A 230,686-nucleotide genomic window follows, 5' to 3' on the forward strand; every position below is an offset into this window, starting at 1 on the left:
TAAGATCGCCGGACCAAACACAGGATCATGGGTAACGGCGACGCGGATCTCCTGCGTGCCGGCGGTTAGGGCCATCTTCTGCACGATAAGTCCCTGTATGTCGGCGTCCTGGTTGAGCGAGTGTACCCGGCCGACCATGGCATCGGCGGCCTGCAACACCTCCTGGTGGGAGGTGAGGTTGAGCGTGACGCCGTGTACATCGGATTTATGGTGAATATCCGGCGATTGCACCTTGAGGGCGACGGGATAGCCTATCTGCTCGGCGATCTCGGCGGCGCGCTCTGGGCTGGCGGCAAAGTGTGTCTCTATGGTGTTTAACCCATAGGCTTTAAGTATGGCGCTGGCTTCGTGAGTCTCGATAACCTGCTTGTTTGCAGCAATCGCCTGTTGCAGCAGCGAGCGGGCCAACTGTGCATCGGTTGGGATATTATCCGGTATAGATTGCGGCACTTCCTGCAGTAACTTTTGGTTACGCCTGTATTCGACCATGTGCATAAAGGCACCGACTGCTCCCTCTGGGGTGCGATAGGTGGGCACGCCGGCGCGGTTAAAGAGTTTTCTTGCCTGATAGGCCGAGTCTTCACCGCTCCAGTTAGTGAGCACGTTGACCTTGTGACGCCGCGGATGTTTGGATACTACCTCAACGATGCCGTTGGCTATCTCTATTCCATCTCCGAGGGCTGAGGGTGAGTGCAGCACCAAGATGGCATCGGCAACATCGGCATTCATCAAGATGTCCAGGCTCTGGGTATAGCGTTTCGCATCGGCATCTCCGCCAATATCTACTGGGTTTTGTCCCGACCAGGTATCGGGTAACAAGGCATTGAGCTTATCGAAGGTATCATCGTCCAGGGTGGCTGCCTTACCGCCGCCCAAGATGAGCTGATCTAACCCCAACACGGCAGGGCCGCCGCCATTACTGAGAATGGCGAGCCTCTCACCCTGCAACGGCGCGGAGTGGGCCAAGGTTTCAACGGCGGCAAACAGCTCCACGAGATCGTTGACCCTCAGCATACCCGCACGTCTAAACGCGGCCTCGTAGACGGCGTCGTTTCCCACCTCGCCGCCGGTGTGGAGCTTGGCGGCCGTGGTGCCCTCAAGGCTGCGACCCGATTTGATCACTAATATGGGCTTATTGCGCGCGGCGGCGCGGGCGGCCGAGAGGAAATGACGTTTCTCGTTAACCGAGTCTATGTAGAGCATGATGGCCGTGGTGCGCGAGTCTCGACCGAGAAAGTCCAGTAGCTCGTCGAAATCGATGTCGGTGGCATCTCCCAGGGAGATAAAGGAGGAGAAGCCAATCCCCTTATTGTTGGCCCAATCGAGCACAGTGGTGCAGATGGCGGCAGATTGTGACACGAAGGCTATTTTACCGGGCAGGGCGCTGGTGTGTGCCAGGCTGGCATTGAGTCCCAAATTAGGCAACATCATCCCCAGGCTGTTAGGGCCGAGGATGCGCATGCCATAGCGTTTGGCATGGGCGCGTGTCAGGGTTAACAGGTTTTGGCCCTCCTCATCGAGTTGGTTGGCCATGCCCGAGGCATTGATGATCGCCACCTTACAACCAAATTGAGCGAGTCTCTCGACGATGGCGGGTACGCGGCTGGCCGCAGTGCAGATGATGGCCAGATCAGGCTTAAGGGGCAGGGCTTCGATATTGGGATAGGCCAAGACGCCCATCACGGCTTCATATTTAGGCGTCACCGGCATGATAGGCCCAGAAAATCCGCCAGACAGTAGGTTACGCATCACCACATTACCGGCACGCTTGGCGCCATTGGAGGCACCTATGATGGCCACCGACTTAGGTTTAAATAGGGTGTGTAATGTACGCTGGCTCATTCCCGGCTCCTGTTGTCACTCGCCAAGGGACAGTGTAACTCAGTTGTACTTTTTTTCTCTAGGATTTTAGTAGGATAAGCCCCATCCAAACGTTAGCACTAGGCCACTACACAGCTTGCAACACTTTGACATCAAGGGTTAACAACCTTGTCGACACTTTTAGGCTTTACTTGAGATGGGCTGATTTGGCGAGGCTGGTTTTTTTCGTCAATTTAGGCGTCGCCTCGCCTAATCAGTAACATCCTGACGTCACAGTGCCGTTTTTCTTAACGGCTCAAGGAGTTCAACATGAAAACAGGGGCGTTTTTTTCTATCGGTGTGGCCGTTACGGCGGTTGGCTTAGCCTTGAGTTCGCCGCAGGTTTTAAGCGAAACCTCGGCGGTCGCCAATCATACCAATCCTCACTATCAATTTGTGGCACAAGACAATAGTGTCGAGACCAAGATCTGTATTGCGGCGGGTAGCGACAACAGTTCGGCGCTAAAACGCAAATTGGTTAACTATGACCATAACATGCGCTTTGGTGTGAACAGTATTTCCTGTAATGGACTGAGTCTGGCGCAGTTCTCTCATAAATATCAGGCGCAGCAAAGTTATCTCTTCCTCGAGCGTCACTCCTCTATCGCCAATAGGGTGAAGACCAAGGTGAGTATTATCGATCTTGCCGACAATCAAACTTTTACTGGGGGTGAACCGATTGTGGTAATGGTTAGTGCAAAGTAGGCTAGGTTGCGAGTGACTAAAACGGGGCAGAGCTGGTCAAAGACAGGGCAGAGTAGGCGACAGGCATAAAAAAACCAGCTTGCGCTGGCTGTTCTCTATTTTACAAGATGGTACAACCGAGTGGATTCGAACCACCGACCCCCACCATGTCAAGGTGGTGCTCTAACCAACTGAGCTACGGTTGTACTGCTATCTCTTGTAAAATTGGTACAACCGAGTGGATTCGAACCACCGACCCCCACCATGTCAAGGTGGTGCTCTAACCAACTGAGCTACGGTTGTACTGTTTTACCGTTCACGACCAGTCGGCCAGCGAACGAGCGCTATATTACGAGGGATGTAAGGTGAGTTGCAAGCAAAAAATCGTAATTTTTCAATCAAGCGGTGATTTGCTGTGCAACTTGATCTATTTAACGCCAAAGCGGCGGTAAATTCGGCAAAGCTTAAGACCAACGCATTAGCCAAGATGATGATTATAGAGTTAAACATCACCTTGGCGGTTTTTATAACGGCTATAAATCTGAGTGATTAACGGACTGCTCGACCAAGGCGAGTCGCTTTGGGTGCTTTTGAATATGCTTCAGCCTTAAGGCAAAAAGCAGCGCCGCACTGGTGAGGCCGGCAATCAAGCCAATCCAGAAACCGTGCGCCCCCATAGCTGGCACCAAGAGGTCGGTCTCTGCCAAGAGGTAACCCATTAGCATGCCGATGGCCCAATAGGAGACCAGGGTAATGTAGAAGGCGCTACGGGTATCGTGGTAACCCCGCAGGGCGCCTGCCGTGACAACTTGTACCGAATCAGACAACTGATACAGGGCGGCCAGGAACATCAGGCTACTCGCTAAGGCAACTACCTCTGGGTTTTGGTTATAGAGCAGCGCGATCTGAGTGCGAAACACCACAGTGAAAACCGCTGTGCAGGCTGCCAGACTAAAGGCGATAATCAGACCGACTTTAGTCACCAGTTTAGCGATTTCAACCTTATCTTGTCCCAGATAGTAGCCAACCCGAATCGAGACCGCGATACCGATAGAGAGGGGCAGCATAAACACGATTGATGAGAAGTTGAGCGCTATCTGATGGCCAGCGACGACGTCAGCGCCCAAAGGTGCGAGCAAGAGCGCGATGATGGCAAACAGGCTTACCTCGAAAAACAGTGCCATGGCGATGGGCATGCCGTGCTTGGTCATCTTCTTCATAGTTGCCAAATGTGGCAGGTGGAAGGCACTTAAGGGCGCTAGGGCTGCGAAGCGTTTATGGAGTTGCATATAGATGATCATGGTGATGAACATGGCCCAGAACACCAACGCCGTTGCAAGTCCACAGCCGGCCCCCCCCATCGCTGGCGCGCCTAAATGGCCATAGATGAAGATATAGTTGGCCGGAATGTTCACCGCCAGGCCAACGAAACCTATCACCATGGTAGGCAGCGTGTAGGAGATCCCTTCGCTGCAGCCACGCAACACCTGATACAGGACGAAGGCGGGCACGCCCCAGGCAAAGCCATGGAGATAACGGATGCTCAGTTCTGCAAGATCGGCAGATAAACCCATTAATTTAAAGATCTGTGGCGCAAAAAGCAGAAAGGCGATGACAACAGCGGCGCCGATTATGGCAATATAGGCAGCCTGATAGGCCATTGGCCGTATGGCGTTTTGATTATCGGCGCCATGGTGGCTGGCAAATACCGGGGTAAAGGCTACGAGCAAGCCCTGTACAAATAAGAGTGCCGGCAGCCAAAGACTGCCACCGATGGCCACCGCGGCCATATCCAAAGCGCTGACCCGTCCGGCCATGACGGTATCGATAAAACCCATCATGGTTTGGGTGACCTGAGCGATGAGCACAGGCAACGCGAGATGGACGAGCTTTTTGGCTTGAAAGCCGAATTGATTCATGAAAACGCCTTAATGCAGAGAGTAAAAAATGTTTACAGGTATTGTTCAAGCCACATGTGAAGTGGTGGCTATTCATAAAAAAGATGGTCTTAATACAATCGAAATTGCGATGCCGTCACACCTGAAGGAAAACTTGCAGCGAGGTGCAAGTGTCGCCAATAACGGCGTCTGTCTGACCGTTACCGAGATGGCAGATGATAGGGTGTTTTTCGATGTAATGGAAGAGACATTGAGGCTTACTAATCTGGCCGGTCTGTCTGTGGGTAGCCAAGTTAATATCGAGCGTTCTTTGACCTATGGCAGTGAGATAGGTGGCCATGTGTTATCGGGTCATGTACACACTCAGGCCACTGTGGTCGAGGTGAGTCATACGCCTGCCCATTTTGATATCCGCCTCGAAGTCGACCCTAAATGGATGAACTACATTCTCTACAAAGGTTTCGTTGGCGTGAATGGTTGTAGCCTGACCGTAGGAGAGGTCAGCGAAACTGGCTTTATGCTGCATCTGATCCCAGAAACTTTGGAGATCACCAACTTAGACGAGGTTTCTGTCGGCACCATGCTTAATATCGAGATAGACAGCCAGACTCAGGCTATCGTGGATACGGTTGAGCGGGTATTGGCCAAGCGTTTGGGTTAAACGTTTTGGTTAACGGATAAGGCTTGGCGTTGAGGCTCAGATTAAGGTGCGGCCAAGTGCGGGTGACCTTGTATCTGGCTAAATTTAGCAACGCAGACAATAAGCCAAGGCTTTTTGTGGCAAGTCCCTAGCAACCTATAAGATTAAGCGGGCGATAAGATACAGTTACCTATAAGTTTAAACAGCCTTGGCCTAATAGTACTGCTCATCGTCCGAGTCCACATAGACTTCTATTTTCTGTCGGGAATCGTCTATGTGGGTTCGAAAATGGATTGGGTTGCAGCATACGCGACAATCGTCGTAGTAGTCCTGATCGCCACAGCTGATATCTAAGTTGATATGTTGATGGTGCCCACAGTGGGGACAACAGATCACTTTATCAAAAATTTTCATCCGTCGGCTCCTGTATATCCGGTTGCGCTACGACCGCCATCGATAGCGATCACCTGGCCATTAAGGTAGGGGCTCTCCAGGATAAAACACACGGTATCGGCGATATCCTCGGGGCTGCCGGCTCTCGCCAGAGGGATGGCCTGAGTGACGCTGGAGATAGCCGCTTGATCGCTCTGGGATGGCCAGAGTATCGCGCCTGGCGATATACCGTTGACCCTTACCTTAGGCGCTAACTCCTGAGCCAGGGACCGCGTCGCCATGTTTAATCCTGCCTTAGATATTGAGTATAGCCCATGGTGTTTTAAGGGGCGGTCGCCGTGAATATCCACCAGGTTGATGACGCAACCGTCATTACTGGCGAGATTGCCACTAAGCTTGGTGGCTAACAGATAGGGCGCTAACAGATTAAGGTTTAACAGCTGCTGGCTCGACTGCCAGTCTTCAGTATTGCTGTCTGGTACAAACAGAGAGGCGTTATTGATAAGAGCGCCAAGCGGGAGTTGATGGTCATTAATGTGTTGGACAAGGCTAAGAGGCCCTTGTTCGGTGGCAAGATCCGCCTGCACAGCAATGCAGGAGTTGGCGCGGCTGAGATTAAGCTTGCCTGCGAGCACCCTTGCTTCACTTTCAGAGCCATTATAGTGCAGCAGTATATTGAAGCCTTTACCGTGCAAGGCTAATACGATCGCTTCACCAATACGTTTGGCGCCGCCGGTTACCAGTGCCCATTTGTTCTTTGTCATCTAAGTTGCTCATTATCTTTTGAGCACAATCTTGGATGACTTTCCTCTGTATAGCAATAGGTTGCAATAGCGTAGCAAGTGCTCGGGCAATAGCAGGCCTATAGTGCAGTTGAAGCCCGAGACAACTGACGTGATCGGCTTCAATCGTTATCAGTTTTGGCTGGCGAGCAGCTCCTGATCTCCTCCTTGCTGCGGCAGTTCGGCATGTAGCGCCTTGAGCTGCTGGTCGAGCTCAATAGCTATCTCACTTTCCAGTTGGCTCACATCCAGGCCAATAGTCGATGTTTGCAGTTCGATACCTTTGGCTTCGAAAGCCTGCACTTGAGTTTGCTGCGTAGCAGTTTCCAGCATAGACGCGCCGCGAGTGCCGTCATTAGGATACAAAGGCTGATAGAAGAGTGCGGTCAATAATATTAGCTTCATCATGGTCGGGCTCCTTAGCGAATTAGCCATAACGATATGGCGGCTAGAGTAGGGGCGGTCCATGACTTTTCGATGACATCCAGATTGACAATTGGTGACAGATTTAACTGGCAACGACTAGCGAGTCAGTTAGTTGGTGATTTTAGGCTACAGCGGCGGCCTTAAACCTTGCGATTTACCTGATGCAGCCCTAGAATGACAGGCCTGCGCTGAAGTAGATCAAAACTCCGGTAATGTTTTGCGCTTCAGTTGCTTAAATTTTTCTCAATATGACCAAGTGGCCCTACGTAGGGGTCACCACTGGATAAGGATAATACATGCCTGTAATTACACTTCCCGATGGCAGCAAGCGCGAGTTTGCTAACGCCGTATCTACCCTAGATGTCGCCGCGGACATAGGTCCTGGTCTTGCAAAAGCCTGTATCGCAGGCCGCGTCAATGGCGAGCTAAAAGATGCTTGCGATCTGATTGAGACAGATGCCGAACTGGCAATCATCACCGCAAAAGACGATGAAGGGTTAGAGATCTTACGTCACTCTTGTGCTCACCTTCTGGGGCACGCCATTAAGCAGATGTGGCCTGAGACCAAGATGGCCATTGGCCCGGTGATCGATAATGGTTTCTACTATGACGTTGATCTCGACCACAAGCTGACCGAGGAAGATGTAGCCGAGCTAGAAAAGCGCATGCTGGCATTGGCTAAGACAAACTATGACGTGGTGAAGCGCGTCGTGAGCTGGCAAGAAGCCCGCGATACCTTCGAGTCACGCGGTGAAAGCTACAAGATGGCTATCTTGGATGAGAACATCAGCAAAGACGATCAGCCAGCGCTTTATCATCACGAAGAATATACCGACATGTGTCGTGGTCCCCATGTGCCTAACATGAAATTCTGCCATCATTTTAAATTGATGAGTGTGGCCGGCGCCTACTGGCGCGGTAACTCAGACAACAAGATGCTGCAGCGTATCTATGGTACGGCTTGGGCAGATAAGAAGGCCCTTAAGGCGCACCTGACTCGCCTTGAAGAGGCGGCTAAGCGCGACCACCGTAAGATAGGTAAGCAACTTGACCTCTACCATATGCAGGAAGAAGCGCCAGGTATGGTGTTCTGGCACAACGATGGTTGGAGCCTGTTCCTCGAGCTTGAGAAATTCATTCGTCAGAAACTGGGTCAGTACACCTATCAAGAGGTTAAAGGCCCCTTGATGATGGATCGCGTATTGTGGGAGCGCAGTGGTCACTGGGATAAGTACTCCGAGGCAATGTTCACTACTCACTCAGAAAACCGTGAGTATGCCGTTAAGCCGATGAACTGCCCGGGTCATGTGCAGATCTTTAACCAAGGCCTCAAGTCGTATCGCGACCTGCCACTGCGTATGGCGGAGTTCGGTTGCTGTCACCGTAACGAGCCATCTGGTTCTCTCCATGGTTTGATGCGCGTTCGTGGTTTCACTCAGGACGATGCGCATATCTTCTGTACCGAAGAACAGGTGCAGCAAGAGGTTAGCGGCTGTATCAAGATGGTGTACGACACCTACGCGACCTTTGGCTTCCACGATATCGTGGTGAAACTCTCTACCCGTCCAGAGAAGCGTATCGGTGACGATGCCATGTGGGACAGGGCTGAGCAGGCGTTGATGGACGCACTAAAAGCCAACAATATCGAGTATGAGATCCTTCCGGGTGAAGGCGCCTTCTATGGTCCTAAGATCGAATTCACACTTCATGACTGCTTAGACAGGGCGTGGCAGTGCGGCACAGTGCAGCTTGATTATGCACTGCCAGGACGTCTTGGTGCGACCTATGTTGCCGAAGACAACAGCCGTCAGACACCTGTGATGATCCACCGCGCTATCTTGGGGTCACTGGAGCGCTTCCTGGGTATCCTGATTGAGGAATACGCAGGCAAGTTCCCAACCTGGTTGGCGCCAGTTCAGGCGGTCGTGATGAATATTACGGATAAACAGTCTGAATATGTTGACGAAGTGGTCAAATTATTTAAAGATCAGGGAATTCGTGCCTCGAAAGACTTGAGGAATGAAAAGATTGGCTTTAAAATACGCGAACACACCCTAAGGCGTGTTCCCTATCTATTGGTCGTGGGCGATCAAGAGATGGAAAATAGGGAAGTCGCGGTGCGAACCAGAGATGGTGTTGACCTAGGTAAGATCAAAATCGATCAATTTGCCGCCATGGTCAAAGAACAGATTTCGCTCCGTAGTCTAAATTTGTTGGAGGAATAGGTCATAAAGATCAAGAAAACAGACGTGCGTAAAGCAGCGGCGAATAGAATTAACGAGCTCATTGTTGGCGTTTCAGAAGTACGCCTTAATGGTTTAGACGGTGAAACTATCGGCATTGTAAGTCTGCGCGAAGCGCAAGAACTTGCAGATGAAGCTGGCGTAGATCTCGTAGAGATCAGCCCAAACGCAGAGCCGCCTGTATGTCGCATAATGGACTACGGAAAGTATCTTTTTGATAAGGCTAAGGCCCAAAAAGAGCAAAAGAAGAAGCAGAAACAGATACAGGTGAAGGAAATAAAATTCCGTCCCGGTACTGACGAAAACGACTATCAGGTAAAACTACGCAACCTGAAGCGTTTTCTAGAAGACGGCGACAAGGCGAAAGTAACGCTGCGTTTCCGTGGTCGCGAGATGGCTCACCAGAGTCTTGGTATGAATCTTTTGAATCGTATTAAAGATGACCTGGCTGAGATAGCAATCGTGGAGGCTTTTCCAAAAATGGAAGGTCGCCAGGCTGTGATGGTACTCGCGCCGAAAAAGAAATAGTAAGGCAAATTTAAAAGTAGCAGAGACCTCTCTGAGGGACTCTGCTCGCCTTGCGTTTTATTAATTTCCCAATGCGGAGTTTTAGCAATGCCTAAAATGAAAACAGACAAGGGTGTACAAAAGCGTTTTAAGAAAACCGCTAACGGTTTTAAGCGCAAGCAAGCCCATTTACGTCATATTTTGACCAAGAAGAGCACTAAGCGTAAACGTCACTTACGTGCTAAATGTTTAGTTGCGAAGTCTGATGTGCCAGCAATTGCACGTCAACTACCATACGCTTAATTAGAGGAGTAAAGAACAATGCCTAGAGTTAAGCGTGGTGTAACCGCTCGTGCTCGTCACAAGAAAGTACTAAAACTAGCTAAAGGTTATTACGGAGCTCGCTCACGTACTTACCGTGTTGCTAAGCAAGCAGTAACCAAAGCTGGCCAATATGCTTACCGTGACCGTCGTCAGAAGAAACGTCAATTCCGTCAACTGTGGATTGCACGTATCAATGCGGCTTCTCGTCAAAATGGTCTGTCTTACAGCCGTTTCATCAACGGTCTGAAAAAGGCGTCTATCGAAATCGATCGTAAGATTTTGGCAGACATCGCTGTATTCGACAAAGTGGTTTTCGCCACTCTAGTTGAAAAGGCAAAAGAAGCTCTAGCTAAGTAATTAGTGAGCTTTGCTTTGAAAGGGACCCCAGGGTCCCTTTTTTTGTGCCCGATCATCGCAAATTTATTTATACCAATCGTAATAAACAATTGATCATTCTAGCTTATTAAAACGCTCGATAACTGTATTAGCAATTTTTAATTGTAGAATAACTACTTATCTAAAAATCCTGCTTCGTTCACAAGCGTTTTTCCTGCGCTATTTCTGATCACATATTTACTGTGATTGGTATTACTCGATCATCAACACAAAAAAAGCAGGCGCTAGGCCTGCTTTTTTATGAAGGATAATGCGCTTTATTGTGCGTCTAAGAAACGCTCTGCGTCTAGGGCCGCCATACAGCCGGTACCGGCAGAGGTGATCGCCTGACGGTAATGTTGATCCATCACGTCGCCTGCGGCGAACACACCAGGAATACTGGTTTGCGTGGCGTTGCCGCCAAGACCGCTTTGCACCTGGATGTAGCCGTTGTTCATCTCCAGCTGGCCTTCAAACATCTGAGTGTTTGGCTTGTGGCCGATGGCGACGAATACGCCCATCACATCAAATTCGGTAATGCTTTCATCTTTGGTGCTCTTGATCTTCACACCGGTCACACCCATGTTGTCACCAACGACTTCATCTAAGGTACTGTCAAGGTGCAGTACTATGTTGCCATTAGCAACCTTGTCCATCAGACGCTTCGTCAGGATCTTCTCAGAGCGGAAGCTGTCGCGGCGATGGATCAGGTGAACTTCTGATGCGATGTTGCTCAGATAAAGTGCTTCTTCAACGGCTGTGTTACCACCACCGATCACGGCAACTTTCTGGTTGCGGTAGAAGAATCCATCACAGGTAGCACAAGCCGATACGCCTTTACCCTTAAAGGCTTCTTCTGACTCAAGGCCCAGGTACATGGCCGATGCACCGGTAGAGATGATCAGTGCATCACAAGTGTACTCACCACTGTCACCTTTAAGTTGGAAAGGGCGCTCTTGCAGGTTCACTTCGTTGATGTGGTCGAAGATGATCTCTGTTTCGAATTTCTCGGCATGCTTCTGCATACGCTCCATCAAAGCCGGACCTGTTAGGTCGTCGGCGTCGCCTGGCCAGTTTTCGACTTCAGTTGTGGTCGTCAGCTGACCACCTTGCTGCATACCCGTGATCAAAACAGGCTTTAGGTTTGCTCTGGCAGCATAAACAGCGGCGGTGTACCCAGCAGGGCCCGAACCCAAAATTAATAAGTTACAGTGTCTAGCTTGGCTCATCTTTTTCTCCGTGCCTTTAGCGAATTGCAGCGATTGTAGGGAATTTCCCCTAAGGGGTAAAGGCAATCTTTTAGATTGTCCTAATCGAAAAAGGGAGCCATTGGCTCCCTTTGTTTACACCCTTTGGTTGATTAAGCGAGTAGTACGCTTGGATCAACAAACTCGAAGTTGAGGGCTTCGGCAACTTCTTTACAGGTTACCTTGCCGTGCATTACGTTCAAGCCGTTTAGCAGGTGCTTGTCTTGACGCAGTGCTTCACGGTAGCCCATGTCGGCTAACTTGATGATGTAAGGCAGTGTCGCGTTGTTGAGTGCGAAGGTAGAGGTACGTGCAACCGCGCCAGGCATGTTAGCCACGCAGTAGTGTACTACTTCATCGACGATATAAGTTGGGTCTTGGTGAGTGGTCGCATGAGAAGTCTCAACACAACCACCTTGGTCGATAGCGACGTCAACGATGGCGCTGCCCGGCTTCATACGCTTGATGTGATCTTTGGTCACTAGCTTAGGTGCAGCAGCACCTGGAACCAGTACGCCACCGATCACTAGGTCGGCTTCCAGCACGTGCTTCTCGATAGCGTCGGCTGTCGAGTAGATAGCCTTGACGCGGTTATCGAACTGAACGTTCAGACGACGTAGTGCATCGATGCTGCGATCTAGGATAACCACATCGGCGCCCAGACCTACGGCCATCTGCGCTGCGTTGGTACCTACCATGCCGCCGCCGATGATGACCACTTTGGCCGGCTCAACACCTGGAACGCCACCAAGTAGCATGCCACGGCCACCCTTAGATTTTTCTAGTGCCATCGCACCGGCTTGGATCGACATGCGACCGGCGACTTCTGACATAGGGGCAAGTAGTGGCAGACCGCCACGGGCATCGGTAACGGTTTCATAGGCGATACACACGGCACCGCTCTTAATAAGATCTTCAGTTTGTGGCAGATCGGGGGCAAGATGAAGATAAGTGAACAGCAACTGATCTTCACGCAACATGGCACGCTCGACCGCTTGAGGTTCTTTAACCTTAACGATCATGTCTGCTTTAGCAAACACTTCAGCTGCAGTGTCTAAGATTGATGCGCCTACATCGACATAGTCCTGGTCGCTAAAACCGATCCCAACACCTGCATTCTTCTCTACAAATACTTCATGACCTTTTAGGGTCAATTCGCGGACACTTGACGGCACCATACCAACACGATATTCGTGGTTTTTGATTTCTTTAGGTACACCAATTATCATCTTCGAGCCTCAAATTGAATAAAAACCCATTTATTCTGGGTTGAATTGTTATTTTATAGGTCCTGAACGTGATTGTTTCAGGGAAATCTAGTATAGTATCACTTCGGCAGTTAATGCTGCTGAACTTTTGACATACGTAGCAGTAAATGTTGTTTTAGTGATAAAGCAAGGTTATAAATATGGTTAATAATAAAAAGAGTCCTATAAAAGACTTAGATCGGATCGATCGTAACATCCTTAACGAGTTGCAAATCGACGGCCGCATTTCCAATGTTGAGTTGTCAAAGCGTGTAGGGCTGAGCCCCACTCCCTGTTTAGAGAGAGTTAAAAGACTCGAAAAGCAAGGTTACATCAATGGATATACTGCGCTAGTAAATCCCCATTACCTTGGGGCTTCATTACTTGTGTTCGTAGAAATCACGCTAAATCGCGATACTGCAGAAGTATTTGATAAGTTTAATCGTGCCGTACAGCTGCTCGATGATATTCAAGAATGTCATCTGGTGTCTGGCGACTTCGACTATTTATTGAAGACCCGTGTTTCTGACATGTCTGCCTATCGTCGCTTGTTAGGTGAAACTCTACTTAAGTTGCCCGCTGTTTCTGATACTCGTACCTACGTTGTGATGGAAGAAGTCAAGCAGACCAATAGAGTTGCAATCAATGTAACGCTTGAGTCTTAAAAACGATTTATGTCGTAAAAAAGGAGCCGTCAAGGCTCCTTTTTTTTCATCTCGAATAGTTTTTCACCAATGATAGGCTTTTACCTCGCTATTGTGCTGTATAGGCAGGTAAAACGCTGCATGGCGCGAATTATTTTGATATCTTAGGCTCACCTTTTTTGTTTTTGCTTTGTGGGTTGTCTTTTGTCTAAGGGAAATAGTGTCAAAACACTCAGCGGTCTGCAGCGTCTGCTCGAAGGCGGACTCATCTTCTGCTGCATGGTCGCCACCTATATTCTGCTAGCACTGAGTAGCTTCCATTCGTCTGATCCGGGATGGAGTCAGTCTAATTTTGAAGGCGAGATTAAAAACGTTACCGGTGCTGTGGGCGCCTGGCTCGCCGATGTGCTTTTCTATTTCTTTGGTTACACGGCTTACCTTATTCCTATCATAGTGGCGGTGACCGGCTGGTTGCTATTTAAACGTATTCACCGCCTGTTGGAGATAGATTATTTTTCAGTGGGTTTAAGGCTGATCGGCTTCCTACTGATCACTTTCAGCCTGGCATCTTTGGCCAGTATGAATGCCAATGATATTTACGAGTTCTCTGCGGGCGGCGTCTCGGGGGATGTGATCGCCGATGCCATGCTTCCCTATTTTAATCAGCTAGGTACCACACTGCTGCTACTCTGCTTCGTCGGAGCAGGCTTTACGCTCCTGACCGGGATCAGTTGGTTAACCGTGGTCGAAATGGTGGGCTTTGCTACCATCTGGTGTGTGAAGCAGCTTAAACATGTTCCCGAGAAGTTCTCGAGTGCGCCCGAAACCGAAGACACCAAAGGCTTCATGTCGGTAGTCGACAGATTCAAGGAGTCTCGCCGCCAGAAGGCACTGGCCAGAGCAGAAGAGGACGCCTACGAAGACGAGGATGACGACTATGATGAGGATGAGGCTCTGGACAGCTCAACCTCTCGCGGGCGTATTAAAGAACCTGGTTTTAAGGAGCCTAGTTATTCCGAACCTAGTTTTAGCCTGCCAACACCAAGTTCCGCTGCGTTCGAGGCAGAAAAACAAGCGGCTGAAGCACAAGAGCCTAATTTGAGTTTCAGCGCCCAAGGTGACGATGAGGTGTCGATCGATTTTGATACCAAGCAGTCAACGGGGGCAGTTCTGCCTAAGAAGCAGAAAGTCGAGCAGGCTAAGATAGTCGATGGCATCGTCGTGCTACCCGGTGGGGAAGAGGCGCAGCCTAAGAAACCTGTGGCGCCATTGCCGGATATTTCACTGCTCGATGTGCCCAATCGCAAGACTAACCCTATCAGCCAGGAGGAACTTGACCAGGTTGCGCGGCTGGTTGAGGTCAAACTGGCCGATTTTAATATTGTAGCCAAGGTGGTCGGCGTTTTCCCGGGTCCTGTGGTTACCCGCTTCGAGCTAGAACTCGCACCTGGTGTGAAGGCCTCTAAGATCACTAACTTGTCTAAAGATTTGGCGCGCTCGCTGCTTGCCGAAAGTGTACGTGTGGTCGAGGTTATCCCGGGTAAGGCCTATGTAGGCCTAGAGATCCCTAACAAGTTCCGCGAAACCGTGTTCATGCGCGACGTGCTCGGTAGCGAAGCCTTCGAGCATAGCCAGTCTCATCTGAGCATGGTGCTGGGTCAGGATATCTCAGGCGAGCCTGTGGTCGTCGACCTTGGCAAGATGCCGCACCTTTTGGTGGCTGGTACCACAGGTTCGGGTAAGTCTGTTGGGGTCAACGTGATGATCACCAGCCTGCTCTATAAGTCAGGGCCGGACGATGTACGTTTCATCATGATCGACCCTAAGATGCTGGAGCTTTCCGTGTACGAAGGGATCCCGCATCTGCTCTGTGAGGTGGTGACCGACATGAAAGAGGCGGCCAACTCGCTGCGCTGGTGCGTCGGTGAGATGGAGCGTCGTTATAAGCTGATGTCGGCTCTCGGGGTGCGTAACCTCAAGGGCTATAACGCCAAGATTAAAGATGCCAAGGAACGCGGTGAGGTGATCACCGATCCCCTGTGGCGTTCGCAAGACAGCATGGAAGAGCAGGCGCCTGAGCTGAATAAGCTGCCGTCAATCGTGGTGGTTGTCGACGAATTTGCCGACATGATGATGATCGTGGGTAAGAAGGTGGAAGAGTTGATCGCCCGTATCGCGCAGAAGGCGCGTGCGGCCGGTATTCACCTTATCTTGGCGACCCAGCGTCCGTCGGTAGATGTGATCACAGGTTTAATCAAGGCAAACATCCCAACTCGTATGGCGTTTCAGGTGTCTTCTCGTATCGACTCTCGGACCATTCTCGATCAACAGGGCGCCGAGACCCTGCTCGGTATGGGTGACATGCTCTATCTGCCGCCGGGAACCAGTGTGCCTATCCGTGTTCATGGTGCCTTTATCGATGACCATGAAGTGCATGCTGTGGTGGCCGACTGGCACAGTCGCGGCAAGCCACAATATATCGATGAGATCCTGCAAGGCTCTGCCGAGGGCGAGCAGGTGTTGTTGCCTGGTGAGGCCGCCGAGAGCGACGAAGAGATGGACTCACTCTACGATGAGGCGGTAGCTTTCGTTACCGAGACCCGTCGCGGCTCTATCTCCAGCGTGCAGCGTAAGTTTAAGATTGGTTACAACCGGGCCGCTCGCATCATCGAACAGATGGAGATGCAAGGTGTCGTCAGTTCACAGGGACACAATGGTAACCGTGAGGTGCTTGCGCCGCCACCGCCGAAAGATTATTAAGCTCTCGTTAATCATTCTCGTGACACACTTGCGGGAGTAACCCTAGTTAATAGCGAGCGCTTTGAAATGAAAGGATTTGTAATGTTAAAACCCTTATCTCAATTAGTCTGTGCCTTGCCGCTGATGATGGCGGCATCCTGTTACGCCGACGATGCCACGGCATTAAAGGACGCGCTGGCGCAGCTGGACAACCTCAAGGCAAATTTTAGCCAGCAGGTGACAGACGTAAACAACAAGATGATTCAGCAAGGTTCTGGTACCTTTGCCTTGGCGGTGCCAAATCAGTTTTACTGGCATCTGACTCAGCCAGATGAATCGCTTATCGTTGCCGATGGCCGGGACGTGTGGATCTATAATCCATTCGCCGAAGAGGTCTCTGTTTTAGATTTTAATCAGGCCATCGATGCCTCTCCGATCGCGCTGCTTGTTCATCGCGACGAGGCGACCTGGCAGGATTATCGAGTAGAGCGCCAGGACGATTGCTACCAGATAGCGCCTAAGGCGGTCGATGCCAGCGTGACAGGGGTAGAAGTCTGCTTTAAGGAGAAGCAACTCGAGGTGATGAAGCTGACCGATCAGCAGGGTAACCTCAGCGTCTTTAACCTGTCAGCCCAGGCGCCATTGGCCGAGGCCGATGCCAAGCTGTTTCAATTTACCGTCCCCGAAGGCGTAGATATTGACGATCAACGTCTTAAGTCATTGGATTAAGGCTATTTGTGTCTAGCTTAAGTTTCGATTTCGCGCCCGATTTTCGTCCGCTCGCCGCCAGAATGCGACCGGAAACCCTGGCACAATATATAGGCCAAGATCACCTGTTGGGTGAGGGTAAGCCGCTGCGTCAGGCGCTAGAGGCGGGTAGAGCCCACTCCATGATGTTCTGGGGGCCGCCGGGCACAGGTAAGACTACGCTAGCCGAGTTGGTCGCTCATTATGCCAATGCCCATGTGGAGCGTATCTCTGCGGTCACCTCTGGGGTGAAAGAGATCCGCGCCGCCATCGAACATGCCAAAAGCGTGGCCCAGTCTCGCGGCCAGCGAACCTTACTGTTCGTCGATGAGGTGCATAGATTCAACAAGAGTCAGCAAGATGCCTTCTTGCCCTTTATCGAAGATGGCACTGTCATTTTCATCGGCGCCACCACCGAAAATCCGTCGTTTGAGATCAATAACGCGCTGCTTTCTCGCGCCAGAGTCTATCTGATTAAGCGGTTGCAAGACGCCGAGATCATCAAGATAGTGCGTCAGGCGCTAGAAGATGAAGCCCGTGGCTTGGGTAAGCGACAGCTAAGTATGCCAGATGAGGTCGCCGAGAAGCTGGCTAACCTGTGTGACGGCGATGCTCGCAAGGCATTAAACCTTATCGAACTGATGAGCGACATGCTGGCGGATGGCGGCGAGTTTACTGCCCAGATGCTCATCGAGGTGGCGGGACAGCAGCTGGCCGGATTCGATAAGAATGGCGATCAGTATTACGACCTTATCTCCGCCGTGCATAAGTCAATTCGGGGCTCGGCGCCAGATGCGGCGCTGTACTGGTATTGCCGTATGCTCGAAGGGGGCTGTGACCCGCTTTATGTTGCTCGTCGCTTGCTGGCCATCGCCTCAGAAGACATAGGTAACGCGGATCCTGTTGCCATGTCGGTGGCGGTCAACGCCTGGGAGTGCTTTCATCGGGTCGGTCCGGCCGAAGGGGAGCGAGCGATCGCACAGGCCGTGGTCTATCTTGCCTGCGCGCCCAAGAGTAACGCCGTTTACACCGCCTTCAAGGCGGCGCGCCAGTTGGCAAGGGAAACCGGTAGTCAGCCAGTGCCGAACCATCTGCGTAATGCGCCGACTCAGTTGATGGCCGACATCGGCCTTGGCGAGGGGTATCGTTACGCTCACGATGAGCCCAATCATTATGCGAGCGGCGAGTGCTATTTCCCCGAGGCGCTGGCAGGTACACAGTTTTACCATCCCAGTGAGCATGGTTTCGAGAAGCGTATCAAGACCAAGCTCGCTACCTTGGCGGAAATGGACAGGGCAAGTGAGGTGAAACGCTATGAATAATCTCATTTTTGTGGCCTTGGGTGGCTCTATTGGTGCCGTATTTCGATATCTTATTTCAATATTCATGATTCAGGTGTTTGGCTCTTCTTTTCCTTTTGGTACACTCATGGTCAATGTGATCGGCTCCTTCCTGATGGGCGTGATCTATGCCCTAGGTGAGGCGAGTCAGGTCAGTCCTGAAATCAAAGCATTAGTAGGTGTTGGGTTGTTAGGAGCACTTACGACGTTTTCAACTTTTTCGAACGAAACCCTGTTATTGATGCAGCAGGGCGCTTGGTTGAAAGCATTTACAAATATCGCTCTGAACCTATGTCTATGTTTATTCATGGTTTACTTAGGACAGCAGTTGGTTTTTTCTCGCATTTAACTATTAAGAAACTAAAACATGTTAGATCCCAAATTTTTACGTACTGAATTAGAAGCGACCGCCGAGCGTCTCGCCACCCGAGGTTTTATCCTGGATGTGGATCGTCTCAGCAAATTAGAGGAAAAGCGTAAGTCACTACAGGTGGCTACAGAAGAGCTGCAAGCGTCCCGTAATGCGATCTCCAAATCTATCGGCCAGGCCAAGGCTAAGGGCGAAGATGTTGCCCCTATCATGGCGAAAGTGGGCGATCTCGGAGCCGAGTTAGACAGCAAGAAGGCCGAACTCAGCCAGCTACTCGAAGAGCTTAACGCCATCGCCATGAGCGTACCTAACCTGCCGGACGAGTCGGCACCTATTGGCGCTGATGAAAACGACAACGTCGAGATCCGCCGTTGGGGCGAGCCAAAGCAGTTTGATTTTGAAGTGAAAGATCACGTGGATCTGGGCGAGCAACATGCCGGCCTGGATTTTAAGAGTGCGGTTAAGATCACCGGCTCACGTTTCATCGTGATGAAGGGCCAAATTGCCCGTATGCACCGTGCCTTAACTCAGTTTATGCTGGATCTGCACACCACAGAGCATGGTTACACCGAAACATACGTGCCGCTTCTGGTTAACGAAGACAGCCTACTGGGTACGGGTCAGCTGCCTAAGTTTGGTGAAGATCTTTTCCACACCAAGCCAGCCACCGAAGAAGGTCAGGGCCTTAGCCTGATCCCGACCGCCGAGGTGCCGCTGACAAACCTGGCTCGCGATACCATTATCGACGAAGATGAGCTGCCGATTAAGATGACGGCCCACACGGCGTGTTTCCGCAGTGAGGCTGGCTCATACGGCCGCGATACACGCGGTCTTATCCGTCAGCACCAGTTCGACAAGGTTGAGTTGGTGCAGTTGGTGAAGCCAGAAGAGTCTATGGCGGCGCTCGAGAGCCTGACACAACACGCGGAAACTGTGCTGCAACGCTTAGGCCTGCCATATCGCACCGTGGTACTTTGTACCGGCGACATGGGCTTTGGTGCGGCGAAGACCTTCGATATTGAGGTCTGGTTACCAGCGCAGAACACCTACCGCGAGATCTCATCTTGCAGCAACATGCAGGATTTCCAGGCGCGTCGCATGCAAGCACGCTACAAGGCTAAGTCAGCCAAGAAGCCAGCGCTGTTGCACACCTTGAATGGTTCTGGCCTGGCGGTTGGACGTACCTTAGTGGCGGTACTGGAGAACTATCAAAATGCCGATGGCTCTATTACAGTGCCCGAAGCACTACGTCCTTACATGGGCGGCCTGACCCAGATAGGCTAACGCGATAGAGAGATAGTGTGAAACATGGATAACGGTGGGCGCTATTTTCAGTGGCTGACCTATGTCGTCATTATCTGTATCTTCGCCGCAGTAATGTTAGCAACATTTGGGAAAGCGATTATGTTAGTGATGAAAAATCTCTAACCATAAAAAAACCTTCGCTAATGCGAAGGTTTTTTTATCTTTAAGGCTAGTCTACGAGACAGGTTTTAAGTCTTTCGCTTAGATGCATTTTGCGGGCTTTGGCAGGCCAGCAATCTTGGTCGCCTGTTTGGCCGGACCGAGCGGGAAGAGGGTGTAGAGGTATTTAGAGTTACCCTTTTCGGCGCCGAGTTTCTGGCCGATGGCCTTGACCAGCACGCGAATGGCAGGGCTAGTCTTAAACTCCATATAAAATTCGCGCACGAAGTGCACCACTTCCCAATGGGCGGGGGTGAGGGTGATATCTTCTTCGGCGGCGATAATCACGGCGAGTTCTTCATTCCAGTCACCGACGTTTTTCAGGTAGCCCTGGGGATCGGTCGGGATCTGACTATCCCCATGCATTATAAAATTTACCAAGTGATCACCTTAGCGTGAGTTAACGAGTATTGGACAAATTCGGCCTGACTTAGCTGCTGATACTGACCTAACCGTGCCTGCAGGCCTCTGGCTTCGACATCTTGCTCGAGTAGGCAGACCTTAGTGTCATGCAGTGCTTGTTGCCATTTACGCAGCAACAGGGCGTTAACGCCATCGCCAATCAACAAGAGCGTGTCTTGTGGCTGAATATAGCGAAGGCAGGTGGCAAGGGCGTTATCTTGTACCGCCGAGTATTGAACGACATGCAGTATCATCAGTAGACAAAGACCTCATCGGCTTGGGTTAACAGCTCACCTATCTCTGCTGGCGTTCTGACATCGAGTGGAATTGCCAATGACGACTCATCGAGTTGATAGTCCTCCAGGCTCTGCTGGCAGGCATAGACGGATTCGATATCATATAGCGGCAAGGCTTTAAAGGCCGCGAGGAAGTCTTTGGCGCCTATGGTTTCCGGTGCCTGCTGTGGGATCAGATTGAGCACGCCCTCATCGGCGAAGATAAGGCTGACCTCCTGCTCGAAACTGGCACCGAGCAGCGCAAAATCCAGTCCTTCCCGACCCTTGGCGCTGCCATGGGGAGCGTGTCTGAAGATAATGGTGATCTTTTTCATCATTTTTCCAAAAAGCGAATGCTTAACATCTGGCGTTTAAAAACAGATCACGCGATCGGCTTGCTCTATGCCGGTCACGAGTTCGCCCAGCCCACCCATCTGAAAGGGAGGCTCGAGATTCCAGTGTTGTAACTGATTTTCCGCCGATTCGGCAGCAGATAACACACCACGGCGCAGTGCGGCCGAGACGCAGTTCACCAAGGGGACCTTGTGCGTCTGTCCCAACTCCCGCCAGGCTTGGTAGAGGGCAAATTCATCTGACGCCGGCGACTGAAGATGATTGGTCGACAATACACCGTCTTGATAGAAGAAGACCTTGAGCACTTCATGGCCGGCGTCGATGGCAGCTTGGGTAAACTGTAGTGCCTGATAGCTGCTACCCTGGCCGTATCCCGCCTGATTGACTTGAATGATGAGCTTACTCATTAACCTTTACTTATTGTCGTGACGCATTGGCGCCGATTCTGGGCGCTATTCTAGCGTTTTTTTGTCGCGATCCCAAACGTCTAGCGAATACGACTGAGGTTTGGGCGAATATCATCATGTACTTTGGGCATAAAAAAGCCCGCCGATAGGGCGGGCCTTTTTAATGTCTAAACAGTTTAATCGTCGCTGCCGGCACCTAACAGATGCAGAATCGAGATAAACAGGTTCAAGAAATCCAGATACAGGGCGACAGTCGCGCGTATGTAGTTGGTTTCACCGCCATTTACGATGCGGCTGGTATCAAACAGGATAAAGCCTGTCATCAACAGGGCGATACCTGCGTTGAGGGCCATGAATACCACGCCGCTACCGATGAAGATGTTGGCGATACCGGCAACGATGGCAATGACCAAACCGGCGAGCAGGAAGCCACGCATGAAAGAGAAGTCTTTCTTGGTGGTGATGGCATAGCCGCTCAGGGTAACGAACACTACGGCAGTCAAGCCTAAGGCCTGCATGATGAGCTGAGGGCCGTTGGCCATGCCGGCATAATGGTTAAGCATGTAGCCAAGCGAGGCACCTTCCATACCCGTAAAGGCAAACACCCAAAACAGACCCGCGGCCGACTCGGCCTTTCTCAGGGTGACAAATAACAGGATGAAACCACCTATCGAGAGACCGATAGACATGAGAGGACTGATTTGCAACACCATTGCCAGCCCCGCACACAGCGCGGAGAAGCCCAGCGTCATCGAGAGCAGCAGATAGGTATTTTTAAGCAGCTTATTCACTTCTTGTGTCGAAGCATGGCTTGCATATAGTGTTTCTTGCGTCATCTTTATCTCCAGTGACTATCACTAACTTGATGGTTTATTTGAGTCAAATCGATTGCAAGAGTTCCATTTCATGAACCGGATTTAACTTGTTTTACAGGCTTATTATCATAACCGAGCCAAGGGGAGGGTGAAAGCCCATCTGCTTGATTGTCGGTTAATTAAACCAGTCACGCTGTAGTTTTTCACTATCACCCAGATAATCGAGCACCCAGGCCATGGCAGGTGACATGTTGGCGTCATTCCAGGCTAGGCAACAGGGGCTAGTCGCCTTGGGGCGTTCTAGCTCTTTCTCTATCAGTGCACCTGCCTGCACGAAGGGAGTGGCGAAATGCTTTGGCATGTAGCCTATGCCCAGTCCTTCACGGAAACAGTTGATGGCACGGATCCAGTCGGGCACTACCAGACGGCGCTGGTTATCCAGCAGCCAGGTCATGCGTTTGGGGATCTCGCGCGATGTGTCTTCCAGACAAATTGAGGGATAGGTGCGCAGCTCATCGTCGAGCAAGGGGCGATCTATGGCCGCTAAGGGATGATGCTTACTCACCAGGAAGGTCCATTCGATATCCCCCATATCTTTAAAGCGATAGTCGCCACCTACAGGTATAGCTGTGGTTGCTCCGATGGCGATATCACTGCGACCGGTGGCAATGGCTTCCCATACGCCGTTAAAGACCTCGATACGTATGATGAGTTCGACATTATCGAAATGGCGATAGAAATCGGCGATCAGGTTACTTATCTTATCGGCGCGCACTATGTTATCCAGCGCGATGGAGAGCGTGGGTTGCCAGCCGTTGGCGACTCGCTTGGTATCTTCCTTCAGTGATGCCAAGTGGGTCAGCATGGAGCGCACCTGTTTAACGAAGTGTTCGCCAGCCGGGGTGAGGCTCACGCTTCTGTGATGGCGCTCAAACAGAATAACCCCCAATTCTTCTTCGACCTGTTTAACGGCATAACTCACGGCAGAAGGCACCTTGTGTAACTTGTTGGCCGCGGCGGTAAAACTACCGACCCGCGCCACCATATCAATTAATTGCATCGACTGTTCTGAAAGCATCTCGAAAAGCTCCTAAATTTGCCGTGAGAATATTTGAAGGCTGTAAGCAAAAATAAACGTTTCACAAGCAATTGGCAAGTCACTAGACTCACCGACTCCTTTGTTTAGTTATAGTGAATCTTCTATTTTTATGAATAAAATCGCTAATTTTTCTTTTCTTATCTATCTGGCACTATTGAGCATGTTGGGCTTTATTGCGACTGACATGTATTTACCTGCTTTCAAAGCAATTGAAACAAGTTTGGATGCAAGCGCTACCCAGGTCGCCAGCTCACTGACTTTCTTTCTCGCCGGTCTGGCGTTGGGCCAGCTATTGTACGGGCCCTTAGTGCAGGCGATAGGCAAACGATTGAGTCTGATATCAGGGCTTGTTTTGTTCGGCGCCGCCAGCCTGGCGATAGCCAATAGCGACTCGATTGCCATGTTTAATGTGGCGCGTTTCTTTCAGGCTCTGGGCGCCTGCAGCGCATCGGTTATCTGGCAGGCGATTGTGATCGATCGCTACAAGGCCAGCGAAGCGCAACAGGTGTTTAGTAACATCATGCCGCTCGTGGCACTCTCGCCAGCCTTGGCTCCTATCTTGGGGGCCTATCTATTGGAGTGGCAGCAGTGGCACAGCATCTTCTTTATCCTGGGCGGCTTAAGCTTGTTGCTTATCCTAGCAACACTTGCCTGGGTCGAAAAAGAAGTCCAACGAGTTAGAGGTGAAGCCTCAGGGAGCAATGCTCTGTCTGAACAAGATGAGAAAGTGGGCCAAGGCCAAGACGTCGCTCGGGTGAGTTACTTTACCATGCTGGCCAGCCCAAGATACCTAGGTAATGTCTTGGTATTTGGTGCCTGCTCGGCGGCTTTCTTCTCCTATCTAACCCTCTGGCCCATAGTGATGGAGCAGCATGGCTATGAGGCCAAGGCGATAGGTCTGAGCTTCATTCCGCAAACCGTGATGTTTATCGTCGGCGGCTACCTGAGTAAGCTGTTTATTCGTCGCTATGGCGCCGAGGTGACGCTCACCTGGATCCTGCTGCTGTTTGGGGCTTGTGTCGCCGGAATCGCCCTGGTTACCCTATGTTATCCTTCGAGTACCATCTGGCCGCTATTGAGTATCTTCTCTGTGATGGCGGCGGCCAACGGCGCCTGTTATCCCATAGTGGTCAATACGGCGCTGCAGGTCTTTAAGCAGGCTTCGGCCAAGGCGGCAGGGTTACAGAACTTTTTGCAGATAAGTATCGCCTTCGGCGCGTCCTCATTGGTTGCCCTATGGGCAAATGCCGGCGAGAAGGCAATAGGTGTAGGCATAGTAGTCAGTGCAATAGGTGTCTTGATAGGGTATCAGGTCAGAGGCTATGACAACTGGTGCGGCGTGTTCAGTGCCATCTCGACCCCGGATCCGGCGAAAATCGCGCTACATCAGGAGGAAGATTCGACAAAGTGAGCGTAAGTTCGCCAAATAGATCTTTTAGGGATATTTTCCCTTTACAAGTGAAATAGGGCGCTATATTATTCGCGGCGTTCGGAGAGATGGCAGAGTGGTCGAATGCACCGGTCTTGAAAACCGGCACGGGTTTATAGCCCGTCTAGGGTTCAAATCCCTATCTCTCCGCCACATAAAGAAAAAAGGCTTCCAGAAATGGAAGCCTTTTTTCGTTTTAGCTGCTACGTAAATTTTTCTAGGAACAGCTGCAGGAATTTGTCCCCTGGGTTCCTATCATTTACATCTAGCTATCTCAGCGTCACATTAACAAAGCCCGCTAATGAGCGGGCTTTGTGCTATCTAGCTTAAAGCATTTGAGTAATGGCCGGGTTCCTAACGTTTTTAAGCCCGCTATCTCTCAGCCACATTAAGAGAAAAGGCTTCCAGAAAATGGAAGCCTTTTTTCGTTTTAGCCTCGATAAGAACTCATTTGTTATCAGGTAAACACGGGTAAATTGAACCTAGGCTTCCTAATATTTACATCTGGCTATCTCTGCGCCATATTAACAAAGCCCGCTATCTAGCTTAAAGCATTCGAGTAATGGCCGGGTTCCTAACGTTTAAGCCCACTATCTATCAGTCCTCTCTGTCTCATCAAGAAAAAAGGCTTCCACCTCTGGAAGCCTTTTGAGTTTGTGCTTGTCGGTAGCTCGCTTATTGCTCTGCTACTACCTCTTGATTCACCTTAACGCCAGCGAGTCGGTTGTAGATCTTACTCAACCATGCCTTGGTGTCTTCGATGGCGACATAGAGACAAGGGATCAGCACCAGGGTCACGACTGTGGCAAACAATACGCCGAAGGCCAGTGATACCGCCATAGGGATAACCATCTGCGCCTGCATGCTGGTCTCACTCATAATCGGTACCAGGCCGATAAAGGTGGTGAGCGAGGTGAGTAGAATCGCCCTAAAACGACGACAACCCGCCTCAATCACGGCAACCTTCATGCTGACTCCAGCCAGGCGGGCTCGGTTGATGTAATCAACCATCACCAGGGAATCGTTAACCACCACACCCGCGGCGGCGATGATGCCAAAGAGGGAGAGGGCGCTAAGATCTATCCCTAACAGCATGTGGCCAAGCACAGAGCCAATGATGCCGAAGGGGATGACAGACATGATCATCATAGGCTGCACATAGGATTTCAAGGGCACGGCCAACAGGCTGTAGATCACCAGTAGCGAGATGATGAAGTTACGCATCTGAGTATTGGCGCTGTCGAGCTGCTCCTGAATGTTGCCGGCAACTTCACTCTTCACCCTTGGGTACTGACGCAGCAGTTCAGGGATAAAGTTATCGCGAATGTCCTGGGCTAACTTGAAGGGTTCTGCCTGTGAGGCATCTACCGAGGCCCAGACGTTGATGGTGCGGTTGCCATTTTCACGTCTGATGCCACTCACCCCTTGGGTGACCTGGATCTCGGCGACCTCTGAGAGCGGGATCTCTGCGCCCTGTGGCGTGAGGATCATCACCTCTGTCACATGGGCGATGGAGTTACGCTGCTCCTCGGGATAACGCAGCATCACCTTGATCTCCTCTCCGTTGCGCAAAATACGCTGGGCCTCGAGGCCATAGAAGCTGGCACTGACCTGAGAGGCCACATCGGCGAGGGTGAGTCCGACGCTGTTGGCCAGTGGCTTAAGGCTGAACTGCACCTCTTTGGCACTGGATTGACGGCTGTCGTTGACATCGCCTACGCCCTGTAGGCTATTGAGCTTGGCCTTGAGTGCCTTGGCCGCCGCGACCAGCTGTGTTTCGTCCTTGCCTTCGAGGCGGAAGCTGATGTCACCATCGTCGCGGCCGCCGCCGAAGAGGTTGTCGCGAATATTGAACGACTTAACCCCAGGGATCTGAGGCATGGCCATACGCCAACGCTCGGCAAGGGCGAAGGTATCGATAGGGCGCAGCTCGGGATCCACCAGCTTGGTCATCACCTGGGCACGGGTTCTGCCTTGCAGATCCACCTGCATATCGGCAATCATCCGCTGGCCAAACTCCTGCTCGAGCTGATCGTCGACCTTGTGCAGTGCCTGCTCGATTGCCAATGCCGCGGAGAGGGTCGAATGCTCAGATGAGTCCAGGTTCATCTCGACGCTGATCCTCGGAAAGTCATGGGGGATCTTAGGTTGCCCCACATAGCGAAGCACGCCACCTGAATAGAGGCCGGCACATACCAAGATGAGACTGACGAACAGGGTAATGATCATGTATCTGTATTTTACCGATAGGGTCAGTGAAGGTTGATACAGACGATAGATCACAAATTGAAGTCCGGCGTCCACCTTGCCCTGCAGGTAGTTCACACCGATACGCAGCAGATTGATGGGATTCTTTGAGCCGGGTTTAATCTCGGTTTTCGGTTTCATCTTGGCTAAGTGCGCCGGAAGGATGAGTTTGGACTCTACCAGAGAAAATAAAAGACACAGGATCACCACATAACCGATAGATTGACCGAAGGCCGATGAGGGGCCGTCATCCATGGTGATAGGTAAGAAGGCAGCGATGGTGGTTAACACCCCGAAGGTCGCGGGCATAGCCACTTTCTTTACGCCGCGGATCACATTGTCCAGGGTTTGCCCCTTTTCTTCACATTCGGTATGGGCGCTCTCGCCCATGACGATGGCATCGTCGACCACTATCCCCAGTACCAGGATGAAGGCAAACAGGCTGATCACGTTGATGGTGACATCTATCATGGCCGTCGGCATCAGCAGCAGTGTACCTAAGAAGCAGACAGGTAGCCCCATCATGACCCAGAAGGCCAGGCGAACCCGCAGGAAGAGGGCGAGCATGATAAATACCAGGATGGCGCCGCTCTTCATGCTGTCGAGCATGAGATCCAATCGCCCCTGAAGGTAATAAGTCATATCGACCCAGGTCTCTAGGTTGAGCCCTTGGGGCAGGGTGGCCTGCTTATCCTCGACGTATTGGTTCACCACCTTAGCCACATCCGTCATGCTCTGATCGTTTGAGGCGCCCACGAAGAAGGTGACCGAGTTCTTGCCGTTAAACTTGGAGTATTGGATCCCCTCTTCGAAACCGTCTATCACATTGGCGACATCACCAAGCATTAGCTTAGTGCCGTCCTCTAAGGTGATCAGCGGCAGGTTTTCAAACTCATAGCCCACATAGGCCTGATTTTGCACCCTCAGGCTGATGTAACCATTCTCAGCCTTGATTTGACCGGCCGACATGTTGCGCGAATAGCCACGCACAGCCTTGGCCACATCGTTAAAGGAGAGGTTGTATTCGCGAAGCTTATCTTTGCTGACCTCAATGGACATCTCATAGTCCAGCCCGCCATAAAACTCGGTGATGTTTACCAGCGGCAGTTGCATCAGCTCATCATGGATCTTCTCGCCAAACTCCTTAAGCTGCTTGGGGGGCAGATCGCCATAGAGGCTGATATAGAACACCTCTTGTCTATTTTTAATGCGCTCGACGCGGGGGCGCTCCATGCCATCGGGAAAACTCGAGATCGAATCGATTTCCGACTTGATTTCATCAAGCACCACCTGAGGGTCATAGGAATCTTCGATACGGAAGTAGCCCGATGCCGAGTTACGGTTTGAATAGGTGATCACACGTTTCAGGCCTTGTATACGTTCGAGCGCCTCTTCGACCTTAATGGTGATCCCTTCTTCAACCTCTTGCGGCGCCGCGCCAGGATAGAAGGCGCTAAACTCGACCCAGTTAGTCTCGGTCTGAGGGAAGAACTGTTTACGTATGGTGCTGGCTGTTAACAGTCCGCCGATAATGATGATGATCATCAATAGGTTTGCCGCCACACTGTTGCGGGCAAACCAGGCGATCAAGCCTTTATTTGGATCTGGCATTCGCCCTTACTCCTTGTCTTCCATTGCAAGTTGTTGGACGACCGCTTCATCTTCAGCAGCCTCCTGCTTGTCAGAGGCAAGGGCGAGTTTCATCCCTTCAATGGGATAGTCCAGCGCCGAGGTAATGAGGCGCATGCCATCCTTTAAGCCTTCACCGATCACCACTTGAGTGCCTTGTTGGCGCAGAATATCGACCGATCTGAATGCCAGGGTATTTTCCGGCGTCATGATGGCGACTTTATCGTTAACCACCAGGTGTCTGGCGATGGTCGTAACATCCTGCGCCTGAGAACCATGGATGCTCGCGGTGATATAACTGCCATATCTGAGGGGCTGTTTGTTGTCTTTGAGACCGTAGGGGTCGATAACCTCAGCTACCAGATAGGTCATGCGGCTGCGATTGTCTATCACACCCTCGCTGCGCACGATCTGACCACGCCAAGTCTTTTGTTCACCGGCAAAGTTTCCGCTGACAATGACCTGAGCGCCCAGGCCCTTGTTATCCAGGTACCGGATCTCTTTATCGGGTAGGGGCAGGCGGATCTCGGCCTTCTCTGTGCTAAGCAGCTTACCCAGTTGGGTACCGGTAGAGACGTAAGAGCCCAGGCCGATATGACGGCTCTCTATTAAGGCGTCGTAAGGCGCCTTGATCACCGTGCGCTCTAGATTGCGGGTGGCTCGTTTGAGGCCGGCCTCGGATGAGTTAAGACGGGCAACTTCTTGTGCCAACTGAGGTTTACGCAGGCTCAGTTCGGTAGGCGTGCCGTTTTCGATCCGTTTCCATTCTTCGGCGGCTACCTTGCCATAAGCCTTCTCTTGCACCAGAGTCGCTTTGGCACTGGCCACTGTAGCCTTGGCGTCGATGAGAGCCGCCTCGTAATCACTGGGATCTATCTTTGCCAAGATCTGGCCTTTCTTGACTAAGCCACCGCGAACGAAGGCATCGCTCAGGTAGACGATTTCACCTGAGACCTGTGAGACAAGCTCGGTCTCATATTTGGCGTTGACGATGCCGTAGGAGTTAACGGTAAAAGTCATGGGTTCCTTGTCGATTATGTCGACTGCCACGACGGGAGTATTGTCAGCGACGGGTTTCTCTTGTGGTGGTTTTTTCATCGACGCTAGCACGGCAAAGGTGCCGATACCGACGGCCAGCACGACGATAGGTAATACGATCTGTTTTGCAGTAGCCACAAACACTTCCTCTTGTTGGAGCTATGATGTTAATTCTATTGATAAAAACAATATCTTACTTTGGCGAAAGACTTCTTGCAGGGTAAATGTTATCGAAATGGGGGATTTGTTAAAGCGGTTAAATGTAAACAGGTATGTAATCTGCCTTGTTAAACTTTGCGTTCTTAAGCACTAGCGGATGAAGGCGTATAGCTCTGTTTCGAGCAATCCTGAGCTCAATAAAGTATGCCGGTGCAAACACCCAAGGCTAACGCCAGATACTTAGAGTCAAAAAAAGAGGCACAAAACAGGCAAGAAAGAGACAAAAAAGCAGCGATAGAAACCAATAACGAAAACCGATATTAAAAACCAGGCATTAGAAAGAGAGTGTGATGCCGCGTTATTGGCTAACTTAGATAGCACATTTGGGTACTCACCCGTTTGCGTATATCGAGCACTCTCTTAGTATGATTGTAGCGCTATTTGAGGCGATTTGCCCCGTGTTTTCGGGCCTCAGCTGAACCTTTTTAATGCCGATATATGGCCTTTCAAGTATAGAGTAATCTTTCTGAAAATGTGCTTAAAAGAGTTCCCTAGAAAGTCTTTAAATCAGCGCTTTGAGCGCCTGCTCCGTCATATTGTGGCTAAAGCCAGTTCGCTTGTGATGCTGTGGCTGCCAGCCGGCAAGAAAGCGTTCAAAGTCGGCCCAGGCAAAAGGGAGTAGGGCTTGCCATTCCTCTATCAGTTCGTCGATTTCATTGGCCGCCCATTTAGCGGATAACTGCATGCTAAGCGTTTGAAAATAGCGGTTACAAGCGGTGTCATAATGGGTAGAAAGCTGCCGCTCGTCGAGGCAACTGCCCAATAGATAAATGAAATCTTTAACGCCAACACCGCTGCCGACATATTGAAAATCTAACGCCGCCACACCATCGACTCCCATAGCGTCGCTATCGCGGTGGAAACAGAAGTTAGCCACCTTGGCATCGCCATGTACTAAGGTCTTAAACCTGGCCTGATTGAGTCTGGCATCGATAGCTGCTGCGGCCTGTTTCAGTGAAGATGCTGCCATTACCGCAAGCTCGTCGGGGCGAGTCTCAAGGTGCCAGTAGGTGCCGATTGGCCAAAGGCCCGCAAATGGGGTTTCTCCCTGTGAATTTTCGTAGACAAACAGGGCGTGAAATCTCGTCAGCCAGTCGATGGTGGCATAGAGCTGAGACTCTGTAAGCGTCATATGACGCATGTTGAATCCCAGCGCGTCGAGATCGCTCATTACCAGCAGCATCTCCTGGGTCTCACTGTCTTGATGAGCCGCTAAAAGAGTGGGGAGATTAAGTCGGTCTTGGCAACGGTTGGCGTAGTGCCGATACCAATTTAGCTCGACTTGATAGGAGCGCATCTTACGCCGATGAGAGAGCTTTGAATCCCATTGATGGGGATGGGTGCTTTGTCTTGGCGGCGCGATATGCTTGACAATGACGGTTTGAGAACTTCCTTTTCCATCTAGCTGATAACGGGCTATCTCGCCATAGCCACTCCAGAGCGTCTGCAACATGCCTAGCTTTGTGGCCTTTTGGCAGGAGAGTGTTTGGCAAAGCATTTGCTCAATATTCAAGATAGGTGGTTCCTTGGGGGTGAGTGGGTTATGAAAGCACTATTGGGATCATCCAATTTGCCTCATTGTCGCAGACAATAAAAACCGAGGAAAGGCTGCAATAGTCTTGCTGCTATTGTTTTGTTGCTATTGTTTTGTTGCTATTGAGAATGAAAATAACGACTGGGATAAATATAGTAAGCCTATGCTTATACCAATTCTAAGGCCTAAACATTGACCCCGATACGCTAGGATGCAGGCAAAAGTTTACGCCTTAGGTTATGATTCTGGGTGTTAACTGATGATATCTAATGATGGCGTAAGGAGTTGTTATGACTAACCATGTGGTGATCACTGGAGCAAATCGTGGGATAGGCTTAGGCTTTGTTAGGTATTATCTGGCTAAAGGTGATCGTGTAACAGCCTGTTGCCGACGGCCCGGCGAGGCGAGCGCGTTAATTCAGCTTGCAGAAATCCACGCCAACCTCAATATTATTCAGCTGGACGTGACAGATGATGCGTCGCTGCGCGCCTTGCCGCAACATCTCAACGATACAGCTATCGACATCTTGATCAACAACGCCGGCTATTATGGACCTAAGGGGATTGGCTTCGGTAAGTTAAGGGCTGAAGAATGGCAAAAGGTATTGGCAGTCAATACGATAGCCCCCATTATGGTCACCCAAATCTGTTACCCCATGTTGCGCAAGGCGAATAACGCTAAGGTGATCTGTATCTCCTCTAAGATGGGGAGCATGGCCGATAATCAGAGTGGTGGAAGCTATCTCTACCGTTCATCAAAGGCGGGTCTCAACGCCGCGCTTAAGAGTCTGGCTATCGATTTGCGTAGCGAAGCGATCTTCTGCGTCGCGTTTCATCCAGGTTGGGTACAGACGGACATGGGTGGGCCCAATGCCTTGATCACGGTTAATGAGGCGGTAGAACAGATGGCTGCCTGTATCGATAGATTAGATGCGAGCCAGTCCGGGCAATTTTTGAATTTTGATGGCAAGGTGATCCCCTGGTAGCCGGCTAAGCCGGGTTTCACCTCGGGGCTATTCACAGTGACACGTGTCAACATGCCAGGCGTAAAAAGTCATGGGCGCCTGTTAGCGCCCAAGCAGTAAATCAGCTCCTTGTATGTCGACACTAATGTTGGCACTAGGTGGCAGGAAAGGCGGGTGAAATACACTTTCTTACGGTAAAGCGATAATGGTATTTTGCCGTGTCGTCCGGTACCACCTCGAGAATTTCATAGTCGTTGAGTTCGACGACGTTGGCATCTTCTTGCTTTTCACAGCGCGATCGGCTGTCTGCCTCAAAATGATAGGCAAACTGGGCGATTAACTCGCGTATCTCTCCCTGATAGGCGTGACGTATTGAAGCGTATTCTCTTGCAAGGGATGTGGTGCTGTCTTGCTGCGGTCTGCTTGAATATCAGTTGTATTTTCTTCTTTACCACCGTCCTGGCGGCCTGCTGTTGCTGTGTTTGTTGCTTTATTCGGCTCTTTATTCAGTTCTGTATTAGCTGCTTTATTCTTTTCCTTGTCTAATTCAACGTCTGGTTCAACGTCTGATTCGGCGTTTGCGAGTCCGCCTTGCACTTCTGGATCAACTGCGGCGAATTGTGAGTTCATCTCCTTGTCGGCAACAGTATCATCAAGGCTAATTGTCGCTAACTTGTCCTGATCATGGTTTAGATCTCCCTTTACCGTCTGCTCTATGGCTTTTATGTCACTCAGGGCCGATTCCACTCTCTCCTCGACGTCTCCCATGAGTAGGAGCAAATGGTAGAGTAGGACGAAAGAGAGGATGAACCTGACCATCAGCGTCGTAAATCGATAGTGGCTGTTACCCGTAAGGGAAAAGAGTTTGATCCCAATGGGCTTCAATACTAGGGCGATCAGCAGGTAGAAAGGCATCAAGATCTGTGCAAACAAGAGTCCCACCGCGCTAATACCCAATATCCAGGCTGGCAGAAGCAGCAAGATGGCAAAGTTATGGGTGTAGTTAAAGTGGGTCGCCGGCACACCCACCACCTCGTTGACAATAGCGCTGGCCATCGCCAGCGCGTAGTTGGCCACTATGGCGTAAAAGAGTAGCAATACAGCCTTACCCGCGAGAGAGTGCCAGACACGCTCGAACACGGGCCAAAATTCAAGGGTGAGGGCAATGGTGGTGATGATGGCCACTAAGCCTAAATGTTCGCTCATTAGCAAAAGCGCGGCCAATAGATAGAGCCTTTGAGGCAATGTTAGCCGTTGCCACTTATTTCTAAGGCCTTGCATGAATCTTTGCGGGACTGAAGAGGCCTGTTTTAATTTGTTTTCCAGCGCAGGTTGTGAGAAATCTATATTCACCCAATGACTCCATTATGATTTGGGGTTGTTCAAGAAATATGCGCTTAGTCGCATCCATACTCTATCTAAGGGTTTTTATGTTACCTTGAGGTTAATTTAAGGTAAACAGACGAGTAAGGCGATGAAAAGCCAGGTAGAAATTAGCCCCCTAAATCAGGACGATTTTGAGACGGTTATCGCGCTAGGCAATCTGGTACACGGTGATGGCTATCTCGATGAACAGATGCTGAGTGAGATGCAAGATAAGGCCTATAAATCGGGGATCAATGCTAACTTTGTCGCCTATCGAGGGGGAGAGTTAGTGGGGTTTAGGCTCACCTATGCGCCGGGAAATTGGTCACTGGATCGCTGGTGTTCGCCCACGCTCTGGCCGGTTGCTGCCGAAGATTGCTGTTATTTCAAGTGCAATACCGTTTCCGAGGAGGCGAGAGGACTCGGCATAGGTAAAGCCCTATTGCAAAGTTCAATAGAGGCCTGCAAGGCTCAGGGGGCATTGGCCGGGGTCAGTCACCTGTGGAAACAGAGTCCGGATAACTCCGCCGTGGGCTACTTTACCAATGCGGGCGGCAAGCTTATTAAGGAACATCCTGAGCGCTGGAACAATAATCCTGATCATCCCGACTATGTTTGCGTCTTGTGTGGCAGCGAATGTCACTGCGTTGCCTGCGAGATGATCCTCATTTTCTAAGTTGAGGTGTTAACTAGTCATCACATCTTAAGCGTCATCACTTTATATCTGCCAGATACTATCGGCGAGAAACTTTAGGCGAAAAACATTAGTCGAGAAACCCTATGTCTTACGATCCCTTACTCAACGACTTTCCAGACCGCCAACCCTGGCCAGACTCCTACTGGGCCACAACAGTTACGCGGCCCGAGCCCTTGCCTGCGCTTAACGGCCGGGTACAGACCGATGTGGCCATTGTGGGGGGAGGCTTTACCGGCCTGCTGACGGCCTATTATCTTGCCAGCGAATTTAATATCGAGGCTAGGGTACTTGAGGCAAACCAGATAGGCTTCGGCGCCAGTGGACGTAACGCGGGTTTCGTGCTCAAAGGTTCAGGTCGTATGGGCTATAGCCAGATGGCCAAGAAGTGGGGCATGGAAACTACCAGAGGGATCTATGATGAATTTTCACAGGCGGTGCGCCGCGTCGAGCAGTTGATAAAACAGCATGATATCGCCTGTGATCCCCAACCCAAGGGCTATCTTAAGATTGCGCATAATGCCAAGGCATACGGCACACTAAAAGCGGCGGCCAATTTCATCGCCGAGCACCTGGGGGATGATGCCGAGTTTCTCACACCATCCGAGCTAAAAGCGGTCTATATGGACAATCATCAAGCCTATGGTGCCCTGCGTCTCAATGATGGTTTTGGCGTGAATCCCTTAAAACTTTGTTTAGGCTACAAACGTGCGGTGCAGTCTCTCGGTGTGCCCTTGAATGAAGAGAGCTGCGTGAGAGCCTGGCTGAAAGAGGGCGCGCACCACAGGTTGGTCACCGACAAGGGCGAGCTTATCGCCAGGCAGGTCGTCAGCGCCGGTAATGCTTATACGCCTAAGCATTTTAATCCGGCGGTCGATAATCGATATCTGCCCATACTGAGTAACATCATAGTGACGGCGCCCTTGAGTGAGGCGCAGCTTGAGGCAACGGGTCTTAAGACACATCAGGTGGTGATGGATACCCGCCGCCTTAAGTATTATTACCGCTTGCTGGGTGACAATAGATTACTGTTTGGTGGCCGCGGCGCGATAAGCGGTAAGGATGCCAGAGATCCTCGCTATGGCGAACGTTTAAAAAGCGCGATGGCAGATTGCTTCCCGGCATTGACCGATATCGCTATCGACCATAACTGGACGGGATGGATTGCCGCCGCCTTGGATGATATGCCTCATGTCTATAGTAAGGGCGATATGGGATACAGTCTGGGGTACTGCGGCGCCGGAGTCGCCTTCTCGGCGCAGGCGGCCTATCGTCTGGCACAGCATATTGCCGGTGAACGCCTGCCTGATCTGCCGCTCTATCGAACACCTCTGCCTAAGTTTCCCTTCGCGCACCTAAGACGATTGGGACAAAGTGCTTATTATCAATATGCTTGGCTAAGGGATAGGTACAGTTAGCGGCGAATTTTTGTTACCATAGCCTAATCACACGCAAAGCCGATGAGATGTTCTATAATTTGCTACTGTCGTTTTTTTAATCAGGCAAATACTCATCGATAAAGGTTACCCGCTATGAAACATGTTGTAGATAAGATGCTCGATAAACATCAGAAACTGGTGCATTCAGAGGGCGTAAAAATTTTATCCCATACCCAGAGAGAGATTGACGAATGGGTACAACATACGGTAACCATAGAAGGCTGTGACGCCCCCTTTAAGTTTCGCCGCACCAAGAAATACCGCAGCTTGCAGGGCCACAAGGTGAATATGACCTATTACCCAGAAACGGAAACCGTAGCAGGTTTCGATTTTGAGGTGATGAAAGTGGTGCGCATCAAACGTTTTTAGAGCGCATCAAAAGGTTAACTGAACACAGTGATGTTTAGATGGCTTGACCTTGAAGATTGCCAGATACAAAAAAGGAGCCTAACGGCTCCTTTTTTATGAATGTGCACTACTTAGATGGCTTGGCTTACTTAGCCGTCATCAGGGCAACCGCGTTGTCTAGCATACGGTTACTGAAGCCCCATTCGTTGTCGTACCACGCCATAACCTTAACCAGACGGCCGTTTACACGGGTTTGTGTAGCGTCGAAGTTAGAAGAGTATGGGTTGTGGTTGAAGTCGATAGACACCAATGGCTCTTTGTTGACCGAAAGCACTTCACTCATTGGTGCAACGCTTGCCGCCTTCTCGATGATGGCGTTGATCTCTTCTACTGTGGTGTCGCGTGCGGCAACGAAAGAGAGATCCACCAGCGATACGTTAACCGTCGGTACACGTACTGCCATACCGTCGAACTTACCAGCCAGCTCTGGAACCACTAGACCAACGGCTGCGGCAGCACCAGTCTTAGTTGGGATCATAGACATGGCAGCGGCACGTGCGCGGCGCAGGTCAGTGTGATAAACGTCTGACAGACGCTGATCGTTGGTGTAAGCGTGAATAGTCGTCATCAGACCCGACTCGATACCAATCTCGTCGTTTAGCGGCTTAGCGAAAGGCGCCAGACAGTTAGTGGTACAAGAAGCGTTAGAGATCACTGTCATGTCAGAGGTGATCACATCGTTGTTTACGCCGTAAACAACAGTTGCGTCAACATTCTTACCCGGTGCAGAGATGATCACTTTCTTGGCGCCAGCATTTAGGTGAGGCTGAACGGCTTCTTTAGAAGTGAAGATACCGGTACATTCGAAAACCACGTCGACTTCAAGCTCAGCCCAAGGCAGTTTCGCTGGGTCACGCTCAGAGAAAGTTTTGATCTTGTCTTCGTTGACGTAGATAGCCTCATCGTCGTGCTCAACTTTTGCATTGAAGCGACCATGTACAGAGTCGTACTTGGTTAGGTGAGCGTTGATTGAGGCGTCGCCCAGGTCGTTGATCGCAACGATTTGGATGGGGTACTGCTTTTCGCTCTCATATAGTGCGCGAAGTACGTTTCTACCGATACGGCCATAGCCGTTAATTGCTACGCGGATAGTCATCTCATATCCCTCAGGTAAATGTATAAAAATATCTGGTAGTAAAATTACCAAATTGACAGCTATCGTCAAGCAATATCGGGGTTAATTGGCTAGTTAGCTTAACAAATTTGCTGTTTTCTTTACAAAGATCAGATTTTTTACAAAAAACGGCCAGATTTCTGTAAAAAAAATACTAGTGGCAAACATTTTGCCAGCATTAAAAAAGCCCAATTAAGATGAGGTATTTAACTGAGCACGGATCTCACTAGAAGCGTAGTCACCGTTTTTAAGATGTTCCACTAAGGTGTCGGCTTGTTCATCTAAAAATTGCGCCAGTTGTTGGTTGCCCTTGATTAAGGCGTTCATTTTGGCATCGGAAGCCGTGTTGCGCGTCATCAATACGTTGGCTTTTGAGAAGAGGTAGGTTTTTTCCAGATCGTTTTGCTGGTGGTAGATACTGGCAAGACCCAGCAACCAGTCGGGGTTAAAGTTGTCAGGGTCGCTCTGGTCTAACAGTTGCAGGTAGAGAGCCTTTGCCTTGTTGAGATTCGACTTTTGATAATAGGAGGCGAGACTCGCCAGGATCTCGATATCCTCTATCAAACCTGCCTGTTGTGCCTTGATGACTCGGGACAGTGCCGCCTGATCATTTAAGCGTATCCAGTGATAGTAGGAGAGATAGAGATCTGGGTTGTCCTTGGTGGTGTCTCGCAACTGCTGCAGGTTCTGCGCGCTGATACCGAAGGCTCTCACTCGATCGTTGGTGCGTTCGGGGTGCATGATGTGCTGCACTCCGGCGGCGAGTTCGATGCATTTATTGTAATTTTCGAGATTGATCAGATGCTGGTAGATCTGTTTGCCAGAAGGCGAGGGGGTGTTTTTGAGGGCAAAACGCTTGCGGATCAGGTCTGCTCGCTCATATCTGCACCAGCTATCGCGATGTAAATCGTCACAAAGCTCAGGATTATTTTTACAAATCGTGGCGGTATTAGCAGCATTATCGCAGCCAAACAGGCCGAAAATCGCCAAAAGAGACAATAATGGTGTAATGATTACAAAATTTAATCTCAAAAGTGCGTCCCCTTTAGATTTTATCTAATAATATTACATGGTTAGAGAAAATATCTTACTAGATCGAAAGCCCACTTTTCATTACAATGGCGCCGACCAATAACAGGATTGACGTCCGATAATAATAGAGTATTGGTCTTTTCTTTTTGTTACTCAATCATTTCTACAATAAATGTAGTAAAAGTGAGATAAAGGATCTGTAAATGACCGCTGATAAACACCTACAAAGCTGGCAAGAACGTTTCGAAATGGCGGAGGCGATGCAGCCTCTACTTGGTAAGTTGTATCGTAACCAAGGTGTAGAAGTCGTTCTATACGGTAAGCCACTTCTTAATGCTTCCACTATCGAGATCATTAAGTCACACCGTTTAGTGCGTCGTCATGTGGGTGACAAACTCAGATTACGCGAAAGTTTTCCTTTTGTTGAGGCACTTAGCAAGTTAGAGGTGAAGCAATGTAAAGTCGATATCGGTAAGTTAGCGGTTAACTACTGGCGCGAGCATGACGATGCGAGCCAGATCGAAGCTTACATGGCCCAAGAGCTGGCCTCGGCAATCGATCATGAAGACAACCAAGAAGCACGCGACGTAGTGCTCTATGGTTTCGGTCGTATCGGACGTCTATTAGCGCGTCTACTGATTGAAAGAACTGGCGTGAGCAACAAGCTGCGTCTTCGCGCTATCGTTCTGCGCGGTGGTCGCAAGGGCGACTTAGAGAAGCGCGCCAGCCTGCTACGTCGTGACTCGGTACACGGTCCATTCAACGGCTCTGTTGAGGTAGACGAAGAGAACAACGCAATCATCGCCAACGGCACATATATTCAGGTGATCTACGCTAACTCTCCAGACGAAGTGGATTACACTCGCTACGGCATCAACAATGCGCTGGTGGTTGATAACACAGGTATCTGGAAAGACGAAGATGGCCTGGGACTGCACCTAAGATGTAACGGCGCCTCTAAGGTGCTATTGACTGCACCGGCTAAGGGCGCGATCAAGAACATCGTTTACGGCGTAAATGAAAATGACATCCTAGACGAAGACACTATCGTCTCGGCGGCAAGCTGTACCACTAACGCCATTACTCCTGTACTTAAGGCGGTCAATGACAAGTATGGCATCGTAAACGGTCACGTTGAAACGATTCACTCATACACTAACGACCAGAACCTGATCGACAACTACCACAAGGCCGATCGTCGTGGTCGTAGTGCACCGCTAAACATGGTTATCACCGAGACGGGTGCGGCTAAAGCTGTTGCCAAGGCGCTTCCAGTGCTGGCCGGCAAGCTGACGGGCAACGCCATCCGCGTACCTACGCCAAACGTTTCTATGGCTATCATCAGCCTGAACCTGAATGGCGAAACCAGCAAAGAAGACATGAACGAGTATCTACGTAATGTGGCGCTTTGTTCTGAGCTGCAAAACCAGGTGGATTTCACCGAGTCGACTGAGATTGTGTCATCGGATCTGGTTGGTTCTCGCTACGCGGGTGTTGTCGATTCGCAAGCCACTATCGCCGACGGTAACCGTGCCATTCTTTATGTTTGGTATGACAACGAGTTCGGTTACAGCTGCCAGGTGGTTGGTGTAATGCAGAAGATGCTGGGTCTTAACTACCAGTCTCTGCCTGCCGCGTAAGCTTTAACTTAGCTGAATCTAAACGCCTCGGTTAATACCGGGGCGTTTTTTTATCCATAACAAGTTGAATATGCTTAACAAAGCGACATAAAGGTGATTAATGCAGCAATCGATGCAACAATCCAATGATAAGCCATAAATAGACGTTGACACTTTTAGGTAAATCGGTAGAATTCCTTTCCGCAGTCAGGGAAAAGCTCGATAGGGCACTTGGCTGGCAAGCGTTTCAGATGCGACATTAGCTCAGTTGGTAGAGCGATACCTTGCCAAGGTATAGGTCATCGGTTCGAACCCGATATGTCGCTCCAAATTTACGGTCAAACCGTAAACCGCTTCAGATAAAGGCGCGATGGCAGAATGGCTATGCTGCGGATTGCAAATCCGTCGATCTCGGTTCGACTCCGGGTCGCGCCTCCACTTTCCGTTTTAACGTAAATCACGATAAAACACACTAGGCCCGAGTGGTGGAATCGGTAGACACAAGGGATTTAAAATCCCTCGCTGGTAACAGCGTGACGGTTCAAGTCCGTCCTCGGGTACCAATCTGAGTTAATAGAACCGGATTGAAAAGAGCCTCACTGAATAAGTGGGGCTTTATTGTATCTGGGGTAAAAAGCTAGCCTAATACCAATCGTAATAAATAATTGATCATTCTAGCTTGTTAAAACGCTCGATAACTGTATTAGTATTTTTAATCGTAGAATAACTACTTATCTAAAAATCCTGCTTTGTTCTCAAGCGTTTTTCCTGCGCTATTTCTGATCACATGTTTACTGTGATTGGTATAAAAGCTCCTTCTATGACTCCTGCTCAATCGGTCTGGCTATCATCTTCAAATTTCAGTGCACTCATTTAGTCATCCAAATTAGCTCAGTGTGAGCCCGATCTCATCTTAAAGATTATTCTAAATTTTGCTCAGTTCAATCAATAATTCTTAAAATCATGGCCCAGTTACCCAACAAAAATCAGCAAAGCCAGGGCGAGACAAGAAAAATATTGATATAGAAAAATATCCGCTATGAAGGGCGCTAAGACAGTGGTATAACTAGCCCCGAACCCCTTCTTATGACGACGTTTAGGAACATCACCATGATATTTAACCAGGTTGTACTGGCTCCCGCAGATCCCATTCTTGGTCTTACCGATGCTTTTAAGGCCGATCCTCGCGCAGATAAGGTTAATTTAGGTGTTGGCATCTATAAAGATGAGTCAGGCCAGACGCCGATTCTTAAGTCAGTTAAGTTGGCCGAGCAAAAATTGCTAGAAACTGAAACCAGCAAGAGTTACCTGGGTATCGACGGCGTCGTCGCCTACAACCAGGCGGTACAGGGCTTGTTGTTTGGTGCAGATCACGCAGTAATGAGCGAGAAGCGAGCGGTAACGGCTCAGGCGCCAGGTGGTACAGGCTCCCTGAGAATGGCCGCCGAGTTTGTGGTGCGTAATACTGATTCACGTACCGTATGGGTGAGCAATCCAACCTGGGCAAACCATAACAACATTTTTCAATCTGCCGGCTTAACCGTTAAGCAATATGGCTATTACGATGCGGCCAGTCACGATATCGACTTCGATGCCATGCTCACTAGCCTTGAAAAAGCAGAGGAAGGCGATCTACTGCTGCTTCACGGTTGCTGCCATAACCCAACGGGTATCGATCTCAACATCAGCCAGTGGGAAGTGATTGCCCAGCTTTGTGTCGACAAAGGCCTGATCCCCTTGTTTGACTTCGCCTATCAAGGCTTTGGCGCCGGGGTAGAAGAAGACGCGCAAGGACTACGTCTGGTGGCCAGTAAGGTCCCCGAACTGTTAGTGGCTAACTCGTTTTCGAAAAACTTCGGTCTCTACAACGAGCGGATCGGCGCAGTGACACTAGTAGCAGAAGATGCAGAGACGGCGAAGCGTGCATTTAGCCAGATTAAGAGCACCATACGTAGCAGCTATTCTAATCCACCGGCCCATGGCGCATTGATTGTGGCCACAATTCTTGGTGATGCCGAGCTAAGAAAGTTATGGGAAGCAGAGCTGACACAGATGCGCGAACGTATCGCCGAGATGCGAGTGCTGTTCGTCAAGACGTTGGCTCAGCAGGGGGTGTCGCAAGATTTCAGCTTTATCTCGGCGCAAAACGGTATGTTTAGCTTCTCTGGCCTTAATAAAGATCAGGTGACACGCCTGAAAGATGAGTTTGGTATCTATATCGTCGGCTCTGGCCGCATTAGTGTTGCCGGCATGACCCGCGCCAACATGGATACCATCTGCCGGGCGATCGCTAAGGTATTATAAGCTGCAAAACGCTGCTAAAGACGCCACGCTGTTAATAACGTGGCGTTTTTTTATGCCAGTGCGTCGAGCGTCTGGGGCTCAACAATGAGAGACAGGGCGTCGGCCAGCGCGGCTCTGTCGTGAAGCGCCTGATGGTGGCGGCTACGCAGGGGATAACGAGTGACTATGCCTGTGGTAAGATACCTGTCACCATGACATAGCACATGATCGACCGGTTTATTACCCATGACCTGCTTAAACCAGCTAAGGCGCTCCTCCAGGCTAAAGTTAGCCGCAGCGGAAGGCTCCTCGGTCAGATTATCGATTAGGACCACCTTCGCCTTGGAGTCATGTAGTGCCTGGCTCAATTTAGGCAACAGCAGTGGCGGCATGATGCTGGTCAGGAAACTTCCTGGGCCTAATATAATGAGATCCGCTTGTCTAACCGCATTACAGGCCTCGAGGGTGGCATCCACCATGGGTTCCAGCGAGAGGGCGATAGGATCTTCACACTTTTGATCTACCTCGACTTCTCCAAAGATACGTTTACCGCAAGATTGAATGGCGACCAGGTGGGTAGGTTGCTCCGACATAGGGATCACTTGGGTCTCTATATTAAGCAGTTTGCGAATCAGATTGACCGCATCTAACGGCCGCACGCAAAGGTCATCCAGCGCCATCAACACCAGGTTACCCAGATTGTGGTTGGCGAGTTCGCTGTTACCGCCGAATCGGTATTCAAACAATAAGGAGCCGACAGAGGGGCGACTGGCGAGCTGAGACAGGCAGTTACGCAGATCGCCCCAGGCGATACAATCTTGTTGCTGTCGTAGGCGTCCGGTTGAACCGCCATTGTCCGTGGTGGCCACTATGCCGGTGAGTTTTGGACCGAGAAACGAGAGAGAGGATAAGACTCGGCCCAGTCCGTGGCCTCCGCCGATGGCGACAACATGTTGATATTGATTGATGGCGTAATCGCGCATGTCGGGTATTTCCTTCCTGAATCCCCATTTACCTGCCGGCCATTATAACCCATTCGTCCTATAGGTATAGCGGTTTTGTTCATGGCTAAGATGACATATAATGCCGCCCATGAACTCCCAATAAGAGCGAAGCATTTGAGAACAGGTCACATCAATAAGTTGATATTATCCCTAGGGATTGTTGCGTTAGCGGTATTGGCGGTAAAGCTATTTCTGATAGAGCGCAAGACCGAGCCAGAACAGGCGCCGGGAACGATTTTAAAGAATCGCAGTCAATTTAGTGCCATTCCAGATTTCCAGGCAATTAGCGATATTGCGACCAAGAAACAGGCTTTCTTCGATTTTCTTCGTCCGGCGATCAGGCACCACAATGCCGTGATTAGTGACGAGCGTAAGTTTTTAGAGCAATCTCGTCTCCATCTAGCGAACCAACAACCCTTGTCCGAGGCAGAGGCCTATCGCATCTTGCAACTGGCAAGCAAATATCAGTATTCGATGCGCGGTGCCACCCTCGAATCCTTGGATGAGTTATTGACGCGGGTCGACACCATTCCAGAAGATTTGGTGTTGATTCAGGCGGCTAACGAAACCGGGTGGGGCAGTAGTCGTTTTGCCAGGGAAGGGATGAACTTTTTCGGTCAGTGGTGTTTTAAGAAAGGTTGTGGTCTAGTGCCACAGTCGCGCACCGAAGGGCTCAGCCACGAAGTTGCGGTGTTTAAGAGCGTCGAAGATTCGGTCGGCTCCTACATGCGCAACCTTAACTCGAACGCCGCCTACTCGCTTCTTCGGGCCATTCGCGCCGATTTAAGGGCTGAGAATCAGCCGGTAAGCGCCGAGAAGTTAGTCTACGGCCTAATGAATTACTCAGAGCGTCAGGAAGCTTACGTTGAAGAGCTGCTTGATATGCTACGTCATAACAATCAATTTTTGGTGGAAAATCATGAACAAAGCCCTGCTGTGTAGTTGCCTGCTTCTGGCAACGAGTGTTGTTCAGGCAACGCCCATTTCTCTCGACTATCAGGGCTTCTATCAAAGAATGAAGCAGATGAATAAAGGCAACTATTCGCTTATCGACATCGCCTTCTCTGTGCCTAAGGAAAATGGCTGTTTTATCGAGAGCGGCTCAATCACCACAGAGAAGCGTAACTATCCGCTGACCTTCTCCGGAGACCAACGCCTCTATATTCCATTCGATGAAACCTTGAAGTCAGACCGTGCCCTCATCAATCTACAGATGAAGAACGATGCCACGCGTTGTGGGGTGGCGATGCAGATCCGCGCCAAGTCACCTTCAAATGTATATAGCCAGGCTGCGCTAAGTGAGCTTGCCATGCAGATGGATCAACTGCTCAAGCAGATGCAGGGCTTTCCGATGAAATATTTCGCCGAGGATATTGCCGGGGTTAACTTTGAGTTTGCCGGTAAGGCGCAGGTGACCATAGATGGTAAGATGCAACAAGTCGATGGTATCTACCGCTTAGCGAACGAAAAGATAAACGCACTTTCCAAGATAAGCTTTAGTGAAACGCCTAAGGTTATCAGCCCCTGGGTCAAGAGTTCCTAGTTAGCGGGTTTAATACCGCGGACATAGACAGACTAAAGACAGTCATAGACGTAAAAAAGCCCTCAAGAGAGGGCTTTTTTATTATCTATAAAGACAATTCATACAAGCTGCTATGTAAAAACCTAAGGCGTATAGGTGCTCACCACATCGATTTTAAGCTGATCGCTACTGCGCTTGGCCGCGTCGAGGTCGATATGACCGCTGTTAGCCAGGTCCAGGAAGTCAAACGCCGGCAGATCCGACTCGGCCACATCGCCTTTCATCGGTGCGTCGGGATCTTGTTTCAAAGAGACAAAGTCGAACTGCTCTCTATCGACACCCTGTGACGGGCTCGTGTTTTGCATCGCAGTGAAGATGGTTTCGATACGGCCGGGGAACTGCTTATCCCAGCTCTTGAGCATCTCTTTTACCGCCGCGCGCTTCAGGTTTTCCTGAGAGCCACACAGGTTACAAGGGATAATTGGAAACGCCTTTAACTCGGCATATTCGGCAATGTCTTTCTCGCGGCTGTAGGCGAGAGGGCGGATAACCACGTTCGCGCCATCATCTGAGAGCAACTTAGGCGGCATCGCCTTAAGCTTACCGGCGTAGAACATGTTGAGGAACATGGTTTCTATGATGTCGTCTCTGTGATGGCCCAGGGCAATCTTAGTGGCGCCAATCTTCTGCGCAAAACCATACAGGGTACCGCGGCGCAGGCGGCTGCAGAGCGAGCAGGTTGTCTTGCCTTCGGGGATCTTATCTTTAACGATAGAGTAGGTGTCCTTCTCGAGGATATGGTAAGGCACCTTTAGGCTATCTAAATAGGCTGGCAGAATGTCTTCTGGGAAACCTGGCTGCTTCTGATCCAAATTGACGGCTACCAGATTAAAATTAACCGGCGCTCTTTGCTGCAGATTGACCAAGATATCCAGCATGGCATAACTGTCTTTGCCGCCGGAAAGACAGCACATGACGGTGTCGCCCTCTTCAATCATGTTGTAATCGGCGATGGCACTACCGACTTCGCGTCTAAGACGCTTTTGTAGCTTGTTTAGCCGAGTTATCTGTTTCTTTGAGAGGGTTTCTTCAGACATAATAAAAAACGCGCCTAGTATCGTAAAATTCTGGGCGCGTAGTATATCTTAAAAAATGTGGCTAAAGAAGATGGCCTAAGGCGATCATTCCTCTTCTAGTGGTGACTTATAACCGTCGGGTTTAATCGCCAGTAGGTCGCAGTTAATGCTGTCGATAACATGCTCTGCGGTGTTACCGATTAGCGCCGCCGAGAAGCCAGTGCGGCCGACGGTTCCAAGAATCACCAGCTCGGCGTCGAGCTGTTCGGCCAGTTCAGGGATGACATCCTCTGGTAAACCCTCTTTGATATGACAGAAGTCGCTAGAGATGCCGTAATTGCTGGCCAGGTAACACACCCGCTGCTCATGCTGCATGCGAATGGTTTCGCTGTAGGTGTGTGCGTCAAAGTCCGGCAGCTCGATGGCAAGGTTGACCGGGGTGCCAGGGTAGCCGTTAACCAGATGTACCTGAGCATCAAACTTCTTGGCTAAGTCTTGGGCGTGTTCGATGATCTTGCCGTTAAGGGTTTGGTGATCATCATCTTCCGAGGCCACGTTGATGGCACACAAGATCTTACCGGCCACCGGCCAGTCGTGTTCTTTCACCAGAAGGACAGGCACGGGCGCCTTGCGCATCAAATGCCAATCTGTGGGGGTAAAGATCACTGACTTGAGCTTATCGTGCTCGTGAGTACCCTTAACGATCAGATCATAGCCACCTTCGATGGCGTGAAGGATAATGCTCTCGAAAGGACGGTTGTGCCAGATCACTTCGCTATCGATGGCTACGCCACTGTCTTTGTAGCCAGCCAGGATATCGTCGAGCCAGGCGCGACGCTGCGCAATGACTCCCTGGCGCATGGCTTCGCGCTCATGACCCGAGAGGATAGAGGTCATCTCGTAGGAAAAATCGAAAATAGAGAGAAAAACGGTGATTGACGCTTGGTTTTTAGAGGCGAGTTCAACGGCTCTGGCGAGGGCAGATTGCTTGTCGCTTGTTGGATCCACTACAACAAGGATCTTATGATAGTCCTTCATAGATTCTTCCTTTATCTGAGGTGGTACTTAAATAATGAGCGATATAGGGCAAATTGCCTTGTTTTAGATCAAATTTGCCCAGAAAACCGGCTAATTAGCGGCCTATCTTATTGTTACCAGCTAACTTATTAAGCGAGTCAAAATCGACGATGGTAATGTACTTTCCTTTTACCTCGATCAATTCTGCTTTTTGGAAGCGTCCCAGCAGACGGCTGATGGTTTCAACGGTCAAACCAAGATAGTTACCTATGTCACCGCGTGTCATGGTGAGGCGGAACTCCTTGGGAGAGAATCCACGGCTGCCAAAACGACTGGCCAGATTACTGATGAAGGCCGCTAGACGTTCTTCGGCGTTCTTCTTACTCAGCAGCAAGATCATTTCCTGATCGCTTTGGATCTCGTTGCTCATGAGACGCATGATCTGTTGTCTGAGCTTAGGCATGGTGCCTGAGAGTTCGTCTAAGGTATCGAACGGGATCTCACAGACCATAGAGGTCTCTAGGGCTTGGGCAAAACTTTGATGGGTTTGCGAGTGAATGCCATCGAAACCTATCACATCGCCTGCCAGGTGAAAGCCGGTGATCTGCTCATCACCTTGCTCCGTGATGGTGTAGCTCTTGATGGTGCCTGAGCGTATCGCATAGAGAGATTTTAACGAGTCACCAGACTTAAAAATTTGCTCGCCTTTCTGTATCGGTTTCTTACGTTCGATGATGTCATCAAGCTGATCTAGCTCGTTGTTATTCAACGTGAAAGGAATACATAACGTACCCATACTGCAGTCATGACAATGAATGGCGCATCCGGGTACAGCCGAACGACGACTTTTAATAATATCTGTCATAATCTCTCTCGAATTTCTCAATTAGGCTTATGTTAAACTAATTTAATAGTGACAGCTAGCCTAGCTGAGCAAATGCAATATACAAAGTGTGTATGCCAAAGCTTACTAAGATTAAGCCACTGATAAGCCTTACTTTTCTAGCCTGAACCAACTGGGCGAAATAGCGGGCTGCGACACCGACGCTGACCAGTGCGGGCAGGGTGCCCAGGCCAAAAGCCGCCATGATCAAGGCGCCTTGCTGCGCCGAATTTGCCGCGACCGCCCAGGTCAAGGTGCTATAGACTAGGCCGCAGGGTAACCAACCCCATAGTAGGCCTGCCGCAAAGGCTTGTTTTAAATCTTTTATCGGTAGTAACTTATTGGCGATAGGACCGATGAGACGCCACAATAATTTCCCCACGCGCTCAATCTGCACCACACCAGACCAGAGCTGCGCAATATACAGACCAGTCACTATCATCATCACACCGGCGAATACGCGCATGCCAATTAGGTAGGCATCGATACTGAAGAGGGTACTGAGCAGGCTGGCCGAGCCGCCCACCAGAGCGCCGGCCGTGGTATAGCTTAAGATCCTCCCCAAGTTATAGCTGAGAATAAACTTGAGCTGACCCAGCAGAATATTATCGCTGGCTTTTTTAGGGAGCTGCTGGGAGAAGGCGCCGACCAGGCCACCACACATGCCGATGCAATGGCCCGCGCCCATCAGGCCGACGAGGAAGGCGCCGGTAACGCTAAAATCGATCAACTTGGCGTCGACTCGTCTTTGGTGTCTTTAGGCTTCTGCTTGATGTCATCATCAAACAGGATAGATACGCTCTGCCTGTCGAGATCGTCAAACTGTTCAGATTTCACGGCCCAGAAGAAGATGCCTACGGCAACCAGCACAAACAGCATGGCGATAGGGATCAATACATAGATAATACTCATAAACGAACCTTTAGTAGTCTGAGGCTATTGGCGACAACAATTAATGAGCTGGCCGACATACCTATGGCGGCAATGTAGGGTAACACGTGTCCAGTTACCGCTAAAGGAATGATAAGCAGGTTATAGCCAAGGGCCCAGATCAGGTTCTGCCTGATGATCTGCTCTGTCAGCTTGGCGATACGAACCGCCTGGGGAAAGCGTGAAAGCTGATCGCCAAGCAAGATGAGGTCTGCACTGTTTTTAGCAATATCGGCGCCGCTCCCCATGGCCACCGACAGGTTTGCGCCCGCAAGCACAGGCGCATCATTGACGCCGTCACCGAACATGACCACCTGTTTGCCCTGATCTCTTAGCTGATTGATAAGTTTCAATTTATCTTGCGGCTTTAATCCCTTATGTAAGGTGTCGATACCCACCTCTGCGGCGACTTGTTCGACGTGTTCGCTGGTGTCACCGCTGGCGATGCAGGTGGCAAAGCCCATCTCTTTCAGGGTGTGCAGCGTTGCCTTGGCATCTTCTCGAATCGTATCGCTCAGGGTAAAACCGGCGAGCAAGCGGGTTTTATCGGCGAGGTAGACGCTGTGATTGCCTTCAATATCGCCAAGCTGAGTGTTACCTCGAATAAAATCCACGCTGCCGAGAAAATAGCGGGTGTCATTGACGCTGGCTATCACACCTTCGCCGGCGACATACTGACTATCACTTAGCCGATAACCCGTTTGGTAATAGGGGGCGAACGCCTTAGCGATCGGATGAATCGATTGTGACTCCATGGCGGCGGCAATCGCTAGCACCTCGAGGGATTCTTCTTGAGTAAAACGCTGCGTTTCGCGCAGGGTTAAACTGCCGGAAGTCAGGGTACCCGTCTTATCAAATACCACCTGATCGACTTTTGGCAGCTTTTCAAACACGCCTGGACGGCGGGCCACCACCCCAAGCCTGGTAAAGAGTCCGGTGGCGCAGGTCACCGCCGTTGGCGTTGCTAACGCCAGCGCGCAAGGACAGGTGGCAACTAAGACGGAAAGCGTGACCCAAAAGGCATCTTCGGGCCAATAATGTTTCCACACCAGATAGGTGAGGGCGGCCACGACCAAGATGGTCCAGGTAAAATAGTTCGAGATAGTATCGACGTAGAGGGCCACTTTAGGCTTGTTGTTCGATGCCGCCTCTTGTAAGCGGATGATTTCGGCAACTAGCTGATCTTGCCCGGTCGCCGTGACCTTGACCTGAATCGGGTGGTCCACATTGATGGTACCCGCATATACCCGGCTATTAAGGTTTTTAGTCACCGGCATCTGCTCGCCCGTGAGCATGGCCTCGTTGACACTGCTCATACCCTCGATTATGTCGCCATCGGCGGCGATCACCTCACCGGGCTTGACCATGATGAGGTCTCCCACCTTGAGGCGCTTGGCCGGCACCTCGGTTTGATTACCTTCATCGTCCAGCAGGTTGGCAGTTAGCGGGATCAGTTTATGCAGGTTATTAGAGCTGATGGAGGCCTTCTGCCGTGCATTTTGCTCAAAATAACGACCTAGCAGCAGGAAGAAGGTAAACATGCTCACCGATTCAAAATAGACCTCTCCCTGGCCCGACACCGTGGCGATACAGCTGGCGATATAGGCGCCGCAGATGGCGATAGATACCGACACGTCCATGTTGAGCCTGCCCGATAACATGGCGCGCAGGGCACTAAAATAGAAAGGCTGCGCCGAATAGAAGACCACAGGCGCGGCGAATATCATGCTTACCCAACGGAAATAGTCTCTGAATTCCACATCGAGATCGGTGAAGTAATCCGAGTAGAGCGCCAGGGCAAACATCATTACCTGCATGGTGGCGAAGCCTGCCAGCCCTAATCTAAGCAGGAATTTACGGCTATTCTTCTTGCTCTGAATCTCTTCGTCATCCACCTGATAGGGGGCGGCTTGATAGCCGATACGGCTAATCTGCGCCAAGATCTCCGACAGCTTAATCTTGTCCGGATCCCAGCTGACTTGGGCGCGCTCTGTGGTGGTGTTAACTGCTATCTTATTGATCCCGTCAATATGCTGCAGCTTATGCTCGATCAACCAGGCGCAGGCCGCACAGGTGATGCCATCTATGGTAAGAGAGGTACTGGCACTCTGTTTGTCTTGATGCACGTCTTGGTGCACAAAGTCCTGTTGGACCTCTTTGAGATCGAATGCGGAAAAGGCATTGAGCGCCTCGGGCACCAGCGCCGTCTGCTTGCTGCCAGGTTCGGTACGATACTTATAATAGTTGATGAGCCCCGCCTCTATGATGGCTGCGGAGACGGCCTGGCAGCCGGGACAACACATAGGCTGAGGAACATTATCGATAAGGGTCTCGAATTGGCGGCCGGTAGTCACCGGCTCGCCGCAATGAAAGCAGTTTAACGCATCCATAAAAGATTAGTTTAACCAGTATTGTTGATTATCTTTTAGCTCGAGACGTTTCTGGATGCGCCAGCTGCGATCAAACCCTTCAAGTCTGACTTCCCAACTACCCTGAATTGGCGTGTTGAGCTTGATATGGTAAACCATGTTGCCATCGGCGGTGGCTACCTGGCCAAAGTCCTTTTCTTGTAGGGTAGGGTGATAGAATTCAACATTGAGCGCCGCGGCATAAGGCTCGCCGCCGTGCTGGGTAAGGGTGATCTCATCTTTCGCCAAATGTAACTCAAACTGTAATCCGAGCTGCTTGGCATGTTTAATCTTACGCAGGTCCATGTTAATGGCCTTGCCGTCTTTGTAATAGTCTTCAGAGACTAGGGAATCTTTGTTTTCGACTGCGAGGAACATGAGGTTCACACTGGCAAATACGGCGCACAGCGGCAAAATAATCAGAAACCAAGGCCAAAACTGTTTATACCAAGCTTGTGGTTTATTCATGGATACTACCTGTTATTTTTGTTGGCCATATCTTACCGTTAAATGGCAGTGATAGCACTTAAAAAAAAGGCCTCGATCTGTCTCGAGGCCTTGGTGTTACTTATATGTAATTACTTGTTTGACAAGCTATAAACATAGGCTGAGATGACATGAACTTTCTCTTCGCCCAAGACATCTTTCCAAGCAGGCATCACGCCAGAACGGCCGTTCTTAATGCTCTCTTGGATCACACCGCGGCTACCGCCATACAACCAAGTGTTGTCGGTGAGGTTAGGTGCACCCATGAACTTGTTGCCAGTACCGTCCATACCGTGACAGGCGAAACACCCCTTCATGAATGATGCCTGACCCTGAGCGGCCAACGCTTCATCGTGATCGCGACCAGACAGCTTCACCACGTATTCAGCTAGGCCTTTCAGCTCGCTGTCTTCGATAGGTAGACCGCCTTTTGGAGGCATCATGCCGTGACGACCGTTCATGATGGTCGTCTTGATGGTGGCAAGATCGCCGCCATATAACCAATCACCATCAGTCAGGTTAGGGAAGCCCTTGCTACCGCGCGCGTCACTACCGTGGCACTGAGCACAGTTTTGCAGGAACAGACGACCACCCACTTTGAGGGCCTCTTCGTTCTTCACTAGCTCTTCAAGCGGTGTAGCCAGGTACGCCTCGAAAATCGGGCTGTACTTAGCGTTAGCCTTGACGACTTCTTGGTCATACTGAACCCAGCGATGTTCCTTCTCAGCCAGTTCAACGGCTGCGGCAGAATCTTCCTTGATACCTTTATCGGTACCAATGCTTTGGTTCGAGCTTGACCAACCGAGGAAACCTTTGAAGTTACCTAGGCCTGGGTACGCCGCCAGGTAGACCACACCGAAGATGATGGTGATGTAGAACATATAACTCCACCACTTAGGTAGTGGGTTATTGATCTCTTCAATGCCATCAAAGCTGTGACCCATTGATTTGCCTTCTTCAACACCTGTGGTGTTTTTAGAGACAACAAACAGTAGGATGAAACATCCTGCGATTACCACAATTGTGAGTACGGTAATCCAAATACTCCAGAAGCTACTCATCATCACTTATGTTCTCCTGAGTCCTTGTTCTTCTCATCATCTGAGAAAACAAGGTTAGCGGCCTCGTCGAATTGAGCCTTACGACGACCGCTATAAGCCCATGCAAAAATACCGACAAACGTCACCATGACAACAACGGTAATGATCCCTTGTAATGTGCCGTAATCCATATTTATGCCTCCAATTTATTTCAGTGCGTGACCTAGCGACTGTAGGTATGCAATTAGTGCCTGCATCTCAGTCTTACCTTCAACGGCTTTCTTAGCGTTGTCGATATCTTCTTGAGAGTAAGGCACACCGAAACCACGGAACACTTCCATCTTCTTAGCCGTTAGCTCGCCGTCTAGGACGTTCTCGGCCAACCAAGGGAAGGCAGGCATGTTTGATTGTGGTACTACTGCGCGAGGATCAAGTAGGTGAACTTCATGCCACTTGTCGCTGTAACGACCGCCAACACGGGCCAGGTCTGGACCAGTACGCTTAGAACCCCATAGGAATGGGTGATCCCAAACTGACTCACCGGCAACAGAGTAGTGACCGTAACGCTCAGTCTCAGCACGTAGCGGACGAATCATCTGGCTGTGACAACCTACGCAACCTTCACGGATGTAGATGTCACGACCTTCTAACTCAAGCGCTGAGTATGGACGCAGTCCATTTACAGGCTCAGTAGTGTCTTTTTGGAAAAGCAGGGGAGTGATCTGTACCAGGCCACCAATACTGATAGCAATAACGGTAAAGATACCAAGCAGACCGATGTTTTTCTCGACTATCTCATGATTAAATTTCATCAAATCTACTCCTTATGCTTCAGCCAACGCTGGCAAAGATTCTTTTGGCGCCTTAACTGTCTTAACCACGTTGTATGCCATCAGTAGCATACCAGTGACGAAGAACAGGCCGCCTAAGAAGCGAACAAAGTAGAATGGGTATGACGCTTCCAAACCTTCAACGAAGCTGTAGGTTAGGGTGCCGTCAGAGTTAACTGCACGCCACATCAGACCTTGCATAACACCCGAGATCCACATTGAAACGATATAAAGTACAGTACCGATAGTCGCCAACCAGAAGTGAACGTTAATCAGTTGTGTGCTGTACATACGACCGTGTCCGTAGATTGCAGGGATCAGGTGGTATAGCGAACCGATAGATACCATAGCCACCCAGCCTAGTGCGCCTGAGTGTACGTGACCTACGGTCCAGTCGGTGTAGTGAGACAATGCGTTAACAGTCTTAATGGCCATCATAGGACCTTCGAAGGTCGACATACCATAGAAAGACAGAGAAACGATCAAGAAACGCAGAACAGGGTCGGTTCTTAGCTTATGCCAAGCACCAGACAGAGTCATAATACCGTTGATCATACCGCCCCAAGAAGGTGCGAACAGGATCAGAGACATCACCATACCCAGTGACTGTGTCCAGTCTGGTAGCGCTGTGTAGTGCAGGTGATGTGGACCCGCCCAGATGTACAGTGCAATCAAAGCCCAGAAGTGAACGATAGACAGACGGTAAGAATAAACAGGACGACCCGCTTGCTTAGGTACGAAGTAGTACATCATACCCAGGAAACCAGCAGTCAGTAGGAAGCCAACGGCGTTGTGGCCATACCACCATTGCACCATGGCATCGACGGCACCAGAGTATAATGAGTATGACTTGAACAGGCTGACAGGTACTGCCATAGAGTTCACGATATGCAGTACTGCAACCGTGATGATGAAGGCGCCGAAGAACCAGTTTGCCACATAGATGTGTGACGTGGTTCGCTTAACAATTGTGCCAAAGAACACAACGGCATAGGCTACCCATACTATGGTAATAGCGATGTCGATAGGCCATTCAAGTTCAGCGTATTCTTTACTGCTGGTCAGACCCAGCGGCAGAGTAATAACGGCTGAAAGAATAATGGCTTGCCATCCCCAGAAGGTAAATGCAGCTAACTTAGGTGCAAATAGGCGGGTTTGGCAGGTACGCTGGACGATATAATAGGATGTTGCAAATAACGCTGAAGTACCAAACGCGAAAATCACGGCGTTGGTGTGCAGAGGTCGTAGACGACTGTACGTTAGCCATGGAGTTTCGAAGTTGAGTTGTGGCCAGATTAACTGGGCCGCGATCAATACACCTACCGTCATACCAATAATGCCCCACAGTACTGTGGTAAGGGCAAATTGGCGGACAACGGTGTAATTGTAATCAGCGCCTTGAGGCTGGGAATGGTTCATCATATTGCTTCCACTGCTTATTACTTATACTTATTGTTTGAGTAAAGTGGCACTTTACCCGGTAAAATGACATCAAAGGCTTGTTTCCCTACGAAACAAACAAGATTGTGTCAATGTGTCACGCAACATTAACGCAAATTAATGCCGAGTAACGCAATGATACTTGAGCAATATCAAAAAAGATAGGAATTATGCGGCCAGGGATATTGATCCAGATCAAACTACCTGGATAGAATGTAAACACTATGATTCAAAAGGTTAATAATTGTGCTACTGAATCGACACTTCCCCGTTACTTCGCTCGTTGCAAGCCTGTTTTTGATGGTCTTGGCAACAGGCTGTGAAAAGCCCCAAAAAGCACCTGAACAAGCGCTAAAATCCGCGACTAAGGCCACTTTTGAAATCGACACCAGCCTATGCGATTTTCATCAAGGCGCTTGCGCTAAGCAGATAGGCGAAACCCTGATTTCGCTGGCGATTTCTCCAGCAGATTCTTCAAGTGAAAAACCCTTATCTGTTACCTTAACTAGTGGTGTAACACTTGATAACCTCGAGGTAAGGGTTGAGGGCAGAGATATGTTTATGGGGGTTATTCCAGTTATTTTAAGTGAAACGGCTAAAAACACCTATCAAGGAACGCTAATATACGGCTCTTGCAGCAGCAATTATATGGTGTGGCGTCTTATCGCTAGCTTCGAGATAGACGGTCAGTCTAAGACTGTTATGTACGATTTTTTGGCCGACAACTCAGGCCGCAACGACTAAAAATTGTACTGATTGCTTTGTGTAGCGAGTTAGCCCTAGATCCCTGTGTAGCCAAACTCGTTCCCATCACAGCTCAACTATGGCACTCGCTAATTGGCATCAGACAGGGCTAATCGCACCTTATTGAAATGTTCTATGTTGTCGATGAAGAGTGTGGTTAGCGCGGGGTCGAAATGGGTACCCGAACCTTTTGCAATCTCTTCAATCACCTCATCCAGCGGCCAAGCGGGTTTATAACAACGTTTGTGGGATAGGGCGTCAAATACGTCCGCGATAGCGACAATGCGCGCAAAGATATGAATCTCTTCTCCTTTCAAGCCATCAGGGTAACCACTGCCATCATACTTCTCATGATGTTGTAGGGCGATAATCGCAGCGGCGTTGAGGATAGGGCGCTCGGAATTTCCCAAGATCTGATGGCCGATGGCAGGGTGCTGGCGCATGATCTGCCACTCTTCATCGGTTAATTTACCCGGCTTTAATAGCACAGAATCCGGGGTCGCTATTTTGCCGATATCGTGCATCGGCGACGCGTGTTTAATCAGATCAGCCTGTTGATCGTCTAGGCCTGCGAGTTTTGCCAGGGTATAGCAGTATTCGGCCATACGCTTAACATGGTTGGCGGCCTCTTTTGAGCGGCTCTCGACCACATCACCCAGGCGGAAGATGAGTTCCGACTGGGTGTCTTCCAGCTCTTTGTTCAGCAGCAGGTTCTCAAAGGCAACCCCCACATTGATGGCAAAGATATCGATAAGTTTCTTATCCAGATCGCCAATCGCATGTATGTTGTCCATATATAGCAGGTTTATCCACCCACTCTTGGCGGGGAAGTAGCCGACGAACAAGTTGTCCTCATACAGACATGTCTTTTCCTCCAAGGCACGTTTGAGTAATTTCTCTATAGGTTCGGGTATGGCTTTTTCATGGTGACTGGCAAATTGGCCGGTACCAGCCAAGATGTGGAGTTTATCTGTACTCAACTCTTTGCTCATTGCATCGATGGCATTGCAGGTTAACAGCAGAGTCTCATTGTTGAGGTTGAGGAGATTGGCCACCTGAGTCAACAGGCCATCGGCAAAATGATGCAGCGTTCTCAATTCAAACAGGCCTGAGGTGGCCTTGACGACTCGTTCTAGTCCCTCTCGGTACCGAATTTGCGTCTGCTTGGCCGCTTCGATTTCCATGATGTCGCGGTAACTTCTTAGGGCAGAGTAGACGCTGGTGATCAGCTTACGAGAATCCAGTTCGGCTTTGGCCTTGTAATCGTTAATGTCGTAATTAACGATTACATCTTCTTCCGGCGCTTGCCCGGGCTGTCCGGTGCGTAGGATTAATCTTATGCTTTGATTGTTATGTTCTTCGCGGATCCATTTTACCAGCTCAAGACCGGCATGATCGCTCTCCATGACCACATCGATAAACGCCATGGCCACGTCTTTTTCTTCTTGTAACACCCGCTTAGCTTCTTCGCCGCTATAGGCATTAATAAACTCGATGCCGCGGTTATCTAGCTTGAACCTAGACAATGCTAGCTTGGTTACCGTGTGTACATCGGGCTCATCGTCGACGATGAGTATGCGCCAGGCCGGTCCTGTTTCTGCTTCGGCTGCTTTCTTTTTACCTGAGAACAGTGGACTCTTTTTTGCCATATCAATCAGCATCCGTACCCCTCTTAGGTGAATTTAATAGACCTTAATATTTAGTGTAGTAACTTGCGCTCAATTTGGCTGGAGAATTTAGACTGGCAAGAAATTAAAATTGTAGATTAAATGAGGCAGTTAGCCAGCTCCGTCAAGATAAAGGATGGCTAAGCCACAACGGGGAGAGTAACGGTTCCGGCATATTTTTATCCAAGCTAGAGTTTGAATCTTAACCAGGTGAGTAATTGTTCGCCTAAGTGCTGCATTCTATTGAATATTTTGTATGTTTTGTTGCTATAGTAGGTTGAGCGAAACTTAAGTGCCTCAATTTTATGGAGACGACTCTTGCACGCCATCCCCTTATTTGAAGCTATAGACTATATCGAAGTAGGTAATCCCACTGTCAATCAGCATGTTACGGCAATTACCATGAATTGCGTCGAAGACGCGGGCTATGTTTATGAACTGGCGTCGGATCTTCTTTTCGCGCAGCGAGAAAACGAAAACAGCTATAAGAGCTTTCGCAGTGAAATTACCTGCTTCCTACATTGGTGCTTCGATGTAGTACAGCAGTCACCCGGCCAGATCAGCAGGCGAGACATGGATAGATTTGTCGCTTACTGCCAGTCACCGCCACAAGACTTGATCGGTCAATTTAACGTCGCCCAGTTTAAACTCGACAAATCGACTCAGCAGCGAGTGCCAAACCCGCAATGGCGGCCCTTTGTCGGCAAGCGAGGCGAAAAATATCACCTCAGCGATAATGCCCTGAAGACTAAGATGGCGATTCTCTCCTCATTCTATGGATTTCTCATGGCGGAAGACTATTGTGAGCGTAATCCGGCCCAGGCCTGGATGAACCATTCTAAATTTGCCCATAAGCGTAAGTTTGCTATGAGCGAAGAGGAGGGCAGTGGTCTCGCCTTTACCGAGTTGCAATGGTCCTATGTGATCTCAACCGTTGAACGGCTAGCCAAAGTTGACCCTGAGCAATATCAACGTAGTCTGTTCTTGATCAAGTTGATTTACGGTTGCTATCTGCGGGTATCTGACGTGAGTGCGAGAGCAGGTTACAGTCCTATCATGGGTCAATTTAAGCAAGATAAACAGACAGGTATCTGGCGTTTCCATATCCTCAAGAGTAAAGGCGGTAAACAGCGACAAATTCCCTTGTCCAATGCGTTATTGACCGCGCTAAAACAGTACAGAAAGTTTTTAGGCCTGGCACCTTTACCTGGTTATCAGGAACAAACCCCGATTTTTGTTCGCCATAGGGCCGCCGGGCGAGGACGCGAGGCGGGATTGATCGATGCTAATCTGGGTATTCGCCAGGTGAGGGAGTCTGTACAGTCGCTTATCAATCAGGCCGCCGATGTCGCTGCAGAAGATGGACTTTTAGAAGATGCAGAAGTGATGCGAAAATTGACCGTTCATAGTATCCGCCATACGGGGATCACCCACGATATCAACCTTAATGGCAGGCCGCTTTCCCACGTTCAGGCCGATGCAGGGCACGAGAGTATAGACACCACATCGCAATATTTGCATACGTCTCAGGCGGAGAGGCATCAGAGTGCAGCCAATAAACCTATAGATAGGTTAGCCGGCATCGAATAACAAGTATTGAATCCTCAAAAAGCCCGTGTCAGGGAAGACACGGGGGGGAGCCTAAAGCGGTCGCATCGCTTAAGTATCTCAAACAGGAAAGACTTAATAGATAGGGCTCTAATTTGAGTTGACTCTATTAGTCTAAAGATACTGTTTTGCGGTTCGATGTCACTTAGATGACACATCCATGACACTTTGCACATTAATAATGCTATGTTTTTAATATGTTTTCTCAGGTTGATACCATTATGATGACCAGGTGAGCGAATTTTGACCACAAAGTCTAAACCGGATATTAGATTCGAATTATCACAAATAGTGACTTCCAATAAGTGCTTTCCCAATTAGCCAGACAGACTAATGCCGATAAGTATCATTATCGGCATCTCACCAAAAGAGTGATTTAAGCCTTGTTGGCTAATAGAACTGATTTTCGCAGTGCTCGTTATTCGTTTTAAGATTGCTCGTTAGACAGATTTACTCAAGCTTGCCAGACGTTGAGTGGCCTGTGGTTAGTTTTCATGAATTGAGCCTTATGACTAGTCGCTTATGATTTAATGATAAGACCCGTTGTTAATGGTCAGTATCTTAAGGACCACTTGATAAGTGGCTTGCGATTGCAGCCAAAGCATTAACAAGACTAAGCATTGACCAGAAAAAGCATCGGCCTGAGCCTCTATTTGTACCTAGTCTCTGTACAACTGGTCACGCTACTGATTGTGAAATACGAAATAAGGACTTAGAACTCAGTCAAACTCAAACTAGTCAAACTCAAACTAGTCAAACTCAAACTAGTCAAACTCAAACTAGTCAAACTCAAACTAGTCGAACTCAAACTAGTCGAACTCGAATGAAAGAGTATCACCACTATGAGTTTTGCTCGGCAAGTTGCCATACCCAACAAGGTTCTAGCAATAAACTTTGTCCTTTACTTGCTGACATTCTGTTTGCTGCTGATATTCAAGCTGGTTTAAGGAAAAGACTTAGATAGCATTACTAACTCTAGGTGCGCAGGATTTTTTAAATAGTTCCTATAACCCCTGAGCCCAGGCTAATTTCGTTCCAAATTACACGCGTCGCTACGTGCACGAAATAACTTAATCAAGGGGATTCCCCATCAGATTTTACGTAGCAACGCCTAAAAATTTCATGATTTAAGGTAAAAAGTGACTCTCACTGAAAACTGGGACATAGATTATATGCGGGCATCAATTGGCAGCATTGAGCACAGCCACATTAAACCTAACGTGAATCGAACAGCTCAGAGAAACATAAAACCCGATAACGAAATAATTAGTTATTACCTAGGAGCTCTGGCTACAGTAAGGCATAAGCTAAAGCACTCAACGAGAAACATATCTTTGCTAAATAGCATGAGGAACCCTGTGATATAGTCACCAGATAGAAAGCCACTAAATAGAAAATGCTTCAATGTTGTTGCTTAAAACAAGTAGCGTATTTTCCAGTTAACTCCGAAAGACTTAAATCAACGCACCTTGTGCAAAGGCATCCACTCATCTATGCAGGCAAATATAACTGCGCACAATGTATATTATGTTAAATACGGTTTGCGGGCGATGTAAGTCACCAGCTCACATTATCTCGCCCTGCATCTTTAGCTCTGTATAACGCGGTGTCGGCATCGTGCAGCATCTGAGTAAGGCTCTTATTGGGCTCGAATGCACTGAGTCCACAGCTAAAAGTGATCTGCAGTGAGTCATCGCCTATCTGAAAACGATTCTTTCTAATCGCATCGCAATAGGCTTGTGCAGTGTCTTTAAGGTAGATCTCAAAATCTTTGTCTGCACCAAAGGGTCTATTAACCAGTACGACAAACTCTTCACCGCCCCAGCGCATCAATATATCCTCGGGATCTTGTTGTTGCTTTAATGTCGCGGCGATATGGCGCAGTGCATCGTCGCCGGCCATGTGACCATAGTTATCATTGATCAACTTGAAATAATCAACGTCGATAAGAATGACGCCAAGTTCGCCCTGTTGTTGACTACAGGCATGATGCAAGCGCTCGCCTATGGCGATGCCTTCGCGCCGGTTATAAAACTGGGTCAGATCGTCATAGATGGCATGATGTGTGAGTTGTTCTTCTAATGCCTTTTGCTCAGTGATATCGAAAATCACACCGATCAGGCCGGCCACTTCGCCTCGATTATCATTAAAACTTGTCTTATGAAAACGGACAAAAACCGAGTCACCTTCGAGGGTTTTTATCTGTTTTTCATAGATCTGCACACCGGGGTTATCGAAAAGCGCCTGATCGGCCCTTTGGTAGACTTCGGCGAGGTCATCGTCGAAAAGCTCGTACACGCTCTTCCCGATTAACTCATCCCGGGTAAGCTTGATAAAAGACTCGAATGCCTGGTTACAGCCCAGATATACACCATCCTTATCTTTATAGAAGATAGGCACAGGTAGGGAGTCTAATGTTAGCTGCAACAGATAACTGTCGCTAGCGAGGCACTGGAGTAGATCAGGATGTAAATTGGACGCGTCATACGGCATATCAAGGGTCTCTTCTTATTTAAACTGACATTCCCTGTACCTAACAAGAGTATAGTTGTGTTAACTACGAGTGCTATATTAACAAGTTAGCCTGGCGTTGCGGGATTTAAATTAAATCGGTATTGTGCTCACAAATTGTCAAAATCATCATCATGTCGAGGTTTTGCACCAGGCTGTCACTATTTGTACAGATAATGAGCGAACGAGCCGCTTGATACGCCTAAATGCCTCTTTCAACATAAAAAATGATTGTAAATTGAAAAATGAGCTGCCTACACTGGGCTTAATATTTGTCATATGAGGGCACTCGCCTATGTCAATTTCTCCTCTTGCCAGTGACAAGCTTTATCGTTCTTCTACACTCGCCCTACTCGATCCCAGTATTAAATCGACCAAACAGCTGACGCCGCTAAATGAGATCGTTGGCCAGGAACGGGCCCAACAGGCAGTAGAGTTTGCCATGTCAATGAAAGACAAAGGCTATAACATCTACGCAATCGGCCGAAATGGTCTAGGTAAGCGCACTATGGTGATGCGTTACCTGGACAGGTATGACCCTAACGGTCATCACCAGCTGTTCGACTGGTGTTATGTGGTCAACTTTGACGATGCCCGAACCCCTAAGGTGCTCAAGTTACCTAGAGGTCAGGCCCAGGCCTTCAAGGCAGACATCGAAAATTTGATGAAACGCCTGGTCAAGGCCCTACCCTTAGCCTTTGACAACGAGCTCTACTATTCTCGGGCCGAAAAGTTGAAGGCGCAGTTGGCCGACAAGCAGGAGTCGGCACTGGGTCAGATCACCAAAGAGGCCGCCGCCAAGCAGATCAGCCTGTCTATCAACCCTCAGGGCAGCTACGAGCTGGTCGCCATGAATGGCGAGGAGCCTCACACCGAGTCGAGCTTTGCCGAGCTCAGCGCTAAGGAACAGGCCAAACTCGAGAAAAACATCGGTTCGTTAGAGTCTAAACTGCGAGAGGTGGTGCGTAAGTTCACCGCCTGGGAAGAGAGCTACTCGGATAAACAGCAGAAGCATGACGAGCAGGTAGCCCAGGAAGTGTTGGTGCATCTGCTTGAACCTTTGAAGGAAAGTTATGCTCAATATCCCGAGGTAAAGGCCCACCTTAATGAGATGCACAAAGATATCTTAGATAATCTGGATATCTTCCTCGAGCAAAATGAGGAGCAGATCGCCCTCTCCTACGCCTCATTGGCCAAGAAGATGCCGCGGCGCTACCAGGTCAACGTGCTGGTTAATCATGGCGATATCCCCATGCCGATTGTGATTGAGGAGAGCCCTAACTATCACAACATCTTCGGCTATATCGAAAACGCGACCTATAAGGGCACCATCTTTTCCGATTTCTCCCTGATCCGCCCTGGTAGCCTGCATAAGGCCAATGGCGGTGTGTTGATGATCGACGCCATCAAGGTATTGGAACAGCCCTATGTGTGGGACGGTCTGAAGCGCGCGCTTCGTTCGCGAAAACTCAGCCTGAGCTCCCTCGAGCGCGAGGTGACGCTGTCGGGCACCATCTCACTGGATCCTGAAGCTATCCCGTTAGATGTGAAGATTATTCTTTTTGGTGATTACCAGACCTACCAGTTATTGCAGCACTATGACCCTGAATTTAAAGAGCTATTTAGGGTAACTGCCGATTTTGAAGATGAGATGCCGCGCACAGATGCCTCCGAGGTGCAGTACGCTAAGTTCATCTCCAGTATCATCGTAGGCAACAAGATGCTGCACTGCGATCGCGGCGCGATAAAACGTATCATAGAGTTCAGCGCGCGCCAGGCCGATGCCCAAAACAAGTTGTCGCTACATTCGGCAGATATCGCCAACTTGCTGCGCGAATCTAACTATGTGGCCCGCACCAGTAAGTCGAACATGATACGCGCCGGCCATGTGGAGCAGGCGCTGCATAATCATGAGCTCAGGGTCTGTCGTCTGCGCGACCATGTGATGCAAAGCTTTATCAACGGTACAACCCTTATCGATACGCAAGACAGCGTGGTGGGTCAAATCAACGCTTTATCTGTGGTGGCGACTTCGGATCATCAATTTGGCGCCCCGAGTCGTATCACCGCCAGCGTTTCCCTCGGTGAAGGCGCCGTATTTGATATCGAGCGCAAGGTAGAACTGGGCGGTCAGATCCACTCCAAAGGCGTGATGATCTTGACCGCTTATCTTGCGACTATCTTCGGTCAGACGGACAAGATCCCGCTCACGACTCACCTCACCTTTGAGCAAAACTATTCGGGAGTGGACGGTGATAGTGCCTCTATGGCTGAGCTGTGCGCTATCGTATCCGCCTTTGCCAAGGTACCACTGCGTCAGGATGTTGCCATCACAGGTTCGATGAACCAGTTCGGTCAGGCGCAGCCCATAGGGGGAGTAAACGAGAAGATCGAAGGCTTTTTTGATGTCTGTAAGATAAAGGGACGCCATCAGGGTCAAGGGGTGATCATTCCTCGCATCAATGTGCAAAACCTCATGTTAAGAAGTGATATCGTCGAAGCCGTTAAAAAGGGAGAGTTTGCCATCTGGGCGATCGATCACGTCAATGAAGCGGTTGAGATCTTAACTGGCATCCCGGCCGGTGAGCGCGATTTTGAGTTCGAAGACTATCCGAAAGACAGCCTCTATGCCCTGGCCGATGTCAGATTGCAGAAACTAAGAGATCACGTTAAGCGCACTGAAAAGGCTAAGGTTTAAGGTTTAACGATTAAAGACTAAAGGATTAGAATCCAAATCATTAACCAATAAAAAAGCCGGTACAAGACCGGCTTTTTTATCTGTGCGATTACCGCAATTAGGCAAAGGCTTCTTGCAGTGGCGGAACCACCTGCTTCTTACGGCTAAGGACGCCATCGAGCCAGACACGACCGTTCTCGGTCGCCTTACCATAGGCACGCTCGGTCAGATCGGCATCATCGGATACGACCAACATCTCAGAGCCTTCTTTCATGATGTCGGTGAGCAACAGCAGCACGCTGTGACGGTTGCCTTCGGCCTTAAGTGCCGCGATATCGGCTTCAAGTTCAGCCTTAACCTGATCAAAAACAGACAGGTCGATCACTTCTAATTGGCCAATACCAACCAGGTTACCGTTCATATTGAAGTCTTTAAAGTCGCGCATCACAAGATCGCGAACCGGCGTGCCTTCTACCGCCGACTTAACCTTAAACATCTCCATGCCTAGGGCCTTGTAGTCTTCGATACCCGCGATTTCCGCCAGTGCTTCGACACACTTGATATCGGCCGTGGTGCAAGTTGGCGACTTGAAGATCACCGTATCGCTCAGGATGGCACACATCATGATACCGGCGATGTTTTTTGGGATTTCGACGTTGTAGAAGTCATACATCATCTTGATCACTGTGTTACTACAACCCACAGGGCGGATCCAACACTCAAGTGGTGTAGAAGTCGTCAGGTCGCCCAGCTTGTGGTGATCGACGATACCGACAATGGTCGCCTCGGCGATATCGTCAGGCGCCTGAGTCAGCTCAGAGTGGTCTACGATATAAACCTGCTCACCGGCGTAGTGCTCTTTATACAGCGGGGCTTCAAAACCAAAGCGTTCCAGGATAAAGGCGGTTTCTGGTGATGGCTCACCCAGGCGAGCGGCAATGGCCTCTTCGCCGATTTGGTTCTTCAGGTAAGCCAGTGCAATCGCACCACAAATTGAATCTGAATCTGGGATCTTATGACCCACAACGTACATTGGCATAGTTAACTCTCACAGTAGATTTTGCGGCATTTTATCAAAAGGAAAATCAATTTACATTACTCCCCTGCCTTTAATTGGTTAGACGCTAGTCTAATGCCAGGGTTCAAGATAATTGCGCAGCCTAAATATAGGCCAGATGGCGCCGAATAAGAAAACACTCCATCCTCGCCGAATATCTCTTAGTCATGCTCTCCTATACGGACATGCTGTATAGCACCACCTCGACCTCACCGTCAGGGGTATCTACGCTATCGTTTTTAATATACTGCATGCCAAGCTTGGTCATTATGTTGATCGAGCCCTTGTTGGCCGGATCGGCGATTGCGCTGAAATGCGTAAAGGGTTGCCATTAGACTGAGAGTGTTTTACCAAAGCCTGACAAACGGTCTTAGCCGCTTCTGTGGCGTAGCCCTTACCCCAACTGGCCTGGGTAAAGCGCCAACCCACCTCGAGATCCTCAAGTTTTGGTGTATCGGTATAGAAATCCATCGGCCGCACTAAGATCCAACCGATAAAACTCTCGCTAAGGCTTGTTTTGCTGGCGAGTGTGGTGACCTTCCAAAGCCCCCAGCCGGCATCAAGGTTGGTAAAGCCTTCGATGCGAGGAATAAAATAGTCTTCAATTTCTGCCATGGTCGAAGGCTTGCCGCCATTGATATAGCGCATCACCTCTGGGTCTTGGTTTAGATCGAATAGAAGCTGTGCATCTTCTTTGGTGACCACCTCAAAGCGTAAACGCTCACTGTTTTCAATTTGCATGGGACTCCCTGTTATTATTAGTGCGCTCAACGTCAGTCAGCTGGCTATGATAGCCACTTTAGATAAACCTCAGCAAGCGATACATTCTACAGCTAACGGGAAGAAAGATGAGTGAAGACAGAGGAGTGAATCGAGATGTGTAAAGACTGATGCTTAAAGGCCGATGTGTAAAGACGTATGTGTAACGAGAGTTACGAGAATAGTGGCGCGTCCATGCGCCAGGGAGTTTTTTATACTGTCTTTACAGACTAGAAATCGTAACGGAAACCTAGGCTGACGATAGTGTCATCAAAATCTTGGTATTGCTTCACGTCAAATTGACCAATTTCGGTGTGGATACGAGCAGATTTAGATAGACGGTACTCGGCGCCAACCGCCCACTGTGAGACTTCAGGCACGACCAGGGCCGATTCGCCCAGCGCATCGTACACACGGCCCGCGATTTTGCCCGTACCTGAATCATCGCTACCGTACTGAGCCTTCAACAACAGCTGTTCGATCTGATAGGTGGCGCTAAGAATGTAACCGACACCGTCACGGTCTTGATAATGTGGCTTAGTCGGGTTAGCAAGTTCGGTTTGCTGAATGATGGTGCCTAGCTTTAACTTATCGAATTTCACATGGCCGACTAAACGAGTGGCTTTAATGTCTTCGATGCCGTCGGAATAGGCAACGCCGAGATAGAAGTTACTCGTTTTAAAGAACTTATCCGCATAGGTCACAGCGATTTGATAGTTACCGTTATCTTTACGCAGATCCGAGTCGTTAAAGTAGTTGTCTTCCATCAGGTAACTCACACCCAATTGTAGCTTGTTCCACTTAGGGCTCTTGTATTCCAATGAGTCACCATGGCGCTTATCGCCAGGCATTAGCCGATCATGCTTTAGGCTATAGTTATCAAAGGCATCGGCAAAACCCTTACTCATTTTAAATACGGGATCGATGCGCCCAACCGCTAGTTGCCCCATGCTTGAATGTTTAAAGCCGATAAAAGTAGGACGGGCAGAAAATGGCTTACTCGCTTTATCTTGCTGTGCACCATTCACCCCAACCTCAATCTTGTAAAATAGTGACCAGTCTGTGGTCAGTGCGGTCTGCCCTTTTACCCCGATACGGCTGAAGTTGTTCTCGAGAATAGTCCCACTTTTGCCGCTATGGGTCGCGCTACCGCTGTCGGAATGTGTTACCGAATAATCGAGTCGGCCATAAAAATCGACAAGTTCTTCGGCCATGACTTGAGGGGCGACAAACAGGCTAGTCGCCAATAATGTAAGTGGGAAAGTTTTCATAATCATCATCTCTTTTAGGCTTAGTATTGTTATTTAGCTGCTGGATGCTTGTGCTCGGCGATCACACCATCTAGACGCATCTTTTTATAGAGTTGTTCGGCCTGGTTAAGGTAGATATCCCAAGAGCTAGAGCGTTTGGTGAATCCCGTCGCCGCATAGTTACCGCTATCTCCAGTCGCCGGCAGGTCATTGATGTCAAATAGCGAACCACCGGCTTGTAGGTGCGCATTTAACGCATCGATCATCACGTTAAAACCTATGCGTGCAGGCTCTGAATAGTTGATAGAGTCGTACTTCGATTGGCGATAGAATTTCTTCAGTGAGGCATCCTGAATCTGCGCCTTCTCATCTGCGAAGATCTCGTCAAAATGGGCTTTGACGATCTGCTTTGAGGCTGGGTCTACCACCAGGCGCAACATCGCCGTGATACCTGTCCAGCGGCCTTTTTCGTCAACGAGTTTTTCGGCAAGTTGGTAAAATTTCAGCGTCGTGCCTTCGCCATGAATCTTGTGATGGATCTTTGCCGTCAGTGGGATCATCGACTGTTGAATGCTGTTAGAGGCACCGGCAACGACGTCGATTCCTAAATATTTGAGTCGATTAGGTTCTTTTAACTTGTTGGCTAACTTAGGATCATGATTAGGGTTGGGGTCGAAGGTTAATTTATCTTGTTCAACCATGAGCTTTTCCATGGTCAAGGCAGACTGTACCCAGGCAGTGCCCTTCTTCTTTCCCATCGAAAAGTTATATTCAGACATACGTTTAGGGACGTCTTGATACAGGCGCGTGTAATAGTTTGGTCGGCCGCTCTCGTTAAACTCAGCCAAGATAACGTCGTTTTTATCCTGGCTGTTGGTCACTATGGTCATGCTACCCATGTGACCTTGACGGAATCTCGCCTCCTCGTAGTAATAGTCTCCTACTAGCAGACCTAGCTTAGGCTGAATAGACCATTTGAGCTTGAAATCGTCGCCTTGCTCCTCTTTCGCCCCAACGGACACATATTCGGGTTGCACACCGCTAGCGCGGGGCAGATCATTGACAGCTTTTAGAATGCCGTTAGAGGAGTAAGTGGCGCCTGATACCGCATCTATGCCTTCATGGCCATTGTTAGCAACAATCCTCGGCAGTAGACGCTCCGCATTTAGATAGAGTGACTCTGTCTCCTTGTGAGACTTGGTCTTGATATCGACTATCTTGCCCTGATCGACCTTAACCTCTAATAGGATTTGGCTTTTCTTCCCTTTGGCCTGAACCAGATGAGTGCCGTCAACGTATTTGCCTTGAGTGTGCGAAGAGGCGCATCCAAGGGCAGATAATGTTGCCAACCCAATACTCGATACTATGATTGTTTTTTTTAATTTATTGGACATTGCCATTTTTAATTACCTGTACTGCGAGAAATTACTTGCAAGCATAAGTAATCTAAATTTGGCAACAACTACGGAAAACCGCAGGTTTAAATCTTATTGGTCGTTATTTTGATCTGCTTAACAAAAATAAACATCCTGTTTATATTTCCAAGTGTGACATGATTTATATTGAACGCCAGAATTATTTAAAGAGTTAAATGTGAATGATAAAGCCAGCGCTGCTCGCCAATATTTTTATAATAGCCTGTTTGACGGCTACATCCGCTTTTGCATCGAGTCACGAGGATGTATTCAAACTTGCAAAAGACAAATACTCGTCAGAAATATTAGATAGTTACTACAGCTGTGAAGATAATGCGGTGATCACCTTAGATGACCAGACCGCAAGCCTGACGACATTAAAGTATTTTGGCACCTCTATCACCATCAGCCTTTATCAAGCACCAACTGAGCAGACTCGGGCGAGCCTATGTCGAGCGCTTTCGGTGATCCAGGAGTATCACTATCTCGCATCGGATTATTCTACCTATCCCCATGTCACCAACGTTAAAAGCGTCAATGAGGCACCAGAGCTGAGTCATGAGATCGACCCTCAATTGACTGCGTTAATCGCATCGGCCATCGATTGGCATGAACAGAGTCGAGGACGGTTTAACATCGCGCTGTCGCCGGTGATCGCCTTGTGGCGAGCGCAAAGGTTTGCGTGCGAGAAACAAAAGGATAACTGCTCAATTCCCGGTGAAATGGCACTAAAACAAGCCGCAGCGCATATCGATGTCGATAAGATCCGCCTGGACAGGCAGAGCAACAAGATCCAGCTGGCCGAAGGGATGAGCATAGATCTCGGCGGGATCGCCAAAGGCTGGATGGTAGAGAAGCTCTATGATCAGCTCATACGCGATGGCATGAGCCGGTTCGTTATCAACGCCGGCGGCAACATACGCCACTATGGCCTACACCCAAGCGGGCGCTATTTTAATATCGCTATCGAAGATCCCATCTGTAGGCAGAATCACTATCGCTCATCCAAATGCCAGTCTGAACAAGGCCGTTATCACGAGATCATCGCTGGCAGCGACTTAACAGTCGTCAGCAGTGGTAACTACTTAAAGTACTTTATGGTCGATGGAAAGAAGTTCCATCATATCATAGACCCTAAAACCCTCTACCCAGAGACCGAAGGCATATCTGTGACCGTTGTTTTAAGCGACAATCAAATATATGCCGACGTGATATCAACCATGTTGTTCTTAATGCCTGTCGACGAGGGGCTTGAGTATGTTAATAGTCAGCCATGGATCGAGGCGATTTGGTATATCAATGCTAAAGGAGAAAAAATAAGATCTAGCGACTTTAATCAATATACCGGAAAATTGAAATAAAACAGCCTGGCAAACAGTAGAAGCAAATAGAGAGTGAAATAATGAGACAAATAACAAAGAAAATATAAAAGCCAGCATGTAATACATTGCCAGTCATTAATGATTCGCAAGAGTTATAAATATTGATATAGCGGTTTTCCGCAATAAACGCTCAGATGTGAAACGGATCACTGAGAAGCACTAAAACATTAAGGAATTTCGTCATCATAGGTCATAATTAGTCTAGAGATAATCAATTGATGCCCCTATGACATCTATTTGCGACAGACAGAGAGCTATCGCTAGAAAAAGCGATAGCCGATATTGGTATCAGCACCCAAACGAATCTACAGCTAAGCTATCGGCGCTTAAGTACTTAAAGCGCGCCCAGCTCTTAAGGTTAAGGCACATAAGGCACTTATGGAAAGTATCGATACAGCTGCTCACCTCCTTGTTTAGAGGCCTGTTTATAGGTCTATTTGTAGCTCTGGTAGCAAGCCCAGTACCAAGCGCGTTGGCTAACAGTGATTCGAATCAAGCTGCGACCTTAACGTCTCGCTCATACACTGTGGGCGCGCTTGCCTTTGCGGCACCCGAGATAGTGTATCAGCGCTGGGCACCTACCCTGGCGAGGGTCACAAAGGAGACTGGCATTGCGCTGGAACTTATCCCCCTCAGACCTGATGAGCTGGTTGAACGTGTTTCCAATAACAGCCTAGATTTTATCATAGGCAATGCACTCATCACCGTGGCCTTTAAGAAGGACTATGGCGTCAGCCACCTGTTGACTCTGGTACCGCTAAATCATGCTAATCCAGAGCAGGCCGTTGGCACTGCACTGATTTCGAGAAGCTCACTGGAAATTAATGCCTTAAGCGATCTTGAAGGCTTGAGAGTCATTTCCTCAGACCCAAACGCCTTTGGTGGTTTTCAAATCATAGCCGGAGAAATGATCACGGCGGGAATCGATCCTCTTAACGATCTGCGACAACTTGAGTTTGTCGGCTTTCCACAGGAGAAATTACTCGACTATCTGCGAGAAGATCGCGCCGATGTGGCCATACTCCCCAGCTGCGTGCTTGAATCCGCCATCGCCCAAGGCAAGTTGACCCGCGGTGAGTTGCATGTGCTTCTGCCGCAGTTTCATCCGGGCTTTAGCTGCCAAGCCTCTAGCAGCCTTTATCCTGGCTATGCCTTCTCTAAATTAGGCAAGACAGATCATGAAGTCGCGCGGCAAATTGTGCGGGCCTTACTCGACATTGAGTCCCAAGATCAGCAGGCCATACTTGGGCGTTATCACACTTGGTCTGTGCCGGTTGATGATAGCCAGGTATTTACCCTGCTCCAGCAACTAGACCGTTGGCCCTTCGTCACCAACTGGCAACGATTGGCCGAGGATGCGATCCCCTGGGCCTTGGTGATAGCCATCATCCTGGCACTTGGCTATCTACACCACCTTAGGGTTAAACGGCTGGTGAAAAAACGCACCCAGGCGCTAAGTGATGAGATGACACAACATAAAAACACTCAAAAGAGGCTATTCGAGCAGCAACAACAGTTCTATAGGGCCCAAAGAGTGCTGCTAACCGGTGAGATGGCATCTGGCATCGCCCATGAATTGAATCAGCCGTTGGCGGGTATCCGCTATCTGGCCCAAGGCAGTATCTACCGGCTCTTAGCGCAGCAAACTGAGCTGCAACACGCACTCAGTAAGATATTGCAACAGGTCGATCGTGCCCAAAACACCATTAAACGCTTTCGCCAATTTTGCCAGCAACCCAGCGTCTATCAAGACTGCGATCTAAAGGAGCTCATTCAAGATACACTTAATCTGATGCAACCTGATTTTAAGCGCATCGACCTTAACCCTAAGCTGTTTCTCTGGCCTTTAACCGTGAACCTAGACATCAGCTTAATGCAGCAGGTGTTTGTTAACCTGATCCGCAACGCGTTAGATGCGATGGATGAGACTGACGATCCGCAACTGGCGATAGCCATAACTAACGATAGCGAGAATGCCGTGATAGTCGTGTCCGATAGCGGCACCGGCCTAAGTGAACAGGCATTAGAGCGATTATTTTTCCCCTTCGAGACCTCTAAGGCCAATGGTTTGGGGCTTGGTATGGTGGTTTGCAAACGGATAGTCGAAGAACATGGCGGTAAGATCCGCGCCTTCAACAATCGAGAGGCCTCGAGAACTCAACACTTACCTAAGGAACTTGGCAATGAGTTTCCCAGATTCGCCACAGGGCTCACCTTAGTGATCACTCTGCCTCTTAAGGAAAACGTACATGTGTAATCTCTATCTGGTCGATGACGACCAAGATGTCTTAGATTCTTTAAAGTGGATGCTTGAAGGCATGGGCTACGCCCCCCAAACCTTCACCAATGCCAACAGCTTTCTAACTCAGGTAGATTTGCATCTACCCGGGGTCGCTATCTTGGATATTCAGATGCCGGGTGTCGATGGCATAGAGTTACTGCAGCGAGTCAAGCAGCAAGACAGCCCACTGAGTGTCATCATGCTCACCGGCCACGGCACAATTTCGATGGCCGTACAAGCCTTACAACATGGCGCCATCGACTTCTTAGAAAAACCCGCCGATGGCGACAAACTCCAAGCCTTGATGAAAAAGGCTTCATTGATGAGCCTTGACACCTATCAGCATCAAGAAAAGGCATCGAGCGTGGCACAACGAATCGCCTCCCTGACGCCGAGAGAACAACAAGTCATGCACGCCGTGCTCGCTGGTAAGTTAAATAAGGTCATTGCCGCTGAACTCAACATAGCCCAGCGAACAATTGAACTCCACCGCCAAAAAGTTATGCAGAAGATGCAGGTGAATAATGTCGCCGAGCTCGCGTATTTGATGGCGATAACTAAACCCTAATATTGTTTTCGCCTTTTGAAGAAATCTGTATCCAAAGAGTGTATGAAAAACGCCCTATCATTTATGAGGCGGTTAATCCTTAGCCGTTGTAATGGGAAATGGGCGAACCTGGCTTACATCTTTTTCCCGCTTTAGTTAGTATGGCATGGGCGTCAAAGTCGTGACATTTATCCATAATTTGACACGACGTTGACGTCGCAATAACAACTACTATAAACAATTAGCTTATTCGGGTAGCTCATTAATGTCTTTAAAAACGGCCCTTTCGTCTCTCGCCGTGTGTTCCTGCGCACTCCTTCTCAATGCCCCGGCTTGGGCGCAGTCTTACCAAAACCTAGGCAAAAGTTTTCAGCAAAATTTTCACAAACAACTTAAACAAAACAAGGTACCTGGCGGCGCTTTTGTGATTGTTCAGGGCGAAAACATCATCACCCTGGATACCTACGGGAAACGCCGTCAGGGCAGTGGTAAGAAGGTTAATGCCGATACCGTGTTTCGTCTGGCGTCAGTCTCTAAAACCTTTGCCGGCGCGCTGGCCAGTCAATTGGTGCATGAACATAAACTCAGCTGGCAGCAACCGATCAACCACTATCTTCCGGAATTCTCTCTGGCAGTGCCAACCGACTCAAAAGCGATCACCCTAGGCCATGTGATAGGCCAAAGCACTGGGCTAATGCCAAACAGCTACGATAACCTGGTCAATGCCAACGTTAAGTTAAACAAGATCATTCCTAAATTTGCCGAGCTCACGCCCATCTGTCCCCCTGGCGTCTGCTACAGTTATCAAAATGTCGCCTTCTCCTTTATTGGGCAGGCGATAGAACAGGAAAGTGGCCAGTCCTATGAGCAATTAATCGAGAAGCGCATCTTTGCACCGCTTTCGATGAAGACAGCCTCAATTGGCTATGAAGCCTTTACCCACACCCCCAACCGCGCCGAGCCGCACATCAAGACCAAACATGGCTTTAAACAGGTTAAGGTAAAACCTAATTACTATCAGCTGGCACCAGCCGCTGGGGTCAATGCCAGTATCAAGGATATGGCCAAGTGGCTGATGGCCAACATGGGACACCAGCCTATGGTGTTGTCACCGAGAATAATCGAAGATATCACCACGCCAGGGGTTCGCACCACTAAGGAGCTTCGCCGCCGCGATTGGAAGCCCTATCTTGACGATGCCCATTATGGCAAGGGCTGGCGCATCTACCAGTTTAATGGTCATCGCCTCATCTATCACGCCGGTTGGGTCGCGGGTTATGTCACCGAGGTGGCCTACTCACCCGAGCTGGACCTTGGCATTGCCATCTTGCTCAACGGCGAATCCCGAGTCATCAGTTCGCTGGGCGCCGAGTTCTGGCGTCAGGTATTTGCCAAGGATCACGGTTAACTTGTAAAAAGCTTAGGGGTAATGTTTAGCAACGAAAAATTTGCTCGTCTAAGCCATTAAATAAGCGATTAAATAAGCGATTAAATTAGCAGCTAAATAAGCGACTAACTATGGTTTAAGATGGCGCTTGCATTACCCATTAATGTATTAGAAATTAATGCGTTAGACATTATTGCGTTAAACATCGATAACAATAAGGAAACCCTATGACGCCGCAACGCCCCAATTACGCTTATCCACAGAGCGAGTCTCTAACCTTAGGCCTGCCACTAACTAAGCCTCTACTTTTTGCTAAACAACTTAGCAAGCTCGCGCTGGCCTTTGCCGTGTTGTTACCAAGCTACGCCCAGGCCCAAGATACTCTGCTGCTGGCCAAGGGTTATGTGGATGTCGTCAAGGGAAAGACCATTGAAGATGCGGCGATACTGGTGCGAGACAATCAAATCGTCTCAGTCGGCCATCAAGCCAGTGTCCCAAAGCAAGATGGTTATCGCGTGATAAATCTTAAAGATAAATACCTGCTACCTGGGGTTATGGATATGCATGTTCATCTCTCCAGTGATGCCGAAGATAACTTTCTCGAATCGATGAACTACTCCATTCCAAGACAGACGGTGAAAGCGGTTAAAAACGCCCGTAATACGCTTATGGCCGGCTTTACCACCGTGCGTGATCTCGGCGCGTCAGGCTACTCTGTTATTGCGACCCGTGATGCCATAGCTGCCGGCGAGATCCCAGGGCCCAGGATCTGGGCGGTAGGCCATGCCCTGAGTATCACAGGGGGCCACTGTGACGATAACTTTGCCGCGCCCGAGATGCACAGCGTAGCCGGCGGTGTCGCCGACGGTCCCTGGGCCGTCAGACAGAAGGTGCGTGAAAACATCAAATATGGCGCCAATGCCATTAAGGTTTGCGTAACCGGTGGTGTATTTTCCAAGGGAACCAAAGTCGGCGTGCAGCAATATAGCGAGCAGGAACTGGCCGCCGCGGCCGATGAGGCCCATCGACGCGGCTTAGTCATCGCCGCCCATGCCCATGGTACCAGCGGCATCAAGGCGGCTATCCGCGCCGGTATCGATAGCATAGAGCATTGCAGCTTCATGGATGAGGAAGCGATCAAGATGGCGGTTAAGGCCGGCACTTACCTCTCCTGTGATATCTACAATACCGAATACACGCTGGCCTTTGGCCAGGAAAATGGGGTGCCAGAGGAAAATATCGAAAAAGAGAAGCAGGTCTCTAAGGCGCAGCGTGACAGCTTTAGACGCGCTACCCTAGCCGGTGCCAAGATGGTGTTTGGCTCAGACGCGGCCATCTATCCCCATGGCGACAACGGTAAACAGTTCTCCCGCATGGTGACCTTTGGCATGACGCCAGCCCAGGCGTTGCAAGCGGCAACCATCAACAGCGCGGCGTTGATCCAGCAACAAGATAGCCTCGGACAGCTAAAACCTGGCTTCTATGCCGACATTATCGCCGTCGATGGCGATCCATTGACGGATATCTCGGTGATGGAACGGGTGAGTTTCGTCATGAAGGATGGGGTGATCTACAAAGACTAGCCAGCGATTAATGGTCTATTTAACGGCCATCATTTGAAGTTATCTGTCGTGCTCAGAGGAGGAGGACTCTGAGCGCGAGGTAGCGATTGTTACAGAGGAAAAACAACGTTTGAAACCAGCCTTGGGCTATCGCCTAAGGCGCTTATCCCCTACTCTTGTCTAGGAGCTTTATCTAGGAGCCTTATCTAGGAGTGTGCTCTAAGTGCTTTCTAGGTATTAGGCAAGGCGCGTGACACCCAGCTCTCCCCAACTCTGGCAGAAGGCCCAGCGATTTTGTTTGCAAAAATAGATGGCTTGATACCGGTTGTAGCTCACTGTATCAAATGCGCTAGCATCCCGAGATACGGTAGCCGATTCATTAACCTGCGTGCTTGCTGATAAGCTGCCGAGTAACAATAAGAAGCCGCCGAACGCTAAGCCATGCAAACTCATGGGTAAAGGTTTACGCAAGTATCTATGCAATCGTCTATTTAACATAGCCACTCCTTATTTTGTCCTATGCCCGACGCTCTTCTAATTGGCCCCTAACGAAAAGCAGGTACAAATACAAGGCATTTAAAGTGAAGGCCCTTATTTCACTATATGAAAATATTCACCGCGGCGCAAAACCTTGGGAAGGAGTGAACAGCTCCCATGTGTGCTCTGCGTCGGCTAACAGACCTAGATGCAAGGCGTGGTTCGCGGCAAATGGCCCAAGTCCTCTGCAAGCAGCACAACACCGCAGATTGGCCCCTTACTTTAAGCTTGCGAGAAATTCGGCCTTTAGACTGTCTAATGGCGCGAGATCCTTAGGGCTCTTGCGACTACGGCTATAGAGTGAGGATTCGATAAAAAGTGAAAACCAGGCCGAAAGACTGGCCGCATTATCTGGCTCTGCAGCGGCGCTAAGCACCAGACTGGCCACCTCGGCGGTACCGAGCTGAAAGTCGCGACTCCCCTTACGCAGGCCATAACGGGCGGCGGCATCCGGTGCAAACGAGAGCATAGGTAGATCCTGTAGATAGTAACTCTTGTTAAACATCTTAATCGCCTCGCGCCAGCTACCGTCGAGCAGCACAAACAGGGGACGCTTGGTATCTGTGTCTAAACGCGCTTTCAGCGCACTATCTGGCACCACGACTTGAGAAGGCATGGCATACTCGCTAGGAAACACCAAGTAAGGCTGATATTCGGGTGAGTTAAGTAATGCCAACAGCCGGCGATTGGTTCGAGTGCGATCCCAGATATAGGCATGGGTATCGGGGATCAGATCGGCTATTAGGCGCCCTGAATTACTCGGCTTTAACACCTCATCGTCATACATCACCAGCAGAAAGCTCACCTGAGATTCTAGCAGTGTACGCGTTTCACAGGTGCAGTAGCGTGTCGCCAGCAAACAGGCATCACAGCGCTCCAGGTTCTTACCGCGGGCATTATAGGGCCGGGTAGAGATTGCCTTACGATATTGGTAGCGCTGATGCACCGCATGGGGAGGAAGTGTCATTGAGTAACCTATTAATAACTTGAGCCTTACGTGTGATGGTTTACCTGGTTAAGTATAACGCCCGCAAAGCCAATTAAATCGCAATCGTGAAAAAGGCGAACCATAATGTTCGCCCTTTTCATTTATCATCCGAACTTGCTAGCTAAAGGTATCATCCTAGCTATCTTTTGCGTCATAAGATGCGGCGCAGCAGAAAATCGGCTCTTAACCGTCTGATACGGTTCATGATCTTACGTACCGGCTTAGGATAGTTGTTCAAGGTATCTATCTGGCTGTAATGATAGAGTCGCTCGGTATGCTCGAGGATATGCGCCTGTTCCTGTTTAAACTGCTCGGTCCAGGCTTGGGTTTCATCTTGCAGCAACAAGCCATTCTCGAGATCCAAGGCCCACGCCCTAGGATTGAGGTTTGAGCCTGTGATCAGATGAAGACGATCATCGGCGCTTATCCCCTTGAGGTGATAGCTATTACGATCATGCTTCCAAAGATGGATATTGAGTAGCCCTGCATCGATAGCCCATTGCTGACGCTTGGCAAACTTACGCAGCGACTGTTCATACATATAAGGCAAGGCGCCTATGGTCGAGAAGGTCTCTTCCGGCGGAATGTAGAAATCGTTTGCCGTCTTATCACCCACCACGATATCGATGCGCTTACCTTTTCTCAGGTGCTTGGCCAAGGCTCTGGAGAGGATATAAGGCGGATTAAAATAGGGCGTACAGATAAACAGTGAGCGCTTAGACTGAGATACCAGATCGATCACTAGCTTGTTTAACTTATTCTTCTTACGGCCTAAGCCAACCACAGGCGTAATGCGATTACCCGACTTGGTTGCAGAAAAACGGTACTTTGCCTTAGCCAGACGCTGCTTCAGGCTACGCACGTCGTTCTTCTCGGGCAGCTTCTCGGTAGCCTTGTCCTGGGTCAACGAGGTCACGGCTCTGTCGCTGGCGATATACTCCATCACCATGTTGCGCATCGACTCTGCCAACGGCTTAGATTCGATCACATGATAACGGTCGAAGCGATACTTCTTACCCTGGTGCAGATAGATGTTGTTCAGGCTGGCACCGCTGTAGATCACCGTATCATCTATGATGAAGCCTTTCAGGTGAAGCACGCCCATAAATTCACGGGACTTTACCGGCACACCAAGGATATTGATCGGATGCTCGGCGGCGTTAACCACCTTTTGATACATGAGATAGTTGCCACTGTCACCCTTATGACCGATAAGGCCACGTCTGGCGCGGTGGAAGTCCACCAAAATGGTGACATCCAGCTCGGGTCTTGCCGCCTTGGCCGCCATCAAGGCAGCCAATACTTCCCTGCCCGCTTCATCATCTTCGAGATAGAGTGCGGCAAGGGTGATCGCCCGTTTGGCGTTTGCAATCTGTTTGAGTAGTTCGGCTTTTAGCGCCGCAGGCGTCAGCAACCAACGTATGGCGTCGGCGGGTAACGCAATTCCACCTAGCTTATCCAGCAAGGTATCCTCCTTTAAAAATGCTGCCCATCACGGTAGTAGCATTGTGGCGTGAGCGCCATAAACATGATTGAGATATGTTTTGCAGGCGAATATACAGCTAATACGGCCTGACGAATGATCTGTTCTACTGCGTGACGAATTTCGGGATCTTTGGCAAACCAGAGTACCTCGACTTGCACGAATGCCTTATCGAGCTCACCATGACGAAAAGCAACGCTCGGCTCCCAGTCTAAGGTGAAACTATCGGTCTTAACCTGACACAGGTTCGCTAGCTCATCGAGCAAAGTTTCACTGATTCGACATACCGCCTCTTGCGGTAAACCGCGCATACGAATGTGTGGCATACTGGTTCCATCCCAAATCTTAAGGGGTAGAAATTACCCATTTACCGGGTTTGGGGCAAGGGTTTTCTGTTGTTATACGTCGCACTTGGGGTAAACCGGGTTAAAATTAAGCAGAATCAGCGGCTAAAGGGGTGACCTTGGCCTCCTTTGTCTTAATTATTGTTTAACCCTCCGACATTGGGCATAAAACACCTTACAATAGGCACATCTGTCTGCTTTTAGGTTCCAGCATGAATAAAACCATACTTCTCACCCTGGCATTAACCCTGTTAGCCGCTTGGGGTATCTTTCACTTTAAGGCGCAACTAGGCTTTATGGTGCTGCCGCTTTTCATTGCCTTGGTGCTATTTGTCACGCTACGTTTATACCGCTTGATGGAAAAAGATGAGCCTTCCCAGGACGATTAGCCTAAACCCAGTAAACAAGGACATGTTTCGACGCTTATGTATACCAGAATAACTCGAGGGCTTACCGCCCTTCCCCATGTTCTCCCAAGGTCGCTGACTAAAGCGTTTCCTTTAATTCTCGCCGCTCTCACTATCCCACTAATGGGCAGTGCGAGGGCCGAGGTCAGCGATCTTGATAGCCAGGGTTATTATGACAACCTCTTGTCGGTGATCGCGCCGCCTCACTCGCAACTGGCTGTGTTTGCGCAAGATCTCACCAGCAAAGAGATACTCTTTCAGCGCAATGCCGACACCTTGTTATTACCCGCCAGTACCCAGAAGCTATTGACGGCCGTAGCCGCGATGCGGGTGCTCGGCAGTGAATTTACCTTTCCCACCCTGTTTTCGTCTAAGGGGCGCTTGTCTCACGGTGTGTTAACGGGCGATCTCTACCTGAGCTTCAGTGGCGATCCGACATTAACCACCGACGACCTGAGGGCAATGCTAAAGCAGCTGCAAGACTCAGGTATTCATACCATTAAGGGCAACCTGTTGCTCCTTGGCCAGGCCAAGGAGCAGACGCGAGCCCCAGGTTGGGTGTGGGACGATCTCGGGATCTGCTACGCCGCGCCGGTCTCAAGCTTTATCGTCAACCAAAATTGTGTCAAGGGACAGCTAAAGCCTAAGCTGGCGAGCAATGCCAGCCAATTGAACTTTCCACGTTACCTGCCTATCAAGGTGTCGACTACCGCCGTGTTTGATAAGTCGCAGCAAGAGTCATTCTGTGAGCTAAACCTGGCAAGGCTTCCCGATAATCATTACCACATCAGCGGATGCTATCCTGGCGACAAGCCGCTTAATCTTGCCATCGCCGTTGACGACCCTGCACTCTATGCCAAACAGATCCTGGGGCGCATGTTAAAGAGTGCCCACGTCAAAATAAGCGGCCAAGTGGCCATCGCACACAGAGCGCCTGTTGGACTCAAGCCGATAGTCACCCATGAATCGGCCGCGTTGAACGAACTCCTCGGCACCATGCTGCTCGACTCTGACAACTTGATTGCCGACAGACTGTTTAAGGCCATTGGTGCACGCTACTATAAGGTGCCCGAGAGCTTTCATGCCGGCGCAAAGGCCGTTAAGGAGATACTCACGGCAGATGGAATTGACCTGACCCACTCCCAGATCATCGATGGCTCTGGCCTGTCACGCTATAACCTTATCTCGGCGCGCCAACTGGCGCAGACGTTAAGCCTTATCGCCAAAGATGAAAAATTAAAACCTCTTATGGCACTGCTTCCGGTTGCCGGGATAAGTGGTACTCTGACCTATAAGAGAGGCTTTCACCAGCCACCGCTGATGAGCAAGGTATCGGCCAAGACGGGCTCAATGCAAGGCGTCGATAACTTAGCGGGTTACCTTTCACTGGGTAGCGACCAACAGCTGTTATTTGTGGTGATGGAAAATGGCCAGAGCCAGAAGAGTAAAAAGCAAAGTCTGGTGCCATTTAGTGCACTCTTCCTGCAGAGCCTGCTCGATAAACCCGAGCAGACGGCCATTAGTCACAGCGATTCAAGTAGCGACGCGAAACGCAAAACCGCCCAATAAAAAACGCCCGGGTTAAACAATCCGGGCGTTTTCATCAGCTGTTTAGGCAAATATTAAAATAGCTCATCGGCCATGGCCATGACGCTGGCATCCCCGGCGTTAACCTGAGCCAGGTGATAGTCCACCTTAGGCAGCAGTTTGGCCAGATAGAAATCAGCCAACTGCCTTTTAGCCGTACTAAAGCTGGCGTCTTCGTGATCACTCGCCTTATCGGCCATCAGTAGCCAGAAGTAGCCGTAAACCAGGTGACCGAAGGCGTCGAGGAAGTCGACGGCGCAGGCGTTAATCAAGGCTGGTTGGTTTAACTTGTTGGCGTTGATATATTCGCCGCTCGCCAGTAAGGCCTCGAAGCGCTGCCTAATAAGCGCTTTGTGTTCATCACTCACATTAGCCATGTCCGCCAACTGACTTTGACACTCGGCAACAAACTCGGTCAGAGTTCGCAGGTCGTCACCCGTGGTCTTTCTGCCCAGAAAATCGATGGCTTGAATGCCGTTTGTTCCCTCATAGATCTGCGCGATACGCGTATCACGAACCAACTGCTCGATACCTGTCTCACGAATATAGCCATGACCACCAAACACCTGCTGCGCCATGACGGCAGCGTCCAGGCCTCGGTCGCTCAAGAACGCCTTAGCGACTGGCGTAAGCAGGCCAACATAACGTGCGGCCTTCTGTTGTACTTCACCCTCGGCATATTTGGCCAGGTCCAGTTGCTGACCGGTAAACACAGAGAGTGCGCGGCCCGCCTCTGTGTAACAGCGTATCGTCATCAGCATACGGCGCACATCGCCGTGAACCAGGATAGGATCGCTCGCGTTGGCGCTACCGCCTGCCGCTTGGCCCTGCAGACGCTCTTTGGCGTAATCACTGGCCATCTGATAGGCCGCCTGCGAGGTGCCCAGGCCTTGGATGCCAATCGCCAGGCGCTCATAGTTCATCATGGTGAACATACACACCAGGCCGCGGTTGGCCTTTCCGATAAGGTAGCCCTCGGCGTCATCGAAATTCATCACACAGGTAGCCGAGCCCTTAAGGCCCATCTTGTGCTCGATCGAACCTACGGTGACACCATTGCTGTCGCCTAGCTCGCCGTTGTCATCGACTTTTATCTTAGGCACCAGAAATAGCGAGATACCGTTAGTGTCAGGCAGTTTTGCCAGAACCAGGTGAATCACGTTCTCGGTGAGATCATGATCGCCACCTGTGATAAAAATCTTACTGCCGGAGATCAGATAGCTGCCATCTTCTTGAGGTATGGCCTTAGTGCGAATATTACGAAGATCCGAGCCTGCCTGTGGCTCTGTCATATCCATGGCGCCGGCCCACTGCCCCGAGTACAGGTTTGGTAGGTACTTCTCCTTGAGCGCATCGCTGCCGTGGGCATTGATACAGAGCGCGGCACCTGCGGTGAGCGAGCCATAGAGGGTGAAGGCGTTACAGGCGCTGTAGGCCATCTCATCTACCAGGACGCCCAGCATCTTAGGCATCCCCATACCGCCAAACTCAGGATCGCCGCACAGGCCAACCCAACCGCCTTCGGCATATTGGTCGTAGACCTCACGATAACCGTCGGGTGTGATCACCTTAGCATCTTCAAAGCTTACGCCTTGCTCGTCGCCGGGGCGATTAATAGGATGGATAAGATCCCGCGAGATCTTATCGGCCTCATCGAGGATGGCCACGGCCGTGTCCATATCGACGGTCTCAGCCAATGCCGCTAGTTCACCCCAAGTTTGCGGAGCATCGAACACGCGCTCCAACAGAAATTTCATGTCGGCTAATGGCGCCTGGTATGGATTCATCTCGTCTCTCTCAAACGTAAGATTAAAACAGTTGTTTTAATCTATCTTAGTTGTCACTGAGAATAAAGCCCTTTAGTCAAATATTGTCCGATCGCTCAAATAAAAAAGCCCCGCTTAGAGTGCGAGGCTTACTGAATGTTTGTGCGTTACCACATGAGGTCATCTGGGATAACATAATCGGCGTAGGGATCGTCTTCTTCGACCACTTGGGTGGCGTCTTCGGCCTGCCATAGGTAACCACACCAGTCCGGCACCAAAAGATTAACCCGTTCGGCCAACTTATGAGGCACCAGGTAACTTACCTCTTCGTGACGAACGACACCGAGTTGGCCGTTGAGCAGCTGACTCTGGAGTTTTTCGGTCACATACACGCTAAAGATCTTAGTGCCTAAGGTGTAGTTAAACTTAACTTCGGCATCCTTTGGCGGCTCGATGGCGCAGCGCTTAAATTCGGTGATCAGGCCACGTACCTGACCCTTCTCCATCGCCTCGGCAAAGCGTTGTTCGTTAAGCGCCTTGTCTTTATCGATCTGCGCCTGTTTCTTTGCCGCGATCTCTTGTTTCAACGCTGCCGAACCATCGTCGACCTTGGCTTTACGATCGCGACGCTTCTGGGTTTTGGCATCGCGAACCTTCTGTTTGCTGACTAGGCCAGCCTTGAGCAACTGCTCTTGAAATGGGTTTGCCATCTATCTTCTCACTTACTGGGTTGCGCGCCTGGCGCTACCTACTTATCTTTTGATTGTCGGGCCAACTTGCCCAATTCGTTCATAGCCATACTTGCACCACCAAGCGACCAGCCACCGTCTACCGGCAAAATTGTACCAGTAATATAGCTTGCCATCGGCGAAGCGATGAACATCGCGGCATTGGCAATGTCATCGCTGATACCGTTTCGCTTAAGCGGCACGCTTTGGGCCACGGCCGCTTGTAGTGCTTCACTCGGTGCTAGGCGGTTAAATCCTTCTGTGCCGCTGATGGGACCGGGCACGATAGAGTTTACCCTTATTCCCTCAGCTCCCCATTCCAGTGCCAGACTCTTGGTCAACATGTCGACCCCGGCCTTCGCGGCGCTCACATGGGACTGCATCGGCATGGCGATATAGGCCTGTGGCGCAGAGATCTGTACGATGGCACCGCCTGGGCGACGCATCAAGGGATAGGCCTGTTTAAGCACCTGAAAGCTGCCTAGCAAATCGATATCCATCACCGACTTAAAGCCGTTTTCGGAAAGATCCGCCGCCGCTGCGGGGAAGTTTCCAGCCGCGCCACTGACCAGCACGTCCAGTTGGCCATAGGCATCCGCGACCTGCCTGAACCCAGCCTTTAGGGCATCGAGATCTCGTACGTCGAAAGCCACGCCAAGCATATTTCCTTTCGCGTTAAGCGCGCGCAGCGCCTCCACGGCGGCATCAACCTTCTCCTGACGACGACTGGCAACCGCTACATTAGCTCCCGCCTTGGCAAAGGCTTTGGCGATACCGAGGTTAATGCCACTGGTACCGCCCACCACAAAGACGTTTTTCCCTTGATAATCGAACATCTTCTTTCCCTGTCTGATAAAACCTTAACGATTAAATTAGGAGGCTCAGGGGATCAGGTCAAGCTAATTAAGCGACGCGTGGATCTCGGTTAGCGCAGCCAGTGGATTAGCCGCCTTGGTGATAGGACGACCTATGACCAGGTAATCTGACCCTGCAGCCAGTGCCTGGGTCGGCGTCATCACACGGTGCTGATCGCCTTTGTCGCTGCCCGCCGGACGAATGCCTGGGGTCACCAGCTTAAAGTCGGCGCCAAATTCGGCCTTTAACATGCTGGCTTCCTGGGCCGAACAGACGATACCGTTCAGTCCAGCCTGTTTTGTGAGGTTCGCCAGACGCTTAACATGCTCTGCCGCAGGTACATTGATGCCAAGCAGCGCCAGCTCTTCATCACTCATAGAGGTCAGTACCGTCACGGCGATCAATAGCGGCGCCTTATCACCATAGGGAAGCAGCGCCTCGCGCGCGGCCTGCATCATGGCAAGACCACCGCTGGCATGCACATTGGTCATCCATACGCCAAGCTCGGCGGCTGCGGTGACGGCCTTGGCAACCGTATTGGGAATGTCATGGAATTTGAGATCCAGGAAGAGGTCGAAATCACGGCTATGGATCTCTTTAACCAACTCAGGGCCGAAGAGTGTGAACATCTCTTTGCCTATCTTAAGGCGACACATGTTGGGGTCGAGCTGATCGATGAGCTGCAAAGCTTCGGATTTATTATCGTAATCTAACGCCACTATAATAGGTTTGTTGCTCATGCTGTTCTCCTGTTGCTTTGCATTTTATTAGCTATTTACTCCCCGTCTAGTCCACGGATCCGCTTGATGGTGCCCCAGCTCTTACAAGAGGGACAATGCCAGTAGAGAGTGTGTGACGGGAAACCACACTCGGTGCAGCGGTAACTGGGACGGAATTTTATCTGTTGCTCGACCAGTTCGGCGAGCATATTCAAACTTTGTTTGGCCTGGCCATCTTCGGCATGTTGGATCTGCATCTTCATCAGATGCTGAAAGCTCTTCATGGTGGGATGACGATAGAGGCCATCGAGGATCAACTTCTCGGCATCCTGGCTTTCTCCCTGGGCAATCATCTGCTGGGCAAGCGTGATGGCAACGCTAGCACCGGCCCCCTGCTCTAATGCCTCGCGTAGCAGCTCGCGATAGGCACCAAGATCCTTAGTCGATTGGTAAACTTCTTTTGCTATGGCGAGCGCCTCGGGGAAGAGTTCGATATCGGCATCTTTCAACCGGCACAACATCTCTTTGGCTCGGCCAAATTCTTGCTGAGCGAGAAACAGCTTGGCGCTACTTAACATGGCGCGGCCACATTGCGCGTCCTGCTTGATTGCCTGAGCCAGGTGCTTGAGCTTTAGCTCGTTATCGCTTGCCTCATCGGCGAGCTCACAATAAAGATGGGCCTGCAGGTGCTTGAGCGATTGCTGACGCTTACGTTTGAGGCTCTTGATGATATCGATCGCCTTCTGCCAATCCTTGGTCACCTGATAGATGGCGATAAGCTGATCTTCGGCCTCTTCGCTGTGATCTTCCTGACGAACCAGATTGAGGAAGATCTCCTCGGCCCTGTCGTAGAAGCCGGCGGCTAGATAGTCTTTGCCGAGCTCCATCATGGCGATGTCGCGCTGCTCTGTGGTCAAGGTTGGGCGGGCGATAAGGTTTTGGTGAATGCGGATAGACCTGTCCACCTCGCCTCGCTTGCGAAATAACGAGCCTAGCGAGAGATGGGTATCTATGGTGTCATCGTCCACGTCGAGCATGGAGATGAAGAGATCGACAGCCTTGTCCGATTCGTTGGACAGAAGGAAATTAAGGCCGGTAAAGTAATCGCGGCTTAACTGCTTTCGCTTATTATTCTGTTTGTGCCTGATACTACGGCGCCCCATGTACCAGCCGTAACCGGCGGCGATGGGCAACAACAGAAACAGAATCTCTAACATATTAAGCGTTTACTTCCTTCGCTTGATGTTCGATTTGAGAAGATGGCGTGAGCGCCTCAACCGGTAACTTGGCCTCTAGCTGCTCGATTTTCTTATTGGCCTTACGCAGTTGCAGTCTCACCTTGGTAATGTGATAGATGGCAAACAGCCAGCTGACCAGGAAACCCGCCAAAAACACCACGCCGAGCACGACAGGTAGTCGATATTCGCCCTGAGCGACGAAATAACTGATGGTCACCAGCTGTTCGTTACGCGCACCAAACAATAAAGCCAAGACAAAAAACAGGGCGACAAGCACGGTCGCGATAAATGACTTCACGTTACTCTCCATAAACCCGTGGTGGTGGGTTGATTATCCAAGAAATTTAGCGAACTAGCTAGCCATACCTAGAATTTAGGCATAAAAAAACCTCCTTTCGGAGGCTTTTAAAACAATGTCATTTACGAGTTGATAGCATCAACGCGCTCACGCAGTTCTTTGCCAGGCTTAAAGTGCGGTACATACTTGCCTTCCAGCTCAACTGAAGTACCAGTCTTAGGATTGCGGCCTGTACGTGGTGCACGATAATGAAGGGAAAAACTACCAAAGCCACGGATCTCGATACGGTCACCGCCCTCCAATGTTGTTGCCATCTGCTCCAACATCTCTTTAATAGCGCTTTCTACTTCTTTTGCCGACAGCTGCGACTGCCTACTGGCAAGTTTTTCGATCAGTTCGGATTTAGTCATCCTGTACCCTCTATAATCAAGCCAAACACAGTCACCTAGCGGGAATGTTGCCATCCCCGAACTTCAGGCGAATTATTTGCGAGCCGCTTTGAACGCTTCAGCCATGGCATTGCTCATAGCAACGTCATCTTGCTTGTTCAAGTTAGCCATCGCTTCCTTCTCATCAGCTTCGTCTTTCGCACGGATAGACAGGCTGATAGTACGGTTCTTGCGATCAACACCCATGAACTTAGATTCAACAGTGTCACCTACTGAGTATACAGTAGATGCATCTTCGATGCGCTCACGAGAGATGTCAGAAACACGTAGGTAACCTTCTACAGTTTCAGCCAACTCGATAGTTACGCCTTTCGCGTCTACTGCAGTAACAGTACCAGTTACGATAGCACCTTTCTTCTTATCTGCAAGGTATGCATTGAAAGGATCGTCTTCAGTCTGCTTAACGCCTAGGCTGATACGCTCACGCTCTGGGTCAACTGACAGTACAACTGCGCTGATTTCGTCGCCTTTCTTGTAATCAGATACGGCTTCTTCGCCAGTACCGTTCCAAGAGATGTCAGACAGGTGAACCAGACCGTCGATACCGCCGTCTAGACCGATGAAGATACCGAAGTCAGTGATAGACTTGATCTTACCAGTAACCTTGTCACCTTTCGCATAACGCTCTGCGAAATCATCCCATGGGTTGGTCTTACATTGCTTCAGACCTAGAGAAATACGACGACGCTCTTCGTCGATGTCTAACACTAGAACTTCAACTTCATCACCTAGGTTAACAACCTTAGATGGGTGGATGTTCTTGTTAGTCCAATCCATTTCAGAAACGTGTACCAGACCTTCAACGCCTTCTTCGATTTCAACGAAGCAGCCGTAGTCAGTTAGGTTAGTTACGCGACCAGTCAACTTAGTGTTTTCTGGGTAGCGCTTGCTGATTTCTAACCATGGATCTTCGCCAAGTTGCTTAAGACCTAGTGAAACACGAGTGCGCTCACGATCGTACTTAAGTACTTTAACGTTGATTTCGTCACCAACGTTTACGATTTCAGATGGGTGCTTAACGCGCTTCCAAGCCATATCTGTGATATGTAGAAGACCGTCAACGCCACCTAGGTCAACGAATGCACCGTAGTCAGTCAGGTTCTTAACGATACCCTTAACGGCTTGACCTTCTTGTAGGTTCTCAAGTAGTGCATCACGCTCAGCGCTGCTTTCAGACTCGATAACTGCACGACGAGAAACAACAACGTTGTTACGCTTCTGGTCTAGCTTGATAACCTTGAATTCTAGTTCTTTGTTTTCTAGGTGAGCAGTGTCGCGAACTGGGCGAACGTCAACTAGAGAACCAGGTAGGAATGCACGGATACCGTTTAGTTCAACGGTGAAACCGCCTTTAACCTTACCATTGATGACACCGATTACAGTTTCAGCATCTTCGTAAGCTTTTTCTAGAACGATCCAAGCTTCGTGACGCTTAGCTTTCTCACGAGAAAGTTGAGTTTCACCGAAACCGTCTTCAACAGAGTCAAGGGCTACGTCAACTTCGTCGCCAACTGCGATTTCTAGAACGCCTTGAGCGTTTTTGAATTGGTCAGCTGGGATTGGGCTTTCAGACTTAAGGCCAGCGTCAACCAGTACCATACCGTTCTGGATTGATACTACAGTACCACGAACGATAGAACCTGGACGGAACTCAAGTTGTTGAAGGGATTGTTCAAATAGATCAGCAAAAGATTCAGTCATGTTAATTTACTTTAAGTAATAAACCACGGCCCATCCTAGACGTGGAGTCAGATTAATCATTTGTCGCATCCGTGTGACAAATCGTAAAGACCCTGCCCCCTAGAGGACAAGATCAGGTAATTTTTCCTTGATGTGTGAGAGCGCAAGCTCAACCACTTCATCAATGCCTATGCCAGTCGTATCGATCACCAGTGCATCCTCGGCAGGAACCAGAGGCGCAACCGGACGATTCATATCACGCTCATCGCGTTCTACGACCTCGGCCAAAAGACGGTCGATATTAACATCGAAGCCCTTGTCCTGCAACTGATTATAGCGCCTTTGGGCCCTTTCCTCAGCCGATGCGGTTAAATAAAGTTTAGCTGGAGTTGTGGGAAAAACGACTGTCCCCATATCGCGACCGTCTGCGATAAGACCTGGCGCCTCGGCAAAGGCGCGCTGACGACGAAGAAGCGCCTCACGAACGCGGGGAAAAGCGGCCACTTTAGAGGCGGCGTTTGAACACTCCTGGCTACGAATGGCGTGTGACACATCTTCGCCTTCTAACACCACTTTAATACCGTTGCCGTTAGCCGAAATAAATTGCACATCTAGGTGCGCCGCTAACAGGGCCAGTGATGCTTCGTTGTCCAGCTCGACGTTGTGGTGAATAGCCGCGAGGGCCAAGACACGATATATGGCACCGCTATCAAGCAGCTTCCATCCTAAACGCGAAGCAAGTATCTGACTAATAGTGCCTTTACCTGCACCGCTTGGGCCGTCAATAGTGACGATGGGAGCCCGTTGTGACATATGATTCTCCAAATTAAATCTATCTTCCCTAAAGATCCTGAATGTCGTCCTCGAAAAACTGCGCGCGCATTATAAACTAAAAGCTTGCATAAAGCGGCAAAAAGTTACGAATTAACACAAATGGATCATTTAAGAGCGCGGGTCATATGAGCTGACCCGCGGTGGAGGACTTAGGTGAAAGACATAGCCTACTGGGCCAGCGCCGCGAATTGGGCAAAATAGTCAGGGAAGGTCTTGGAGGTACAATCTGGGTCGTTGATGGTAATGCCACAATCGGCAAAGGCCATCAGCGAGAAACACATGGCCATACGATGATCGTTATAGGTATCGATATCGGCAGTGTTTAGCTGAGCCGGTGGGGTGACGCGAATAAAGTCGTGGCCCTCTTCGACCTCGGCGCCCACTTTACGCAGTTCGGTCGCCATGGCAGCGAGACGGTCTGTCTCTTTGATACGCCAGTTATAGATATTGGTCAGGGTGGTGGTACCGCTGGCAAACAGCGCCGTCGTGGCAATCGTCATGGCGGCATCCGGGATATGGTTCATATCGAGATCGACCCCCTGCAGCGGCGCGCTTCTGGCAATAATGAAATCATCGCCCCACTCTATCTCGGCGCCCATGGCCTCGAGCACGTCGGCAAACTTCACATCGCCCTGAATGCTTTTTAGTCCAACGCCGGTGACCTTAACCTCACCGCCCTGAATGGCGCCCGCGGCCAGGAAGTAAGACGCCGAGGAGGCATCGCCCTCGACCAGTACAGTACCGGGCGAGACATATTTTTGACCCGCGGGAATTTCGAAGCGCTGATAGTCATGGTTAATGACGGTGACGCCAAATTGTGCCATCAAGGCGATGGTGATATCGATATAGGGTTTTGAGACCAGCTCTCCCTTGATCTTGATATTCACCTGCTCTTTAGCCAGTGGCGTGACCATCAGCAGTGCGGTAAGAAACTGACTCGACAGATCACCGGCAATCTCTACATCGCCGCCATTGAGTCCGGTGGCATTTATGGTTAACGGCGGAAAGCCTGGCTGCTTCAAGTAGCTGATGTCGGCGCCGAGGGCGCTAAGGGCGTCGACCAGATCGCCGATGGGACGCTCCTCCATGCGAGGCTCACCGGTTAGGGTAAATTCACCGCGTCCAAGTGTGAGCGCCGCGCATAAGGGACGCATCGCCGTACCAGCGTTACCGAGGAACAGCGTCTGAGCCGAGTCACTATTAATGGCGCCGCCCAGACCTTCGAGTTCGCAAACCCGGTTATTGTCTGACAGCTGGTAATTCACCCCAAGTTGTTTCAAGGCCGTTAGCATGTGACGAATGTCGTCGGAATCGAGCAGATTGGTGAGCCGGGTTTTCCCTTCAGCTAAGGTCGCCAACAACAGGGCGCGATTAGAAATACTCTTGGAACCGGGAATATTGACGGTGCCATGAACCTTAGATATAGGATCGAGTCGTAGTTGTTTCATTAATCACTTCTTAATTGGTTGCAGCCAAGGCTGGCCGCGGATTATTGATACTGTTAGATACTTAACACTTGCCATCACGACAAAATGGCCATCTGCTCAATTGACCTGAGCCTCGTGGTTATAAAATTACTGATTGAGCCGCAGTATTCAACCCTTTTTTACGATTTATAGCCGTTAATGAGTAATTTTCTTTCTTAGTATGCTATCGGCCCACAAATAAACGGCAAAAACAGACAAGCCATCCGCCACTGGCATGAAAATTTGCCAAGTTCAAGTTTCGATAAAATCGCGTCTTGTGCTGTAAATCCCGCGCAAAATTAGTTTATCCTAAGGCTACGCACAGCGAAGGCCATTAAGGGCCTATAACAAGACAATAAGGTAGTTGGAGCCATGTTCGAGAATCTTTCCCCTATGCCCGCCGATCCTATCCTAGGGCTGATGACAAAATTCCGTGAAGATCCCCATGCAAACAAAGTAGATCTAGGCGTTGGTGTATATAAGGACGAAGCGGGAAACACCCCGATCTTAGCCTGCGTCAAACGCGCCGAGCAGCACCGTATCGATACCGAGGCAACAAAAGTTTACATAGGTCCAACGGGCTCCCCCGCCTTTAATCAGCTGATGGGCGAATTGGCTTTTGGCCAAGACAACCCGGCGCTGCTAGCCGATCGCATTCGCACCGTATCTACCCCAGGTGGCACAGGCTCCCTGCGTGTCGCGGCGGACTTCATCAAACGCATCAATCCAAACAGCGTTATCTGGGTGAGCGATCCAACCTGGGCAAATCATACAGGCTTGTTTGAGGCGGCCGGTATTCAGGTCAAGACCTACCCCTACTATGATCATGAAAACAAGACGCTGAAATTCGAGGAGATGCTGGCCACCCTTGGCCAGATTGGCGCAGACGATGTGGTCTTGTTCCATGCCTGTTGTCACAACCCAAGTGGCATGGACCTCACTAACGAGCAGTGGGATCAGGTGATCGCACTGACTAAGCAACAAGGTTTCACACCGCTCATCGACATGGCCTACCAGGGCTTTGGTGACGGTGTCGATGAAGATGCCTATGGCGTGCGCCAGATGGCCGAGCACGTCAATAATATGATCCTGTGTAGCTCATGCTCGAAGAACTTCGGCCTGTATCGCGAACGTATCGGCGCCTGTTCTATCGTCGCCAAAGATAGCCAAAAGGCCAATGTAGCTTATTCTGTACTGCTCTACGTGGTGCGCTGCATCTACTCTATGCCGCCAGCCCATGGCGCGGCGATTGTAGAAACCATTTTAGGTTCAGATGAACTCAAGCAGCAGTGGCTAGATGAGCTAAAAGTGATGCGTGACCGCATCAATGGCAACCGTGCCATGCTGGTGAACAAGCTGATCGAAAAAGGTGTAACCCGTGACTTTAGCTTTATTGCCAAGCAGAAAGGTATGTTCTCCTTCCTCGGCATTACCCCAGAACAAGTTGCGCAGCTCCAGGCGGACCACTGTATCTATATGGTAGATTCGAGCCGTATCAGCATCGCCGGCATAGGTAATGGCAATGTCGATTACCTCGCCGAGTCTATCGCCAAGGTGTTGTAATACTCAGCCGATATCAGACATCTGATATCTAGTAAAAGGGGACCATACGGTCCCCTTTTTGTTTAGCTCAAGCGCCCTTTGAGTTATACCAATCAAAGTAAACATGTGATCAGAAGTAGCACAGGAAAAACGCTTGAGAACAAAGCAGGATTTTTAGATAAGTAGTTATTCTACAATTAAAAATACTAATACAGTTATCGAGCGTATTAACAAGCTAGAATGATCAATTGTTTATTACGATTGGTATTAGCCAGCGTGTTTATCGGCAAAGGCTTTCATGAAACTAACCAGCGCCTCGACGCCAGCCAAAGGCATGGCGTTATAGATGCTGGCGCGCATGCCGCCGACACTGCGATGGCCCTTCAATGCGACCAGGCCAGCGGCCTTGGCCTCGGCTAAAAACGCCTCGTTAAGAGACTCATCTTTTAGATAGAAGGTCACGTTCATATTCGATCGGTTTGCGCTCGCCACACGGTTCTCATAGAAGTCACAGCTGTCGATAAAGCCATATAGGGTCTCGGCCTTACGCTCATTAATCTTGGCGACTTCAGCCACGCCACCTTGCGCCTTAAGCCACTTAAACACTTCGGCGGCCAGATACCAGGCGAAGGTTGGCGGCGTGTTGAACATGGAGTCATGTTTTACTGCCAGACGATAATCCATGATGGACGCCTGAGTCAGCTGCGGATATTGCAGTAAATCATCGCGAACGATAACTATGCTCAAACCCGATGGGCCTATGTTTTTCTGGGCGCCGGCATAGATCAGGCCGTAACGCCTGACATCTATCTCACGAGACATAATGTTAGAAGACATATCGGCAACAATTGGCCAAGGAGAATCTATCTCATCAAAAATTTCGATACCATCTACCGTCTCATTTGGGCAGTAGTGCAGATAACGATAATCTTGCTTGATCTCGCTCAGCTCAGGTAACACAACCCGGCTAATACCATCGGTTTTGTCTACGATATTCAGGGTATCGATCTGCGCATCACCGGCGAGTTTCTTGGCTTCTTCAACTGCCGATGAAGACCAGCTACCATCGACCAGATAGAGCGCCTTTCCGTTATTACCAAGTAAATTATTCACAACAGCGGCAAATTGGCCACGACCACCGCCATGCATAAAGAGTACATGGTAGTTGCTGGGAATATTCATCAGCTCTCTGATGTCGGCATCGGCCTGCTGAGTCAGCGCGATAAACTCTTTACTACGATGGCTGATCTCCATCACGGAGACTCCCTGCCCGTTCCAATCCAATAACTCCTCTTGTGCCTTTTGCATTACGGGCTGAGGTAACATGGCCGGCCCTGCACAGAAATTATATGTCGCGCTCACTGCTTTCTCCTTTGCTCTTCTTTCAACTGTGTTGCTTCAGAATGTATGCCACTGGCTTATTGTTAATTGCGGATTTGACTTGCTCAAACAAAACGAGCGTCCATAAGGACGCCCGTTTATTGTGTTAAACGCTATTCGTTTGGCTCAGCGTTTGGTTCAGCCTCTGGCGCGTCGCCATCGGCTAGGTTGTTATCGGCTAAGTTGTCATCAAGGTTATCCGTGATGATAGGATTGCCCTCTTCGTCGAGTTCCTGATCATCCTGGATCTCGTCGATACGTTGCAGTCCCACAACCGTCTCGTCACTTGCCGTACGGATAATGGTCACACCTTGAGTGTTACGACCAATTGTCGATACGCCAGATGCAGGTGTACGTACTAGGGTGCCCTTATCGCTGATCAACATGATCTCGTCGTTTTCAAGCACTTGTACCGCACCTACGACGGCGCCGTTACGCTCGCTGACCTTGATTGAGACTACACCCTTGGTCGCGCGGCTCTTAGCTGGGTATTCATCCAGATCCGTACGCTTACCATAACCGTTCTCGGTGACGGTTAGGATGGCGCCATCATTCTTAGGCACGATGAGCGACACCACGCTCTGGCCATCTTCAAGCTTGATACCACGAACACCTGTCGCGGTGCGGCCCATGCCACGAACCTGATCTTCGCTAAAGCGAACGACCTTACCTTCGTTAGAGAACAGCATTACCTCGTTATCACCGTTAGTGATATCGACGCCGATCAGCTGATCGCCATCTTTAAGGTTCACGGCGATAATACCGTTGGCTCGTGGACGAGAGTATTGATCCAGTGAGGTCTTCTTCACAGTGCCGTGAGAGGTCGCCATGATCACATACTTGTCGGCATCGTATTCACGTACCGGCAAGATAGCGGTAATGCGCTCGCCTTCGGCTAATGGCAACAGGTTGATAATTGGACGACCACGGGCCTGACGGCTTGCCAGCGGTAGCTGGTACACCTTGAGCCAGTACATCTTACCGAAATCGGAGAAGCACAGGATGGTGTCGTGGGTGTTGGCAACCAGCAGTTTCTCGACGAAATCTTCATCTTTCACCTTAGTCGCCGCCTTACCCTTACCACCACGGCGCTGGGCCTGATAGTCGCTTAGCGGTTGATACTTGGCATAACCCAGATGCGACAGAGTCACAACCACATCTTCTTCGTTGATCAGATCTTCGAGGCTGATATCCACAGCAGAAGCATTAAGCTCAGTGCGGCGCTCATCACCGAAGTTTTCCAGCACTTCCTGGAGTTCTTCTTTGATCACTTCCATCAGACGCTCTGGACTGCGCAGGATGTAAAGCAGGGCTGCGATCAGTTCCAGCAGCTCTTCATATTCACTTAAGATCTTCTCATGTTCCAGACCGGTCAGCTTGTGCAGACGCAGATCCAGAATCGCCTGAGCCTGTTGCTCGGTCAGGAAGTAGAGGCCATCACGAATACCAAACTCGGGTGCCAGCCACTCAGGACGCGCAGCATCATCACCGGCCTTCTCCAGCATGCCTTGTACATTGCCAAGGGCCCAGCCTTGCGCAACCAGCTTGCTTTTCGCTTCGGCTGGCGTTGGTGATGCTTTAATCAGCTCGATGATAGGGTCGATATTGGCCAGCGCTATCGCCAATGCTTCGAGGATATGCGCACGCTCGCGTGCCTTACGCAGTTCGAATACGGTACGGCGAGTCACCACTTCACGACGGTGAAGGATGAAGCACTCGAGCATCTCTTTAAGGTTAAACAACTTAGGCTGACCATTGGTCAAGGCCACCATGTTGATACCGAAAGAGGTCTGTAGCTGTGTCTGAGCGTATAGGTTGTTGAGAATCACCTCACCCACTTCGCCACGCTTCACCTCGATAACGATACGCATACCGTCTTTATCAGACTCGTCGCGCAGGCCACTGATGCCTTCGATCTTCTTATCTTTTACCAGTTCGGCGATCTTCTCGATCAGACGCGCCTTGTTCACCTGATAAGGGATCTCGGTAACGATAATGCGTTCACGACCGTTGTCTTCTGTCTCAACGGTAGCGCGGGCACGCATGACCGCCTTACCACGACCCGTCTTATAGGCATCTTCGATACCCTTACGGCCGTTGACGATCGCTGCCGTTGGGAAGTCCGGACCTGGAATATGCTCCATCAACTGCTCGATAGAGAGACTTGGCTCATCGATCAGCGCAAGACAGCCGGAGATCACTTCTGACAGGTTATGAGGTGGAATGTTGGTCGCCATACCCACGGCGATACCCGACGAACCGTTGACCAGCAAAGCAGGAATACGGGTCGGCAGCACTGCCGGGATCTGCTCGGTACCGTCGTAGTTAGGGACGTAATCGACGGTTTCTTTCTCTAGGTCGGCCAGCAGTTGGTGCGCCAGCTTGTCCATACGAATTTCGGTATAACGCATGGCCGCCGCGGCGTCACCATCGACCGAACCGAAGTTACCCTGACCATCGACCAAGGTGTAGCGCATAGAAAACGGCTGCGCCATACGAACGATAGTGTCGTAAACGGCCGAGTCACCGTGCGGGTGATATTTACCGATCACATCACCGACGACACGCGCCGACTTTTTATAAGGTTTGTTCCAATCGTTCTTCAACTCGTTCATCGCGAATAATACGCGGCGATGAACCGGCTTTAGACCGTCACGCACATCGGGTAACGCACGGCCAACGATCACGCTCATGGCGTAATCCAAATATGAATTCTTTAATTCGTCTTCAATATTAATTGGTGTTATAGATGAAGCCAGATCAGTCATAAACTGCTCGATCCCTTGAAATTTAGCCAACAAAATACTGCTTAAAAACCAGGCAATATTTTATCAAGCCTGAAAACGTGATTTGGCATTCTAACACAGATATTTAAAGGCGCTAGACCCTATTGAAATTTCACCTCAAATATCTGTTTACGGCGTAAAACCTAAGTTGGTTTTAGGTAGAATGAACGCTTTAACAGCAATCTGATGACTAAGCAGACATTTTCGCTGGCTTCTCCTTTGTTTATCTAAGGCGATGGGTATAATAGCAACATCATTTATCCCCTTGTGAGGACTGTCCGTGTCTAACCTTTCTGCGACTAACAATGCCAATGTCGATCCGCAAGAAATTGCCAAGTTTGAGAAGATGGCTGCCACTTGGTGGGATCCCGAAGGGGAATTTAAACCTATTCATAAGCTCAATCCCCTAAGACTCAACTATATCGATCAAGCCGTCGGTGGCCTGTTTGGTAAGCGTGTGCTGGATGTCGGATGCGGCGGCGGTATCCTCTCAGAGAGCATGGCGCGTCTGGGAGCTAAGGTAGATGGATTGGATATGGGCGCCGAGCCCCTCGATGTCGCTAAACTTCACGCCTTAGAGATGGGCGTTGAGATTAACTACATCCAAGACACGGCTGAGCACCACAGAGATAACCATAAGGGTCAGTATGATGTAGTCACCTGCATGGAGATGCTCGAACACGTGCCCGACCCTGCCTCTGTGATCAAGGCCTGTAGCGACATGGTCAAGCCTGGCGGCTATGTGTTTTTTTCGACCATCAACCGCAACCTGAGGGCCTATGTTGAGACAGTGCTTGGCGCCGAGTATCTACTTAAGATGTTGCCTGTGGGCACCCACGACCATAAGAAGTACATCAAGCCATCTGAACTCATTGGCATGGCCGATGCGGTGGAGCTAGAGTGCGTCGACGCCACTGGCATCACCTATAACCCGCTGACCGATATCTTCCGCTACACCAAGTCATTAGACGTCAACTATATGATCGCCACGGTTAAACAGGATGACTAAAGGGTTGGCGACAGATTCGATGTCTATCGATGCAATGCCTATCGATGCAGTGGCTATAGATACAGTGCAGATAAAAGGTGTGCTGTTCGACCTCGATGGCACCTTAGTCGACACGGCGCCAGATCTCGTGCTGGCGCTAAACCTTGCGCTAAACGACTTCGGACTGCCCAGTCAACTGCTGGAAGATATTCGCTTTGCGGCGTCTCATGGCAGCCTGGCCTTGGTCGAAGCCGCTCAGCCCCATCTTAATGATGAAGAGAAAGCGGCCATCCAGCAGGCGCTACTTACTCATTATCACAGGGTCAATGGCCAGGCGGCCAAGCTGTTTGATGGTATGCAGCCCCTGCTGCAACACCTTAGCGACCAGCGTATCCCCTATGGGGTCGTCACCAATAAGGCGGGCGCTTTGCTAGGCCCCTGCTGCACAGGCTTGAATTAGCCAGTAAGATGCCAGCCATCATCAGCGGCGATTCCACCACCCAGAGTAAACCCCATCCCGCGCCGATGCGGCTGGCCGCATCGCAACTGGGTGTGAGCTGTGCGCATATTCTCTATCTTGGCGATGCCAAACGAGACCTCGAGGCGGCCCGCAATAGTGACATGCTCGGCGGCATCGCGCATTGGGGTTATATTGGAAACAATGACCACGCACACCTATGGCCGCACGACTTTGGCTTCGAGGCGCCATCTAAGGTACTTGAGCTGCTAAAACAGGGGTAAGTGTCTGTTAAGGGAGATGAATCACATGCTCTCGTGTGCGGGCGTGTGACGCATCAGTAAAAAGTAGTCCTGACTGGGAGCGCGATCCTTTTTTAGCACAAAAAGATCCATAGGATCTGGCCAATATTTTAGCTTTCGTGTTAGGCGTGATCGGTCGTCTAAATCTTGACCCGGCATTGCTATCGTAATTGAAAACAAGGGTTAAAGGTAAGCCATTACTAACCCTTTGGTTTACCCCCAAGATATCCACAACTTGTCCCCTAAAAACCCGCTTGCAATATCCCACCAACCTCACTATCTTGTATCCTATAAAAGAAAAAACACCATATCTTGTGTATGGGCGGCGGTCGAAGCCACTAGAACTGCAGTAGTGCTCAGGTACTTTTTTAACATCTTCGATTGTTTTTACATGGAAACGTAGGGTGGAGCTTTTCACCCCTAGCGATATTTAATTCAAGGCTTATCTTCAATGAACAGCAATATGCAAGTCACGAAGCGCAGTGGCGAACGTGAAACTATCGATCTCGATAAGATCCACCGAGTGATCACTTGGGCGGCCAAAGGACTGAATAATGTCTCAGTATCGGAAGTCGAATTACGTTCACACCTTCAGTTTTATGATGGAATTCCAACTGAAGCGATCCACGAAACCATTATTAAGGCCGCTGCCGACCTTATCTCGCCAGAATCACCAGACTACCAGTTCCTCTCTGCACGTCTGGCCATTTTCCACCTGCGCAAGAAAGCCTTCGGCCAATTTGAGCCGCCTTCGCTATACGAGCATGTGGTGAAGCTGGTTGAGCTAGGCAAATATGACACGCATATTCTTAACGACTATAGCCGCGAGGAGTTAGACACACTCGACAGCTATATCGACCACTGGCGCGACATGAACTTCTCTTATGCCGCGGTCAAGCAGCTGGAAGGTAAGTACCTGGTTCAAAACCGTGTCACCCACGAAGTGTACGAGAGCGCGCAGTTCCTCTATATTCTGGTGGCGGCCTGTCTGTTTGCCAACTACCCGAAAGAGACGCGTCTTCAGTACGTTAAAGATTTCTATGACGCGACCTCGACCTTTAAGATCTCGCTACCGACACCTATCATGTCAGGTGTGCGTACGCCGACACGTCAGTTCAGCTCCTGCGTACTGATCGAGTGTGGCGACAGCCTGGACTCTATCAATGCGACCGCCTCTTCTATCGTGAAATATGTGTCGCAACGTGCTGGCATCGGGGTCAACGCTGGCCGTATCCGCGCGCTGGGCAGCCCAATCCGCGGTGGTGAGGCGTTCCACACAGGTTGTCTGCCTTTCTATAAGTATTTCCAGACGGCGGTTAAGTCTTGTTCACAAGGCGGCGTTCGCGGCGGCGCAGCAACCCTGTTCTACCCGATGTGGCACCTTGAGGTTGAGTCTCTGCTGGTGCTGAAGAACAACCGCGGCGTAGAAGATAACCGTATTCGTCACCTGGACTACGGCGTGCAGCTCAACAAGCTGATGTACCAGCGTCTTATTCAGGGCGGCATGATCACCCTGTTTAGCCCATCAGACGTACCAGGTCTATATGACGCCTTCTTCGAAGATCAGGCCGAGTTCGAGCGTCTGTATGTGAAATATGAACAAGATGAGAGCATTCGTAAGAAGCAGATCAAGGCGGTAGAACTCTTCTCCTTGATGATGCAAGAGCGTGCCTCAACGGGTCGTATCTATATCCAGAACGTGGATCACTGTAATACTCACAGTCCGTTCGATGCTAAGGTTGCGCCGGTGCGTCAATCTAACCTGTGTCTTGAAATCGCATTGCCGACCAAGCCGCTAAACAACATCGACGATCCCGATGGTGAGATTGCCCTGTGTACCCTATCTGCATTGAACCTGGGTGCCATCAAGAAGTTGGACGAGCTCGAAAGCCTGGCAGATCTTGCCGTGCGTGCACTCGATAGCCTACTCGACTATCAAGACTACCCGATCGTTTCGGCGCACAAAGGCTCGATGAATCGTCGTACGCTCGGTATTGGTGTGATCAACTTTGCCAACTATCTGGCTAAAGAAGGCGTACGTTACTCAGACGGCAGCGCCAACGGCATCACACACAAGACCTTCGAAGCGATCCAGTTCTATCTGCTGAAGGCCTCGATGAAGTTGGCAAAAGAGCAAGGCGCCTGCCCTGCCTTCCACGAGACCAACTACGCCAAGGGTATTCTGCCTATCGATACCTACAAGCGCGATCTCGATAAGATCTGTGACGAGCCACTGCACCTGGATTGGGAAACGCTACGTGAGGAGATCAAGACCCACGGCCTGCGTAACTCGACCCTGTCGGCCCTGATGCCATCTGAGACCTCATCGCAGATCTCAAACGCGACTAACGGTATCGAGCCTCCACGCGGTCTTATCAGCGTTAAAGCCAGCAAGGACGGTCAGCTCAAGCAAGTGGTACCGGACTTCGAGAAGTACCAGTACAGCTACGAGCTACTTTGGAACATGCCAGGCAACGAAGGTTACCTGCAGCTGGTAGGCTTGATGCAGAAGTTTGTTGACCAATCTATCTCGGCCAACACCAACTATGACCCAAGCCGCTTCCCAGGCGCCAAGGTGCCTATGCAGGTGCTGCTGAAAGACCTACTAACGGCATACAAATATGGTGTGAAGACACTTTACTATCACAACACACGTGACGGTGCGTCAGATAAATATGACGATATCACCTCCATTGAGAAAGAAGACGATAGCTGTGCAGGCGGCGCCTGTAAGATCTAACTCTACGTGTTTTAACCTTTTATCAGGGGGCCTAGCCCCCTTTATCGGAAGATAGAAAAATGGCCTATTCAACATTTTGTCAAACACCTAACAATGCCCTGCTGGAACCCATGTTTCTCGGTCAATCGGTTAACGTTGCCCGTTACGATCTGCAAAAATATGAAGTGTTCGAAAAGCTGATCGAGAAGCAACTCTCTTTCTTCTGGCGTCCAGAAGAGGTGGATGTCAGCAAAGATAAGATTGATTATGCGGCGCTGCCGGATCATGAGAAGCATATCTTTATCTCTAACCTCAAGTATCAGACCCTACTGGATTCTATTCAGGGACGCTCGCCAAACGTCGCCTTCCTGCCATTAGTGTCGCTGCCAGAACTGGAGACCTGGATCGAGACCTGGTCTTTCTCCGAGACGATTCACTCTCGCTCATACACCCACATCATTCGTAACATCGTGAACGATCCTTCGGTAGTATTCGACGACATCGTCCAGAACGAAGAGATCCTCAAGCGTGCCAGCGATATTGCCGATTACTACGATAACCTGATCGAACTCAGCCAGATCTATCATCTGATGGGCGAAGGCACTCACGAGATCAACGGCAAGACCCTAGTGGTCACCACCCGAGAGATCAAGAAAGCCCTCTACCTGTGCATGATGTCGGTTAACGTACTTGAGGCGATCCGCTTCTACGTCAGCTTCGCCTGCTCATTCGCCTTCGCCGAGCGTAAGGTGATGGAAGGTAACGCCAAGATCATCCGCCTCATCGCCCGTGATGAAGCCCTACACCTTAACAGCACTCAGCATATCCTTAAGCTGATGCAAGGCGGCAAGGACGATCCTGAGATGGCCGAGATCGCCAAAGAGTGCGAACAGCAGGCGATCGATATCTTCGTTAAGGCAGCCGAGCAAGAGAAAGAGTGGGCCAAGTACCTGTTTAAGGATGGCTCTATGATCGGCCTGAACGAACAGATCCTCTGCCAATACGTCGAGTACATCACCAACGAGCGTATGAAGTCGGTCAACCTGGCAAGCCCATATGCCGATCAGAGCAACCCTCTGCCGTGGATGAAGAACTGGTTGGAGAGTGATTCGGTACAGGTCGCGCCACAGGAAGTCGAGGTATCCTCTTACCTAGTGGGTCAGATCGACGCCTCTGTCGACGAAAGTGAGTTTGCCGACTTTGATCTATAAGAAAGAGGCCTTTAACAAGGCGATCTTTAAGAAGGCTCCTATCGTGAGCCTTCAAGGGCAACCTGTCCTACTCTATACCAGCAACCACCAGAGCCTGTTGGCGGCGCTCGAGCAGAAGAAAGTTCGTATCTTCTCTGAGTGTCGCAACGGCTTTTGTGGTGCCTGTAAGACCAAGGTCAATCGCGGCAGTGTCGTCTACCATACCGAGCCGCTGGTCGAGCTGGAAGAGGATGAGTGCCTGCCCTGCTGCTGTCATCCCGATGGCGATCTGGATCTGGCGCTCTCGGCCCAGGGGGCAGAGGTCGTTACCGCACAAGTCTCTATCGAGTTGGCCTGCACCGCCGACTGACTCGCAGATACTCACTTAGCTCCCCGCTAAGGCATAGCCTTAAAAAACCTTATACAGAGCCTAAGCCAAAGCCTTAAACAAAAACTTAGCCAAAGCCAACCTAGACAAACCATCAGAAAAGCATCAGACAAACCGAGAATAATGCTTTGGCAGTCTTCAGCTATCTTACTGCGCTGTAAGTTAGATCGCTTTTTTCGCTAGCTTATCGTGCAGCCGATTAACCTCCATCAGGGCGGCGCTGCCATACCAGGGATGCAGCTCCATCACCAGGCGACCGGCCTTAATGGCGGGATCGGATTCGGTTAAGGCCTTAGCCTCCTCGACGCTGGTGACGTTGAAGATATAGATCCCCCTAAGCGCCCCCTCTTCCAGGAAAGGGCCTGCGAGCACCAGTTTGCCAGCCTCGGCCAATCGAGTGATATTATCCAAGTGTGCCCGCTGCAGCCGCTCTGCCTCTTCTTCGGATTGGTCGCGATTAGGGCCGCTCATGAGCATGGCCATCACGTAACGCTTCATGCCATATTCATCGGCACCGACCTTGGCGGCCAGCTCAGCGTCATAGGTCTCGGCCCTTAAGGGCCCGGCAAGCATCAGGGCCGTTACCAAGCACAACAGGCTGAGCAGTAATCCATCAGCTCTCGTCTTACTGGTAGTTTTGGTCTTAGCTTTAATATTGGTATTGGCCATGATGGTGGCTTTCGTTGTTTTCATTATTTCATCCCCATATCTAAGGGTTAACTTAGCTGTTTTTACTGAGCTTTCACCGTGTTCCCACCGCACTCTCACCCTATTCTCACGGCACTCTCACTCAGCTCACATAAAGCATTCACTTAAGGTATGCCAAGGGTATAAAAAAAGCTAACCCATAAGGTTAGCTTTTACTTAATAAAACGTCGAATTAGCAAAGAACGCGATGAATTCAGCTACCGCTCTTTGTACTCGATGCTAGTTTAAGCCAGCCAGTTTAGATGCTTGCGGCCAGCTCGGCGCCTTGGCGAATCGCCCGTTTCGCATCCAGTTCTGCGGCGACATCCACTCCGCCAATCAGATGTACCGGCAGTCCGCTGTTTTTCATTTCATCGACCAGGCTGCGGTTGGACTCTTGCCCCGCGCACAAGACCACATTATCGACCTCGAGTACCTTGGCCTCTTCATCCACCGTGATATGCAGGCCTTGTTCGTCAAACTTCTCGTAGCTGACGCCGTTTAGCATCTCGACATCGTGATGTTTAGCCACGGCGCGGTGGATCCAACCAGTGGTCTTGCCAAGCCCCTTACCCATCTTGCTGGTTTTACGTTGCAACAGATAGATCTTACGGCTTGGATGTTCAGACTCAGGTGTGGTCAAACCGCCTCGCTCGCCATAGGACTTGTCGATACCCCACTGCTTCAGCCAGGTATCGGGTTTAAGCGTGGTCGACTCCTGCTCACCAAGATAGTGGGCCATATCGAAACCAATGCCGCCGGCGCCGATAAGGGCTACCCGCTCGCCGACCTCAACCTCGCCATTGAGAACCTGTTGATAGTTCACCACCTTGGGACTCTTAAAGCCAGGTAAATCGAGCGCTCTTGGGACGACACCTGCGGCAATCACCACCTCGTCGAAGGGCTCGTCTCTAACCACTGAGGCGTCCAGTCGGGTGTTGAGCCTGAGTTCGACTTTGTGCAACCTCATCTGTTCGGTGAAGTAACGTATGGTCTCGTCAAACTCTTCTTTGCCCGGGATCTTACGGGCCAGGTTAAATTGACCGCCTACCTCGCCTTTGGCCTCAAACAGCACCACCTGATGGCCACGGCTGGCGGCATAGATGGAAAATGCCATGCCGGCAGGTCCTGCGCCCATGACGGCGATGCGCTTCTTGTTGTTAGCTGGCGTGAAGTTAAGCTCAGTCTCATAACAGGCCCTGGGGTTAACCAGGCAGGTGGCACGCTTCAGCGCAAAGGTATGGTCAAGACAGGCCTGATTACAACCGATACAGGTGTTGATAAGCTTGCTCTCTCCAGCCGCCGCCTTATTGACGAACTCGGCATCGGCCAGGAATGGACGGGCCATTGAGACCATGTCGGCCTGACCCGATGCAATGATCTGCTCACCTATTTCAGGGGTATTGATGCGGTTGGTAGCGATAAGTGGCACACTCACCTCTTGCTTGAGGCGCTCGGTGACCCAGGCGAAGGCGCCGCGAGGCACGCTGGTGGCAATGGTCGGCACCCTGGCCTCATGCCAGCCTATGCCCGTGTTGATGATGGTCACGCCGGCGCTTTCCAACCATTTAGCCAGCTGCACCACCTCTTCCCAGGAAGAACCGTTATCCACCAGATCCAGCATAGAGAGACGAAACACGATAATAAAATCGCTGCCGACCTTCTCGCGGATCCCCTTGACGATCTCCACCGGGAACCTGGCTCTTTGGCTAAATTCGCCACCCCATTCATCGCTGCGTTTATTGGTTCTGGCACAGATAAACTGATTAATGAGGTAGCCTTCAGATCCCATCACTTCGACGCCATCATAGCCCGCCTTCTTAGCCAGCGCCGCCGTGGTGGCGTAATCTTTAATGGTGCTTCTTACCTGACGTCCCGACATGGCCGACGGGGTAAAAGGCGTAATAGGCGACTTTATCTTGCTCGGCGCCTGTGAAAAAGGATGATAACCGTAACGTCCGGCATGCAGGATCTGCATACAGATCTTACCGCCTGCCTGGTGTACCGCCTGAGTGACGATTTTATGCTTGGCCACCTGCCAGGGAAAGCTAAGCTGACAGGCATTAGGCGCCAATCGGCCTCTGAGGTTCGGCGAGATCCCACCGGTGACAATCAGACCAACACCACCGGCAGCACGTTCTTGATAGAATTTTGCCAGTTTCTCAAAACCGCCCTTTTCTTCTTCGAGACCTGTGTGCATGGAGCCCATAAGCACACGATTCTTCAGTTGTGTGAAGCCAAGATCTAAGGGTTCTAATAAATGCGGAAACGACATTTAAACATCCTTTTAAAACAAGTGATTTAAATCAGCATACCCGCTGTTTCCATTTTGCTCAATACTCAATGCATGCCAAAGCTTAAGATTCATTTACAATTGTGTTTCGCCCCCATGGTTATTTTCAGTTAGCATAGAGGGATCAGAGTCATAAAGGAGTGGATAATGTCCGCTAAGCCCTCAATATTTAAACGGATCTTTTCCACCTTGTGGAAGGTGGTGAATACCACACGCAAGGTGATCTTAAATCTATTCTTCTTCGGTTTTATCGCCCTATTAGTTGTGATCCTCGCCGGCGAGGAGAGCCCGACCGTCGAAGAGGGATCAGCATTAGTGCTGGATCTCTCCGGTAGCGTAGTTGAGCAAAAGCGCCAGGTGGACCCCATCGAGGCCGCCATGAAGAGTGGCAAAGGGGGCCAGAGTGATGGCGAGATCCTGCTCGCCGATCTGCTAAATGCTATCAATAACGCCGCCAGCGACAAGCGTATCTCCGCCATAGTGCTCGACATTGGTCACCTAAGATGGACGGGGATCAGCAAGCTACAGAGCATAGGCGATGCACTAAGTCGCTTTAAAGACTCGGGTAAGCCAATTATTGCCATGGGCAACTGGTATGGACAAAACCAGTACTTCCTAGCGAGCTTCGCCGATACCATCTACCTCAACCCCCAGGGTTCGGTGGAGATCGAAGGCCTGAGCCGCTATCGTCAATATTTCAAGTCGGCACTGGACAAGCTCAAGATCAAGGCGCACGTCTTCAGGGTGGGTACCTTTAAGTCTGCGGTCGAGCCCTTCATGCGCGACGATATGTCTGAGGCCGCCAAATCGGCCAACCGCGAACTGCTGCAAGATATCTGGGATAGCTACGAAGCCACGGTCAGTGAGAACCGCGGCATCAAGCAGCAAGACCTCATGCTCAGCGCCGAGCGTTACCTTAGCGAACTCGACAAGGCCAAAGGCCGCTCATCACAGATGGCGATGAACCTTGGCTGGGTCGATAAACTCGCCTCGGCCGAGCAGTTCCGTCTGGACATGGTAGAGCAAGTTGGTAAAGCCAAAGAGGGTCACAGTTTCAAGCAGATTAGCTTCTATGACTACCAGAGCGTTATTCAACAATTCCCGCCTGTGCTGATGCACGATGCCGTTGGCATCATAGTGGCCAAGGGTAACATTCTCAATGGCCACCAGGCAGCAGGCCAGATCGGCGGCGAGAGCACCTCTGCCCTGCTACGTAAGGCCAGATTCGACGACAAGGTAAAAGCGGTCGTACTGAGAGTCGACAGCCCTGGCGGCAGCGCGTTTGCCTCAGAGCAGATCCGCCAGGAAGTACTGGCCCTGAAGGAGGCCAATAAACCTGTGGTAGTGAGCATGGGCACCTACGCCGCCTCGGGTGGCTACTGGATCTCGGCGAGTGCCGATTATATCTTTGCCACACCGACGACACTGACGGGGTCTATCGGCATCTTCGGTATGATGACCACCTTCGAAGATTCATTGGCTGAGATCGGGATCCATACAGATGGCGTGTCGACCTCTGGCTGGACGTCGTTTTCCAGCACCCAAGGGATCAGCGATGACCTTAAGACGATCATCCAGCGTCATATCGAGCGCGGCTATCAGGACTTTATCTCTCTCGTCTCTGAAGAGCGTGGCATGAAGCCAGAAGAGGTAGATAAAATCGCCCAAGGCCGTGTCTGGTCAGGCAAACGCGCCCTAGACCTTGGCCTGGTCGATGAACTCGGCGATCTGCAGCAAGCCGTCACCAAGGCGGCCGAGCTGGCTAAGCTTGAGAAGTTCGATACCAAATTAATCGAGCAGGAACTCTCTCCCCAAGAGCTGTTCATTCAAGAGATGTTTGCCCAGGCGGTTAGCTATATGCCACAGAGCCTGTCTCAGAGCAGCCTAGTCGAGCAGCTGCTTGGTCAGGTAAGCAGCGTCGCCGAAGAGTTTAACGCCTTTGACGATCCAAAGGGTCTCTATCTCTACTGCGACAGCTGTAACTATTAATCGCTATCGCGACTCAATCACAATAAAGCCCGCCGATGCGGGCTTTTTTATTGGCGTCATCCTAAGTATAATCGCGCCAATCCTGCATCAATAAAGCTATCACTATAATGAAAAAGCCCTCCATCTATGTCGCCTACACAGGCGGCACCATAGGCATGCAAAAGACAGACAATGGTTTCGCCCCGGTACCTGGGTTTCTCACCGACTGCGTAAAGGCCATGCCAGAGTTTTTTCACCAGGAGATGCCAGACTTTGTCATCCATGAATACTGTCCCCTAATCGATTCCTCCAACATGGCGCCGACAGACTGGCAGATGATCGCCGACGATATCAAGGCAAACTATGACAAGTATGACGGCTTCGTGATCCTGCACGGCACAGATACCATGGCCTTTACCGCTTCGGCGCTTTCTTTCATGCTTCAGGGGCTCACCAAACCCGTGATCGTCACCGGCTCGCAGATCCCACTCGCCCAGCTGCGCTCCGACGGCCAGACCAATCTGCTCAACGCCCTCTATATCGCCGCCAACTATCCGGTGGCCGAGGTATGTCTATTCTTTAACAACAAGCTGTTTCGTGGCAATCGCACCACCAAGGCCCATGCGGACGGCTTCGATGCCTTTGCCTCGCCCAACTTCCCTATCCTGTTAGAGGCGGGCATTAAGATCCGCCTCAAGGCGGGGCGTATCTCAGATAGCAAGGCCAATACCCTCACGGTCAACAAGATCAGTCCACAGCCGATAGGCGTGGTTACTCTCTACCCGGGGATTACCACAGAGATCATCGACAACATACTGCAGCAGCCAGTCAAGGCGCTGATTTTGCTCACCTACGGCGTGGGTAATGCACCACAGAATCCTGAGCTGCTCGAGTGTCTGCGTAGAGCCAACGAACGCGGCATCATATTGGTGAACCTCACCCAATGTCTGCAGGGTAAGGTCAACATGGGCGGCTATGCCACGGGCAATGCGCTGGCCAAGGCCGGGGTGATCAGTGGTTTCGATATGACGACGGAAGCCGCGCTCAGCAAACTGCATTACCTGCTGTCGACCGAGCTTTCGGTAAGCGATATTCGGGTGCAGATGCAGCAAGATCTCTGCGGCGAGCTGACCGAAGACTAGCGAGGCCTAAAGGCGATAAGCTAAACAGCTTATTAGCCAACAGACGATGAATTAAAAAGCCCCTTATTAAAGGGGCTTTTTGCGCTTAGAGGTCTTGCTCTTTGAAGGCGGCGATACTCTCGCCCTTAAACTGACGTTTCAGCTCAGCCTTCGACAGCTCGTTCAGCTCACCCTGATTATTGATGGTGAAGTGATCCTTCTGATCTAACCTGCGAGCCTGGTACATCATCACCAGTTGCAGGGTCGAGTCTCTCTGCTCATCAGACAGCACAGTGCCGTCTTCCCACTTGCCGAGTTCGACGGCGCTGAGTAATCGCTCATATACCTCTTGAGGCATATCATCGATCACCTTATTGATATCACTCATATACTCTTCCGTTTATGTAACACGATGCGGATTCTGGCTATCAGATAACCGATAAAGCCAAAGACGAAGCAGATGCCAGCGATATTGGCTCTGAGCCCCTCAGCGGGTTCGCCGCCCCAAAACCAGAGCACTACACCGGCGATAAACAGCGTCATCGCCAGAAAACTCTGATTCATCAACTGATTGGTGCGCTTAATATGACTGATCCGATTAAGCGACTCATTATCTCCCGACAGGCCGGAAGAACAGTGCGGGCAGCTCTTAGCCAAACTCGATATGCGCTTATGACAGCTTGGGCATTCTACTAAGGCCATCTCCCCTCCTATCTCAGCTTATCGACCACGGCCAGCATCGCCAGCAGTGACGCCTCGCCAAGGTAGATACAACGCTCAGGTGACCAGCCAGCCATAGGATCTGGCATGTTGGCATTATCTTTAAACGGCATCTCTAGGGTATTAGAGAGACAGCCAAAGGTTTGCGCCACCCAGTTTGAAGCCACGGTAAGATTCGCCTGACCCGGTTCATCCTTATCGTAGCCAAATTCATCTTGAAAATCGGCACTGGCCATCAGCAGGGCCTTAACAAAATCGGCTTGCAGATCGGCCATCTTCTGGTTGTAACCCGGTACACCTTCGCAACCAGCGAGGAACACATAAGGCAGGCCTTCGTCGCCATGGACATCGTAATAGAGATCGACGCCGGTTTCTTTCATCCGATTGACCACATGGTACACCTCGGGGCTCTTCTCTAACGATGGGCTCTGCCATTCGCGGTTGAGGTTAACCCCCTTAGCGTTGGTTCTCAGGTGGCCACGTACGCCGCCATCGGGGTTCATGTTAGGCACGATATAGAAGTTAGCCTTATCCAGCAGCGCCTTGGCCGTTGGACAATCGCCATCGAGCAGGTTATTCAGCAAACCTTCCACCAGCCATTCGGCCATGGTTTCACCCGGGTGCTGGCGCGCGGTGATCCAGATCTTGGCTTTCTCTTCATCTTCATCACCCACCTTAACCAGGGTCATGTCGCGATCGTCTAAGGTTTTACCCAGATGCTCGATAGAGACTAAGGGATGGACCTGTACGGCGCTGAGCAGGTCTTGATGACGCTCGTAGCTATAGGGGGCGAAGTAGGCAATCTGGATCATCTCACAATCCAACTCTACCTCTATGGTCAATTTGCCATCTTGATAATGCGTCGGCAGGCGGAACCATTGCTGTCGGTCGTAGGTTGCCGCAGCTTGATAGTCTTCCCAACCTTTGGTGTAAGAAGCCTGACCCGCGTTGATGATATTCAGGGTATAGCGCTGGCCAACTTCACCTTGCAGGCGAAAGTTAAACCACTGAAAAAACTCGCCCCCTTCATCGGGTCTAATGGCCAGTTGCACATTATTGATATCATCTTGGTTGATGACCTCAATATTACCGCCGTCAAAATTGGCACTGATTAGCATATCCATTCCTTCATTGAGTTAAGGCAGACGTCTTGGGTCTGCTGATCCCCTAAGGATAAACTAATTTGCCCCATTTTCGCAGCGCTTGCGCCAAATAAAAGCCAGATTTTTTGCTGTCAAAATGACTAGGGCCTGTTGATCTTTGGCGTTTGTTTTTGCGGCAGTTTGAAGGTGATTTATACAAGGCAGAATCAAGGCGTTTTTTTGGCTGCAAAGCAACCCGAGATAACGCAGTCAAAATAGCCGACAAATGCAGGTAGCGGCGGCTAAGTGAACATCTATATACGACCAACCAATATGTGCGTCCATCGGCTTATGGCTGGAAATAGACTTAGCCAGGATACTGCGAGTCCAAGACAAAGCTAGGCCACTCTGCTCCAATGCTCCGATGCTCTAATGCTCCAATGCTCCAATGCTCCAATGCTCCAATGCTCCAATGCTCGACTCGAGCATAAAGCACTGTTACAAAAAACCATAGACACAAGGACAAGACTCCAACAGCTTTGGCTCTCCCCCAAGTTAGCACACAAGTTAGACCTTAAAGAAAACCAGGTCCTAGCAAAGAAAACTGTAACCTTGGCCTCTTACCGTATTGATGATGGTTTTTGGCAGGCTGATCTTGGCCAGTTTGCGCCGGGTATTGCTGATGTGCATATCCAGATTACGATCAAACTGTCCGAGATCTTTTTTTAACACACTACGCTGCAGTTCCTGTTTAGTGATCACCTCGCCCTTGCGATCGAAAAGGTACTTGAGCAGCTTGAACTCCGTCTGGGTTAAGGCGACACGTCTTTCGGCTACCTCGATGCTAAAGTCATTCTGATTAAAGTAGATCGCCTTTATCGGCAGCGGCAGAACCTCGGTCAACTGGGACTTAGTGATGTCCGCGCGGCGGCGTAGCGCATCGATGCGTGCCACCAGCTCGCGTACACTGACCGGCTTAGAGATAAAATCATCGGCGCCGAGGCGAAATCCTTTTATCCGCCTCTCCTCTTCATCGGTTGCCGAGATGAGGATCACCGGCAGATTATCGCTGCGCGCCTGCAGAAAGGCAAAGCCATCCAGATGGGGCATCTCAACATCTAAGATAATGAGATCTATCGCCATTTTACCTAAGATCAACAGCGCTTCCTGGCCATTACTGGCACAATGCACCTGATACCCGCTGGCCATTAAGCCAAGATAAAGGATTTCTCGCGCAAAGGGATCATCATCAACGAGTAGCACTCTTTCCATTTAATAACCTTAATGATAACAATTATCATTAAGGTTACATTAACTCATCGAGCCAATCCAGTCCTTTATCTCACCTGAGGATAAAACTATGACCCACATCTCACCGGTGCTGTGACGAAGGGACAAAAAAGGCCCCTTTAGGGGCCTTAATCACTTGTCTATCTTACTTGAGCATCAGCTGACGAATGTACTTCACCGGCGCACTACCATAGCTTAAGAACTGTTCGTGGAAACCTTTAAGGTTAAAGTCTTCCCCCTGTTTAGCCTTAAGTTCTTCGCGGAAATCATAGATCTCGCGATAACCCGCATAGTAGCTCGTTAGCTGCACCTGACTCAGGGTCGCGCGGCGCCATTTGCCCTCTGCTTCCGCCTGTTGTTGGAACGCCTCCTGAGTCATCAGCGCAATCGCCTCCTCTTCGGTCATCCCCTTCACCTGAATGCTGTAATCCAGAATCGTGTTGGCAATGACCCTCAGGTTCCACTTGTAGTACATTAGCCACATCTCAGGCTCGAAGTTACCATAGCCCTCTTCGAGCATCATACGCTCGGCATAAACGGCCCAGCCCTCGACCATGGCGCCGTTGCCAAATAGGCTCTTCACAAGACTCGGCGACTCATTGGAGTAGACCAACTGGGTGTAGTGGCCAGGAATCGCCTCGTGAATATTGAGCACCTGCAAGATCCAATGGTTGTATTCTCTCAAGTAACTCTCTGCCGAAGCGTCGCTCATGCCATCGAGTGGCGTGACGTTATAGTAAGTGTTGCCCGTCTTCTCATAGGGACCAGGCGCGCTAATCGAGGCGCCGGCAAACCCGCGCATATATTCTGGGGTTTCACGCACAACCAGGGGCTTCTTAGGATCTAGGGTGACCAGCTGCTTCTCGTTGACAAACTTTACCAACTCGGGGATCTGAGCGCGCACTTCGGTCACGAAGTCTTCACGTTTAACATGACGCGACGACAACTTATCAATCAGCTGGCGGGTTGCCACCTTAGTGTCGCTTGGCATCTGGGTATTGAAATATTTGCTCCACAGCTGCTTGGTGATCTTAGCCATCTCACCCTGGACTCTGGCCTTATCGGCAAGAGCCTTCTCGTACAGCTGCTTGGCAGACATGCCCGATTGAATGTCAAAGGCAAACTTCTGCTCGTAGAGCGCCTCGCCAATTCTAAAGCTACGGGCGCCCTCTTTGGTTAGCTTAGCCTCAAGGCTAGTCAACCAGTCGATATGCTGGTTGATGGCATCGACCACGAGTTTGAAACGAGAATTGAACAGCGCCTTCTCATCATCGCTAAGACCCGAGGCGGCGACCTGCTTTAACAGATCATCGGAAAACACGCTGAAGGCGCCACGGTTTTGCATGATGGCCAATTGCGTATGTTCTAAGGTCGGCTTATCGATATTCTCCCTTGCCGCCACATAGTAGGCAGGCACATTTTCCATACGGGACAAAAATGAGCGCAGACGCTCGTCAAGCGGCGCAAAATCTTCGTTGGTCAGCTGTGCAAAACCGCCCGCAACATTGTAATTAGCTGGGTTCCACTGCCACGACTTAAAGGTCTCTATCTCCCAACGGTCTTGCTTCAATAGGTTCTCGATAAGCTTATAATCGATCAGCTCGCTGGGCGTGAGCTTACTCATATCGAACCCATAGAGCAGCTTAAGTTGGGCATCGACGAAAGCTAGGCTCTCTTTTCGGCTTTGAGCATTTGGCACCTTAAGCACACCATCGTACTTGTGATAGCCACTATAGAGCGCCCAGGTAGGCGACTGTTGCCACAAGGCATCGATAAATTGCGTTGAAAACTCGCTAAAACTTAATGCCTGTACCTCTAGTGCACTAGCCCCTTGAGAATTTACCGATTCTGTCTGGTGTGTCTGACAAGCGGTTAAACTACCTAGCCCCAGGACGATGGCGGCAGCGATGATGCTTTTTTTCATGATGCTTCTTCCCTTGATTCTTATTATTAACGGCTGAAAATTTCCTGATGAATGCTTAGCTTAACCGGATCGCTATACGGCCTGCTTAACTGTTGCTGTCATTGGAGATACTTAGCCGATACATGAGCTTAGCTCAGTTGGCCCATAGTAAATCACGTTGCCAAGCAAATTGCAGCAGGCAGACCAGATTAGACAAGCTTTGTTACAAACCCGTTTGCTATGCTCATGCCTGACGGTGCAATTTACGTCTCACCTCGACTAACGCACTCCCCAATCGCCCTCCCCAATCGCCCGCCCCCATTCCAACGTTAGCAGTACATGGCATAGGCGTTTTTTGACAGAGGGCTGGCGGACACTACACTGAGTTTAGAGGCCTAACGAGGTTCGCCATGGTTAACAAAGCCCAGTCCAAACGCTCTTTTCATCATCAAACAAAGGTGAAAATATTTTGCTCGAGCCTGATTGTAATCGGCACTATTCTCTCTATTGCCTTTTATAGCAACGCCAAGAGCGATCAAAATAATTCATCACAAAAGAGCAAGCCTAAGCTGGTCACCATAACCACTCAGCAGTGGGCGCCTTATCATAGCCAGGAAAGAGATTCACAGGGCGTTGCCCATGAGAGCGGCTACGGGCTAACGGCTCTCAATTGTGTCATGGCAAAAATAGGACAACCCTATAGGGTGATCTTCCTTCCCTGGGGCCGGGCACAAAATAGCGTCAAACAGGGAAAATATGACGCCTTCTTCTCCGCCTCACGCAACGAATGGCGCGATCAATTTGCCGTACTGAGTAATACCTTCATTCAGCAGGAGTGGAACTTTTACTACCACAAGAATTATCGGATCCCGGCGAGCATAAATGAGCAAAAATCCAATACAGTATTTGGCGCACGTATCCATTCTAATAGCGCCCATTGGCTGGCCAAGAATAAGTTTAAGCGGGTGAAAACGTTTCCGACGATCACCGAACTGGTTAAGTTGCTGGACGCCAAGCGTATAGATGGCGTGATGGAAAATGCCCTGCTATTTGAAGCCCAGGTGCGCCAGTCGCAACTGTCACTGGACGCCTTTGTGAAAAGGCCCAATATGCGCATCGATCTGGGCGTCTATTTTGGCAAGACTTTCTTGGCCAAGCACCCAGGTTTCCTCGAGCGCTTCAATCGCCATACACAGGCGTGTCGCTTCGACTACCAGTGATACTCAAATGCTTAAATACTCATATAGAAACTAATGTGAGCACTTATCTAAACACTTATCTAAAACATTTGCCTAAAACACTGCTACGCATACAATCTTACCGAGCCTCGCCATAGAAGCTTTAGCGTTACCCATAACCGTTCTGATAAAAACACCCTAACCCAATTAACCTGTGTACATCTGAAAGGGCTATTAGGGTTAGTCTTTTTAGGAACAGCACTAATGGGCGCCAGGCTTTAACTTAAATTCGGCCCAGATGGGATTGTGATCCGACGCGCCACTGGTGAAGGACTGGGCCGTCATCAGGTTTAGGCCTCGATAATAGAGATGATCCAGCGGCAGACCAAATACCCGATGGCGCTTGTCCTCCTCATACACGGCTTCCTTCAGCCTGAGTTGATGTGCCAGTTGCTCAATATAGGCCATACGCTGTCCACGCCAGGTATTAAAGTCGCCCCCTAATATCACGGGGCCTTGATGCAGATTGATCTTCTGAACGATCTGCTGCCACTGGGCGCGATAGCTCTTTAACTGCCAGTCAAAGTTAATCCCATGCAGGTTGACGACTAAGAGTGTCTGGCCGTTGGATAAGGGGTAGCGTGAGATAAGAGTCGATTTAGCAAAACGGATCCAAGGCTCTACCGCATGGTAGGCGCAGGCATCGCGCGCCTGCTCTGTGGCGAGATTCATCACACCAACCGGGGATTTTAGTAGGGAAAAGGCTTTGGCCATCACCAGATGCAGGCTAGAACCGTCGAGGTATTGATGGAATCCGGCATTTAACTTGGCTTCCTGCAACAGCATCAGCTCACTGCGTCTGGCCAGCTCGGTCAGATCCTGCTGCCAGCCCTTCTTTTGTTGCTTATAGATGTTCCAGACCCCCACCCTGAGTCGCCCTTCACTGTCGAGCACCCGACTACTCGGAGCGGTAACACATTGGGAGACAAATACAGGTTCAATCTCACTCATCATCACCTCAGGCTCGCCGTTAAGATAGGTCGCCACAGCCACATAGACAGCCGCAGATAGGAGTAATAATAGTAATGATTTTGACCACAGGCGCGGCAATCGCGCCGACTTGGCTGACTTTTGACTCACAGGGTTACTCTAATCATAGAAATAAACTGCCTTAAGGAGACAATTAAAAAATAGTGCTTTGGTACCAGCAGCTTAGCCTATATGATAGCGATCACGCTATAGTTAGCTTCATCGTCATTATCGAATCATACTCAGCGAGTGCGATCTAGGCTCATACTGACATTATGGAAAATGTACATCAAATTCTCGCCATCGCAGGCGTATTCATCTATTGGTTGCTGCTCGGCGCCATCGCGCTGCGCCTGGTGGTTAAACGCCGCACCATAGGAGTCTCCTTCTCCTGGATACTGGTGATCTACTTTCTTCCCCTGGTGGGGATCATCGCCTACATTCTGTTTGGCGAATTGCACCTCGGGCAAACCCGGGCCAGTCGCTCCAAGGCAATGTTTAAGCCCTATGGTCATTGGTTCGCCGCGCTGTATCAACACCCTCAGCACACGCCAGAGCGTCAAAGCGATCACGCCAGAGCCATAAGCCAGCTGTGCGATACTCAGCTGGGAATCCCCTCTCTGAGCGGCAATCATCTGTGTTTGCAACATACACCCTCGGGCATACTCAACTCGATCACCCAAGATATCGACGCGGCGCGAGAGAGTGTCGTCATGGCGTTTTACATCTGGCATCCAGGTGGCTTGGCCGATGACGTTTCCAGAGCGGTAATAAATGCCTCCAAGCGCGGCGTTGCGGTGAAGATCCTGCTGGACGCCGCCGGTAGTCGTACCTTTTTTAACTCCCCCTGGCCGACTCAGATGCGCGCCGCCGGCGTAGAGATCTCCCAGGCGCTGAGTGTCAGCCCCTTAAGGATGTTTTTTAGACGGCTGGATCTACGCCTGCATCGCAAGATAGTCGTTATCGATAATCAAATCGCCTATACAGGCTCGATGAACCTGGTGGATCCCAAGTACTTTAAGCAGAGTGAAGGCGTCGGCCAATGGATAGATGTCATGGTGCGCTTAATCGGCCCGGCCGTGCCCTTACTAAGCACAGTTGCCGCATGGGACTGGGAGGTGGAAACCAGCAAGCGATGCTTACCCGAGCCGCCAGCCCTTCCTCAAGCGCCCACACAGGCCGAGTCCCTAGTACAAGATTCTCTGGTACAGGTGATCCCCTCTGGGCCGGGCATGCCGGAAGAGGTGATCCACCAAGTGCTGCTACAGAGCCTCTACCAGGCTTGTCGTAAGATAGTGATCACCACACCCTATTTTGTCCCCAGCGAAAACCTGCTGGATGCACTGATCACGGCGGCCGCACGCGGCGTAGATGTTAACATCATCATTCCACAGAAAAACGATTCCACTATGGTCAAGTGGGCCAGTCGCTCCTTCTTTGCGGAGCTGCTTAAGGCTGGCGTCAAGATCCACAGATTTAGGGGAGGTCTGCTGCATACTAAATCTGTGTTGATCGATGATGAGCATTGCCTTATCGGCACTGTCAACATGGACATGCGCAGCCTATGGCTCAACTTCGAACTGACCCTGGCGGTGGACGATAAGGTGTTTGCGGAATCCTTAAGGGCGCTACAGCAGGGCTATATCGACAACGCCGAGCAACTCGAATACAAGCGTTGGCAGCGCAGGCCTTTGTACCAGAGGGTGATAGAACACCTCTTCTATCTCTTTAGCCCCTTACTCTAATACGCTAAAGACCGCTGGAATTAACCATTCGAGGCAACAAACTAAGGTGGCAAACGGTAAGCCATGAGGACTCTATTGGCCACTTTCCCTTAAAAACAGCACCGACAAAGAACTAACAAGCCAAAGAGACAAAAAAAAGACCTGCCAGAGGCAGGTCTTTCTATTAACGCCTAGGTCCAAGTCTGAAACTGGGACTAAGACTAAGAGGAAGCCTAATCCTTAGCTCTGTTTCTTCACGAACTTAGATTTCAGCATCATCTGACCATGGCCATCAACCTTACAGTCGATATCGTGGTCGGCATCGACGAAACGGTTGATTACCGCCTTAGTGCCCACTTTCAGGGTCAGTGAAGTGCCCTTCACCTTTAGGTCTTTAATCAGGGTAACCTTATCACCCTCTTCTAGCAGGTTGCCTACCGCATCCTTAAGGATGATCGCATCGGGATCGACCGCTACTTCATTAGGATTCCATTCATGAGCACATTCTGGACAGATCAACAATGAGCCATCTTCATAGGCATAAGGTGACTCACATTTTGGGCATGGTGGAATTGTATCGCTCATAACTCTTTCTCTTTCATTAAAAGGTAAGGATCAGTCTGGGTATCGGGTCGCTCACTCGCCACCTATACGCTTAGCACTGCTCACAATGATAATCGCATTATAATAAAATTATCATACCCAGGCCAGCTAAGAATCGGCTAAACCGATTCGCCACTCCCTTAGCTAAACTTTAACCTTAGGATTCTTGGTCGGTTCGGCCTGACCATAGCTCACGCCATGTTGTTCCAGATAGCCACGGATCAGCTGTCTGACCACCTGAGATGGAGTAAGATCCTGTGAGGCGCAAAGTTGTTCAAACGCCTGTTTCTTACTGGGGTCGAGTAACACGGTGAAACGTGCCGTCTTATTTTCCATGGGCTAGTCCTCGCACTAAAAACATTATCATTTGATTATAATCTTTATCCCCTTGCCTGCCTATAGCCAGGCGCATCCCTTTCATAAGGCTTTAGTCAGAGCGTTCATTTCATACGGCGGGTACTACAGGCTGCTTACACAGCTTTTAATAGCTTGTTCGACTGGCTAGTTTTAACAGCTGGAAAATGAGGTAGATAGAGAACAGAGGTTTAAGACAGGCATAAAAAAAGACGCCCTTAGGCGTCTTTCTTATTGAATGTGGCGGTGAGTGAGAGATTCGAACTCTCGATACGTTGCCGTATACACACTTTCCAGGCGTGCTCCTTCAGCCACTCGGACAACTCACCGAAGCGTTATGTAATGTCCAACCGGAATCACATCAACGGAGCGGTACTTTACGCAAATCGCTAAACAGGGTCAAGCTAAAAAACTGTCTGCTCAGGCATTTGCGTAATAGATCGCCAATTCGCTGCATATCCACCCTATTTGAACTTGCTAACCAGCTCAGACATGGCACTCACGTCATTAAGCAACGACTCATTCAACTCGCTGAGACGATCGGAAACCTCATGGGTATTGCGGTAGATGTCGCTGATCTTCATCGCGTTTTGGTTTACCTCTTCGGACACTGCCGATTGCTCATGGGTCGCCGCCGCGATCTGCTCGTTCATGCTGTCTATCACACTTACCTCGCTGACGATGCGCACAAGCTCCTCACCGGCGCGCTTGGACTCGACCACACTGATCTCCGCCTTGCTACGTCCACTCTCCATCGCCTTAACCGCTATCTTAGCGCCTCGCTCTAGCCGCTCTGTCATGCTGCGAATATCTTCGGTGGAGGTTTGCGCCCTTTGCGCCAGGCTACGCACCTCGTCGGCGACCACGGCAAATCCACGTCCCATTTCGCCGGCGCGGGCAGCCTCGATGGCGGCATTGAGGGCGAGTAAATTCGTCTGCTCGGCGATACCACTGATCACCCCAAGCACATCGACGATCCCTTTGATATCTTCGTCGAGGTTGTTGATCGCCTGCGCCGCATCGGCGATCTCCTGTGCCAACTCGTTGATCGATTCTGCGGTGCGCCCTACCTCTTTACTGCCCTCCTGGGCTTCCTTGTTCGCCTGGGCCGAGGCTTCTGAGGCCTGTACCGCATTTTGCGCTATCTCTTGCACCGTTGCACTCATCTCAGTCATCGCCGAGGCAACCTGGTCCACTTCACTATGGCCAAGTGCGACATCTTCACGCATGGTACGCGCGCAGCCTTCCATCTCCTGGGAGGCGGTGAGCAGTCCCTGAGTGTTAGTTCTCACCATGCTGATCACCTTCTCGAAGTCGGCCATCATATGATTAAAGGCAGAACCGAGTTGACCTATCTCATCTTCACCCGAAAGCTCGACTCGTACACTGAGATCATAATGTTTCTGGGACTCTGTCACCTTGTGATACAAGTGTCTGAGGGAGCCATGCAGATAACGGCCAATAAACACCGACAAGAAGATCACCATGACACCCGAAACCAACATCAAAGCGATAACACTCACCATGAGCGACTTGGCGTTGGCAAGCGCACCGCGGGTGTCACCCAAAAGTTGTTGAGACAATTGACGTTCAAACTGTCGCAGGGCATTGATACGGGCGGTAGACTTGGCAAACCAATCTGTGGAGCTCTGAGTGCTTAGCGCCGCGGGCTCCTGGCTCATCGCCTTGTCGCGCAGTGCCGTAACGGCCATGAAGGCTGGCGATGACGCGACTTGTCCATAGTCTGAACTCACCTTATCGTTAGCCAAGGCTAAGAAGCGTTCCTGGTAGGTGTTCTGCTCGGAGACCAGATTAACAAACTTGAGGAACATACCGGGTTTGAACGCGCTGTTACCGAAAGTTGAGCTAAGCACCGCCCGCTCGATACCGGCGCGCTCCTTCATTTGCAAAAAGGCGGCAAAGCTGGCCGAGGCGACCGCGATCTGACGGCTAGCCCCTTGTTGACTGGTCTGATCCACGATCGCCAAGAGTAACCCATTGAGTTTGGTGTAATAGGCTACCTCTTCGGGCACTGAAATGGTTAAGCTATCTACCTTGCGGCGCATATCGCTGAGCTGGTTAAGCATTTGATTCACCTGGCTCATCTGCTGGGCAAATGACTTAGGTAGCTCATGACTACTTATAAAGGCTTTGAAGTTATTGAGCTGCTCATCACTCAGCTGTCGCTGCTTTGGCAATTTATCGCCAAAGTTCTTGCCCTTTGAGCCGAGAAATCCGGCGCTCATGCCCCGCTCTTTTTGCAGTTCATGAACAAAATCGCTGTTCACAACCGCCAACTCGGACAGGGTCTCTACCTGACTCAGGCCTTGATGCAGCTGATATTGACCATAGACCACAAACAGACCAAAGAAGGTTGCCCCTAAAATGGGCGGCACTATCACCAGCAAAAGTTTGTTTCTTATATTGAGATCACTGATCCATTGCATATTCATCTTGCGTTATCCCTAACCACGGCGGGTTGATAGAGTGGCATTGCGTCACTTTACAGATCCGGCACAGACAAAAGCCTTATCCATTACCGTATTAACACTAGCATAAAAATCTGACGTTAAAATAAAAGTCATCTAAAAACATGCACTAAAGGCACAAATAAGATGACACTTATCATTTTTTACCATGCCTTAAACGGCCTCACAATGCCCATAAAGTCTAGTATGGTGAGCCTGTCACCAACCAATAGGCAGTAAAAAAGCGCCTTAAAGGCGCTTTGTTGCAATCAAAGGCGCGCTTAGGCTAACAGCCTAGGCGTTACCTTTCACCTGCATGTTCAGTGTCTTGGCAAAATCCAGCATGCGATCCAGTGGCACCAGTGCTCTGTCTCTGAGCGACTCATCGACGAAGATCTCATGTTGTTCTGAGCCATCGTTAATCAGTGCGGCCTCAATGGCCTTAAGGCCATTCATCGCCATCCAAGGACAGTGGGCACAGCTACGACAGGTCGCGCCGTTACCGCCTGTGGGAGCTTCGATCAGGGTCTTATTGGGTGCAGCCTGCTGCATCTTGTAGAAGATCCCTTTGTCGGTTGCCACGATAAAGGTGTCGTTATCTAAAGTTTGCGCCGCCTTAATGAGCTGGCTGGTCGAGCCAACGGCGTCGGCCATCTCGACCACGCTGGCTGGCGATTCGGGATGCACCAGTACCGCGGCATCAGGGTACTGCGCCTTTAACTGAAGTAACGCCTTAGCCTTAAACTCATCGTGAACGATACACTCGCCCTGCCACATCAGCATGTCGGCGCCGGTCTGCTTGGCGATATAGCTGCCCAGGTGACGGTCTGGTCCCCAGATGATCTTCTTACCCTGACTGTCGAGATGCTCAACGATCTCCAGAGCGATACTTGAGGTCACTACCCAGTCGGCGCGCGCCTTAACGGCGGCAGAGGTGTTGGCATAAACCACAACCGTATGATCAGGGTGGGCGTCACAGAAGGCGCTAAAGGTGTCGATAGGACAGCCTACGTCTAGCGAGCAGGTGGCATCCAGGGTCGGCATCAGTACGGTTTTCTCCGGGCTTAAGATCTTAGAGGTCTCGCCCATAAACTTGACGCCGGCCACGATCAAGGTCTTGGCAGGATGATCACGACCAAAGCGGGCCATCTCCAGCGAATCTGAAACACAGCCGCCGGTCTCTTCGGCCAGCGCCTGGATCTCAGGGTCTGTGTAGTAGTGGGCCACCAAGACAGCCTCTTTCTCCTTCAATAGCTGCTTGATGCGCGCCTTATAGGCCTGCTTCTCGCTATCACTTAGGGGAACCGGCTTTGCTGGAAATGGATACTGAATATTTTCGATGCTTGGTGCTACTTGACTCATGCTCAAACCAAAGAGTGGGACTAATTAGCGGCATTATACTTAATCTCACGCCAAAGATTAACTCCGGCGAAAAAAAAGAGCGCCAAAAGGCGCCCTTGTTAGATACAAAATGCAAAAATTAGTGCATCGCCAGCAACATCTCTTGTGGCGACTCGAGATACTGCTTCCACAGGTTACAGAAGCGCGCGATGGTGCCGCCATCTATCACCCTGTGATCGCCAGACCAGCTAACCTGCATGATCTTACGCGCCTCGACCTCACCCTTATCGTTGAAGCGTGGTAGCGTCTGCAACTTACCCAGGGCAACGATGGCCACCTCTGGCTTGTTGATGATAGGCGTCGCAACCGTACCCCCCAAGGCGCCAATGTTAGAGATGGAGATACTGCCACCCTTCAGATCGCTCGGACTGACGCGGCCGCTACGGGCGTCTTTGGTCAGGCGAGTGATCTCGGCTGCAACCTCAAGGATAGATTTTTGTTGTACATCCTTCACGTTGGGCACCAATAGACCGACTTTCGAGTCTACCGCCATGCCTATGTTGTGTGACGCCAGGAAGGTCTGCTCGCTGCAATCCTCATTCACGCGGCTGTTGATGCCGGGGAACTGAGTCAGCGCCAGAGACATCGCCTTCATGAAAAATGGCATCATGGTCAGCTTAAGATCATCGCTCGAATAACGTGCCTTCATCGACTCGCGCAGTGCGACCAGCTCGGTCAAGTCCAGCTCTTCACAGTAGGTGAAATGCGGAATGGTCGAGACTGATTCTGTCATCATCTTAGCCATTACCGCCTTAACGCCGCGGATTGGCTCGACGCGATCGCCGGCTGATGGTGCCACAGCAGCCACAGTCTGTTCGCTCTGATCCTGGACTTTAGCCGCCTTGGCCTTCACGGCCTCACCGCTACGGAAGCGCTCGACATCTTCCTTATAGACACGGCCATGTTTGCCAGAGCCAGGCACTAGGCTGAGATCGATATCATAGCTGCGCGCCAAACGACGCACCGCAGGACTCGCCAACGCCTTACCGTTACCGGCCGGGGCGTGCAGCTCAACATCTTGGCTCTCATCTGCAGCAGGCACAGCATCGGCAACCGGCGCGGCTAAAGCGCCCTCTTCGCCCTCTACCTCGATAGAGAACAGCGGCGTGTGCACCTGAGCCAGTTGGCCTTTACGATAATGCAGCTTAACCACCTTACCGCTCTTGATGGCCGGGATCTGCACCAAGGCCTTGTCGGTCATCACATCGGCGATAGGCTGGTCTTCGACCACCATGTCGCCTTCCTGTACCAACCACTCAACCAGTTCACACTCGACAATCCCTTCACCGATATCCGGCAGCAAGAACTCTTCGACGCGTTTTCCGCCAGCACCTTGCTGTGAATCAGATTGAACGACCTGTGTATCGGCTGCCGGTTCGGCCGCCACTTCATCTGCAACTTCACCATCAATTTCCACCGAGTAGAGTGGCTCATGAACGATGGCAATGTCGCCCTTTTTGTAATGAAGTTTTTTGATGACGCCGCCGTGCACGGCGGGGATCTGTACCAGCGCCTTGTCTGTCATCACATCGGCAATGGGTTGATCTTCTGTTACGGTATCGCCTTCGGCAACCAACCACTCGACCAGCTCACATTCCACCACGCCCTCACCGATATCGGGCAAAATAAAATCTTTAATCATGCCTGGGGCTCCTAGTATTTCATCGATGCTTTGATCGCTTCAAAGGTCTTGAGCGCATCAGGCATATATTCTTTCTCGTGGATCAGTGGATAAGGTGTATCCAAACCACACACGCGGCTAATTGGCGATTCCAGATAGAGGAAACATTCCTGCTGAATGGTTGCGGCGATCTCGCCGGCAAAACCACCCGTCAGTGGAGCCTCGTGGTTGATGACCAGACGACCCGTCTTCTTCACAGAGGCCGCGACCGTATCGACATCCCAAGGCGCCAGGGTACGCAGATCGATCACCTCACAAGAGATCCCCTTCTTGGCCGCCATCTTAGCCGCCTCTTCGACGATCTCCATCTGAGCGCCCCAGGCCAGCACGGTAATGTCAGTGCCTTGTTGAACCACCTCGGCCTTGCCTAGCTCGATCTCATAGGCTTCATCGGGCACCTCGCCCACGCTGGCGCGGTAGAGACGCTTAGGCTCGAAGAAGACGACAGGGTTCTTGTCGCGGATCGAGGCAAGTAACAGGCCCTTTGCCTGATAAGCATTACGAGGAACCACTACCTTCAGACCAGGCGTCTGGGTGAAATAGGCCTCGGGCGACTGCGAGTGGTAGTGACCACCGGCGATGCCGCCGCCATAAGGGGTACGATAGGTAATACCGCCAACTTCAAACTCGTTACCACTGCGGTATCTGAACTTGGCTGACTCGTTCACTATCTGATCGAACGCCGGGAAGATATAGTCGGCAAACTGGATCTCGGCGATAGCCGTCATGCCATTTGATGCCAGACCATTGGCAAAACCCGCAATCCCCTGCTCGGTCAGCGGCGTGTTGAAACAACGATCGCGGCCAAACTTATCCTGCAGGCCAGAGGTGGCGCGAAATACTCCACCAAAATGTCCCACGTCTTCGCCGAAGATCACCGCCTTGTCGTCGGTTTCCATCGCAATGGTCAAGGCATCGTTGATGGCTTGTAACATATTAATCTTGGCCACGATTTAATCTCTCCCTGCGCTGCGTGGATAGGAATCAGGATATTTCTTGATGTGCTGCTTAAGCTCGGTCAGTTGCTGCTTGAGTCTCGGCGTCGGTTCGTCGAAGACATCTTCGATGATCTCGTCGATCTTAGGTGCCGGTAACTTCTCGGCGACCTTCACCGCGGCCAATACCTCTTCACGGTACTTGTCATACAGGGCCGCATCATCGTTTTCGGCGAGCCATCCCTTATTGATCAGCCACAGCTTGAAACGCTTAACCGGATCGTGCTGCTGCCACTTGGCCTCTTCGTCTTTAGAACGGTAACCTGACGGGTCATCTGAAGAGGAGTGAGCGCCGAGACGATAGGTCATGGCTTCAATCAGCACTGGCTTGTTGTGCTCAAGCGCATAGGCTCTCGCCTGCTGCGTGGCCGCCATCACGGCTAACATATCATTACCATCCACACGAATGGTGTGCATGCCATAGCCCACACCACGACTGGCGATGCCGTTACCGGCAAACTGCTCGTTGGTCGGGGTTGAGATGGCGTAGCCATTGTTACGACAGAAGAAGATGGTTGGCGAGTTCAGCACCGCCGCCATGTTCAGGCCGGCGTGGAAATCGCCTTCAGAAGCCGCGCCTTCACCGAAATAGCAGATGGCAACGTTGCGTTTACCCTGCATCTTAAGGCTATAGCCGACACCTGTGGCCTGTGGGATCTGCGTGGCCAGTGGCGATGAGATGGTCTGGTAATTCAGCGCCTCACAGCCGTAGTGGATCGGCATCTGACGGCCTTTACCCAGATCTTTCTCGTTACTGAACATCTGATTCATGAATTGCTCAGTGGTGAAGCCACGATAGCGGATCGCCGCGTGCTCACGGTACTGGGCTAGAATCACATCATCTTGGTCCAGGGCGGCGACACTGCCGACGACGGCGGCTTCCTCACCGGTACAGGTCATGTAGAAGCTGATCCGTCCCTGACGCTGAGCGGCTAACATGCGCTCGTCGAGTACTCGTGTGAACACACAAGTATCATAAATTTTTGCAGCCAAATCCTGATCGATCACGGGTAACACAGCATTTTCAAAGGTGGTACCGTCGGCTTGAAGGATCTTCAGGATCGGGATCGATAAAGAATCCTTATCGAGAAAACTGACGCGATGGACAGTCTCTGTATTGCTCGTTGCGTTGCTCATACTATTCTCTTATCAGCTGAGTTTTCTTGTTATCTGACTGCGAACATCCTAAGTTGTTCACTATTCTCTATTATGACGCGGCCTTAAAGTTACGTTAACGTAAACTACCTAGCAAGCTATCGCGGGGCGCGGCCGACAACTAGCTGTCCCCGCCCATGTATCGCTAGCTTTACAAGCCAGATACTAGACCACGCGATAATCTTTGGCAGGCACTAAACACAGCACAGTACGCTGCCCAACCGGCACATTGGCATTGGGAAATACGATAGACTCAGATTCGGCCTCGACCTTTATCTCAATCCCGCCATCCTTAGCCAATATATAACCCTTTGGAAATGCAGTGAAATTCTCTACGTCATCGGCAAAGGTGAAGCTAAAGTCGTCAAACTGCTTATTGATGGAACGATTTACCTGATACAGGTTCACCTGACTGGCATCAAACTCGCCAAGTTCAAGATCTCTGCCGCTCACCAGACGGGTCAGCATCTCCTTAACCGCGATAAAGCGGGTCATATCGTTCTGCCCCATAGGCATCACCTTGCCCAGCTCTATGGTAAAGGCGTGGGCCTGATAACCGTGGGCCGAGAAGTAACTAAAGGTGGTCGTAGGTTCGTGGTGGAACAGCACTGTCTTGATGCCGCAGGCGGCTAGGAACATGATCTGTTCACCGCTATAGGGCTCGCCATGAGGATAAGGGTAGATGGCAAACTTCTCATGCTTGGAGGCGCGAATCGCGGTATGCAGGTCGTAATGAAAGCGCTCGCCCCCATGAGGCGCAGCGTTAAAGAAGCGATCCACATACTGCTCCAGCTTCTGGGCACGTAGACGCTCGGCGTTGATCAGGCCTTCGCCTCGAGAGTGGGCGCCGCTGAACAAACGATTGAGGTTTTCCTCGACGAAACGGGTGCCATTGAGGATGGCCGGCGGGTTACCGATTAAAAACAGCACGCGATGGGCCGTAATAAGGGTCTCGGACAACAGCGCAGTGATCAGCTGATTGCATAACTCGATGGGCGCCGTCTCGTTACCGTGCACCGCAGAGGAGAGCACTATGCTCCTGGTTTGAGCATCTGCCCTAGACAAAGGCTCAAAGGCGATCACGCCGGTATCCCACACGGAAACCTGAGTGTGCTGCCCTAGGGTAAATTCGAACGGCGCCGCAAGGCTAACAGGATTGTCTAAGGTCAATTGCAAAAAGTCTTTCGACAACATCAGGGTGTCTTGCACAGAAAACTCCTTCATTCCATCGCCAAACCGGCGCACTTGCCTAGGCAAGCTTGCGGGGCGACTCCTTGGATTTATTAGCATTATTATCAATTGGCCAGCATAGTATCATTTAAGCGACCCCACGGCCACGCGGGCCAGTCATTCGGCGCATAATTTCCCTGTTGCATTCGTTAATCAGATAATACAGAATAGAGCCGTCTGGCCGTCTAAACATCCAAAAAAGATTTTACGGACAGGAACAATTAATAAAAAGCAATAAACATTGATAGGCTCAATCGATACGAGGTCAACCATGGCATTAGCAACATTTGGCGCAGGCTGTTTCTGGGGTGTAGAGTATTTTTTCAAGCAGATAGACGGTGTGACCTCTGCCACCTGCGGCTATATGGGCGGCGATGACAAGGCGACCAGCTATAAAGAGGTCAAGACGGGCACGACCGGCCATGCCGAGGTGGTTCAGGTCGAGTATGACGAGTCTAAGGTGAGTTTCGAGGATCTGCTGGCGGTGTTCTGGAGCAACCACAACCCAACTATGCTCAACATGCAGGGGGGCGATATCGGCAGTCAGTATCGCAGTGCCATCTTCTTCCACGATAAGCAGCAAAAAGCCGAGGCCGAAGCATCAAAATTGGCCCTTGCCCGCAGCGGTAAGTGGGGAATAAGACCCATAGTGACCGAGATAGTCCCAGTGCTGACCTTCCATAAGGCCGAAGAGTATCATCAAAACTATCTGGAAAAGAATAACCTGCCTAGCTGTCACCTGACCTACTAGGGTCTGTTGACCTGTCCAGTTTTTTTTTGCAGCATCTTGTAGGGGATTTATACAAGGCAGAGCCTTCGTAGTGTAGTGGTTACTATAAACCAGAGTGAAATGAACGGGAGATAACGCCTTAGAAATGGCCTACAAAAGCTGCCCACAGGGTGCTCAATAACAACAAAAGTTGTTCTCAAAAGGTCGACAGGCCCAAGTTCGACCATAAAAAAAGCCAGTGATTCACTGGCTTTTTTGTTACTAGAACAATATTTGTTATTAGAACAATAATAGCTGCCTATCTATAGATGCCGTGATGGCCGCTCAGCCCAGCAGATCCTCTATCATCTGCTGCGCCGCCTCAAGCACCTGCTCAAGATGCGCCTCGCTGACAAAACTCTCGCCATAGAGCTTAAATAGCGCCTCGGTCCCCGATGGCCGCGCCGCAAACCAGGCATTCTCGGTAACCACCTTGAGACCCCCTATGGCGGCACCATTACCCGGCGCATGGGTGAGCACCTCAAGAATAGTATCGCCCGCCATCACATCAAGGCCAAGGGAACTCGTATTCAGCGGCTCACTCACCAACTGGTTAAACTTCGCCTTTCGCTTTGGGTTGACTGGCGAGTCGATGCGTTTATAGAAACTTTGGCCGTGACGCTCAACCATCTCGGCATAGATCTTGGCCGGGGTCTTGCCGGTAACCGCCAGGATCTCCGCGGCCAGCAGGGCAAGGATAAAACCGTCTTTGTCGGTACACCAGCTGCCACCATCACGGCGCAGGAAGGCCGCGCCGGCACTCTCTTCACCGCCGAAGGCAAAGCTGGCATCGGCCAGGCCGTCGACAAACCATTTAAAGCCGACCGGCACCTCACACAGGGTGCGGCCCTGCTCGTGACAAACCTTGTCTATCATGGCACTGGAGACCAGGGTCTTGCCTATCTTGAGCGCGGCTGACCACTGCGGGCGATGAGACAGCAGATATTCGATGGCAACCGCCAGGTAATGGTTTGGGTTCATCAGGCCTGTGCCCGGACAGACGATGCCGTGCCTGTCATAATCGGGATCGTTGCCGACACAGATATCAAATGCATCCTGGTGCGCCAGCAGCCCCGCCATGGCATAGGGGGATGAGCAATCCATACGGATCTTGCCATCCTTATCCAGCGGCATAAAGCTAAAGGCGGGATCGATGCGATCGTTTACCAGTGTGATATCCAGCCCGTATTGCTCGGCTATCTTGGCCCAATAGTGGATCCCTGAACCGCCAAGGGGATCGACTCCGATGCGAATGCCGGCATGCTTAATGGCCTGCATGTCGATCACCTGCTCGAGATCGCCGACATACTCAGCCATCAGATCCCGCTCGACGATTAGCCCTGTTTTCAGTGCTACCGAGTAATTGAGTCGTTTCACCCCTTCGAGTTGCTTGGCCAGATAATCGTTTGCACGCTGCTCGACCCAGGCGGTAATACCGCCTTCGGCGGGGCCACCATGGGGAGGATTGTACTTAATGCCACCATCTTGGGGCGGATTATGGGAGGGGGTGATGATCAGGCCGTCGGTGAGCTGTGCGCCCTGGCCGCGATTAGCGGCTATGATGGCGTGTGACACCACTGGTGTTGGCGTAAATTCATCAGCTTTAGCGACAATCACCTGAACGCCGTTGGCGGTTAACACCTCAAGCGCCGTGACATAGGCTGCCTGCGACAGTGCATGGGTATCTATGCCCACTATCATTGGGCCTTTTATCCCCGCCTCAATGCGGTGATCCACTACGGCCTGCACGATAGTCAGGATATGTTTCTCGTTGAAACTCTTGTTAAAGGCACAGCCTCTGTGACCCGAGGTGCCGAAGGTAACCTTCTGTGCATCTTTGGTCACATCCGGTGAGAGCCGATAATAGTGGCTCATCAGTTTAGGAATATTAACCAAGTCCCTTTGTTGTGCAGCTAAACCTGCTCGCTCGTGTAGCGCCAAAATGTACTCCTAAGTGATGGGTAGATTGAACCTCAGTATGCCGACTAAATATGACCGATTATGGATTCAATCTGTTTTTCTTGTACACCAAACTGCCCCAACACCTCGCTTAGGATGGTGCGCTTCTTGGCCGTATTGTTGTTGGTGGTCACCCAGAAGCCGCTATTACCTATCTCTTTCGGGTTGGCCGACTTACTGGCCTTGAGCAATGACTCTTTTGAGGTGGCGAAATAGAGACGATCGCGCCCCTGGATCTGTAACACCTGATCGAATTGATTTGGTGTGGCCTTATAGATAGCCTCTAAGGTAAACAGGAAGCGACCGACGGCGCCCTTCTGCTGTGCCAGTGCCACCTTGTCGATCAGAGTGTCGGCATCGAGACTCGCCACCTTTTGTTCTTGTGCTACCTCTTTATCCAGGCCTGGCTGGCTGATCTGCGCAGGCTGCACCATGGCAACCGTCTCTACGTCTAAGCCGAGTAATCGTCGCAGGATCTCTGAAGCACTCTCTCCTATGCGCTCTGTCTTGCTGGCATATGGCGATATAGCTCTTCATCAATCTCAATATATTTCATGACTAGAATCTTCCTTAGGCGGTAAAGGTAAATAGGTTATTGTTATTGCGAATGCGATCCGCAGCAACGGATGCCAGATCCGTTCAAGTGTATGCTATCTTTCCCACCGGAATAAAGAGCGATCGCATTAAAAATCCACAACTTGGTTACAAGATCAATAAATTAGCTCTCAAGTGCGCAAAAACCCGCCAGAGAATGCTTGGCTGGCCGTTAATGCTGTCTTTTAAGCCGATTTACAGGCACAATTTGGCCAATTCTCTCAACCTAAACTTTCCATGCGCAGCTTGAACTACACCCAATCGGGACAAGGTAGCCCGGTGATTTTGATCCACGGCCTATTTGGCAACCTGGATAACTTAAAGACCCTAGGCAATGCACTCGATGATCATCAGGTGATCCGTATCGACGTGCCTAACCATGGCCTGAGCCCACACTGGCCCAACATGGATTATGCCATGCTGGCAGACGCGATCATTGAACTCATGGATGAACTCGAGCTGGACTCGGCACACCTGGTCGGCCACTCCATGGGCGGTAAGATCGCCATGGCCACGGCGCTGCTCTATGGCGATCGCGTCAAGAGCCTGGTCGCTGCAGATATCGCCCCTGTAGCCTATCAGCCAAGGCATCAGAAGGTATTTGCCGGTCTCGGTAACCTGGACCTTAGCGCACTGAAAAACCGGGCAGATGCGCAGAAGCAACTGCTCGGTGCCGGTATCGACGAAGGTACGGCGATGTTTCTTTTGAAAAACCTCACCAAAGATGAACAGGGTTTCGCCTGGAAGATGAACCTTGCCGGGCTAAAGTCCAGCTATGAGCATCTTATCGGCTGGCCGCTGGCAGACAAGCAATACTCGGGCCCGAGCCTGTGCATCCGCGGCGCCGATTCAGACTATGTGACGGCGGCCCATCACGGAGCCTTTGTGTCTCAGTTTCCAAAGATCCAGGCCAAGTCACTGGCAGGTACAGGTCATTGGTTACACGCACAAAAACCGGCGATTTTCAATCGCATCGTCGCCGAGTTTATCGCGCAAAATGACTGAATCTTGTCTGTAAAGCGTGTAGCAGATAACGCTTAACTATGGTATATTCGCGCCTCTTTTTTTAGCCTGAGGGAACGCAGCATGTTATCTCAGTACATGGAACAGATAGAGGCGGTCGGCTTAAACCTGTTCTTTGCAGCGATATTTTTCTTTATTGGTATGGCAATACATGACGTGCTCAAGCAGGGAAATGTCCCTAAATTTGGCCGCTATATTGTTTGGTTAGTATTATTTCTCGGCTGTGCCGGGTTTATAGCTAAGGGCTTGATCCAACTCTCCTGGGAGAGCTCTGGCATAGGTTAAATGAACATTCGATGGCAAAAGAATCTTCAGACAGAACAACGATAGACCTGTTTGCAACGGAAAAGCGCCGAGGACGTCCTCGCAGCAATCCCCTTCCCCGGGAGCAACAATTAAAGGTCAACAAGCGAAATCAGATCCAGCGCGACAGAGCCGCAGGATTAAAACGAATAGAGTTAAAGGTGTCACAAGATTTATACGACGCCTTGAATGAAAAGGCTTTGGCCAGTAACATCAGCCGCAGCCAATTAATCGAATCGATATTGCTTAAGCAGGTAAGACCCTGATCTTAAGTGGTGTTGAAACAAATGTCAGTGAACTAGATAAAGGAAAGACAATGGCAACTGTAGGTCTTTTTTTCGGCAGTGATACAGGTAATACCGAAGCCGTCGCCAAGATGATCCAGAAGAAACTGGGCAAGAAGATGGTCGACGTCAAGGATATCGCCAAGAGTACCAAAGAACAGATTGCAGAATATGATCTGCTGCTATTCGGTATCCCGACCTGGTATTACGGTGAAGCCCAATGTGATTGGGACGATTTCTTCCCTGAATTAGAACAGATCGATTTCGACGGTAAGCTGGTCGCTATCTTTGGTTGTGGTGATCAGGAAGATTACGCCGAGTATTTCCTCGATGCCATGGGCATGGTTAACGAGATCGTCGAAGCCCGCGGCGCAGTGGTAATCGGTCACTGGCCAACCGACGGCTATGACTTCGAGGCTTCTAAAGGCATGGCCGATGATAAACACTTCGTGGGTCTGGGTATCGACGAAGATCGTCAACCAGAGCTGACCGAAGAGCGTGTCGATGCCTGGGTAAAACAGATCTACGAAGAGATGTGCCTGGCAGAGCTGGAAGACTAATCTCCCGGCCACATCAGCATAAAAAGCGGCGAACAGCCGCTTTTTTTAGCCCTGAAGCCGATACCTTGAATCACCCACACAGAGACAGTTCAACCTAATCTTCCCCCATGCACAGTCATACTCACACGCCTCACTGGGACATCTTCTGCGCCGTCGTCGATAACTATGGCGATATCGGCGTCACCTGGCGCCTCGCCAAACAGCTGGCAAAAGAATATGGGCTAGCGGTCAATCTCTGGGTCGACGATCTGGCAAGCTTTGGACATATCCTGCCAGCGCTGGATCCCAAATGCCCGAGTCAGACCTTCGAGGGCGTCTGCATCAAGCACTGGGATCTGCCCCTTAGCCAGGACTATCTACCCGGAGAGGTGCTTATCGAGGCCTTCGCCTGTGAACTGCCGCCAGAGGTGCTTGGCAAAATAACCAAAGCACATCAAGCCGGTAACAAGGTGCCGGTATGGCTAAACCTTGAGTATCTCAGTGCAGAAGATTGGATCGAGGGCTGCCACGGCCTGCCCTCCCTGCAGCGCAGCGGCCTGAAGAAGCAGTTTTATTTCCCGGGCTTTACCAACAAGACAGGCGGCCTCATCTGCGAATCGGACCTGCTGGCGACAAGGCAGCATTGGCAAGAGACACAGCAGCGTCTTAACTATTTTACCCAGCTTGGCCTCAGTGGCATTGCAGCCGACGATACTGTGATCAGCCTGTTTAGCTATGAAACTGCGAGCCTAGAGGCACTTTGCCAGCATTGGAGCCAAGGCAAACAGCGGATACATCTGCTGGTTCCCATTGGCCGCAGCCTAAATAGTCTTGCCACCTTCATCGACCCGCAACAGGACTTAGCGCCGGGTCAGCGTTTTTGCCACGGCAAGCTAACCATTCATCTTCTGCCGATGACAGATCAGCAAGGGTACGACAGGCTGCTTTGGAGCTGTGACGTTAATATAGTGCGCGGTGAAGACTCCTTCCTGCGCGCCCAATGGGCGGCCAAACCCTTTATCTGGCACATCTATCCTCAGGAAGAGGACTATCACCTGATAAAATTAGAAGCCTTTATGGCACTTTATTGTCATAATCTGGCGCCAGAAGTTGCCGACGCCTGGAAAGCACTCAATATTGGCTTTAACCAAGGTAGCCAGGAAGCCCTGCTTCCCCTGTGGCAACAAGTCATTACCGCACATGCGGCCCTGACGCAACACGCGCAAAAATGGCCGGATGAAGCAATAAATGATGCAGATCTTGCAACACGACTAGTTCAATTCGTTAAAAATAGCTAAGATACTGCGTTGAAATAGAAACACCCTAAAATATAGGAAATAGAGAAATGAAAACTGCTCATGAAATCCGTCCTGGTAACGTGATCATGTTAGATGGCAGCCCATGGGTTGTTCAAAAGACTGAAACAACTCGTTCTGGCCGTAACGCGGCTATCGTTAAGATGAAGCTGAAGAACCTACTTCAAGACTCATCGACTGAAACCACCTTCAAGGGTGAAGACAAGATGGAAGATATCATTCTAGACCGTCTTGATTGTACTTATTCTTACTTTGCCGATCCTATGTATGTCTTCATGGATGCAGAGTACAACCAGTATGACGTTGAAGCTGACAACCTGGGCGACGCAGCTGCCTATATCGTTGACGGCATGGAAGAGCAGTGCCAGGTAACCTTCTATGAAGGCAAGGCAATTTCTGTTGAACTACCAACAACTGTTGTACGTGAAGTGACCTACACAGAGCCTTCAGCACGTGGCGACACCTCTGGTAAGGTAATGAAGCCAGCAACTATCGCTGGTGGCGCAACCCTTAGCGTTGCAGACTTCGTGAAAACTGGCGACATGATCGAGATCGATACTCGCACACACGAGTTCAAGAAGCGCGCTTAAACAAGCCGTTTACCCAATGATGAAAGCCAGCGTTTTTCGCTGGCTTTTTTGTAGCTAAAGCCAACCAATCCAGTTTAACTGTCTACAGCAGGCCGTCACACCAGCATTTATCACTATTTTTATTTTTAACAAATAAGCCTTTCAGCATTTTCCTCTGAAAATAATTACCAAATTGCGGCAAAGCCCCTTTTAAACAATACTTTTTTTCGTTATTGTTCGATAACTTACGAGCTTTGACACAAGCAGCTTTTTTCTCTACTGGCTATCACGAGGTTTCGATGCGCCCTATCATTAAGTCCAATAAACTCGACACCGTCTGTTACGACATCCGCGGGCCTGTCCATAAGGAAGCCAGACGCCTGGAAGACGAAGGCCATCGCATCCTTAAGCTCAATATCGGTAACCCTGCCCCCTTTGGTTTCGAGGCCCCGGAAGAGATAGTACGCGACGTGATCCTTAACCTGCCCAGCGCACAGGGCTACAGCGAGTCCAAGGGCCTGTTCTCGGCGCGCAAGGCGATTGTGCAGCACTACCAGAGCCTGGGGCTGTTTGGCGTCGATATCGAAGATATCTACATAGGCAATGGTGTATCTGAACTGATCGTCATGGCGATGCAGGGCCTGCTTAACAGTGACGACGAGGTGCTGGTGCCCTCCCCCGATTATCCCCTGTGGACAGCTGCCGTGCACCTCTCCGGTGGCAAGGCGCAGCACTATCGCTGCGACGAAGAGTCCGACTGGTTTCCCGATCTCGATGACATCAAAGTCAAGATAAACAGCCGTACCCGCGGCATAGTGCTGATCAACCCCAACAACCCAACGGGCGCCGTCTACTCCCGCGAGTTACTGCTGGAGATCATCGAGCTTTGCCGTCAGCACGACATCATCTTGTTTGCCGATGAGATCTACGACAAGATCCTCTACGATGGCGCCATGCATATTCCGGCGGCGACCCTGTCAGACGACATTCTCACCGTCACCTTCAACGGTCTCTCCAAGTCATACCGCGCCGCGGGCTTTCGTGTCGGCTGGATGATGCTCTCGGGTAACCTTAAGGCCGCCAAGAGTTATATCGAAGGCCTAGACATGCTGGCCTCCATGCGCCTGTGCTCAAACGTACCCAATCAGCACGCCATTCAGACGGCGCTAGGCGGCTATCAAAGCATCAATGAATTGGTGGCGCCCGAAGGCCGGCTTACGGTGCAGCGTGACACCTGCTATGAACTGCTCAACCAGATCCCCGGGGTGAGCTGTAAGAAACCTAAGGGTGCCCTGTACGCCTTTCCGAAACTGGACGCCAAGAAGTTTAACCTGAGAGACGACGAGCGCCTGGTGCTTGATCTACTCAAAGAGAAGAAAATTCTCCTGGTACAAGGCACCGCCTTTAACTGGCCAGAGCCGGATCACCTCAGGGTCGTCTTCCTGCCCCACAAGGAGGACCTGAATAAGGCGCTGGTGGAATTTGGCGACTTCCTGTCAACTTACAGCCAGTAAGTTAATTCAAGCCAACAGAAAAGCGATCTCAGGATCGCTTTTTTATATTTAATACCAATCACAATAAATCAGTGAGCAGATATAGCGCAGGAAAAACACCTGAGAACAAGGCAGGATTTTTAGGTAAGTAGTTATTCCAGAGTTAGTAATTCCAGGATTAAAAATCCTAACGCAGTTATCAAGCGTTTTAACAAGCTAGAATGATCAGGTTTTTATTACGATTGGTATAAGACACTGTTTCTATTCACTTGCCCTGTGTTACTGTTAAACCAACTTAGCTCAACAGGGAAAGCAGTATGAGTCATTTGTTCGCCCACCTGGCCAGGATGAAGTTGATCCAACGCTGGCCACTCATGTATAACGTCCGCCCGGAAAATGTGCAGGAACACTCGCTTCAGGTCGCCATGGTGGCCCACGCCTTGGCCATTATTGCCAATAAAAAATTCAACAGACAGCTTAGCCCAGAGCGCGCCGCCACCCTGGCCATTTTTCATGATGCCAGCGAGATCCTCACCGGTGACCTACCGACCCCGGTCAAGTATTTCAATAAGGAGATCGAGGCCGAGTACAAGAAGATAGAGGCTATCGCCGAGCGCAGGCTACTTGAGATGGTGCCGGAGGAGTTTCAGGAAGATTACCAAGATCTCTTGCTAAGCGATCAGGCCGATGAAGAGTACAAACAACTGGTCAAATCGGCAGACACCCTCTGCGCCTACCTCAAATGCCTGGAGGAGCAGACCGCCGGCAATCATGAATTCAACACCGCCAAGCGCCGCCTCACCGAATCTTTGAGCAAGAACCCGGATCCGGCGGTAAAATATTTTATCGACACCTTTATACCCAGCTTCGAGCTCAATCTCGATGAGATCAATCGCCTGCTATAGCGGCTAAGGCAGCCAAAGAGGAAAGCATATGACATCGGCTATCTGGCATGAAAGACGCTTGGGCGAAGAGAAGCTCAGGCGCAACGACCACCGCAGTCCCTATCAGCGCGATCGCGCCCGCATTCTCCACTCGGCCGCCTTCAGGCGCCTGCAGGCCAAGACCCAGGTGCTGGGGGTGGGTATGAACGATTTCTACCGCACCCGCCTCACCCACTCGCTAGAGGTATCACAGATAGGCACAGGGATCTGCGCCCAGCTGAAACAGAAATACCCGGACCTGCATCACCTGCTCGACTCCATGAGCCTGATAGAGTCCCTCTGCCTGGCCCACGACATCGGTCATCCTCCCTTCGGCCATGGCGGCGAGGTGGCGCTTAACTATATGATGCGCAGCGACGGAGGATTCGAGGGCAACGGCCAGACCTTCAGGATCCTCACGGCGCTAGAGCCCTATACCGAGCATTTCGGCATGAACCTCACCCGGCGCACATTGTTGGGGATCCTCAAGTATCCTGCGAGCCACGCCGAGCTGTATCAGTCCCAAACTAGGCCCGAAGTCGACAGCTACCGCCAGCTCAAACCCAGCCAATGGCGCCCGGTTAAAGGGATCTTCGACGAAGACAAGGTGGTGCTCGACTGGGTACTTAAGCCGCTGTCAGAAAGCGACAGAGCCTTATTCGTCTCGGCCGAATCCGCGACAATAGATCAACACAAGCGCACACGGCATAAATCCCTGGACTGCTCCATCATGGAGCTGGCCGACGATACCGCCTACGCGATCCATGATCTCGAAGATGCCATCGTCATGGGCATAGTCACCCAGGCCATGTGGCAACAGGATGTAGCCAGTGTGCTGAGTCAGAGTGAAGATAACTGGATAGCGAAAGAGTTTGCCAATATCGGCGACAAGTTGTTTGCGCTGGAAAATCATCTGCGCAAGGATGCAATAGGCACCTTAGTGAACGGCTTTGTCACCGCAATCCTTATCGATGAAAACCCGCAATTTAACGAGCCCCTGCTAAGATACAATGCCCGCCTGGAGGCCCCCTTTGCCGAGGCGCTGCATGTACTCAAGCAGTTTGTTTACAAAAGGGTGATCCGTAAGCCTGAGATCCAGATGCTGGAGTACAAGGGACAACAGATCGTCATGGAGCTGTTTGAGGCCTTCGCCTCGGATCCCGAGCGCCTACTGCCGCTCAATACCCAGGAACGCTGGCAGCAGATGGCGGCGCTAGAGGGTAACTGCAACCGGGTGATCGCCGACTATATCTCGGGGATGACAGATGAATTTGCCGCCCGCCTGCATCAACATCTCTTTAGCGCCCGCGCAGGCTCTCTTATCGATCTGCAGTAGAGAGTTCAAACCTGGCATAAAAAAACGCGCTCTGGGCGCGTTTTTTATCAGCTGTGACATCTGCTAGCGATTAGCCGCCTATCAAACTTGGGAACAAGCCCTTAAACCCGGCCGCCATCACCTCGATACCGATGGAGAGCATTAATAGCCCCATGAGACGGGTGATCACGTTAATGCCCGTCTTGCCCAGTAACTTGAAGATCACCGGCGCCATACGGAACAGGGTAAAGCTGGTGAGGCCGAATATCACCACAGTGATCGACATACCGATAAGATCGCTGAAGGTGTTGTGCTGAGCCGCCGACACTATGACAGAACTGATCGCGCCGGGGCCAGCCATCAGTGGCAAAGCCAGGGGCACTACGGCAACCGACTCCATGCCTGACGCCTCCCTGTCTTCTTCCTGGTTGCGTTTCACCTCGCCCAGCTTACCTTGTAGCATGGACATGGCGATGATCGCGATCAGGGTACCACCGGCAATTCTAAACGCCGACAGCGAGATACTAAACATGTTGAGGATATGCTGGCCGGCAATGATGGTGACCAGGAGGATCACGACCACCGCAAAGTTAGCGACCTTGCCCGTATGGTTACGCTCCGCTTCCGTCTGGTGACTGGTCAGACTCACAAACACGGGCAGCAAACCTATGGGGTTGATTATGGCTACCAAACCAAGAAAAAATTTAACATAGAGTGTTAAATCCAATGTCATCTCCTCAAGTGACGTTATAGTCGGTTAAAAAGCAGTATGGTTGAAAAACGCATACTGTACAGTATTGCTCACGCCTGGAAAAACGAGATTTTCTATCACAATTCACAACTTTGACTTAAATATTCTATTTTTACCCGACTAGAATTATGCCAGTGAGAACCTTCACATTGTACTCACAATGTCATTTTATTACATTAACAGGAGGTTTTGCGGCGTCGATCACGGTTATCACCCCGCCAAGGGTGTAATTTTGTTTCATCAAGAGAATTTAGCCAAAACCGATTTTCGCTAAATTTTTTTCAAAGGATTTTATTATGACTGTTAGCAACCAACAGGAACTCGACCAACTGGTCGAACGGGTCGCCAAGGCCCAGGCACAATTTGCCAACTTTAGTCAGGAGCAGGTCGACAAGATCTTCCGCGCCGCCGCCCTGGCCGCGGCCGATGCCCGTATCTCGCTTGCCAAGATGGCGGCAAACGAAACCGGCATGGGTGTGCTGGAAGATAAGGTGATCAAGAACCACTTCGCCTCCGAATACATCTACAACAAGTATAAGGATGACAAGACCTGCGGCATCCTAGAGGAAGATCCCACCTTCGGCACCATCACTATCGCCGAGCCAGTGGGCCTCATCTGCGGTATTGTGCCTACCACCAACCCGACTTCTACTGCCATCTTCAAGGCCTTGATCAGCCTTAAGACACGTAACGGCATCATCTTCTCGCCGCACCCAAGAGCCAAAGTATCGACTACAACGGCCGCCCGCCTGGTACTGGAAGCCGCGGTTGAAGCCGGGGCGCCGAAAGATATTATTGGCTGGATCGACGAACCCAGCGTTGCCCTGTCTAATCAGCTGATGACCCATGAGAAGATCAACCTGATTCTGGCCACCGGTGGCCCTGGCATGGTTAAGGCCGCCTACTCTTCAGGTAAGCCTGCGATCGGTGTCGGCGCCGGTAACACCCCGATTGTTATCGACGAAACCGCCGACATCAAGCGCGCGGTCAGTTCTATCCTGATGTCCAAGACCTTCGATAACGGCGTAGTGTGCGCGTCGGAACAAGCCGTCGTCGTGGTCGATGCCGTCTATGACGCGGTTAAAGAGCGTTTCGCCAGCCACGGCGGCTATATCCTCTCGGCCAAAGAAGCCAAGGCGATGCAGAAGGTGATCCTGAAAAATGGCGCCCTCAACGCCGACATCGTTGGTCAGAGTGCGGCGACCATAGCGGCCATGGCCAACATCAAGGTACCAAGCACCACTAAGGTGTTGATCGGTCAGGCTACCGAAGTCAGCGAAGCCGAGGCCTTCGCCCATGAGAAGCTCTCTCCGCTGCTGGCCATGTACCGTGCCAGCGACTTCGAAGACGCACTCAACAAGGCAGAAGCCTTAGTCACACTGGGCGGCATTGGCCACACCTCTGGCCTGTATACCGACCAAGACACGCAAACAGAGCGAGTGAAAACCTTCGGCTACCGCATGAAGACGGCCCGTATCCTGATCAACACCCCAGCTTCTCAGGGCGGCATCGGCGATCTCTACAACTTTAAGTTAGCGCCTTCGCTTACTCTGGGCTGTGGTTCATGGGGCGGTAACTCTATCTCAGAAAACGTTGGCCCTAGCCACCTTATCAACAAGAAAACTGTCGCCAAGCGAGCCGAAAATATGTTGTGGCATAAACTCCCCTCCTCTATCTATTTCCGCCGCGGCAGCTTGCCTATCGCCCTCGAAGAGTTAAGCGATAAGAAACGCGCGCTGATCGTGACAGACAAGTATCTGTTTAATAACGGCTACTGCGATGAGACCATCAAGATATTGAAGTCTCAGGGCCTAGAAACCGAAGTCTTCTATGAGGTTGAGGCCGACCCAACCCTTGCCATCGTTAATCAAGGCGCCAGCGTGGCCAAGAGCTTCCAGCCCGATGTGATCGTCGCGCTGGGCGGTGGTTCACCTATGGATGCGGCCAAGATCATCTGGGTCATGTACGAACACCCTGATGTCGACTTTGCCGACCTGGCGCTGCGCTTCATGGATATTCGTAAGCGTATCTACAAGTTCCCTAAACTGGGCAAGAAGGCCAAGATGGTCGCTATCCCGACTACCTCGGGTACAGGTTCAGAGGTCACGCCATTTGCCGTGGTCACCGACGAGCAAACCGGCATGAAATACCCGATCGCCGACTATGAGCTGACACCTAACATGGCGATCGTCGACCCTAACCTAGTCATGGACATGCCAAAGTCGCTCACCGCCTTCGGTGGTATCGATGCGATCACCCACGCGCTGGAAGCCTATGTCAGCGTGATGGCCAACGAATACAGCGACGGTCAGGCACTGCAGGCGCTGGATCTGTTAGTTAAGTACCTACCAGACTCCTACGCACTGGGCGCTCAGGCTCCAGTAGCCCGTGAGAAGGTCCACAATGGCGCAACCATTGCTGGTATCGCCTTCGCCAACGCCTTCTTGGGTATCTGTCACTCCATGGCCCACAAGCTAGGCGCAGAGTTCCACCTAGCCCACGGCCTGGCAAACGCGCTGCTTATCAGTAACGTGATCCGCTTTAACGCGACCGATCTGCCGACCAAGCAGGCCGCTTTCAGCCAATACGATCGACCCAAGGCCCTTTGTCGTTACGCAAAGATAGCTGAACATCTTAAACTTAAAGGCGCGACAGGCGAAGGCATTAGCGATGAAGAAAAAGTGGAAGCGTTGCTCGAAAAAATCGATGAACTCAAGAAGACGATTGGCATTCCGGCTTCGATCCAAGAAGCAGGCGTCAACGAAGCCGACTTCTTCGCCAAGCTTGATGAGTTGGCCGAAGACGCCTTCGACGACCAGTGTACCGGTGCCAACCCAAGATACCCATTGATCGCCGAGCTCAAAGCGATTCTGACCGCCAGCTTCTACGGTAAGAAGTATCAAGATCCGGTTTAAGGCGCGATGGCGTTAGCTAAGCTTAAAAGGTGCCCATGTGGCACCTTTTTTTATGTCATAGTTAGTCCAAATAGAAATATAGCTATTTGTTATTATTAGATAAAAACAAAACAAAAAGCTTTTTATCCTAACCACAAAAATTATTAGTTAGCCAGGCTCAGCGCTTAGGACTATAAGGCTTCACCGTCTCAATAAAAACCTAAGCCATTGACTGCAAAATTAGAATTAACATCCGATCCTGCACTCGACGATATGCTGTTTGCCGACATATGCGACCAGCTTGCCATCCATGGCTATGCGGTGCTGCATAATGTCTTCCCACCTAGCATGTTGCAGCAGCTACTCGATGGGATCACAGAGCTTGCCGAGGAAGACTTTAAGGCCGCGGCAATCGGCCGTGCCCAAGACCAACAGGTTGTCGAGACCATACGCCGCGACAAGATCTGCTGGCTCAACGAGTCGATGGACTTTACCCAGGACTATTTCACCTGGTCAGAGCAACTGCGCCTGGCGGTGAATCGTTATCTCTATCTGGGCCTGTTCGATCAAGAAGCCATGCTGGCCTACTACGCCCCAGGCGCCTTCTATAAGCGACACCTGGACGCCTTTCGGGGTCAAACCAACCGCAAGCTCACCAGCATTCTCTACCTCAACCCCGACTGGCAACCCAGCCATGGCGGTGAATTGCTGATGTACCAAGGTGACGAAACGGCCCCCTTTCAGACGGTCGAGCCCAGATCCGGCACCATGGTGATCTTCTTAAGCGAGCTGTTTCCCCATGAGGTGTCACTGTCCCATCACGATAGATACAGCCTCACCTCCTGGTATCGTATCAACGACGGTATGCCGGGGCACTAAGCCGCTTAATACGAACAAGGACCTTTGCGTTCCGCCCACAAAAAAGCCAGAACTGAGTTCTGGCTTTTTAATTTCTATGATCGGGTGACTAAATTATCACCCACATCTTACGAGTCACTAACTCAGATTACTTCTTGGTCCAGCGATCCATCCAACCAAGCACATTGGCGTACCACTGCTCTAGGTTATCCGGGTTAAGGATCCAGTGGTTCTCATCTGGGTAGATAAGCAGTTCAGACGGAATGCCCTTACGCTGCATGAAGCTAAACGCGGCGAGTCCCTGACCATAAGGTACACGGAAGTCTTTCTCACCGTGGATCACCAGCATAGGCGTCTGCCAGTTATCGACATAGTTAACCGGGTTAAACTTCTCGAACAGCGCCTTGTTGTCCTGATAGGTACCACCGAATTCATACTCTGGGAACCATAGCTCTTCGGTCACATAGTACATAGAGCGCATGTCGAACAGACCCGCGTGGTTAACCAGACACTTGAAGCCGTCGTTCCAGTTGCCTTGGATCCAGTTCATCATGTAGCCGCCGTAAGACCCGCCCAGGGCACAGGCGCGATCGCCATCGAGCCACTTCTGCTGCGCGGTCACCGCTGCCAGACCCTTCTGTAGATCTTCAAGCGGCTTACCGCCCCAGTCTTTCGAGATAGAGTCGGTAAAGGCCTGACCATAACCGGTAGAGCCGTGGAAATCGATCATCACCACGCCGTAGCCAGCGCCCGCCCAAAGCTGCGCATTCCAGCGGCTGCTGAAAGAGTTACCGAAAGAGCCTTGTGGGCCACCGTGTACCAGGAAGGCAACAGGATACTTCTTGCCTTGCTTGTAGTTAGCAGGCTTGATCCAGTAACCGTAGACCTCTTCGTTGTTCCAGCCCTTGAAGCTGAACTGCTCAAACTCGCCAAACTTAATCTTGGCCAGGTTGTCTTTGTTCACCTCGGTCAGACGATTTACATTTTGACCGTCCAGCGACATGGTGTAGAGATCGCCCGGCTCAACCAGGCTCTTATGGTTAAAGACGATCTTATCGCCAGTCACGCCGAGAATGCTGTTACTGCCGTCGTTGTGCAGCGTCTTCACGTCACCAAACTGAGTGTTGACCTCAAAGATGCTGACCTGACCCAGATCCTGCGCCGTCACATACAGAGTGCGGTTGTCGGCGCCGAAGGCCAGTGAGCTTGGGCTGCGATCCCACAGTGGGGCCACTTCTTTCTCTTGACCCGTCACAGTGTCACGCAACATGACGCGGTAGCGATCCGCCTCGAAGCCAGGCTTGCTCATGGCCAGATAAGCCAGGTAACGACCATCGGCAGAGAAAGTAGGCTGGGCATCCCAGGCCTTGTTGCTCTCGGTCAGGTTTTTCGCCTCACCGCCCAGCACAGAGACCTGCCATAGGTCATAGTTGGTTTCCCATGCCTGTGACTTGCTCGGCGCCTTGGCGCTGTATACCACATACTTGCCGTCTGGGGTAAAGGTCACCTCTTCCATGCCAGAAAACGGCAGTGGCGGCGTTTCGGTATCCAGCCCTTTAGTGACATCGACGGCATTGTCGATCAGCTTGCCGTCAAGCTTGGCCACAAACAGGTGGCTGCGGCTATGATCGCCCCAGGTATCCCAGTGACGCACCATCAGCTGCTTGTATTCGCGGCCGGTCGACTTGCGCTCGGCTTCCTGCTCACGCTTGTCGGCGGTGCACTGCAAGGTGTCACACTCAGGATAGACGCGCATGTTCATCACGACTTGTTTGCCATCCAGTGACAACTTAAAGCCTTCTACATCCAGCGGCAGGTTAGAGATCTTCACCGCTTCGCCGCCGTCCAGCGCCAGCTCATAAAGCTGCGAGCTGCCATCGCGGGCCGCCAGGAAGTAGATCTTCTTGTCGTCTGCGCTAAAGGCGACGCTGTGCTCTGTACCTTTGGCCGAGGTCAGGCGCTTTACCTGGCCTTCGCCGACCAGAGACTGAAGATAAAGGTCAGATTGCGCCTCACCTTTATCATCAAATTTTTTAACTGCATAAACGATTTTAGTGCCGTCATTCGACAGTGCACTGGAATGCAGCTTATTCATTTTAACGAGATGTTGTACCTTGAAAGGCTCTGGTGATGCGGCATGAACGCCAGAAACCAGACCGGCAGTCGCCAAGGCAAGTATGATTGCAGTTTTTTTCATTGTTATTGTCATCTTTATGGTTGAACGGCAAGGCGACAATGCTTAATGCTAAGAAATGGCGCCTAAAGCCAAAAAGTCGTGCAAAATATCGCAACAGACACTAAACAAAATTGCGGGTTTAAGCAAGTCGCCTGACTCACCTAAAACCCGCCCAATTCGTTATCTGTTAAGCGCTATTAGGCAAGCTTCACGCGCCAGGTCGCAGGACCGGTTTCGTGAGCATTTACCCCTTCGCTGTCTACGGCAACGGTAACCGGCATATCGGTCACGTCAAACTCATAGATGGCTTCCATACCTAAGTCTTCGAAGGCCACCACGCGAGACTTCTTGATTGCCTTAGACACCAGATAGGCGGCGCCGCCCACGGCCATCAGGTAAACCGCCTTGTGCTTCTTGATAGACTCGACGGTGGCCGGGCCACGCTCGGCCTTACCTATCATGCCCATCAGACCTGTCTTATCCAGCATAAGGTCGGTGAACTTATCCATACGGGTTGCCGTAGTCGGGCCTGCCGGGCCAACCACTTCATCGCCCACAGGATCGACCGGGCCAACGTAGTAGATAAACTTACCGGTGAAATCGACGCCCTCAGGCAGGCCTTCACCGCTCTCGATAAGGGTTTGGATGCGCTTATGAGCCGCATCACGACCCGTGAGCATCTTGCCGTTTAACAACAGCACATCACCGCTCTTCCACTGTTCGATATCGGCTTGGGTCACAGTGTTAAGATCGACACGACGTACGCCCTCGCCCGCTTCGCGGGTGATCTCTGGCGAATCTTCCAGCTTAGGTGTCTCGAGTTCGGCAGGGCCGGTTCCATCGAGGTGGAAGTGTACGTGGCGGGTCGCGGCGCAGTTAGGGATCATCACCACTGGCTTAGAGGCCGCATGGGTCGGTGCAGACTTGATCTTGATATCCAGCACTGTCGTCAGGCCGCCAAGGCCCTGGGCACCAATACCCAGCTTGTTGGCACGCTCGAAGATATCCAGACGCAGCTTCTCTTCGGCGGTTTCGGCGCCCTTGGCCTGCAGCTCGTGGATATCGACAGGATCCATCAGGGCTTCTTTGGCCATCACGGCCGCCTTCTCGGCGGTGCCGCCAATACCTATACCCAGCATGCCTGGTGGACACCAGCCCGCGCCCATGGTGGGCAGGGTCTTCTCAACCCACTCGGCGATATCGTCAGATGGGTTTAACATCACCATCTTAGATTTGTTTTCCGATCCACCGCCCTTGGCGGCAATGGCGACTTCGACATGGTTACCCGACACCATCTCGACGTGTACCACAGACGGGGTGTTGTCTTTGGTGTTCTTACGGCCACCGGCAGGATCGGCAACGATAGAGGCGCGCAGTGGGTTATCCGGGTTGGTGTAGGCGCGTCTAACCCCTTCATCCACCATCTGCTGCACCGTCATGTCTGTCTTGTCCCACTTGACGCCCATGCCGATCTTAACGAAACAGGTCACGATACCCGTGTCCTGACATAGCGGACGCTTGCCTTCGGCAGACATGCGCGAGTTGATCAAGATCTGCGCGATAGCGTCTTTAGCCGCCGCACTCTCTTCACGCTCATAGGCCTCGGCCATGGCGTCAACGAAATCTTTAGGGTGGTAATAAGAGATATATTGTAGCGCGTCGGCGACACTCTCGATGAGGTCCGCTTGCTTGATGATGGGCTGTTCTATAGTCACAGACATTTCCTTACTCACAGTTTGGTTATTCACCGCCCTTTTGCAGGGTCGCGTATTTTTTTTGAATCCGTTCACAATATGATACTCTTTCGCGACTTTTAGGGGAACATCACATTTTAGATAAGGGTTATCGATGGATTTTTCGTCGACTCAAGGCGTTAGGGTACAAAAGTTAGACTGGCAACTCTCCACCACAGAGGTATTTGGCTGCTTTGCTCACCTACCCTGGGCCATACTGCTTGACTCTGCCGGCAGCGATCATTGTGACGCAAAGTACGACATCATCAGCTTCGATCCCTTAGCCACCATCACCAGTCAAGAGGGTGTGACCCAGACAAGGCATCTGCGCCCTGCTGGGGATAACCAAACCCCAGCAACTGACTATCCCCAAGAGACCAGCAGCACAACAGATCCCTTCTCGATATTACAGGCGGCGATAGCGGCTTATTTCCCGGTACAGCATAGATGCGAGCTCCCCTTCAGTGGCGGCGCCCTGGGCACCTTTAGCTACGACCTGGGTCGGCGCATCGAGAAGCTCCCCGCCACCGCCGCTAAGGATATCGGCCTGCCCGAGATGAATGTCGGCCTCTATGACTGGGCGCTGCTATTTTGCTACCAGAGTCAGACATGGTCGCTGGTGCACTATCACGGCGAGGCGGCACTTAAATCGCGCCTGGCGGACATCGAGTCACGACTAGGCGCCCATGGGCAAGACGAAGAAATTAACAAAGCAGTATTTTCACTGAGCCGTGACTGGCAGGCGCAGATCACTAAGGACGAATACAGAAACAAGTTTAATCGCGTGCAGGAGTACCTGCACAGCGGCGACTGCTACCAGATCAACCTGACCCAGCGCTTCGAGGCCGAATATCGCGGCGATGAGTGGCAGGCCTATCTGAAGCTCAGGGCCAGCAACAAGGCGCCCTTCTCTGCCTTTATCCGACTGGAGCAACACGCCATTCTCTCCATCTCCCCAGAGCGCTTTATCAAGTTAAACGGCGACGCCATAGAGACCAAACCCATCAAGGGCACCATGGCTAGAGCGATCGATATCGAGGCCGACAGAGCAGCGGCCGCTATGCTGGCCGCCTCAGAGAAAGATCGCGCCGAGAACTTGATGATAGTGGATCTGCTGCGTAACGATATCGGCAAGGTGGCCAGCCCAGGCAGCGTGCGCGTGCCCCATCTGTTTGCCATCGAGAGTTTCCCAGCGGTGCACCATCTGGTGAGCACGGTGACCGCAACACTGGCACCACCCAACACCCCCTGCGATCTGCTCAGGGCAGCGTTTCCCGGTGGCTCTATCACGGGCGCGCCTAAGATCCGCGCCATGGAGATCATCGAAGAGCTGGAACCATCGCGTCGCAGCCTCTACTGTGGCTCCATCGGCTATATCAGCCAAGACAGGCAGATGGACACCAGCATCACCATACGAACCTTGGTGGCCGAGCCCCCTCGCCTCTACTGCTGGGCGGGCGGCGGCATAGTGGCGGACTCTCGGGTCGATGCCGAATATCAGGAAAGTTATGATAAGGTGAGTAAGATCCTCCCCATACTGAGCAACTGACAAGTAATTAGGCAATTATGACACTGGACGAGTTTAAACGGCGCTACGCTCTGCACCAACTGCCCACGGACACAGGGCCGCAGATCCATCGCACCCTGCGACAGGCCGCCGTACTCGTCCCCCTGATTGAACAAAGTGGTGAACTTGAGCTGCTGCTGACGCGCAGGCCCACCCACCTAAGGGCCCACCCAGGGCAGATAAGCTTTCCCGGCGGCAAGGTTGAAAAGAGTGATGAGAGTTACGCCGATACCGCGCTGCGTGAGGCGTTTGAGGAGATCGCCCTGCCGCGCGACAATGTCGAAATCCTTGGCCAATACCCCATGTTTAACACCTTCACCGGCTTTGCCATCGCACCGATCATAGGTGTGGTGAGAGAAGCCTTTGAGCCTGTGCTCGATCCCGGCGAGGTGGATGAGCTGTTTAGCGTACCCCTAAGCTTCCTTCTAGATCCCGCCAATCGCATTCAGAAACAGTTCTCCCGCCGCGGCGTACACTATCCCGTCTACTTCATTCCCTACGGCGACTATTTCATCTGGGGCGCCACCGCCGCCATGATAGACAGACTCTGTCGCCAGATAGGGGACCCGCGCTAAAACCATAAGTCTTCAAGCGACCAGTCTAAAATGACTTTCCCTCTTTAAACCTAAGGAAGGTGCGAATAAGTCCCGTGCTTGCTCTGCGAGTGCTTAAAGTGGAGTCTGGCAGGCCAAAGCACTAAACAAAAAACTTAAGATAGAGACCCGCGGCGGTCGAGGTTAACAGCAGAAGTGGGATATTAAACCAGTAGCCCATGCGACTATGATGAGCCACATAAAAGTTAAAGGCCAGGTTAATCAGGCTGATAGCGGCGCAGCTCCAGATCACATACTCTAGCCTCAGGGTGATGGTGGGATCCCAGGTGAGGCGCACACTGGCCCCCTTACTGAGAAAGTAACCGACGGCGCGATCCGGCCTGGCCTCACCAAAGAGCAGTAATGCATACACGGCCAGGGACCAACCTAAGATCGACAAGCTGCCTAAAAAAATCTGGAAAATTTTGACTTTTTTCATTTAGCCCACTGAATTAACTGGCCATATTTTAAGCATAACAAGCTTTCCAGCCTAACACCATTAGCGGATAAGCAGCAGATTAAGGCCGCTTTTTTATGGCGCTTAAGCCTGCCTTGGCTGAAATGCCCATTTTATTTGCCTTTAGGCCAATCTATCTGCTGTTTTTCCCTTGAGAAAAGCCACCAGCAAGGTAATATAAACCTCCAAAATTTTTAATAAAACGTTTCGTTGGAGAACTAAGCAACAATGAGCATTGCATCTGTCGCTTCTGTATTTAAAGGTGATTTTGCGGTTGGTTCGCAAGTTACCGTACGCGGTTGGGTAAGAACTCGCCGAGATTCCAAGGCCGGCATCTCTTTTCTTGCCGTATATGATGGTTCCTGTTTTGATCCCATTCAGGGCGTTGTGCCAAATAGCTTAGACAATTATAACGACGAAATCTTACGCCTCACGGCCGGTTGTTCTGTCGTGATGACGGGTGAACTGGTTGAAAGCCCAGGTAAAGGCCAGGCGTTTGAGATGCAGGTGACTAAGGTTGAAGTCACAGGTTGGGTTGAAGATCCTGATACCTATCCTATGGCGGCCAAGCGTCACTCTATCGAGTATCTGCGCGAACTGGCTCACCTGCGTCCTCGCACTAACATCATAGGCGCGGTCGCTCGCGTACGTAACTGTCTGTCTCACGCGATCCACAACTTCTACAACGAAGAAGGCTTCATCTGGGTATCTACCCCACTGATCACGGCTTCTGACTGTGAAGGTGCCGGTGAGATGTTCCGCGTGTCGACACTGGATCTGGAAAACCTGCCACGTACCGACGAGGGTAAGGTCGATTTCAGCGAAGACTTCTTCGGTAAGGAATCTTTCCTGACGGTATCGGGTCAGCTCAACGGTGAGACCTACGCCTGTGCACTGTCGAAGATCTACACCTTTGGCCCAACCTTCCGCGCCGAAAACTCAAACACCAGTCGCCACCTGGCAGAATTCTGGATGGTTGAGCCGGAAGTGGCCTTCGCCGATCTGAACGATGTTGCCGGTCTTGCCGAGCGTATGCTGAAGTACTGTTTCCGCGCCGTGCTTAACGAGCGTCGTGACGATCTAGAGTTCTTCGCCCAGCGCGTCGACAAGACGGTTATCGAGCGTCTTGAAAACTTCGTCAACAGCGATTTCGCTCAGGTGGATTACACTGACGCCATCGAGATCCTCAAGACCTGTGGCAAAAAGTTCGAATTCGATGTCGAATGGGGTATCGATCTGCAATCTGAGCATGAGCGCTACCTGGCGGAAGAACACTTCAAGGCACCTGTGGTCGTGAAGAACTATCCAAAAGATATCAAAGCCTTCTACATGCGTCTCAACGAAGATGGCAAGACAGTAGCGGCCATGGACGTACTGGCTCCTGGCATCGGTGAGATCATCGGTGGTGCCCAGCGTGAAGAGCGTCTGGATGTGCTAGATACCCGTCTGGACGAGATGGGTCTGAGCAAGGAAGATTACTGGTGGTATCGTGACCTGCGCCGTTACGGCACAGTGCCACACTCAGGCTTCGGCCTGGGCTTCGAGCGTCTGGTTTCTTACGTGACCGGCGTATCGAACATCCGCGACGTGATCCCATTCCCACGCGCGCCTAAATCAGCAAACTTCTAAAGCCAGCTAAGTGCATAGCAAGTTCTACAAAAAACGCCCTCCGGGGCGTTTTTTTATGGGCTCAGATTTCAGTTAGCAATTTCTATGGGCTAACGCCCAGACCAGCGGCGAGCGTTCGCGAGTTCAACACCGAAGGTGCGATGCTGACCTGCCTTGTTATAGATAATTTTTATTGACCGCTCGCTTAATTAGGTGAAATTGCAACCAAACCATGATAGGCATGGTTATAAAGCCATAGACAACCCACGCGTAGGGTGAAGCCTGTATTACATTCAAGATGTATGTTATTAAAAAATACGTAAGCCAATATCCTATCTGGATTTTTATACTTATTGGCAATCCGAGAACGACTAACGTATCTAACACACTAGCCTTTTTATGGTCTGCACAAGACCTGTAAACTTTGAACGCGCCAAGATGAAATACAAACATGGTGACTACATAAGAGGTGGCCGTAAACAAGTTGATCGAATAAGAATACCCTAATAAAAACATTGGTATCACAGTTCCTACAACCTGTAAGTAGAAGCATGCGACGTAGTACATCGTTTTCTGCTTTTGATCAATTTTGTCTTCAGCTAACTTTGTAGCGATGACGTCCGTGTTCCAGATATCCATGTAACCTCGATTATGTATAACGCATAAAGCATGGACGCAGCTTTGCTGCGTTCAATTCTTTTACTTATTAGGTGCTTACTCTGATTTAGCAACGTGCTTCTTTCTCTCGTTACGCGCCATACGCCCTTCTTTCATTAGTATACCCAGGACGCTATAACTTAGATAATCCTTGGAACCCCCGCCGTAATCGGATTGGAGGCCAAGATACTTAGCGGCATCAGAGTTTCTTATGCCTTCCGGGTTGGCTTTAGCCAACTCCATAACTGCTGACTTGAGGATGCTCAAGCCCATCTGAGCTTTTTCATAGCATCCGTCAGGGATATTGATCTTGATGCGCTTTGATATATTGTTTGGATTGGGTTTCACTCGATTGGTTAGCATTCCGCCCTGAGAGCGAATGCCAAAACCAGCAATTAACTCGGCTTCAATTTTGAGAGACTGTTCCTCTGTTAGATTATCTGAGATTACAGTATGCAGTACGGACAAGCCTGCATCTTGAATGGCTTGAATCACTTTACCTTTTTCTGAATCATCGACTTGTGCTTGATGCTCCCATGCACGATTGCCAGTCCCCTTTCCAATGTAAAAGGTTTTCGCAGGCTTTTCTCGTGGATCTTTTAGGGCATAAACATAAAATGGATTCTGTGCCATGTATTTCCTTGCACCTAACTTTTTATTAGTACGCATGCGCTCTATTTGGCAAAACACGTATGCAGATTGAGTAAACCTATTATTGATGACTTACTAATCTAAAGTCATTGATTTATAAACACTCTACCAAAAACATGCCGGATAAACGAGCACCAGAATCGGCAAAGTGAGCACTAATATTGACTCGCTCCCGCGACTTGAATGCCTGAAAGCTATTTATGAAAAGCTAGCCTCGGATGATGTGATGAACGACGCCCTGACGAGATAGGAAGTCTTCGGCCATCTCCCCCTGTAACATGGCCAGGGTCGCCAGCATACCGGCGACCACACACTGAGGCGCAAATACACTGACCGATAGCGGCGCGCCTTTGACGGGGTAGCCATTGCTTGGGTCGATAATGTGGCCATAGCGCTTACCCTCACTCAAGAGGTAACGGCGCGAATGACCGCTGGTGGCCAGCGCGCCACTCTTAAATGTCACCACCCTGGCCGCTGAATCGAGTGCATGGGGATCTTCTATACCTATCTGCCAGGGCCGCTCGCAGCCTGGCGAGGCAAGCATATCGCCGCCTAGATTCACTAACAGATCGTGATCAGGCAGCGCGCTGGTCATGATAGCCATGGCTTTATCAGCGGCGTACTCCTTGGCGATCCCGCCAAGATCTATCCCCATGCCCTCGGGCAGATAGAGGCGCTTATCTTCGATAACGAGTCGCTCAAACCCTACCTGAGCAAGCGCCGCCCTAACCTTATTATCACAGGGCAGGCTTTCGCCGTGACCCGCGCCGAATGGCCAGAGGGCTAATACAGGCTCGGCGGTAATATCAAACTTGCCCTGACTGAGCCGATAACAGTGCTCGGCGAATTTGAGCAGCCCCAGGGTTTCGTCGTCTATGGCTTGCCAGCCGCCGGCGCCGCGATTGATCTTGGCAAGCTCGCTGCTATCGCTAAAACGGTTGTACTTGGTCTCGATGCGTTTGACCTCGGTCATGGCGCGCACTAGCGCATCAGCGACCCGCTGGTCTTCACCAAGACCTTCTTGGCGCACATTGCGCTTAGGGTCTTGTTTAGGCCGAACCAGCAGCTCACAGCGACTGGCCATGGCCTTGAATTCGCCCTTGAGTCCTTCGCAGCCGGGCACCTCAGCAGCGTCGTCAAGCAGTGGTGACAGGTTTAAACCCTCTACAAAGTCTAGGCTCAAAATCTCATCCCAAATTGCAGTACTATGGCATCGAGCCTAGGAAACTGATCGAAGGCAGCCAACTCACCAGGAAGTTCAACGCCGGGGTTCTGCGGCCGCTGCTGATAGTAGGCAAGCCGCACACTGGCAAGCATCCCCTGCTCTAGCCTTTGACCGTATTTTACGCCAAGGGTATAGGTCTGCATCTTACCCAGACGGTGATCTGCCGAGGCAAATTCGGGCAAGGGCTCGGCCTCGGTCAAATAGAGATGGTAAAATTCGGCGGCCTGCTGCCGATAGGCCCTGAACTGCCACTGCACAAAGGCACCGGCACTCAGGTTATAGCGATAACGCGCGTCCCAGGTGTGGGCCTGAAGCGACCAATCATCGTCACTGTAGCGATAGGAGAAGGTGAGCGTGCCGCTATCTAAGGCGCCCTTGGTCATCAGGTAGAGGTTATGTTTGAGCCGCTCATCGGGGCGCAGCTCATAATGATAGCCAAGGGCCCGTCCACTAGTATCGATTCGGCTTACGACCTTATAGGCGTCATTAAGGTAGCCATTGACACTGGAGAGGCCGTAGCTTAGCTGAGCCTGCCAGCGACGATTCAGGGTCTGGGTCACCCCGACATTCAGATCGAGCGTGCGTTTGAGGGCAGTATCGTAATAGCGGGTGGCATCGAAAGCCTGCCTAAACTCGGCCTCGCTGGCAAAGTCCTCTCGAAACACCATCTCACTCAACCCAACTGGTCGCCCGCCCACAGGATTAACGATATCGAAATAGTAGGCCGCGCCGGCAAACACCTGGGTATTGCTCTGGTTAAGGGAATGCTCGACACCGGCGTTCAGCCCCAGCGAGGTGTAGTCATACTCGCGAGAGAGATACCCGCCGAGACTCGTCTGCCATTTGGCGGAGAACAGATGCTGCCAGTTGGCACTCAGCTGTAGTCGGGTATCCTTGAAGGTATCATCCAGTGGCAGTTCGCCGCTGCTGGCCTGATAGACGCCGGTGCCCGAGGGACGGGTAAAGCTTTGGGGCCGCGCCTGGATCACAGCCCCATTTGCCGAGGCGCCGGTTAATGCATCTAAGGCGATCTTGCCGCGAATGATATTGGTATCGTCCAGTGCCTGACGGTAGTTAATAATGCCTTCTGCCGCCGTGACCCTGTCCTGCTCCTGATAGTAAACCAGTGCGGCATCGATGGTCGCCCCGGCGAGAAGATCGGTTTCATCTCGCTCGGTGGCACTCTCACTCGTCTGAGAAACTGCACCAGGATTGACGCTGGCTTGGTCATTGGCCATCGCCTGCTGACTCAAGGTTGCCCCACCGACACCGAGAAACAGACTGCTGGCCACCAGTAGCGATGCCATCACAGAATCATTGTCAGATATCGGGGCTTGTTGCTCGGCTTGTAGCTGAGGCTCTTGTGGCTGAGGCGCTTGTAGCTGAGGCGCTTGTCGGGTTTTCGACTGAGCTGCCTTCGCCCATGCACTCTCTAGTGGCGCTGGCGACTCGGCAGCCACCTTGCTTGCAGACTGATTTGAAATTGCGATCCGATTGGGAGTCAATCTGTCCTTCTTGTCGCTCACGCGATCTTCCTTTTCCCTGTTATCTCGTAAAACAACCTAGTTACAACCACAGCCACCACCGGCGAGTGTACGACCGCCACTGGCGCCCTCCTTACTGAAATAGATATGATCTTCTATCGCCATATCCATCTCATCGGCTTCAAGCTGCATATCTTGGCGGGCAAATTGCCCCCGCTCCCAGGGTTTTACTCCAAGGTTGGCACAGCCAGTAATTAAGGGGGCGAGCAACAGGGCCAACAGAATGCTCACGCGGCTTGCACTAGTTTTCATCCTTTGCCCTCTTCATCAATAGCGATTGGATCTCCTGCTCGACGGCGAGTTGCTTCGACTTAAAGAACCCCAGATGCTCGCTGACCAGGCGCCCTTCGCTATCAAACAAATAACTACTGGGCATCCCCTGCAGATTAAAGTGACTCGCCACCTCGCCCTTGGGATCATAGAGGATATCGAAACTGGTCGTGAAGTCGGCCAGAAATGGCCCTGCCATCTCACGCTTTTCATCGAGATTGATCGCGACGATCGCCAACCCCTTATCGCCATAGCGCTGATGCATCAGCTCCATCCAGGGAAAAGAGTCGCGACAGGGCGCGCACCAAGAGGCCCAAAAATCCACATAGACCACCTTGCCCTTGTAGGCCTCGAGTGACACCTGCTCGCCACTCAAGGTGCTCGCACTGAGATCTAATCGCGGCGCGCCGTGACACAGGGGCAAGCTCGACAGACATAGCAGCAGCGCCATAGATAGGCGTCTCCCCGCTGCGCTTTTAATGCGCCCGACAATTTGCATCGCTATCTCCTCACATCATTCCATTTGTTGCCACCAGAGGGACACTATCACTAAGCGCTATCCCTAAGCAGCGTCTCTACGCGCTATCTCTACGAACTGTCTCTACGAACTGTCTCTACGTACTGTCTCTAAATAGCTTCAAGGTGTTAGAACCTTGTATCTCATTATGCGAGGTTAGCAAAAATACAGCTGATGGGAACAGCTAAAGATTCGAATCGCGTAACATAGACTAGACGGTATTAACCCAAAACATGCTGAGCAGTGTTATTCCACTGAAGATTCTGCCCAGGAGAGATAACAGACACTGGCTTTAACGCCGTGACGATTAAACCAGTCCAGCCAGATGATCTGATTGTCTCTTAGGCTATCTCCCGGCCCTTTTACCTCGATAAGCTCGGCGGATACCCCGTTATGCTGAAGATTTGGTAAGCCGTCTTCCCGGCTATCTTCACTGCTAGGACGCTCCAGTTCTAGCTCTAGCTCTAGGTCTAGGTCTAGGTCTAGATGAAAACAGATGAGATCGGGAAAGCCAGCACGATAGTAGCGAAGATCGAACAGCATATGTCGAAATAGGTTTGCCAGAAAAGCACCGCTGAATGCACCCAGTGCCAGCTGCAGTAACAGGGGTGTCTTCTCCTTGTCTCGGTTTTGGGCTGATTCCAACCCTAGGTCATCGTGGCTTAGTTCCTCAAACAAGGGCCAGTGTACCCAGTCGTTGGTGATCCCGCGTTTGGCGTGAAAGTGACTGACGATCACCTCGATGTCGCCAGAGGCCAACGCCGCAAGGCGCGCATCTATGGCACGCTTGCGCCGTGGATAGAAGTCGCTGTGGTACATATCGCTCGGCCTGCTCTGGTAGGGATTGGCAAAGGCGCTACGTACATCGGCGAAGATAATGTCCCAGAAGGCCAGGCCAAACAGGCTAGCAAACAAGCGATTTTCCACCTCAACGCAAAGATGCAGCTTCTTATCCTGCACACGAGTCAGATGCCTGGCGGCGATTTGCTCGACACGCTCGGCGTTTAAGGCTCCATCTTCCTGGCTCTCATCGGTAGCTGTGCGCTGACACTCAAGTTTGAAGGTATCAAACTCCCCTTGCCAAGACTTGGGCGCCGCCCGTCTCAGGCTGCGATGAAGGCTTTTCTGCAAACGCCTTGCGACCAGACGCTCACTCTCCTCCATAGGTTCTGCTAACATCAGCTCAACTAGCCTTAGCGCTTCATCATCGCGGCCAAGCTTATTCAGGCAGCGAGTCCGGCGTTCCCGGCTCGGCGGTCTCTCTGTGTTAGCATAAAAGGCTAATGCGCGCTCAAAAAGGCCTAAGCGCTCCAATTGGCGCGCCGCCATTAGCCAGAGCACCTGGGTCATGCGGTTCAGCTTTTCATTGTCTGCCTCTTTAAAGAAATCGGGCAGCTCGGTGAGACTCTGGCAAAATGAATCAAATTTTTTGACATCAAGGTCGCATGGCTTACCACCCAACCCACCCTCTTCAAACTCCCGGTATAGATTAGATAACGCATACAAGCCTTCTAACTCCGCTCGCGTATTGAAACTGCGACTGGCGACACTCACCGAATAAGCTTCAAAATTATGAATACCAAGATCGGCCAAGATAAACTGACTCAGGGACTGACTCATACGCTCGAAATAGAGTAACTCGAAGCGTCGATAGACGACCTTGGGGCTCAGGCAGAACCAATGCTGCTCGGGCGCCAGCCCCACAAGCAGTCGCGCCAATAGGCCCGCGTTTTGGGCATACTCAATAAGCTCGCTCTTCTTCAGACGCTTAATCGCCGCACAGTCGAGGTTCGAAGCCTCTGGATTGCCAGGCTCTGCTTGACTGGAATCTTGCGCTACCAAGGCCTTAATAAGCTCCGCCTTGGTGCTCTTTTGCAGCAGCCAGCTCGTTTCGGGCCGCTCATAGTCGATCAGTTCGTGAGCGTGCAGCTGCGAGATGGCCGCCGGGATATCTTTGATTTCAATGTAGCTAAGCTGAGGCAGGCAGAACCAGGGGCCCTTACGCGAGATGAGTCTCACCAGCAGGCACTGAGCATCCTGTCCCAACGCCGAAAAAGTGTTGATGAAGCCCAGCTCGAGCTCATCGAGCAGATCGCCATAGCGGTGCTGAACACCTTGGAGCATGGTGTTGAAATTATTAAGGTAGTAATAAACTGGCAATGCAGGTGGCATCTTGGCGGCTTGCTTTGATGGCGTTGATGGCTTTGACGGCGCTGGCGACGACGGTGATGATGACGTGGTTAGCGGCGCAGGCATTAGCGGCGCCGATCGCACGGTGTTACCTTGTGTATGCCTCTCTACTATTCCCCGTTTTTGCTTAACCATTAACCTTTTCTGCCCCTGTATTTTTCTCTTCATCATCGCTGCTTTAAACGCTAAGCGGCAAGACCCATCAAACAGACTCTACGGCAGGCTTTACAAGCTTAGGGAGTTGGCGCACTCTTAGCAAAATAACAAAAAGTGCCAGCATTTGGCGATAAAACAGCGTAGGAAAAATCATCATGTGGATTCAAGTCGAGATAAATCTGCCCCCGAAACAACGCGGGTATCATCTGATCACCGAAGAGATCTATCGCGCCGCCCCAGAGCTTAGCAAGATTAAGATAGGTCTCGCCCATCTGTTGTTACAACATACCTCGGCGGGACTCACGCTCAACGAAAATGCCGACCCCAGTGTACGGGAAGACTTTGAGCGCTTCTTTAACCGTTTGGTCCCTGAGAATGAGCCCTATTATACCCATACCTATGAGGGGGACGACGACATGCCGGCCCATTTGAAATCGTCGATTCTGGGGGCGGAACTTACCCTACCTATCACCGACGGCGAGTTCAATCTGGGTACCTGGCAAGGGATCTACCTGTGCGAGGCACGCAACCGCGCCGGGGGCCGTACCCTGTTACTCACCATCCAGGGCGAATAATCTAGGCAACTAATCTCGAACAACTAATCTAGGACAAGAGGGCCAGCCAATCATCTTTATCCATCTCGGCGGCCGTGAGGCTCTCGGTCTGATACATGCTTTGGGCCAGCGCCTGTTTGCTCTGCTGCAGCTGCTGAATACGCTCCTCAACCGTATTCTGACAGATCAGCTTATAGACGAATACCGGCTTGTCTTGCCCGATACGGTAGGCCCTATCGCTGGCCTGCTCTTCGGCAGCGGGATTCCACCAGGGATCCACATGGATCACCACATCCGCCTCGGTCAGGTTGAGTCCTGACCCACCGGCCTTTAGGCTGATGAGAAACACATTGACCTCGCCGCGACGAAAACGCTCTATGATGCGATCGCGATGGCGGCTTCGCCCGGTAAGCATCTCATAGCCTATCTGCTGGCGATCCAATTGCTCGGCGATCAGATCCAGCATGCTGGTAAAGGAGGAGAAGATGAGAATGTTGCGGCCATCTTCAATCATGTTCGGTAACTTGTTCTCTAACCAGGCTAGCTTGGAAGACTCGATGTTAGCCTCATCCTGACCGCCGTCGTAGGCGGTATTCTTCGCGTTTGTTTCTGCGCCCTCAGAGCTGGCCTCGGCAAGATGCGCGCGCTCGCCAGCCTGAGCCAGATTGAGCATCGACGGGTGACAGCAGACCTGGCGAAGCTTAAGCAGTGCGTTGCTTATCATCAGGCGGTTCGCCTTAGCACCGGTTTGCCGCAGCGCCAGCTGCACCTGCTCTGCCACCGTCAGGCGTATGGTCTCATAGAGATCCGACTGACTCTGGCTCAGCTCAATCAGGGTGTTGATCACCGTCTTGGTCGGCAGTTCGGTCGCCACCTGACGCTTGGTGCGCCTGAGCATAAAGGGCGCCAGACGCTGCGCCAGTCGTTGGCGGCTGGTGTCGCAATGATCTTTCTCTATCGGCTGTTTAAACTGGCGCTGAAACTGGGTCGCGGTGCCGAGAAAGCCCGGCATCAGGAAATGAAACAGCGACCAGAGTTCACCCAGATGATTCTCCATCGGCGTCCCCGTCAAACAGAGACGATGCTTGGTCTGCAGGCGGTTCACCAACTTAGTGATGCGGCTGCGGCTGTTTTTGATGGTCTGTGCCTCATCCAGGATCACCTGATGCCAGTTAAGCTTGGTCAGCCGCTCGGCATCCTGAGCCAAGATGCCGTAGCTGGTGATCAGCACATCGACATGGGTCAGCGCCTGCTCATTATCGTGGCGGGCACGGCCGCTCCAGATAAAACTCGTCAGACTAGGGGTAAACTGCGCGATCTCTCGCTGCCAGTTGCTGAGCAAACTGGTGGGCGCCACAACCAGCACCGGCGCCTTACACACACCGGCCTGTTTATCCAATAGGATGCTACAAAGGGTCTGCAGCGTCTTACCCAGGCCCATGTCGTCTGCCAGTATGGCGCCAAAGCCATGTTGCTTGATAAATTGTAGCCAGGCGACCCCTTCTACTTGGTAGGGGCGCAGCCCGGCGTTGAGCCCATCGGGCGCGACAAAGTCCGCGGTACCTAGCCGGTCGCCTCGCCGGGTTTGAGACTCATTGAGATAACGGCCTAGCGCCTTGGCATGTTGCCTTAGCTTGGCCTCGCCCGACCAGGTGAGCGCCTGCTTTGACTGACTCAAGGCGTCATCGAGCAGCGGGATGCGACCGAGGTGATGCCTGGCCAGCAGCAACTTCTCCTGATCGTTTAGGGGCTGCTGGGTAAAGAGTTCGTCCAGCACAGCAAGTATTCGCTGCACGCGGGTCGCCGGCAGCGTCAGGATCGCGCCAGATTCTAGCTCGAGCGCCACCTCCTGTAGCGGCTGCTCGCTCCCCTGTTTATCAGACAGCTCAGCACCTGTGATTAGCGCCGGGCTAGTGCCTATATCCGGGCTGGTGTTTAGCGCTGGGCTGGTCGTGAAATCCCGGCTTAGCTTGCCTTGGCGAATCAGGTTAACCAGCAGAGGCAATAGATTAACCCGTTTACCCTCTACCTCGACACCCAGGCTAAGCTCGAACCAATCCTTGTCGGCGCTGTTTACCTCGCCATACCAGGCATTGGCCGCCACCTGAACGAAACGCTGTTTGGCCACCAGTTCAATCTGCCAGCCCTTAAGCGACAGGGTGCGCAGCAAGATCACATGCTCGCTCACCTCGCCCGGTACCAATCGTAGGCCATAGTTGAGGGTTTCGGTGACCGCAGGTTCAAATTGGCTAGTGAGTAAGGGTAAGGGGTTGAGCATCAGCTGACACTTGGCAAACTGCGCCATAAAGGCCTTATGCCCGGCGCCCAGGTAACTTAACGCTTCGAAATCATAGCGCCTTCCGCGATGGACCATAGAAAATTTCGCGACATCTAAGGGCGACAACATAGGCTCGTGCCAGTGTTGCTCCAGGCTCTCGCGGGCGATCTCCAGGCGTGGTAGCCAGTCACTGTCCAAATCCACACCCTCTAACAACTGTTGATTAATCCGCTGATCCTGGCGTTTATCTAGGATCCCCGTGCCCGAGCAGGTATCTAGCCAGACCCCGGCGCAAAGCGGCAAAATGAACTCCTCGTCCAGATAATCTTCATCATAGTGGGTCGCCAGACGCACGGGCTCACCCGCCACCTTGCCAAAGAAACAGCGTCCGCTAGCAAACAGCAGGCGATAAAAATCACTGTCGAGTGTGGCTGAATGTTCACTGGAAAGAGGCAGTGAGGAGCAAAAGGCGTCATTAGCGAGCGAACACTTGAGATCGATAAGGATCGCCTGCTCAAGGGAGGCTCCAGCCTGCAACACCTGCTGTTGCTCTGCCAGTGCATCCAGGCGTGACACCGCAGGGCTTAGGTACTCGGGTAGCTGTGATTGAATGCTATCGACACGCAAATTTTCACTAGTGATTTCTGGGCTAATGTCAGGGCTAATGCTAGGGCTAGTTTCGGAGCTAAAAGCCTCACCCGTTGCCTCGCCGGTAACCTCTCTGAGTAGGTGCAGTAACTTGAGATCTGTCTGACTGACATACTTGGGCACAGGCTGGCTCTGCAGCAGCTCGAAGCCTAAAGGCCCCTTGAGCTGATAGCGGCCATTCTTGTTGAGATAGCCTTTTAACACCTTGAGCTGCAAACCTGTCTCGCTCGGGCTTAACAGGTAGAGGATGCGATGGCGTGCCATGGTGGGGAAAGGATCGAAACGCTCCTTGAGATCGCTGCGAAACAGGCGAATCGCCGTATCTGAGCGCCTGGAACGTCCCTGCTCTTCGAGTGCGCTATGAGCCGCCAGCTCGATCACCAAGGCCGCCTGATGCAGACAGCGTGGCTGACCGCAGTCACAACGACCGCTAACCTTACCCTGATCGTTAAGGGAGACTTGGCAAGATAACTTAGGCTCGCCCGCGAAGACACCACGAATAATATGGGCGCGGCGCTGACACTCCAGCAGCCGACCATCCAACAGGGCTTGCAGCGCAGAAAACCTTTCTTGATGTGAAAACTCTTGTACAGCCGTTTGTAATAACATCGTCCGAGAAAAAAGCAGATAGACCAAGATCAGCGATTGAAAGGAGAGATGATATCACTATTTGTTGGGCCTGTTGTAGCCCAAAAGGAGGCAAGTGTCGGCTTACTGCGCAGTTACTCACGCCCTGAGCCGACACCTGTGACCCAGATCACTTAATGCAGATTAAGCAGAGATCGCGGTGCGTTTCATGCGCGCCAAGTAGAAGCCGTCGAAGCCGCTGTCGGCCACGCTAACGGTTTCATCGTCGATGAAGCTAAAGTGTGGATTGGCAGCCAGGAAGGCATCTACCTGCTGGCGATTCTCCTGTGGCATGATGGAGCAAGTGGCGTAGATCAAGATGCCGTCGACCTTCACCATGCGGCTATAGCTCTGCAGGATCTCCTTTTGCAGCTCGACCAATACCGGCAGACGCTCCGGCGTATCACGCCACTTGGCATCGGGATTACGCTTGAGAACCCCAAGGCCAGAACAAGGCACGTCCAGCAGCACCCTGTCGGCGCTCAATTTAAGACGCTTGATGGTCTTGGTGCTGGCAATGATGCGGGTCTCGACGTTATGGGCTGCGGCGCGGCGCGCTCGCTGCTTCAAGTTATCCAGTTTCCACTGCTCAACGTCCATGGCCAACAGGCGTCCCTTACCCTGCATCTGCGCGGCAATGGCAAGCGTCTTACCACCAGCGCCAGCGCAGGCATCGATCACTCGCATGCCGGGCGCTGCGCCTACCGCCGCCGCGACATGCTGAGAGCCAGCGTCCTGCTGCTCAAACAGCCCCTGCTTAAAGCTCTCGGTGCGAAACAGCGCCGCATCAGAGATAACCTCGAGCGCACTCGGCACACCTGGCACCTCACGAGTCTCGACCCCTTCTTTGGCCAGGCGCTTAGCCAGATCCTCACGATCTGTCTTGAGCGGGTTGACGCGCAGATAGCGCTTAGGCGCCTTTGCCAGCGCGGCGCGCTCCTTGGCCCAGTCATCGCCCAACGCTGCTGGCCCAAGTTATCGAGCCATTCGGGGCAGCCATCGAACAGGGCTTCCTGCTGCTTGGCATCGGCTAAACGCTGGTTAAAATCGCTTTCTTCGATCGCCAGGGTGTACTGCAACTTAGGAATAGGCAGCTCGTTAGCCATGTGCCAGGCATTGAGCAGACGTGATCCCATACGGGTTATCTCATCGGTTGAGATATCGGCCAGATGACAGTAGAAGTTGAGGCGGCGCAGCAGATCGCCGGTCACATAGGTGATACGCGCCTGCTCGGACGGTGCTAGCTTCAGTCCAGAGAAGTGATGGGAATAGGCTCTGTCCAGCGGTTTGCCCTCTTCCAGCACCATGGCCAGCACATTGATAACTAATTCGGTTGAACTTGGAGATAGCGACGCATTTAACATAGTAGAGCCTAAAGTAGCAGAGCCTAGATAATAAAAATCGCTGGCGATCATAGGAGTTAAGCCCCTATTAGGCAAGCGCTAGCAGCCATTCTGGCAATAAAAAAGGCAAGCATTGCTGCTTGCCTCTTACTAATGGCATTACGGTAAACGCATTAGGCCTTAAAGCTTAGACCCTTTCACGCCATAGAACATAATAAACAGGTAACAGATGATTGGCAGGAAGAAGGCCTGCTGGATACCAATATTATCGGCAAGCACACCCTGCAGCAGCGGCAGGATCGCGCCGCCCACGATGGCCAAGCAGAGCACACCAGAACCTTGTGAGGTGTGAGGGCCAAGATCCCTAAGTGCCAGACTGAAGATGGTTGGGAACATGATGGAGTTAAACAGGCCAACCGCCAGAATCGCCCACATGGCGACGTTACCCGTACTGGTCATGGCCAGCGCAACCAAGAGCGCCGCCATCAGGGCGTTGAAACCAAGTACGGTACCGGCAGGCACCTTCTGCATAACGGCGCTACCGATGAAGCGACCCACCATGGCACCGCCCCAGTAATAGGTGATGTAACTCGCGGCGCTGGCCTCACTGAGTCCGGCAATGTCATCCTGGGCCAGGAAGTTAACCAGGAAGCTACCGATAGAGACCTCGGCGCCCACGTAGACGAAGATACCCACGGCGCCCAGTACTAGGTGAACAGATTGCAGCGCGCTGGTCTTGCCATTATGCACCAGCTCGCCTTGCTCACCGCTTTGGCAATGCTCTTTGATCTGCGGCAGATCCAGCTTGGCAAATACCAACGCCAGAATACCAAGGGCAGTGGCGAGGATCAGATAAGGCAGCTTAACCACTTCCGCCTCGGCCTGTGCCTGGGTCAGGGTCTCGCTGGCTTCAACGGCAACCGAGAGAATTAGCACGGCGCCAAAGTAAGGCGCAACTGTGGTGCCCAAGGCGTTAAAGGCCTGGGTCAGGTTTAGACGGCTAGAGGCGGTTTCGACGCTGCCCAGGGCGTTAACATAGGGGTTTGCCGCCACCTGCAAGATAGTGATCCCAGAGGCCAGCACAAACAGTGCGCCCAAGAAGAGACCGTAAGTCGCCAGCGCAGCAGCAGGATAGAAGAGCGCGCAGCCCAGCGCCGCGATCAGCAAGCCTGTGACTATCCCTTTCTGATAGCCAAGGGCCCTCACCAGCTTACCGGCCGGCATAGAGACCAGGAAGTAGGCGCCGAAGAAGCAGAACTGGATCAGCATCGCCTCGGCATAGTTCAGCGAAAACGCCGCCTTAAGGTGGGGGATCAATATGTCGTTTAGACAGGTGATAAAGCCCCACATGAAAAACAGCGAAGTCAGGGAGACTAACGCAAAACGATAGTTCTCCTGCTCGCCACCGACCCCGGTAGCCGTGCTACTTTGTTGCATCATTGCCATGGTTAAGTTCTCTTTTGTTATTTTATCTTTCTGGTTGTGCTGTTAACCGATTGTGCTGTTAACCGATTGTGCTGTTAAAAATTTTCACGCAAATAGATTGTTTTGAGCCCTGATTTCTGGAGACCTAGATAGCTAAGCCTCTAGTTAACGGCGTAGAAACAGCCAAAGGGCGCAAACTGTATCGAATCACCCGACAGCTCAGCCTTAGGCAGACCGTGCCCGGCCAAAGGCGTCAAGCTGGTTGCCCCCTCGCCTGCAAGGCTGTAGCTTTGTGGCTCGCCGCTCAGATTAAAGGCCACTAATAAGCTCTGCTCACCTAGGCGTCGTTCAAACACCAAGAGTGCGTCAGTTGACTCAATAAATTTGATATCACCCGAGATCAACACAGGGTGCTGCTTACGCCAGGTCAGCATATGGCGGTAGTGATTCAGAATCGACGCGGGATCGGCCTCTTGAACGTCGACCGCCATCGCCTTGTGAGCAGCCGGTACAGGCAGCCAGGGGCTATTGTCACTGAAGCCGCCATGGTTAGCGTCATGACGCCAAGGCATAGGCGTTCGGCAACCGTCACGCCCCTTGAACATAGGCCAGAAGGTGATGCCAAAGGGATCTTGTAGCTGTTCATAGGCGATCTCTACCTCACCCAGACCCAGCTCTTCTCCCTGATAGCTACAGACGCTGCCCCTGAGGGAACAGAGCAAAGCATTGAGCATCTTGGCCATGTCGGCATTGAAGGCTTCTCGGCCCCAGCGCGTCGCGACACGCTGCACGTCGTGATTACCTATCGCCCAGCAGGGCCAGCCATCACCTATGCTCTGCTCAAGCGCCTCGACAGTATGGCGAATATAAGCCGGGCTAAAGTCATCGGTGAGCAGCTCGAAGCTGTAGGCCATATGCAGGCGATCCTCACCCTGGGTATATTCGGCCATGGTGGCCAGCGAGTCTTCCGATGAGACCTCGCCCAGGGTAACCACGCCGGGATATTGGTCGATCAGCGCGCGCAGCTCCTCGATAAAGCCGACGGTCTGCGGGCGGGTGTTATTGAAGTAATGATACTGGTAGGCGTAGGGATTATCTTCGCTAAAGCCCCTGCCCTGACGCTTGTCTGCGGGCTTGGCCGGATTGTCTCTAAGCTGCTCGTCGTGATAGCAGAAGGTGATCGCATCCAGGCGGAAGCCATCCACTCCCTTATCGAGCCAGAACTTAACGTTCTGCAGCACCGCGCGGCGCACATCAGGGTTGTGGAAGTTGAGATCCGGCTGACTGGTTAGGAAGTTGTGCAGATAATATTGTTGACGACGTGGCTCCCACTCCCAGGCGCAGCCACCGAAGATCGCCAGCCAGTTGTTCGGCGCCGTCCCGTCGGGCTTAGGATCGGCCCAGACATACCAGTCTTGCTTGGCGTTGTCGCGGCTCTGACGACTCTCGCTAAACCAGGCGTGTTGATCTGAGGTATGACTCAACACCTGATCGATAATCACCTTGATCCCCAGACCATGGGCCTTGTCGATCAGCTCGTCGAAGTCGTCCATGGTGCCAAACAGCGGATCGATAGCCAGGTAATCACTGATGTCATAACCGAAGTCTTTCATCGGTGACTTGAAGAAAGGCGAGATCCAGATGGCATCGACATTCAGGCTCGCAATATAATCGAGTTTACTGATGATACCCTGTAGGTCCCCGACACCGTCGCCATTGGAATCCATTAAGCTGCGAGGATAGATCTGATAGATGACGGCGCCGCGCCACCAGTAGAGTTGGTTCATTATCGCCCCTATGTCACCAACGACTATATTAAAGGCAGCTGCCTGCCTTCGGGTTGCATACCTGTTACCCAATCGTTGTCGACGAACAATTGTTATTAGAATGAAACGAGCATACGTCATCCGGGAAATCGGGTTCAACACCACTGCATACGTATGCAAAACAGACAGGCGTGAAGCACCTTCTAGACATCTAGAGTAAAGGTAAATAAAAACATATAGTTAATCTGATTTTGGCGGGCTGTTTTGTGACCTTGCGCACCCCAAATGGTGGCCTTTATGAGGCTTGGGTCACTTTTGAATACGTATGCATAATATTGTGACCGCGACGAATGCGAGAGTAGTATCGGGTCTGCTACATAACAACTTAGAAACAAGTACAATAACAAGCACTCTCATTCACCTATATAGCTGTGAACAAGGGTCCCCCCTTAATTTCACACATAAGAAGTAATACAGAATGAATAGAGTGAAAAAAGGGGAAGATGGATGTTTCAATTTAAACCTAACCTACTCACGCTAGCCCTGCTTACCGCCGGTGTCAGTGTGCAGGGTTTTGCAGCAGACGCGGTAGAGACAGAAGACCAAGCGCAAGCCCAGCAGTCGATCGAAGTGATTGAAGTCACCGGGATCCGTCGCAGCTTACAAGAGTCTCAATCACTCAAGATGTCCTCATCATCTGTGGTCGAAGCCATTTCGGCTGAAGACATAGGTAAGTTACCGGACGTGAGTATCGCCGAGTCGTTAGCTCGCCTGCCGGGTGTTGCCGCGCAGCGTCTCGATGGCCGCGCGAACGTGATTTCGATTCGCGGTCTGGGCCCAGACTTTACGACCGCCACCTTAAACGGCCGCGAACAGGCCTCGGTGAACGACAACCGTGGTGTTGAGTTCGACCAATACCCTTCTGAGCTGCTAAACCGCGTTGTGGTTTACAAGACGCCGGATGCCTCTGTGATGGCACAAGCCATCGGCGGTACCGTCGATATGCAGACCATTAGCCCCCTAATTCATGGTGAACAGACAGTGGCTGTCTCACTTCGCGGTGAGATGAACGATCTTGGTGCACTTAACAGCGATTCAACCGACAAGGGATATCGCAGCAGCATCTCATACATCGACCAATTTGCCGATGAAACCATAGGTATTGCACTGGGTTACGCCCGTATGCAGTCGCCTAACCAGGAAGAGCGCTGGCAAGCCTGGGGTTACCCCGAGCTAGACTATGATGCTAATAATCCAAAGGTACTCGGTGGTGCCAAGCCATTCGTTCGCTCGAGCGAACTTGAGCGCGACGGTGTACTCGCCGTATTCGAGTATCAGCCAAACGACAGCTTTAAGTCTGTTATCGACCTCTACTACACCAAGTTTAAAGACGAACAGCGTCTTCGCGGCATCGAGATCCCAGGTCAATGGGGTGGCGGCTGGGCAAACTCAGGCATCACTGCGCTGGAAACCCAAGACGGTCTGGTGACCAAAGGGGTGATCAACGACGCTGCCGTTATCGTACGTAACGACATCAACGTGCGTGACGCCGAATCACTGTCGATTGGTTGGAACAACAAATACGCCATCAACGACAACTGGAATATCGAAGCCGATGTTGCCCTTTCAAAGGCGAGCCGTACCGATCTGGGTATGGAAAGCTATGCCGGTACTGGTCGCGGTAACAACAACGGTGCCACCGACAGCTTAGGTTTCGAATACGATGGTCAGGGCGGATACGATTTCACCCATAACCTGGACTACGCAGATCCCGATCTGATCAAGCTAGGCGGCGCCTTTAGCTGGGGCGATCCAATGGGTCCTAGCAGCCAAGACGGCTTTATCAACAAGCCAGAGATTGAAGATGAGCTTAAGTCACTGCGCCTTGCGGCTGAGTATATCTTCGATGATGGCGCTATCAGCAGCATCCAATTTGGTGTGAATCGCACCGACCGTGAAAAGAGCAAGCGCGACAACGGCTACTATCTGACGCTTAAAGGCTACCCAGATATGCTGACCGTGCCAGAAAAGTACCTGTTAGACCCAACGTCACTGGACTTCTTCGGTATGGGCGACATGCTGAGCTACGACTCACTCGCCTTCTACAACGATGGTAACTATATAGAAACCAACGCAGATTCGGTCGATCTGAGCCGCGCCACCAACTCATGGGATGTATCTGAAGAGGTGACTACGGCATTCGTTAAGGTAAACCTTGAGACAGATCTTTATGATATCCCTGTCACGGGTAACATCGGCCTGCAGGCTGTGCACACAGACCAAAGCTCAGATGGCACGGTCGCAACAGTCGACAGTGGCTCGGTAGTCAAGACGCCTATTACTGCCGGTGACACATACACAGAATGGCTGCCTAGCATCAACCTTGGCTTCGAAGTCGCCGAAGGTCAGATGGTACGCGTCGCCGCTGCACGTACCCTTACCCGTGCACGCATGGATAAGATGAACGCCAACGTTAACTTCAGCTATAACGCCAATCCAACAGATGGTGTTAACTGGTCCGGTGGTGCAGGTAACCCTTATCTACGTCCTTGGTTGGCCCGTCAGTACGATATCAGCTACGAGAACTACTTCAGCGATCAAGGCTACTTCGCCCTGGCTGTGTTCTACAAGGATCTGGAAAACTATATCTATGATCAGCAATCCAACTTCAACTTTGGTGAGCTGTTCCCTGAGCAACCTGGTAATCCTATCGGTAACGTGACTCAGCCACAGAATGGTCAAGGCGGTTACGTACAGGGTATCGAAGCCTCACTATCACTGGACTTCGGTCTGTTCGCCGACAGCTTGGAAGGTTTCGGTACCATCCTAAGCGGTACCTACAACGATAGCGAAGTGAAAGAGACGCCTGACAGCGAGCCAACAACGCTACCGGGTCTGTCTGAGAAGACCTTTAACGCCACGGTTTACTACGAAAACGCAGGCTTCAGTGCTCGCGTCAGCTCCCGCTACCGTAGCGACTTCCTGGGTGAAGTCACCAAGATCAGCCTGCAGCGTGAAAACGTGAACATCAAGGCGGAGACGGTTGTCGACGCGCAGATTGGTTATGACTTCTCTGAGAGTGGAATTGACGCCCTTTACGGTCTGTCGGTGCTCTTCCAGGTAAACAACCTGACCAACGAGCCATTCACCTCTTACTTTGGTGATGACAAGCGCGAAGTACGCGATTTCCAAAACTATGGTCGCAACTATATGTTAGGTTTGAACTACAAGTTCTAAGCTAACACGCCTTTAAATTAGCCTCTGTAACCCTGTTACGGGGGCTTTTTTTTAAGGTGACTATTATTGTCCTAGTTGTTAAAGCACAAGTTTTTAAAGCGTAGGTTTTTAAGGTGTAAGTTAAGGAGCAAGCCATGACATCAGAGATTAAACACCTGGTCATCGTAGGTGGCGGCAGCGCAGGTTGGATGGCGGCAGCCATGCTTAGTCGCATGATGGGCCCGCAACTTGAGATCACCCTGATCGAGTCAGATCAAATCGCCACCGTCGGTGTTGGCGAAGCCAGCATCCCCCCTCTGCAGCTCTTCAACCGCGCATTAGGCATTAACGAACACGACTTTCTTAGGGCGACTCAGGGCACCTACAAGCTGGGGATCGAATTTGAGCATTGGCTCAAACAGGATCAGGCGTACATGCACGCCTTCGGCACTCAGGGCAAAGATCTTGCGCTCACCCCCTTTCGCCACCTCTGGCTAAAGTCGAAGCCTGAGTCGGCAAGTGACTATTGGCGATACTCCCTTAACTATCAAGCCGCTAAGGCCAATCGGTTTCAACCCTTAGCTCACCTTCCTGGCACAGATCTTCCTGGGATCAATCATGCTTACCATTTCGATGCAGGCCTCTATGGTAAGCTGCTGGCACACTACAGCCAGCAAAACGGCGTTAACCGTAAAGAAGGCAAGATAACCCGAGTCCTATTAGATGGCGACAGCGGTGATATCGACTGTCTCGAACTCGAAAACGGCGAGAGGATCCGCGGCGATCTCTATCTGGATTGCTCGGGATTTCACGGCCTCCTCATCAAACAGGCGCTTAACGTCGAGTATCTGGATTACCGCCAATGGCTCCTGTGTGACCGCGCCATCGCCATGCCGACGATGGCAACTCGGCCAAGGCGCCCCTATACCCGTGCCAGCGCCCATAAGGCAGGCTGGTGCTGGCAGATCCCACTACAACACAGGACCGGTAATGGCATCGTCTACTCGAGCCAATACATGAGTGACGATGAGGCCTTATCACTGCTGGAAAAGCATATAGACGGCGCGCCAATTGGCGAGCCGAGAAAGATCCAGTTCATCCCGGGACGCGTCGCCAAGCAGTGGCATAAAAACTGTGTCTCACTGGGGCTCTCAAGCGGCTTCTTAGAACCTCTGGAGTCCACCAGTCTGCATCTCATTCAAAGCGGTATCATACGCCTGTTAAAGCTTTTCCCTAACCCGCTGAATATGGATGCACTGAGGGACGAATATAACCGCCAATCGGCCGAAGAGTTTGAACAGATCCGAGACTTTATTATCTTACATTACAAATTAAATCAGAGAGATAATGACGAATTTTGGCAACATTGCCGCGAGATGTCGGTACCAGATACCTTAACTGCCAAGATGGCATTATTCTCCGCCACGGGCGTAATAGATTGCCCCCAGGAATCCCTCTTTAGCGAAAATGCCTGGACCCAGGTGATGCTGGGGCAAGGACTCATGCCTGCGAGTGCCCATCCCCTCGCTAGCGCACTGACAACAGAGCAAACCACAGAACTACTCCGTAATCTAAACAGAATCATCACCAAGACGACTGACGCCATGGCGAGTCATGATGACTACCTCAAACAACACTGCGCCGCGCAGTCAGAGTAAAAAAGGATAACCAGATGAAACTCTCTTACCTCTCTCGAAGCATAGCTTTAGGTGCCGTCATTGCACTGGGTGGCACCACTTTTTCAGCTCAGGCCACCAACGACAATACATCCCTTCGTATCGAACCCCTTAACTGGTGGGCGGGCATGCACCACAGCCAGCTGCAGCTGATGGTTCACGGCAAAGATATCGCAAAGGCCAAGGTCAGCATCAAGGCTGACGGCGTGATCCTTAAAGGCGTAGAGACTACCGAGAACCCCAACTACCTGTTTGTGAACCTGGACACCCAAGGCGCCAAGGCGCAGACCCTTGAGCTGACTTTCAAGCAAACCGATCATGAGACAATCCATGTTAGCTATGAGCTACTCAAGCGCGATAACGCCAGCGCGGCGCGCCAGGGCTTTGGCAACCAGGATGTCATCTATCTCATCACGCCGGATCGCTTCGCCAACGGCGATCCCAGTAACGACAACCAGAGCGATATGCTAGAGCAAGCCGATCGCAGCAATCCCGGCGGTCGCCATGGCGGTGATATTCAGGGGATCATCAACAGTCTGGACTATCTGGCCGATCTCGGCGTGACTCAGCTGTGGATCAACCCGCTCACCGAAAACAATATGGCCGAGTACTCCTATCACGGCTACTCGGTTACCGACCACTACCGTATAGACCCCCGATTTGGCAGCAACCAGGATTACCGTCAGCTTGCCGTGAAGGCCAAGGAGCATGGCATTGGCATCATCGCCGATGTGGTGGTCAATCATATCGGTGCCAATCACTGGTGGATGCAGGATCTGCCCAGCCAGAACTGGCTAAACCTTGCCCCGGCAACCGAGAAAGATCAGCCGCCTAAGCCTATCTTTACCAGCCACAGACGCACCACGATGCAAGACCCCTATGCTACCGAGCAAGACAAGCAAGAGTTCAGTCATGGCTGGTTTGTCGAGTCGATGCCGGACCTAAACCAGCAGCAGCCACTGCTTGCCAACTACCTAATCCAAAACAGCATCTGGTGGGTCGAATATGCCCAGCTCAGCGGCATTCGCGAAGACACTTACTCCTATGCCGATAAGAACTTCTTGGTCGATTGGACCAAGGCTATCATGGCCGAATACCCTAAGTTCAATATCGTCGGTGAAGAGTGGACAGGTAACCCCATCACAGTGGCCTACTGGCAGAAAGACAAGGTAAACAAGGATGGCTACCGATCGGCGCTGCCGAGTCTGATGGACTTCCCCCTCTACGAGACCCTATTAAAGGCGCTGAGTGAGAAAGAGAGCTGGAGTGATGGGCTAATCCGCCTGTTCGAGTTTTTGGGCAATGACATGGTCTATGCCGACCCGACACAACTGGTGCTTTTCGAGGGCAACCACGACACCAACAGGATCTATAGCCTGCTGGGTGACAACCTGGCGCTGACTAAGATGGCGCTGGCCTATGTGCTGACCAGTAATCGCATACCACAGATCTTCTATGGCTCAGAAATTTTGATGCAAAGTCCAACCAAAGATCGTAATGACGGCATTACTCGCTCTGACTTCCCAGGGGGATGGGAGGGTGATGCCATCTCCGTTTTTGATAACAAGGGGCTAAATGCGGATCAAGCATTTATGCTGAGCTTTACCCGTACCCTGCTCAACTTCCGTAAGACGGCCAGCTATATCCACAACGGCGGCCTTCGCCACTATGTGCCTAAAGACGGCGTTTACGTGCAGATGCGCTGTAGCCAGCAAGATTGCGGCGACAAGGCACGTCTCATGACCATCTTCAACAAGAACAACAAGCCGGTCGAACTGTCACTCGAGCGCTATCGCGATCTGCTGGGCAATGTCCGCAAGGCGCGCAATGTGATAACAGGCGAAAGCGTGATACTTGATGAAACCCTCTCCCTCAAGGAGCAAGGCGTTACTCTGCTCGCCATCGAGGAAGCCAATTGATGCTAAAAGCAAAATCAGTACGACCTATGGGCGCTCGCCCAGCCCGCCAGGCACTTAAGACCTTAGACCCCATTGCTCGCTTAGCCGCCATTAGCGGTTTTACCCTGCTGCTATCGGCGCAGGCCATCGCCTTGCCACAGATGGAGATTCGCTCCAGCGCGAACTTGCATGAAAATGCCGCAAACAAAGTGAGTCAAGAGCACGTAGATAAACCCGTTATCTATCAGGTGTTCACCCGCTTGTTTGGTAACACCCAGACCGCCAATATCCCCTGGGGCACCAGGGCGCAAAATGGCGTAGGTAAGTTCAGCGACTTTACGCCCAAAGCGCTCGAAAGCATCAAGTCCCTCGGCGTCAGCCATATCTGGTATACCGGGGTTGCTCACCACGCGCTGGTGGGCGACTATCAGGCCTATGGCATAGGATTGGACGATCCCGATGTGGTCAAGGGCCGTGCGGGCTCCCCCTATGCGGTGAAAGATTACTATAACGTCAACCCGGTTCTGGCAGACGATCCCGCCAAGCGCCTTGAGGAGTTCGAGGCGCTGATCGCCCGCACCCATGCCGCGGGGATGAAGGTCGTGATAGACATAGTGCCCAACCATGTGGCGCGCGGCTATCACTCGCTTTCGGCCCCGCAAGGGGTGAGCGACTTCGGCGCTGATGACAACACTCGGCTAGCCTACGCCAGAGACAACGACTTCTACTATGTGGTGGGCTCCCCCTTTGAGGTACCAGATCTTAGCCAGGACCTTAAGCCCCTCGGCGGCGAGGCCCATCCCCTAGTCGATGGCAAGTTCGAAGAGTTCCCCGCCAAATGGACGGGCAATGGTGCCCGCGCGGCCAAGCCAGATCAGAACGACTGGTATGAGACGGTCAAGATCAACTATGGCATCAAGCCTGATGGCAGCATAGATCATCCTCAGTTGCCTAAGGGCTTTGACAGCAAATCTGTTGCCGAGCATTACGCCTTCTGGCAACAGGTGCCCAAAAAAAGCATCCCCAGTTCCTGGCATAAGTTCAACCAGATTGCCCAGTACTGGCTAGCCAAGGGCGTCGATGGTTTTCGCTATGACATGGCAGAGATGGTGCCTGTCGCCTTCTGGAGCTACTTAAACAGCAATATCAAACAGACGAACCCAGATGCCCTGCTGCTCGCCGAGGTCTATACCCCAAGTTGCTACCGTGACTACATTCATCAGGGCAAGATGGATTACCTCTACGACAAAGTCGGACTCTACGACAGCCTCAAGGCGATCATCCAGGGTAAGGCGGGGACACAAGCGATCGAGCGCGATCGCAAAAGCGTTGCCGACATCGCCGGGCACATGCTGCATTTTCTGGAGAACCACGACGAGCAGCGTATCGCCAGCCCTGAATTTGCCGGAGATCCCAAAAGCGCCTTGCCCGCCATGGTGATATCGACAACATTAAGTGAGGCGCCCACCCTGCTCTATTTCGGTCAGGAAGTCGGCGAAGATGGCAGCGAAGACGCAGGCTTTGGTAAGCCGAGTCGCACCAGCATCTTCGATTATATCGGCGTGCCGGCCCACCAGCGCTTTATGAACATGGGCAAGTTTGACGGCGGTCAGTCATCACCTGATGAGCTGAGTCTGCGAGCCTACTACGCCAAGCTGTTGAACCTTAGCCACAGCCTGAGCGCCCTAAGTGGCGAATATGGCGATCTGCACAGGGCGAATGTCGATCTAGGCAAGGGCTATGATGAAGCGCTATTCGCCTTCAGCCGCTTCGACCACAAGCAGAAGATCATCATCATCAGCAACTTCGCCAAAGACAAGAGTAAGCAGGTGAACCTAAAGCTTCCCGCCGCACTCATAAAACGCTGGCAACTGCCTGCAGGCAACTACCCGCTTAAAGAAGTGCTGAGTGATAAAATGCCTACGACGCCTCTCACACTATCGCCCAAGGGAGGCCAAGTCACACTCGACCTAGCCCCACTTGAGTCAAAGATGCTTGTTGTAGGAGAGAACTAAGCCCACTGGCTCTTCATTTCAAGACATCAAAGCGGGTAGATTGAGCATTAACCACGCTCAGCCTACTCGCTTTGGACACCAACTCATTCAGTCTGATATACCAATATGACGATTCTTGCATGTTAACGCTAAGCTAAACGGCACAGAAATGTTGGCTATACTCGCGCCAATCGAGAGCAAATATTTTTGTGTCTGAGTTAAGCACCTTGTTATCTCCCTTACTCTTCACTCTCTAGTTCTGTGACCGTAAAAGAAACAGAAGTGATCTTCCAGTCTGAATCTACTTTTACCATGCTCCAAGACTCCGAGCCCCAAGCTTTCTTTTTGCCGTTTTCATGGTCGCTGTAGTCAAAGTGAACGCTGGCGAGATGACCATCCGTCTGCACTTTGATATTCCATATTTTTTCTTCTTGCTCATCATTTTCTGAAATTAAGTTTGCGGGTGGGCCAAATTTCCCCAAATTAACTGCAGCAGGATACTTTGGCCTCTCTAAGCGCTTACTTGCTAACATTTCATCACTGAATACAGCAATAAAAGGTACTTCGTCGCTGAAAAATAGCGAGCTAAATACTTCTTTATCTTTGCTGATTATGCTTGTCCTAAACTGCTCTATTACTTCTCTTATTTGAATTTCGGACTCTGACATTACAGCCAAAGATGTCTGACTTACGAAAAGTGCCGGACTTAAAAACAACCAATATCCTTTTTTCATTTTAATCCTCTAAATTTGCATAGGGAGATAATGCTAATTAGCGATAATACCGCCTATGTCATTCGTCACGACCTAATGCACATCACGACAACTCTTTGTAACGATATGAAACTTACAACAATAACAGCATTACAGTACAAGGAGAAAGTAAGTCGTCCCCAAAAAAGCGAGAATCGCAAGATTACATAATCGGAAGCGAAAATGAAGCTTACTTACAATATCCCATCATACCTATGTATATCCTCAGCCTAGCGATGAGAGATAGCCAGTCAGTAGCATTTTCAATTAACCACCTAAAAGTTATCGAATGACGCCAAATCGAAGAGATAGAAAGATCCAATGTGGATACATCTGCGGACGTCGATGGCAAGGATGCCATCGTCGAGCCTCCACGGACGGATTTACGGCGTGTAGCAGATGTATCTGCACATAAGCCCACCGCAGGTGATTGATTGCCATGAAAGTATGAACTTCAATTCACCTCCCTGTGCCCATTAAGATAAATGCTATAAGTTAAAAACTAAGATGCCTCGCACAACATCCTAACTTTCAATACCCCGTCAAAAACCTACGCGTATCAGATAACATAACCACCAGCCACAAAAAAGCCCTCAATCTGAGGGCTTCTCGTTAAATCTTATTTCTTCGCCGGTCGGCTATCCGTCCAGGGATTAAAAGCTGGCTTTTGTTCAACTTTATGCTCTGACCTTTGATCTTTCCCACCGCGATCACCAGGCGCTGCTGATTTAGCTTTAGCAGAACTAGCCTTCTTATCGGCGGAGTTACCTTTATAAGGTGAAGTTTTTTCGTGAGACTTAGACTGTCCTCTGGGCTTCTCTTCTCTTTGCTTATCTTGCCCGCGCTTGTCCTTAGCTAGGCTCATGCCCTTCTTACCAAGACTAGCCGCGGCTTCACCGCCCTTCTCACCCTGTGCCTGCTCACGCTTGGCCTTAGGCACATAGTTAAGAATCGAGACAGGTACAGGCTTTCTCGGTGCAAATCCCTCTATCTCGCGGCGCTCAAGCAGGTGATCGAGACGGCTCTCGATCATGCAGAGATTCTTAAAGTCGTCCTTGGATACCAGGGAGATCGCCTCGCCTTTGGCTCCGGCACGGCCGGTACGCCCGATGCGATGCACATATTCGTCGGCAGGAAACGGCAGGTCATAGTTGATCACCAGCGGCAGGTTATCGATATCGATCCCCCGCGCCGAGATCCCCGTAGAGATAAGATAAGCTATCTTGCCCGCCTTGAAATCCGCCAGGATCTGCTCACGCACCGCCTGAGTTCGACCGCTGTGAATACACTCGGCCTCAATGCCTCGCTTCTCGAGTTGACTCACCAGCTTAGCGGCGCCATGTTTGGTCTCGATGAAGATAAGCGCCTGAGGCCAGGCATTTTCTTTGATGAGATGGCTGAGCAGTGCCGACTTCTTATCCTTATCCACCGTGGTGATCCACTGATCGATATCCGGCGTGCTCTCCTCATTCTTGGTCACCGACAGGTGGATCGCCTTAGGCACCGCCTGTTTGGCCAGCTCGCGAACCGGGCGAGACAAGGTGGCGGAAAACAGCAGGTTCTGCCTGTCTTCCGGCAGTGTGTCTAAGATCTTGGTGATATCCTCGATAAAGCCCATATCGAGCATGCGATCGGCTTCATCAAGCACCAGCAACTCAACCTCATCGAAGCGAATGGCCCTCTGGATATAGAGATCCCGCAGGCGACCCGGCGTGGCCACCACAATATCCACGCCCTGGATCAGTTGCTGCTTCTGCGCCTGTACATCCACCCCGCCATAGACGGCCATAGACGCTAGCCCCACGCCTTTACCATACTCGCAGATGCGATCGTTTACCTGCAACACCAGCTCTCGGGTAGGCGCCAAAATGATCGCCCTCGCCCGCTTCTTGCGCTGAGTCTGGCCCTGCATCAATTTAGCCAGCATAGGCAACACGAAAGTCGCCGTCTTACCACTGCCGGTTTGGGCCGCCGCGATCAGGTTCTTGCCCTTAAGCGCTAGGGGAATGGCTTCTTGTTGGATCGGCGTTGGCTTGTGATAACCGAGTTGTTCAAGGTTAGCCAACAGGGCTGTGGGCAGGCCAAGATTTGCAAAGGTCATGAATTCTCTCTTAGTGCCAAAAGGCGAAAATTAGGGCAGAAAAGGCAAAAATCGTCAGCCAATCAATCGGCTGGTAAAACGAAGCGCGCTAGTATAACAGAGCCACCTGCTAAGACTAGCGCAGATTAGTCAAAGTAAACCAGGGACAGAATAACAAAGCAGGAATAAGAAAACAGAAACAAGGAGCTAAGTTAGTCCCCTGACATCACAAGCTAGGCAATCCTATGCCATAACGGCGTCTTATTCACATTTTCATACAAAAGAAATGATTTAGCGAAAGGTAAATTAGCCCGCAAGCGGTGTTATGAGTAATAATGAAAGAGTGGTGAAAAACATGCGCCAACATGACTAACACATAAAGTTTGCTTGGCACAGAGTTTTAACACAAACTGATGCACAGCAGTTAGGATCTCGCCAGAGAAGCTGTGCCGGTAAATTTCCTCTCTGGCAGCGCAAAGGATTGACAATGAGTGCTCTCTATTTCGCCCCATCGACCACCCATGATCTTCACGACACCTTGCCTATCTGGCGAGAACTGATCTTCAAGCGCCTATTTGGCCTGCTCGCCATCTTGTGTGTGCCTGTCTATATCACCAGCGTTTATCTCTGTATTCAGATGGGGCTGATCGGCATGGCCGCCTTCGATACGCTAGCCTATCTTCTGCTGCTCTACATCTTATTGGCCCGGGGACTCAGGCAGAGCCTACGCTACTGTATCGGTTGTTTGATGTTTTTCGCCATCGGCGTGGCCTTTCTCATTACCATAGGGCCAACCGGTGCCGGCTTCTTCTGGCTGTTCGTGTTTCCGCCGCTCACCAGCATATTAATTGGCAAAAGAGCCAGTCTATGCGCCCAACTGCTCAACGCAGCCGCCCTCATCTCCATCGGCGTCGCCTACCATAACCATTGGTTTCAATGGCCCGAGACCCAAGGCTATAACGGCTTTATCTGGTCAGTAGTGGCGATAAACTTTATCGTCACCAACGCCATGGTCACTCAGTCTGCCGCCTTCCTGCTGGGTAAGTTGACCCATTCGCTACGCTCGACCACGGCATCCCGAAGGGCGACCGTGATGGGGCTGGCAAAGCTGGCTGAATATCGGGACAACGAAACCGGCGCCCACCTTATCCGCATGCAGCACTATGCCAAGATGCTGGCCACCCAGCGTCAGACGGATAAAAATGCGCCAACTGAGTTAACCGATGATTTTATTCAGGAGATCACCCTGTCATCCATTTTGCACGACATTGGTAAGGTGGGGATTGCCGATGCCATCTTGTTGAAACCAGGCAGGCTCACCCCTGAGGAGTTTGAACAGATAAAGGCCCATCCCGTAATCGGCGCTCAGGTATTGGAGAGCCTGCTCAGCTATGCACCCGAATGCGCCTTTATCAAGATGGGACGTGATATCGCGGGAGGTCACCATGAATGGTGGGATGGCAGCGGCTATCCGGCGGGGCTAAAAGGCGAAGCGATTCCACTTTCAGCCCGCATCGTCGCCCTGGTGGATGTGTATGACGCCCTCACCTCGCCGCGTTGCTATAAACGCCCCTTTAGCCACCAAGAGGCGATGGACTTAATCTGTCAAGATAAGGGAACCCACTTCGACCCTAAGCTGGTCGACAGCTTCATGGCCATTAACAACAGATTCGAACTGCTGTCGCGCGCCTCCCTGTTCGAACAACCACTCAAACAGCCACTGAAGGGGCAGCCCGCCGCGTTGACTAACTCAGAATTAGAAACCAGCCAGTAGGTTATTGGTATTTTTGCCCATCATGGCTTAACCAGCCCGCCGTATGACGACCATTAGGATCCTTGTGTGTCCAATGGATCACGCCGCCGCGATTATTCCATTCATACTGCCCGAAGAAGCCAACCCTGTCGCCGACCTTAAGATCAGCGATACGCGGCGCAAGATCGATATTATGGGCCACTAACAGGGTCTGGCCGCTGGCCAGGCGCACAATGAAACGCTGATGACGACTACCCTTTGTGTCGTCACCGAGCAGACGTATCACTATCCCTTCCCCCTGGATCTGCAGCCCGCTTTGCTTTTGTTCAAACGCCTGAGCCAACAAGCCGTCGTTGGCGAGCAGAGGCAGACTCGATGCAAAAGCCAAGACAATGACTAATAACCCACGATAGATCATCTTCATTTTTCAAACCTCAATGCATCTCTTCAAAGACTGCTTGAATGACTTAAGTGCCACAGACTCGATAGCGAGCCTGATTATTAACGATTGAGTAGCTGAGTAACTGAGTCACTGAGCAACTGAGCAACTGAATAACTGAATAACTGAATAACTGAATAACTGAGCAAGTATGCTAATTGCTTTTTATCATGCGACGAGGCATCACTTCTGAAGTCAGCAACACCTTTATCGGCTGATGTTCTGGGTTATTTTCACTCACAAGATAACTGACCTTAGGCATCTTATTGAGGCGGGCCTGGGTCATCCAACCTTCGGGCGTAGAGCCTACCAGTGTCTTACTCACCTCATTGCCCTGACTATCGATAACCACAAAATAGCTGAACTTGCCGGCCCCCTTAGGGAGCCACTTGGGGCGCGACTTCAACATAACAGGTTTTACCGGTTTGGCCTGCCAATAGTTGTCTAAGTCCGCCACACTGACTTCAAGCAGGTTATTGAGTACGGCGCTATCACCAGAATTCGATGCACTTGAGGGCGCTTGAGAGGTACCACAGGCCGTTAGTGCCAGAGTTAATATGACCTTGGCAATCAATTTTTTAGACATTTTTCATCTTTGAATAATAGGTTAATGCAATGATTTTATTGTTGAAAAGATTAACCAACCACACTATCACAATAGCGCTTCATTAAAAAGTAGCGCGCCGGGCTGCCCTCGAACGCAGGCACGGTCCCTGCTAGGGTAAATCCCAGCTTTTGGTAAAATTCCGGCGCCTGAAAATCTAGGGTATCCACCTGGGCCTGCAGGCAACCACGACCGACGGCTAACTGCTCAGCAGCTAACATCAACTCACGCCCAAGACCTGTGCCGCGGGCGGTTTCATCCACCCAGACCACATGAATAAGAAAATTTTTATAGATGGTTCGGCCATAGACGCCACCGATCAGCTTACCCAAATCATTATGGGCCAGTACGGTGAGCGGCTCACTCGTCTCCAGACCCATCTTATCGAAATTAAACTGGCGTACCCCATCGACCAGGGCATCGACGAGTTCGCTGTTCTCTCCCTCAGCCTGACTAATGGTTAACTGGTTTCGCTTAATAATTGTCTGCATAGCTGCTACTCATATTTATTATTATCATGTCGCGCACTTTCCATTAGCGCCAAAGTCATCTCAGCGGCTGAGATCTTTCTGCAGGCTGTGAGATTTGCGCCACACCAAAGCGGCGAGAAATCACTCCTGTCGAGGGCCTCACTCGCCTTTCGCAGTTGCGCCATCAGGTTTGTGGCGTAGGGAAAGGCTGGTGCCAGAGGATTCATCACCCCTAACTCTGTCATGGCGCGGTTCACTATGCCTCTTGCAGGCCTGCCAGAGAAGATATTAGTCAAGGCGGTGCAGCCTCCAGCCCCATCAGCGTTTGAGGCGTTCATTTTGGCCGAGCGCTCGATCGCGGCTCTGTGTACCTGCGAGGTGTTGGCCTCATCACACAAGAGATAGGCGCTGCCCACCTGTACGGCGCAGGCGCCTTGGTCCATGGCGGCTCTTACCGCATGGCTATCGCCTATGCCGCCGGCGGCAATCACGGGCAGGTCGACACCTTTGACTATCTGGGTGAGCAGGCTTGGCATTTCAAGCTGGGTGTTGAGATCCTCGCTGAGAAACATGCCTCTGTGGCCGCCCGCCTCGATACCCTGGGCGATTATGCCATCGACGCCTCGCGCGGTGAGATACTCAGCCTCGGCTAAGGTGGTGGCGCTGGCGATCACCCTGGTGCCCCAGGATTTCACTCGCGCCAGCAGCTCGGTATCGGGTAAGCCGAAATGAAAACTAATCACCTCGGGTTTATGGGGCGCTATCTCATCGGCGATCGCATGATTAAAGGGCATACGACTGGCGCCGCCTTGGCCGAGATCGGCCTCTATCCTAAGCTCATCGAAATAAGGGATAAGTGCCTCATGCCAGTGCGCCTGCGCCTTGGGATCAAATGGGGGGAGTTGATGACAAAAGAAATTAAGATTGAGCGGCGCGTTAGTCGCCGAACGAAATGCCTTAATCTCATCTATGATCTGCGCCTTACTCAACATGCCGCAGGGGATGGAACCTAGCCCACCGACCTTCGACACGGCAATGGCAAGTTTGCTGTCTTGCACGCCTGCCATAGGCGCCTGAATAATTGGCAGCTCAGTGCCCAGCAGGGCCTTAAAATGCTTGTTACCCATCACCTTATCCTTAGTGAATGCCCTTAGTAGATGACCCTAGTTAATGCCCTTAGTAGATATAAGCATGGCCCCCTTTACTCAACCTGCCGGGCTCAACAATTACCAGCCAGGCTCAACAATTACCTGCCAGGCTCATGGCCCTCATACCAAGGTAACTTGGCATCCATCTCCTCCCAATTGGCCTTAGAGGTAACAAAATTGTGAGAGATGGGCCGCTCGTTGATCGCCGAGTCTAAGATACCGAGTCGCAGGCGAATTCGCTTGCTGTCCTGCTCATTGGCACTGTAGATGGGCGAGGCACAGCGACGACAAAAATAACGCCGTTTTCCCGGCGAAAATTCAAAATTTGAAAGGAAATTTGCCTCATCCGATAGGTTGAAGTCCACCAATTCGACAAAACCATTGGTGGCAAATGCCGTACCGCTCGATTTACGACACAGGGAACAGTGGCAATGAATGATCTGACTTATGGGTCCGCTGATGGCGACTTTAATGCCACCACATAGACAACTTCCTTGATACATGGGTTTCCTGATCCAACTCACAATGACAACAAGCGCTTATGCTGCCATAACTTGCTGCATCAATTCAGTATAAATTTCTGCACTAAATCGTTAAATTGCGTAACTAAATGTGGCAAAGCACAAATTGCTCGCCTAGCGCGCCGGCGTATCTCCCTGGTAACAGACTAAGCCAAACAGCCAAATCCCCTCCTTGCATCCAGTTCATACCATAGGGCTTCTTCGTTAAGGTTTCGGGGATCGCTGCCAGCACTCCCTGTGAATACGTATGCAGCCGATTGCTCCGCTCAAGCCTTCCCTTCTAACATGGCAGGCAGTAACCCCCCTCACCCTAAATAAAAAACGACAATAAAAGGTACACGGAATGTCTTGCACACAGATACCATCGGCGCGCCCTGCAGCCAGTACGCGCAGCAACGCACCATCTCGACCAGCCACGGCTTTGTCGGCCCTTACCCTTGCCATCGCGGCAACAGGCATGATGCTGCCCGGCGCTAGCCTGGCTAAGACTGTCTCTCTGTCCTCACCGGACAAGCAGATAGTGGTCAGCCTCAGCGACGATAGCCAGATGCCTGAATATAGCGTTAGCTTTCAGGGCAAGAAGGTGATCGAACCTTCTAAACTCGGCTTGGTATTTGAGTCTCTCGGGGGGTTTGGCAATGACTTTGCCATCAAAGATATCAAGCGCAGCCAGACTGATGAACGCTGGCAACAGCCTTGGGGCGAGCGCGAATGGGTGACCGACAAGCATAATGGCCTGTCCGCCACCCTCAGCAATGGCCAGTACAGCCTAGTCGTCGAATTCAAGGTTTTCGATGATGGTATCGGCTTTCGCTACCAGGTGCCAAAGCAAGGCAAGCTGGACATGCTAAACATCACCGCCGAACTCACAGAATTTAGCCTGGCCCAGCCAGAGAAAGTCACCGCCTGGTGGATCCCGGCGCGCGGCTGGAACCGCTACGAATACCTGTATCAGAAGACGCCACTCAAGCAGGTGGACAGGGTTCACACCCCCTTTACCTTCACCCTAGGGGACGGCGTTCACATGAGCATTCACGAGGCGGCGCTGGTGGATTACGCCGCCATGACACTGGATCAGCGCCGAGACGGCACATTACGCGCCGATCTCACGCCCTGGTCTGATGGGATCCGCGTCAAGACAAGGGCGGGCTTTAGCACGCCATGGCGCACGATTCAGATCGCCGACAAGGCTACCGGCCTGCTGAACTCAGATCTCATCCTAAATCTTAACGAGCCAAACAAGCTGGGTGATGTCGACTGGGTCGAGCCAGGCAAATATGTCGGGATCTGGTGGGGCATGCACCTCAACGAGAACACCTGGGGATCGGGTGATAAGCACGGCGCCACCACCTCCGAGACCATGCGCTACATGGATTTTGCCGCCGATAACGGCTTCGCCGGTGTACTGGTGGAAGGCTGGAACGTCGGCTGGGACGGCAGCTGGTTCCATAACGGCGATGTCTTCAGCTTCACCCAGGCCTATCCAGACTTCGATCTACCCGAGATCTCAGCCTATGGTGCCAGCAAGGGAGTACGCCTGATTGGCCACCACGAGACCTCTGGCTCTGTTAGTAACTACCGTAATCAGATGAGCGATGCCTATGATCTCTATGAGAAATATGGGGTTACTCAGGTGAAAACCGGCTATGTGGCCGACGGCGGCGACATCAAACGTGTCGACGAGCAAGGCATAGTGCGTCACGAATGGCATGACGGCCAGTTTATGGTGAACGAATACCTACACAGCGTCACCGAGGCCGCCAAGCGCCACATCAGCATCAACACCCATGAGCCGATTAAAGACACCGGCCTGCGTCGCACCTATCCCAACTGGATCAGCCGCGAGGGCGCGCGCGGTCAGGAGTTCAACGCCTGGGGCACGCCGCCTAACAATCCGTCGCACACCACGACTCTGGCCTACACCCGCATGCTGGCCGGCCCCATGGATTTCACGCCGGGGATCTTCGATCTGGCCCCTAAGGGCCTGGACGCAGTCAACCGGGTGCAGACCACGCTGACCAAACAGTTAGCCCTCTATGTGGTGCTCTACAGTCCGATTCAGATGGCCGCCGATCTGCCGCGCAACTATAAGCAGCACCCCGATGCCTTTAGGTTTATTCAGGATGTGCCCACCGACTGGGCCCAGAGTATCGCCCTAGCCGGCGAGGTGGGCGAATACGTAGCCTTTGCCCGTCAGGAACGTGGCGGTAACAGCCAAGGCAAGGACTGGTACCTGGGCGCCATCACAGACGATGCGCCACGCGAGATCAGCATAGATCTCGACTTCCTCGACCCAGAGCTGCGTTATGAAGCGCAGATCTACCGCGACGGTGAAAAAGCAGATTGGCGTACCAATCCCTATGACTATGTGATTGAGACCAAACAGGTCGATAGCAAGCAGGCTCTCACCTTAAGGCTTGCCAGCAGCGGCGGCGTTGCCATCCGCTTCAAGGCGATTTAACCGCTCATTTCCAACCACGGAAAATGATGGCAAGTCTGTGCCAACAGGCTTGCCATCATGTCTCTTTCGCAACATTTGTTTACCTTTTTCCGGCGATTTCCCCCACATTTCTACGACTAAAGCCGCGCTCCCTCCCCCAAGCTTCAGGGTTATTCTGCTAAGGTAGTTTGTGCATCACTTTTATGCGCAAAGAAGCACCACACAATAACAAGAATGAAGAGCAGAACATGACAATCAATCCATTTATCGGCAAGACACTGCTGTTTACGGCCCTGTGCGCCGCAACACTCCACCCCACGACTGTTCATGCCGCCACGGCACCAGAGGCACATAATCTCTATACCGCGCCCTCAGCAGAAGATCTTCGCCTGTATGAGATAGCCGATGCCCCCCAGCCAGCGCGCATTTTGCGCGATATACAGACCCTGGTGGACTTCGGCACCCGCCATACCCTATCGAGCCAGACAGATAAGCAGCGCGGCATAGGCGCAGCCAGAAATTGGATTAAGGCCGAGTTTGAACGCATTTCTGATGCCTGCGGAGGATGCCTTGAGGTGATTGAAGTGGGTGACACAGTGTCGGGTAAGCGCATTCCAAAGCCGACTAGAGTCGTGAATATCATCGCCATTCAGCGCGGCACCTTAGATCCCAACCGTGTGGTGATGATGAGCGGCGATATCGACTCTCGGGTCAGCGACGTCATGGACGCTAACTCATTCTCCCCCGGCGCCAACGATAACGCCTCGGGCGTGGCCGGCGCACTGGAAGCCGCCCGTATCCTGAGCCAGTATCAGTTTGGCGGCACCATAGTCTACGCGGCCCTATCGGGTGAAGAGCAAGGTCTCTATGGCGGCGCAGGACTGGCCAGTTTTGCCAAGAAGCAGGGCTGGCAGGTCGAGGCCGTGCTCAATAACGACATGATAGGCAACATACAAGGGATCAACGGCGTGGTGAGCAACCATACGGTGCGCGTGTTCTCCGAGGGCGTGCGTATCGCCGAGACGCCAGCCGAGGCCAAGGAGCGCTATTTCAGCGGTGGCGAGAATGATTCAGCCTCGCGCAATCTGGCCAGACACATCAAGCAGCTTGTCGACCAGTACATGACCAACCTGGACGTGCAGCTCATCTATCGTCTCGATCGCTTTGGGCGCGGTGGCCATCACCTGCCGTTTAACAAGGCGGGCTTTCCTGCGGTACGTGTGATGGAGACCAACGAAAACTACCATCGCCAGCATCAGGATATTCGCACCGAAGATGGCATCGCCTATGGCGACGTGATAGAAGGTGTCGATGAAGCCTTCGCCGCCAAACTAACGGCCCTCAACGCCATCAGCCTGGCCTCCATGGCCTGGGCTCCAGCGCCGCCGACTCAGGTGAGCATCTCGGGCCAGGTATCGGCCGATACTCAGCTAAACTGGCTGGCAGATGCCACGGCAGAGGTGGCTGGTTATCGCATCTATTGGCGCAAGACCACAGAGCCGGAGTGGACCCACAGCCGCTATGTGGGCAAGGTCAACAGCTTCACCCTGCGCAACATGGTGATCGACAACTATCTGTATGGCGTAGCCGCGGTGGGCTATAACGGCAACACCAGCCCGGTAGTGTTCCCTGGCGCGGCAGGCAGCTTCTTTCCTGGGACGTTAGACTCAGCCGCCAAGGCTGCAAAGCAGCACTAATTAACGAGCCAGATGCTCACCATTATGAGTTAATTTATTTGAACTAAAATGTAACTCAGGTATCAATTCAGGCCGCCTTCGCGGCCTGGATATTATTGGTGAGTCTAAAAGATGCAAACCAATCGCTCAGAACAATATCAATAAATAATCTATAAACAATAACTTTTGGCAAAATCAAGTGAGTTGCATCTTTCGCTGACACTGATTTTAGTTGGCCAACCTTTCAACGAAAAATTTCATCGCAAACTCTAATTTAAACCTAATATACGGCACACATCGCTTGAGTCGACTCCCCTCTCTCTGCTGGTTGCTCACCTGATTGCATAGCTAATTGCCCGGCTAACTGTCCGGCTAATTGCGCGAGTGACGACAGGTGCCTTTTTTCCTTTTAGCGCCTAAAAAGCCTACGACCTAGGGCATCTTGCTCATTGTTACAAACGCCAACAACTGAAAACCTCAGGCTAGAGCGGTCACCATTTAAGGCACTGTTTTAAATCAAAATAACCCGTAATACATCTAAACCAAGCAGGTTAACAGCAGGCTACACAAAGGTTAACGCCCGATGATGAATACGTATGTAATCGGTTGTCGGCAGTTTCGGCTCAGGGTTAACATGCCTTGGTGTTTAATTTCATGTGTAACTCCTATGAAATTGGCCAGGTCGATGCTCACCTTATCAGGCACTGAAGGCATGAAAGGCGAGCACTAGAGTCTCTATCTACTCATCAGGGCTTAAGCCTAGTGATTAAGCCTAGAGAAGTAGAACCCTAGCTTTTGGCGAATACCCGTTTGAGGGAAGCGTGTATTCGCCCCTTTTTTCACTCGACCGACTTCCATAAAATAGTGATCGCGCCCCTTTAGCCCCGCGCGACGATAACAAATAATGATAAAGAGAAGCATCGGATGTCACACAACACCCTATCCGCCCAAGGCACCCCAAACGTCAAGCCCGCTTTAAGCTTCTGGCAGATCTTCAACATGTGTTTTGGTTTTCTGGGGATCCAGTTTGGCTTTGCCCTGCAAAATGCCAATGTCAGCCGTATCTTCCAGACCTTAGGCGCAGCGATCGATGACATCCCTATTCTCTGGATAGCGGCGCCGCTCACGGGACTGCTGGTGCAGCCTATCATCGGCTACATGAGTGACAACACCTGGGGCCGACTCGGTCGTCGCCGCCCCTACTTCCTCATTGGCGCTATCTTTACCACGCTGGCTATCTTCATCATGCCGCACTCACCGGTACTCTGGGTCGCCGCCGGTATGCTGTGGATCATGGACGCCTCGATCAATATCGCCATGGAGCCGTTTCGCGCCTTTGTCGGCGACAACCTGCCGAGTAAGCAGCGCCCACTGGGCTATGCCATGCAGAGCTTCTTCATCGGCGTCGGCGCCGTGGTCGCCTCGGCCTTGCCTTATCTGCTCACTAACTATTTCGATGTCGCCAATACGGCGCCAGAAGGCGAGATCGCCGATTCGGTGCGCTACGCCTTCTATTTTGGCGGCGCGGTGCTGCTACTGGCCGTTAGCTGGACAGTGTTTACCAGCAAAGAATACTCTCCCGAGGAGCTTTCGCGCTTCGAACAGGAAAGCAGCGAGCAAGTGACATTGCATCATGATCGCAGCTGGCAGGCCTATCAGAAAGGCGCCATTACCTGGGGCCTTATCGGCGCCCTGTTAATCGCGATCATCTACCTGCAGTCGCTCGACAAACAGCTTTACCTGCTGGCCATAGGCGTGTTTGCCTTCGGCCCGCTGCAATGGTTCTGCGCCAAGACCTTAAAACAGATCCGCGGCGAAGCGCGTCATCAGCAAGGCATGGTGTTCAGCGTCGTCGATTCACTATTCCATATGCCGAAGGCGATGCGCCAGCTGGCTGTGGTGCAGTTCTTCTCCTGGTTCGCCCTCTTCTCTATGTGGATCTACACCACGGCGGCGGTCACAGATCATCACTATGGCACCCAGGATGTGCTCTCAAAGGCCTATAACGATGGTGCCGACTGGGTCGGTATGCTGTTTGCCTCCTACAATGGCTTTGCCGCCGTGGCGGCGATATTCATCCCCCTGCTGGCCATGGCGGTTGGTCTCAAGGTGACTCACCTGATCAACCTATGCTGCGGCGGCATTGGCTTGATCAGCTTCTACTTTATTCAGGACCCCAACCTGTTATGGCTACCCATGATAGGGGTGGGTATCGCCTGGGCCTCTATCCTCTCTATCCCCTATGCGCTGCTCTCTAACGCCTTGCCTGCGGCCAAGATGGGCGTCTACATGGGGATCTTTAACTTCTTCATCGTGATCCCCCAGTTGTTGGCCGCCAGCGTACTGGGTGTGCTGCTCAATGCCTTCTTCGACGGCAAGCCGATCTTTGCCCTCATCCTGGGTGGCAGCTTTATGATCTTGGCCGGGATCAGTGTGCTGTTTGTCAGCAATCGAAACGAGCAAGACTAAATAGCAACAGGGCTTGAGACGGCGCTAGCCCCTGCGACAATACACAGACTTAAACGACACCCCTAATAAACGAATAATAAACAGATAATTAATGAGAGCCTTAACATGACGTCTAAGCCAGTACCTTTTACGCGCTCACTGCTTGCCCTCTCCCTGGGCGCCCTGCTTAGCGCCTGTGGCGGCGCCAAGAGCAACATCGACACAGCGCCAGCACAAACCGCCAGCATAGCAGCACAACAGATAACCGTTGCCCCTGGCGCACCCGGCGCCTCGCCCACCTGGGCTTTTTCCGGTAAGACGGGGATAGGCACCTCGTTTGAACCCTATGTGACCAACGAACAAGGTGCGGCCCAATACCTGAGCAACCAGGCCAATCCGGTCAGCCGGGTATGGTTCTCCCTGGCCCAAGGTATTCTTACCGAGACCATGTATGGCCTTATCCATAATGCCCAGCTCAAAGAGGCGCAGTTCATCATCAGTGGTAATGGCTTCGTCGACACCGAAAAAGACAATACCCTCACCAGCATAGATTACCTGCATAAGGATGCGGCGGGGCGTCCGTTGTCGCTCGCCTACAGGGTGATTAACAAAGATATCGAAGGCAAGTATCAGATAGAGAAGCACTTCTTTACCGACCCCGATCGCGACAGCCTGGTGATGCAGGTCTTCTTTACCGCCTTCGAGCCAGGGATCACCCCCTATCTCTATGTTAACCCTCACATCGACAACAGCGGCGCCAATGACATCGCCAGCATCGGCCAAGATGGCAACAGCCTCTATGCCAATACGGGCAATGAGGACTCGAGCGTGCTGACCGTGCGCGGTGACATTCCCTTTACAGCTGCCAGCGTGGGCTTCGTCGGCGAGTCTGACGGTCTTACGGATCTTAGGGCTAACGGCGAGCTGAACTGGCATTACACCACGACCAGTGGTGATACCCAGAGTATCGGCAACGTGGCCATGACCGCGGCATTGCCCACCCTTGAGGTCGGCAGTGTCGCTAAGCCAAGTCTGACCACGACCTTGGTGTTTGGCTTCGGTGCCGATAAGGCCAGCAGCGAGCAAAATGCCAAGACGACACTATCGGAAGGTTATGCCAAAGTGCTCGCCACCTATAATGGAGAAGGAGAGGCCATCGGCTGGCAAGACTATCTGCAGTCGCTCTCTAGCCTTAGCGCCATGACGGCCAATACCGCCGATGAGGGTAAGTTGCTCTATACCAGCGCCATGGTGCTCAAAGCCCAGGAAGACAAGACCCACGCCGGCGCCCTTATCGCCTCACTATCTAACCCCTGGGGCGACAGCGTCTCGGCCATTAAGGGCTCGACCGGCTACAAGGCGGTGTGGCCGCGAGATTTCTATCAATGTGCCATGGCATTTCTGGCCATGGGCGACACACAAACCCCTAAGGTCGCCTTCGAGTACCTCAAAAAAGTTCAGGTAACGGCAGCAACGCCAGGATACAGCGGCGTCCCGGGATGGTTCCTGCAGAAAACCCATGTCGATGGACAAATTGAATGGGTGGGCGTACAGCTCGATCAGACCGCCATGCCTATCATGCTCGGCTGGAAACTCTGGCAAGCCGGTGTACTGAGCGATACTGAAATAGAACACTGGTACCAGACCATGCTTAAAGCCGCGGCAGACTTTTTGGTGAGCGGCGGTGAGGTTAATCTCGACTGGAACCACACCCAAATCACACCGCTGAAGACACAACAGGAACGCTGGGAAGAGCAAGAGGGATACTCGCCTTCTACCGCAGCCGCCGTCATCACGGGCCTTATCACCGCCAGCGATATCGCCAAACAGACCGGCGACCTAACGTCGAGCGAAAAGTATCTGGCCAATGCCAAGACCATGGCTGAAAAGCTCGACTCACTCGTGGTGACCCACAAGGGACTGCTCAGCGCAGCCGATGCAACACAAGCCCCCTACTACCTGCGTCTTGCCCCCAATGGCACGCCCGACAGCGATGATAAGCTAGCCGATAATAATGGCCGCGACGGGCTTGATCAGCGCCAAGTATTGGATGCAGGTTTCCTGGAGTTGGTGCGCTACGGTGTGAAGAGCGCCAACGACAAGGCGGTAAATGACACCCTGGCGCTGGTGGATAACCAGGCCTTGGAGGATAACCTTAGGGTCAGGTATGAGTTTACCGCAAAAGATGGCACACAATTCCCCGGCTTTAGGCGCTACGGCAACGACGGCTATGGCGAAGATACCGATACCGGCGCCAACTATGCCGAGAATGGCAGCAACACCCCGGGACAACGTGGCAGAGTCTGGCCCTTCTTTACCGGTGAGCGCGCCCATTTCGAGTTAGCCAAGGCGATCGCCAACGGTACCCTAGATGAGACGAGCAAGGCGCAATTGGTACAAACCTATGTTAAGGGAATGGAAGCCTTCGCTAACGACGGCCTGATGCTCCCAGAGCAGGTGTGGGATGGCGTGGGTAACAAGACCCGCTTTAACTATCAGCTTGGACAAGGGACAAACTCGGCGACCCCACTTGCCTGGACCCATGCAGAATATGTGAAGATGATTCGCTCTGTCACAGAGGCTAAGGTATGGGATAGCTATGAGGATGTCACCAAAGCCCTTAATGACTAACGCGCTTATTAGATAACCCGTTAAGCGCAAAATACCCAACAGGGATTAAAGCCACAATATAAAGCCAGTCTTAGTGACTGGCTTTTTTAATGGGCGTTAGAGAATGAAACATGGACACATGATGTTGAATTTAGATGCCAGTCCTCATAAGCCCCCTCATAAACCCCGCCCCATCAGCCGCTCCCTACTACATTTTAGCGACAACCTGTTCACTGCTTGCTGCTTGCTGCTTGCTGCTTGCTAAATTAGCCCTAACCCAACAATCACCGCCAACAATGATCGCCGAAAGAAACGCTTATCAAACTTAATCCATTGCCATGGTACCAGGCCTGAAACACCCCTCGCCCACAATAGCTGTAACATGCCTGTGGTAGCCCAACACATCCCCATATAAAAAGATATAACGAATTTTCGGGTTATAACATCATGTTCTTTTTATGAGCGAAATCCGCACCGGCTATGGGTTTGCCCCCTATATTAGGGAAGACAGAGTGGGGAATTTCTCGCGATAAAGATGATATTTCAGCAAAATTGATAAAAATGAATAAAAAAATTTGAAAAGTATTGATATACTTCCCCCCGAATTTTAGAACGTAACTCCAATAGAGTAGAAAAATGACTGATTTATCAAAGTACAGAAACATTGGTATCTTCGCTCACGTTGATGCGGGTAAGACCACCACAACAGAGCGTATCCTAAAGCTAACCGGCAAGATTCATAAGCTGGGTGAAGTTCATGATGGTGAATCTACAACCGACTTCATGGAACAGGAAGCTGAGCGTGGTATTACCATTCAGTCTGCTGCTGTAAGTTGCTTCTGGAACGATCACCGTTTCAACGTCATCGACACCCCTGGCCACGTTGACTTCACAGTTGAAGTTTATCGTTCTCTAAAAGTACTAGACGGTGGTATCGGTGTATTCTGTGGTTCTGGTGGTGTTGAGCCACAATCAGAAACCAACTGGCGTTATGCAAACGAATCTGAAGTTGCGCGTATCATCTTCGTAAACAAGCTGGACCGTATGGGTGCAGACTTCTTGCGCGTTGTTAAGCAAACTAAAGACGTTCTTGCGGCTAACCCACTCGTTATGGTACTGCCTATCGGTATCGAAGATGAGTTCAAGGGCGTTGTCGATCTACTAACCCGTAAAGCATGGGTTTGGGACGAAACTGGACAAGCTGAAAACTACAGCATCGAAGATGTACCAGCTGACATGGTTGACATGGTTGAAGAATACCGTGAGCAACTGATCGAGTCTGCCGTTGAGATGGACGACGATCTGATGGAAGCTTACATGGAAGGTGAAGAGCCATCTATGGAAGACATCAAGCGTTGTATCCGTGAAGGTACTCGCACCATGCACTTCTTCCCAACATACTGTGGTTCTGCGTTCAAGAACAAAGGTATGCAGCTTCTTCTAGACGCGGTAGTTGATTACCTACCTGCTCCACAAGAAGTTGATCCACAGCCTCTGACTGACGAAGAAGGTAACGAAACTGGCGAACACGCTATCGTTGACGCCGATGCACCTCTGAAAGCTCTTGCGTTCAAGATCATGGATGACCGTTTCGGTGCCCTGACCTTCGTACGTATCTACTCAGGCCGCATCAACAAGGGTGACACCATCCTGAACTCTGCTACAGGTAAGACTGAGCGTATCGGTCGTATGTGTGAAATGCAGGCTGACGAGCGTAACGAACTTGAAACCGCACAAGCTGGTGACATCATCGCTATCGTGGGTATGAAGAACGTTCAAACTGGTCACACTCTGTGTGATGTTAAGCACCCATGTACACTTGAAGCCATGGTGTTCCCAGAGCCAGTTATCTCTATCGCCGTTGCTCCAAAAGACAAGGGCGGCAGCGAGAAGATGGGTATCGCTATCGGTAAGATGATCGCAGAAGATCCATCATTCCGCGTTGAAACTGACGAAGATTCAGGCGAAACCATCCTTAAGGGTATGGGTGAACTTCACCTAGACATTAAGGTTGACATCCTGAAGCGTACTTACGGCGTTGACCTAATCGTTGGTGAGCCACAAGTTGCATACCGTGAAACTATCACTCAAGAAGTTGCTGATAGCTACACTCACAAGAAGCAGTCTGGTGGTTCTGGTCAGTTCGGTAAGATCGACTACATCATCCGTCCTGGTGAGCAAAACTCTGGCTTTACCTTCAGCTCTTCAGTTGTTGGTGGTAACGTACCTAAAGAATTCTGGCCTGCTGTTGAGAAAGGTTTCGAGAGCATGATGCAGACTGGTACCGTTGCTGGCTTCCCAGTACTAGACGTTGAACTAGAACTGACTGACGGTGCTTTCCACGCAGTTGACTCGTCAGCTATCGCGTTCGAAATCGCAGCTAAAGGCGCATTCCGTCAATCTATGCCAAAAGCTGGCGCGCAACTTCTTGAGCCTATCATGAAGGTTGACGTATTCAGCCCAGAAGACAACGTAGGTGACGTAATTGGTGACCTTAACCGTCGTCGCGGCATGATCAAAGATCAGCAAGCTGGTGTGACTGGTGTTCGTATCAAGGCTGACGTACCGCTTTCAGAAATGTTCGGTTACATCGGTTCTCTACGTACAATGACTTCTGGTCGTGGTCAGTTCTCTATGGAGTTCTCACACTACTCAGCATGTCCTAACAGCGTATCTGAGAAAGTTATCGCTGAAGTTAAAGAAAGAGAAGCTAAGAAGTAATCTGACTTCTTAACGAAAGTTTCTTTACTAAAAACCCTAACAATGTATGTTGTTAGGGTTTTTTCTTTGGCCGAATTTCCCTCACAGGAGTCCTTATGTCCCAAGATGCCATAGTGGTATTGGATTTTGAAACCACAGGCCTCTCCCCCGCACAGGGCGATCGCGCCATCGAGATAGGTGCGGTAAAACTCCAGCAAGGCGTGGTGGTCGATAGGTTTCAGCAGCTGATGAATCCAGGCTTCGCCGTCAACAGTTTCATTGCTGGCTACACGGGGATCACCAATGAGATGCTCAGGCAGGCGCCAAGCTGTGAAACTGTCATGACAGATTTCGCCGCCTTTATCGATGGTTGCCAGCTAGTGGCGCACAACGCCAGTTTCGATCAGAAGTTTTTGGCCGCCGAGCTTGCACGCATCCATGTCCCGCAATCCCAGCCGTTTGCCTGTTCGCTATTGCTGGCGAGACGCCTGTTTCAGGACGCGCCCAATCATCAGCTGGGCACCTTAGTCAGTTATCTCGCGATCGAAAACGATGGCGTGTTTCACCGGGCGCTCAATGATGCCGAGGTGACAGCCTCGCTCTGGCTCGAGCTCACCGCCGCCGTCACGCAAAGATGGGCCTGTCCCGCCCCGAGTTTTGAGTTGATGCTCAAGCTGCAACGCCAGCCCAAGCATCAGTTAGAAAGGTTTATGAAAAAGCAGCTGGCCTAAAGGGCCTTGCCGCAGGATTCACGCTCTATCGGCTGGTGGGGATCAACTGATTACTCACCTCCTGCCCCTTGATCTGTTTCAGCAGACTCTCTACCAAGATCTCGCCCGCCAACTTAGTATTTTGCTTGATAGTCGTCAGCGGCGGGTTGGCAAAACTCGCGACGGGAATGTCATCATAACCGACGATGGCCACATCCTCGGGAACCTTGATCCCCTGCTCTTTTAGCGCCCGCATGGCGCCGATAGCAATGAGATCGCTCGCGGCAAAGATGGCATCGAAGGGGCGTTTCTGCGCCAGCAGTTGGCTGGCCGCCTCAAATCCCGAGCTTTCCGTGCTGATGGCATCCACCTGCAGCCCCTTCTGCAAGGGTACGCCCGCCGCCTTAAGCGCCTGTTGATGGCCCAGATAGCGCGCCTGAAATTCCGGGCTATGGCTGGAGGCATCGCCGAGAAACGCGATATGACGACGCCCCTTAGCCAGCAGATGTTCTGTGGCAAGCACGCCTCCCTGACGATTGTCACAGCCAATGGAGAGCACAGAAGATTTGTGCTGCGCCGGCCCCCAGATCACCAGATGGGTATTTTGCGCCGCCAGTTTATTCAGCTTCTCCTCGTAATCCATGTAATCGCCATAACCGAGCAGAATAATGCCATCTGCCTTATTACTGTCTTCATAGTCGGCGTGCCAGTCGCTGCTAAGCTGCTGAAAGGATACCAGGAGATCATAGCCCTGCTGCGCCGTTGCCCGGGTGATAGAGCCCAGCATGGAGAGGAAGAAGGGGTTGATCAACGAATCGTCATTGGTGGGATCTTCACACAATAACAGCGCCAGGGTCAGACTGCTTTGGGTGCGCAGGTTGCTGGCGTTTTTATCGACCTTATAATTAAGTTCCTTGGCGATGGCCTGAACTCTCAAGCGCGTCTCTTCATTGACGAGCGGGCTGTTTCGCAACGCGCGTGATACCGTGGATTGCGACACCCCGGCGCGGTAAGCGATATCGATAGAGGTAGCTTTCGTTGTCATAATTATGGGCGACCTTGTTATACACGAACAGGGCGAGCCAGCGCCCGCCCCTTAAGGAACACGATTATATCCCAAGCTCCTTCATCAGATCATCTGAATCATCCACCACGACGGCACTATTGACCGCCGCAGACCAAGATGGGTCCGCCGCCTGACTGCCCTGGCCGTGCTGAGCCAGCAAGGCATCGGGATCGTCTTCTTCGTGTTCGAACTCTGCCAGCTTGATAAACTCCGTCTTATCCATGGCGTATTCGAGATAGAAGATATGGTTTCTGGCAGTCTTGAAGGCGACACGGCGCGCCACCGCCTCATCTAAGTTGGTGTCGATCGAGATGGTCAGTTCCTTATTAATAGTCAGCATCTTAGGCTGGCTCTGATTAATAGAGGTCTGCAGTTCCTTGTTTACCTTGACGATAAAATCACCCAAGATCTGGTTCATCAACTCGCCCATCACGTCCCCCACCTCATCCGAGGTGTGAGAGAAGGCCAGCTCTGATTCGGGCATGCCCATCTGCTTCATATAGGCCTGATAAATCTCCACCGCCGCCGGCGCCGAGAAGTTGATCACCACCAGGCCCGAAAATCCGCCATCGAAGATGGAAAAACAGCCCAGATCTGGCTTGAGGCAGGTCTTGGTGATGCTCTGCACCATGGCCGCATGGCTCACCTGGCTGGCCGTGGTACTCGAGAGCACATGGCACACCGAATGGCAGAGTTTAAGAAGAATATCGTCGGAACTGATCACTTGCGAGGTCATAGTTTCATCACATGTCAAAAAAGAGTCATACTCCATTCTGCGCGCTATTTCGATAAAAATCAAAATCAAAACAGGGGATTAGTTAATTCTCATTCAGTGGCTAAATGTCGAGCAGATTTGACGTTAGCAAACTCAGTAATCATCACGCCCACCTAACCTAGCAAAACCCTGGGTAAGACGCCGTTAGCTGCCTCACAGTACATAAAAGATTCATTGTTCGATTGCGTAAAAATGCCAAAACGATCCATCGCCAACGTGAGCCAGTTCAATTAATTAACAATAAACAGTCAATCGATTGACTATTCGTTATAACCGCATTCTCAGGCAACACGTTAGCCTGTATATTAGCGGCATTTAACCGGGCTATTAAGGACATAACATGCTTGCGATCCTCAGAAGGTTCACCATTCTTCAACGCCTCATTTTTATGCTGGTGCTTGCCGCCATCGGCACCTTTGTCTTCGCCAGTTTTTCGATCAACGAGCAGCGCAACAGCCTGATTAAGCAGAAGTGGCTACAAAACGATGCGCAGTTATCCACCCTACTCAGCATCGTCGACACACATTATCGCCAGACCCAGCAGAATAAATTGACGCCGGAAGACGCCAAACGAGAGGCGGCAAATCTGGTCAATCAGATCCAATATGGCGAGAGTGGCTTCTTCCTGCTGTTTGACCGAGACCACACACTGCTGGCCAACGGCGCCGCCCCGGAAAAGCTTGGCATCAAGCCCTCAGCCCTGACCAGTCAAATGGGCGGCAATGGCCTAGACAAGTTGCTCGATAACGCAGCAGCGTCCGGTATTGCCAAGGCACACATGGAGATGAGAAATCCCCTTACCGGTGAGCGTGAAGAAGCCTTGATGGAAGCCCGCACCTTCCCGGCCTGGCAGTGGACGCTGGTGACCACCTCTTACATGAGTGACGTCAACGACACCACCATCAGCGTGATGTACAACTACCTCGGCATCATGCTGCTTATTTCCGTGCCTATCTTCGCCTTCTTCTTAGTCCTCAATCACTCCATCAGTTCACCCCTCAACCAGGCGATCGATGCGATGAAAGATATTGCCGAAGGCGAAGGCGATCTCACCAAACGTCTACCGACTAAAGGTAAAGATGAAGTGGTGGCCCTCGCCATCGCCTTTAACAACTTCGTAGGTAAGATCAACAAGATGGTTGCCGATCTCCAGCCGGTGGGACAAGATCTTAACCAAGATGCCGATCGCCTGTTCAATGCCGTCGCCGAGTCCAACGCCAGCGTAGATCATCTGCACCAGGAAACCAGCAGCGTCGCCACCGCCATCAATCAGATGCTATCGACCACCCATGAGATGGCCAGCAGCACTCAGCAGGCGGCAGATGCGGCCAACAGCGTCAAGCAGCAGGCCCAGGACAGCAAGCAGCAGATGGATGGCACGGTAGAGAACACCCATAAGTTGGTGCAGGAACTGAAGAACGCCGAGAGCATCACCCAACATCTTGGGGTCTCCTCCGAGCAGATTGGCAGCATCCTGGATGTGATCCGCGGTATCGCCGATCAAACCAACCTGCTTGCGCTTAATGCCGCCATCGAGGCTGCCCGCGCCGGTGCTCATGGCCGTGGTTTCGCCGTGGTTGCCGACGAGGTCAGAGCCCTGGCTAACCGCACCCAGGACTCCACCAATGAGATCCAGAAGATCATCACAGACATTCAAAATGGCGTGACCAATGTGATGCACAGCAACAGCGATACCCAGAGTCAGTCGGTAGAGCTGCAGCAACAGGCCCAGGCCGTGGGCGATTCACTCAATACTATCTTGGAGCTGATCGCTCATATCAGCGATATGAATACCCAGCTGGCCAGCGCCACCGAGGAGCAGTCTCTGGTTACCGAGGAGATCAACCGTAACATCTGTAGCATCACCGAACTCTCGGAGGTGTCGGTTAAGGCCAATGAGAGTAACCGTATGGCCGCCGAGTCGCTGCGTCAGATAAGTCAGACCAGCGCCAAGATCTTAGGCCAGTTCAAGGTGTAAAACACAGATATTCAAACAGATAGCGAAACAGACAGGGAGCCAATTGGCTCCCTTCTTATTAACGCTCACAGAGCAAGACAAGAGCGATTCACACCCCTTACAAACACATAAAAAAATCCCCCGCCAAAGCTCGACAGCTGATATTAAAACTGTGATAAGCTTAACGACATCACATTTTTCTGCATCGGTGGGATCACATAACCATGGCCCGAATGACGTTAGCGGTTCATCCTCAGCTATACAGTATTCACAGCTTCAGCCCAGACAGTGAATTAGTACCCGAGGTGTTTCGTCAGCCCATGTTTTTTATCGGCAAGACCAAAGATGAACTCTCTGTGGTGGTGCCCGCCGAACTGCAACTCGACAGCCTCGAAGAGGAGAGCGACTGGCGCTGCCTCGAGGTCGTCGGTCCCCTAGGCTTCTCCATGACGGGGATCCTCGCCAGCGTCTCTGGCACCCTGGCCGAAGCCAAGATCAGCATCTTCGCCATCTCAACCTTCGATACCGATTATATTCTGGTGAAGAAGGATAAGCTGCAGCAAGCGATACAGGCGCTGAAGAAGACCAACTATCAGATCATTCATTATCAGGCCTAGCGCCAGAGCGTCATTTCCAAAGAGCGAGTGTTATGTACCAAAAGACAGTCACCATCATGGCCGAACACGGCATTCATACCCGGCCTGCGGCCCTGCTTGTTAAGGCAGCCAAGGCCTATGATTGTGACATCATAGTGGAATGTCAGGGCAAACAGGCCAGCGCCAAGAGCCTGTTCAAGCTGCAGACCTTGGGCCTGTATAAAGGCGTCGAGGTCAAGGTCAGCGCCGATGGCGAGCAGGCAAAACCGGCGGTGGATACCGTCGCCGAGCTGCTTATCACCTTAAGTTAACAGGAGTCAGGATGACGATTAGAGGCATAGCGGTAGCGGCGGGCATCGCCTTCGGACAGGCAAAAGTACTACGCAGCTACGAAAGTAAACTCGACTATCATCTCCTGCCTCCAGCCCAACTCGCCCGCGAGCAACAAAGACTCAATCGCGCCCTCAAGACCCTCATCAAACAGAGCCAGGCCTGCGCCGCCAAGCTCGACCCCGACTCCGACAACTATCAGCTGATCGAGGCCGATCTCCTGCTGTTAGAAGATGAGGAGCTACTGGCCGAACTCAGCGACACCATAGGCAAGCGCCAGTTTTCCGCGGCCCTGGCGGTGGAGCACAGCTTCGCCAAACAGGCACAGGCGATGCAGGAGGCCGACTCGCCCTACCTGGCTCGGCGCGCCGAAGATGTATTAAGCCTGGGCCAGCGGCTGATCCGTACCCTGCTCACCGGCCACTGCGATAACCTCAGCCGCCTACCGGAAAACGCCATCGTACTGGCCAAAGATATCACCCCGGCTGAGTTCGCCACCCTGCCCCTGGAGCGCGTCAGCGCCCTGGTACTGCAAACCGGCGGCGTAACCAGCCATACGGCGATTCTGGCCCGCAGCGCAGGCATTCCCACCCTGATGAGCTGCCCTTGGCATACCCTAGAGGTATCAGATGACATGGCGCTAGCCGTAGATGCCATTAACGGCGAGCTCTATGTTGAGCCTGATGCGGCGCAAATAAGCGATCTCAACGCCCAGAAACAACAGGCTGACGAACGCAAGTCGGCACTGCAGGCCTTGAAGGGCAAAGTAACTCAGACAAAGGATGGCCGCACCATTCCCCTGCTGGCCAACGTGGGCTGCATCAGCGAAATCAATCATCTGGCCGACGTGGGCGCCGAGGGGGTTGGCCTGTTTCGCACCGAGTTCTTGTTCATGAACAACCATGAACTGCCGGACGAAAACCGCCAGTATCAACTCTACTGTGATGCCCTGCAACTGTTAGATGGCAAGCCTCTTACCATTCGCAGCATGGATCTTGGCGCCGACAAGGAAGTGCCTAGTCTCGCCATGGACGTTGAGGAAAACCCGGCACTGGGGCTCAGAGGGGTGAGATACACGCTTGCCCACCCAGAGCTGTTTAGCGCCCAACTCAGGGCGATCCTCAGGGCCGCTAACCATGGTCCCATCCGCCTCATGTTCCCCATGGTCAATCAGGTAGAGGAGCTCGAAGCCGTGCTAGCGCTGCTGGAAAGCTGTAAGCAGGAGCTGGTCGAGGCCGAGAAAGGCTTTGGCGAACTCGAGCTTGGCATAGTGGTTGAAACCCCGGCGGCGGTGTTTAACCTCGACTCCATGCTGCCCCTGCTGGATTTTGTCAGCATAGGCACTAACGATTTGACCCAATATACCATGGCCGCCGATCGCGCTAATCCGCTGCTGATCGATCAATACCCCGTGCTCTCGCCGGTGATCATCCGCCTGATCGCCCAGATCATAGAGAAGGCCAAGGCCGCCAAGGTGCGGGTCTCCATGTGCGGCGAGCTGGCCAGTAACCCCAATGCCGCCGCCTTATTGATTGGACTCGGACTGGAAGAATTTAGCGTCAACCTGGCCTCGCTCCTCGAGGTAAAACAGGCCCTCAGTCGTTGGTCTTACCCAGATTGTGTCGAACTTGCGCGCAAAGCCTTGCAAGTTTCACGCATCGATGCGTTAAATCAATTATTAACACACTGTCACTCTTGATATTTTTTGAGTATGCTAGGCATAATTCATCACGACACATCAGCGTGCTAACACAGGGGCAAATTAATGGGATTTTTGAGCCGCATAAGACGTTTAATTTCTGGTCAGCCACCCATCACGGGCGGCATTGATGTTTATGCGCCAGTGTCGGGCGAGATCGTGGCAATCGAGAAAGTGCCGGATGTGGTCTTTGCCGAGAAGATAGTCGGCGACGGCATCGCGATAGCCCCAAAAGGAAAGCAGATAGTCGCGCCGGTCGATGGCACCATAGGCAAGATCTTCGAAACCAACCACGCCTTTAGCATAGAGTCGCCCCAAGGCCTCGAGCTGTTCGTGCATTTCGGTGTCGGTACGGTCGAACTGAGGGGCAACGGCTTCACCCGCCTGGCCGAAGAGGGCCAGCAGGTCAAGGCCGGCGATCCCATACTCGAGTTCGATCTCGACTATCTTAAGGAGCATGTAGAGAGCCTACTCACCCCCGTGGTGCTGGCCAACATGGAAGATATTCAGGGGCTCGACAAGCGCCACGGCAGTATCGAAGCCGGGAAAGACGTGATCTTCTCAGTTCAGCTCTAACGCGCACTATCGCCCGGCGCATTCAGTGCCGGGTTGTCTTAACTCACTTCAGCAACTCGTTAACCCTTAGCCTAAGACTCACCATCAGCTGAGTGATTTTTTTTCAAACAGACACTTGCCCTGTGCTTATCCCTTGAGGCGAGCTCGACTCGGTGCCACAATGAGCAGCAAGTAGAAGTGGTCGCCAGCGAAGCGGCTAAAGTATTACAAAGGCCCTAATTTACAGAAGCACTCACGTTATCATAAAAGCGCTAAACGGCCTTTGCCCCACATGGAGAATCAAATTTTGACCCTATACGGTATTAAGAATTGCGACACAGTCAAGAAAGCGCTCAAGTGGCTAGACGCCAACCAACAAGCAGTGACCTTTCACGACTTTCGCGTCGACGGCCTCACCGAGGAACACCTTAACGCCTGGGTCGAGCAAGTCGGCTGGGAAAGCCTGTTTAATAAACGCAGCACCAGTTTTCGCAATCTGAGCGATGACGAAAAGGCCGATATCGGCAAAGAAAAGGCTATCGCCCTCATGCTCACCTATCCCACCCTGATCAAACGCCCCGTGCTGGATCATCAGGGACAGGTAAGTGTTGGCTTCAAGCCCGCTCAATACGAGGAGATCTTCAGCCGATGAGCCAGGAAGTCCTCACACTGGCACAGGATCTGATTGCCAGAGCCTCGGTCACCCCGCTAGACGAAGGTTGTCAGCCGCTGATGGCCGATCGCCTCAAGGCCAAGGGGTTTAATATCGAATCTATGGTATTTGAAGATACCACCAACATGTGGGCGCGGCGCGGCTCAGAAGGTCCGCTATTCTGCTTTGCTGGCCATACAGATGTGGTGCCGGTTGGCGATCTCAACCGTTGGCACACACCACCCTTCGAGCCTGTGGTGATCGACGGCTATCTTCACGGACGCGGCGCCGCCGACATGAAGGGTTCGCTCGCCGCCATGGTAGTTGCCACCGAGCGATTCGTCGACAAGCATCCTGATCATAAGGGCTCTATCGCCTTTCTGATCACCAGCGACGAGGAAGGCCCCTTCATCAACGGCACCACCCGGGTAATCGACACCCTTGAGGCCCGAAGCGAGAAGATCACCTGGTCACTGGTTGGCGAGCCCTCCTCTACCCATAAGCTAGGGGATATCGTCAAGAACGGTCGCCGGGGCAGCCTCACGGGTAACCTCACCGTCAAAGGCATTCAGGGCCATGTTGCCTACCCACATCTAGCCGACAACCCCATCCACAAGGCGGCGCCTGCGCTCGATGAGCTGGCACGCATGAAGTGGGATAACGGTAACGAATTCTTCCCGCCCACCAGTTTTCAAATCGCCAATATCAATGGCGGCACGGGCGCCTCAAACGTGATCCCGGGCAGCCTGGAGGTGATGTTTAACTTCCGTTACTCCACCGAAGTTACCGCCGAGATCTTAATTCAGCGGGTACTCAATATTCTTGACGCCCACGGGCTCGACTATGAGATCAGCTGGATCTTCAACGGCCTGCCGTTTCTCACCGATGAGGGCCCGCTGCTGGATGCCACCCGCGAGGCGATCCATGAGATCACCGGCACAGAGACAGACCCGCAAACCTCTGGCGGCACCTCGGATGGCCGTTTCATCGCCCCGACTGGCGCCCAGGTGATCGAGCTTGGTCCGGTTAACGCCACCATTCACAAGGTCAATGAGTGCGTCAAGGTCGAGGATATCGAGCAGCTCGCCAAGGTGTATGAACGTATCCTGGAAAAGCTGCTGTGCTAGAACCGGCAATCTATGGTTTTGATGAGCCAACACTCGTGGATCACCAGGGCCACAGGCTGGCCCCCGAGTGCGCCGCGCAGCTTAGCAAGATGCAAGGCGCCGCCGCCAGCGATGGTATTAACATCGCCATCTGCTCCAGCTATCGTGATTTCAATCGCCAACTCGGGATATGGAATGCCAAGGCGAACGGTAAGCGGCCGGTATTGGACGCGGCGTCTCGGCCAATGGACATCGAGACGTTAAGTGACAATGAGCTGCTAGATGCCATACTGCGCTGGTCGGCATTGCCCGGCATGTCACGCCATCATTGGGGCACAGATCTGGATCTGTTCGACGCAAACGCCATCAGCCAAGCATCCCTCGAGCTTATCGACAGCGAGTATCAGCTAGGTGGTCCCTGTCATGGGCTGCATCAGTGGCTAGTGGCACACGCGGCTGACTTTGGTTTCTACTTTCCCTATCAGGCAGGTCTCAGCGGCGTCAGCCCAGAGCCTTGGCACCTGAGTTATTACCCACTGGCCGATAGCCATCTGGCCAGCTTCGATAGCCAGGCATTAAAGGCTCGGCTCGAGCAGGCGGATATCGCGCTCAAGGCCCCTATTCTCGCCCGGCTGGAGGCGCTGGTATCACGCTATGTTTACTTCGTTGCCCCTTCGCCCAACGGGCAGGTTAACCCAATTATCAATGAGTGATCTCACATGAACCTCGACAGTTTTCGTCACAGTTTCAATCTCAACGGCCACCAGATGAGCTATCTGGATGTCGGCCAGGGCCCAGTGTTACTGCTGGGCCACAGCTACCTCTGGGACAGCGCCATGTGGGCGCCGCAAATCGCCCACCTCAGCCAGCATTACCGCTGCATAGTGCCGGAGCTCTGGGGCCATGGTCAGTCAGATCTGCTACCAAGTGATTGCCGTTCACTCAAACATCTCGCCGAGCATTATCTGGCGCTGATGGACAGCCTGGAAGTGGATGAATTCTCGATACTAGGGTTATCCGTTGGTGGCATGTGGGGCGCAGAGTTAACCCTGTTGGCGCCGCGCCGCGTGAAAACGCTGGTGATGATGGGCTGTTTCCTCGGCTTCGAACCCGAAGTCAGCCGCGCCAAATACTACGCCATGCTCGATGCCATGATGGCCGCCGGGCAGTTACCGCCGCCGCTGATCGACCAGATAGCGCCGCTATTCTTTGCCGATGAGGTCGAACAAAAACAAGCTGATCTCATCGCCGCCTTTAAGGCCTCACTCGCGAACCTGGCGCCAGAGCGGCTGGAGAGTATCTCTCGTCTCGGCCGCATCATCTTCGGGCGCCGTGACATCATGGAAGATGCCGCGCAGTTAACCCTGCCGACGCTGATCATGACAGGCACCCAGGACAAGCCCAGACCCGTGCTGGAGGGCTATCTGATGCATGATGCCATCGACGGCAGCGAGTTTTTGCATATTCCGGAGGCGGGCCATATCTCAACCCTGGAACAGAGTGAGTGGATCAATCAGCACCTGAGTGATTTTTTCGCCAAACATTTGAGCTAAGCCAGCAAAGAAACCCTGGCCTAGACTGAGTAGACCAGCAGGGCAAATCTTTGATGCTAGAATGCAGCCCTGCAAAAATCTTCTTCATCGACATGATGTTAACTAAATGAAACTACTTAAACCTTTGTTCGACAACAACCGCCGCTGGGCCAACCGCATCCTGGAAGAGAACCCTAAGTTCTTCGAGCAACTGGCCCAACAGCAAAATCCCGAGTATTTGTGGATTGGCTGCTCGGACAGCCGGGTACCGTCGAACCAGATCATCGATCTCATGCCCGGCGAGGTATTCGTACACAGGAACATCGCCAACATGGTGATCCATACGGATCTCAACTGCCTCTCAGTGCTGCAATATGCCGTCGAGGTGCTCAAGGTGAAACATATCATGGTGGTGGGCCATTACGGCTGCGGCGGTATCAAGGCCTCCATGGGTAAGGAGCGCCTGGGACTGATCGACAACTGGCTGGGGCATATTCGCGACATCCATCGTCTGCACGCCAAGGAACTCGCCGAACTTGATGACAAGACCCGCTTCGATCGCCTGTGTGAGCTCAACGTCATCGAACAGGTGGGCAATGTTGCCAGTACCACCATAGTGCAAGATGCCTGGGAGCGTGGCCATAAGGTGGCGGTGCACGGCTGGATCTACAGCGTCGACAACGGCCTGCTGTCGGATCTCGACGTTACCGTAGACATAGATACCTTTCGCAGCAGATAGCTGCCAGACACATCACCTCCCCTTTAAGGCGAGCCACAGCGCGCATGATGGTCAAATCATGCGCTATCGCCAGCCCCCCTCGCGTAAAAGCAAAAAAAAGCCTCCTATTTCAGTAAATATTCCTTAATAAACATCGCAGTTTTACACCCATCGCGTTTATAATTCGCATTGATTTATTTTTCGCGCCGCGGGCGCAGCGAATGCTAAGGAACTATTCCATGCCTGGTTTTGAATTATTTGGTCCTGAAGAGAAACAGGAAGTTGCTGACGTAATGGAAAACGGTTTTACCTTCCGTTACAACTTTGATCACATGCGTAATGACCGCTGGAAGACGCGTGAGATGGAGCAACTGCTCTGTGAGAAGATGAATGTCAAACACGCCCACCTGCTCTCGAGCGGTACCGCTGCACTGCAAACCGCGCTAGCCGCCGCAGGCATTGGCGCAGGCGATGAAGTGATCGTTCCTCCATTTACCTTCGTGGCCTCTGTCGAAGCCGTGTTCATGGCTGGCGCCGTACCGGTATTTGCCGAGATCGACGAGACACTATGTCTGTCACCGGAAGGCATTGAAGCGGCTATCACGCCACGCACCAAGGCCGTTAACCTAGTCCACATGTGTGGCTCTATGGCTAAGATGGATGAGATCAAGGCTGTCTGTGAAAAGCACAACCTGGTGCTACTGGAAGATGCCTGTCAGGCCATCGGCGGTAGCTACAAGGGTCAAGCCCTGGGGACTATCGGCCATGTAGGCTGCTACTCATTTGACTCTGTTAAGACCATCACCTGTGGCGAAGGCGGCGCGGTGATCACCAATGATGAGACCATCTATAACCACGCCCATATGTTCTCTGACCATGGCCATGACCATGTCGGCAACGATCGCGGCGCAGAAAGCCACCCTATCATGGGCCTGAACTTCCGCATCTCTGAGATGAACTCGGCGCTAGGTCTGGCGCAGCTTCGCAAGCTAGATACCATCATCGACATTCAGCGCAAGAACAAGAAACTCCTGAAAGACGCCATGGCAGAGCTGCCAGAGGTAAGCTTCCGTGAGATCCCAGATCCTGAAGGCGACTCAGCCGGTTTCCTAAGCTTTATGCTGCCGACCGAGGAGCGTACTCTGGAGATCAACAAGAAACTGGCCGAAAACGGCGTCGATGGCTGCTTCTACTGGTATGTAAACAACTGGCACTACCTGTCAAACTGGAAGCACATTCAAGAGCTTAAATCACCAGCCGCTCTGCCGATCACATTAATTGAAGACAAACCTGACTATACTCAGGTGTCTGTGCCTAAGTCTGATGCCATCATGAGCTGCACCATTTCGATGCTGATCAAGCTCTCATGGACTGAAGAAGAGATCGCCCAGCGCATCGAGAACATCAAGCGTGCCTTTGCCGCTTAACTCTCGTCTCTCAAATTCCCGGTCGCAGCGCCTTGTTTGGCCCTGCGACGTTACTTTTTACACTAGATGTCTCAATGGAGAATGCTGTAATGAGTTTTAAAAATTTCAAATGCGTACCAAAAATGATCTTTGGTCGTGGTTCATTCGCGCAGCTCGATACCGTACTCGAGGAAGAGCGTAAGCAAGGCGAAGATTTCGTGGTCTTCCTGATCGATGATGTTCATCAGGATAAGCCACTGGCGCAGCGCGTACCCGCTAAGCCACAGGACTTAGTGATCTACGTTAACGTGGACGAAGAGCCTACCACCAAGCAGGTTGATGACCTCACCGAGCAGGTGCAAGCCTTTAACAGCAAGCTCCCCGTTAGCGTTATCGGTCTGGGCGGTGGTTCGACTATGGATCTGGCCAAGGCCGTTTCACTCATGCTCACCAACCCAGGTGGCAGCGCCATGTATCAGGGCTGGGATCTGATTAAGAACCCTGCGGTTCACCATATCGGTATCCCTACTGTGTCAGGTACCGGCGCCGAAGCTTCACGCACCGCCGTACTTTGCGGCCCGGTACGTAAGCTAGGTCTGAACTCTGATTACACAGTATTTGACCAGATCATCATGGACTCAGAGCTCATCGACGGCGTGCCGACAGATCAATGGTTCTACACGGGTATGGATTGCTACATCCACTGCGTCGAGTCACTACAAGGCACCTTCTTGAACGAATTTGCCAAGGCGTTCGCCGAGAAGTCGATGGACCTTTGCCGTGAAGTCTTCCTAGACGATCACCCAGAGAAAGACGACAAGCTGATGATGGCCTCATACATGGGTGGCATGAGCATCGCCTACAGCCAGGTAGGTGCCTGTCACGCCGTATCTTATGGCCTTGGCTACGTACTGGGCTACCACCATGGTATCGGTAACTGCCTGGCGTTCGACGTGCTGGAAGAGTTCTACCCTGAGGGCGTGGCCGAGTTCCGTCAGATGATGGATAAGCACAACATCACCCTGCCGAAGAACATCTGTAAAGACTTGCCAGATGAAACCATCGCTAAAATGGTCGCCGTCACCAAGAGCATGGGACCACTATGGGCCAACGTCTATGGCGAAGGTTGGGAAGAGAAAGTCACCGACGAAATGTTGACTAAACTGTTCCGTCGAATCTAACCTGTAAGCTCAAGGTGTAAGGGGCTCCGAGTGAGCCCCTTCTCTTATGCACTGCGGCACACTGTAACTGATAGGTATATCCAAATGAATGTGACTCTGTTAATCCCAGCACGCTATGGCTCGAGCCGTTTTCCGGGCAAGCCATTGGCGCCGATTAACGGTAAGCCGATGATCCAGCATGTTTATGAACGTGCGGCGCTGGCAAAAGGTTTAACCGCCATCTATGTGGCCACCGACGATCTGCGCATCAAGGAGGCGGTAGAAGCCTTTGGTGGCAAGGTGGTGATGACAGATGAGAAGGCGGCCTCCGGTACCGACAGAATCGAGGATGCTATCACTCAACTCGGTCTTGCAGACGAAGATCTGGTGATCAACCTACAGGGCGATCAGCCACTGATCGATCCTATCTCTATCGAGCAGATCATTACCCTGTTTGAGCGCCACCCAGGTGAATTCGGTATGGCGACCCTAGGTTATGAGATCACCGAAGAGCATGAGCTTGACGATCCCAAGCATGTCAAGATGGTGTTCGACAACCAGTATAATGCGCTGTACTTCTCGCGCGCCCGTATCCCCTTCGGCCGCGACACAAACGACTACCCGGTTTACAAACACCTGGGTGTCTACGCCTACACACGCGAGTTTGTCCGCACCTTCAATAAGCTGCCACTGGGCCGTTTAGAAGATCTCGAGAAGCTGGAGCAGCTTCGTGCACTGGAGCATGGCCATAGGATCAAAGTCGCCATCAGCGCCTTCGACTCGCCCGAGGTGGATACACCGGAAGATATCCGTATCTGCGAAGCCCGTCTGGCTGTCAACTAGCCGGTACTGAGCTAGCCTATCCAAAACTAGCAGATAAGAATTGAAAGCGAGGGAGAGAGCGGATGTCGAGTCTTGAAGTCTGGCTCATCATTATCTTGGTACTTGGGGTGATCGCCAGCAACCTGGCGGTGCTTAAGTACAGTAGCAAGTTTAAGATGACCCAATTTGGTAAGCCGCATCATAAACCCGATGCGAAAACTGCGCGCGGTGAGGCAGATCAAGATGCTGGCAAAGATAATAAGACTCCCATAGGTAATAGGACTCCCGAAGGCGATACTCCCATAGGCGATAAGCAGACGAGCAAGACTGACGACGCAGCCAAAGACCAGGATTAAGCGATCGCCAGGCGCCAACTTAGCTTTCGCCGTCATTCGCTGATAAGAGCAGCAGATAAGAGCTGCGAGTAAAAACTGCTATCAAAAGCTACAACGAGAAAAAGGCTTATCTAGGTAAGCCTTTTCTATGTGAAGGCCCCTCTGCTTATCAGGGCCTTCAATACTTTGACTATTGAAACAGATTTGCCCTGTGTCCCAAGGGCTCGGTGTCATCACGACTCAACACCAAGGTGTAGTTGCCGGTTTGATCGATCGCCATAGCGCCCGATTGATACACTAAGGTCAGGGTGCCATTCTCTTCCTTATGGACCAAGCTGATATCATAGTCCCCGCTCGGCAGGTTGATTTGCGCCAGCTCGGTAAAGCTCAAGTAAGTCAGCTTATAGACAGCCGTGTCAATCGTCTCGCCTGGGCGCACAAAGTAGAGGTCTAGGCTGTCAAAGCTGTCGATAAGATTTGCTACCGACAGGGTATGCTCGAAGGCATTTGGCCTGTGATCGTGGGCAACGGTCATCCCCAGGGTCTGACCGACGGCATTGTCAAAGATCACCAGTGTCTTACTCTCATCCTGATTAAATGTCACCAAGAGGTTGTTGGCCAGCAGCTCATTGGTGTCACTCGAGAAAACACTCACCCCATAATCGTTATAATCTATCGCCTTGAAATCACTCAGCGCATGGGGCGAGAGCCCTGGTAAGAGAACATTCTCGGCATCGCTACTCAGCTGCAGAGCGAGGGCGCTCTCTCGATTTAACGCGTTATAGACCCTAAATTCTGCATCGGCATCTTGGTTGACATAGGCAACCGGCGTCCCTGTCGAATCGACATTATCGACGATCAACTTAGGCTCTCCAGGGCCAAAACTATTATGAATGACTAGTTTGTTGACCGTTTCACTGGTCAATATCAGCGTACCCGTACGAAATACAGGTTCCGTCTGACCGGGTTCAGTCAGGTACAGCAAGTACTCTCCGGTATCTAGCATCAGGGCCTGGGTATGTTGCATATAACTTAAGTTACCCAGCAGCTGCGCCTCGTTAAAACTTTCACTCGCCTTAGTCAAATAGAGATCATAGGCGCCCTCGCCCATGGCAGCGTGTATTGCCAAGACCTGCATCTTGCTTTCGTCGCTATCGAGGTCACCATTGGCCTCATCCATCTCATCACGCTCATATCGAATGTCCAGGTATTCACTCTTCTCGTAATCGCCGACAAGCACCAATAGGCGGTTGTCACCTTCCTTGAGATCGAGTGTGAATTCATGAAGCTCTACACTGTCACCGTTGGCATCATAGCCACGAATGCTAGCGTCGGTTTCCCCTGTTGGATATTCATAGCGAGGCAAGGCGTCACTATAAGAAACGGCTGTATAGGCATATTCATCGAGTACCAGATGGCTCGCCACGCTATTTGGCGATGCATTATAAAACTGGATATAGGCAGGCTTATTTTCACTCGACTCGTCTGAACCACAGCCAGCGTTAACCAAGGCCAAACCCGCGAGCAGTGCCAACTTTAGATTGCATTTTTTAATCAACACATATTTCCTTAACAGATTAATTACAAAGGCCTTACCTATGACAAACTTTTTGCGTCAAGAAATGTCAACCAGGGTAATAGACTGAAAAGGAAAACTTGCCGAGTGTATGGTTTAAACGAGCATGATTAAGCCTTGTCGGATTAATTCTTATCGGAATAAGTCTCGTTGGATTAGCTACGTTCAGTTAGTTGTAATTGTTGGGCTGTGATTGATGGGCTGTAATTGATGGGCTGTATCGGATTGGCTTTGTCTGTTTTGGCTTTATCGCTGTTAGCTGTATCAGTTTTAGCCATGTCTCTTTCTCAGCAGCTTAATTGCATCAGTTGTACGGCAGAAATATGAATGCTCGCTTGCCCCATGGCCATAAGGGCAAATACGACGCATGTGGAAAACAAAAAGGCCAGCCCAGATTAGGGCTAGCCTTTTTTCGACATAAACCTTAAACAGGCAATCTTTAAATGAGACTTAAGCTAAGAGTTAAAATGAAAGTTAAGATGAGAGGCGCTGCACCCAGTCCTCGGGATCGGCGACGATAAACTGATAACGTTCACCATTGCTGAGGCTCACCTGGATCCCATCGGGCGTGATAGGCAGAATCCCAGCCCCCTTGCCCCAGCAGGTCTCCACTTTCACTATCTCATTCAAAGGCAGGTGGTATGGGCCGTAGAGGCAGTCTGAGCTGAAAGATTTAAAATCCAGCGCCTCGCGGCTCATGGTGAGTCGTCCATCGACTCGAATGGCATTCTTCTGCAGCGTGGCCGGTGCCGATTTGGGCTGGCGCTGCGCAGTCTCGATAGATAATGTCATCTGCATTACTCCCTGTTGCAAATTAAGTCATCGATTCACTCTACTACATCCATCCCGGCATGTTAATGAAACATTAGTGGTTAATGAACATTAATAACTACACCTGCATGGCAAGCTAGGATGACACAGGTCCTTAGCGTTCATTAGCCTCCTTTAGCTTGTCTTCACCTTCTCTCAACTAACAAGTATCGAGAAGAGACAAAAAAGGCCAATCCTATGACTGGCCAGTTAATTGAGATTGAACACTAATGGCTTAACACCATAATAAACACACGCTAATCGGCGTTTCGTAAGCCTGACTCGTGGTGTGCATCTAGTGCAAGCTCGGCCTCGAGACGTTGGCTGATCTCCTCCGGCGAACCTGTGTTTCGCGCGATCAAGCCATAGGCAACCGGGATCACCAGCAGGGTAAAGAAGGTCGCCAGAATGATGCCCGACAGGACAACCACACCGATCACGAAGCGGGTCTCGGCGCCCGCCCCCTGAGCCAACACCAGTGGGATGGCTCCGGCGGCCGTGGTGATCCCCGTCATCAAGATGGGACGAAGACGCTGGCTGGCCGCCTGGATGATCGCCGTATCGAACCCAATGCCTTTATCACGCAGCTGGTTGGCAAACTCGACGATCAAGATACCGTTCTTGGCCGCCAGTCCCACCAGCATGATGATACCGATCTGGCTGTAGATGTTCAGGCTCTGCCCTGTGATCCACAGGCCTATCAGGGCACCCAAGGTCGCCAGCGGCACGGTCAGCATGATCACCATGGGGTGAATATAGCTCTCGAACTGCGCCGCGAGTACCAAGAAGACGATGCCGAGCGCCAGCAGGAAGACGAAATACATGGAGTTACCCGATTCCTGATAATCCAGCGATTGCCCCTTGTAGCTGATCACCGCCTCGGCCGGCAGATAGGTGTAGGCCAGATCGTTGAGGTAATCGAGCGCCTCACCCAGGCTATAACCATCGGCCAAATTGGCCTCTATGGTGATGGCGCGCATACGGTTGTAGCGGTTTAGCTGACTGGCGTCGGCAAACTCCTCCACCGACACTAAGTTAGCCAGGGGGATAAGCTCGCGGCTTCTATCCGAGCGCACATAGATGTTACTTAGGTCGCTGGCGGTATTTTGATTGTCGCGATTACCCTCGATGATCACGTCATACTCTTCACCGTCGCGCATAAAGGTGGTCACCAGGCGCGAACCCAACATAGACTCCAGAGTGCGGCCGATATGGGAGATAGAGACGCCGAGATCCGCTGCCCTGTCCTTATCGATCACCACCCTCAGCTGGGGCTTGGTCTCCTTGTAGTCATGATCCAGGCCCACCAGATTCGGATTCTCCTTGGCCTTCTCCAGCAATATGTCACGCCACTTGGCGAGTTCTTCATAGCTTGGGCCGCCCAGCACGAACTGCACCGGCTTGCCTACGCCGCGACCGAAGGCCTGACGCATCACGGGAAAGGCGCGCACACCGGCGAGATCCGACAAGCGGGCGCGAATATCACCGATGATCTCGAAGGCGCTACGACGGGTCGCCCAGTCTTCCAGCACGATAATCGCCATGCCGTTGGAGAAGTTGGCGTTGCGTCCAAAGCCGCGAGGTGCACGGATCAGCAAGCGTTTGATGTCACCGCTTTCTACCAGCGGCATCAGGCGCTCCTCGATCTCATCCATATAGGGGGTGATATATTCGAAACTCGCCCCCTGAGGACCGTTGACAATCAGGAACATAGAGCCCCTATCCTCTCTTGGCGCAAACTCCTGAGGCACCTTGGTCATCAGATAGCCACTGAGGCCCAGGGCGATGATCACCAGGGAGCTGACGATAAAGGGATGGGTCATGGCGCGCTTGAGCGTGGTACGGTAACCCGCAGACAACCAGTTCATGCCCGCATCTATCTTGCGCACCAGCCAGGGATCTTGTCCGGCAGGCTTAAGCAGCTTGGAACACATCATGGGGCTTAGGGTCAGGGCCACCAGGCTTGAGAAGATCACCGCCGCACTCATGGCCACCGCGAACTCCTTAAACAGCTTACCCAGATCTCCTTCAAGGAAGGTGATCGGCATAAACACGGCCACCAAGACCAGGGTGGTGGCGACCACGGCAAAGGCTACCTCGCGTGAACCGAGAAAAGCCGCCTTCAGTGGTGAGTCGCCCTCCTCGATGCGTCTGTGGATGTTTTCCAGCACCACGATGGCATCATCCACCACCATACCAATCGCCAGGATCATTGCCAGCAGGGTCAGCAGGTTAATGGTGTAGCCCAGGGCGTAGAGCACGATAAAGGTCGCCATCAAGGACACAGGCACGGTCAGCGCCGGGATCAACATGGCACGTACGCTGCCAAGGAAGAGATAGATCACCACAATTACCAGGAACATGGCGATAAACAGGGTCTGATACACCTCCTTGATGGAGGCCTCGATAAACACTGAGCTGTCATAGGAGCGTTTGATCTCCATGCCGGCGGGTAGCGTCGGATTGATCTTATCTACCAGGGCATTGGCGGCGCGAGCCACCTCCAGCGTGTTAGAGGTAGACTGCTTAGAGATCCCCAGGCCTATCATGGCCTCACGGTTACCGCGGAAAGTGATGCGCTCCTCTTCCGAGCCTATCTCCACCTTAGCCACGTCGCCGAGCTTGATGAGGTAGCCATCTTCCCCTTCGGCCAGCACCAGGTTATTGAAATCCTCCGCCGTCTTGAAGGTGCGCTCCAGACGCACGGTAAAGTGTCTATCTTGGGATTCCACCGAACCTGCCGGTAGCTCGACGTTCTCCGAGCGCAGCACAGACTCGATATCCGACACCGTCAGATCACGGGCCGCCAGGGCCTGACGGTCGATCCACACCCGCATGGCGTAGACCTTGCCCCCACCAATGCGAATATTGGCCACGCCGTCGATCACCGAGAAGCGATCCACCAGATAGCGACGGGCATAGTCGGTGAGCTGCAGGGTATTCATCTGATCCGAGACCAGGTTGAGCCACATGATCACCTCATCACCGCCATTGGCCTTCTGAACCTCTGGGGGATCGGCCTCTTCGGGCAGGTTATTGAGCAAACCCGAGATGCGGTCGCGCACATCGTTGGCCGCCGCCTCGATATCTCGGCCGACGTCGAACTCTAGCGTCACAGATGAGCGACCATCGCTGCTGGAGGAGTTGATGTTACGTATCCCCTCCACGCCACTGATCCTGTCTTCCACCAGCTGAGTGATTCGACTCTCCACCACAGCTGCACTGGCGCCGCGGTAACTGGTCTGCACCGAGACAATAGGCGGATCGATATTGGGATACTCGCGCAAGGGCAGTTTTTCGAAGGAGACCAGACCGAAGGCGATCAGGAGTATGCTGATGACGGACGCAAAAACCGGTCGTTTTACCGACAAATCCGTCAAGATCATGCTAGCGGCTCCACCTTAGCTTGTTGGTTGAAACTAAAGTGTTCACTGTACTGCACCTTAACCGTATCTCCTGGGCGCACCTTGAGGATGCCACGCACCATCACCTGCTCGCCCACCTCGACGCCGCCGACAATCTCTACCCAGCCACGCTTACGCAGGCCAAGTTGCACCTGACGACGCTCGACCACGTTCTCTTCGTTCACCAGATAAACGAAGTGATCTTTCTGAATAGGAATAATCGCCGCTTCTGGGATGATAAGCGCTTCGCGGCTCTGTTTGATCAGCTTCACCTTCATCAACATACCGGGAAGCAGGCGCAGTCCCTTATTAGGGATCTCGGCCCTGACCGTTACGGCGCGAGTCGTCGGATTGACGCGGCTATCGACAGACACCACCTTACCGGTAAACAACTCGCCTTCGAAGGCCACGGCACTGGCCTCGACCGACTTACCAATAGCCAAAGACTGCAGGAAGCGCTCTGGCACTGAGAAATCCAGTTTAATGGTGGAGATATCATCTAAGGTGGTAATAACAGTACCAGGAGTCACCAGACTCCCCTGACTCACCTGACGCAGGCCCAGGCGTCCCGAGAACGGCGCCAAGATGCGTCTGTCTTTGAGGGAAGATTCGGCCTGATCTAACTCGGCCTTGGCGGTATCGATAAGGGTCTGCAGCCTGTCGCGCTCCAATGCCGCCACCGTCTGACTGGTCACCAGGGAGCTGATCCGCGCCAGTTCACGCTGATGATCTTTCATCTTAACCCGGGCCACAGTCACACGGGCGATCTGTTCTCTGTCTTGCAAACGTACCAGAAGCCGGCCCTTCTCCACCATCTGACCGTCGCTGAAATTAATCTCGGTTACCATGTCGGTAACCTTGGGAGTCACAGTGATAGATTCGTTGGCCTTACCTGTACCCAAGGCCTCAACTTCGTCGCGAATAGGCTGCATTTCGGCCTTTGCCACCACCACATTCGGCGTGGGTCGCCCGCGCGGCTCCTTAGGCGTTTCGGTTTGCTGAGTGAAATAGTAGGTGGCGGCGCCTGCCGCTAAAAGCATTGAGATTATTATCGTTTTTTTCATCAATCTTCCGAAAGAATGCGCATTATGTTATCGGTAGTTTACCTTGGAATGTAGGTGCTTCAAGGCGTTTTACCTTTGCTTACAAACTTAATACACCATTTACATTTGTGCCGGCCACGAGGTACAAAAGAGTATAGTATCAATCGCTAAATGATACGCCTGATCATCTAAAGAAGGGCGACTGAGTCAGCATAAGCAGTAGGTTTTCCTCGCTCACGGAGGGATTCATAAACTCCCCCTGACCATAGTCACAACCAAGCAACTGTAACGTCTGATACTGCTCGCGGGTTTCTATCCCCTGAGCCAGGGTATCGATATTCAAGCTGCTGGCGAGATTGATGATGGTATCTAAGATCATCTTGTTATCATAAGCCATCTCCATGGGACTGATGAGGCCCTGGGCTATCTTGAGGCGATCGAACCTGAGCGCCTGCAAATATCTAAAGCTTGCATGGCTGGCACCCGCATCATCCAGGCTCACCAGTACGCCGAGAGACTTTGCCCTGGCAATACAGTGGCGCACCTTGTCGAAGCCGGCGACTATGCTGGCCTCAGGGATCTCTAAGCCCAAGAAGTTGGCCAGCCCCTCCCCCTTTGCGACCATCCCCTCCAGTTCATCAAACAGGGCGCAGCCGTCACTGGCGAGATTCACGCTCACGCGAAAGTCCTCGGGATAGGCGCCGTGATAGCGTTTGAGATGGGCCAGTATCAGCCTGGCGACCACAGCATCGACCAGCTGAAGGGCCCCCTGGCGGCGCAGCGGCGCCAATAATCGCCGGGGCGAAATGGTTCCATATCTGGGGTGCTCCCAGCGCAGCAGCGCCTCGGCGCCGATCAGTTTGCCATCCTTAAGCCGATATTGAGGTTGAAAGCTGAAATAGAGCTCATCCTGGGCGGCGGCCTGCTGAAACTCCTGACAAATCTGCGTCTCCTGCAGCTCGGTCTGCTCACCACTGCTGAACACACAAAGACGCTGCCGCCCCATCAATTTTGCCCTAAGCAGCGCCTGATCGCCCCTACGCAGCAGATCTGACGCCCGCATCCCGGATGAGAAGCAGGTCACCAGCCCCAGGCTAACCGACAGCGCGATAGAGATCCCGCCAAGATCCAACACGCCCTGCATCTGCTCGCGCAGGGCTTCGACCCGGGCAAGGCACTCAGATTCAGAATCGATACCCATCAAGAGCAGGCCAAATTGATCCCCACCCAGCCGACAAATGGTGTCCTGGCTGGCGATAGCTGCCTCTGTGCGCTGTGCAAACACCTTTAGCAGCTCATCCCCTAAGTGATGGCCATAGGTATCGTTAACGGCCTTAAAGTGATCTATGTCAAGCAGCACTAGGCCGAGCCCTTTGGGAGAAACGCCATTTTCAGCGGCTTCATTGAGCTTAGCGATCGCCTGATTTAAGCGGTCGATAAAAAGCATGCGATTGGGTAGCTTGGTTAAGCCATCATAGAGGGCCATCTGAGTCAGGTTGGCCTTAACGTTCATACGGCTAATGGCATTGCGTATATGTTTGGCGCAAAACACCAGCAGCCGTTGGTCTGCCTCACTATACCGATAGCCGCCATGATAACTCTGCACCACTAAGATACCGCGAAACGCCTCATCGCCGAAGGGTACACCGAGCCAGGCCCTTGGCATAGCGCCATTGATCACTATCTCACCCTGATCCACCAAGACCTTAATCTGCGCCTCGTCCACCAGGAGGGGTTTGTTTCTCAGCAGCGTATAAGCGGTGATCCCAAGGCATGAGGGTAACAGCGGCAACTCGGTATCTTCGGCGAGCTGGTCGTATTGATCCACATGATAGGGAAAGTGCAGCGTGTGGCCATCTTCACTCAGTAGCGCAACATAGAAGTTATCCGCCTTGATCAGGCGGGCGATACAAGCGTGTAGCCTTTGGTAGAAGGCTTTAATCGAGTCGGTCTCGAAGATGATCTCCGCGATGGCAAACAGGGTGTCCTGGATCTTACTGGCATATTCCAGATCCGCCACCCGCTGTTGCAGTGTCACCAGATTGTTGGCCCTGTGGATCTTCAGCGCAGCGATGGAGGCAAGGGCAAACAAGATGCGTTCATGCTGAGAGGTGTAGAAATTCTTCTTAGGGTGCTCGGTATCTATCACCCCTATCAGTTCACCCTCCATCAACATGGGCACCGCAAGCTCAGAAAGCCTGGGGGCGTCATCGACGATATAGTTAGGAAACTGCCGGGTATCACCGACGATCAAGGGTTGTTTGGTCTTTGCCACTGTGCCGACAACGCCCTCTCCCAGCTTGAGTTCGATAGGCGCGAGGATCTCATGGCCACTAGGGTTCTTATCGCCGAAGCTGGCCTTCTGCATCAAGACGCCCCGCGCAGGATCCAGCAGGTAGACGACCACATCATCAAACCCAAGCTGGGAAACCACATTCTGTGCCAGGTGCCAAAGGATCTCGTCTACCCCGCTTAGCGAGAGCATGTCGATAGCAAACTCACTGATAATCTTCAGATATTTTGCGTCTACATCCTGCAGTGGCACCTTAGCTGGCATCTCAACCTCGGCTAAACATTTCCGTCAATCGAATGACTGATAATATCACTAACTATATGGCATAGATGCTTGGCTCGCCATCGGCCGCCACAGGAAACGGCGCGCAAGAACAAGGTGTGGGAAACAGGCTGAATAACTCCACGATGCCTAACACAGAGGGACTAAAGCTGACCCGTGAAGCACATTTAAAGGACTGCGAAAGCACGGCTAACGAATAGCAACATGCTTCCAGCCACTTTATGGCCCGCCAGACTGAAAAGGAGAAACAAAAAAGAGGCCATGAGGCCTCTTTTTATTTGGATAAGCTTATCTGACTATGTTTATCTTACTAAGCCTATTTTACTGTGCTTATCTGACTATGCTTGTCTGGCTATGCTTAGCTTTCTTAAGCTTGGCTGAGCCTATCTGACCTTGCGGTCTTCACTCATCAGCTCGGCCATACCATCGTATACGGCCTCGACCACAGCGTTACTCACTGGAGCATCTTCCTTGTCTTTCAGATAGATGCGTGTCTTAGAAGTATCGCTCTTGTCTTGCTCAATCTGCAGGCGATAGGACCCCTCTTCCATCGGCAGCTTCTTATCGCTCCACAATGAACTCCAGAAACCTGAATCGTCGCTCACGTTGATATAGTAAAGCCCCTTGTTGCTATCCATATCGACGATTTCAAAGCCTAGCTCTGGTAATACGATTCGCAGACGATCCCAGGTACGGCTGTAGCTGGCATCGGCCAACCAGTAGCTCTGCGCTGGTGTCTCATCTTCGGCCACAGCAGAGGCCTTCACCAAGTCTACCTCGATACCCAGGCTCTCACGCAGACGTTTCGCCTTGATCGCCTTAGCACGCTTCACGCTCATGTAGGCGATGGTGTTGTTGAGCATATCAACCGTATAGCGGCGCTTATCTTCACCGGTCAGCAGGATATCCTGCGCCTTACCATCGAAGCTCTCTTCGTGATCAATCAATTCGATAGCAAGGTTACCGCTACGGCCATGTGGACGCACATTGACGGTGAAACGATAGCGTTGACGTACCGAGTAAACCTCGTCGGCGCCCCACATAGATGAGTCGATAACTTCTTGATTTTCTATCCAATCAGTTTCGATAACACCGGTTTCTCTATCCTCTTTGAGGATCTTGATCTCGTGCTGACTAAAATATTCATCCAAGATACCGAACAGCTCGCTGCGCAGGTCGATATCGTTATCGATAGACTCGACCACGATCTTGATGCTGTCGCTAGACTCTTCCACATGGGTACCTTCTGCCATCGGCAGTACCTGTAGCGGTGGACGAATATCGAGTTTCTTGCCAACCAAGGTTCTATCGACTTTGCTGCCAACCTCAGGAATATCGTATTCGGTGTTATATTTCGGCTGATTCAACCCTTCTGGGATCACCAGTTTAGGCGCAGCCGTCACAGTGGCATATTCGTCATTGCCATTGGCCTGACGTCTGTCGATAGGCGTGCTGCAGGCCGTTACGGCGGCCACCAGTAGGATTGGAGTAACTTGCTTTAGCATCTAATTATTGAACCTCTATTCCGGCATTCTTCATCGCTTCTAGCAACAGACCATGATATTGCTCGGAAAGTTCCGTTAATGGCAAGCGAATATGTCCTTGACTGATCAAGCCCATACGGTGCGCCGCCCATTTCACAGGGATAGGATTGGCTTCACAGAAGAGCGCGCCGAACAGCGCTTTCATTGGTGCCTCGGCCTTGAGGGCACCTTGGAGATCGCCCTTAAGGGCCGCGTCGCACATCAGCTTAAACTGCTTAGGCACTATGTTATTCGCCACTGAGATCACGCCATTGCCACCCAGGGTAAGAAACTCACGGGCCGTGGCGTCATCACCACTGTAGAGCATGAAGTCATCACCACAAAGCTCACGTAGCTTAGCCACGCGGCTCAGATCGCCGGTCGCCTCTTTTAGACCTATGATGTTTGGCACCTCGACCAGCTGGGCGACGGTTTCTGGCAACATATCCACCGAGGTACGGCCGGGCACGTTGTAAAGAATTTGTGGGATATCGGTCGCGGCCGCGACGGCGCGATAATGGGCCACCAAGCCTTTAGGTGTCGGCTTGTTATAGTAAGGCGTCACGCCCAACATGGCGGCCACCCCGAGATTGGCCTGCGCCTTGGTCAGCTCGATCGCTTCGGCGGTGGCATTTGCGCCATTACCACCGATAACAGGAACGCGTCCGGCGGCAAATTTTACCGTGTGGGCAACCACTTCAATATGTTCTGAAAGAGGTAAAGTGGCAGATTCGCCGGTCGTGCCGACGGCAACGATGGCGTCAGTACCCTGTTCAATATGGTACTCAACCAACTTCTCGAGACTTGCATAATCGACTGAGCCATCACGATTCATGGGTGTGATTAAGGCTACGATGCTTCCGTTTATCATGTGATTTCCCCAAGGATTCAGGACTGGCTATGGTACTGATGCTCACAGGTAAAAACAAGCATAAGTATCCCTAGATCACAGAGAATGATAACACCGCTCCCCATAGGTCAAATGTTTGACTCTTTATCACGACAGGGATCTCAAAACTGATAACTTGTGATAGCATAAGCCTCCTTAAAAAACGCCGAAAATGTCAATCGACGCTTATTTGTACAACGAGTTACCAATCAATGGGGGAATTTCATGTCCAATCATCTGGTCGTTACCGCACTGGGTTCTGATCGTCCTGGTATCGTCAGTAAATTTGCCAGACTCGCAAGCGAATGCGATTGCGATATCGTCGATAGCCGTATGGCCCTCTTTGGTGGTGAGTTTACCTTGATCATGATGATTTCAGGCGCCTGGGCATCGATTACTAAGATGGAAGCCAGCCTCCCTGCCCTGAGTGTCGAACTTGGTCTGCTGACGGTAATGAAGCGTTGCTCTCAGCATACGCCGCCAAACTATGTTTCACGCCTGGAAGTGACCTTTAACGGTAAGGACCAGCGTGGCACCATGAAGCGTATTACCCAGTTCCTGGCCGATCGTTCACTGGATCTAGCCGCCGTGCGATCCCATGCAGAGGAGACATCAGACGGCGAGCCGGTGCAAAATGTCTTCTTAACCATCAATGTGCCAGAGAAGGTGGATATCGAAAAACTCGAACAAAATATCGCCGCCCTCGCCGAAGAGATGAACCTAAGCTGCCATATCGAACGTATGCAGGGTATCGAAACACAACCTAAGGATGATCTATGAAAACCTTAACCCAGGGCGAAATGGCGCCTAACTTTACCCTACAAAACCAGGCCGATGAGACAGTCTCCCTCAGCGATGCCCTCAAACAGGGCCCTGTACTGGTCTATTTTTATCCAAAAGCCCTGACCCCTGGCTGCACTGTGCAGGCCTGCGGCTTAAGAGACAGCAAGCCAGACCTAGACGCTCAGAAGGTCACCGTATTTGGCATCAGCCCGGACCCAGTGGCCAAGCTTGCCCGCTTCGCCGATAAACATGAACTGAATTTCAGCCTGCTCAGCGATGAAGATCATAGCGTTGCCGACGCCTTCGGTGTCTGGGGTGAGAAAAAATTTATGGGTAAGATCTATGACGGCATTCACCGCCTCAGCTTCCTGATAGGTCAGGACGGTAAGGTGGCCTATGTGTTTAATAAGTTTAAGACCAAAGACCACCATGAGGTTGTCTTGAATTATATTCAGGAAAATAGCTAACCTACGCTCATTTTCGACAAAAAAGCCGGCTATGCCGGCTTTTTTATTATCAGTTAACCTGTCTGGCTAACCTCGTCACTGTACTAACTCATTTTAGTATTTACTCATTTAAGTAGTTAGCTCAGAAGTATTCGCCTAGCTAAATATCAACCAAAGAAGGCACTAACATAGGGCCACAACAACGCCGCAGCTATGCTCCACATGGTGAGGAAGATAAACCTGTCTAAGTAACACCATGCCTTTGGCTGCTTAAACAAGGGGCTTAGGTACCTTGCCCCTAGGCTAAGGGCAAAGAACCACACAAAAGAGGCCAGTACGGCGCCGGCGCCAAACAGATGCCTGTCCTCCTGCTCAAACTGAGTACTGATGCTACCCAGCAACACCACGGTATCCAGATACAGATGTGGGTTAAGCAGGCTGATCCCCAGGGTCGTTAACAGTGCGGCCCTTAACGTATCAGCCCCCTGAGTCGACTCGGTATCCAGACCTTGTGCATGGAAAGAGGCCTGCAAGGCCCGTCCGCCATAGACCAGCAGGAAGGCCGCCCCCCCCAGGCTGGCGATATCCTTGATTAAGGGAAAGGCCAGAATCAAATGCCCCAGGCCCGCCACACCTGCGGTGATCATCACGGCATCGATAAAAGAACACAGGGCGGCGATAGGCAATGAATGGGCCCGCTTTAACCCTTGTTTCAATACGAAGGCATTTTGCGCCCCAACGGCGATGATTAGGCTGCCACCGACCCCAATCCCCTGAATGAATGCTTGCACGAGAAAACTCCAAAAAGAACCACGACTAATTTCAGGCCGCAAGCATAGCGAGCTTCTAAAAATAAACCCAGCTAATAAATTTAATGTATCATTAGCCAAACTTATAATAATGATTGGAATGTTTCGATGCTGGATTACGCCCACCTGAAAGCCCTGAGTGTAGTGATCGCCGAAGGCGGCTTCGAACGTGCCGCCAAGGCGCTGTTTATCACCCAATCGGCGGTGTCCCAACGGATCAAGGCGCTGGAAGAGCGAGTCGGTCAGACCCTGCTTATTCGCAGTAATCCTGTACAGGCGACTCCTATGGGCAAACGCCTGCTCAGACACTATGCTCAGGTGAGCCTGCTGGAGAGCGAGCTGAGCGCCGAGATAGACGCCGATGACCCTTCGCTGCCCACAGTGGTGAAGATCGCCGTCAACGCCGACAGTCTAGCCACCTGGTTTCTCCCGGCCCTCGCCGAGCTGTTTAAGCGCCACCGCTGGCTGCTGGAGCTGATTGTGGATGACGAGTCTTACACCCACCACCTGCTCAAGAGTGGCGAGGCGGTTGGCTGCGTGACGACCACAGAGGCGCCATTGGCCGGCTGCTCTAGCGAATATCTCGGGCAGATGGAGTACCTGTGCGTCGCGACCCAGGACTTTATTGAAGAATACTTTGCAGGCGGCGTGACACAGAGCCGCCTGCGTCAGGCTCCGGCCGTGGTGTTTTCCACCAAAGATAAGCTGCATGAAAAATTCTTAGGGGAGCATTTTGCCATAGAACCTGAGCAGTGGCGGGAGCATCAGATCCCCTCCTCCGAGAGCTTTCTCGAGGCGATATTACTCGGCATGGGTTATGGCCTGGTGGGTCATCTACAGGCCGAGCCGCTGCTGCAAAGCGGCGCGCTTAAGCTCATCGCCCCTGACTGCACCATGAAGGTGCCCCTCTACTGGCAGCACTGGAACATTAAGGCTAAACAGACCACACTGGTCTACCGCGCCCTGGCGGCGACCGCAAAACAGGCTTTAAGATAGCTGGCCAATCAGGCTATAGCGGAATCTGGCGGCCAGATGCAGTGACAAAAAAGGAGCCTTCTGGCTCCTTTAGGGTTTAGATTGAGTTTAGACGGCGCCCTGCTCTGTTTCGGCCTCAGGCTTATCGGACTTAGGTTTATCGCCCTCAGGTTTATCGGCCTTAGGTTTATCCGCCTTAGGCCAGGCGTTAACCACCGCCTTCACCAAGGAGGCAAGCGGAATGGCGAAGAACACCCCCCAGACTCCCCAGAGTCCACCGAAAACCAAGACGGCCGCGATGATAAACACTGGGTGCAGATCCACCGCATCGGAGAAGAGGATGGGCACCAGCAGGTTTCCATCGAGCGCCTGAATGATGCCGTATCCCAGCATCAGGTAGCCAAATTCCGGGCTGATCCCCCACTGGAAGAAGGCAACCAGGGCGATCGGCAGGGTCACCAGCGTCGCCCCCACATAGGGGATCAACACGGAGAAGCCGGTCAACACGCCGAGCAGCGCGGCGTAGCGCAGATCCATGACGGCGAAGAAGATATAACTGGCGGCGCCGATGATCACAATCTCAATCACCTTGCCGCGAATATAGTTAAAAATCTGCTGATTCATCTCCAGCCATACCTTACGGGCCAGATCACGGTTAGCGGGGATGAAACGCTTACTGCCCCGAATGAGCTCATCTTTATCCTTGAGGAAGAAGAACACCAACAGGGGCACCAAGATGGCGTAGACCATGAGTACCAACAGCGAGGCAGAGTAACCGATCAACTGTTTACCCAGATCCAGTATGTGCTGGGTATCCAGCAACTTCTTAAGCTCGCCGACAGAGGCATCGAGCTGCTCCACACTTAAGAATTGCGGATACTGATCCACTAACCCTTTGAGGGTGATTAACCCCTTATCCAACATGGTCGGCAGATCCGTCACTAGGGCTACCCCCTGGCGCCAGATGCTGGGCACTAGGCCAAAGGTGATCAGCAACATCACCCCTACAAATAGCACGAGGACCAGAGAGGCGCCTGTGGTGCGATTGATGCCTATCTTGACCATCTGGGCGACCGGCCATTCGAGCAGAAATGCCAGCACCAGGGCGACCAGCAAGGGGGCCAATAGTCCGCCTGCAAAATAGATGGTCAGGGCGATCCCCAGCAAAATCAGCATCAGGGTCACCGCTTGGGGATCACTAAATCTCTCTTTATACCAATTGGTAATGAATGAAAACATCTACTCTTCCTAATTTAGAAACCAAGATCTACCGCCCTGTAAACAGGTGCCCACTGGGCCACCTTAAGCATGCAAGATTGGATTTACAACGCAAGGCTTGCAACATAAGGTTTGTCACATAGGCCTTGTAATATAGGCTCTGCAATATCGAGCATCATGAAAAATAATTAATCGGAGCCTGTGGCTCTTTTCTTTATCTATGCTAACGCCCGATACCTAACCCTCACTAAGGTACCTTACTCAGGTAAAAACTAATCGCCTCGCGTTATCGACAGCTCCAAGATCTCTGCATCATTTTGTATTTCAACATATTGCCAGTTGGCCTTCTCAAGGAACCTGGGCACATCCTGGCGCGAACCACTGTCTTTAAGCTGTACCCGCAGCACTTCACCACCGGGCAACTGCTTGAGAGCCATCTTTAGCTTAACTAAGGCCAGTGGACATCGGTAGTGGGTTAAGTCAATAAAAGTCATAATGATCTTGCTAAAGGCAAACTCGGGCTATTATCCTAAGTCTCCAGTGAAACCACAAGCGAACAATGGCAGCAACTCGCTAGCCACATCTGCCAGACAAAAGGAACTAATTAGCTTGCTGTGGTTCCAACTAAACAGACCCAGTTATCTATAATCGCTAAGGATAAGTTTGAGTAAAGTTAACAAAGCAAAATCCCTGGTTGCCGGCGCCTTGTCGATGGCCCTGTTCTCTATCGCCCCCTTAGGATTTGCCAATAATGATCTGCCGGATCTGGGCACCGCGGCGGTGAACACCTTTAGCCTGGAGAAGGAAAACAGTTACGGCGACGCCTATATGCGGGTGATCCGCTCATCGGCGCCCATGCTTAACGATCCTGTACTCAATCAATACCTGACCGAGCTGGGTAACCGTCTGGTGGCCCATGCGACTGGCGTGAAGACTCCCTTCTATTTCTTCTTGCTAAGAAACGATGAGATCAACGCTTTCGCCTTCTTCGGCGGACATGTGGGCGTGCATACGGGATTGTTCCTCAATGCCGATAACGAGAGCCAGATAGCCTCGGTACTGGGCCACGAGATCACCCACGTGACCCAGAGACACCTGGCGCGCTCTCTCGAGGCGCAGCAGAAGAGTTCTCCCGCAACTATCGCGGGCCTGCTCGGCGCAATTTTGCTCACCATTGCCGCACCTCAGGTGGGGATGGCCGCCATGGCGACCACTCAGGCACTGGCGACTCAGGCACAGATCAACTACACCCGCCTACACGAGAAGGAGGCGGACCGTATCGGCATGCAGATCCTGGTGGACGCGGGATTCGATCCTAACGGCGCGGCAGACTTCTTTTCCAAGCTGGCCACTCGCTACCGCTTTACCACCAAGCCACCACAGATGTTGCTGACCCACCCGCTGCCAGAATCACGTATCGCCGAGGCCAGAAACCGCGCGGCGCAATATCCTCACAGATATGTGCCCGATAACCTGGATTTTCAGCTGGCCAAGGCGCGTATTCAGGTACGCTTCTCCAGTTACAGCGAAGAGGCGGCGCTCGCCCTGTTTAACGACCAGATCAGGAAGCACAGCTACGAGTTTGAGGAGGCGGCCCTGTACGGTAAGGCACTTGCCCTGCTACGTGCAGACAAGGCCAAGGAATCTGAGGTCATCGTAGACCAGCTACTCGCTAAGGATCCCAACAATCTGTTTTATATTGATACTAAGACAGATCTCTTGCTTGAAAGGCATGAGCACCAACAGGCGATCGATCTACTCACACGAGAGCGTAAGCTAAAGCCCACCTCTCAGGTGATCAATATCAACCTGGCCAATGCGCTGATCGAGAGCGGTCAGGCGAAGCAGGCCATTCCCCTGCTGGAAGATATGATCTTCCTGGATAAGCAGAATCAGCTGCCACTGCAGCTGCTGAGCGACGCCTATAAGCAGACCGGCAACCGTGCCATGGAGCATTTTGCCAAGGCAGAGACCATGGCGCTGGCCGCCGACTATGATGGCGCCATCGATCAGCTCAACTTTGCCTACCGTTTGTCGGAGAAAAATCCGCGCAGCTGGCAAAAATTGAGGCCAGGATCCGCCAGTTCAAGCAATCTAAGAAGCAACTCGAACTGCTCTAAAGCAATCATAAACTGCTTTAAACCAATAAAGGTGAGCCAAGGCCCTGTGACTCGGCTCACCTTTTGCAGTAGAATGACGGCAAATTTCTAGATATGGATAGAACTGCCATGACGCAAGTAAGCATAATTCATAACTCTCGTTGCTCTAAGAGCCGCCAGACCCTGGCGTTGCTTGAAGAGAAAGCCTGCGACATCCAAGTGATCGAGTACCTCAAGACGCCGCTGACTAAGGTAGAGATCCGCAGCATCCTAGATAAACTCGGCCTGGCGCCACGTGAGCTGATGCGCTCCAAGGAAGAGGAATACAAGGCGCAAAACCTGGCCGCAGTCACCGATGATGAGGCGCTTATCCAGGCCATGGTCGACACCCCTAAGCTTATCGAGCGTCCTATCGTACTGGCTAACGGTAAGGCGGCGATCGGTAGACCCCCAGAAAATGTACTGGCCATTCTGTAAGGCTGAAAGTTCATATGAGCTCAAAGACACTGTTTCAAATTAGCCGCGCGGCCTATGTGGCACTGCTCCTGATGATGACCGCCTGGTTCGGCAATCAAGGATTGACCGGCCAATACTCAATGATCTTCAGCCTGCTGTGGATCTTGCCCCTGCTGGCACCACTTAAGGGGATCTTGACCGGCCAACCCTACACCTACGCCTGGGCGAGCTTCATCATCTGCCTCTACATGTTGCATGGACTGACCTTGCTCTATGTCACCGAGACGGCATTGGCATTCGCCATCTGTGAGGTAGCGCTGCTGACCCTCCTGATGATCACGCTGCCCTTCTACGCCCGTATCCGTGGCCGAGAATTGGGGCTTGGACTGAAGAAGCGCAAGAAATAGACTGCACAGAATAGATAGTGCTGAAGTGATAGCACTGAATTGCTAGCGCCGCATTGCTAGCACTAGAACATAAAAGGCACCTCTTGGTGCCTTTTTTGTACTCGTATCTTATACCAATCGTAATAAATAATTGATCATTCTAGCTTGTTAAAACGCTCGATAACTGTATTAGTATTTTTAATTGTAGAATAACTACTTATCTAAAAATCCTGCTTTGTTCTCAAGCGTTTTTCCTGCGCTATTTCTGATCACATGTTTACTGTGGTTGGTATCAAGCGTAACGAATGGTGCTCACCAGATAAACGCTACAAGCGCAGCATCTCTTTCACGAAGGGAATGGTTAACTTACGCTGATGCACCAGAGAAGCCTTATCCAAGCGGTCGAGCACATCGAATAGGGTTCGCAGATCCCGCGCCAATCGATTGAGCAGGAAACGGCCCACGTCTTCCGGTAACTGCAA

188 protein-coding genes, 7 tRNA genes and 5 pseudogenes (1 of these 200 cut by a window edge) are annotated in these 230,686 nt (G+C 51.5%); 92 read left to right on the top strand and 108 right to left on the bottom strand.

Features of this window, described 5'->3' with window-relative positions; genetic code table 11:
* Positions 1–1,842 (bottom strand): acetate--CoA ligase family protein (locus DB48_RS15940; RefSeq protein WP_041511214.1); only part of this gene is annotated, 1,842 nt, incomplete at its 3' end.
* 288 nt (positions 1,843–2,130) lie between these two features.
* Between DB48_RS15940 and DB48_RS15945 the strand changes: the two genes are divergently transcribed.
* Complete coding sequence (locus tag DB48_RS15945; protein WP_041511215.1) at positions 2,131–2,565, top strand: DUF3718 domain-containing protein; 435 nt, start codon at positions 2,131–2,133, stop codon at positions 2,563–2,565.
* A gap of 108 nt (positions 2,566–2,673) precedes the next feature.
* On the opposite strand, the gene DB48_RS15950 is transcribed toward DB48_RS15945, so the two are convergent.
* From DB48_RS15950 to DB48_RS15960, 3 genes are all read right to left on the bottom strand, one after another.
* Positions 2,674–2,750: transfer RNA gene (locus tag DB48_RS15950), tRNA-Val, on the bottom strand.
* Positions 2,751–2,770: 20 nt separating this feature from the next.
* Positions 2,771–2,847 (bottom strand) — tRNA-Val (locus DB48_RS15955).
* Between the two features lie 230 nt (positions 2,848–3,077).
* Positions 3,078–4,463 (bottom strand): MATE family efflux transporter, encoded by a 1,386-nt coding sequence (locus DB48_RS15960; protein WP_041511216.1) that lies wholly within the window; start codon positions 4,461–4,463, stop codon positions 3,078–3,080.
* Between the two features lie 28 nt (positions 4,464–4,491).
* Between DB48_RS15960 and DB48_RS15965 the strand changes: the two genes are divergently transcribed.
* Positions 4,492–5,103, top strand: coding sequence for a riboflavin synthase (locus DB48_RS15965; protein WP_041511217.1), 612 nt, complete (start codon positions 4,492–4,494; stop codon positions 5,101–5,103).
* 192 nt (positions 5,104–5,295) lie between these two features.
* On the opposite strand, the gene DB48_RS19955 is transcribed toward DB48_RS15965, so the two are convergent.
* From DB48_RS19955 to DB48_RS15975, 3 genes are all read right to left on the bottom strand, one after another.
* Positions 5,296–5,496, bottom strand: coding sequence for a CPXCG motif-containing cysteine-rich protein (locus DB48_RS19955; RefSeq protein ID WP_011865833.1), 201 nt, complete (start codon positions 5,494–5,496; stop codon positions 5,296–5,298).
* On the bottom strand, positions 5,493–6,239 hold the full coding sequence (locus DB48_RS15970; protein ID WP_041511218.1) for an SDR family oxidoreductase: 747 nt from the start codon (positions 6,237–6,239) through the stop codon (positions 5,493–5,495). The genes DB48_RS19955 and DB48_RS15970 overlap by 4 nt, the downstream gene beginning before the upstream one ends.
* 150 nt (positions 6,240–6,389) lie before the next feature.
* Positions 6,390–6,665 carry a hypothetical protein gene (locus tag DB48_RS15975; protein WP_041511219.1) on the bottom strand — a complete coding sequence of 92 codons (276 nt, stop codon included), beginning with the start codon at positions 6,663–6,665 and terminating at the stop codon, positions 6,390–6,392.
* 314 nt (positions 6,666–6,979) lie between these two features.
* Between DB48_RS15975 and thrS the strand changes: the two genes are divergently transcribed.
* From thrS to rplT, 4 genes are all read left to right on the top strand, one after another.
* Positions 6,980–8,908 (top strand): threonine--tRNA ligase, encoded by a 1,929-nt coding sequence (gene thrS / locus DB48_RS15980; RefSeq protein WP_041511220.1) that lies wholly within the window; start codon positions 6,980–6,982, stop codon positions 8,906–8,908.
* A gap of 3 nt (positions 8,909–8,911) precedes the next feature.
* Entirely contained in the window at positions 8,912–9,454 is a 543-nt protein-coding gene (gene infC / locus DB48_RS15985; RefSeq protein ID WP_041511221.1) for a translation initiation factor IF-3, read from the top strand.
* Between the two features lie 87 nt (positions 9,455–9,541).
* The gene (gene rpmI, locus DB48_RS19960) at positions 9,542–9,736 is read left to right on the top strand and encodes a 50S ribosomal protein L35 (protein WP_011865828.1); all 195 of its coding nucleotides are present in this window, start codon (positions 9,542–9,544) and stop codon (positions 9,734–9,736) included.
* Between the two features lie 18 nt (positions 9,737–9,754).
* Positions 9,755–10,114: a 50S ribosomal protein L20 gene (gene rplT, locus DB48_RS15990; protein ID WP_011865827.1), complete on the top strand. Its 360-nt coding sequence runs from the start codon at positions 9,755–9,757 to the stop codon at positions 10,112–10,114.
* A gap of 296 nt (positions 10,115–10,410) precedes the next feature.
* On the opposite strand, the gene trxB is transcribed toward rplT, so the two are convergent.
* Together trxB and ald are read right to left on the bottom strand one after the other, a co-directional pair.
* The gene (gene trxB, locus DB48_RS15995; RefSeq protein WP_041511222.1) at positions 10,411–11,361 is read right to left on the bottom strand and encodes a thioredoxin-disulfide reductase; all 951 of its coding nucleotides are present in this window, start codon (positions 11,359–11,361) and stop codon (positions 10,411–10,413) included.
* 131 nt (positions 11,362–11,492) lie between these two features.
* Positions 11,493–12,608 (bottom strand): alanine dehydrogenase, encoded by a 1,116-nt coding sequence (gene ald, locus DB48_RS16000; RefSeq protein WP_041511223.1) that lies wholly within the window; start codon positions 12,606–12,608, stop codon positions 11,493–11,495.
* 179 nt (positions 12,609–12,787) lie between these two features.
* On the opposite strand from ald, the gene lrp reads away from it, so the two are divergent.
* From lrp to serS, 6 genes are all read left to right on the top strand, one after another.
* On the top strand, positions 12,788–13,291 hold the full coding sequence (gene lrp / locus DB48_RS16005; protein WP_011865823.1) for a leucine-responsive transcriptional regulator Lrp: 504 nt from the start codon (positions 12,788–12,790) through the stop codon (positions 13,289–13,291).
* A 183-nt stretch (positions 13,292–13,474) separates the two neighbouring features.
* Positions 13,475–16,030 carry a DNA translocase FtsK gene (locus DB48_RS16010; RefSeq protein ID WP_041511224.1) on the top strand — a complete coding sequence of 852 codons (2,556 nt, stop codon included), beginning with the start codon at positions 13,475–13,477 and terminating at the stop codon, positions 16,028–16,030.
* An 81-nt stretch (positions 16,031–16,111) separates the two neighbouring features.
* Positions 16,112–16,738, top strand: a complete 627-nt coding sequence (gene lolA / locus DB48_RS16015) for an outer membrane lipoprotein chaperone LolA (RefSeq protein ID WP_041511225.1) — start codon at positions 16,112–16,114, stop codon at positions 16,736–16,738.
* Positions 16,739–16,746: 8 nt separating this feature from the next.
* Positions 16,747–18,078, top strand: coding sequence for a replication-associated recombination protein A (locus tag DB48_RS16020; RefSeq protein WP_041511226.1), 1,332 nt, complete (start codon positions 16,747–16,749; stop codon positions 18,076–18,078).
* Positions 18,071–18,445, top strand: coding sequence for a fluoride efflux transporter CrcB (crcB, locus tag DB48_RS16025; protein WP_011865819.1), 375 nt, complete (start codon positions 18,071–18,073; stop codon positions 18,443–18,445). The genes DB48_RS16020 and crcB overlap by 8 nt, the downstream gene beginning before the upstream one ends.
* Positions 18,446–18,463: 18 nt before the next feature.
* Positions 18,464–19,750, top strand: coding sequence for a serine--tRNA ligase (gene serS / locus DB48_RS16030; RefSeq protein WP_041511227.1), 1,287 nt, complete (start codon positions 18,464–18,466; stop codon positions 19,748–19,750).
* Between the two features lie 222 nt (positions 19,751–19,972).
* Here serS and DB48_RS16040 read toward each other — a convergent pair whose 3' ends face one another.
* From DB48_RS16040 to punR, 6 genes are all read right to left on the bottom strand, one after another.
* Positions 19,973–20,296, bottom strand: a complete 324-nt coding sequence (locus DB48_RS16040; RefSeq protein ID WP_041511229.1) for a TusE/DsrC/DsvC family sulfur relay protein — start codon at positions 20,294–20,296, stop codon at positions 19,973–19,975.
* A gap of 8 nt (positions 20,297–20,304) precedes the next feature.
* On the bottom strand, positions 20,305–20,586 hold the full coding sequence (gene tusB / locus DB48_RS16045) for a sulfurtransferase complex subunit TusB (RefSeq protein ID WP_041511230.1): 282 nt from the start codon (positions 20,584–20,586) through the stop codon (positions 20,305–20,307).
* A complete protein-coding gene (tusC, locus tag DB48_RS16050) occupies positions 20,586–20,942 on the bottom strand; it encodes a sulfurtransferase complex subunit TusC (protein ID WP_041511231.1) in 357 nt (118 codons plus the stop codon). Before tusC ends, tusB begins: the two co-directional genes overlap by 1 nt.
* A 36-nt stretch (positions 20,943–20,978) precedes the next feature.
* Positions 20,979–21,368, bottom strand: coding sequence for a sulfurtransferase complex subunit TusD (gene tusD, locus DB48_RS16055; RefSeq protein ID WP_041511232.1), 390 nt, complete (start codon positions 21,366–21,368; stop codon positions 20,979–20,981).
* 176 nt (positions 21,369–21,544) lie between these two features.
* The gene (locus DB48_RS16060) at positions 21,545–22,204 is read right to left on the bottom strand and encodes a Bax inhibitor-1/YccA family protein (RefSeq protein ID WP_041511233.1); all 660 of its coding nucleotides are present in this window, start codon (positions 22,202–22,204) and stop codon (positions 21,545–21,547) included.
* A 154-nt stretch (positions 22,205–22,358) separates the two neighbouring features.
* The gene (gene punR, locus DB48_RS16065; RefSeq protein ID WP_041511234.1) at positions 22,359–23,261 is read right to left on the bottom strand and encodes a DNA-binding transcriptional activator PunR; all 903 of its coding nucleotides are present in this window, start codon (positions 23,259–23,261) and stop codon (positions 22,359–22,361) included.
* Positions 23,262–23,391: 130 nt separating this feature from the next.
* On the opposite strand from punR, the gene punC reads away from it, so the two are divergent.
* Positions 23,392–24,693, top strand: a complete 1,302-nt coding sequence (gene punC, locus DB48_RS16070) for a purine nucleoside transporter PunC (protein WP_041511235.1) — start codon at positions 23,392–23,394, stop codon at positions 24,691–24,693.
* 80 nt (positions 24,694–24,773) lie between these two features.
* A tRNA-Ser gene (locus DB48_RS16075) sits at positions 24,774–24,864 on the top strand.
* A 522-nt stretch (positions 24,865–25,386) separates the two neighbouring features.
* Here the strand turns inward: DB48_RS16075 and DB48_RS16080 are convergent.
* The 3 genes from DB48_RS16080 to DB48_RS16090 form a co-directional block, all read right to left on the bottom strand.
* Positions 25,387–28,569, bottom strand: a complete 3,183-nt coding sequence (locus DB48_RS16080; protein ID WP_041511236.1) for an efflux RND transporter permease subunit — start codon at positions 28,567–28,569, stop codon at positions 25,387–25,389.
* A 6-nt stretch (positions 28,570–28,575) separates the two neighbouring features.
* Positions 28,576–29,763 carry an efflux RND transporter periplasmic adaptor subunit gene (locus tag DB48_RS16085; RefSeq protein WP_041511406.1) on the bottom strand — a complete coding sequence of 396 codons (1,188 nt, stop codon included), beginning with the start codon at positions 29,761–29,763 and terminating at the stop codon, positions 28,576–28,578.
* Positions 29,764–30,346: 583 nt separating this feature from the next.
* Positions 30,347–31,357, bottom strand: coding sequence for an ecdysteroid 22-kinase family protein (locus DB48_RS16090; RefSeq protein WP_235375426.1), 1,011 nt, complete (start codon positions 31,355–31,357; stop codon positions 30,347–30,349).
* 311 nt (positions 31,358–31,668) lie between these two features.
* Here DB48_RS16090 and DB48_RS16095 point away from each other — a divergent pair, with 311 nt between their 5' ends.
* Positions 31,669–32,364, top strand: a complete 696-nt coding sequence (locus DB48_RS16095) for an SDR family oxidoreductase (protein ID WP_041511238.1) — start codon at positions 31,669–31,671, stop codon at positions 32,362–32,364.
* Between the two features lie 315 nt (positions 32,365–32,679).
* On the opposite strand, the gene DB48_RS19735 is transcribed toward DB48_RS16095, so the two are convergent.
* Positions 32,680–33,696: a hypothetical protein gene (locus DB48_RS19735; protein ID WP_052813829.1), complete on the bottom strand. Its 1,017-nt coding sequence runs from the start codon at positions 33,694–33,696 to the stop codon at positions 32,680–32,682.
* Between the two features lie 121 nt (positions 33,697–33,817).
* Between DB48_RS19735 and DB48_RS16105 the strand changes: the two genes are divergently transcribed.
* From DB48_RS16105 to DB48_RS16115, 3 genes are all read left to right on the top strand, one after another.
* The gene (locus DB48_RS16105) at positions 33,818–34,384 is read left to right on the top strand and encodes a GNAT family N-acetyltransferase (protein WP_041511239.1); all 567 of its coding nucleotides are present in this window, start codon (positions 33,818–33,820) and stop codon (positions 34,382–34,384) included.
* 104 nt (positions 34,385–34,488) lie between these two features.
* Positions 34,489–35,820 (top strand): NAD(P)/FAD-dependent oxidoreductase, encoded by a 1,332-nt coding sequence (locus DB48_RS16110; RefSeq protein ID WP_041511240.1) that lies wholly within the window; start codon positions 34,489–34,491, stop codon positions 35,818–35,820.
* Positions 35,821–35,934: 114 nt separating this feature from the next.
* Positions 35,935–36,210 (top strand): hypothetical protein, encoded by a 276-nt coding sequence (locus DB48_RS16115; RefSeq protein ID WP_011865802.1) that lies wholly within the window; start codon positions 35,935–35,937, stop codon positions 36,208–36,210.
* Positions 36,211–36,334: 124 nt separating this feature from the next.
* On the opposite strand, the gene gap is transcribed toward DB48_RS16115, so the two are convergent.
* Together gap and DB48_RS16125 are read right to left on the bottom strand one after the other, a co-directional pair.
* Complete coding sequence (gap, locus tag DB48_RS16120) at positions 36,335–37,345, bottom strand: type I glyceraldehyde-3-phosphate dehydrogenase (RefSeq protein WP_041511241.1); 1,011 nt, start codon at positions 37,343–37,345, stop codon at positions 36,335–36,337.
* Between the two features lie 210 nt (positions 37,346–37,555).
* The gene (locus DB48_RS16125) at positions 37,556–38,395 is read right to left on the bottom strand and encodes a DUF2989 domain-containing protein (protein WP_235375427.1); all 840 of its coding nucleotides are present in this window, start codon (positions 38,393–38,395) and stop codon (positions 37,556–37,558) included.
* A gap of 203 nt (positions 38,396–38,598) precedes the next feature.
* Between DB48_RS16125 and DB48_RS16130 the strand changes: the two genes are divergently transcribed.
* From DB48_RS16130 to DB48_RS16150, 5 genes are all read left to right on the top strand, one after another.
* Entirely contained in the window at positions 38,599–40,035 is a 1,437-nt protein-coding gene (locus tag DB48_RS16130) for a glyceraldehyde-3-phosphate dehydrogenase (RefSeq protein ID WP_041511242.1), read from the top strand.
* 232 nt (positions 40,036–40,267) lie between these two features.
* Positions 40,268–40,343 (top strand) — tRNA-Gly (locus DB48_RS16135).
* Positions 40,344–40,378: 35 nt separating this feature from the next.
* Positions 40,379–40,452, top strand: a tRNA-Cys gene (locus DB48_RS16140).
* Between the two features lie 38 nt (positions 40,453–40,490).
* A tRNA-Leu gene (locus DB48_RS16145) sits at positions 40,491–40,577 on the top strand.
* 547 nt (positions 40,578–41,124) lie between these two features.
* Complete coding sequence (locus DB48_RS16150; protein ID WP_041511243.1) at positions 41,125–42,318, top strand: amino acid aminotransferase; 1,194 nt, start codon at positions 41,125–41,127, stop codon at positions 42,316–42,318.
* A gap of 50 nt (positions 42,319–42,368) precedes the next feature.
* Here the strand turns inward: DB48_RS16150 and yvcK are convergent, their stop codons facing one another.
* Positions 42,369–43,280 carry a uridine diphosphate-N-acetylglucosamine-binding protein YvcK gene (gene yvcK, locus DB48_RS16155; protein WP_041511244.1) on the bottom strand — a complete coding sequence of 304 codons (912 nt, stop codon included), beginning with the start codon at positions 43,278–43,280 and terminating at the stop codon, positions 42,369–42,371.
* A gap of 135 nt (positions 43,281–43,415) precedes the next feature.
* On the opposite strand from yvcK, the gene DB48_RS16160 reads away from it, so the two are divergent.
* The gene (locus tag DB48_RS16160) at positions 43,416–44,243 is read left to right on the top strand and encodes a glucosaminidase domain-containing protein (protein WP_041511409.1); all 828 of its coding nucleotides are present in this window, start codon (positions 43,416–43,418) and stop codon (positions 44,241–44,243) included.
* The gene (locus DB48_RS16165) at positions 44,221–44,844 is read left to right on the top strand and encodes a DUF2987 domain-containing protein (RefSeq protein ID WP_041511245.1); all 624 of its coding nucleotides are present in this window, start codon (positions 44,221–44,223) and stop codon (positions 44,842–44,844) included. Before DB48_RS16160 ends, DB48_RS16165 begins: the two co-directional genes overlap by 23 nt.
* Before the next feature lie 122 nt (positions 44,845–44,966).
* Here DB48_RS16165 and ttcA read toward each other — a convergent pair whose 3' ends face one another.
* The 11 genes from ttcA to ccoN all read right to left on the bottom strand — a co-directional run bounded on the left by ttcA (position 44,967) and on the right by ccoN (position 54,915).
* Complete coding sequence (ttcA, locus tag DB48_RS16170; protein ID WP_041511246.1) at positions 44,967–45,920, bottom strand: tRNA 2-thiocytidine(32) synthetase TtcA; 954 nt, start codon at positions 45,918–45,920, stop codon at positions 44,967–44,969.
* 84 nt (positions 45,921–46,004) lie between these two features.
* Positions 46,005–46,937 carry a universal stress protein UspE gene (uspE, locus tag DB48_RS16175; protein WP_041511247.1) on the bottom strand — a complete coding sequence of 311 codons (933 nt, stop codon included), beginning with the start codon at positions 46,935–46,937 and terminating at the stop codon, positions 46,005–46,007.
* 94 nt (positions 46,938–47,031) lie between these two features.
* Positions 47,032–47,781, bottom strand: coding sequence for an electron transport transcriptional regulator EtrA (gene etrA / locus DB48_RS16180; RefSeq protein ID WP_041511248.1), 750 nt, complete (start codon positions 47,779–47,781; stop codon positions 47,032–47,034).
* Between the two features lie 55 nt (positions 47,782–47,836).
* Positions 47,837–48,529, bottom strand: coding sequence for a sulfite exporter TauE/SafE family protein (locus tag DB48_RS16185; RefSeq protein WP_041511249.1), 693 nt, complete (start codon positions 48,527–48,529; stop codon positions 47,837–47,839).
* Positions 48,526–48,711, bottom strand: coding sequence for a cbb3-type cytochrome oxidase assembly protein CcoS (gene ccoS, locus DB48_RS16190; protein ID WP_041511250.1), 186 nt, complete (start codon positions 48,709–48,711; stop codon positions 48,526–48,528). The genes DB48_RS16185 and ccoS overlap by 4 nt, the downstream gene beginning before the upstream one ends.
* Entirely contained in the window at positions 48,708–51,119 is a 2,412-nt protein-coding gene (locus DB48_RS16195) for a heavy metal translocating P-type ATPase (protein ID WP_041511251.1), read from the bottom strand. Before DB48_RS16195 ends, ccoS begins: the two co-directional genes overlap by 4 nt.
* 6 nt (positions 51,120–51,125) lie before the next feature.
* A complete protein-coding gene (locus DB48_RS16200) occupies positions 51,126–51,605 on the bottom strand; it encodes a FixH family protein (RefSeq protein ID WP_041511252.1) in 480 nt (159 codons plus the stop codon).
* 110 nt (positions 51,606–51,715) lie between these two features.
* Positions 51,716–52,684, bottom strand: a complete 969-nt coding sequence (ccoP, locus tag DB48_RS16205; RefSeq protein ID WP_041511410.1) for a cytochrome-c oxidase, cbb3-type subunit III — start codon at positions 52,682–52,684, stop codon at positions 51,716–51,718.
* A gap of 2 nt (positions 52,685–52,686) precedes the next feature.
* Entirely contained in the window at positions 52,687–52,854 is a 168-nt protein-coding gene (locus DB48_RS16210; protein ID WP_041511253.1) for a CcoQ/FixQ family Cbb3-type cytochrome c oxidase assembly chaperone, read from the bottom strand.
* A gap of 15 nt (positions 52,855–52,869) precedes the next feature.
* Positions 52,870–53,475: a cytochrome-c oxidase, cbb3-type subunit II gene (gene ccoO, locus DB48_RS16215; RefSeq protein WP_041511254.1), complete on the bottom strand. Its 606-nt coding sequence runs from the start codon at positions 53,473–53,475 to the stop codon at positions 52,870–52,872.
* A gap of 12 nt (positions 53,476–53,487) precedes the next feature.
* Complete coding sequence (gene ccoN / locus DB48_RS16220; RefSeq protein ID WP_041511255.1) at positions 53,488–54,915, bottom strand: cytochrome-c oxidase, cbb3-type subunit I; 1,428 nt, start codon at positions 54,913–54,915, stop codon at positions 53,488–53,490.
* Between the two features lie 264 nt (positions 54,916–55,179).
* On the opposite strand from ccoN, the gene DB48_RS16225 reads away from it, so the two are divergent.
* The gene (locus DB48_RS16225; protein WP_162484111.1) at positions 55,180–55,677 is read left to right on the top strand and encodes a hypothetical protein; all 498 of its coding nucleotides are present in this window, start codon (positions 55,180–55,182) and stop codon (positions 55,675–55,677) included.
* 89 nt (positions 55,678–55,766) lie between these two features.
* Here DB48_RS16225 and DB48_RS16230 read toward each other — a convergent pair whose 3' ends face one another.
* Positions 55,767–57,338, bottom strand: a complete 1,572-nt coding sequence (locus DB48_RS16230; RefSeq protein WP_041511256.1) for a DUF3369 domain-containing protein — start codon at positions 57,336–57,338, stop codon at positions 55,767–55,769.
* Between the two features lie 324 nt (positions 57,339–57,662).
* Between DB48_RS16230 and DB48_RS16235 the strand changes: the two genes are divergently transcribed.
* Positions 57,663–58,934 (top strand): tyrosine-type recombinase/integrase, encoded by a 1,272-nt coding sequence (locus tag DB48_RS16235; RefSeq protein WP_152619184.1) that lies wholly within the window; start codon positions 57,663–57,665, stop codon positions 58,932–58,934.
* Between the two features lie 1,575 nt (positions 58,935–60,509).
* Here DB48_RS16235 and DB48_RS16240 read toward each other — a convergent pair.
* Positions 60,510–61,379, bottom strand: a complete 870-nt coding sequence (locus tag DB48_RS16240; RefSeq protein WP_235375428.1) for a GGDEF domain-containing protein — start codon at positions 61,377–61,379, stop codon at positions 60,510–60,512.
* Positions 61,380–61,758: 379 nt separating this feature from the next.
* On the opposite strand from DB48_RS16240, the gene DB48_RS16245 reads away from it, so the two are divergent.
* Complete coding sequence (locus DB48_RS16245) at positions 61,759–64,161, top strand: Lon protease family protein (protein WP_041511259.1); 2,403 nt, start codon at positions 61,759–61,761, stop codon at positions 64,159–64,161.
* Positions 64,162–64,258: 97 nt separating this feature from the next.
* Here DB48_RS16245 and DB48_RS16250 read toward each other — a convergent pair whose 3' ends face one another.
* The 4 genes from DB48_RS16250 to DB48_RS16265 form a co-directional block, all read right to left on the bottom strand.
* Positions 64,259–65,179, bottom strand: a complete 921-nt coding sequence (locus DB48_RS16250; RefSeq protein ID WP_011865773.1) for a manganese-dependent inorganic pyrophosphatase — start codon at positions 65,177–65,179, stop codon at positions 64,259–64,261.
* 285 nt (positions 65,180–65,464) lie between these two features.
* Positions 65,465–65,938: a GNAT family N-acetyltransferase gene (locus tag DB48_RS16255; protein ID WP_052813832.1), complete on the bottom strand. Its 474-nt coding sequence runs from the start codon at positions 65,936–65,938 to the stop codon at positions 65,465–65,467.
* 248 nt (positions 65,939–66,186) lie between these two features.
* Positions 66,187–67,227: a porin gene (locus DB48_RS16260; protein WP_041511260.1), complete on the bottom strand. Its 1,041-nt coding sequence runs from the start codon at positions 67,225–67,227 to the stop codon at positions 66,187–66,189.
* Between the two features lie 29 nt (positions 67,228–67,256).
* The gene (locus DB48_RS16265; protein WP_041511261.1) at positions 67,257–68,606 is read right to left on the bottom strand and encodes an FMN-binding protein; all 1,350 of its coding nucleotides are present in this window, start codon (positions 68,604–68,606) and stop codon (positions 67,257–67,259) included.
* A 353-nt stretch (positions 68,607–68,959) separates the two neighbouring features.
* Here DB48_RS16265 and DB48_RS16270 point away from each other — a divergent pair, with 353 nt between their 5' ends.
* The 5 genes from DB48_RS16270 (at position 68,960) to DB48_RS16290 (ending at position 75,801) form a co-directional block, all read left to right on the top strand.
* On the top strand, positions 68,960–69,982 hold the full coding sequence (locus DB48_RS16270) for an FAD:protein FMN transferase (RefSeq protein WP_235375429.1): 1,023 nt from the start codon (positions 68,960–68,962) through the stop codon (positions 69,980–69,982).
* 493 nt (positions 69,983–70,475) lie between these two features.
* On the top strand, positions 70,476–72,260 hold the full coding sequence (locus DB48_RS16275; protein ID WP_235375430.1) for a sensor histidine kinase: 1,785 nt from the start codon (positions 70,476–70,478) through the stop codon (positions 72,258–72,260).
* Positions 72,253–72,852: a response regulator transcription factor gene (locus DB48_RS16280; protein WP_041511264.1), complete on the top strand. Its 600-nt coding sequence runs from the start codon at positions 72,253–72,255 to the stop codon at positions 72,850–72,852. Before DB48_RS16275 ends, DB48_RS16280 begins: the two co-directional genes overlap by 8 nt.
* A gap of 403 nt (positions 72,853–73,255) precedes the next feature.
* Positions 73,256–74,239: a serine hydrolase domain-containing protein gene (locus DB48_RS16285; protein WP_443018672.1), complete on the top strand. Its 984-nt coding sequence runs from the start codon at positions 73,256–73,258 to the stop codon at positions 74,237–74,239.
* 362 nt (positions 74,240–74,601) lie between these two features.
* Positions 74,602–75,801, top strand: a complete 1,200-nt coding sequence (locus tag DB48_RS16290; protein WP_152619191.1) for a Xaa-Pro dipeptidase — start codon at positions 74,602–74,604, stop codon at positions 75,799–75,801.
* A 216-nt stretch (positions 75,802–76,017) separates the two neighbouring features.
* Here the strand turns inward: DB48_RS16290 and DB48_RS20155 are convergent, their stop codons facing one another.
* The 4 genes from DB48_RS20155 to DB48_RS16305 form a co-directional block, all read right to left on the bottom strand.
* Complete coding sequence (locus DB48_RS20155) at positions 76,018–76,278, bottom strand: hypothetical protein (protein WP_152619185.1); 261 nt, start codon at positions 76,276–76,278, stop codon at positions 76,018–76,020.
* 256 nt (positions 76,279–76,534) lie between these two features.
* The gene (locus tag DB48_RS16295) at positions 76,535–77,284 is read right to left on the bottom strand and encodes a tRNA-uridine aminocarboxypropyltransferase (RefSeq protein WP_041511266.1); all 750 of its coding nucleotides are present in this window, start codon (positions 77,282–77,284) and stop codon (positions 76,535–76,537) included.
* A gap of 172 nt (positions 77,285–77,456) precedes the next feature.
* Positions 77,457–78,770: a CDP-diacylglycerol--serine O-phosphatidyltransferase gene (pssA, locus tag DB48_RS16300; RefSeq protein ID WP_041511267.1), complete on the bottom strand. Its 1,314-nt coding sequence runs from the start codon at positions 78,768–78,770 to the stop codon at positions 77,457–77,459.
* 11 nt (positions 78,771–78,781) lie between these two features.
* A complete protein-coding gene (locus tag DB48_RS16305) occupies positions 78,782–79,114 on the bottom strand; it encodes a DUF1904 domain-containing protein (RefSeq protein WP_041511268.1) in 333 nt (110 codons plus the stop codon).
* 230 nt (positions 79,115–79,344) lie between these two features.
* Between DB48_RS16305 and DB48_RS20310 the strand changes: the two genes are divergently transcribed.
* Both DB48_RS20310 and dacB read left to right on the top strand, forming a co-directional pair.
* Positions 79,345–79,521, top strand: a complete 177-nt coding sequence (locus tag DB48_RS20310; protein ID WP_152619186.1) for a hypothetical protein — start codon at positions 79,345–79,347, stop codon at positions 79,519–79,521.
* A 141-nt stretch (positions 79,522–79,662) separates the two neighbouring features.
* Entirely contained in the window at positions 79,663–81,108 is a 1,446-nt protein-coding gene (gene dacB, locus DB48_RS16310) for a D-alanyl-D-alanine carboxypeptidase/D-alanyl-D-alanine endopeptidase (RefSeq protein ID WP_052813833.1), read from the top strand.
* 53 nt (positions 81,109–81,161) lie between these two features.
* Here the strand turns inward: dacB and DB48_RS16315 are convergent, their stop codons facing one another.
* The 10 genes from DB48_RS16315 to aroA all read right to left on the bottom strand — a co-directional run bounded on the left by DB48_RS16315 (position 81,162) and on the right by aroA (position 91,141).
* A complete protein-coding gene (locus DB48_RS16315) occupies positions 81,162–82,913 on the bottom strand; it encodes an acyl-CoA dehydrogenase (protein ID WP_041511269.1) in 1,752 nt (583 codons plus the stop codon).
* A gap of 146 nt (positions 82,914–83,059) precedes the next feature.
* A complete protein-coding gene (locus DB48_RS16320; protein WP_041511270.1) occupies positions 83,060–83,602 on the bottom strand; it encodes a DUF2058 domain-containing protein in 543 nt (180 codons plus the stop codon).
* A 38-nt stretch (positions 83,603–83,640) separates the two neighbouring features.
* Positions 83,641–84,456, bottom strand: a complete 816-nt coding sequence (locus DB48_RS16325) for an SDR family oxidoreductase (RefSeq protein WP_041511271.1) — start codon at positions 84,454–84,456, stop codon at positions 83,641–83,643.
* 63 nt (positions 84,457–84,519) lie between these two features.
* Positions 84,520–85,215 (bottom strand): orotidine-5'-phosphate decarboxylase, encoded by a 696-nt coding sequence (gene pyrF, locus DB48_RS16330; RefSeq protein WP_041511272.1) that lies wholly within the window; start codon positions 85,213–85,215, stop codon positions 84,520–84,522.
* Positions 85,216–85,250: 35 nt separating this feature from the next.
* Positions 85,251–86,411 carry a lipopolysaccharide assembly protein LapB gene (gene lapB, locus DB48_RS16335; protein WP_041511273.1) on the bottom strand — a complete coding sequence of 387 codons (1,161 nt, stop codon included), beginning with the start codon at positions 86,409–86,411 and terminating at the stop codon, positions 85,251–85,253.
* Between the two features lies 1 nt (position 86,412).
* Entirely contained in the window at positions 86,413–86,730 is a 318-nt protein-coding gene (locus tag DB48_RS16340; RefSeq protein WP_041511274.1) for a LapA family protein, read from the bottom strand.
* 122 nt (positions 86,731–86,852) lie between these two features.
* Complete coding sequence (ihfB, locus tag DB48_RS16345) at positions 86,853–87,140, bottom strand: integration host factor subunit beta (RefSeq protein ID WP_033540518.1); 288 nt, start codon at positions 87,138–87,140, stop codon at positions 86,853–86,855.
* A gap of 72 nt (positions 87,141–87,212) precedes the next feature.
* On the bottom strand, positions 87,213–88,880 hold the full coding sequence (rpsA, locus tag DB48_RS16350; protein ID WP_041511275.1) for a 30S ribosomal protein S1: 1,668 nt from the start codon (positions 88,878–88,880) through the stop codon (positions 87,213–87,215).
* 99 nt (positions 88,881–88,979) lie between these two features.
* Positions 88,980–89,672 carry a (d)CMP kinase gene (cmk, locus tag DB48_RS16355; protein WP_041511276.1) on the bottom strand — a complete coding sequence of 231 codons (693 nt, stop codon included), beginning with the start codon at positions 89,670–89,672 and terminating at the stop codon, positions 88,980–88,982.
* A gap of 188 nt (positions 89,673–89,860) precedes the next feature.
* Positions 89,861–91,141 (bottom strand): 3-phosphoshikimate 1-carboxyvinyltransferase, encoded by a 1,281-nt coding sequence (gene aroA, locus DB48_RS16360; RefSeq protein ID WP_041511277.1) that lies wholly within the window; start codon positions 91,139–91,141, stop codon positions 89,861–89,863.
* A gap of 390 nt (positions 91,142–91,531) precedes the next feature.
* Here aroA and DB48_RS16365 point away from each other — a divergent pair, with 390 nt between their 5' ends.
* Positions 91,532–92,722, top strand: a complete 1,191-nt coding sequence (locus DB48_RS16365; protein WP_041511278.1) for an amino acid aminotransferase — start codon at positions 91,532–91,534, stop codon at positions 92,720–92,722.
* A 246-nt stretch (positions 92,723–92,968) separates the two neighbouring features.
* Here DB48_RS16365 and serC read toward each other — a convergent pair whose 3' ends face one another.
* Positions 92,969–94,063, bottom strand: coding sequence for a 3-phosphoserine/phosphohydroxythreonine transaminase (gene serC / locus DB48_RS16370; protein WP_041511279.1), 1,095 nt, complete (start codon positions 94,061–94,063; stop codon positions 92,969–92,971).
* 131 nt (positions 94,064–94,194) lie between these two features.
* On the bottom strand, positions 94,195–96,849 hold the full coding sequence (gene gyrA, locus DB48_RS16375) for a DNA gyrase subunit A (RefSeq protein ID WP_041511414.1): 2,655 nt from the start codon (positions 96,847–96,849) through the stop codon (positions 94,195–94,197).
* Positions 96,850–97,147: 298 nt separating this feature from the next.
* Between gyrA and ubiG the strand changes: the two genes are divergently transcribed.
* From ubiG to yfaE, 5 genes and pseudogenes are all read left to right on the top strand, one after another.
* Positions 97,148–97,876 carry a bifunctional 2-polyprenyl-6-hydroxyphenol methylase/3-demethylubiquinol 3-O-methyltransferase UbiG gene (ubiG, locus tag DB48_RS16380; protein WP_041511280.1) on the top strand — a complete coding sequence of 243 codons (729 nt, stop codon included), beginning with the start codon at positions 97,148–97,150 and terminating at the stop codon, positions 97,874–97,876.
* A 55-nt stretch (positions 97,877–97,931) separates the two neighbouring features.
* A pseudogene (locus DB48_RS20635) lies at positions 97,932–98,596 on the top strand (HAD family hydrolase).
* Positions 98,597–99,065: 469 nt separating this feature from the next.
* Positions 99,066–101,354: a class 1a ribonucleoside-diphosphate reductase subunit alpha gene (gene nrdA, locus DB48_RS16390; protein WP_041511281.1), complete on the top strand. Its 2,289-nt coding sequence runs from the start codon at positions 99,066–99,068 to the stop codon at positions 101,352–101,354.
* Between the two features lie 59 nt (positions 101,355–101,413).
* On the top strand, positions 101,414–102,544 hold the full coding sequence (nrdB, locus tag DB48_RS16395) for a class Ia ribonucleoside-diphosphate reductase subunit beta (protein WP_041511282.1): 1,131 nt from the start codon (positions 101,414–101,416) through the stop codon (positions 102,542–102,544).
* A complete protein-coding gene (gene yfaE, locus DB48_RS16400) occupies positions 102,519–102,893 on the top strand; it encodes a class I ribonucleotide reductase maintenance protein YfaE (protein ID WP_443018675.1) in 375 nt (124 codons plus the stop codon). The genes nrdB and yfaE overlap by 26 nt, the downstream gene beginning before the upstream one ends.
* A 180-nt stretch (positions 102,894–103,073) precedes the next feature.
* On the opposite strand, the gene DB48_RS16405 is transcribed toward yfaE, so the two are convergent.
* Positions 103,074–103,604: a YciI family protein gene (locus tag DB48_RS16405; RefSeq protein WP_235375432.1), complete on the bottom strand. Its 531-nt coding sequence runs from the start codon at positions 103,602–103,604 to the stop codon at positions 103,074–103,076.
* 253 nt (positions 103,605–103,857) lie between these two features.
* Positions 103,858–105,873: an oxidoreductase gene (locus DB48_RS16410; protein WP_041511283.1), complete on the bottom strand. Its 2,016-nt coding sequence runs from the start codon at positions 105,871–105,873 to the stop codon at positions 103,858–103,860.
* Positions 105,874–106,038: 165 nt separating this feature from the next.
* Here DB48_RS16410 and sppA point away from each other — a divergent pair, with 165 nt between their 5' ends.
* The gene (sppA, locus tag DB48_RS16415; protein WP_041511284.1) at positions 106,039–107,880 is read left to right on the top strand and encodes a signal peptide peptidase SppA; all 1,842 of its coding nucleotides are present in this window, start codon (positions 106,039–106,041) and stop codon (positions 107,878–107,880) included.
* Positions 107,881–107,987: 107 nt separating this feature from the next.
* On the top strand, positions 107,988–109,001 hold the full coding sequence (ansA, locus tag DB48_RS16420; protein WP_041511285.1) for an asparaginase: 1,014 nt from the start codon (positions 107,988–107,990) through the stop codon (positions 108,999–109,001).
* A gap of 85 nt (positions 109,002–109,086) precedes the next feature.
* Here the strand turns inward: ansA and DB48_RS16425 are convergent, their stop codons facing one another.
* From DB48_RS16425 to DB48_RS16445, 5 genes are all read right to left on the bottom strand, one after another.
* Positions 109,087–109,368, bottom strand: a complete 282-nt coding sequence (locus tag DB48_RS16425; protein WP_041511286.1) for a YeaC family protein — start codon at positions 109,366–109,368, stop codon at positions 109,087–109,089.
* Positions 109,365–109,682, bottom strand: coding sequence for a hypothetical protein (locus DB48_RS16430; protein WP_041511287.1), 318 nt, complete (start codon positions 109,680–109,682; stop codon positions 109,365–109,367). The genes DB48_RS16425 and DB48_RS16430 overlap by 4 nt, the downstream gene beginning before the upstream one ends.
* 8 nt (positions 109,683–109,690) lie before the next feature.
* Positions 109,691–110,818 carry a M14 family metallopeptidase gene (locus DB48_RS16435; protein WP_041511288.1) on the bottom strand — a complete coding sequence of 376 codons (1,128 nt, stop codon included), beginning with the start codon at positions 110,816–110,818 and terminating at the stop codon, positions 109,691–109,693.
* Positions 110,819–111,373: 555 nt separating this feature from the next.
* Positions 111,374–112,054 carry a response regulator transcription factor gene (locus DB48_RS16440; protein ID WP_041511289.1) on the bottom strand — a complete coding sequence of 227 codons (681 nt, stop codon included), beginning with the start codon at positions 112,052–112,054 and terminating at the stop codon, positions 111,374–111,376.
* Between the two features lie 163 nt (positions 112,055–112,217).
* Positions 112,218–113,996, bottom strand: coding sequence for a DUF885 domain-containing protein (locus DB48_RS16445; protein ID WP_041511290.1), 1,779 nt, complete (start codon positions 113,994–113,996; stop codon positions 112,218–112,220).
* Between the two features lie 389 nt (positions 113,997–114,385).
* On the opposite strand from DB48_RS16445, the gene DB48_RS16450 reads away from it, so the two are divergent.
* Positions 114,386–115,195 (top strand): substrate-binding periplasmic protein, encoded by an 810-nt coding sequence (locus DB48_RS16450; RefSeq protein ID WP_041511291.1) that lies wholly within the window; start codon positions 114,386–114,388, stop codon positions 115,193–115,195.
* A 219-nt stretch (positions 115,196–115,414) separates the two neighbouring features.
* Here the strand turns inward: DB48_RS16450 and DB48_RS16455 are convergent, their stop codons facing one another.
* Positions 115,415–116,293: an endonuclease/exonuclease/phosphatase family protein gene (locus DB48_RS16455; RefSeq protein WP_041511292.1), complete on the bottom strand. Its 879-nt coding sequence runs from the start codon at positions 116,291–116,293 to the stop codon at positions 115,415–115,417.
* Positions 116,294–116,457: 164 nt separating this feature from the next.
* Between DB48_RS16455 and cls the strand changes: the two genes are divergently transcribed.
* Complete coding sequence (gene cls / locus DB48_RS16460) at positions 116,458–117,927, top strand: cardiolipin synthase (protein WP_041511293.1); 1,470 nt, start codon at positions 116,458–116,460, stop codon at positions 117,925–117,927.
* Positions 117,928–118,146: 219 nt separating this feature from the next.
* Here the strand turns inward: cls and DB48_RS16465 are convergent, their stop codons facing one another.
* The 9 genes from DB48_RS16465 to astE all read right to left on the bottom strand — a co-directional run bounded on the left by DB48_RS16465 (position 118,147) and on the right by astE (position 127,772).
* Positions 118,147–118,491 (bottom strand): zinc ribbon domain-containing protein YjdM, encoded by a 345-nt coding sequence (locus tag DB48_RS16465; protein WP_011865729.1) that lies wholly within the window; start codon positions 118,489–118,491, stop codon positions 118,147–118,149.
* Positions 118,492–118,653: 162 nt separating this feature from the next.
* Entirely contained in the window at positions 118,654–118,845 is a 192-nt protein-coding gene (locus tag DB48_RS16470) for a ribbon-helix-helix domain-containing protein (RefSeq protein WP_033540539.1), read from the bottom strand.
* 259 nt (positions 118,846–119,104) lie between these two features.
* Positions 119,105–119,192: transfer RNA gene (locus DB48_RS16475), tRNA-Ser, on the bottom strand.
* Positions 119,193–119,327: 135 nt separating this feature from the next.
* Positions 119,328–121,316, bottom strand: a complete 1,989-nt coding sequence (locus DB48_RS16480; RefSeq protein ID WP_041511294.1) for a methyl-accepting chemotaxis protein — start codon at positions 121,314–121,316, stop codon at positions 119,328–119,330.
* Between the two features lie 309 nt (positions 121,317–121,625).
* The gene (gene nadA / locus DB48_RS16485) at positions 121,626–122,693 is read right to left on the bottom strand and encodes a quinolinate synthase NadA (RefSeq protein ID WP_041511295.1); all 1,068 of its coding nucleotides are present in this window, start codon (positions 122,691–122,693) and stop codon (positions 121,626–121,628) included.
* Between the two features lie 118 nt (positions 122,694–122,811).
* A complete protein-coding gene (locus tag DB48_RS16490; protein WP_041511296.1) occupies positions 122,812–124,374 on the bottom strand; it encodes a dihydrolipoyllysine-residue acetyltransferase in 1,563 nt (520 codons plus the stop codon).
* Between the two features lie 11 nt (positions 124,375–124,385).
* Positions 124,386–125,363: an alpha-ketoacid dehydrogenase subunit beta gene (locus tag DB48_RS16495; protein ID WP_041511297.1), complete on the bottom strand. Its 978-nt coding sequence runs from the start codon at positions 125,361–125,363 to the stop codon at positions 124,386–124,388.
* A 3-nt stretch (positions 125,364–125,366) separates the two neighbouring features.
* Positions 125,367–126,545 (bottom strand): thiamine pyrophosphate-dependent dehydrogenase E1 component subunit alpha, encoded by a 1,179-nt coding sequence (locus DB48_RS16500; RefSeq protein WP_041511298.1) that lies wholly within the window; start codon positions 126,543–126,545, stop codon positions 125,367–125,369.
* A 183-nt stretch (positions 126,546–126,728) separates the two neighbouring features.
* Positions 126,729–127,772 carry a succinylglutamate desuccinylase gene (gene astE / locus DB48_RS16505; protein ID WP_152619192.1) on the bottom strand — a complete coding sequence of 348 codons (1,044 nt, stop codon included), beginning with the start codon at positions 127,770–127,772 and terminating at the stop codon, positions 126,729–126,731.
* Positions 127,773–128,064: 292 nt separating this feature from the next.
* On the opposite strand from astE, the gene msrA reads away from it, so the two are divergent.
* The gene (msrA, locus tag DB48_RS16510) at positions 128,065–128,544 is read left to right on the top strand and encodes a peptide-methionine (S)-S-oxide reductase MsrA (protein ID WP_041511300.1); all 480 of its coding nucleotides are present in this window, start codon (positions 128,065–128,067) and stop codon (positions 128,542–128,544) included.
* 303 nt (positions 128,545–128,847) lie between these two features.
* Here msrA and pgm read toward each other — a convergent pair whose 3' ends face one another.
* Positions 128,848–130,503, bottom strand: a complete 1,656-nt coding sequence (gene pgm / locus DB48_RS16515) for a phosphoglucomutase (alpha-D-glucose-1,6-bisphosphate-dependent) (protein ID WP_041511301.1) — start codon at positions 130,501–130,503, stop codon at positions 128,848–128,850.
* Positions 130,504–130,547: 44 nt separating this feature from the next.
* Positions 130,548–131,077 (bottom strand): annotated as a pseudogene (gene seqA, locus DB48_RS16520) (replication initiation negative regulator SeqA).
* Positions 131,078–131,361: 284 nt separating this feature from the next.
* Between seqA and DB48_RS16530 the strand changes: the two are divergent.
* From DB48_RS16530 to DB48_RS16570, 9 genes are all read left to right on the top strand, one after another.
* Entirely contained in the window at positions 131,362–132,120 is a 759-nt protein-coding gene (locus DB48_RS16530) for an alpha/beta fold hydrolase (protein WP_041511417.1), read from the top strand.
* Between the two features lie 81 nt (positions 132,121–132,201).
* Entirely contained in the window at positions 132,202–132,423 is a 222-nt protein-coding gene (locus DB48_RS16535) for a DUF2788 domain-containing protein (RefSeq protein WP_011865717.1), read from the top strand.
* An 11-nt stretch (positions 132,424–132,434) separates the two neighbouring features.
* On the top strand, positions 132,435–132,707 hold the full coding sequence (gene ybfE, locus DB48_RS16540) for a LexA regulated protein (protein ID WP_041511303.1): 273 nt from the start codon (positions 132,435–132,437) through the stop codon (positions 132,705–132,707).
* Between the two features lie 50 nt (positions 132,708–132,757).
* Positions 132,758–133,285, top strand: a complete 528-nt coding sequence (gene fldA / locus DB48_RS16545) for a flavodoxin FldA (RefSeq protein WP_011865715.1) — start codon at positions 132,758–132,760, stop codon at positions 133,283–133,285.
* 107 nt (positions 133,286–133,392) lie between these two features.
* Positions 133,393–134,562 (top strand): elongation factor P maturation arginine rhamnosyltransferase EarP, encoded by a 1,170-nt coding sequence (gene earP, locus DB48_RS16550; protein WP_041511304.1) that lies wholly within the window; start codon positions 133,393–133,395, stop codon positions 134,560–134,562.
* Positions 134,563–134,609: 47 nt separating this feature from the next.
* Positions 134,610–135,170 (top strand): elongation factor P, encoded by a 561-nt coding sequence (efp, locus tag DB48_RS16555; RefSeq protein ID WP_041511305.1) that lies wholly within the window; start codon positions 134,610–134,612, stop codon positions 135,168–135,170.
* Positions 135,171–135,448: 278 nt separating this feature from the next.
* Entirely contained in the window at positions 135,449–136,663 is a 1,215-nt protein-coding gene (locus DB48_RS16560; RefSeq protein ID WP_041511306.1) for a pyridoxal phosphate-dependent aminotransferase, read from the top strand.
* A gap of 296 nt (positions 136,664–136,959) precedes the next feature.
* Complete coding sequence (gene yfbR / locus DB48_RS16565) at positions 136,960–137,547, top strand: 5'-deoxynucleotidase (protein ID WP_041511307.1); 588 nt, start codon at positions 136,960–136,962, stop codon at positions 137,545–137,547.
* Between the two features lie 28 nt (positions 137,548–137,575).
* On the top strand, positions 137,576–138,901 hold the full coding sequence (locus DB48_RS16570) for an anti-phage deoxyguanosine triphosphatase (protein WP_041511308.1): 1,326 nt from the start codon (positions 137,576–137,578) through the stop codon (positions 138,899–138,901).
* 70 nt (positions 138,902–138,971) lie between these two features.
* Here the strand turns inward: DB48_RS16570 and DB48_RS16575 are convergent, their stop codons facing one another.
* Entirely contained in the window at positions 138,972–139,607 is a 636-nt protein-coding gene (locus DB48_RS16575; protein WP_041511309.1) for a YchE family NAAT transporter, read from the bottom strand.
* Positions 139,608–139,927: 320 nt separating this feature from the next.
* On the opposite strand from DB48_RS16575, the gene adhE reads away from it, so the two are divergent.
* Together adhE and DB48_RS16585 are read left to right on the top strand one after the other, a co-directional pair.
* The gene (adhE, locus tag DB48_RS16580) at positions 139,928–142,546 is read left to right on the top strand and encodes a bifunctional acetaldehyde-CoA/alcohol dehydrogenase (RefSeq protein ID WP_041511310.1); all 2,619 of its coding nucleotides are present in this window, start codon (positions 139,928–139,930) and stop codon (positions 142,544–142,546) included.
* A 207-nt stretch (positions 142,547–142,753) separates the two neighbouring features.
* Positions 142,754–143,404, top strand: a complete 651-nt coding sequence (locus DB48_RS16585; RefSeq protein ID WP_041511311.1) for a 2OG-Fe(II) oxygenase — start codon at positions 142,754–142,756, stop codon at positions 143,402–143,404.
* A gap of 127 nt (positions 143,405–143,531) precedes the next feature.
* Here the strand turns inward: DB48_RS16585 and DB48_RS16590 are convergent, their stop codons facing one another.
* Together DB48_RS16590 and DB48_RS16595 are read right to left on the bottom strand one after the other, a co-directional pair.
* Positions 143,532–145,580: a dipeptidyl-peptidase 5 gene (locus DB48_RS16590; RefSeq protein ID WP_041511312.1), complete on the bottom strand. Its 2,049-nt coding sequence runs from the start codon at positions 145,578–145,580 to the stop codon at positions 143,532–143,534.
* A 176-nt stretch (positions 145,581–145,756) separates the two neighbouring features.
* Positions 145,757–147,280, bottom strand: a complete 1,524-nt coding sequence (locus DB48_RS16595; protein ID WP_041511313.1) for a fumarate hydratase — start codon at positions 147,278–147,280, stop codon at positions 145,757–145,759.
* A gap of 127 nt (positions 147,281–147,407) precedes the next feature.
* Between DB48_RS16595 and pabB the strand changes: the two genes are divergently transcribed.
* Together pabB and DB48_RS16605 are read left to right on the top strand one after the other, a co-directional pair.
* Positions 147,408–148,841, top strand: coding sequence for an aminodeoxychorismate synthase component I (gene pabB / locus DB48_RS16600; protein WP_041511314.1), 1,434 nt, complete (start codon positions 147,408–147,410; stop codon positions 148,839–148,841).
* Positions 148,842–148,858: 17 nt separating this feature from the next.
* A complete protein-coding gene (locus tag DB48_RS16605) occupies positions 148,859–149,434 on the top strand; it encodes a CoA pyrophosphatase (RefSeq protein ID WP_041511315.1) in 576 nt (191 codons plus the stop codon).
* 121 nt (positions 149,435–149,555) lie between these two features.
* On the opposite strand, the gene DB48_RS16610 is transcribed toward DB48_RS16605, so the two are convergent.
* Positions 149,556–149,891 (bottom strand): hypothetical protein, encoded by a 336-nt coding sequence (locus tag DB48_RS16610; protein WP_041511316.1) that lies wholly within the window; start codon positions 149,889–149,891, stop codon positions 149,556–149,558.
* 246 nt (positions 149,892–150,137) lie between these two features.
* On the opposite strand from DB48_RS16610, the gene asnS reads away from it, so the two are divergent.
* On the top strand, positions 150,138–151,538 hold the full coding sequence (asnS, locus tag DB48_RS16615) for an asparagine--tRNA ligase (RefSeq protein ID WP_041511317.1): 1,401 nt from the start codon (positions 150,138–150,140) through the stop codon (positions 151,536–151,538).
* Positions 151,539–152,231: 693 nt separating this feature from the next.
* Here the strand turns inward: asnS and DB48_RS16625 are convergent.
* From DB48_RS16625 to DB48_RS16650, 6 genes are all read right to left on the bottom strand, one after another.
* A complete protein-coding gene (locus tag DB48_RS16625; RefSeq protein WP_041511319.1) occupies positions 152,232–152,807 on the bottom strand; it encodes a GIY-YIG nuclease family protein in 576 nt (191 codons plus the stop codon).
* Between the two features lie 226 nt (positions 152,808–153,033).
* Positions 153,034–154,008 (bottom strand): FAD:protein FMN transferase, encoded by a 975-nt coding sequence (locus DB48_RS16630; RefSeq protein WP_235375433.1) that lies wholly within the window; start codon positions 154,006–154,008, stop codon positions 153,034–153,036.
* Positions 154,005–155,576 carry a DUF3570 domain-containing protein gene (locus tag DB48_RS16635; RefSeq protein ID WP_235375434.1) on the bottom strand — a complete coding sequence of 524 codons (1,572 nt, stop codon included), beginning with the start codon at positions 155,574–155,576 and terminating at the stop codon, positions 154,005–154,007. The genes DB48_RS16630 and DB48_RS16635 overlap by 4 nt, the downstream gene beginning before the upstream one ends.
* A gap of 36 nt (positions 155,577–155,612) precedes the next feature.
* The gene (locus tag DB48_RS16640; protein WP_041511320.1) at positions 155,613–155,846 is read right to left on the bottom strand and encodes a DUF4266 domain-containing protein; all 234 of its coding nucleotides are present in this window, start codon (positions 155,844–155,846) and stop codon (positions 155,613–155,615) included.
* Positions 155,836–156,363, bottom strand: coding sequence for a TlpA disulfide reductase family protein (locus DB48_RS16645; RefSeq protein WP_052813835.1), 528 nt, complete (start codon positions 156,361–156,363; stop codon positions 155,836–155,838). Before DB48_RS16645 ends, DB48_RS16640 begins: the two co-directional genes overlap by 11 nt.
* Positions 156,364–156,627: 264 nt before the next feature.
* Positions 156,628–158,553 carry a VRR-NUC domain-containing protein gene (locus tag DB48_RS16650; RefSeq protein ID WP_041511322.1) on the bottom strand — a complete coding sequence of 642 codons (1,926 nt, stop codon included), beginning with the start codon at positions 158,551–158,553 and terminating at the stop codon, positions 156,628–156,630.
* Positions 158,554–158,882: 329 nt separating this feature from the next.
* Between DB48_RS16650 and DB48_RS16660 the strand changes: the two genes are divergently transcribed.
* The gene (locus DB48_RS16660) at positions 158,883–159,302 is read left to right on the top strand and encodes a secondary thiamine-phosphate synthase enzyme YjbQ (RefSeq protein ID WP_041511324.1); all 420 of its coding nucleotides are present in this window, start codon (positions 158,883–158,885) and stop codon (positions 159,300–159,302) included.
* A gap of 28 nt (positions 159,303–159,330) precedes the next feature.
* Here DB48_RS16660 and DB48_RS19965 read toward each other — a convergent pair whose 3' ends face one another.
* The 4 genes and pseudogenes from DB48_RS19965 to DB48_RS16680 all read right to left on the bottom strand — a co-directional run bounded on the left by DB48_RS19965 (position 159,331) and on the right by DB48_RS16680 (position 167,389).
* On the bottom strand, positions 159,331–162,750 hold the full coding sequence (locus DB48_RS19965) for a DEAD/DEAH box helicase (protein ID WP_160290158.1): 3,420 nt from the start codon (positions 162,748–162,750) through the stop codon (positions 159,331–159,333).
* 228 nt (positions 162,751–162,978) lie between these two features.
* A pseudogene (locus tag DB48_RS16670) lies at positions 162,979–164,198 on the bottom strand (RsmB/NOP family class I SAM-dependent RNA methyltransferase).
* Positions 164,199–164,357: 159 nt separating this feature from the next.
* Entirely contained in the window at positions 164,358–165,623 is a 1,266-nt protein-coding gene (locus DB48_RS16675) for a sugar MFS transporter (protein WP_041511325.1), read from the bottom strand.
* Between the two features lie 140 nt (positions 165,624–165,763).
* A complete protein-coding gene (locus DB48_RS16680) occupies positions 165,764–167,389 on the bottom strand; it encodes an alpha-glucosidase (protein ID WP_041511326.1) in 1,626 nt (541 codons plus the stop codon).
* Between the two features lie 486 nt (positions 167,390–167,875).
* Here DB48_RS16680 and DB48_RS16685 point away from each other — a divergent pair, with 486 nt between their 5' ends.
* The 4 genes from DB48_RS16685 (at position 167,876) to DB48_RS16700 (ending at position 176,173) form a co-directional block, all read left to right on the top strand.
* A complete protein-coding gene (locus DB48_RS16685) occupies positions 167,876–170,605 on the top strand; it encodes a TonB-dependent receptor (RefSeq protein WP_041511327.1) in 2,730 nt (909 codons plus the stop codon).
* 134 nt (positions 170,606–170,739) lie between these two features.
* Positions 170,740–172,242 (top strand): tryptophan halogenase family protein, encoded by a 1,503-nt coding sequence (locus DB48_RS16690; RefSeq protein WP_041511328.1) that lies wholly within the window; start codon positions 170,740–170,742, stop codon positions 172,240–172,242.
* Positions 172,243–172,256: 14 nt separating this feature from the next.
* Entirely contained in the window at positions 172,257–174,179 is a 1,923-nt protein-coding gene (locus tag DB48_RS16695) for a glycoside hydrolase family 13 protein (RefSeq protein WP_041511329.1), read from the top strand.
* Complete coding sequence (locus tag DB48_RS16700; protein ID WP_443018677.1) at positions 174,179–176,173, top strand: alpha-amylase family protein; 1,995 nt, start codon at positions 174,179–174,181, stop codon at positions 176,171–176,173. The genes DB48_RS16695 and DB48_RS16700 overlap by 1 nt, the downstream gene beginning before the upstream one ends.
* Positions 176,174–176,391: 218 nt before the next feature.
* Here DB48_RS16700 and DB48_RS19740 read toward each other — a convergent pair whose 3' ends face one another.
* Together DB48_RS19740 and DB48_RS16710 are read right to left on the bottom strand one after the other, a co-directional pair.
* Positions 176,392–176,886, bottom strand: a complete 495-nt coding sequence (locus tag DB48_RS19740) for a nuclear transport factor 2 family protein (protein WP_052813836.1) — start codon at positions 176,884–176,886, stop codon at positions 176,392–176,394.
* A gap of 637 nt (positions 176,887–177,523) precedes the next feature.
* Entirely contained in the window at positions 177,524–179,005 is a 1,482-nt protein-coding gene (locus DB48_RS16710; protein WP_041511330.1) for a DEAD/DEAH box helicase, read from the bottom strand.
* Between the two features lie 466 nt (positions 179,006–179,471).
* Here DB48_RS16710 and DB48_RS16715 point away from each other — a divergent pair, with 466 nt between their 5' ends.
* Positions 179,472–180,758: an HD-GYP domain-containing protein gene (locus DB48_RS16715; protein ID WP_041511331.1), complete on the top strand. Its 1,287-nt coding sequence runs from the start codon at positions 179,472–179,474 to the stop codon at positions 180,756–180,758.
* 1 nt (position 180,759) lies between these two features.
* Here the strand turns inward: DB48_RS16715 and DB48_RS16720 are convergent, their stop codons facing one another.
* From DB48_RS16720 to DB48_RS16740, 5 genes are all read right to left on the bottom strand, one after another.
* Positions 180,760–181,161 carry a DUF3465 domain-containing protein gene (locus tag DB48_RS16720; protein WP_041511332.1) on the bottom strand — a complete coding sequence of 134 codons (402 nt, stop codon included), beginning with the start codon at positions 181,159–181,161 and terminating at the stop codon, positions 180,760–180,762.
* A gap of 169 nt (positions 181,162–181,330) precedes the next feature.
* Complete coding sequence (locus tag DB48_RS16725) at positions 181,331–181,762, bottom strand: hypothetical protein (protein WP_041511333.1); 432 nt, start codon at positions 181,760–181,762, stop codon at positions 181,331–181,333.
* Positions 181,763–181,812: 50 nt separating this feature from the next.
* Complete coding sequence (locus tag DB48_RS16730) at positions 181,813–182,271, bottom strand: GNAT family N-acetyltransferase (RefSeq protein ID WP_052813837.1); 459 nt, start codon at positions 182,269–182,271, stop codon at positions 181,813–181,815.
* Positions 182,272–182,276: 5 nt separating this feature from the next.
* Positions 182,277–183,377, bottom strand: coding sequence for an NAD(P)H-dependent flavin oxidoreductase (locus DB48_RS16735; protein ID WP_052813838.1), 1,101 nt, complete (start codon positions 183,375–183,377; stop codon positions 182,277–182,279).
* Positions 183,378–183,496: 119 nt separating this feature from the next.
* The gene (locus DB48_RS16740) at positions 183,497–183,901 is read right to left on the bottom strand and encodes a GFA family protein (RefSeq protein WP_041511334.1); all 405 of its coding nucleotides are present in this window, start codon (positions 183,899–183,901) and stop codon (positions 183,497–183,499) included.
* A 475-nt stretch (positions 183,902–184,376) separates the two neighbouring features.
* On the opposite strand from DB48_RS16740, the gene DB48_RS16745 reads away from it, so the two are divergent.
* The 6 genes from DB48_RS16745 to DB48_RS16770 all read left to right on the top strand — a co-directional run bounded on the left by DB48_RS16745 (position 184,377) and on the right by DB48_RS16770 (position 196,524).
* Positions 184,377–186,380, top strand: coding sequence for a glycoside hydrolase family 97 protein (locus DB48_RS16745; RefSeq protein ID WP_235375436.1), 2,004 nt, complete (start codon positions 184,377–184,379; stop codon positions 186,378–186,380).
* 227 nt (positions 186,381–186,607) lie between these two features.
* A complete protein-coding gene (locus DB48_RS16750; RefSeq protein ID WP_041511425.1) occupies positions 186,608–188,056 on the top strand; it encodes a M28 family peptidase in 1,449 nt (482 codons plus the stop codon).
* Between the two features lie 903 nt (positions 188,057–188,959).
* The gene (locus DB48_RS16755) at positions 188,960–190,504 is read left to right on the top strand and encodes an MFS transporter (protein ID WP_041511336.1); all 1,545 of its coding nucleotides are present in this window, start codon (positions 188,960–188,962) and stop codon (positions 190,502–190,504) included.
* A 105-nt stretch (positions 190,505–190,609) separates the two neighbouring features.
* Complete coding sequence (locus DB48_RS16760; RefSeq protein ID WP_041511337.1) at positions 190,610–193,114, top strand: glycoside hydrolase family 15 protein; 2,505 nt, start codon at positions 190,610–190,612, stop codon at positions 193,112–193,114.
* 615 nt (positions 193,115–193,729) lie between these two features.
* Positions 193,730–195,814 carry an elongation factor G gene (gene fusA, locus DB48_RS16765; protein WP_041511338.1) on the top strand — a complete coding sequence of 695 codons (2,085 nt, stop codon included), beginning with the start codon at positions 193,730–193,732 and terminating at the stop codon, positions 195,812–195,814.
* A gap of 95 nt (positions 195,815–195,909) precedes the next feature.
* Positions 195,910–196,524 carry a 3'-5' exonuclease gene (locus DB48_RS16770; protein ID WP_041511339.1) on the top strand — a complete coding sequence of 205 codons (615 nt, stop codon included), beginning with the start codon at positions 195,910–195,912 and terminating at the stop codon, positions 196,522–196,524.
* Here the strand turns inward: DB48_RS16770 and DB48_RS16775 are convergent.
* Together DB48_RS16775 and DB48_RS16780 are read right to left on the bottom strand one after the other, a co-directional pair.
* A pseudogene (locus DB48_RS16775) lies at positions 196,521–197,548 on the bottom strand (LacI family DNA-binding transcriptional regulator). The gene DB48_RS16770 and the pseudogene DB48_RS16775 overlap by 4 nt on opposite strands.
* A gap of 64 nt (positions 197,549–197,612) precedes the next feature.
* A complete protein-coding gene (locus DB48_RS16780; RefSeq protein ID WP_041511341.1) occupies positions 197,613–198,305 on the bottom strand; it encodes a DUF3334 family protein in 693 nt (230 codons plus the stop codon).
* 379 nt (positions 198,306–198,684) lie between these two features.
* Between DB48_RS16780 and DB48_RS16785 the strand changes: the two genes are divergently transcribed.
* The 14 genes from DB48_RS16785 to DB48_RS16850 all read left to right on the top strand — a co-directional run bounded on the left by DB48_RS16785 (position 198,685) and on the right by DB48_RS16850 (position 211,233).
* Complete coding sequence (locus DB48_RS16785) at positions 198,685–200,322, top strand: methyl-accepting chemotaxis protein (RefSeq protein WP_041511342.1); 1,638 nt, start codon at positions 198,685–198,687, stop codon at positions 200,320–200,322.
* A 203-nt stretch (positions 200,323–200,525) separates the two neighbouring features.
* Positions 200,526–200,918 (top strand): ACT domain-containing protein, encoded by a 393-nt coding sequence (locus tag DB48_RS16790; RefSeq protein ID WP_011865665.1) that lies wholly within the window; start codon positions 200,526–200,528, stop codon positions 200,916–200,918.
* A 32-nt stretch (positions 200,919–200,950) separates the two neighbouring features.
* Positions 200,951–201,208, top strand: a complete 258-nt coding sequence (locus tag DB48_RS16795; RefSeq protein WP_011865664.1) for an HPr family phosphocarrier protein — start codon at positions 200,951–200,953, stop codon at positions 201,206–201,208.
* An 11-nt stretch (positions 201,209–201,219) separates the two neighbouring features.
* Complete coding sequence (ptsP, locus tag DB48_RS16800; RefSeq protein WP_041511343.1) at positions 201,220–202,926, top strand: phosphoenolpyruvate--protein phosphotransferase; 1,707 nt, start codon at positions 201,220–201,222, stop codon at positions 202,924–202,926.
* 66 nt (positions 202,927–202,992) lie between these two features.
* Complete coding sequence (gene crr / locus DB48_RS16805; protein ID WP_041511344.1) at positions 202,993–203,502, top strand: PTS glucose transporter subunit IIA; 510 nt, start codon at positions 202,993–202,995, stop codon at positions 203,500–203,502.
* Between the two features lie 271 nt (positions 203,503–203,773).
* Positions 203,774–204,133 carry an ArsC family reductase gene (locus tag DB48_RS16810; RefSeq protein WP_052813839.1) on the top strand — a complete coding sequence of 120 codons (360 nt, stop codon included), beginning with the start codon at positions 203,774–203,776 and terminating at the stop codon, positions 204,131–204,133.
* On the top strand, positions 204,130–205,260 hold the full coding sequence (gene dapE, locus DB48_RS16815) for a succinyl-diaminopimelate desuccinylase (RefSeq protein ID WP_041511345.1): 1,131 nt from the start codon (positions 204,130–204,132) through the stop codon (positions 205,258–205,260). The genes DB48_RS16810 and dapE overlap by 4 nt, the downstream gene beginning before the upstream one ends.
* Positions 205,254–205,952, top strand: coding sequence for a M15 family metallopeptidase (locus DB48_RS16820; protein ID WP_052813840.1), 699 nt, complete (start codon positions 205,254–205,256; stop codon positions 205,950–205,952). The genes dapE and DB48_RS16820 overlap by 7 nt, the downstream gene beginning before the upstream one ends.
* A 6-nt stretch (positions 205,953–205,958) precedes the next feature.
* Entirely contained in the window at positions 205,959–206,792 is an 834-nt protein-coding gene (locus tag DB48_RS16825) for an alpha/beta fold hydrolase (protein WP_041511346.1), read from the top strand.
* Between the two features lie 106 nt (positions 206,793–206,898).
* Positions 206,899–207,510, top strand: coding sequence for a carbonate dehydratase (can, locus tag DB48_RS16830; RefSeq protein ID WP_041511347.1), 612 nt, complete (start codon positions 206,899–206,901; stop codon positions 207,508–207,510).
* 218 nt (positions 207,511–207,728) lie between these two features.
* Positions 207,729–208,916, top strand: coding sequence for an 8-amino-3,8-dideoxy-alpha-D-manno-octulosonate transaminase KdnA (kdnA, locus tag DB48_RS16835; RefSeq protein WP_041511348.1), 1,188 nt, complete (start codon positions 207,729–207,731; stop codon positions 208,914–208,916).
* Between the two features lie 89 nt (positions 208,917–209,005).
* The gene (gene kdnB / locus DB48_RS16840) at positions 209,006–210,076 is read left to right on the top strand and encodes a 3-deoxy-alpha-D-manno-octulosonate 8-oxidase KdnB (protein WP_041511349.1); all 1,071 of its coding nucleotides are present in this window, start codon (positions 209,006–209,008) and stop codon (positions 210,074–210,076) included.
* A gap of 84 nt (positions 210,077–210,160) precedes the next feature.
* Entirely contained in the window at positions 210,161–210,898 is a 738-nt protein-coding gene (gene kdsB, locus DB48_RS16845; protein ID WP_041511350.1) for an 8-amino-3,8-dideoxy-manno-octulosonate cytidylyltransferase KdsB, read from the top strand.
* 62 nt (positions 210,899–210,960) lie between these two features.
* Positions 210,961–211,233 (top strand): DUF2897 family protein, encoded by a 273-nt coding sequence (locus DB48_RS16850; protein ID WP_041511351.1) that lies wholly within the window; start codon positions 210,961–210,963, stop codon positions 211,231–211,233.
* A 169-nt stretch (positions 211,234–211,402) separates the two neighbouring features.
* Here DB48_RS16850 and DB48_RS16855 read toward each other — a convergent pair whose 3' ends face one another.
* From DB48_RS16855 to dapA, 7 genes are all read right to left on the bottom strand, one after another.
* Positions 211,403–212,773: a DUF4397 domain-containing protein gene (locus DB48_RS16855; RefSeq protein ID WP_041511352.1), complete on the bottom strand. Its 1,371-nt coding sequence runs from the start codon at positions 212,771–212,773 to the stop codon at positions 211,403–211,405.
* Between the two features lie 489 nt (positions 212,774–213,262).
* Entirely contained in the window at positions 213,263–213,580 is a 318-nt protein-coding gene (locus tag DB48_RS16860) for a hypothetical protein (RefSeq protein ID WP_052813849.1), read from the bottom strand.
* A 275-nt stretch (positions 213,581–213,855) separates the two neighbouring features.
* Positions 213,856–216,984, bottom strand: a complete 3,129-nt coding sequence (locus DB48_RS16865; protein ID WP_041511353.1) for an efflux RND transporter permease subunit — start codon at positions 216,982–216,984, stop codon at positions 213,856–213,858.
* Entirely contained in the window at positions 216,981–218,066 is a 1,086-nt protein-coding gene (locus DB48_RS16870) for an efflux RND transporter periplasmic adaptor subunit (RefSeq protein ID WP_041511354.1), read from the bottom strand. The genes DB48_RS16865 and DB48_RS16870 overlap by 4 nt, the downstream gene beginning before the upstream one ends.
* A gap of 163 nt (positions 218,067–218,229) precedes the next feature.
* A complete protein-coding gene (locus DB48_RS16875; RefSeq protein ID WP_041511355.1) occupies positions 218,230–220,602 on the bottom strand; it encodes an EAL domain-containing protein in 2,373 nt (790 codons plus the stop codon).
* Positions 220,603–221,003: 401 nt separating this feature from the next.
* Entirely contained in the window at positions 221,004–222,125 is a 1,122-nt protein-coding gene (bamC, locus tag DB48_RS16880) for an outer membrane protein assembly factor BamC (RefSeq protein ID WP_041511356.1), read from the bottom strand.
* A gap of 4 nt (positions 222,126–222,129) precedes the next feature.
* Positions 222,130–223,014: a 4-hydroxy-tetrahydrodipicolinate synthase gene (dapA, locus tag DB48_RS16885; RefSeq protein WP_041511357.1), complete on the bottom strand. Its 885-nt coding sequence runs from the start codon at positions 223,012–223,014 to the stop codon at positions 222,130–222,132.
* A 243-nt stretch (positions 223,015–223,257) separates the two neighbouring features.
* On the opposite strand from dapA, the gene DB48_RS16890 reads away from it, so the two are divergent.
* Both DB48_RS16890 and bcp read left to right on the top strand, forming a co-directional pair.
* Positions 223,258–223,812, top strand: a complete 555-nt coding sequence (locus DB48_RS16890) for a glycine cleavage system protein R (protein WP_041511358.1) — start codon at positions 223,258–223,260, stop codon at positions 223,810–223,812.
* Complete coding sequence (gene bcp, locus DB48_RS16895) at positions 223,809–224,282, top strand: thioredoxin-dependent thiol peroxidase (protein WP_041511359.1); 474 nt, start codon at positions 223,809–223,811, stop codon at positions 224,280–224,282. The genes DB48_RS16890 and bcp overlap by 4 nt, the downstream gene beginning before the upstream one ends.
* 146 nt (positions 224,283–224,428) lie before the next feature.
* Here bcp and DB48_RS16900 read toward each other — a convergent pair whose 3' ends face one another.
* The gene (locus DB48_RS16900) at positions 224,429–225,052 is read right to left on the bottom strand and encodes a LysE/ArgO family amino acid transporter (protein ID WP_041511360.1); all 624 of its coding nucleotides are present in this window, start codon (positions 225,050–225,052) and stop codon (positions 224,429–224,431) included.
* 126 nt (positions 225,053–225,178) lie between these two features.
* On the opposite strand from DB48_RS16900, the gene DB48_RS16905 reads away from it, so the two are divergent.
* The gene (locus tag DB48_RS16905) at positions 225,179–226,066 is read left to right on the top strand and encodes a LysR family transcriptional regulator ArgP (protein ID WP_041511361.1); all 888 of its coding nucleotides are present in this window, start codon (positions 225,179–225,181) and stop codon (positions 226,064–226,066) included.
* An 87-nt stretch (positions 226,067–226,153) separates the two neighbouring features.
* On the opposite strand, the gene DB48_RS16910 is transcribed toward DB48_RS16905, so the two are convergent.
* Together DB48_RS16910 and DB48_RS16915 are read right to left on the bottom strand one after the other, a co-directional pair.
* Positions 226,154–227,284, bottom strand: a complete 1,131-nt coding sequence (locus DB48_RS16910; protein WP_052813841.1) for an AI-2E family transporter — start codon at positions 227,282–227,284, stop codon at positions 226,154–226,156.
* A 251-nt stretch (positions 227,285–227,535) separates the two neighbouring features.
* Positions 227,536–227,757 carry a sulfurtransferase TusA family protein gene (locus tag DB48_RS16915; protein ID WP_041511362.1) on the bottom strand — a complete coding sequence of 74 codons (222 nt, stop codon included), beginning with the start codon at positions 227,755–227,757 and terminating at the stop codon, positions 227,536–227,538.
* Between the two features lie 217 nt (positions 227,758–227,974).
* Here DB48_RS16915 and DB48_RS16920 point away from each other — a divergent pair.
* The 3 genes and pseudogenes from DB48_RS16920 (at position 227,975) to DB48_RS16930 (ending at position 230,225) form a co-directional block, all read left to right on the top strand.
* Positions 227,975–229,383: pseudogene (locus DB48_RS16920) on the top strand (M48 family metalloprotease).
* Positions 229,384–229,491: 108 nt separating this feature from the next.
* Complete coding sequence (gene arsC / locus DB48_RS16925) at positions 229,492–229,839, top strand: arsenate reductase (glutaredoxin) (RefSeq protein WP_041511363.1); 348 nt, start codon at positions 229,492–229,494, stop codon at positions 229,837–229,839.
* Positions 229,840–229,853: 14 nt separating this feature from the next.
* Entirely contained in the window at positions 229,854–230,225 is a 372-nt protein-coding gene (locus DB48_RS16930) for a DUF2069 domain-containing protein (RefSeq protein WP_041511364.1), read from the top strand.
* Positions 230,226–230,530: 305 nt separating this feature from the next.
* On the opposite strand, the gene hda is transcribed toward DB48_RS16930, so the two are convergent.
* Positions 230,531–230,686 carry the end of a DnaA inactivator Hda gene (hda, locus tag DB48_RS16935; RefSeq protein ID WP_041511365.1) on the bottom strand. The gene runs 555 nt beyond the window's last position, so the window shows 156 of its 711 coding nt (coding positions 556–711); the start codon falls outside the window, past its right edge; it ends in the stop codon at positions 230,531–230,533.

Source organism: Shewanella sp. cp20, assembly GCF_000832025.1.
Lineage (GTDB): Bacteria > Pseudomonadota > Gammaproteobacteria > Enterobacterales > Shewanellaceae > Shewanella.

Excerpts from the sequence above, each read along its gene's own strand:
- DB48_RS16195 (WP_041511251.1), bottom strand. The coding sequence starts at position 51,119 with ATGGATGCGTTAAACTGCTTTCATTGCGGCGAGCCGGTGACTACCGGC.
- tusB (WP_041511230.1), bottom strand. The coding sequence starts at position 20,586 with ATGATACTGCATGTCGTTCAATACTCGGCGGTACAAGATAACGCCCTT.
- dacB (WP_052813833.1), top strand. The coding sequence starts at position 79,663 with ATGGGCAGTGCGAGGGCCGAGGTCAGCGATCTTGATAGCCAGGGTTAT.
- thrS (WP_041511220.1), top strand. The coding sequence starts at position 6,980 with ATGCCTGTAATTACACTTCCCGATGGCAGCAAGCGCGAGTTTGCTAAC.
- uspE (WP_041511247.1), bottom strand. The coding sequence starts at position 46,937 with ATGAAGGACTATCATAAGATCCTTGTTGTAGTGGATCCAACAAGCGAC.
- nadA (WP_041511295.1), bottom strand. The coding sequence starts at position 122,693 with ATGAGTCAAGTAGCACCAAGCATCGAAAATATTCAGTATCCATTTCCA.
- serS (WP_041511227.1), top strand. The coding sequence starts at position 18,464 with ATGTTAGATCCCAAATTTTTACGTACTGAATTAGAAGCGACCGCCGAG.
- DB48_RS16825 (WP_041511346.1), top strand. The coding sequence starts at position 205,959 with ATGAACCTCGACAGTTTTCGTCACAGTTTCAATCTCAACGGCCACCAG.
- bamC (WP_041511356.1), bottom strand. The coding sequence starts at position 222,125 with ATGCTAAAGCAAGTTACTCCAATCCTACTGGTGGCCGCCGTAACGGCC.
- cmk (WP_041511276.1), bottom strand. The coding sequence starts at position 89,672 with ATGTCACAACGGGCTCCCATCGTCACTATTGACGGCCCAAGCGGTGCA.
- DB48_RS15965 (WP_041511217.1), top strand. The coding sequence starts at position 4,492 with ATGTTTACAGGTATTGTTCAAGCCACATGTGAAGTGGTGGCTATTCAT.
- DB48_RS16645 (WP_052813835.1), bottom strand. The coding sequence starts at position 156,363 with ATGCAAATTGTCGGGCGCATTAAAAGCGCAGCGGGGAGACGCCTATCT.
- tusC (WP_041511231.1), bottom strand. The coding sequence starts at position 20,942 with ATGAAAAAGATCACCATTATCTTCAGACACGCTCCCCATGGCAGCGCC.
- DB48_RS16750 (WP_041511425.1), top strand. The coding sequence starts at position 186,608 with ATGACAATCAATCCATTTATCGGCAAGACACTGCTGTTTACGGCCCTG.
- DB48_RS16245 (WP_041511259.1), top strand. The coding sequence starts at position 61,759 with ATGTCAATTTCTCCTCTTGCCAGTGACAAGCTTTATCGTTCTTCTACA.
- DB48_RS16110 (WP_041511240.1), top strand. The coding sequence starts at position 34,489 with ATGTCTTACGATCCCTTACTCAACGACTTTCCAGACCGCCAACCCTGG.
- DB48_RS16590 (WP_041511312.1), bottom strand. The coding sequence starts at position 145,580 with ATGAAAAAAACTGCAATCATACTTGCCTTGGCGACTGCCGGTCTGGTT.
- earP (WP_041511304.1), top strand. The coding sequence starts at position 133,393 with ATGCACAGTCATACTCACACGCCTCACTGGGACATCTTCTGCGCCGTC.
- DB48_RS16105 (WP_041511239.1), top strand. The coding sequence starts at position 33,818 with ATGAAAAGCCAGGTAGAAATTAGCCCCCTAAATCAGGACGATTTTGAG.
- efp (WP_041511305.1), top strand. The coding sequence starts at position 134,610 with ATGAAAACTGCTCATGAAATCCGTCCTGGTAACGTGATCATGTTAGAT.
- msrA (WP_041511300.1), top strand. The coding sequence starts at position 128,065 with ATGGCATTAGCAACATTTGGCGCAGGCTGTTTCTGGGGTGTAGAGTAT.
- DB48_RS16640 (WP_041511320.1), bottom strand. The coding sequence starts at position 155,846 with ATGAAAACTAGTGCAAGCCGCGTGAGCATTCTGTTGGCCCTGTTGCTC.
- DB48_RS16560 (WP_041511306.1), top strand. The coding sequence starts at position 135,449 with ATGCGCCCTATCATTAAGTCCAATAAACTCGACACCGTCTGTTACGAC.
- dapA (WP_041511357.1), bottom strand. The coding sequence starts at position 223,014 with ATGATAAACGGAAGCATCGTAGCCTTAATCACACCCATGAATCGTGAT.
- DB48_RS16255 (WP_052813832.1), bottom strand. The coding sequence starts at position 65,938 with ATGCAAATTGAAAACAGTGAGCGTTTACGCTTTGAGGTGGTCACCAAA.
- DB48_RS16080 (WP_041511236.1), bottom strand. The coding sequence starts at position 28,569 with ATGCCAGATCCAAATAAAGGCTTGATCGCCTGGTTTGCCCGCAACAGT.
- DB48_RS16315 (WP_041511269.1), bottom strand. The coding sequence starts at position 82,913 with ATGAATCCATACCAGGCGCCATTAGCCGACATGAAATTTCTGTTGGAG.
- DB48_RS16780 (WP_041511341.1), bottom strand. The coding sequence starts at position 198,305 with ATGACCTCGCAAGTGATCAGTTCCGACGATATTCTTCTTAAACTCTGC.
- DB48_RS20310 (WP_152619186.1), top strand. The coding sequence starts at position 79,345 with ATGAATAAAACCATACTTCTCACCCTGGCATTAACCCTGTTAGCCGCT.
- adhE (WP_041511310.1), top strand. The coding sequence starts at position 139,928 with ATGACTGTTAGCAACCAACAGGAACTCGACCAACTGGTCGAACGGGTC.
- lapB (WP_041511273.1), bottom strand. The coding sequence starts at position 86,411 with ATGTTAGAGATTCTGTTTCTGTTGTTGCCCATCGCCGCCGGTTACGGC.
- DB48_RS16480 (WP_041511294.1), bottom strand. The coding sequence starts at position 121,316 with ATGAATATGCAATGGATCAGTGATCTCAATATAAGAAACAAACTTTTG.
- ccoO (WP_041511254.1), bottom strand. The coding sequence starts at position 53,475 with ATGAAATTTAATCATGAGATAGTCGAGAAAAACATCGGTCTGCTTGGT.
- DB48_RS16685 (WP_041511327.1), top strand. The coding sequence starts at position 167,876 with ATGTTTCAATTTAAACCTAACCTACTCACGCTAGCCCTGCTTACCGCC.
- crr (WP_041511344.1), top strand. The coding sequence starts at position 202,993 with ATGGGATTTTTGAGCCGCATAAGACGTTTAATTTCTGGTCAGCCACCC.
- pabB (WP_041511314.1), top strand. The coding sequence starts at position 147,408 with ATGGATTTTTCGTCGACTCAAGGCGTTAGGGTACAAAAGTTAGACTGG.
- kdnB (WP_041511349.1), top strand. The coding sequence starts at position 209,006 with ATGAGTTTTAAAAATTTCAAATGCGTACCAAAAATGATCTTTGGTCGT.
- DB48_RS16280 (WP_041511264.1), top strand. The coding sequence starts at position 72,253 with ATGTGTAATCTCTATCTGGTCGATGACGACCAAGATGTCTTAGATTCT.
- DB48_RS16875 (WP_041511355.1), bottom strand. The coding sequence starts at position 220,602 with ATGCCAGCTAAGGTGCCACTGCAGGATGTAGACGCAAAATATCTGAAG.
- crcB (WP_011865819.1), top strand. The coding sequence starts at position 18,071 with ATGAATAATCTCATTTTTGTGGCCTTGGGTGGCTCTATTGGTGCCGTA.
- DB48_RS16445 (WP_041511290.1), bottom strand. The coding sequence starts at position 113,996 with ATGAAAAAAAGCATCATCGCTGCCGCCATCGTCCTGGGGCTAGGTAGT.
- ccoN (WP_041511255.1), bottom strand. The coding sequence starts at position 54,915 with ATGATGAACCATTCCCAGCCTCAAGGCGCTGATTACAATTACACCGTT.
- ccoS (WP_041511250.1), bottom strand. The coding sequence starts at position 48,711 with ATGAGTATTATCTATGTATTGATCCCTATCGCCATGCTGTTTGTGCTG.
- DB48_RS16760 (WP_041511337.1), top strand. The coding sequence starts at position 190,610 with ATGACGTCTAAGCCAGTACCTTTTACGCGCTCACTGCTTGCCCTCTCC.
- yfbR (WP_041511307.1), top strand. The coding sequence starts at position 136,960 with ATGAGTCATTTGTTCGCCCACCTGGCCAGGATGAAGTTGATCCAACGC.
- DB48_RS16610 (WP_041511316.1), bottom strand. The coding sequence starts at position 149,891 with ATGAAAAAAGTCAAAATTTTCCAGATTTTTTTAGGCAGCTTGTCGATC.
- DB48_RS16930 (WP_041511364.1), top strand. The coding sequence starts at position 229,854 with ATGAGCTCAAAGACACTGTTTCAAATTAGCCGCGCGGCCTATGTGGCA.
- DB48_RS15945 (WP_041511215.1), top strand. The coding sequence starts at position 2,131 with ATGAAAACAGGGGCGTTTTTTTCTATCGGTGTGGCCGTTACGGCGGTT.
- DB48_RS16210 (WP_041511253.1), bottom strand. The coding sequence starts at position 52,854 with ATGGATTACGGCACATTACAAGGGATCATTACCGTTGTTGTCATGGTG.
- DB48_RS16040 (WP_041511229.1), bottom strand. The coding sequence starts at position 20,296 with ATGCATGGGGATAGTCAGATCCCGACCGATCCCCAGGGCTACCTGAAA.
- DB48_RS16785 (WP_041511342.1), top strand. The coding sequence starts at position 198,685 with ATGCTTGCGATCCTCAGAAGGTTCACCATTCTTCAACGCCTCATTTTT.
- DB48_RS16260 (WP_041511260.1), bottom strand. The coding sequence starts at position 67,227 with ATGAAAACTTTCCCACTTACATTATTGGCGACTAGCCTGTTTGTCGCC.
- DB48_RS16870 (WP_041511354.1), bottom strand. The coding sequence starts at position 218,066 with ATGAAAAAAACGATAATAATCTCAATGCTTTTAGCGGCAGGCGCCGCC.
- DB48_RS16365 (WP_041511278.1), top strand. The coding sequence starts at position 91,532 with ATGTTCGAGAATCTTTCCCCTATGCCCGCCGATCCTATCCTAGGGCTG.
- DB48_RS16650 (WP_041511322.1), bottom strand. The coding sequence starts at position 158,553 with ATGCCACCTGCATTGCCAGTTTATTACTACCTTAATAATTTCAACACC.
- cls (WP_041511293.1), top strand. The coding sequence starts at position 116,458 with ATGGAAAATGTACATCAAATTCTCGCCATCGCAGGCGTATTCATCTAT.
- DB48_RS16250 (WP_011865773.1), bottom strand. The coding sequence starts at position 65,179 with ATGCCAATGTACGTTGTGGGTCATAAGATCCCAGATTCAGATTCAATT.
- DB48_RS16915 (WP_041511362.1), bottom strand. The coding sequence starts at position 227,757 with ATGACTTTTATTGACTTAACCCACTACCGATGTCCACTGGCCTTAGTT.
- DB48_RS16735 (WP_052813838.1), bottom strand. The coding sequence starts at position 183,377 with ATGGGTAACAAGCATTTTAAGGCCCTGCTGGGCACTGAGCTGCCAATT.
- DB48_RS16230 (WP_041511256.1), bottom strand. The coding sequence starts at position 57,338 with ATGCTGATTGATATGGCAAAAAAGAGTCCACTGTTCTCAGGTAAAAAG.
- punC (WP_041511235.1), top strand. The coding sequence starts at position 23,392 with ATGAATAAAATCGCTAATTTTTCTTTTCTTATCTATCTGGCACTATTG.
- DB48_RS16200 (WP_041511252.1), bottom strand. The coding sequence starts at position 51,605 with ATGAATAAACCACAAGCTTGGTATAAACAGTTTTGGCCTTGGTTTCTG.
- DB48_RS16905 (WP_041511361.1), top strand. The coding sequence starts at position 225,179 with ATGCTGGATTACGCCCACCTGAAAGCCCTGAGTGTAGTGATCGCCGAA.
- ttcA (WP_041511246.1), bottom strand. The coding sequence starts at position 45,920 with ATGTCTGAAGAAACCCTCTCAAAGAAACAGATAACTCGGCTAAACAAG.
- etrA (WP_041511248.1), bottom strand. The coding sequence starts at position 47,781 with ATGACAGATATTATTAAAAGTCGTCGTTCGGCTGTACCCGGATGCGCC.
- ptsP (WP_041511343.1), top strand. The coding sequence starts at position 201,220 with ATGACGATTAGAGGCATAGCGGTAGCGGCGGGCATCGCCTTCGGACAG.
- DB48_RS16405 (WP_235375432.1), bottom strand. The coding sequence starts at position 103,604 with ATGAAAACAACGAAAGCCACCATCATGGCCAATACCAATATTAAAGCT.
- DB48_RS16740 (WP_041511334.1), bottom strand. The coding sequence starts at position 183,901 with ATGTATCAAGGAAGTTGTCTATGTGGTGGCATTAAAGTCGCCATCAGC.
- DB48_RS20155 (WP_152619185.1), bottom strand. The coding sequence starts at position 76,278 with ATGTTAAATAGACGATTGCATAGATACTTGCGTAAACCTTTACCCATG.
- lolA (WP_041511225.1), top strand. The coding sequence starts at position 16,112 with ATGTTAAAACCCTTATCTCAATTAGTCTGTGCCTTGCCGCTGATGATG.
- DB48_RS16430 (WP_041511287.1), bottom strand. The coding sequence starts at position 109,682 with ATGGCCTTAGTAGAATGCCCAAGCTGTCATAAGCGCATATCGAGTTTG.
- DB48_RS16755 (WP_041511336.1), top strand. The coding sequence starts at position 188,960 with ATGTCACACAACACCCTATCCGCCCAAGGCACCCCAAACGTCAAGCCC.
- ihfB (WP_033540518.1), bottom strand. The coding sequence starts at position 87,140 with ATGACTAAATCCGAACTGATCGAAAAACTTGCCAGTAGGCAGTCGCAG.
- DB48_RS16320 (WP_041511270.1), bottom strand. The coding sequence starts at position 83,602 with ATGGCAAACCCATTTCAAGAGCAGTTGCTCAAGGCTGGCCTAGTCAGC.
- DB48_RS16810 (WP_052813839.1), top strand. The coding sequence starts at position 203,774 with ATGGAGAATCAAATTTTGACCCTATACGGTATTAAGAATTGCGACACA.
- DB48_RS16710 (WP_041511330.1), bottom strand. The coding sequence starts at position 179,005 with ATGACCTTTGCAAATCTTGGCCTGCCCACAGCCCTGTTGGCTAACCTT.
- DB48_RS16570 (WP_041511308.1), top strand. The coding sequence starts at position 137,576 with ATGACATCGGCTATCTGGCATGAAAGACGCTTGGGCGAAGAGAAGCTC.
- ccoP (WP_041511410.1), bottom strand. The coding sequence starts at position 52,684 with ATGAGTAGCTTCTGGAGTATTTGGATTACCGTACTCACAATTGTGGTA.
- DB48_RS16675 (WP_041511325.1), bottom strand. The coding sequence starts at position 165,623 with ATGGCAATGATGCAACAAAGTAGCACGGCTACCGGGGTCGGTGGCGAG.
- punR (WP_041511234.1), bottom strand. The coding sequence starts at position 23,261 with ATGCTTTCAGAACAGTCGATGCAATTAATTGATATGGTGGCGCGGGTC.
- DB48_RS15975 (WP_041511219.1), bottom strand. The coding sequence starts at position 6,665 with ATGATGAAGCTAATATTATTGACCGCACTCTTCTATCAGCCTTTGTAT.
- DB48_RS16865 (WP_041511353.1), bottom strand. The coding sequence starts at position 216,984 with ATGATCTTGACGGATTTGTCGGTAAAACGACCGGTTTTTGCGTCCGTC.
- DB48_RS16305 (WP_041511268.1), bottom strand. The coding sequence starts at position 79,114 with ATGCCACACATTCGTATGCGCGGTTTACCGCAAGAGGCGGTATGTCGA.
- asnS (WP_041511317.1), top strand. The coding sequence starts at position 150,138 with ATGAGCATTGCATCTGTCGCTTCTGTATTTAAAGGTGATTTTGCGGTT.
- DB48_RS16265 (WP_041511261.1), bottom strand. The coding sequence starts at position 68,606 with ATGGCAATGTCCAATAAATTAAAAAAAACAATCATAGTATCGAGTATT.
- DB48_RS15960 (WP_041511216.1), bottom strand. The coding sequence starts at position 4,463 with ATGAATCAATTCGGCTTTCAAGCCAAAAAGCTCGTCCATCTCGCGTTG.
- bcp (WP_041511359.1), top strand. The coding sequence starts at position 223,809 with ATGAAAACCTTAACCCAGGGCGAAATGGCGCCTAACTTTACCCTACAA.
- DB48_RS16605 (WP_041511315.1), top strand. The coding sequence starts at position 148,859 with ATGACACTGGACGAGTTTAAACGGCGCTACGCTCTGCACCAACTGCCC.
- nrdA (WP_041511281.1), top strand. The coding sequence starts at position 99,066 with ATGAACAGCAATATGCAAGTCACGAAGCGCAGTGGCGAACGTGAAACT.
- DB48_RS16450 (WP_041511291.1), top strand. The coding sequence starts at position 114,386 with ATGGTTAACAAAGCCCAGTCCAAACGCTCTTTTCATCATCAAACAAAG.
- DB48_RS16295 (WP_041511266.1), bottom strand. The coding sequence starts at position 77,284 with ATGACACTTCCTCCCCATGCGGTGCATCAGCGCTACCAATATCGTAAG.
- DB48_RS16595 (WP_041511313.1), bottom strand. The coding sequence starts at position 147,280 with ATGTCTGTGACTATAGAACAGCCCATCATCAAGCAAGCGGACCTCATC.
- DB48_RS16725 (WP_041511333.1), bottom strand. The coding sequence starts at position 181,762 with ATGTCTAAAAAATTGATTGCCAAGGTCATATTAACTCTGGCACTAACG.
- fusA (WP_041511338.1), top strand. The coding sequence starts at position 193,730 with ATGACTGATTTATCAAAGTACAGAAACATTGGTATCTTCGCTCACGTT.
- DB48_RS16700 (WP_443018677.1), top strand. The coding sequence starts at position 174,179 with ATGCTAAAAGCAAAATCAGTACGACCTATGGGCGCTCGCCCAGCCCGC.
- DB48_RS16095 (WP_041511238.1), top strand. The coding sequence starts at position 31,669 with ATGACTAACCATGTGGTGATCACTGGAGCAAATCGTGGGATAGGCTTA.
- DB48_RS16410 (WP_041511283.1), bottom strand. The coding sequence starts at position 105,873 with ATGTCGTTTCCGCATTTATTAGAACCCTTAGATCTTGGCTTCACACAA.
- DB48_RS16115 (WP_011865802.1), top strand. The coding sequence starts at position 35,935 with ATGAAACATGTTGTAGATAAGATGCTCGATAAACATCAGAAACTGGTG.
- ybfE (WP_041511303.1), top strand. The coding sequence starts at position 132,435 with ATGGCAAAAGAATCTTCAGACAGAACAACGATAGACCTGTTTGCAACG.
- DB48_RS16730 (WP_052813837.1), bottom strand. The coding sequence starts at position 182,271 with ATGCAGACAATTATTAAGCGAAACCAGTTAACCATTAGTCAGGCTGAG.
- kdsB (WP_041511350.1), top strand. The coding sequence starts at position 210,161 with ATGAATGTGACTCTGTTAATCCCAGCACGCTATGGCTCGAGCCGTTTT.
- DB48_RS19955 (WP_011865833.1), bottom strand. The coding sequence starts at position 5,496 with ATGAAAATTTTTGATAAAGTGATCTGTTGTCCCCACTGTGGGCACCAT.
- gap (WP_041511241.1), bottom strand. The coding sequence starts at position 37,345 with ATGACTATCCGCGTAGCAATTAACGGCTATGGCCGTATCGGTAGAAAC.
- dapE (WP_041511345.1), top strand. The coding sequence starts at position 204,130 with ATGAGCCAGGAAGTCCTCACACTGGCACAGGATCTGATTGCCAGAGCC.
- DB48_RS16150 (WP_041511243.1), top strand. The coding sequence starts at position 41,125 with ATGATATTTAACCAGGTTGTACTGGCTCCCGCAGATCCCATTCTTGGT.
- DB48_RS16910 (WP_052813841.1), bottom strand. The coding sequence starts at position 227,284 with ATGTTTTCATTCATTACCAATTGGTATAAAGAGAGATTTAGTGATCCC.
- DB48_RS16660 (WP_041511324.1), top strand. The coding sequence starts at position 158,883 with ATGTGGATTCAAGTCGAGATAAATCTGCCCCCGAAACAACGCGGGTAT.
- DB48_RS16165 (WP_041511245.1), top strand. The coding sequence starts at position 44,221 with ATGAACAAAGCCCTGCTGTGTAGTTGCCTGCTTCTGGCAACGAGTGTT.
- rplT (WP_011865827.1), top strand. The coding sequence starts at position 9,755 with ATGCCTAGAGTTAAGCGTGGTGTAACCGCTCGTGCTCGTCACAAGAAA.
- DB48_RS16795 (WP_011865664.1), top strand. The coding sequence starts at position 200,951 with ATGTACCAAAAGACAGTCACCATCATGGCCGAACACGGCATTCATACC.
- DB48_RS16625 (WP_041511319.1), bottom strand. The coding sequence starts at position 152,807 with ATGGCACAGAATCCATTTTATGTTTATGCCCTAAAAGATCCACGAGAA.
- DB48_RS16470 (WP_033540539.1), bottom strand. The coding sequence starts at position 118,845 with ATGGAAAATAAGACGGCACGTTTCACCGTGTTACTCGACCCCAGTAAG.
- yvcK (WP_041511244.1), bottom strand. The coding sequence starts at position 43,280 with ATGCGCGATTACGCCATCAATCAATATCAACATGTTGTCGCCATCGGC.
- DB48_RS16695 (WP_041511329.1), top strand. The coding sequence starts at position 172,257 with ATGAAACTCTCTTACCTCTCTCGAAGCATAGCTTTAGGTGCCGTCATT.
- gyrA (WP_041511414.1), bottom strand. The coding sequence starts at position 96,849 with ATGACTGATCTGGCTTCATCTATAACACCAATTAATATTGAAGACGAA.
- fldA (WP_011865715.1), top strand. The coding sequence starts at position 132,758 with ATGGCAACTGTAGGTCTTTTTTTCGGCAGTGATACAGGTAATACCGAA.
- DB48_RS16500 (WP_041511298.1), bottom strand. The coding sequence starts at position 126,545 with ATGAGCAACGCAACGAGCAATACAGAGACTGTCCATCGCGTCAGTTTT.
- trxB (WP_041511222.1), bottom strand. The coding sequence starts at position 11,361 with ATGAGCCAAGCTAGACACTGTAACTTATTAATTTTGGGTTCGGGCCCT.
- kdnA (WP_041511348.1), top strand. The coding sequence starts at position 207,729 with ATGCCTGGTTTTGAATTATTTGGTCCTGAAGAGAAACAGGAAGTTGCT.
- DB48_RS16130 (WP_041511242.1), top strand. The coding sequence starts at position 38,599 with ATGACCGCTGATAAACACCTACAAAGCTGGCAAGAACGTTTCGAAATG.
- DB48_RS16720 (WP_041511332.1), bottom strand. The coding sequence starts at position 181,161 with ATGAAGATGATCTATCGTGGGTTATTAGTCATTGTCTTGGCTTTTGCA.
- DB48_RS16435 (WP_041511288.1), bottom strand. The coding sequence starts at position 110,818 with ATGCTAATCAGTGCCAATTTTGACGGCGGTAATATTGAGGTCATCAAC.
- arsC (WP_041511363.1), top strand. The coding sequence starts at position 229,492 with ATGACGCAAGTAAGCATAATTCATAACTCTCGTTGCTCTAAGAGCCGC.
- DB48_RS16060 (WP_041511233.1), bottom strand. The coding sequence starts at position 22,204 with ATGACGCAAGAAACACTATATGCAAGCCATGCTTCGACACAAGAAGTG.
- DB48_RS16535 (WP_011865717.1), top strand. The coding sequence starts at position 132,202 with ATGTTATCTCAGTACATGGAACAGATAGAGGCGGTCGGCTTAAACCTG.
- DB48_RS16860 (WP_052813849.1), bottom strand. The coding sequence starts at position 213,580 with ATGACATTATCTATCGAGACTGCGCAGCGCCAGCCCAAATCGGCACCG.
- DB48_RS16770 (WP_041511339.1), top strand. The coding sequence starts at position 195,910 with ATGTCCCAAGATGCCATAGTGGTATTGGATTTTGAAACCACAGGCCTC.
- ansA (WP_041511285.1), top strand. The coding sequence starts at position 107,988 with ATGAAAAAGCCCTCCATCTATGTCGCCTACACAGGCGGCACCATAGGC.
- sppA (WP_041511284.1), top strand. The coding sequence starts at position 106,039 with ATGTCCGCTAAGCCCTCAATATTTAAACGGATCTTTTCCACCTTGTGG.
- DB48_RS16425 (WP_041511286.1), bottom strand. The coding sequence starts at position 109,368 with ATGAGTGATATCAATAAGGTGATCGATGATATGCCTCAAGAGGTATAT.
- nrdB (WP_041511282.1), top strand. The coding sequence starts at position 101,414 with ATGGCCTATTCAACATTTTGTCAAACACCTAACAATGCCCTGCTGGAA.
- rpmI (WP_011865828.1), top strand. The coding sequence starts at position 9,542 with ATGCCTAAAATGAAAACAGACAAGGGTGTACAAAAGCGTTTTAAGAAA.
- aroA (WP_041511277.1), bottom strand. The coding sequence starts at position 91,141 with ATGAAACAACTACGACTCGATCCTATATCTAAGGTTCATGGCACCGTC.
- DB48_RS19740 (WP_052813836.1), bottom strand. The coding sequence starts at position 176,886 with ATGAAAAAAGGATATTGGTTGTTTTTAAGTCCGGCACTTTTCGTAAGT.
- DB48_RS16745 (WP_235375436.1), top strand. The coding sequence starts at position 184,377 with ATGATGCTGCCCGGCGCTAGCCTGGCTAAGACTGTCTCTCTGTCCTCA.
- DB48_RS16890 (WP_041511358.1), top strand. The coding sequence starts at position 223,258 with ATGTCCAATCATCTGGTCGTTACCGCACTGGGTTCTGATCGTCCTGGT.
- DB48_RS16715 (WP_041511331.1), top strand. The coding sequence starts at position 179,472 with ATGAGTGCTCTCTATTTCGCCCCATCGACCACCCATGATCTTCACGAC.
- DB48_RS15970 (WP_041511218.1), bottom strand. The coding sequence starts at position 6,239 with ATGACAAAGAACAAATGGGCACTGGTAACCGGCGGCGCCAAACGTATT.
- DB48_RS16325 (WP_041511271.1), bottom strand. The coding sequence starts at position 84,456 with ATGTTCGATTATCAAGGGAAAAACGTCTTTGTGGTGGGCGGTACCAGT.
- rpsA (WP_041511275.1), bottom strand. The coding sequence starts at position 88,880 with ATGACTGAATCTTTTGCTGATCTATTTGAACAATCCCTTCAACAACTT.
- DB48_RS16490 (WP_041511296.1), bottom strand. The coding sequence starts at position 124,374 with ATGATTAAAGATTTTATTTTGCCCGATATCGGTGAGGGCGTGGTGGAA.
- DB48_RS16850 (WP_041511351.1), top strand. The coding sequence starts at position 210,961 with ATGTCGAGTCTTGAAGTCTGGCTCATCATTATCTTGGTACTTGGGGTG.
- DB48_RS16690 (WP_041511328.1), top strand. The coding sequence starts at position 170,740 with ATGACATCAGAGATTAAACACCTGGTCATCGTAGGTGGCGGCAGCGCA.
- DB48_RS16465 (WP_011865729.1), bottom strand. The coding sequence starts at position 118,491 with ATGAGCGATACAATTCCACCATGCCCAAAATGTGAGTCACCTTATGCC.
- ald (WP_041511223.1), bottom strand. The coding sequence starts at position 12,608 with ATGATAATTGGTGTACCTAAAGAAATCAAAAACCACGAATATCGTGTT.
- can (WP_041511347.1), top strand. The coding sequence starts at position 206,899 with ATGAAACTACTTAAACCTTTGTTCGACAACAACCGCCGCTGGGCCAAC.
- pyrF (WP_041511272.1), bottom strand. The coding sequence starts at position 85,215 with ATGAGCAACAAACCTATTATAGTGGCGTTAGATTACGATAATAAATCC.
- DB48_RS16680 (WP_041511326.1), bottom strand. The coding sequence starts at position 167,389 with ATGAACCAACTCTACTGGTGGCGCGGCGCCGTCATCTATCAGATCTAT.
- DB48_RS16790 (WP_011865665.1), top strand. The coding sequence starts at position 200,526 with ATGGCCCGAATGACGTTAGCGGTTCATCCTCAGCTATACAGTATTCAC.
- tusD (WP_041511232.1), bottom strand. The coding sequence starts at position 21,368 with ATGAGTAAGCTCATCATTCAAGTCAATCAGGCGGGATACGGCCAGGGT.
- lrp (WP_011865823.1), top strand. The coding sequence starts at position 12,788 with ATGGTTAATAATAAAAAGAGTCCTATAAAAGACTTAGATCGGATCGAT.
- DB48_RS16440 (WP_041511289.1), bottom strand. The coding sequence starts at position 112,054 with ATGGAAAGAGTGCTACTCGTTGATGATGATCCCTTTGCGCGAGAAATC.